This is a genomic window from Burkholderia ubonensis (genome assembly GCF_001718695.1).
Taxonomy (GTDB): Bacteria; Pseudomonadota; Gammaproteobacteria; order Burkholderiales; family Burkholderiaceae; genus Burkholderia; species Burkholderia ubonensis_B.
Genome location: NZ_CP013421.1, coordinates 219,523 through 450,208, shown reverse-complemented (window position 1 = coordinate 450,208; position 230,686 = coordinate 219,523). Strand labels below are relative to the sequence as shown.

At 63.7% G+C, this 230,686-nt stretch carries 152 protein-coding genes and 28 pseudogenes (2 of these 180 running past the window's edge); 93 read left to right on the top strand and 87 right to left on the bottom strand.

From position 1 onward, the window contains the following. The 6 genes in view from dld to WJ35_RS16865 are tightly spaced (at most 56 nt apart) and all read left to right on the top strand, a layout consistent with a single transcriptional unit that may run on beyond the window. Nucleotides 1–94, top strand: partial view of a D-lactate dehydrogenase gene (gene dld / locus WJ35_RS16890; RefSeq protein ID WP_069239550.1) — the end only. Its footprint begins 1,655 nt before the window's first position; the window shows 94 of its 1,749 coding nt (coding positions 1,656–1,749); the start codon falls outside the window, past its left edge; the stop codon is at nt 92–94. Between the two features lie 56 nt (nt 95–150). Then, complete coding sequence (locus WJ35_RS16885) at nt 151–894, top strand: (Fe-S)-binding protein (RefSeq protein ID WP_011880331.1); 744 nt, start codon at nt 151–153, stop codon at nt 892–894. Then, a complete protein-coding gene (locus tag WJ35_RS16880) occupies nt 891–2,264 on the top strand; it encodes a lactate utilization protein B (protein WP_006481909.1) in 1,374 nt (457 codons plus the stop codon). Before WJ35_RS16885 ends, WJ35_RS16880 begins: the two co-directional genes overlap by 4 nt. Further along, nucleotides 2,261–2,860, top strand: coding sequence for a LutC/YkgG family protein (locus WJ35_RS16875; protein WP_006481910.1), 600 nt, complete (start codon nt 2,261–2,263; stop codon nt 2,858–2,860). The genes WJ35_RS16880 and WJ35_RS16875 overlap by 4 nt, the downstream gene beginning before the upstream one ends. 16 nt (nt 2,861–2,876) lie before the next feature. Beyond that, a complete protein-coding gene (locus WJ35_RS16870; RefSeq protein ID WP_011880330.1) occupies nt 2,877–5,066 on the top strand; it encodes an FUSC family protein in 2,190 nt (729 codons plus the stop codon). Next, nucleotides 5,063–6,235 (top strand): porin, encoded by a 1,173-nt coding sequence (locus WJ35_RS16865; protein ID WP_011880329.1) that lies wholly within the window; start codon nt 5,063–5,065, stop codon nt 6,233–6,235. Before WJ35_RS16870 ends, WJ35_RS16865 begins: the two co-directional genes overlap by 4 nt. An 81-nt stretch (nt 6,236–6,316) precedes the next feature. Here WJ35_RS16865 and WJ35_RS16860 read toward each other — a convergent pair whose 3' ends face one another. Genes WJ35_RS16860 through WJ35_RS16850 form a run of 3 tightly spaced genes read right to left on the bottom strand, consistent with a single transcriptional unit; the run spans nt 6,317 to nt 11,910 of the window. Next, nucleotides 6,317–8,767: a flavin-containing monooxygenase gene (locus WJ35_RS16860; RefSeq protein ID WP_069239549.1), complete on the bottom strand. Its 2,451-nt coding sequence runs from the start codon at nt 8,765–8,767 to the stop codon at nt 6,317–6,319. Next, nucleotides 8,754–10,463 (bottom strand): GMC family oxidoreductase, encoded by a 1,710-nt coding sequence (locus WJ35_RS16855; RefSeq protein ID WP_069239548.1) that lies wholly within the window; start codon nt 10,461–10,463, stop codon nt 8,754–8,756. The genes WJ35_RS16860 and WJ35_RS16855 overlap by 14 nt, the downstream gene beginning before the upstream one ends. A gap of 25 nt (nt 10,464–10,488) precedes the next feature. After that, nucleotides 10,489–11,910: a coniferyl aldehyde dehydrogenase gene (locus WJ35_RS16850; protein ID WP_011880326.1), complete on the bottom strand. Its 1,422-nt coding sequence runs from the start codon at nt 11,908–11,910 to the stop codon at nt 10,489–10,491. A gap of 142 nt (nt 11,911–12,052) precedes the next feature. On the opposite strand from WJ35_RS16850, the gene WJ35_RS16845 reads away from it, so the two are divergent. Further along, nucleotides 12,053–13,087, top strand: coding sequence for an AraC family transcriptional regulator (locus WJ35_RS16845; RefSeq protein WP_043292675.1), 1,035 nt, complete (start codon nt 12,053–12,055; stop codon nt 13,085–13,087). A 317-nt stretch (nt 13,088–13,404) separates the two neighbouring features. On the opposite strand, the gene WJ35_RS16840 is transcribed toward WJ35_RS16845, so the two are convergent. Next, complete coding sequence (locus WJ35_RS16840; RefSeq protein ID WP_045579769.1) at nt 13,405–13,671, bottom strand: XapX domain-containing protein; 267 nt, start codon at nt 13,669–13,671, stop codon at nt 13,405–13,407. A gap of 307 nt (nt 13,672–13,978) precedes the next feature. Between WJ35_RS16840 and WJ35_RS16835 the strand changes: the two genes are divergently transcribed. The 4 genes from WJ35_RS16835 (at nt 13,979) to WJ35_RS16820 (ending at nt 17,361) form a co-directional block, all read left to right on the top strand. Then, complete coding sequence (locus WJ35_RS16835) at nt 13,979–14,665, top strand: hydrolase (RefSeq protein WP_069239547.1); 687 nt, start codon at nt 13,979–13,981, stop codon at nt 14,663–14,665. A 165-nt stretch (nt 14,666–14,830) separates the two neighbouring features. After that, on the top strand, nt 14,831–14,998 hold the full coding sequence (locus WJ35_RS16830) for a DUF1427 family protein (protein WP_014725963.1): 168 nt from the start codon (nt 14,831–14,833) through the stop codon (nt 14,996–14,998). 19 nt (nt 14,999–15,017) lie between these two features. Then, the gene (locus WJ35_RS16825; protein WP_069239797.1) at nt 15,018–16,907 is read left to right on the top strand and encodes an amidohydrolase; all 1,890 of its coding nucleotides are present in this window, start codon (nt 15,018–15,020) and stop codon (nt 16,905–16,907) included. Nucleotide 16,908: 1 nt separating this feature from the next. Beyond that, nucleotides 16,909–17,361, top strand: a complete 453-nt coding sequence (locus WJ35_RS16820; RefSeq protein ID WP_014725961.1) for a DoxX family protein — start codon at nt 16,909–16,911, stop codon at nt 17,359–17,361. A gap of 635 nt (nt 17,362–17,996) precedes the next feature. Here WJ35_RS16820 and WJ35_RS16815 read toward each other — a convergent pair. Together WJ35_RS16815 and WJ35_RS31355 are read right to left on the bottom strand one after the other, a co-directional pair. Further along, entirely contained in the window at nt 17,997–19,691 is a 1,695-nt protein-coding gene (locus tag WJ35_RS16815) for a cholesterol oxidase substrate-binding domain-containing protein (RefSeq protein ID WP_069239546.1), read from the bottom strand. Between the two features lie 368 nt (nt 19,692–20,059). After that, entirely contained in the window at nt 20,060–20,437 is a 378-nt protein-coding gene (locus WJ35_RS31355) for a hypothetical protein (protein ID WP_126221133.1), read from the bottom strand. Between the two features lie 481 nt (nt 20,438–20,918). On the opposite strand from WJ35_RS31355, the gene WJ35_RS16810 reads away from it, so the two are divergent. Beyond that, a complete protein-coding gene (locus tag WJ35_RS16810; RefSeq protein ID WP_069239545.1) occupies nt 20,919–21,722 on the top strand; it encodes a helix-turn-helix domain-containing protein in 804 nt (267 codons plus the stop codon). A gap of 306 nt (nt 21,723–22,028) precedes the next feature. Here WJ35_RS16810 and WJ35_RS16805 read toward each other — a convergent pair whose 3' ends face one another. The 21 genes and pseudogenes from WJ35_RS16805 to speB all read right to left on the bottom strand — a co-directional run bounded on the left by WJ35_RS16805 (nt 22,029) and on the right by speB (nt 78,358). Then, nucleotides 22,029–22,913 carry a helix-turn-helix transcriptional regulator gene (locus WJ35_RS16805; protein WP_069239544.1) on the bottom strand — a complete coding sequence of 295 codons (885 nt, stop codon included), beginning with the start codon at nt 22,911–22,913 and terminating at the stop codon, nt 22,029–22,031. Nucleotides 22,914–23,059: 146 nt separating this feature from the next. Continuing rightward, nucleotides 23,060–24,763, bottom strand: coding sequence for a cyclic peptide export ABC transporter (locus tag WJ35_RS16800; RefSeq protein WP_069239543.1), 1,704 nt, complete (start codon nt 24,761–24,763; stop codon nt 23,060–23,062). 15 nt (nt 24,764–24,778) lie between these two features. After that, nucleotides 24,779–25,258 carry a hypothetical protein gene (locus WJ35_RS16795; RefSeq protein WP_230459711.1) on the bottom strand — a complete coding sequence of 160 codons (480 nt, stop codon included), beginning with the start codon at nt 25,256–25,258 and terminating at the stop codon, nt 24,779–24,781. Nucleotides 25,259–25,310: 52 nt separating this feature from the next. Then, nucleotides 25,311–25,967, bottom strand: coding sequence for a glycosyltransferase family 25 protein (locus WJ35_RS16790; RefSeq protein WP_060234594.1), 657 nt, complete (start codon nt 25,965–25,967; stop codon nt 25,311–25,313). Next, a pseudogene (locus tag WJ35_RS16785) lies at nt 25,964–34,555 on the bottom strand (amino acid adenylation domain-containing protein). Before WJ35_RS16785 ends, WJ35_RS16790 begins: the two are co-directional and overlap by 4 nt. A 25-nt stretch (nt 34,556–34,580) precedes the next feature. Continuing rightward, nucleotides 34,581–35,504, bottom strand: coding sequence for a hypothetical protein (locus WJ35_RS32210; protein ID WP_230459710.1), 924 nt, complete (start codon nt 35,502–35,504; stop codon nt 34,581–34,583). Further along, on the bottom strand, nt 35,501–38,236 hold the full coding sequence (locus WJ35_RS32205; protein ID WP_230459722.1) for a condensation domain-containing protein: 2,736 nt from the start codon (nt 38,234–38,236) through the stop codon (nt 35,501–35,503). The genes WJ35_RS32210 and WJ35_RS32205 overlap by 4 nt, the downstream gene beginning before the upstream one ends. Next, nucleotides 38,233–44,031 carry a non-ribosomal peptide synthetase gene (locus WJ35_RS32495; protein WP_250637553.1) on the bottom strand — a complete coding sequence of 1,933 codons (5,799 nt, stop codon included), beginning with the start codon at nt 44,029–44,031 and terminating at the stop codon, nt 38,233–38,235. Before WJ35_RS32495 ends, WJ35_RS32205 begins: the two co-directional genes overlap by 4 nt. Continuing rightward, nucleotides 43,968–44,531: pseudogene (locus tag WJ35_RS32490) on the bottom strand (condensation domain-containing protein); the annotation flags it as partial. The pseudogene WJ35_RS32490 and the gene WJ35_RS32495, both read right to left, overlap by 64 nt. A gap of 50 nt (nt 44,532–44,581) precedes the next feature. After that, nucleotides 44,582–48,496: a non-ribosomal peptide synthetase gene (locus WJ35_RS16775; RefSeq protein WP_069239541.1), complete on the bottom strand. Its 3,915-nt coding sequence runs from the start codon at nt 48,494–48,496 to the stop codon at nt 44,582–44,584. Then, nucleotides 48,484–50,100, bottom strand: coding sequence for an MBL fold metallo-hydrolase (locus WJ35_RS16770; RefSeq protein WP_060234598.1), 1,617 nt, complete (start codon nt 50,098–50,100; stop codon nt 48,484–48,486). The genes WJ35_RS16775 and WJ35_RS16770 overlap by 13 nt, the downstream gene beginning before the upstream one ends. 10 nt (nt 50,101–50,110) lie before the next feature. Further along, nucleotides 50,111–63,511 (bottom strand): hybrid non-ribosomal peptide synthetase/type I polyketide synthase, encoded by a 13,401-nt coding sequence (locus tag WJ35_RS16765; RefSeq protein ID WP_069239540.1) that lies wholly within the window; start codon nt 63,509–63,511, stop codon nt 50,111–50,113. Further along, the gene (locus tag WJ35_RS16760; protein WP_069239539.1) at nt 63,508–66,831 is read right to left on the bottom strand and encodes a type I polyketide synthase; all 3,324 of its coding nucleotides are present in this window, start codon (nt 66,829–66,831) and stop codon (nt 63,508–63,510) included. The genes WJ35_RS16765 and WJ35_RS16760 overlap by 4 nt, the downstream gene beginning before the upstream one ends. Beyond that, the gene (locus WJ35_RS16755) at nt 66,828–71,252 is read right to left on the bottom strand and encodes a beta-ketoacyl synthase N-terminal-like domain-containing protein (RefSeq protein WP_069239538.1); all 4,425 of its coding nucleotides are present in this window, start codon (nt 71,250–71,252) and stop codon (nt 66,828–66,830) included. Before WJ35_RS16755 ends, WJ35_RS16760 begins: the two co-directional genes overlap by 4 nt. A gap of 249 nt (nt 71,253–71,501) precedes the next feature. After that, complete coding sequence (locus WJ35_RS16750; protein WP_060234602.1) at nt 71,502–72,467, bottom strand: TauD/TfdA family dioxygenase; 966 nt, start codon at nt 72,465–72,467, stop codon at nt 71,502–71,504. A gap of 84 nt (nt 72,468–72,551) precedes the next feature. Next, nucleotides 72,552–73,499, bottom strand: a complete 948-nt coding sequence (locus WJ35_RS16745) for an aminotransferase class III-fold pyridoxal phosphate-dependent enzyme (protein WP_250637554.1) — start codon at nt 73,497–73,499, stop codon at nt 72,552–72,554. A 133-nt stretch (nt 73,500–73,632) separates the two neighbouring features. Continuing rightward, nucleotides 73,633–73,863, bottom strand: a pseudogene (locus WJ35_RS32485) (aminotransferase class III-fold pyridoxal phosphate-dependent enzyme); the annotation flags it as partial. Nucleotides 73,864–74,013: 150 nt separating this feature from the next. Beyond that, the gene (locus WJ35_RS16740) at nt 74,014–74,964 is read right to left on the bottom strand and encodes a UDP-glucuronic acid decarboxylase family protein (protein WP_029226804.1); all 951 of its coding nucleotides are present in this window, start codon (nt 74,962–74,964) and stop codon (nt 74,014–74,016) included. Between the two features lie 100 nt (nt 74,965–75,064). Next, on the bottom strand, nt 75,065–75,775 hold the full coding sequence (locus tag WJ35_RS16735; RefSeq protein WP_059461617.1) for a thioesterase II family protein: 711 nt from the start codon (nt 75,773–75,775) through the stop codon (nt 75,065–75,067). A 594-nt stretch (nt 75,776–76,369) separates the two neighbouring features. After that, a complete protein-coding gene (locus WJ35_RS16730; protein ID WP_059461616.1) occupies nt 76,370–77,269 on the bottom strand; it encodes a LysR family transcriptional regulator in 900 nt (299 codons plus the stop codon). 96 nt (nt 77,270–77,365) lie between these two features. After that, nucleotides 77,366–78,358: an agmatinase gene (gene speB / locus WJ35_RS16725; protein ID WP_059461615.1), complete on the bottom strand. Its 993-nt coding sequence runs from the start codon at nt 78,356–78,358 to the stop codon at nt 77,366–77,368. 503 nt (nt 78,359–78,861) lie between these two features. Here speB and WJ35_RS16720 point away from each other — a divergent pair. The 4 genes from WJ35_RS16720 to WJ35_RS16705 are packed head-to-tail and all read left to right on the top strand — an operon-like array spanning nt 78,862 to nt 81,927. Next, nucleotides 78,862–79,719 (top strand): transporter substrate-binding domain-containing protein, encoded by an 858-nt coding sequence (locus WJ35_RS16720; RefSeq protein ID WP_059461614.1) that lies wholly within the window; start codon nt 78,862–78,864, stop codon nt 79,717–79,719. 49 nt (nt 79,720–79,768) lie between these two features. Further along, nucleotides 79,769–80,431: an amino acid ABC transporter permease gene (locus tag WJ35_RS16715; protein ID WP_059461613.1), complete on the top strand. Its 663-nt coding sequence runs from the start codon at nt 79,769–79,771 to the stop codon at nt 80,429–80,431. 21 nt (nt 80,432–80,452) lie between these two features. After that, nucleotides 80,453–81,106, top strand: coding sequence for an amino acid ABC transporter permease (locus WJ35_RS16710; RefSeq protein WP_059461612.1), 654 nt, complete (start codon nt 80,453–80,455; stop codon nt 81,104–81,106). Next, complete coding sequence (locus WJ35_RS16705; protein ID WP_059461611.1) at nt 81,103–81,927, top strand: amino acid ABC transporter ATP-binding protein; 825 nt, start codon at nt 81,103–81,105, stop codon at nt 81,925–81,927. Before WJ35_RS16710 ends, WJ35_RS16705 begins: the two co-directional genes overlap by 4 nt. A gap of 193 nt (nt 81,928–82,120) precedes the next feature. Here the strand turns inward: WJ35_RS16705 and WJ35_RS16700 are convergent, their stop codons facing one another. Then, a complete protein-coding gene (locus WJ35_RS16700) occupies nt 82,121–82,426 on the bottom strand; it encodes a DUF4148 domain-containing protein (protein WP_046422790.1) in 306 nt (101 codons plus the stop codon). A gap of 277 nt (nt 82,427–82,703) precedes the next feature. Here WJ35_RS16700 and WJ35_RS16695 point away from each other — a divergent pair, with 277 nt between their 5' ends. The 4 genes from WJ35_RS16695 (at nt 82,704) to WJ35_RS16680 (ending at nt 86,077) form a co-directional block, all read left to right on the top strand. Beyond that, nucleotides 82,704–82,916, top strand: a complete 213-nt coding sequence (locus WJ35_RS16695; RefSeq protein WP_046422788.1) for a hypothetical protein — start codon at nt 82,704–82,706, stop codon at nt 82,914–82,916. 331 nt (nt 82,917–83,247) lie between these two features. Beyond that, the gene (locus tag WJ35_RS16690) at nt 83,248–83,925 is read left to right on the top strand and encodes a response regulator transcription factor (protein ID WP_046422786.1); all 678 of its coding nucleotides are present in this window, start codon (nt 83,248–83,250) and stop codon (nt 83,923–83,925) included. A 114-nt stretch (nt 83,926–84,039) separates the two neighbouring features. Next, the gene (locus WJ35_RS16685) at nt 84,040–85,335 is read left to right on the top strand and encodes a HAMP domain-containing sensor histidine kinase (protein ID WP_226098380.1); all 1,296 of its coding nucleotides are present in this window, start codon (nt 84,040–84,042) and stop codon (nt 85,333–85,335) included. A gap of 58 nt (nt 85,336–85,393) precedes the next feature. After that, nucleotides 85,394–86,077 (top strand): response regulator transcription factor, encoded by a 684-nt coding sequence (locus WJ35_RS16680; RefSeq protein WP_059461610.1) that lies wholly within the window; start codon nt 85,394–85,396, stop codon nt 86,075–86,077. 74 nt (nt 86,078–86,151) lie between these two features. Here WJ35_RS16680 and WJ35_RS16675 read toward each other — a convergent pair whose 3' ends face one another. Both WJ35_RS16675 and WJ35_RS16670 read right to left on the bottom strand, forming a co-directional pair. Further along, nucleotides 86,152–86,421, bottom strand: a complete 270-nt coding sequence (locus WJ35_RS16675) for a hypothetical protein (RefSeq protein WP_059461609.1) — start codon at nt 86,419–86,421, stop codon at nt 86,152–86,154. Then, a complete protein-coding gene (locus WJ35_RS16670; RefSeq protein ID WP_059461608.1) occupies nt 86,418–86,690 on the bottom strand; it encodes a DUF4148 domain-containing protein in 273 nt (90 codons plus the stop codon). Before WJ35_RS16670 ends, WJ35_RS16675 begins: the two co-directional genes overlap by 4 nt. A 313-nt stretch (nt 86,691–87,003) precedes the next feature. Here WJ35_RS16670 and WJ35_RS16665 point away from each other — a divergent pair, with 313 nt between their 5' ends. After that, the gene (locus WJ35_RS16665; RefSeq protein ID WP_069239537.1) at nt 87,004–88,179 is read left to right on the top strand and encodes a porin; all 1,176 of its coding nucleotides are present in this window, start codon (nt 87,004–87,006) and stop codon (nt 88,177–88,179) included. An 86-nt stretch (nt 88,180–88,265) separates the two neighbouring features. Here WJ35_RS16665 and WJ35_RS16660 read toward each other — a convergent pair whose 3' ends face one another. From WJ35_RS16660 to WJ35_RS16640, 5 genes are all read right to left on the bottom strand, one after another. Then, nucleotides 88,266–89,732: an efflux transporter outer membrane subunit gene (locus WJ35_RS16660; RefSeq protein WP_059461606.1), complete on the bottom strand. Its 1,467-nt coding sequence runs from the start codon at nt 89,730–89,732 to the stop codon at nt 88,266–88,268. After that, entirely contained in the window at nt 89,725–90,930 is a 1,206-nt protein-coding gene (locus WJ35_RS16655; protein WP_059461605.1) for an efflux RND transporter periplasmic adaptor subunit, read from the bottom strand. The genes WJ35_RS16660 and WJ35_RS16655 overlap by 8 nt, the downstream gene beginning before the upstream one ends. Continuing rightward, a complete protein-coding gene (locus WJ35_RS16650; protein WP_069239536.1) occupies nt 90,920–94,174 on the bottom strand; it encodes an efflux RND transporter permease subunit in 3,255 nt (1,084 codons plus the stop codon). Before WJ35_RS16650 ends, WJ35_RS16655 begins: the two co-directional genes overlap by 11 nt. A gap of 157 nt (nt 94,175–94,331) precedes the next feature. Further along, a complete protein-coding gene (locus tag WJ35_RS16645; protein ID WP_046422774.1) occupies nt 94,332–95,006 on the bottom strand; it encodes a response regulator transcription factor in 675 nt (224 codons plus the stop codon). Nucleotides 95,007–95,028: 22 nt separating this feature from the next. Then, nucleotides 95,029–95,952, bottom strand: a complete 924-nt coding sequence (locus WJ35_RS16640; RefSeq protein ID WP_059461603.1) for a LysR family transcriptional regulator — start codon at nt 95,950–95,952, stop codon at nt 95,029–95,031. A gap of 330 nt (nt 95,953–96,282) precedes the next feature. Between WJ35_RS16640 and WJ35_RS16635 the strand changes: the two genes are divergently transcribed. Then, nucleotides 96,283–96,657 (top strand): hypothetical protein, encoded by a 375-nt coding sequence (locus WJ35_RS16635; protein ID WP_059454678.1) that lies wholly within the window; start codon nt 96,283–96,285, stop codon nt 96,655–96,657. 148 nt (nt 96,658–96,805) lie between these two features. Here WJ35_RS16635 and WJ35_RS16630 read toward each other — a convergent pair whose 3' ends face one another. Next, nucleotides 96,806–97,894, bottom strand: coding sequence for a porin (locus WJ35_RS16630; protein ID WP_046422769.1), 1,089 nt, complete (start codon nt 97,892–97,894; stop codon nt 96,806–96,808). A gap of 649 nt (nt 97,895–98,543) precedes the next feature. Between WJ35_RS16630 and WJ35_RS16625 the strand changes: the two genes are divergently transcribed. The 3 genes from WJ35_RS16625 to WJ35_RS16615 all read left to right on the top strand — a co-directional run bounded on the left by WJ35_RS16625 (nt 98,544) and on the right by WJ35_RS16615 (nt 102,060). Further along, nucleotides 98,544–99,950 carry a methyl-accepting chemotaxis protein gene (locus tag WJ35_RS16625; protein WP_059461602.1) on the top strand — a complete coding sequence of 469 codons (1,407 nt, stop codon included), beginning with the start codon at nt 98,544–98,546 and terminating at the stop codon, nt 99,948–99,950. Between the two features lie 990 nt (nt 99,951–100,940). Next, the gene (locus WJ35_RS16620) at nt 100,941–101,336 is read left to right on the top strand and encodes a hypothetical protein (RefSeq protein WP_059461601.1); all 396 of its coding nucleotides are present in this window, start codon (nt 100,941–100,943) and stop codon (nt 101,334–101,336) included. Nucleotides 101,337–101,433: 97 nt separating this feature from the next. Next, nucleotides 101,434–102,060 carry a tyrosine-type recombinase/integrase gene (locus WJ35_RS16615; RefSeq protein ID WP_059461600.1) on the top strand — a complete coding sequence of 209 codons (627 nt, stop codon included), beginning with the start codon at nt 101,434–101,436 and terminating at the stop codon, nt 102,058–102,060. A 179-nt stretch (nt 102,061–102,239) separates the two neighbouring features. On the opposite strand, the gene WJ35_RS31350 is transcribed toward WJ35_RS16615, so the two are convergent. From WJ35_RS31350 to WJ35_RS31340, 3 genes are all read right to left on the bottom strand, one after another. Beyond that, entirely contained in the window at nt 102,240–103,607 is a 1,368-nt protein-coding gene (locus WJ35_RS31350; protein ID WP_155121936.1) for a hypothetical protein, read from the bottom strand. Between the two features lie 131 nt (nt 103,608–103,738). Next, a complete protein-coding gene (locus WJ35_RS31345; protein WP_155121935.1) occupies nt 103,739–104,608 on the bottom strand; it encodes an aKG-HExxH-type peptide beta-hydroxylase in 870 nt (289 codons plus the stop codon). Nucleotides 104,609–104,664: 56 nt separating this feature from the next. Continuing rightward, the gene (locus WJ35_RS31340) at nt 104,665–104,850 is read right to left on the bottom strand and encodes a hypothetical protein (RefSeq protein ID WP_155121934.1); all 186 of its coding nucleotides are present in this window, start codon (nt 104,848–104,850) and stop codon (nt 104,665–104,667) included. A 510-nt stretch (nt 104,851–105,360) separates the two neighbouring features. Here WJ35_RS31340 and WJ35_RS30350 point away from each other — a divergent pair. Further along, nucleotides 105,361–105,876, top strand: a pseudogene (locus tag WJ35_RS30350) (transposase); the annotation flags it as partial. A gap of 9 nt (nt 105,877–105,885) precedes the next feature. On the opposite strand, the gene WJ35_RS16605 reads toward WJ35_RS30350, so the two are convergent. Then, a protein-coding gene (locus WJ35_RS16605) for an IS3 family transposase (RefSeq protein WP_155121948.1) occupies nt 105,886–107,084 on the bottom strand; the annotation gives its coding sequence in 2 pieces (ribosomal slippage) (nt 105,886–106,769 and nt 106,769–107,084; 1,200 coding nt in all). A gap of 97 nt (nt 107,085–107,181) precedes the next feature. Here WJ35_RS16605 and WJ35_RS16595 point away from each other — a divergent pair. The 5 genes and pseudogenes from WJ35_RS16595 to WJ35_RS16575 all read left to right on the top strand — a co-directional run. Next, on the top strand, nt 107,182–108,720 hold the full coding sequence (locus tag WJ35_RS16595; protein ID WP_059460485.1) for an IS3-like element ISBmu11 family transposase: 1,539 nt from the start codon (nt 107,182–107,184) through the stop codon (nt 108,718–108,720). Nucleotides 108,721–108,800: 80 nt separating this feature from the next. Continuing rightward, nucleotides 108,801–109,973: a Gfo/Idh/MocA family protein gene (locus WJ35_RS16590; protein WP_059461595.1), complete on the top strand. Its 1,173-nt coding sequence runs from the start codon at nt 108,801–108,803 to the stop codon at nt 109,971–109,973. Nucleotides 109,974–111,217: 1,244 nt separating this feature from the next. After that, nucleotides 111,218–112,039 (top strand): type IV toxin-antitoxin system AbiEi family antitoxin domain-containing protein, encoded by an 822-nt coding sequence (locus tag WJ35_RS16585; RefSeq protein WP_060235538.1) that lies wholly within the window; start codon nt 111,218–111,220, stop codon nt 112,037–112,039. Further along, on the top strand, nt 112,023–112,979 hold the full coding sequence (locus WJ35_RS16580) for a nucleotidyl transferase AbiEii/AbiGii toxin family protein (RefSeq protein WP_069239534.1): 957 nt from the start codon (nt 112,023–112,025) through the stop codon (nt 112,977–112,979). The genes WJ35_RS16585 and WJ35_RS16580 overlap by 17 nt, the downstream gene beginning before the upstream one ends. A 159-nt stretch (nt 112,980–113,138) precedes the next feature. Then, nucleotides 113,139–113,537 (top strand): annotated as a pseudogene (locus tag WJ35_RS16575) (IS3 family transposase); the annotation flags it as partial. Between the two features lie 99 nt (nt 113,538–113,636). Here the strand turns inward: WJ35_RS16575 and WJ35_RS16570 are convergent. Further along, nucleotides 113,637–114,101, bottom strand: a pseudogene (locus WJ35_RS16570) (ATP-binding protein); the annotation flags it as partial. Between the two features lie 71 nt (nt 114,102–114,172). On the opposite strand from WJ35_RS16570, the gene WJ35_RS16560 reads away from it, so the two are divergent. Beyond that, nucleotides 114,173–115,347 (top strand): IS3-like element ISBvi4 family transposase gene (locus tag WJ35_RS16560; RefSeq protein ID WP_155121863.1). Its coding sequence is split into 2 segments (ribosomal slippage): nt 114,173–114,434 and nt 114,434–115,347, totalling 1,176 coding nucleotides; the frame shifts between segments, so codons are not numbered across the junction. Nucleotides 115,348–115,532: 185 nt separating this feature from the next. Here WJ35_RS16560 and istA read toward each other — a convergent pair. Then, a pseudogene (istA, locus tag WJ35_RS16555) lies at nt 115,533–116,723 on the bottom strand (IS21 family transposase); the annotation flags it as partial. Nucleotides 116,724–117,207: 484 nt separating this feature from the next. On the opposite strand from istA, the gene WJ35_RS32655 reads away from it, so the two are divergent. Both WJ35_RS32655 and WJ35_RS30340 read left to right on the top strand, forming a co-directional pair. Further along, on the top strand, nt 117,208–118,050 hold the full coding sequence (locus WJ35_RS32655) for a recombinase family protein (RefSeq protein ID WP_080484362.1): 843 nt from the start codon (nt 117,208–117,210) through the stop codon (nt 118,048–118,050). Between the two features lie 284 nt (nt 118,051–118,334). Continuing rightward, entirely contained in the window at nt 118,335–118,571 is a 237-nt protein-coding gene (locus tag WJ35_RS30340) for an energy transducer TonB (protein WP_106919380.1), read from the top strand. Between the two features lie 736 nt (nt 118,572–119,307). On the opposite strand, the gene WJ35_RS16550 is transcribed toward WJ35_RS30340, so the two are convergent. The 3 genes from WJ35_RS16550 to WJ35_RS16540 all read right to left on the bottom strand — a co-directional run bounded on the left by WJ35_RS16550 (nt 119,308) and on the right by WJ35_RS16540 (nt 122,733). Beyond that, nucleotides 119,308–120,720, bottom strand: a complete 1,413-nt coding sequence (locus WJ35_RS16550; RefSeq protein ID WP_059461598.1) for a S41 family peptidase — start codon at nt 120,718–120,720, stop codon at nt 119,308–119,310. Further along, the gene (locus tag WJ35_RS16545; RefSeq protein WP_230459708.1) at nt 120,693–122,015 is read right to left on the bottom strand and encodes a galactosyl transferase GMA12/MNN10 domain protein; all 1,323 of its coding nucleotides are present in this window, start codon (nt 122,013–122,015) and stop codon (nt 120,693–120,695) included. The genes WJ35_RS16550 and WJ35_RS16545 overlap by 28 nt, the downstream gene beginning before the upstream one ends. Nucleotides 122,016–122,109: 94 nt before the next feature. Continuing rightward, complete coding sequence (locus tag WJ35_RS16540) at nt 122,110–122,733, bottom strand: recombinase family protein (RefSeq protein WP_045579745.1); 624 nt, start codon at nt 122,731–122,733, stop codon at nt 122,110–122,112. Between the two features lie 502 nt (nt 122,734–123,235). Here WJ35_RS16540 and WJ35_RS16535 point away from each other — a divergent pair. From WJ35_RS16535 to WJ35_RS16415, 26 genes and pseudogenes are all read left to right on the top strand, one after another. Further along, nucleotides 123,236–123,943, top strand: coding sequence for an EAL domain-containing protein (locus WJ35_RS16535; RefSeq protein ID WP_052691595.1), 708 nt, complete (start codon nt 123,236–123,238; stop codon nt 123,941–123,943). A 44-nt stretch (nt 123,944–123,987) separates the two neighbouring features. Next, nucleotides 123,988–124,461, top strand: a complete 474-nt coding sequence (locus WJ35_RS31330; RefSeq protein ID WP_155121932.1) for a hypothetical protein — start codon at nt 123,988–123,990, stop codon at nt 124,459–124,461. Nucleotides 124,462–124,563: 102 nt separating this feature from the next. Then, nucleotides 124,564–126,711: pseudogene (locus WJ35_RS32760) on the top strand (ESPR-type extended signal peptide-containing protein); the annotation flags it as partial. Nucleotides 126,712–126,783: 72 nt separating this feature from the next. Further along, nucleotides 126,784–133,548 (top strand): annotated as a pseudogene (locus WJ35_RS32755) (hemagglutinin); the annotation flags it as partial. Then, nucleotides 133,549–134,067, top strand: a complete 519-nt coding sequence (locus WJ35_RS32750; RefSeq protein ID WP_414629669.1) for a YadA family autotransporter adhesin — start codon at nt 133,549–133,551, stop codon at nt 134,065–134,067. A 90-nt stretch (nt 134,068–134,157) separates the two neighbouring features. Continuing rightward, a complete protein-coding gene (locus tag WJ35_RS16505) occupies nt 134,158–134,853 on the top strand; it encodes an OmpA family protein (protein ID WP_045579741.1) in 696 nt (231 codons plus the stop codon). Nucleotides 134,854–135,041: 188 nt separating this feature from the next. After that, the gene (locus WJ35_RS16500; RefSeq protein ID WP_045579740.1) at nt 135,042–136,175 is read left to right on the top strand and encodes a DUF2827 domain-containing protein; all 1,134 of its coding nucleotides are present in this window, start codon (nt 135,042–135,044) and stop codon (nt 136,173–136,175) included. Further along, complete coding sequence (locus WJ35_RS16495; RefSeq protein WP_059460897.1) at nt 136,172–137,293, top strand: DUF2827 domain-containing protein; 1,122 nt, start codon at nt 136,172–136,174, stop codon at nt 137,291–137,293. Before WJ35_RS16500 ends, WJ35_RS16495 begins: the two co-directional genes overlap by 4 nt. Next, complete coding sequence (locus WJ35_RS16490) at nt 137,290–137,916, top strand: hypothetical protein (protein WP_059460898.1); 627 nt, start codon at nt 137,290–137,292, stop codon at nt 137,914–137,916. Before WJ35_RS16495 ends, WJ35_RS16490 begins: the two co-directional genes overlap by 4 nt. Then, the gene (locus WJ35_RS16485; protein ID WP_045579738.1) at nt 137,913–139,055 is read left to right on the top strand and encodes a DUF2827 domain-containing protein; all 1,143 of its coding nucleotides are present in this window, start codon (nt 137,913–137,915) and stop codon (nt 139,053–139,055) included. The genes WJ35_RS16490 and WJ35_RS16485 overlap by 4 nt, the downstream gene beginning before the upstream one ends. Nucleotides 139,056–139,077: 22 nt before the next feature. Beyond that, nucleotides 139,078–139,911, top strand: a complete 834-nt coding sequence (locus WJ35_RS16480; protein WP_059460899.1) for a peptidyl-prolyl cis-trans isomerase — start codon at nt 139,078–139,080, stop codon at nt 139,909–139,911. 13 nt (nt 139,912–139,924) lie between these two features. Continuing rightward, the gene (locus tag WJ35_RS16475; protein WP_045579737.1) at nt 139,925–140,272 is read left to right on the top strand and encodes a hypothetical protein; all 348 of its coding nucleotides are present in this window, start codon (nt 139,925–139,927) and stop codon (nt 140,270–140,272) included. Nucleotides 140,273–140,309: 37 nt separating this feature from the next. Continuing rightward, nucleotides 140,310–140,621: a hypothetical protein gene (locus WJ35_RS16470; protein WP_059669413.1), complete on the top strand. Its 312-nt coding sequence runs from the start codon at nt 140,310–140,312 to the stop codon at nt 140,619–140,621. Between the two features lie 23 nt (nt 140,622–140,644). After that, the gene (locus WJ35_RS16465; protein ID WP_069246623.1) at nt 140,645–142,534 is read left to right on the top strand and encodes a tetratricopeptide repeat protein; all 1,890 of its coding nucleotides are present in this window, start codon (nt 140,645–140,647) and stop codon (nt 142,532–142,534) included. A 120-nt stretch (nt 142,535–142,654) separates the two neighbouring features. Beyond that, nucleotides 142,655–142,891 carry a hypothetical protein gene (locus WJ35_RS31325; RefSeq protein WP_155121930.1) on the top strand — a complete coding sequence of 79 codons (237 nt, stop codon included), beginning with the start codon at nt 142,655–142,657 and terminating at the stop codon, nt 142,889–142,891. Between the two features lie 43 nt (nt 142,892–142,934). Continuing rightward, on the top strand, nt 142,935–143,375 hold the full coding sequence (locus tag WJ35_RS16460) for a hypothetical protein (RefSeq protein WP_045579969.1): 441 nt from the start codon (nt 142,935–142,937) through the stop codon (nt 143,373–143,375). Further along, nucleotides 143,372–144,127, top strand: a complete 756-nt coding sequence (locus WJ35_RS16455) for a class I SAM-dependent methyltransferase (RefSeq protein WP_059669414.1) — start codon at nt 143,372–143,374, stop codon at nt 144,125–144,127. Before WJ35_RS16460 ends, WJ35_RS16455 begins: the two co-directional genes overlap by 4 nt. Beyond that, nucleotides 144,124–144,318, top strand: a complete 195-nt coding sequence (locus tag WJ35_RS31320; RefSeq protein ID WP_144410688.1) for a hypothetical protein — start codon at nt 144,124–144,126, stop codon at nt 144,316–144,318. The genes WJ35_RS16455 and WJ35_RS31320 overlap by 4 nt, the downstream gene beginning before the upstream one ends. Before the next feature lie 91 nt (nt 144,319–144,409). Next, nucleotides 144,410–144,739, top strand: coding sequence for an H-NS family nucleoid-associated regulatory protein (locus WJ35_RS16450; RefSeq protein ID WP_059460901.1), 330 nt, complete (start codon nt 144,410–144,412; stop codon nt 144,737–144,739). A 26-nt stretch (nt 144,740–144,765) separates the two neighbouring features. Continuing rightward, entirely contained in the window at nt 144,766–145,347 is a 582-nt protein-coding gene (locus WJ35_RS16445; RefSeq protein WP_045579734.1) for a DUF937 domain-containing protein, read from the top strand. 18 nt (nt 145,348–145,365) lie between these two features. Continuing rightward, entirely contained in the window at nt 145,366–145,635 is a 270-nt protein-coding gene (locus tag WJ35_RS16440) for a hypothetical protein (RefSeq protein ID WP_144410687.1), read from the top strand. Beyond that, on the top strand, nt 145,632–146,144 hold the full coding sequence (locus tag WJ35_RS16435) for an OmpA family protein (protein ID WP_045579732.1): 513 nt from the start codon (nt 145,632–145,634) through the stop codon (nt 146,142–146,144). Before WJ35_RS16440 ends, WJ35_RS16435 begins: the two co-directional genes overlap by 4 nt. Before the next feature lie 95 nt (nt 146,145–146,239). After that, complete coding sequence (aqpZ, locus tag WJ35_RS16430; RefSeq protein WP_045579731.1) at nt 146,240–146,935, top strand: aquaporin Z; 696 nt, start codon at nt 146,240–146,242, stop codon at nt 146,933–146,935. Nucleotides 146,936–146,990: 55 nt separating this feature from the next. Continuing rightward, nucleotides 146,991–147,305 (top strand): annotated as a pseudogene (locus WJ35_RS16425) (H-NS histone family protein). Then, nucleotides 147,302–148,642, top strand: coding sequence for a FecR family protein (locus tag WJ35_RS16420; protein ID WP_059460903.1), 1,341 nt, complete (start codon nt 147,302–147,304; stop codon nt 148,640–148,642). The pseudogene WJ35_RS16425 and the gene WJ35_RS16420 overlap by 4 nt, the downstream one beginning before the upstream one ends. Nucleotides 148,643–148,783: 141 nt before the next feature. Continuing rightward, nucleotides 148,784–149,200, top strand: coding sequence for a hypothetical protein (locus tag WJ35_RS16415; RefSeq protein ID WP_224383417.1), 417 nt, complete (start codon nt 148,784–148,786; stop codon nt 149,198–149,200). A gap of 177 nt (nt 149,201–149,377) precedes the next feature. Here WJ35_RS16415 and WJ35_RS32175 read toward each other — a convergent pair. Together WJ35_RS32175 and WJ35_RS16410 are read right to left on the bottom strand one after the other, a co-directional pair. Continuing rightward, nucleotides 149,378–149,539, bottom strand: a pseudogene (locus tag WJ35_RS32175) (IS66 family insertion sequence element accessory protein TnpB); the annotation flags it as partial. 331 nt (nt 149,540–149,870) lie between these two features. Continuing rightward, a complete protein-coding gene (locus WJ35_RS16410) occupies nt 149,871–150,863 on the bottom strand; it encodes an IS5 family transposase (RefSeq protein ID WP_043291788.1) in 993 nt (330 codons plus the stop codon). A 958-nt stretch (nt 150,864–151,821) separates the two neighbouring features. On the opposite strand from WJ35_RS16410, the gene WJ35_RS16405 reads away from it, so the two are divergent. From WJ35_RS16405 to WJ35_RS16395, 3 genes and pseudogenes are all read left to right on the top strand, one after another. Continuing rightward, entirely contained in the window at nt 151,822–156,207 is a 4,386-nt protein-coding gene (locus tag WJ35_RS16405; protein ID WP_069239527.1) for a YadA-like family protein, read from the top strand. Nucleotides 156,208–156,447: 240 nt separating this feature from the next. Then, nucleotides 156,448–157,153, top strand: a pseudogene (locus WJ35_RS30305) (Mu transposase domain-containing protein); the annotation flags it as partial. 255 nt (nt 157,154–157,408) lie between these two features. Next, nucleotides 157,409–158,452: a PDDEXK nuclease domain-containing protein gene (locus WJ35_RS16395; RefSeq protein WP_069239526.1), complete on the top strand. Its 1,044-nt coding sequence runs from the start codon at nt 157,409–157,411 to the stop codon at nt 158,450–158,452. Nucleotides 158,453–158,887: 435 nt separating this feature from the next. Here the strand turns inward: WJ35_RS16395 and WJ35_RS30295 are convergent, their stop codons facing one another. From WJ35_RS30295 to WJ35_RS30290, 3 genes and pseudogenes are all read right to left on the bottom strand, one after another. Beyond that, nucleotides 158,888–159,334 (bottom strand): H-NS histone family protein, encoded by a 447-nt coding sequence (locus WJ35_RS30295; RefSeq protein WP_080484358.1) that lies wholly within the window; start codon nt 159,332–159,334, stop codon nt 158,888–158,890. Then, nucleotides 159,309–160,301 (bottom strand): IS5 family transposase, encoded by a 993-nt coding sequence (locus WJ35_RS16385; RefSeq protein ID WP_043291788.1) that lies wholly within the window; start codon nt 160,299–160,301, stop codon nt 159,309–159,311. The genes WJ35_RS30295 and WJ35_RS16385 overlap by 26 nt, the downstream gene beginning before the upstream one ends. 99 nt (nt 160,302–160,400) lie before the next feature. Next, a pseudogene (locus WJ35_RS30290) lies at nt 160,401–160,862 on the bottom strand (IS5-like element IS402 family transposase); the annotation flags it as partial. 128 nt (nt 160,863–160,990) lie between these two features. On the opposite strand from WJ35_RS30290, the gene WJ35_RS16375 reads away from it, so the two are divergent. After that, nucleotides 160,991–162,127 carry an IS110 family transposase gene (locus WJ35_RS16375; RefSeq protein ID WP_069239522.1) on the top strand — a complete coding sequence of 379 codons (1,137 nt, stop codon included), beginning with the start codon at nt 160,991–160,993 and terminating at the stop codon, nt 162,125–162,127. 261 nt (nt 162,128–162,388) lie between these two features. On the opposite strand, the pseudogene WJ35_RS16370 reads toward WJ35_RS16375, so the two are convergent. Beyond that, nucleotides 162,389–162,742: pseudogene (locus WJ35_RS16370) on the bottom strand (IS5-like element IS402 family transposase); the annotation flags it as partial. A gap of 82 nt (nt 162,743–162,824) precedes the next feature. Further along, nucleotides 162,825–164,111: pseudogene (locus WJ35_RS16365) on the bottom strand (DUF4158 domain-containing protein); the annotation flags it as partial. Between the two features lie 241 nt (nt 164,112–164,352). On the opposite strand from WJ35_RS16365, the pseudogene WJ35_RS32745 reads away from it, so the two are divergent. Then, nucleotides 164,353–164,454 (top strand): annotated as a pseudogene (locus tag WJ35_RS32745) (integrase); the annotation flags it as partial. Nucleotides 164,455–164,510: 56 nt separating this feature from the next. Here WJ35_RS32745 and WJ35_RS16360 read toward each other — a convergent pair. Continuing rightward, entirely contained in the window at nt 164,511–165,563 is a 1,053-nt protein-coding gene (locus tag WJ35_RS16360; RefSeq protein ID WP_069239525.1) for an NAD(P)/FAD-dependent oxidoreductase, read from the bottom strand. 507 nt (nt 165,564–166,070) lie between these two features. Between WJ35_RS16360 and WJ35_RS16355 the strand changes: the two genes are divergently transcribed. Both WJ35_RS16355 and WJ35_RS16350 read left to right on the top strand, forming a co-directional pair. Further along, on the top strand, nt 166,071–166,778 hold the full coding sequence (locus WJ35_RS16355) for a succinate dehydrogenase/fumarate reductase iron-sulfur subunit (protein WP_069239524.1): 708 nt from the start codon (nt 166,071–166,073) through the stop codon (nt 166,776–166,778). Between the two features lie 117 nt (nt 166,779–166,895). Further along, a pseudogene (locus WJ35_RS16350) lies at nt 166,896–167,249 on the top strand (IS5-like element IS402 family transposase); the annotation flags it as partial. A gap of 261 nt (nt 167,250–167,510) precedes the next feature. Here the strand turns inward: WJ35_RS16350 and WJ35_RS16345 are convergent. Then, nucleotides 167,511–168,647: an IS110 family transposase gene (locus tag WJ35_RS16345; protein ID WP_069239522.1), complete on the bottom strand. Its 1,137-nt coding sequence runs from the start codon at nt 168,645–168,647 to the stop codon at nt 167,511–167,513. A 128-nt stretch (nt 168,648–168,775) separates the two neighbouring features. On the opposite strand from WJ35_RS16345, the pseudogene WJ35_RS30275 reads away from it, so the two are divergent. Further along, nucleotides 168,776–169,237: pseudogene (locus WJ35_RS30275) on the top strand (IS5-like element IS402 family transposase); the annotation flags it as partial. 253 nt (nt 169,238–169,490) lie between these two features. On the opposite strand, the gene WJ35_RS31310 reads toward WJ35_RS30275, so the two are convergent. Then, nucleotides 169,491–169,883 (bottom strand): hypothetical protein, encoded by a 393-nt coding sequence (locus tag WJ35_RS31310; RefSeq protein WP_155121929.1) that lies wholly within the window; start codon nt 169,881–169,883, stop codon nt 169,491–169,493. Next, the gene (locus WJ35_RS16335) at nt 169,883–170,605 is read right to left on the bottom strand and encodes a helix-turn-helix domain-containing protein (RefSeq protein WP_230459705.1); all 723 of its coding nucleotides are present in this window, start codon (nt 170,603–170,605) and stop codon (nt 169,883–169,885) included. The genes WJ35_RS31310 and WJ35_RS16335 overlap by 1 nt, the downstream gene beginning before the upstream one ends. Before the next feature lie 149 nt (nt 170,606–170,754). Here WJ35_RS16335 and WJ35_RS16325 point away from each other — a divergent pair. Next, a protein-coding gene (locus tag WJ35_RS16325) for an IS3 family transposase (protein WP_155121928.1) occupies nt 170,755–171,842 on the top strand; the annotation gives its coding sequence in 2 pieces (ribosomal slippage) (nt 170,755–171,016 and nt 171,016–171,842; 1,089 coding nt in all). Nucleotides 171,843–171,882: 40 nt separating this feature from the next. On the opposite strand, the pseudogene WJ35_RS16320 reads toward WJ35_RS16325, so the two are convergent. After that, a pseudogene (locus tag WJ35_RS16320) lies at nt 171,883–172,313 on the bottom strand (transposase); the annotation flags it as partial. A 326-nt stretch (nt 172,314–172,639) separates the two neighbouring features. Between WJ35_RS16320 and WJ35_RS16315 the strand changes: the two are divergent. Further along, nucleotides 172,640–174,331, top strand: coding sequence for a site-specific integrase (locus tag WJ35_RS16315; protein WP_069239520.1), 1,692 nt, complete (start codon nt 172,640–172,642; stop codon nt 174,329–174,331). A gap of 229 nt (nt 174,332–174,560) precedes the next feature. On the opposite strand, the gene WJ35_RS16310 is transcribed toward WJ35_RS16315, so the two are convergent. The 5 genes and pseudogenes from WJ35_RS16310 to WJ35_RS16295 form a co-directional block, all read right to left on the bottom strand. Next, complete coding sequence (locus WJ35_RS16310) at nt 174,561–176,171, bottom strand: Na+/H+ antiporter (RefSeq protein WP_224383381.1); 1,611 nt, start codon at nt 176,169–176,171, stop codon at nt 174,561–174,563. A gap of 325 nt (nt 176,172–176,496) precedes the next feature. Then, a complete protein-coding gene (locus tag WJ35_RS31305) occupies nt 176,497–176,694 on the bottom strand; it encodes a hypothetical protein (RefSeq protein WP_144410671.1) in 198 nt (65 codons plus the stop codon). 5 nt (nt 176,695–176,699) lie between these two features. Beyond that, nucleotides 176,700–176,873 (bottom strand): hypothetical protein, encoded by a 174-nt coding sequence (locus WJ35_RS31300; protein WP_155121927.1) that lies wholly within the window; start codon nt 176,871–176,873, stop codon nt 176,700–176,702. 121 nt (nt 176,874–176,994) lie between these two features. Further along, nucleotides 176,995–178,461: a metal-dependent hydrolase family protein gene (locus tag WJ35_RS16305; protein WP_045579191.1), complete on the bottom strand. Its 1,467-nt coding sequence runs from the start codon at nt 178,459–178,461 to the stop codon at nt 176,995–176,997. Between the two features lie 724 nt (nt 178,462–179,185). Then, nucleotides 179,186–179,595, bottom strand: a pseudogene (locus tag WJ35_RS16295) (IS3 family transposase); the annotation flags it as partial. Nucleotides 179,596–179,985: 390 nt separating this feature from the next. On the opposite strand from WJ35_RS16295, the gene WJ35_RS16290 reads away from it, so the two are divergent. The 3 genes and pseudogenes from WJ35_RS16290 (at nt 179,986) to WJ35_RS16285 (ending at nt 182,411) form a co-directional block, all read left to right on the top strand. Then, nucleotides 179,986–181,065, top strand: coding sequence for a linear amide C-N hydrolase (locus tag WJ35_RS16290; RefSeq protein WP_069239519.1), 1,080 nt, complete (start codon nt 179,986–179,988; stop codon nt 181,063–181,065). Between the two features lie 177 nt (nt 181,066–181,242). Continuing rightward, nucleotides 181,243–181,493: pseudogene (locus WJ35_RS30270) on the top strand (IS3 family transposase); the annotation flags it as partial. A 174-nt stretch (nt 181,494–181,667) separates the two neighbouring features. Continuing rightward, a complete protein-coding gene (locus WJ35_RS16285; RefSeq protein ID WP_045579196.1) occupies nt 181,668–182,411 on the top strand; it encodes a carbonic anhydrase family protein in 744 nt (247 codons plus the stop codon). A 211-nt stretch (nt 182,412–182,622) separates the two neighbouring features. Here WJ35_RS16285 and WJ35_RS16280 read toward each other — a convergent pair. Continuing rightward, nucleotides 182,623–183,755: pseudogene (locus WJ35_RS16280) on the bottom strand (IS3 family transposase). Nucleotides 183,756–183,847: 92 nt separating this feature from the next. On the opposite strand from WJ35_RS16280, the pseudogene WJ35_RS31295 reads away from it, so the two are divergent. Beyond that, nucleotides 183,848–183,934: pseudogene (locus WJ35_RS31295) on the top strand (plasmid pRiA4b ORF-3 family protein); the annotation flags it as partial. A gap of 116 nt (nt 183,935–184,050) precedes the next feature. On the opposite strand, the gene WJ35_RS16270 reads toward WJ35_RS31295, so the two are convergent. The 6 genes from WJ35_RS16270 to WJ35_RS16250 all read right to left on the bottom strand — a co-directional run bounded on the left by WJ35_RS16270 (nt 184,051) and on the right by WJ35_RS16250 (nt 192,200). Beyond that, complete coding sequence (locus WJ35_RS16270; protein ID WP_069239518.1) at nt 184,051–185,163, bottom strand: EAL domain-containing protein; 1,113 nt, start codon at nt 185,161–185,163, stop codon at nt 184,051–184,053. A gap of 319 nt (nt 185,164–185,482) precedes the next feature. Continuing rightward, nucleotides 185,483–186,187, bottom strand: a complete 705-nt coding sequence (locus tag WJ35_RS30265; RefSeq protein WP_080484355.1) for a response regulator transcription factor — start codon at nt 186,185–186,187, stop codon at nt 185,483–185,485. Nucleotides 186,188–186,993: 806 nt separating this feature from the next. After that, nucleotides 186,994–187,671 (bottom strand): fimbrial protein, encoded by a 678-nt coding sequence (locus WJ35_RS16265; RefSeq protein ID WP_080484354.1) that lies wholly within the window; start codon nt 187,669–187,671, stop codon nt 186,994–186,996. A gap of 535 nt (nt 187,672–188,206) precedes the next feature. Beyond that, entirely contained in the window at nt 188,207–190,696 is a 2,490-nt protein-coding gene (locus WJ35_RS16260; RefSeq protein ID WP_069239517.1) for a fimbria/pilus outer membrane usher protein, read from the bottom strand. A 119-nt stretch (nt 190,697–190,815) separates the two neighbouring features. Continuing rightward, nucleotides 190,816–191,535: a molecular chaperone gene (locus tag WJ35_RS16255; RefSeq protein ID WP_069239516.1), complete on the bottom strand. Its 720-nt coding sequence runs from the start codon at nt 191,533–191,535 to the stop codon at nt 190,816–190,818. Between the two features lie 68 nt (nt 191,536–191,603). Further along, nucleotides 191,604–192,200, bottom strand: a complete 597-nt coding sequence (locus WJ35_RS16250) for a fimbrial protein (RefSeq protein ID WP_230459704.1) — start codon at nt 192,198–192,200, stop codon at nt 191,604–191,606. Between the two features lie 312 nt (nt 192,201–192,512). Between WJ35_RS16250 and WJ35_RS16245 the strand changes: the two are divergent. Next, nucleotides 192,513–192,995, top strand: a pseudogene (locus WJ35_RS16245) (DNA polymerase Y family protein); the annotation flags it as partial. On the opposite strand, the pseudogene WJ35_RS30260 reads toward WJ35_RS16245, so the two are convergent. From WJ35_RS30260 to WJ35_RS16235, 3 genes and pseudogenes are all read right to left on the bottom strand, one after another. After that, nucleotides 192,974–193,378 (bottom strand): annotated as a pseudogene (locus WJ35_RS30260) (IS701 family transposase); the annotation flags it as partial. The pseudogenes WJ35_RS16245 and WJ35_RS30260 overlap by 22 nt on opposite strands. Nucleotides 193,379–193,456: 78 nt before the next feature. Then, entirely contained in the window at nt 193,457–195,544 is a 2,088-nt protein-coding gene (locus tag WJ35_RS16240; RefSeq protein ID WP_069239513.1) for a hybrid sensor histidine kinase/response regulator, read from the bottom strand. Beyond that, nucleotides 195,544–196,524, bottom strand: coding sequence for a hypothetical protein (locus tag WJ35_RS16235; RefSeq protein ID WP_155121926.1), 981 nt, complete (start codon nt 196,522–196,524; stop codon nt 195,544–195,546). The genes WJ35_RS16240 and WJ35_RS16235 overlap by 1 nt, the downstream gene beginning before the upstream one ends. A gap of 319 nt (nt 196,525–196,843) precedes the next feature. Here WJ35_RS16235 and WJ35_RS16230 point away from each other — a divergent pair, with 319 nt between their 5' ends. The 3 genes and pseudogenes from WJ35_RS16230 to WJ35_RS32740 all read left to right on the top strand — a co-directional run. Then, the gene (locus tag WJ35_RS16230; protein ID WP_418219606.1) at nt 196,844–197,455 is read left to right on the top strand and encodes a response regulator; all 612 of its coding nucleotides are present in this window, start codon (nt 196,844–196,846) and stop codon (nt 197,453–197,455) included. A gap of 76 nt (nt 197,456–197,531) precedes the next feature. Further along, a pseudogene (locus tag WJ35_RS16225) lies at nt 197,532–197,795 on the top strand (transposase); the annotation flags it as partial. A gap of 64 nt (nt 197,796–197,859) precedes the next feature. Continuing rightward, nucleotides 197,860–198,048 (top strand): annotated as a pseudogene (locus tag WJ35_RS32740) (IS30 family transposase); the annotation flags it as partial. A gap of 226 nt (nt 198,049–198,274) precedes the next feature. Here WJ35_RS32740 and WJ35_RS16220 read toward each other — a convergent pair. Continuing rightward, nucleotides 198,275–199,449 (bottom strand): IS3-like element ISBvi4 family transposase gene (locus WJ35_RS16220; protein ID WP_155121863.1). Its coding sequence is split into 2 segments (ribosomal slippage): nt 198,275–199,188 and nt 199,188–199,449, totalling 1,176 coding nucleotides; the frame shifts between segments, so codons are not numbered across the junction. Nucleotides 199,450–199,451: 2 nt separating this feature from the next. Here WJ35_RS16220 and WJ35_RS16210 point away from each other — a divergent pair. The 5 genes from WJ35_RS16210 to WJ35_RS16190 all read left to right on the top strand — a co-directional run bounded on the left by WJ35_RS16210 (nt 199,452) and on the right by WJ35_RS16190 (nt 206,567). After that, nucleotides 199,452–201,347 (top strand): type I secretion system permease/ATPase, encoded by a 1,896-nt coding sequence (locus tag WJ35_RS16210; RefSeq protein WP_080484351.1) that lies wholly within the window; start codon nt 199,452–199,454, stop codon nt 201,345–201,347. Nucleotides 201,348–201,358: 11 nt separating this feature from the next. Then, the gene (locus WJ35_RS16205; protein WP_059475418.1) at nt 201,359–202,777 is read left to right on the top strand and encodes an HlyD family type I secretion periplasmic adaptor subunit; all 1,419 of its coding nucleotides are present in this window, start codon (nt 201,359–201,361) and stop codon (nt 202,775–202,777) included. Next, complete coding sequence (locus WJ35_RS16200) at nt 202,767–204,242, top strand: TolC family protein (RefSeq protein WP_011880203.1); 1,476 nt, start codon at nt 202,767–202,769, stop codon at nt 204,240–204,242. The genes WJ35_RS16205 and WJ35_RS16200 overlap by 11 nt, the downstream gene beginning before the upstream one ends. A gap of 126 nt (nt 204,243–204,368) precedes the next feature. Further along, the gene (locus WJ35_RS16195; RefSeq protein WP_126221107.1) at nt 204,369–204,773 is read left to right on the top strand and encodes a hypothetical protein; all 405 of its coding nucleotides are present in this window, start codon (nt 204,369–204,371) and stop codon (nt 204,771–204,773) included. Nucleotides 204,774–204,869: 96 nt separating this feature from the next. Continuing rightward, on the top strand, nt 204,870–206,567 hold the full coding sequence (locus WJ35_RS16190; protein WP_069239509.1) for a phage integrase family protein: 1,698 nt from the start codon (nt 204,870–204,872) through the stop codon (nt 206,565–206,567). Nucleotides 206,568–206,860: 293 nt separating this feature from the next. Here WJ35_RS16190 and WJ35_RS16185 read toward each other — a convergent pair whose 3' ends face one another. The 4 genes from WJ35_RS16185 to WJ35_RS16170 form a co-directional block, all read right to left on the bottom strand. Further along, nucleotides 206,861–207,394, bottom strand: a complete 534-nt coding sequence (locus WJ35_RS16185) for an RES family NAD+ phosphorylase (RefSeq protein ID WP_011880200.1) — start codon at nt 207,392–207,394, stop codon at nt 206,861–206,863. Beyond that, a complete protein-coding gene (locus WJ35_RS16180) occupies nt 207,391–207,822 on the bottom strand; it encodes a hypothetical protein (protein ID WP_011880199.1) in 432 nt (143 codons plus the stop codon). Before WJ35_RS16180 ends, WJ35_RS16185 begins: the two co-directional genes overlap by 4 nt. Nucleotides 207,823–208,236: 414 nt before the next feature. After that, nucleotides 208,237–208,671 (bottom strand): TA system VapC family ribonuclease toxin, encoded by a 435-nt coding sequence (locus tag WJ35_RS16175; RefSeq protein ID WP_011880197.1) that lies wholly within the window; start codon nt 208,669–208,671, stop codon nt 208,237–208,239. Continuing rightward, on the bottom strand, nt 208,668–208,895 hold the full coding sequence (locus WJ35_RS16170; protein WP_043292778.1) for a hypothetical protein: 228 nt from the start codon (nt 208,893–208,895) through the stop codon (nt 208,668–208,670). Before WJ35_RS16170 ends, WJ35_RS16175 begins: the two co-directional genes overlap by 4 nt. A 796-nt stretch (nt 208,896–209,691) precedes the next feature. Between WJ35_RS16170 and WJ35_RS30255 the strand changes: the two genes are divergently transcribed. The 7 genes and pseudogenes from WJ35_RS30255 to WJ35_RS32165 all read left to right on the top strand — a co-directional run. After that, a complete protein-coding gene (locus tag WJ35_RS30255; protein WP_212170384.1) occupies nt 209,692–209,904 on the top strand; it encodes a transposase in 213 nt (70 codons plus the stop codon). Between the two features lie 67 nt (nt 209,905–209,971). Next, nucleotides 209,972–211,762 carry a nitrite/sulfite reductase gene (locus WJ35_RS16160; RefSeq protein WP_069239508.1) on the top strand — a complete coding sequence of 597 codons (1,791 nt, stop codon included), beginning with the start codon at nt 209,972–209,974 and terminating at the stop codon, nt 211,760–211,762. Next, nucleotides 211,759–212,166 (top strand): DUF934 domain-containing protein, encoded by a 408-nt coding sequence (locus WJ35_RS16155; protein ID WP_011880193.1) that lies wholly within the window; start codon nt 211,759–211,761, stop codon nt 212,164–212,166. The genes WJ35_RS16160 and WJ35_RS16155 overlap by 4 nt, the downstream gene beginning before the upstream one ends. A gap of 213 nt (nt 212,167–212,379) precedes the next feature. Next, entirely contained in the window at nt 212,380–213,060 is a 681-nt protein-coding gene (locus WJ35_RS30250; RefSeq protein ID WP_224383430.1) for a cupin domain-containing protein, read from the top strand. A gap of 464 nt (nt 213,061–213,524) precedes the next feature. Then, the gene (locus WJ35_RS16150) at nt 213,525–214,940 is read left to right on the top strand and encodes a cytochrome ubiquinol oxidase subunit I (protein WP_069239507.1); all 1,416 of its coding nucleotides are present in this window, start codon (nt 213,525–213,527) and stop codon (nt 214,938–214,940) included. A gap of 18 nt (nt 214,941–214,958) precedes the next feature. Continuing rightward, the gene (cydB, locus tag WJ35_RS16145; protein WP_011880190.1) at nt 214,959–215,960 is read left to right on the top strand and encodes a cytochrome d ubiquinol oxidase subunit II; all 1,002 of its coding nucleotides are present in this window, start codon (nt 214,959–214,961) and stop codon (nt 215,958–215,960) included. Nucleotides 215,961–216,045: 85 nt separating this feature from the next. Further along, nucleotides 216,046–216,237, top strand: a pseudogene (locus WJ35_RS32165) (GntR family transcriptional regulator); the annotation flags it as partial. 864 nt (nt 216,238–217,101) lie between these two features. On the opposite strand, the gene scpA reads toward WJ35_RS32165, so the two are convergent. From scpA to WJ35_RS16090, 10 genes are read right to left on the bottom strand one after another with little or no spacing between them, the layout of a single operon-like run. Beyond that, on the bottom strand, nt 217,102–219,243 hold the full coding sequence (gene scpA, locus WJ35_RS16135; RefSeq protein WP_059623861.1) for a methylmalonyl-CoA mutase: 2,142 nt from the start codon (nt 219,241–219,243) through the stop codon (nt 217,102–217,104). Then, nucleotides 219,240–220,073 carry a Pnap_2097 family protein gene (locus WJ35_RS16130; RefSeq protein ID WP_045579682.1) on the bottom strand — a complete coding sequence of 278 codons (834 nt, stop codon included), beginning with the start codon at nt 220,071–220,073 and terminating at the stop codon, nt 219,240–219,242. The genes scpA and WJ35_RS16130 overlap by 4 nt, the downstream gene beginning before the upstream one ends. 5 nt (nt 220,074–220,078) lie before the next feature. Continuing rightward, nucleotides 220,079–221,380, bottom strand: coding sequence for an MSMEG_0569 family flavin-dependent oxidoreductase (locus tag WJ35_RS16125; protein WP_069239506.1), 1,302 nt, complete (start codon nt 221,378–221,380; stop codon nt 220,079–220,081). A gap of 56 nt (nt 221,381–221,436) precedes the next feature. Continuing rightward, a complete protein-coding gene (locus tag WJ35_RS16120) occupies nt 221,437–221,721 on the bottom strand; it encodes an MSMEG_0570 family nitrogen starvation response protein (RefSeq protein WP_011880183.1) in 285 nt (94 codons plus the stop codon). Between the two features lie 9 nt (nt 221,722–221,730). After that, a complete protein-coding gene (locus tag WJ35_RS16115) occupies nt 221,731–222,915 on the bottom strand; it encodes an MSMEG_0565 family glycosyltransferase (RefSeq protein ID WP_069239505.1) in 1,185 nt (394 codons plus the stop codon). Then, entirely contained in the window at nt 222,912–223,898 is a 987-nt protein-coding gene (locus WJ35_RS16110) for a sll0787 family AIR synthase-like protein (protein ID WP_011880181.1), read from the bottom strand. The genes WJ35_RS16115 and WJ35_RS16110 overlap by 4 nt, the downstream gene beginning before the upstream one ends. After that, on the bottom strand, nt 223,895–224,455 hold the full coding sequence (locus tag WJ35_RS16105) for an MSMEG_0567/Sll0786 family nitrogen starvation N-acetyltransferase (RefSeq protein ID WP_011880180.1): 561 nt from the start codon (nt 224,453–224,455) through the stop codon (nt 223,895–223,897). Before WJ35_RS16105 ends, WJ35_RS16110 begins: the two co-directional genes overlap by 4 nt. Before the next feature lie 2 nt (nt 224,456–224,457). Then, entirely contained in the window at nt 224,458–225,528 is a 1,071-nt protein-coding gene (locus WJ35_RS16100) for an MSMEG_0568 family radical SAM protein (RefSeq protein WP_011880179.1), read from the bottom strand. Beyond that, nucleotides 225,521–226,543, bottom strand: coding sequence for a Nit6803 family nitrilase (locus WJ35_RS16095; RefSeq protein WP_011880178.1), 1,023 nt, complete (start codon nt 226,541–226,543; stop codon nt 225,521–225,523). Before WJ35_RS16095 ends, WJ35_RS16100 begins: the two co-directional genes overlap by 8 nt. Nucleotides 226,544–226,562: 19 nt before the next feature. Then, entirely contained in the window at nt 226,563–227,045 is a 483-nt protein-coding gene (locus WJ35_RS16090) for an MSMEG_0572/Sll0783 family nitrogen starvation response protein (RefSeq protein WP_006405208.1), read from the bottom strand. Nucleotides 227,046–227,427: 382 nt separating this feature from the next. On the opposite strand from WJ35_RS16090, the gene WJ35_RS16085 reads away from it, so the two are divergent. From WJ35_RS16085 to cynS, 3 genes are all read left to right on the top strand, one after another. Continuing rightward, a complete protein-coding gene (locus WJ35_RS16085) occupies nt 227,428–228,819 on the top strand; it encodes a PLP-dependent aminotransferase family protein (protein WP_045579680.1) in 1,392 nt (463 codons plus the stop codon). Between the two features lie 1,056 nt (nt 228,820–229,875). After that, nucleotides 229,876–230,535: a carbonic anhydrase gene (locus tag WJ35_RS16080; protein ID WP_011880175.1), complete on the top strand. Its 660-nt coding sequence runs from the start codon at nt 229,876–229,878 to the stop codon at nt 230,533–230,535. A gap of 61 nt (nt 230,536–230,596) precedes the next feature. Beyond that, nucleotides 230,597–230,686, top strand: the 5' portion of a protein-coding gene (cynS, locus tag WJ35_RS16075) for a cyanase (protein WP_069239504.1). 381 nt of this gene lie beyond the right edge of the window; 90 of the gene's 471 nt are visible here — the first part of the coding sequence; the start codon lies at nt 230,597–230,599; its stop codon lies beyond the right edge, outside the window.

Sequence of the window (230,686 nt, the reverse complement as noted above, 5' to 3'; positions counted from 1 at the left end):
GGCGTTCTACGAAGGGCTCGACCCGTGCAACTGCTTCAACCCGGGGATCGGCCAGACGTCGAAGTTCGCGAAGTACCGCGAAGCGCACGACTGATCCGCCGCGGCCGCGCCGTACCCCGAACCAGCAAACCGTTTTCAGGAGCCGCTGCATTGAAAGTAGCCTTGTTCATCCCGTGCTTCATCGACGCGTTCTTTCCCGACGTGGGCGTCGCGACGCTCGAACTGCTCGAGCGCCTCGGCTGCGAGGTCGACTATCCGCTCGACCAGACCTGCTGCGGGCAGCCGATGGGAAACAGCGGCTGTGAAAAGCAGGCCGCGGCCACCGAGAACCTGTTCGTGCGCAACTTCGCCGGCTACGACTACATCGTCGCGCCGAGCGGCAGCTGCGTGCATCACGTGCGCGACCATCTGAGCGCGGCCGATCAGACGCCCGACGCGCTCGCGGTCCGCGGCAACACCTACGAGCTGGTCGAGTTCATTCACGACGTGCTGCAGGTGCACGACTTTCCGTGGGCGGAATTTCCGCACAAGGTCGGCCTGCACAACAGCTGCGGCACGCTGCGCGGCCTGAAGACCGCCAGCATGTCCGAAATCGGCGGCCCGTTCTTCTCGAAGCCGCTGACGCTGCTCAAGGGCGTGAAGGGCATCGAGTTCATCGAGCCCGACCGTCCCGACGAATGCTGCGGCTTCGGCGGCACGTTCTGCGTCTCGGAGGAGCCGGTATCCGCGCGGATGGGCGCCGACAAGGTGCGCGATCATGCGCGCAACGGCGCCGAGTACGTCGTGTCGGCCGATTCGTCGTGCCTGATGCACCAGAAGGGCTGCTCGGAGCGCCTCGGACTCGGCCTGAAGTTCATCCACATCGCGAGCATCCTGAACGGAGCACGAGCATGAAACGCGTCGACCACGTCGGTTACTCGAAGAAGTTCATCGCCGACGAGAAACACGTCGAGTTCCACGACAAGCGCCTCTGGGGGCTGCGCACCGCGCGCGACGAGGCCGTGCATGCGATCCCCGAATGGGAAACGATGCGCGCGCTCGCGTCCGCGGTCAAAGAACACACGCTCACGCATCTGCCCGACTATCTCGAGCAGTTCGAGCGCAATGCGACCGCGAACGGCGTGGTCGTGCATTGGGCGAAGGACGCGGAAGAGCACAACCGGATCGTCTACGACATCCTGCAGGGCCGCAACGTGCGCACGCTGGTCAAGAGCAAGTCGATGCTGACCGAGGAGTGCGAGATGCGCCCGTACCTCGAGGCGCGCGGCATCGCGGTGGTCGAAACCGATCTCGGCGAGCGGATTCAGCAGCTCGACGACGAGATGCCGTCGCATATCGTCGTGCCGGCCGTACACAAACTCGCGACGGACGTGGCGCAGACCTTCGCGGCCTCGTTCGGCACCGATCCGGCCGAAAGCAGCATTCCGCGGCTGGCCGAGGCGCAGCGGCAGGCCACGCGCCCGCACTTCCTCGCCGCGGAAGCGGGCATGACCGGCTGCAACTTCGCGGTGGCGGAGACGGGCGGCATCACCGTCTGCACGAACGAAGGCAATGCCGACCTCAGCGCGAACCTGCCGCCGCTGCACATCGCGTCGATCGGCATCGAGAAGCTGATTCCGAAGCTCGAGCACCTCGGCCTCTTCATCCGCATGCTGTCGCGCAATGCGCTCGGCTCGCCGATCACGCAGTACACGTCGCATTTCCGCGGGCCGCGCGACGGCGGCGAAATGCACTTCGTGCTGGTCGACAACGGCCGCTCCGAACGGCTCGCGATGGACGACTTCTGGTATTCGCTGAAGTGCATCCGCTGCGGCGCGTGCATGAACACGTGCCCGGTCTACCGGCGCAGCAGCGGGCTGAGCTACGGCGGCGTCTACTCCGGTCCGATCGGCGCGATCATCAACCCGACCTACGACTTCAAGAAATACAGCTCGCTGCCGTTCGCGTCGACGATGAACGGCAGCTGCACCAACGTGTGCCCGGTCAAGATCAACATCCACGAGCAGATCTACAAGTGGCGGCAGATCATCGCCGAGCGGCACGCGCTGCCGTTCGTCAAGCGCGAAGCGATGACGGTCGCCGGCAAGGTGCTGTCCCGGCCGAAGCTCTATCGCGCGGCGATCAAGGGCGCCGCCGGCGCGATCTCGACGCTGCCGCGCGCGGTGCTGTACAACCCGCTCAACGAGTGGGGCAAGCAGCGCGAACTGCCGGAGCCGCCGGCCGAAACTTTCCGTGACTGGTATCTGAAGAGGAACAAGAAATGAGCAGCCGCGACCTGATCCTTTCCCGCCTGCGCGCGGCCGGCCGGACGCCGGCGCCGCTGCCGGCGGTGCCGTTGTTCGATCAGGATCTGCCGCCCGCGCTCGACGCGTTCAAGCAGGCGCTCGCGCGGGTCGGCGGCATCTGGTGCGAGCCGCCGGCGGACGGCGACCTCGACGCACTGCTCCGCGCGCGCTTTCCGGATGCGCGGGTGGTCTGTTCGGCGGTGCCCGAGGTGGCCGGCACGCGGCGCATCGAAGCCGTCGAGCGGCCGCACGAGCTGAACGACGTCGACGTCGGGATCGTGCGCCCGGCGTTCGCGGTCGCGGAAACCGGCTCGCTCTATCTGAGCGAGCGCGAGTATCGCGTGAACGCGCTCGGCTACCTGTCGCAACATCTGGTCGCGCTGCTCGACCCGGCGCAGATCGTCGGCAACCTGCATCACGCGTATCACCGCCCCGAGTTCTTCGCGGCGCGCTACGCGTGCCTGATGAGCGGGCCGTCCGCAACCGCCGACATCGAAGGCGTGCTGATCCGCGGTGCGCAGGGCATCCGGTCGCTGACCGTGATTCCGGTCCCGCTCGCAGGCGACGCACGTTGAGCGCGCAGGATCGACGATGGGTCTAGTCTCAACCGCTCGCGACCGATTGCGGCGCTTCGTCAATCTCGGCGGACACTACCTGCCGCTCGCCGAAGCGCTGCGCGGCGGGCTGATCTGTGTCGTGCCGGCCGTCGCCGCGGCGCGGCTGCATATGCCGATGCTGTGCTGGTCCGCGATCGCCGCGTTCTGGACCTGCCTCGCCGACGAGTCCGAGCGCCCGGCCGCCGGCCGCCTCGCCACCGGCCTGTCGTTCGGGATGCTGGGCGGCCTGGCGTCCGCCAGCGCGATCGCGACGCATGCGCTGCCGCCGCTGTCGATCGTCATCGTCGGGGCCGTCGCGTATCTGGGCGCGTCGGCGCGCAAGTGGGGCGGCGCGGCCGGCACGCGCGGCATTCTGACCGCGACCGCATGCGCCGTCTCTGCGTGTTTTCCGGTTCATGGCGGCGCGTCGGCCGTGCAGTACGCGCTGTTCTACTTCGGCGGCAGCGTCTGGGCGACGCTGGCCGGCATCGTCCTGTGGCAGACCGACGGCAGCGCACGCGCGCGGATGGCGACGATGGCGTTCCTGCATGCGATGGCGAACTTCGTCGAACGGCTCGCACGGGCCGCGAACGGCGATTCCGCCTCGCTCGAGCGCGGCCGCGCGGCATTGCGCGCGCGCCTCGACGCGATGATCGCCGTGTCGATGCACCCGCGCGGCGGTCTTCCGCCGCTGTCCGCCAAGTGGCGCGCCGATGCGGAACGCGCGATGGCGTTGCTCGCCGGCCTCGAGTCGCACATCGCCGCGGCCGGCGTCGGCGAACGGCGCGAAGCCGCCGCGCTGCTCGCGCCGGTGCTCGCGCAACTGGCGCGGCTCGTGGAAGCGTGTCCGCGCGCCGTTGGCCGCGACGGCGCGGCCGCCGACGCGGCGCAGTCGCTCGCGAACGACCTCGCCGAACTCCGCGCGACGCTCGCGGGGCGCGTCGCCGAGTTTCGTGTTGCGCATCGCGACGACGCGGGGCTGACGTGGTTGCGCGCGTGCGAAACGCTGATCGCGCGATACGCGGCAGTGCTGCTTCATCCGGCGGTGGAGTCGCCTTCTACCGCGACCGTTCCTGCGGCGCTCACCGCGCCGGCACCGGGCAAGCCCGCGCGCGGCGCGGGCCGGCTCGCCGCGCTGCGCCGCGAGATCGTCGCGCCGAATCCGTTTCATCGATATGCGTCGCGTCTTGCCGTGGCCGCGATGATCGCCGTCGCGCTCGCGCGCATCTCGGGCGTGCAGCAGGGATACTGGCTCGCGCTGACGACGATGTTCATCATGCAGCCGACGCTGTCGCAGACGGTGAAGCTGTCCGGGCTGCGCATCGGCGGCACGCTGCTCGGCGCGGTGCTCGCATCGGCCGTGTCGCTGCTGGTTCACGATCCGTTGCTGCTGGCGCTCGCGGTGCTGCCGCTCGCCACCGGCACGCTCGCGACGCGCAGCGTGAGCTACGTGTCGTACATCCTGTTCCTGACGTCGCATTTCATTCTGGTCGCGCATCTCGGGACGCCGATCGGGCCGTCATGGATGCTGGCCGCGCTGCGGGTCGGCAACAGTTTTGCCGGGGTGCTGGTCGGCGTGCTCATCAGCCTGCTCGCATGGCCCGACCGCGAGCATCACCGGATCGGCGAGGTGGCCGATCTCGCGATGGCGGCCACCGCGACCTACCTGCGCGCGGTCGGCGACGACGCGCCCGCGCCCGCGCGCGCGCGCCGCGAATCGCTGACCGTGCTGCGCCGCCAGGCGTGCGTTGCGATCGACCGGCTCGATGCGACCATCGCGGCAACGCGCTTCGAGTCGATTGCGTCCGACCCGCGCACCGCGAGCGCAACCGTCGCGATGCAGCAGATGAAGGCGCTGGTCGGCGCGCTCGCGCCGGTCGAGTATCTCGACGATACGCTCGACGCCCTGGACCGGGCGACGATTGCCGCCGCCGCGCGCGACGCCGCGCGCCTGATCGCCGACGCCGCGCCGGCGCCCGCGCCCGCGCACGCGACGCGGCCGGAAAGCCCGCGCGACGGCGATCGCGCGTCGGGCCACGCGCGCGAAATTCAGCGGGAAGTGGCCGAGCGTGCGTGGATCGTCCATGCGCTGCGTTCGCGCATCTCGGCCGTGCAGCGCGCGCCGTTGCGCCGCGCGGAAGCGGCGTCCGGCAAGCCGTCGAGCGCATCGCGGCAGCGCGTATGAACCCACGGATTCGAGCCGCCGTGCGTGGCTGCATCGTCGCGCTGTTCATTCCGGCCGTCGCGCGTGCGCAGGGCACGGTCGCGATTTCCGGCCTGATCGACGGCGGGATCGCGTTCGTCGACGACATCGGCAGCCACCGCGGCGACGCGCACGCGTTCCAGGCGAAATCCGGCGACGCCAACGTGAGCCGCTTGACGCTCTCCGGCAACGAGCCGCTCGGCGCCGATCTGAACGCGTTGTTTCTGCTCGCGACGGGGTTTGCGGTCACCAGCGGCGCGCTCGGGCAGCAAGGGCGGCTGTTCGGCTTCCAGTCTTACGTGGGGCTCGCGTCCGGCCGGTACGGCACGGTGACGGTCGGCCGCCAGTTCGATTCGACGCTGCAACTGGTCCAGCCGTTTGCATTGGCCGGCACGCCGTTCGGCGGCGTCGCGTTCGCGCATCCGTTCGACAACGACAATCTCGCGAACTACACGCGCACCAACAACTCGGTGAAGTACACGAGCCCGCTGCTCGGCGGCTTCCGGTTCGGCGCGACGTATGGATTTTCGAACGAGGCCGGCGGCTTCGGCAACAACCGCGGCTACGCGTTCGCGGCCACCTACGAGCACGGGCCGTTTTCGGCCGGCGCGAGCTACCTCGCATTCGACCGCGAAGGCAATCTGCCGCCCGCCAATGCCGATGGCGCGGAGCCGGCCGGCGCGCCGTTCAACGCGGCGCGGCAGCGCACCGTCAGCGCGGCGGCCGCTTACACGTGGGACCGGCTGCGGGTGTCCGCGATCGCGACGCGCACGCGGCTCGATGCGGTCACGTCGATCAACAACGTCGCCGATGCGCCGATCGTGCTGCACGGCGCGAACATCACGTTCCACAACGCGGAGATCAACGCGCGCTACGCGCTGACGCGCAAATGGACCGTCGCGGCGGACTACGTGTTCACCGTCGCGTCGTTCGACGGTGCGGCGGGCGCGGCGCGGCCGCGATGGCAGCAAGCCGGCGTCATCGCGATCGATGCGCTGTCGCCGCGCACCGACGTTTATACGGAAGCGCTGTTCCAGCATGCGAACGGACTGGCCGGAACGGGCATTGCCGGCGCGCAGATCTCGAATTTCTCGCGCGCATCCGGCGCGAATCAACTGGTGATGGCGGTCGGGATCCGGCATCGGTTTTGACGCGCATGCGGGCGCGGGGGGCGTGCTCTGGTAGCCGCGTACGACCGCCAGGCTCGTCAAGCATCGCCGCAGCAAGCAACACTACACCGGCGCGGCAACGCGCTGCGCGGCGAATCCGGCCAGCGTCCGCAACGCGTCGCGCGCCGATTGCAGATAGAACGCCTGCAGATGAAACACATGCCAGCGCGCGGCATGAATCTCGAGCCGGCACGGCACGCCGCATGCGCGCGCATGCGCGACGAGCCGCTGGGCGTCCGACAGCAGCACCTCCTGATCGCCGACCTGCACCAGCATCGGCGGCAGCCCGCGCAGGTCGGCGTCGAGCGGGCCACGCGACGCGCCGGCGCCCGCGCCGTGATACCAGCGCAGCCCCTGTTCGAGCCAGCCGCGGCGGATCATCGGATCGTCGTGGCGGCGCGAGGCGAGCGTGGCGCCGCCGAGCGCCGCGTCGGTCACGGGCGAGATCAGCAGCAGCGCGGCCGCGGCCGGCTCGCCGCGCTCGCGCAGCGCCATGGCGAGCGCCAGTGCGAGCGCGCCGCCGGCCGAATCGCCGGCGATCACGATGCGGTGCGGCGCGTGGCCCTGCGCGCGCAACGCCTCGTACGCGGCCAGCGCGTCGTCGACGGCCGCCGGGCTCGGATGCTCGGGCGCGAGCCGGTAGTCGGGCGCCCACACCGGCAGCCCGGCTTCGGCCGCGAGGCGCGTCGTCACGCTGCGATGCGTACGCGGGCTGCCGACGCAGAAGGCGCCGCCATGCAGGTAGAGGATCACGCCGCCGGCGTCGCCACGTTTCGGCGCGATCACTTCGACCGGCACGCCGGCGGCAGCCGTCCGGTAGCGCAGCGTGCCGCCCGCGCCGGGCATCAGCGGCGACAGCATCGCGACGACGCGGCGCTGCACGCGCGCGCCGAACGGCGGCCCGATCAGCGGCCGGAACGCAGCGCGCAGGAAACCGCGCAACGACGCTGCGGCCAGCGCTTCCACGCGCCCGGCAGGCGGCGCGACGACGACCGCCTGTGTCGGCGCGGTGTCGCCGGCCAGCGGTCGCGAGAAGCGATACGCGGACAGGCCGGTGAAGCGCGTGATCCAGCGGTAGCTGAGCGTGAAGCCGGGCCAGTTCGTGCTGTTGTGGCCCGACGCGTCGACGTACCAGCTCTTGCAGCCGCTCCACACCGAGCCTTCGAGCCGTTGTTGCACGTGCGCGTTGTAGCGGCGGTAGCGGCGCGGGTCGACGTCGATCGCGCTCGCGCCGTCGCGCTGCATCGCGCGGAGGCAGCGCATCACGTGCGCGATCTGGCTTTCGAGCATGTAGACGATCGAGTTGTGGCCGAGGTTCGTGTTCGGGCCGTACAGCATGAAGAAGTTCGGAAAGCCCGGCACGGTGACGCCCAGATACGCCTGCGCGCCGCGCCGCCACGCGTCGTTCAGGTCGAGCCCGTCGCGACCGGTGATGCGCATCGGCGACAGGAATTCGGTCGCGGCAAAACCGGTGCCGTAGACGATCGCATCGACTTGATGGTGAACGCCGTCGTCGGTCTCGATGCCCGTTTCGGTCACGCGGCGGATGCCCCGCGTGACGAGCTCGACGTTGTCGCGTCCGAGCGCGGCGAGGTAGTCGCTCGACAGCAGGATCCGCTTGCAGCCGATCGGATAGTCGGGCGTGAGCTTGCTGCGCAGCGCAGGGTCGCGCACGTCGCGTGCGAGCAGCTTCCGGAACGGCCGGCCGACCGCGAAGTCCATCAGCCCGTGCAGCCGCGTGAAGGCGATCGCGCGCGATTCGTAACGCAGGTAGATCGACGCGCGATGCAGCTTCATCGCCCCCGGCAAGCGGCGAAACAGCGTGCGTTCCCAGCGGCGATACGGTCGATCCGGGCGCGGCAGCACGTAGGCCGGCGAACGCTGGAACACGAGCAGCCGCGCGACGTCGCCGGCGATCGCCGGCACGAACTGGATCGCCGATGCGCCGGTGCCCACTACCGCCACGCGCTTGCCCGCGAGCGGATAGTCGCGATCCCATTGCGCGGAGTGGAACGCGCGGCCGCGGAACGTATCGATGCCGGGCAGTTTGGGCAGCGCCGGCCGGCTCAACTGGCCGGTGCCGCTGATCAGCACGGCGGCGCTGAGCGTCGTGCCGTCGGCGAGCGCGACGCGCCACAACGCACCGGCTTCGTCATAGCGTGCGTGCTCGACCTCGGCGCCGAAGCGCAGATGGCGTGCCAGCCCGTACTTGCGCGCGCAATGCTGCAGGTACGCATGAATCTCCGGTTGCGGTGCGAACACGCGCGACCAGTTCGCGTTCGGCTCGAACGAGAACGAGTACAGATGCGAAGGCACGTCGCATGCGGCGCCGGGGTAGCGGTTGTCGCGCCACACGCCGCCGACGTCGTGCGAACGCTCGACGATCACGAAGTCGTGTATGCCGGCGCGTTGCAGCGCGACAGCCATGCCGATGCCGGCGAAGCCGGCGCCGATGACGATGGCCGCGAGCGGTGCGCTCGCTTCGGCGGGACGTGACGTTTCAGGCGACGACATGACGGTTTTCCTCCGGGTGGTGGGCCGCGTCCGAGGTGCAGGACGGGCACGATGGGGCGGCGGTTTCGGATGCGGTGTCGATGGACGGCCGCGCGGGCACGCGGCGCACGCCGCGGATCAGGTCGACCGCCTTCTCGGCGATCATGATCGTCGGCGCATTGGTATTGCCACCGATCAGCGTCGGCATCACCGACGCATCGACGATTCGCAGCCCGTCGACGCCATGCACGCGCAGTTGCGGATCGACGACGGCGAGCGCGTCGCGTCCCATCCGGCAGGTGCCGACCGGGTGATAGACGGTATCGGTGCGGCGCCGCAATACGTCGCGGATCTCGTCGTCGGTGCTCACGTTGGCGGTGAACACGTCGCGCGTGGTCCAGTCGGCCAGCGCCGGCGCTTCCATCAAACGGCGCGTGAGCCGGAAGCCGGCGACCATGTCGTCGAGGTCGCGCGGATCGGCGAAGAACGCCGGATCGATGCGCGGCGCCGCGAGCGGATCGGCGCTGTGCAGCGTGACCGTGCCGCGGCTGCGCGGGCGCAGCAGGCACACGTGGGACGACAGCCCGTGGCCGGCATGGTGCCGGCGCGCATGATCGTCGACCAGCGCGACCACGAAGTGCAGCTGGATGTCGGGCGCGGCGAGGCCGGCGCGGGTCGTCAGGAAGCCGCCGCCTTCGGCGAAATTGGACGTCAGCATGCCGCGCCGCTCGCGCCGGAAGCGCGCGAATTCGCGCAGCAGGCGCAGCGCGCCGCGCGCGGACACGCCCATCGTGTCGACACCGCGGGTGCGGTAGCCGAGGACGAAGTCCGGATGGTCCTGCAGGTTGCGGCCGACGCCCGGCAGATCGACGCGCACCGGAATGCCGAGCCGCTGCAGTTCATCGGCCGGGCCGACGCCCGACAGCATCAGCAGTTGCGGCGTCTGCAGCGCGCCGGCCGCGAGCACGACCTCGCGCCGGGCCCGCAAGGTGCGCACCTCGCCGTGCTGCCGCACCTCGACGCCCGTTGTGCGCGTCCCGTCGAACAGGATGCGCAGCACCTGCGCGTGCGTCTCGACGCTCAGGTTGTCGCGGCGGCCGACGTGCGGCAGCAGATACGCGCGCGCCGCACTCCATCGCTCGCCGTGCTTCTGCGTGACCTGGTAGAGGCCGATGCCTTCCTGCTGCGCGCCGTTGAAGTCGTCGGTGAGCGGCAGCCCGGCCTGTCGCGCCGCTTCGAGATAGCGCGCATGGAACGGGTTGCCGGTACGCAGGTCGCTGACCCACAGCGGGCCGTCGCGGCCGTGAAACGCGTCGTCGAAGCGTTCGTTGTGTTCGCTGAGCCGGAAGTAAGGCAGCACGTCGTCGTAGGCCCAGCCTTCGTTGCCGAGCGCGGCCCAGCCGTCGTAGTCGACGCGATGGCCGCGCACGTACACCATCGCGTTGATCGCGGACGAGCCGCCGAGCGCCTTGCCGCGCGGCTGGTAGCCGATGCGTCCGCCGAGCCCAGACTGCGGCACGGTGTCGAACGCCCAGTTGTTCACGCGCGTCGGCAGCATCGCGACCGCGCCGGTCGGCACGTTGACGAGCGCGTCGTCGCCGCGGCCGCCGGCCTCCAGCACGCAGACGGTCACGGAAGGGTCCTCGGTCAGCCGTCCCGCGGCGACGCAGCCGCCCGAACCGCCGCCGACGACGATGTAGTCGAAAGTCCTGCTCATGGAATCGTCTCCCAGTGGTCGATGGTCACGCGAAGCGCGTCAGCACGCGCAGCAGCAGATCGAAGGTCTTGCCGTACGGCGGATGGAACAGCGCGGTGCCGCTGCGGCGCGCCTGATGGAACACGGGCTTGTGGTGGCTGAACGTATCGAAGCCCCATTTGCCGTGATAGGCGCCGATGCCGCTCGCGCCGACGCCGCCGAACGGCTGGTGCTCCTGCGCGAGATGCCACAGGCAGTCGTTCACCGTGACGCCGCCCGACACCGTCTCGCGCAGCACGCGATCGCGCCGCGCGGCGTCGCGGCCGAACCAGTACAGCGCGAGCGGGCGCGGGCCGCGGTTCACGCGGTCGATCGCATCGTCGAGATCCGCGTATTCGACGATCGGCAGCACCGGGCCGAAGATCTCCTCGCGCATCACGCGCATCGTGTCGCGCGCGTCCAGCACGAGGGTCGGCGCGAACTTGCGCGAGCCGGCAGCGAAGCGTTCGCCTGCCGGGTTCACTTCGCGCACGCGTGCGCCGCCGGCGCGCGCGTCGTCGACGAGCGCCGCGAGGCGGTCGCGAGGCGTGGCGGCGATGATCGACGTGTAGTCGGGATTGGCGGCGAGCGTCGGGTAGTGATGCGCGATCGCGTCCGCCACGCGTGCCGCGACGGTCTCGGCGGTGCCGGCCGGCACCAGCAGATAGTCGGGCGCGATGCAGGTCTGGCCGGCGTTGAGCAGCTTGCCGAACGCGATGCGCGCGGCCGCGTGCGCCAGATCGCACGACGGGTCGACGATCGCCGGCGACTTGCCGCCCAGTTCCAGCGTGACCGGCGTCAGGTTCGCGGCCGCGGCCTGCGCGACGTCGCGCCCGACCGCGGTCGAGCCGGTGAAGAACAGATGGTCGAACGGCAGGCGCGCGAACGCCTTCGCGGTGTCGACGTCGCCGGTGACGACGGCGAGTTCGTCCACATCGAACGCGTCGGCGACGAGCGATTCGAGCAGGGCCGACAGCCGCGGCGTCAGGTCGGACGGCTTGACCAGCACGCGGTTGCCGGCGGCGAGCGCGGCGACCGCCGGCCCGAGCGCGAGCTGCAGCGGATAGTTCCACGGCGCCATCACGCCGACGACCCCGCGCGGTTGCGGCGCGATCCGGTTGTAGCCCGGCCGGAAATGCGCGGCGGTCGGCACGCGGCGCTCGCGCATCCACTGCCGCAGGTGCGCGCGCGCATGGCGCAGGCCGCTATGGACCACGAACAGTTCGGCGAGCCGCGTCTCGTGCGCGGAGCGTCCGCCGAAATCGGCGTCGATCGCCTGCACGAGCGCGGCTTCATGCGTATCGAGCAGCGCGCGCAGACGGTCGAGCCGCGACAGGCGGATCGCGAGCGGTGGCGCGGGATCGCGCGCATAGGCGGAGCGCTGGCGTTCGAAGCTGGCGGCGAGCTCGGGTGGGCGACTCGGTCGCATGGTGTCTCCTCCGGGGTGTTGGCGTCGTTCGGGCGACGACTGATGACGCCGATGGTGCGGGCCGCATGGGAAAACACCAATGCTGGTTCGGGACAATTGTTTTAGTATTTGGGCCAAATCGGCGCTTCGAGGGTTTCTCCGCATGAGCTTCTGGGACTTCACCCGGAGTCCGGCCAGCGCACGGCTGCTGGTCGATTTCGGCGACGAACGGGGCGTGCCGCATGCAAGGCTGCTGGCCGGCACGGGCCTCGCTGACGCGCAGCTCGACGATCCCAACGCCGAGGTGACGGCCGCGCAGGAACTGCGGCTGACCGGCAACCTGGTGCGCGCGCTCGGGCGTGCGCCGGGCCTGGGGTTCGAGGCCGGGCAGCGCTATCACTTCTCCGCGTACGGCGTGTGGGGCTATGGGCTGATCGCGAGCGCGACCGCGCGCGACGCGCTGGCGCTCGCGATGCGCTTCCTGCCGCTCACGTATGCGTACACGGTGATCACGTACCGCGAGGAGCCGCATACGGGCGTGCTGAATTTCGGTGCGCCGGAGCTCGAGGCCGATCTGAGCCGTTTCCTCGTCGAGCGCGACATGGCGGCCGCTGCCGTGCTGCTGCAGGAAATCGGCGGCGGCGATTTCAGGTTGTCGCGCTTCACGATGCAGGCGGCGAGCGCGCCGAGTGGCGCCGCGCCGCGCATTGCCGGCATCGAACCGGTATTCGGCGCGCGGGCGAACAGCCTCGGGTTCGATCGCACGTTTCTGGACCGTCCATTGCCGCATGCGAATCCGCTGACCGTTTCGATGTGCGAGCAGATGTGCGCGCATCTGCTCGATGCGCGGCGTGCCCGGATCGGCACGGCGGAGATGGTGCGGCAGTATCTGACCGCGACGCCCGGCAACGTGCCGTTTTCGCTCGACGACATCGCACGGCTGATGAACACGAGCCCGCGCACGCTGAAGCGCCGGCTGCAGGAGGAGGGCACGACGTTCCGTACGCTGCTGGCCGAGGCCCGCGGCGCGATGGCCGAGGCGCTGCTCGGCGACGCGCATCTGCCGCTGACCGAAGTGGCCGAACGGCTCGGCTTCAGCGATTTATCGAGCTTTTCGCAGGCGTTCAAGCGCTGGTATGGGGTGCCGCCGGGGGCTTATCGGAGCGGGGTGCGGGGAGGCGGTGGGGCGGGGGGATGAGGGGGGGCGGCGTGCGCGGATTCGTCGATCGCTCGCCGACAGGTGGTTCGACGGTGGCGCCGGCGAATGCCCAGCGGTTGCGCTGCTGTTGGGATGGGCAAGCAGCCGGCTGCTTGCTTGGCGAGCTTGGCGCGCAGAACGTGACGTCGTGACGGTGTGCGCCGCGACACCGTCGAGGCGCGTCAATCGTCAATCGTCCGTTTCGTGCAAAAGCCGGCGGTCTCGGCTCAGAGCCGCATGCGGCAACGCTTCACGTCCAAATCCGACGGCCGTTTGCAGACCTCGCCGGGATCTCACGCAAGCCGGCTGTCCTGCCATCAATCGCGCTTCGCCCCAGCATCCGCCGCATGACCGCCCGGCAGCGCACCGAACATGTGCTGACTGCACTTCGCCTCGCGCCACGCGGTCCCGAGCCGAATGCCGCCGATCATCCGCCGCGCGACGGGAAGAATCTGTTCGCCCGCCAGAATGCCCAGCAAGCCGGCCAGCGCGATGGTAGGCGGCGCCGGAGACGGCACGCCGATCAGCGCGTAGACGACGCCGGCGAGAATACCGGCGAGAAGTGAAGCAGCGTACGGTTTCATGGCAATGGAACGTGACGGACAGCGTGTTGAAATGGCGATCGCGACCGGTTCGGCGGCGATCCGAAAGTCTCGAATCAGCCTATCAGGTCTTCGCGTTCGTCCCATGTGCTTTCATTGAAATTCAGATCTTTTAAGCCTGAATATCGCTGGTCGAGATAATCAGAACGATTAACTGGCGTAGTCGGCTGCTTGCCGCTGAAATGGTGCGCGTTGACTGTCGAACCGCTCGACACAACGCATCGGACGCCTCGCAGATTCGTCGGCGGGGCAAGCCTCACATTTCTCCGCGTCAAAGGACATCATCGCCATGAGCAACCCGAAACTCGAAGTTCTCACCCCGGACAACTGCCAGATGATCTTCATCGATCAGCAGCCGCAGATGGCGTTCGGCGTTCAATCGATCGATCGGCAAGTGCTGAAGAACAACGTGGTCGCGCTGGCGAAGGCCGCGAAGACCTTCGACATCCCGACGATCATCACCACCGTCGAGACGGAGAGCTTCTCGGGCTACACGTATCCGGAGCTGCTCGACGTGTTCCCGGATCATCCGCTGCTCGAGCGGACCTCGATGAACTCGTGGGACGACCAGAAGGTGCGCGACGCGCTCGCGAAGAACGGCCGCAAGAAAGTGGTCGTGTCGGGCCTGTGGACCGAGGTGTGCAACAACACGTTCGCGCTGTGCGCGATGCTGGAAGGCGGCTACGAAATCTACATGGTGGCCGACGCGTCGGGCGGCACGTCGAAGGAAGCGCACGACTACGCGATGCAGCGCATGATCCAGGCCGGCGTCGTGCCGGTGACCTGGCAGCAGGTGATGCTCGAGTGGCAGCGCGACTGGGCGCACCGCGGCACGTATGACGCGGTGATGGCGATCGCGAAGGAGCATTCGGGCGCGTACGGCATCGGCGTCGACTACGCGTACACGATGGTGCACAAGAGCGCGCCGCGCACCGCGACGCCGCACGAGTCGATCCCGCCGGTTCCGGCGAAGTAAGCGCAGACGGGTTACGACCGTCGCGGCCGCTGCGGCGGGTTCCATGCGAACCCGCCGCAGCGGCCATTGCCGCGCGGGCGCACGTGAGCGCGTCACGCATGCCGCGCGCGGCATGCGGGCCGGCACACCGCCGCCGCGTTCGACATTCTCCGGGAGATTTATCGCATGGAACCCTATCTGGTTTCGCTTGGTGCGGGCCTGCTGATCGGTGTGATTTACAGCGCCATCAAGGTTCGCTCTCCCGCACCGCCGCTGATTGCGCTGGTCGGGTTGCTCGGCATGCTGATCGGCGTGCAGGCCTTGCCCACCGTCAAACAGCTGTTTGGCTTCTGATCATCAAGAGGTGATGCACATGACCGCAACCGTGACCCAACCGGATCTGATCCTGCATAACGGGCGATTCACGACCCTCGACCGCGCGAACCCCATCGCGACCGCGGTCGCAATTGCCGCCGGCCGCTTCGTCGCCGTCGGCAGCGACGCGGATGTGATGCCGCTCGCGGGCCGCGCGACGAAGGTGGTCGATCTCGGCGGCCGCGGCGTGCTGCCCGGCCTGATCGACAACCATTGCCACGTGATTCGTGGCGGACTGAACTACAACATGGAGCTGCGCTGGGACGGCGTGCGCTCGCTCGCGACCGCGATGGAGATGCTCAAGCAGCAGGTGGCGATCACGCCGCCGCCGCAATGGGTGCGCGTCGTCGGCGGCTTCACCGAGCACCAGTTCGCCGAGAAGCGGCTGCCGACCCTCGACGAACTGAATGCGGTCGCGCCCGATACGCCGGTCTTCATCCTGCACCTGTACGACCGCGCGATGCTCAATGCCGCCGCGCTGCGCGTCGTCGGCTACACGAAGGACACGCCCGAACCCCCGGGCGGCGAAATCATGCGGGACGGCAACGGCAACCCGACCGGCCTGCTGCTCGCGAAACCGAACGCCGCGATCCTGTACGCGACCCTCGCGAAAGGCCCGAAGCTGCCGCTCGAATACCAGGTCAACTCGACGCGCCACTTCATGCGCGAGCTGAACCGCCTCGGCGTGACCGGCGCGATCGACGCGGGCGGCGGCTTCCAGAATTATCCGGAGGACTACGAAGTCATCCAGCAGCTCGCCGACGCGAAGCAGCTGACGATCCGCCTCGCGTACAACCTGTTCACGCAGAAGCCGAACGCCGAGAAGGAAGACTTCGTGAACTGGACCAAGAGCGTCAAGTATCACGACGGAACCGACTACTTCCGCCACAACGGCGCGGGCGAGATGCTCGCGTTCTCCGCCGCCGACTTCGAGGACTTCCGCCAGCCGCGCCCGGACATGGCGCCGGAGATGGAGTCCGACCTCGAGGAAGTGGTGCGGATCCTCGCGCAGAACCGCTGGCCGTGGCGCATGCACGCGACCTACGACGAGACGATCAGCCGCGCGCTCGACGTGTTCGAGAAGGTGAACCGCGACACGCCGCTCGCGGGGCTCAACTGGTTCTTCGATCACGCGGAGACGATTTCGGAGCGCTCGATGGACCGCATCGCGGCGCTCGGCGGCGGCGTCGCGGTGCAGCACCGGATGGCGTACCAGGGCGAGTATTTCGTCGAGCGCTACGGCGCGAAGGCCGGCGAAGCGACGCCGCCCGTCGCGCGGATGCTGTCGAAGGGGCTGAAGGTGTCCGCGGGCACCGACGCGACGCGCGTCGCGAGCTACAACCCGTGGGTGTCGCTGTCGTGGCTCGTCACCGGACGCACGGTCGGCGGCCTGCGCCTGTATCCGCAGGCGAACTGCCTCGATCGCGAAACGGCGCTGCGGATGTGGACCGAGAACGTCACGTGGTTCTCGAACGAGGAAGGCAAGAAAGGGCACATCGCGGTGGGGCAGCTTGCCGACCTCGTGGTCCCGGATCGCGATTTCTTCGCGTGCGCGGAGGACGATATCGCCGCCACGACTGCGTTGCTGACGGTGGTCGACGGCAAGATCGTCTGGGGTGCGGGGCCGTTCGAGTCGCACGACGCGCCGATCCCGCCCGCGATGCCCGACTGGTCGCCCGTGCGCGCATTCGGCGGCTATGCGGGCTGGGGCGCGACGCAGCGCGCCGGTGCGCCGCTGCAACGCGCGGCGGCCGCCGCGATGTGCGGCTGCGCGAACGAATGCAACGTTCACCAGCATGCGCACGCGGGCGCATGGGGCAGCGCGTTGCCGACGTCCGACGCGAAGGGCTTCTGGGGCGCGTTCGGATGCTCGTGCTGGGCGATCTGAGATGACGGCACGTGCGGCTTACGACTGTCCGGCCTGGGTCGGCGCACTGCTGTCGCAGCGGTGGGTGCTGCCGGTCGCGCGCGCCGCGCTGGTGTCCGCGTATCTGATCGCGGGCATTTACAAGCTGCTCGACTTCAATGCAGCTGCCGCGGAGCAGGCGCACTTCGGCCTGCATCCCGGGCCCGTCTGGGCCGCGATGGCGATCGTGGTCGAGATCGGCGGGCCGCTGTGCGTGTTGTCCCGGCGCTTCACGTGGCTCGGCGCCGGTGGCCTCGGCGTGTTGACGCTCGTCGCGATGCTGGTGGCCGCCGACTTCTGGAACATGTCGGGCGCCGCGCGCTTCATGGCGCTCAACGCGTTCTTCGAGCATCTCGGGCTGATCGGCGGGCTGGTGCTCGTCGCCGTGCTCGGCAATACGCGCCGCCAGGCCGACGCCGACGCGTCCGTTCGATGAAGATGCGGCCGCCGCGGCGAGCATGCGCGGCGACGCCGATTTTGGAACGAGCAAGCGTGCGGTAGCCGAAGTGGGCGTGACGAGACAGGGCGTCTCTGTGTTCGCACGCAGATCGATCTGCTGATCGAAGGCGAAGCCAGCAGCCGTCGGAACGGGCAACGCCGGGCGGTACGCGCAGGTTGCGTATCGCCCGGCGCTCGCCGTATCCACGGTACGGTACGCGCTGCGTTCATCGATGCAGCGCATGCGACGCGCCCGCGCGACGTCGGCTCGTCGTCCGCAATCTCTCCCATCGTTTCGATTCCGCTTACGAACCTCGTCAAGCGCGAACGGCGCGACGCGCGATCGTCCCGCCGACGATTCACGGCGCGTGTGCGCGACACCGTGACGAGCGAACCGAATCGGTCGACCCACGCGAGCCTGGGCATCGGCGCGATCGCCGCTGCGTCGATTTTTACAGCGGGCTGCGAGGCCGCTCGGACACGCGCCGACGGCCGCGTGCCGCGAGCCCAGTCGTCACCCCGCGGCGCACCGAACCGGCCGTCCACTATGCGCGGAACGGGATCGGTCCGACTCGTCCGCCGCAATCGGCATCGGCTCCGTTGCATCGGGCGAACCCGCAGCCGCACGGTTCGCTACGGCATCAACCGGTCCAGCAGCGGCGACCGGAAGATCCGCTGCGGGTCGTAGCGCTCGAGGGTCGCACGCGCCGCGTCCCAGTTGCTTGTCGTTGGCTGACCGTCGCGATACAGGCGCGGGATCGTGACGGACAGCATGGTGCCGTCCTGCCACGCGGCCGTGTCGGTGTAGGCCCAGCCCTTCGACCATTCGGGACGCACCGTCGCATACGCGCCGCTGTAGTTCGAGAGCATCCACTGCTCGATCTCGCGATAGAAGCGATCGGCGGCGGGCGTGCCCGGCAGCGTCAGGATGTCGAACCAGACGGCGACGTCCCATTCCGGATGGTCGGGCCGCGGCTTGAGCGCGGACAGCGTCGGGACCACTGCGCCGGCGCCGGCATCGGCAGGCTTGTCGAGGCCGGTGATGCGAATCTCGACGGGGCCGTTCATCGGGTATTCGCCGCGCGCCTTGTACGCGTCGACGCGGTTCTGATAGTACTGGACGAACTCGCTGACCACGCGCTGCACGTCGGCGCGCCGCGCGAGCACCGCGTAGCCGTTCGCGGTGACGCGCAGCGTCGTCGGGCGGATGTACTGCAGCACGGTGCGCGACCAGCCCCAGATGTCCGCGCTGAGCGTGAGCCCGAGACCGGCGGTCGTGATCGCGTATTGCGTCTGGCCGAACAGCGGCGTGAGCGCGCCCTCGCCGCCGATGATGATCCGCTTGACGAGATCCGACAGCGATTGCGGGATCGAATCGGAGAACGGGTAGTTGTACGGCTGCGTGACGGCGCGCGACAGCAGCGGCTTGCTCGGCTTCAGGGTCCAGACCTTGAGCCACGGGCAAGTCGTGAACGGGAACCAGATCGCTTCGATCCGGCCTGAGCGGTCGAGCAACGATGAGATCGTGCGGCCGGCCGTGCCGGCCGGTGCGAACAACTCCGAAGCCGGAATGTCGATGAAGCTCTGGCAGCGCAGCCGCTGGTTCGGCCCGGCCGCCAGCGTGACCTCGACGACGAGCGCCCGGCCGATGTGCGCGAGGAACGCGCCGATGTCGGGATCGTTGCGCTGGAACGTGCGCAGCGCGTATTGCCGGCTGGCGGGATCGAACACGACCGCGGTCAGCGAGAGCACCAGGTTGCTCAATGAGCCGTAGGTGTGGCCGGGCTGCAAGGTTTCGCCGACCGCGGGCACGGCGGTGCCGTGCGCGTCGATCGCGAGCGCGCCGCCGAGCGTAATGTCGCCCGGCGCGGGCGCGGCGACGACGCCGAGGCCGTGATCCTCGAGCTTCGCGAGCAGCGTCTCCAGCGAGACGCCCGTTTGCGCGGTGACGCGCGCGGGCCGCGTCGACGTGTCGACGGATACCGCGGTCAGCGACTTCGTCGTGTCGAGCAGCACGAGGTTCGCGGGGGCGACGCCCGGATCGAGCGTCAGCGGCGACCAGTTGTGCATGTAGCCGCGCGGGCGCACCCGGTAGCCGTTCGCGCGCGCCCAGTTGACCGTCGCGACGACGTCGTCGGCGGAGCGCGGCGCGGCGGTCCATACGTCCTGCACGACGATCTCGCCGCTCCAGTTCTGGAACGCCTGCTTGTAGAGCGGGATGTCGGCCGGGAAGCCGGGCGGCGTCGCGCCGGCCGTCGCCGCGTTCGCGGCAACCTGGTAGATCGGCGTCCAGCCGGCAACGACACCGGCGGCCGCGAGTTTGGCCATGTCGGCGAGGAAGGATCGGCGCGCGGGTTCGTCTCGGAAGTCGTGATTCAAGGTGTGCTCCAGTTCTTCGGATGCGTTTTGTGATTGGAGAAACGGCAATCGATGCGTTGAGGCGGGTGTGGCACTTCAAGCGCGTGTGATGCGCGAACGAGGTGGCGCGAGCGCGCATCGTCACGGGCGTTCAACGAGAGAAACGAGTATTTTTCGGACGACTTTTGCAACGAGCCGTCGACCGATCCTTCGGCCGAGGGAATATCGGTATTTCGATTGAATCTTTAATTGCGGCGGGCGGCCGTCAGCAACGGCGCGCGATAAAAGATGATGCGGCGTGAATGTTTATAGGCATGTTTCGATTTTCTGAATAAACGCTATCGTAATTCAAGGTAATTGGACTGCACATGCGTTATATCGCCGGGCGAGATTAGCAATTTATCCATCCGTGAGCAAGCCGCGGAGTTGATGAACTGCGCGGCTTCAATGTGGTGGGTTTGCGGCAGACAATGAGTGGCATTTTGTGGGTATTTTGCAACGCGGGCGTCGACACCGTCGTAAATATTATCGAGGTGGATTTTTATTGCCGAATGGGGTAATCGGTCGGACGAGGCCGCCCGGCGGCCGCGATAAATTGTGCCCTGTCGTCGCGCATATTCGGCCGAGCATTGAGGGATTCGCAACAATGCACGGTATGCGGAACGCGAAGCCATACGGTTAAAAGAAAAACGGCGCGGCAAAGGTTGATATTCCAACTGCCGGGAACGTCGAATGGCGAGAATTCGTGGTATGCCGACGTCATCGGATTGTTACAGAAATTCAATGCAAAATGATATTGATTTATCGAGTTGATTCATGTTGCGTTCGCGTGTCAGACGGTAGGGGAAGCTGAATTCGTATTCTCGATGGTCGAAAATCGACGAAGTCACCATCACGCCATCTGCAAACTTCTAAAATCGTGGCTATCATACGCAGCGGGTATTTATGCCGATCAAATTCAATGAAAATGATTGTTTCATTTTTCGATTGCGATTTTTGTTTGATTTGCGGGGAACTCGTCCCGTTCGAAACGTCGTCGGTTTTTTCGATTTAGGCCTTCAACACGTGTGGCGACGGCGCGGTAAGCGCGGCGGCTGCGCGCAACGATGCGTGTCGACAAGTACCGGCAGCAAATCGCGCCGATGCACGCGGACATTGCGCCGTCGGTCGTCACGCAGGCACAACTAGGAGAGTCAGATGGTCGCGATATTCGCGAAGCTCGGAAAGGTGATTTCGAGCGCGGGAAGCGAGCGGTTCGCATCCGACATGCACGCGCTGCTGGTCGAATCCGTTCCGCTCGCCATTACCCGAATGACGGAATGGACGCTCGACAAGCCGGCCGGCGAAGTGGTGCACGTGCAGTCGCTCGGCGCGTTCGGCACGGCGGCGGCGCAGGGCGAGCGCGAGCCGGCGCATCCGCTGTTGAACCGGATCCGGTCCGCGAGCGACCGGCAACTCATCCACATCAGCCCGCAGCGCCAGCACGGTCACGGCAGCGAAGCCGCGCCGCCGCGCGGCGCATGCGATGGATTCCAGTGTCATCTCGTGTCGCGCAAGGCGAATCGCCGCTACGTGATTTCGCTGCATCGCACGTCGTCGCATCGCGACTTCTCGTTGCAGGAGATGTCGTTCCTGAAGAACTTCGCCGACACGCTGCTGCCGCTCGTCGAGTGGCACGCGTCGACGCGCCGGCACGGGGAGCGCGACTGCGCGCCGGCGCCGCTCGCGACCGGCGGCCTGCCGGGTGTCGAGGCGCTGCGCCGCGACTTCGAATCGCGGCTCGCGCGCGCGGCGGTCGTGCTGTCCGCGCGCGAAAGCGAAGTGTGCCTCGGCCTGCTCGCGGGCAAGATGCTGCGCGAGATGGCGGACGAACTCGGCCTGAAGGAGAGCACGGTCGAGACGTACATCAAGCGCGCGGCGGTCAAGCTCGGCATCAGCGGGCGGCACGGGCTCAGGAAATGGATGATCGACGACTGCACGACCTACGCGTCGGCAGCGTGATCCGGTTCATGCCGGCGATCGACGACGATCGCCGGCAAGGCCGAGCGAGCCCCGATTGCGGATGTGCTTGGCCGCTTCGACGCCGGTTGCAGCAAGAGCCGTGACGATGTCGGTCGGCGCTGCGGCGCGGTTGAGTCCGAATGTACGATAGCCGGCGTACGAATCGACGTACAGCGCGGCCGCCGTGGCGATACGTGACGCGTTCGTACGACGCCTGCATCGGCGGCCGCCATGCAGCAGCGCGCGGCGCCGGGCTCAACGCACGCAGAGTAACCGACGGCCCTCGCGCATCCTACCCGCGAGCGTTCAGGTACCGAGGCGCGACGCCCCGCAGTCGCGGCACGCGCCGCCGGTGCGCTCCAGGCCGGCTTCCGTCGCGCCGCCGGCCGTCTCGTCCAGCATCCATCGCGTCAGGCCATGACGCCCGCCGAAGCCGAGCTTGACCGCCGCCCGCTTCAGATAGGTCTCGACGGTGCTTTCGCGCAGCGCGAAGCGCCCGGCGATGGCGGACACCGTGTCGCCGGCGAGCAGCGCCGTGCATGCCTCGATCTCCCGCGTCGACAGCTTGACGCCGGCTTGCCGCAGGCGCTCGGCGAATCGCCGCGCGAGGCGCTCGCGGCCAGATTCCGTCGCGGGCGGCGCAACGGCGGCGAGCCGCGCCGGTGACGGCGGAGCCGAGCCCAGCGCCGTCGCGTGGCTCGTGACGATCGGAAACAGCACGTGCGACAGTTCCTTGATGAAGTCCTGCTCCTGCGGCGAGAAATCGTCCGCCGTCTCGGCGCGATGCAACGAGATCACGTAACAGTGCGTGCGCTTGCGGCTCACGAGATGGAATTGCCGGCCGTGCGGCGATGCGTTTGCCGACAGCAGCGCGACGATGCGCTCGACCAGCGCGGGGGCCGCGCCGAGGCCGGCCGGCGGGTCGTCGACGTACACGTGGCGCGCGCTCGCTTGCGGCGGCATCTGCGCTTCATGACCGGCCCCTGCCGCGCCGGTCTTGTCGGGCGCGGCGCCGAGGCTGCGCATCGCGAGCTCGCCGGCGGGCGCGGCGTCGACCGAAAATTCCGAAATGCGGATCTCGTCGACGGGGACCGCCGCGAAGATCAAGCTGTACATCATCCGGGGAAAGCGTCGGCTGCCGCTGCTCGAGATCGCTTCGCCGACATGTGCGAACAGTCTGCTGAACTCCATGAAAGCATTCCTGATGAGACGTTGAAGCTGCGCTTGCGCGCACGGATGCCGACGTGATTTAAGCACCGGGCGGCCGCCGCGTCTGTAACGGATAGCCGGGACAGCCGATCAACCGCCGACGGCGACGCGCGCGCCCGGCGCGCCGCTCATCCTGCCGCTTCGGCTCGCGCGGTTTCCATCGCCGTATCGGAGAAAATGCGGCCGCTATCCAGGCGAATGACGCGATCCGCCAGCCCGAAGTACTGGTCGTCATGCGTGATGATGACGACGCACTTGCCGCGCGCTCGCAGGTCGGGAACCAGCACCTCATAGAAGAATCGCTTGAACACCGGGTCTTGATCGGCAGCCCATTCGTCCAGGATATAGATCGGACGATCCTCGATGTACGCGCAAAGCAGCGCGAGCCGCTTGCGTTGCCCGGTCGACAGCGCGGTCGTCGTCGAGTAATGCTTGCCGTCGATCGTGATCTTGTCAGCCAGCTTCAGCGTCTCGAGGTATCGGCGCGCACGCGCGATGCCTTCGTCCTCGCGATCGGGGCCGATCACGCGGTCGAACAGATGGAAATCGGTAAATACGGCGGAAAACAGATTCCGGTATCGCTCCCTGGCATCGTCGTCGATGACTTTCCCGTCAAGGGCAATATGGCCTTCGGTCGGCGCATAGAGGCCGCTGAGTATCTTGGCCAACGTGCTCTTGCCGCTGCCGTTGCCGCCGATCACATAGACGAGCTCCCCCGCATGAATCGTCATGTTGATGGGGCCAAGCACGAAGTCGGACGACGACTCATGGTCGTGGTAGTTCATCTTCACGCCCTTCAGCTCGATGACGCGCCACGCGCCGGCCGATGACGATTCCGGCGCACGCTCGGGCGAGCGGTCGGCGGGCGAGACCTGCGTGTCATCGATCAGGAAACCGAATTCCGCCAGTCGGGCGAGCGCGGTCTTGCCTTCGGCCATGATCGGCAGAATATTGATCAGCATGGTCAAGGGCCCCATCATGTAAAGCACGGCCAGAATGCTCGCCGTGAGTACGGAGGGGTCGACGACGCCGAGCGAAGGGACGCCGAACAGCAAAGATCCGAGCAGGACCGCTACGGTGATCTGACCGATGCTGTCGCCGCTCATGAACCAGAAGCGTTCGATGTAGTTGTACCCCGCCACGCGCCGCGACGACAGTTCGATCGCGGCACGCGTGAACCAGCGCCGCCGCGCGCGGTTGAGCTTGAGTTCCTTGATGCCGAACACGAGGCTATGGGTGTACTCATTGAACTGGACGAACTCGTCACGCACTCTTTCAGTGAAATCGACCGCCCTTCGGTAAAAAGACAGATAGAGCACCAGGCCGGCGATCGTCAGGATCATCGTCGAAGCGAAAACGACCCACGAGAGATAGGCCAGATAGACGATGCTGCATATCAGGACGACGGATTGAACGATGATCGTCGGGATGGTGAGCAGTGTCTGGCTCAACTGCGGAATGTCTTGCGTCAGCATGGTCAGGACATTGGGCGCGCCGCGTCTGTCGATTTCCTCCAGTGGGGTCGCGAGGATCCTCTTGCACAGGTTGACGCGCAGTCTCGTCATGACTTTCATGCAGACGTAGGACGGCATCACGGCAGCGCCGCTGCGGCAGACGATCGCCACGACGTTGACCGCGATGAACACGAGCAGCAGCGTGCGTCGCTCGTCCTGGTCGTGCAGCGCGCGGCTGATGAGGCCGACGCCCACGATCGACGCGATGCCGCTGATGAGGCCGGTCAGGACCGTGCCTAAAGTCAGCCAGGGATGACTGCGCCACATCAGGGTGACGGCCGAATGCCACGGCGGCGATTTGCTTTCAGCGAAATCCATGGGATGCCAATATGCTCAGTTGACCAGGTGGCTCAGCTCGACGTTGTGCGCCGCCGACCGCAATCTCGACGCGGTTTCGTGCCGGCCGAGGAACGCGATGCTGGCGACGATTTCGAGCGGCGAGTCGGAGAACAGCACGCAGCACTTCAGCACGCGCTGCGCACGGTCCCAGCCGAGATCGGCCGCCGCGGCCGCGGCGCGCAACGACGCGTCGACCGACGCGGGCGCCCACGCGGCGGCCTGGCTCAGCCGCGAATCGGCCGCGCGAAGGAACTGCAGCAGCGTGCGCGGATTGCTCACGATGCTGTACATGAGAACGTAATCGATCCGCAATTTCTTCGTGATCAACGGGAAAATCAGGTCCATCACGCCGGCGGGCGATTCGCATTTTCCATAAGCCAGCGAGATTGCCTCGCCGAGCTTGCCATCCCGGTGGAGCGAATCGAGCACGGACTGTACGAACTCCGCTTCATGGTCGGCGGTGGTGATTTTCATGGTCGTCATAGTCTGTCGGGATAGGGATTGCTGCGAACGGCGCACGCGGCGCTCACCAGCCGTCCGGAATCGGGAACGAATAGGTCAGCGGCTTTTCCGGCATGACTTCTTCCATGATGTCGGAGTAGCCGGACTCCTGTCCGACCAGATTGGGTTCGAAGCAGTAGCAATTGAACGTCTGCTGAAGCACGAGGTTGTTGCGGTCGATGATCGCCGGCGGGTTCTCGTTGATCTCGATGAATGCGTCGTAAAGCGTGTCCCTGACGACGTACGCGTGCGCGGTGAGCGTCTCCACGGTCTTGACGATGTTGGGCGCGACGGGAATCGGCTGGGTGAAGTGATAGGCGCCCAGGAACAGCATGTGCCAGTCGTCCGGCACTTGCGCGATGAATTCGGGAAAGCGCGCGGTGAAGTCGGCGTCGAAGAACGCGTCGTCCTCGAAGATCAGGACTTCGCTCGCGCCGGCGGCCTTGGCCTGCTTCACGGCGGCGAGATGGCTCATGGTGCAGCCGTAGTCCTGCGGGCGCATATGGCTCAAGTGCTCCGGCACGGCCACCTGCTTCGCATCGACGGCGGACAGGCGCTCCACCGTGAGGATGTTCTGCTCGGCGAATTTTCTTTGCATGGCTTCCCAGCGATCGGGACGCCGGTCCAGGTTGATGCAGACCTTGCGTGCGAACGTGTTGTCGATGGTCGGTGTTGCTTTCATGAGCGCTTCTTCTCCAGAAACTGATTGACATGGGTCGCGAGGACGCCGGCGTGCGGATCGAGCAGCATGGTCAGGTGGTCGCCGGGCACGTCCATCACGTCGACGGGGAGCGCCGAGAAGCGGGACCATCCCCAGGTCGGGTCCAGGCGGAGCTGCGCGACCTCGGGTGACGGATCGTAGTCGCCGGGGTCCCGCTCGGTGCTGCGGAACAACGCGATCGGCACGGGAAGCGGGGCGGCTTCCGGCGCGTAGCGCGATTTGAAGTTGGCCTGATAGACGCGCAGATAGGCGCGCAGGCGGTCGGACCCGGCATCCGCGAACCAGCTGCCGCGATCGCCGATGCGGTCGAGGATCAGGTTGGCCTGGCCGTCGGGGTCGAGATCGACGAGGTCTTCCCGCGTCACCTGAAGGTCGGTCCCGAGGAAGGTGCCGATTTCGTGGGCGATCGCGACCAGCCACTCGGTGTCGTCCCAGTCTTGCCAGTAGGTCTCGGCCGAGCTGTCGACCGGCGCGGATGCGTCGAAGATCGCCAGCAGTTTCACGACGGCACCCTTGGCGACGAGCTGCCGGCTCATTTCGAGCGCCACCTTCGCACCGAAGGAGTGGCCTGCCAGATAGTAGGGGCCCGCGCCCACCAGCGGCCAGATGCGTTCGATATGACGGGCCGCGATGTCTTCCACGCGGGTGAGCGGCAGGCACGCGCCGTCGAGGCCGAGCGCTTCCAGCCCGTGAATCGCGTGGGTCTCGGCCAGGTGGTTCGCGAGCGGTTGGAAGTAGACCACGTTGCCGCCGGCGCCCGGAAGGAGGAACAGCGGTGCGGCGGGACCGCCGTCCCGGATCGGCACGAGTCCGCCGGCGGAGGCGGACGGCGCTTTGCTGGCCAGTGCCGCCGCGAGTTTTTCGATCGTCGGATTCTCGAAGAGGCAGGATATCGGCAGCCGGCGATCGAACGCCTTTTCGACATTGGCCATCAACTGGATGGCGATGATCGAGTGTCCGCCGAGGTCGAAATAATTGTCGCTGAGCTTGATGTCGTCACGTTTGAAGATCCGCTGCCAGATCTCCAGCAACGTGCTTTCGTCCGCCGTCGGCGCGACGGTGCATGCCGTCGTGGCCGGAACGGCGGGTTCGACGGCAGGGCTGGCCGCGCCGTCCGTCGCGCGCTGCCGGCCGCCGGCACGATCGGCCGGAGCCGGTGCATCGGCGAGCTGGCCCGTAAGCTGGGCCGGGTCTTCGGCGAATCGTTCGAGCAGCTCGCGGATGGCGCCCAGCATGTGCCGCACCACGTCGGGGGCGAAGCGGTGCGCATCGTGCGAGATGCGGAAGGCGAGGCGCGTGTCCGGGTGCACGGTCAGGGTCAGCGGGTAGTTCGATTCGGCGAAGGCGCGGGTGTCGACGATGTCGATGCCGTCCGGCCCGAGATCGGGCGCGGCCGCAACCGGGAAGTTCTCGAACACCAGCAGGCTGTCGAACAGGCTGTCGCGGGCGGGCAGTTCGCTCCATGACTGGATGTCGACCAGCGAACTGTAGGAATGCGGCTCCATGGCCGTCTGGGCTGTATGGACCGCCGCCAGCCATTCGGTGAACGGGCGCTCCGGCGCGATGCGCACGCGAAACGGCAGCGTATTGATGAACAGCCCCACGATCGACTCGACGCCGTCGAGCAGCGGCGGGCGGCCGGACACGGTGACGCCGAACACGACGTCGTCCGTTCTGGCGTAGCGGCGCAGCACCAACGCCCAGACCGCGCGTATCAGCACGTTGAGGGTGAGGCGATGGGTGCGCATGAGCGCTTGCAGCCGCGTGGTCAGCGCCTCATCCAGCAGGAAACGCTGCTCCCTGCGCTTGTCCTGCCGCGCGGCGTCGCCGGCGCCTTGCCGGACCGGATCGGCCACGATCGGCGTGGCGGCACGGAACCCCGCCAGCTCGGCGCGCCACCACGCTTCGTCCTCCGAACGAGGATGGCGCGCGAGCCAGTCGATGTACTGGCGGTATCCCGGTGCCGGCGACGCGAGCGCGGGCACGCCGGTGCGGGCGAGCGACAGGTAATCGTCGAACACTTCCTTCATCAGGATCGCGGTGCTCCAGCCGTCGAGGATGATGTGGTGCGCGCTCCAGCAGAAGCGATGGCGGTCCTCCGCCTCCTGGATCAGCGTGCAGCGGAACAGCGGCGCCTTTTGAAGATCGAAGCCGCGCCGCCGGTCGTCGGCGAGGAATGCATCGAAGTCCTGCGCGCGGCGGGACGCATCGCGGGACCGCCAGTCGACGAATGTCCACGGCAGGTCGACGGCGTGCAGGACGGTCTGGACCGGATGATCGCGATCGGTCCACGCAAACCCGGTGCGCAACACGGCATGGCGCTCGAGCGCATTGGCCCAGGCTTGCCGGAGCGCCGGCACCTGGAGCGGGCCGTTGACGACGAAGCTGAACTGCTGGAAATAGGCGGCAGGGTCCAGGTCGTACAGCGAGTGGAACAGAATGCCCTGCTGCAGGGAGGAGAGCGGATAGCTGTCCTCGACGTTGTCCCAGCCGGTGTCGGGGACCGACGCCGCGAAGTCGATCAGCCGGTCCTTGAAGTGCGCGGCCAGGTTCTCGACGGTCTGCCGCTGGTGGATGCGCTCGCTGTAGCTCCAGTCCACGTGAAGCCTGCCGTTGGAAACGGCGGCGACGATCTCGAACAGGTGCGTGCGCAGCGACCGCTCGGAGCGCAGCGAACCGAGGTCTTCGGCAGCCGGGCTCCAGCCGTCGGAGCGCTGCAGCACGGTATCGAGCTGCCCGTGGTAGTTGAAGAGGATGTCGGCGTTCGGCAGGGCGGCGAGACTGTCGCGCACGGCGTCGTCGGGGCTCAGGTAGCGGAGCAGCGAGTAGCCGAGGCCGTCGGCCGGAATGCCGCGTAGCTGCTGCCGCGCGGCGCGCAGCGCGTCCTCCGGCGCTTGCACGGCGTCGACGTCGAGCACGACGGGGTAAATCGACGTGAACCAGCCGACCGTCCTGGTGAGGTCGAGCGGCGCATCCGACACGTGGCGGCCGTGGCTTTCGAGATCGATCCGGGTGCGGGCGTTGCCCGTGACCATGCCGCATGCCTGCGCGAGCGCGACGAGCAGCACGTCGTTGATGCGCGTGTCGTAGGCCCGGGGCAGCCGGCGCAGCAAGGCCGTGGTGTCGGCTTCGTCCAGCTCGAATGAAACGGATGCCGTGTCGCCGACATGGTTGGCCGCGCCCGCGGCCGGGTAATCGACCGGCATCGGCTCGACGTGCTGCGACAGGAGCGCTTGCCAGTGCCGGGCTTCGTCGCCGATGGCCGGCGACCGGGCCAGTTGCTGCAGATGAAGGGCCCATTCGCGGAACGAAGTCGTCTTCGCGGACAACGGCTGGCTGTGGTATGCGGCATGCAGGTCTTCAAGGAGCACGCGCCATGAGACGCCGTCCACCGCGAGGTGATGAACCGACACGAACAGGCGGGCGAACGGCTCGCCGTCGAAGCAGAACAGACGGGCCGCCAGCAACGGGCCATGCGTGATGTCGATGCCGCGTTCCGCTTCCGCGGCGGCGGCGCGCATGGCCGCGATGCGCTCGCCGGCGTCGCCGGCTATCGCCTGCTTCGCGAAGAGCGCCGGCGTATCGCCGACGGCGACGACTTCCTGAGTCCAGCGGCCCGCGCTGCGGGAGAAACGCAGGCGCAACGCATCGTGATGTTCGTAGACTTGCCGGATCGCGTCGGCGAGCCTCGATTCGTCGATGTCCGCCGGCACCTGGATCAGGACCGTTTGGTTGTAGTGCGACGGCTCATTTACATCCTGATCGAAGAACCAGTGCTGGACCGGCGTGAGCGGCGCCTTTCCGAGCGGGCTGACGGTCGGTGCGTGCGCTGCCCGCTCTTCAGGCGCGGCGGCGAGCTGGGCGATCGTCTGATGCTGGAACAGCTGTTTCGCCGTCAAGCGAAGTCCCGCCTGATTGGCGCGCGAGATCACCTGGATGCTCAGGATGGAGTCGCCGCCCAGCTCGAAGAAATTGTCGTGGATGCCGATGGACGGCAGTTGCAGCACGTCTTTCCAGATCGACGCCAGCAGAATTTCCCGGGGCGTGACGGCAGGCGCGTCGGGCCGGGCCTCGTCGACGGGGTCCGCCGGGACGGGCAGCGCCTTGCGGTTGATCTTGCCGTTGGGCAGCAGCGGCAAGGATGGCAGCGCGACGAACCTCGACGGCACCATGTAGCCCGGAAGCCGGCCGCTCAGATAGCCGCGAAGTTCGGCGACGTCCGCTGACGCGGTCGCGACGTAGGCGATCAGGAAGGTCCGGTCGCCGTCGGTTTTCGCGATCACGACGCAGTCGGCGACCGACGGATGCTCGCGCAGCGTTGCCTCGATTTCACCGAGTTCGATGCGCAGGCCGCGCAGCTTGACCTGATGGTCGATGCGGCCGAGGAACTCGATGTTGCCGTCGGCGCGGTAGCGCGCGAGATCGCCGGTGCGATAGAGGCGCGCGTGCGGGTCGGCGGAGAACGGATCGGCGATGAACTTCGCGGCGCTCAGTTCGGGCTCGCCATGATAGCCGCGCCCGACCGGCGTGCCGCCGATCAGCAGCTCGCCCGCCACGCCGACCGGCACGGGCTGCATCTGCGCGTCGACGATATAGACGCGGGTATTGGCGATCGGCCGGCCGATCGGGACGTTGCGGTGCGGGTCGTCGCGCCGGCATTCCCAGGCGGTCACGTCGACGGCGGCCTCGGTCGGGCCGTAGAGGTTGTACAGCCGGGCGTCCAGGCGCTCGAAGAAGCGCTGCTGCAGGTCGTAGGGCAGCGCCTCGCCGCTGCACACGACGCGGCGCAGCGACGCGCAGTGCGCGTCGAGATCCGGATGGTCGAGGAAGGCGCGCAGCATGGAGGGCACGAAATGGACGGTGGTGATCCCTTCGCGCGCGATGAGATCGACGAGGTAGTCGGTCTCGCGCTGGCCGCCGGGCCGGGCGAACACGAGGCGCGCGCCGGTGACGAGCGGCCAGAAGAATTCCCAGACCGAGACGTCGAAGCTGAACGGGGTCTTCTGCAGCACGGCATCGTCGGCGCCGAGCGCGTACGCGTGCTGCATCCAGAGGATGCGGTTGGTGATGGCGCGATGGGAGTTGAGCGCGCCCTTGGGCCTGCCGGTCGAGCCGGAGGTGTAGATCATGTAGGCGAGGTTGTCGCCGCTCAGCGCAGGCGTGGGGTTGGCCGCGGGCGCGGCGGCGAACTCGTGCGCGTCGCGATCGACGACGATCAGGCGGGCGTCGGTTTCAGGCAGCGCGGGCAGCAGGTGCTGCTGGGTGAGGAGCCAGCGCAACTGAGCGTTGTCGATCATGAAGCGCACGCGCTCGGCGGGGTAGTCGGGATCGACGGGGACGTAGGCGCCGCCGGCCTTGAGGATGGCGAGCAGCGCGACGATCATGTCGAGCGAGCGCTCCATGGCGACGCCGACGAGGGAGTCGGGCGCGACGCCGAGCGCGATGAGGTGGTGGGCGAGGCGGTTGGCGCGGAGGTTGAGTTCGGCGTAGGTGAGCGACGCGTCGTCATGAACGGCGGCGACGGCGTCGGGGGTGCGCTCGGCCTGCTGCTCGAACAGCCGGTGCAGCGGTTGCGCGGCCGCGTCGCCGAAGTCGACGTCGGTGCGGTTCCATTCGACGGTCACCAAAGCGCGCTCGGCGTCGCTCGTCAGCGGCAACTCGCCGAGCGGCCGGTTCGAATCGGCGATCACGGCTTCGAGCAGATGGCGGAAGTGTTCCGCCATGCGCTCGATCGTGGCGGCGTCGAACAGGTCCAGGTTGTATTCCAGCGAGCCCGCGAGGCCGTGGTCGGAATCCTGCACATGGAGCGTGAGGTCGAACTTGGCGGTATGGGTCTCCACCGACACTGGCGTGGCTACGAGACCGGGGAAGTTCACCGGTTGGGACGACGCCTTCTCGTACGCGAACACGACCTGGAACACCGGTGTGCGGCTCAGATTGCGTTCGAGCTTGAGGGCATCCACCACCTGCTCGAACGGGATCTCCTGGCGGCTGTAGCCGTCCAGCGCGACGCGCTTCACGCGCGCCAGCAGTTCGCCGAAGCCCGGATTGCCCGACAGGTCCACGCGCAGCGCCAGCATGTTGGCGAAGAAGCCGATCAGCGGCTCGGTCATGCTGGAGCGCCGGTTGGCGATCGGGGAGCCGATGACGATGTCCTGCTGGCTGCTGTACCGCGAAAGGAGCAGCGCATACGCGGCGAGCACGACCATGAACGTGCTCGTGCCGGACGCGTGCGCGATCGCGCGCACGCCGTCGGCGAGTTCGCCGTTCAACTGAAACGGCAGGACCGCGCCGTTCGAAACGCTGGATGGCGGGCCGGGGGCGGTCGGTGGGAAGCTCGATCTGGTCCGGCGCGTCCGCCAGCGACGCGCTCAGCAGTGCCAGCTCCCGATGCGTGTCGGCGGACGCCAGGCGCTCGTGCTGCCAGACGGCGTAATCCGCGTACTGCACGGCCAGTTCCGGCAGGTGCTGGCCCCGTAGAGCGCTGCCAGTTCGCCGATGAGGGTTCCCGATGACCAGGCATCCGAAATGATGTGATGCATCACGACGCCGAACACATGCACGCGCGCATCCACGCGATACAGCACGACACGATAGAGCGGCCCGACGGCGAGATCGAACGGGCGGTCGGTTTCGTCGGCGAGCAGCGCGAGCGCGTCGGATTCGCTGGCGACGTCGACGACGGCAAGCGCGACCGGCGCGGGCGGGGCGATGCGCTGAACGCCGCGGCCGTCGACGGCGGGAAACGTGGTGCGCAGGATCTCGTGACGCCGGCTGATTTCCGACACGGCAGCCTGCAGGCGCTGAACGTCCAGGTCGCCGTCGAAACGCAGCGCGCTCGAAATGTTGTAGGCCGCCGACGGGCCTTCCAGTTGCGCGAGGAACCACAGGCGCTGCTGCGGAAAGGACAGCGGCAGGTCGTTCGCGCGCGATCGGGGCGTGATGGTGCCGGCCATCGAGCCGGACAGCGGCGACGACGCCTCGATCAGGTCGGAAACCGCGCTGATGGTCTGGAGTTCGAAGATCGCGTCGATGCCGATCTCGACGGAGAAGCTGCTCCAGATCCGCGAGACGAGCTGCATCGCCTGCAGCGAATCCCCGCCGTAGTCGAAGAAGCGGCCGGCGAGATCGACGGCCGGATTGTCGAGCACGTCGCGCCAGATGCGCACCAGCTCGCGCTGGATCGGCGTTGCGTCGAGATCGGCGGCATCGTCGGGCGCGGCGGCGGCCTCCATCGCGAGGAGCGCCGGGCGATCGAGCTTGCCGTTGGCGTTGAGCGGGAATTCGGCGATCGGGAAAATGTCGGACGGGACCATGTAGTCGGGCAGCTTCCCGGCCAGATAGGCCCGGAGGTCCGGCACGCTCAGGCTCGCGGAGCCCTTGACGTAGGCCGCCAGCTTGCGCACCCCATGGGCGGTTTCACGCAGCATGACGGCCGCGCCGACGACGTCCTCGTGCGCGGTGAGCGCGGCCTCGATCTCGCCGAGCTCGACACGGTAGCCACGGATCTTGACCTGGTCGTCGACGCGTCCGTAGCACTGGATCTGTCCGTCGGGCAGCCATCGGCCGATGTCGCCGGTACGATAGATGCGCTGCTCGCCGGGCAACGGGTTCTCGACGAATTTCGCGGCGGTGACGTCGGGCCGCTTGTGGTAGCCGCGCGCGAGGCCGTGGCCGGCGATGCAGATTTCCCCCGGCACGCCGATGGGGACCGGCCGCAGCGCTTCGTCGACGATGTAGACCCGGGTGTTGGCGATGGGCCGGCCGATCAGCACCGTGGACGGCTCGTCCTCGACGAGCTTGACGATGCAGCCGACCGTCGCCTCGGTGGGGCCGTACTCGTTGTAGATTTCGATCGCGGGATCGATTTTCCGCAGCGTCGCGATGTGCTGGGGCGTCAGCTCCTCGCCGCCGACGATCACCTTGCGCACGCCGGAGCGCCCCAGGTTCATGTATTCGAGCAGGTGAATGTGGGTGGGCGTGAGCTTGAGCGTGTCGACGCCGCTGCCGGGCTGGAACATCCTGGCCAGGATGGTGTCGATGCTTTCCGATTGCGGATAGATGCGCAGCGATTTTCCGCGCACCAGCGGGCAGAACACGTTGGTCAGCGTGAAATCGAAGCACAGCGAGCTGTACAGGCCGAAACTGCCGGTCTCGCCTTCCGGAAAGTAATACCCGGCGGCCCACGAGATGTAGTGGGCCAGGTTCCGGTGTTCGAGCAGGCAGCCTTTCGGCTTCCCGGTCGAGCCCGACGTGTAGATGACGTAGGCGAGGTGCTCCGGCACTGCGCGGCACGGCGGATTGTCCGGCAGCGGCGTCCAGCCGGGGAGCGCCTGATCGAGCAGCAGCGTCACGCCGGCGTATTCATACCACTGCGCCAGTTGGCTGGATTGGGTCAGCAGCAGCGACAGGCCCGTATCGCCGAGGATGTGATTGATGCGTTCGGCCGGGTACGCCGTGTCCAGCGGCACGAACGCCGCCCCCGCTTTCAATACGCCGAGAATCGCGACGATCATCGCTTCGGATCGGTCGAGCATGATGCCGACCAGCGATTCCGGCCCGACGCCGTAGTGGTTAGTGGTTGACCAGCTGATGCGCGAGGCCGTTGGCTCGCGCGTTCAGGTCGGCGTAGGTCATCAGCGAGCTGTCGGTGACCAGGGCCGGCGCGTCGGGCGTGCGGGCGACCTGGGCTTCGAACATCCCGACGACCGTCGGGTGGCTGGGGCCGGCCGCCGCGGTTTCGTTGAAGGCGGCCAGCATCCGCCGCTGTTCCGCCGGGATCGATTCGATGTCGCCGACCGTCTTGTCGAGGTGTTCGAATTCCTGCAGGACCGCGCCGAGGCTGCTTGCGAAGCCGTCGATGAGGAAAGGTTCGATGGCGCCTGAGTAGCGGATCTCGATTTCGCCGCGCGCGAGACTCAGGTGCAACTGCAAGTCGTCGTCCCGGCTGGTCAGTGCGTGGTGCACCCGATCGTCCACCAGCCTGACCTTCGTGAGCTGCGCGAGATCCATGTCCTTCTCGTTGCGCACGAGCGTTTCCAGCGGGAATTGGTGCTCGGCGTAGCTGTCTTCCACGATTCCGGCCACGCGCGACAGGTAGTCCTCGATGCGCTCGTCGGGACGCACGTCGATGATCAGCGGAATGGCGGCCGCACGGGCCGGCGGATGCCCGGCAAGCCCCGGCGTGCCGAGCACCGTGACCGGGACCCGGAAATACTTCCAAAGCAGGAACGCGATGCCGGCGGCCGTGACCGCGAACTCGGCGAGCTCGTCGTCGCTGATGCGATGCAGCAGGTCGAGCGACGCGGGCGTGAGCGGCACCGTGCGGGAAAGCAGGCCGCCCGGCTGCGGGCCGGGGGCGTGCGATGCGATGCGGTAGACGCCGGTGACCAGCGAAAGACGTTCGCGCCAGAAGCTCGCGGTTTGCGCATAGCGATGGTCGGTGACCAGGACGTTATTGCCTTGCACAGGAAAAACTCCTTGAGACGTGTTGTTCACGTGTTCTCCTCCACGGCGTCGTCGGCGGTGGGTTCGGGTGCGGTCTTCAGGCGAAGGCCGACCCGGACCTTCGGGCCGGCGGCGGGCGCACTGCCCGAGAGCGCGATGCGATCGACCGGCGTGCCCGGATCACGCACGAAGACGTCGAGTATCTCGAGCAGCCGATCGCGCATCGCGGCGATGGTCGCGGGGCGGAACAGGCGGGTGTTGTAGATGAACTGGATGCGGTGCCTGCCTTCGCTTTCGACGATCTGGAAGGACAGGTCGAACTTGGCCGTGGTGTCCGCCTGCGAAAGGTCCGTGATGCGAAGGCCGGGCTGCGGCGCCGGCGCCGAAACGTAGTTCGCTTGAATGTCGAAGATCGGGAAATGATTCGCCGGGGTGCGGATCTTGAGATCTTCGAGCAACAGGTCGAACGGATAGGACGCGTGCTCCAGGGCTTGCGCGGAGGTTTTCGCCACGGCGTCGATCACCTCCTCGACGGTCGCGGATTTCCGCAGCGGGACACGGAGCACGACGGTGTTGAGGAACACGCCGATCTGCGATTCGAGCTGCTCGCTGTCGCGCCCGGCCGACACGCTGCCGATGACGATGTCCTCACGCCCCGTATAGCGGTGCAGCAGCACGCAGAACGACGACAGGATCACCGCGTAGAGCGACGTATGGTGCGCGCGGGCCAGCTTCGCGAGTTCCGCCGCGTGCAGGTCCGGCAGTTCCACGTCGAGCGTCTGCCCGGCGTGGCTCAGCCGCTCGGGGCGCGGGTAGTCCGGCGCCAGTTGCAGGCGGGGCAGCGGCGGCGCCAGTTGCTCGAGCCAGTACGCACGATGCGCGGCGGCGCGAGAATCGTCCAGGCAGGCGTTGTGCCACGCGGCGTAGTCGCGGTACTGGATGGCAAGCGGCGGCAGGTCGCGTCCCGCGTAAAGCGCATGCAGATCGTCGGTCAGCACGCGGATCGACCACGCATCCGATATCACGTGGTGCATGTTCAGCAACAGCAGATGCTTGTGCGGCGAGAGCCGGACCAGCTTGACGCGAAACAGCGGCCCAGACGCGAGATCGAAGGGCTGCTCGCTTTCCGCGCGGATCAGCGCATCGATCGCTTGCGGCCCGGCATCTTCCGCGAGCTCCGTCTGCTCGACCCGGAATCCGGACGCTTCGCGGCTGAGGATGCGTTGCCGCAGCTCGCCTTCGATCATCGCAAACACGGTGCGCAGGCTTTCGTGGCGATCGACCAGCGCGTCGAACGCATGGACGAGACGCGCCGTATCGACGGCGCCGTCCAGTTGCAGCGCACCCGCCATGTTGTACGTGGACGGGTCCGCGCTGCGGCTCGCGAGCCAGATCCGCTTCTGCGCGCGAGACACCGCGTACGACGATTGCGCAGGGAGCGCCGGAATGATTTCCTCCGCGCCGGCGGTGGCGGTGGAAACCAGCATCTTCGCCAGCTCGCGCGGCGTCGGCGCATGGAAAACATCGGCGACCGCGACGTTCAGCTTCAGTTCGCGCCGGATCCGGCTGACCATCTGGATCGCCTTGAGGCTCTGGCCGCCGTGCTCGAAGAAGTTGTCGTCGACACCGTTCGGCTGGCGGCCGAGCACCTCGGCGAAGATGCGCAGCAGCGCCGCTTCGGTAGGCGTGCGCGGTTCGGCCGGCACGCCGTCGGGCGCGGACGCGGCATCCGGGAGCGGCAGCGCGGCGCGGTTGATCTTGCCGTTCGGCGTGACGGGAAGCGCCGGCAGCAGCATCACGGTGTCGGGCACCATATGGGCCGGCAGTTTGTCGCGCAGTGCCTGGCGCACGCGCGCGGGCGTCCAGCCGGTTCCCGACGCGTAGGCGCACAGGGTAGTTTCGGAATCCGCAGCGTCGCGGGCGACCACGACGGCGTTGGAGATGCCTTCGAGATCGGTCAGCGCGGCTTCGATTTCGCCCAGCTCGATGCGATAGCCGCGAACCTTGACCTGGAAGTCGCGGCGTCCGAAGAAGTGAAGGTTGCCGTCGGGCCCGAAGCAGCCGATATCGCCGGTGTGATAAAGGCGCGCACCCGGTTCCGGATTGAACGGATCGTCGCGGAACACCGCGCGGGTGCGCGTTTCGTCGAACAGGTAGCCGCGCCCGACGCCGGCCCCCCCGATGCAGATCTCGCCCTTGACGCCGATCGGGCAGAGATTCATGTCGGCGTCCACGACGTAGAGGCGCAGGTTCTCGATGGGTTTGCCGATCGGAATCGCGGGCAGGTCCGGCGCGCACGCCATGCTGTAATGCGCGACGGAGTCCGAAGCTTCGGTCGGCCCGTAGGCGTTGATGAGCCGGACCGCCGGATTAAGGCGGAACCAGGTGCGCACGGAGGCCGGCTGCAGGGTTTCGCCGATGGTCAGCAGCGTGTCGAGGTGCGGGAACGCCGGCGACGCGTGCCGTTCCAGCTCGACGAGAAAGGTCGCCAGATAGGACGGGACGAATTGCATCGCCGTGATGCGGTCGCGGTGCAGGCTGTCGATCAGCAGCGCGGGCTCGAGGATCACGGCATCGGGATAAATCACCGTCGTGCCGCCCGACACCAGCGCCGCGAAGCATTGCCAGACCGAAATATCGGAGCAGTGCGAAGCGGTCTGGGCGACCGCGCTGTGCGCGCCGAGCCCGACCCTGCGCGCCATCGCGAGCACGTGGTTGAGCATGCCGCGATGCTCGACCATCGCGCCCTTGGGCTGGCCGGTCGAGCCCGACGTGAAGATCACGTAGGCGAGGTCCGCGGGCCGGCGCGCGGCGTGCGCGGCGGCGCGTCGCCGTCGCCGTCGCGGTGCGCGGCATGCGCGGGGTCGACGAGCGGCACCGACGCGAGCGCGACCGGCGGCCGACGGTCGGCGCCGACGATGATCGAAGGGCGCGCCAGCGTCAGGATCGCCTCGACCCGCCGGGCCGGATAGGCCGGATCGACGGGGACGTACGCCGCGCCGCACTTCCAGATCGCCAGGATCGTTTCCAGCATCAGGTGCGAGCGCGGCATCCATACGGCGATCCGGTCGTCCGGCTGAATCGGCGCGGCCTGCAGCAGATGCCGGGCGATCCGGTCGGCGCCTTCGACGAGGTCCCGATAGGTGCGCACCACCGTGCCGCAGCGGACCGCGATGCGCTCGGGGTGCGCGGCGGCGGCGGCCTCGATCAGCTCGGGCAGCGTGCGGTCTGACGGGACCGGCGCGAAGGTATCGTTCCAGTCCAGCAGGATCTCGTCCCGCTCGGCCGTGGTGAGGAGCGGAACGCCGCCGTTCGGGCGATCCTCGTCGGAGGCCAGACCGACGAGCAGGGTTTCGACGTGGCGCAGCAGGCGGACGACCGTTTCGCGGTCGAAGCGGCCATCGTCGTACAGCACCTGCAACGACAGGCGCTTGCCCGGCGTCACGACCAGCGTCAGCGGGTAATTGTTCGGATCGGACACGTGGAATGCGCCGATGCGCAGACCGGGAAGCGCATCGGCCAGCGCTTCCTCGACCGGATAGTTCTGGAAGATGAGCAGGCTTTCGAAGAGCGGCACGCCGGGCGGCAGGCCGGCGAATTTCTGGATATCGGCGAGCGGATAGTGCGCGTAGTCCTCCTGCTGCGCGAGATCCATCTGCAATTGCGCCAGCCACGCGGCCGTCGGGCGCTTGTCGATGCGGACCCGCACCGGCAGCGTGTTGATGAACAGCCCGACCATCTCGTCCGATTCCGGCAGCGACGCCGGGCGGCCGGAAACGATCGTGCCGAACACGACATCCGCTTCGCCGCTATAGCGACCCAGCAACTGCGCCCACGCGCCCTGGGCGAGCGTGTTGAGCGTGATGCGGCTGGCTTGCGCGAACGCGACGAGCCGCTGCGTGTCGTGCTCGGACAGCAGAAGCTGCTCTTCCAGATAGGCGCCCGGCGCGGCCGTTCCGTCGAGTTCGGGGCGTCCGAGCACGAGCGGCGTCGTCGTCGGGAAATCCTCGAGCTTCGTCTTCCAGAAGCGCTCCGCGGCCCCGGCGTCCTGGCGCTCCAGCCAGCGCACGTAATCGCGGAAGGCCGGCGGCGCGGGCCGCTGCGCTGCGGCGTCGGCCGGCAGGGCCTGATAGGCGGCGGCCACTTCGCTCAGCAGCCGGGCGGAACTCCACCCGTCGAGCAGGATGTGGTGATGGCTCCAATAGAAGCGCCATGCCTGCGGGCCCACGCGGAACAGCCCCACGCGCATCAGCGGCGCGCGGGTAAAGTCGAAGCCGCGCGCCCGGTCTTGCGTCAGGCAGGCGTCCCAACGCCGTTCCGCGTCCTCGGCGGAAGCCGCGCTCAGATCCTCGTCATGCCAGGGCAGGTCGATACGGCGATGCACGACCTGCACGGGGCTTTCGAGTTCTTCCCAGTGAAACGAGGTTCGCAGGATGTCGTGCCGGTGCATCACCGCATCCCACGCGCGGCGGAACCGTTCGACGTCGAGTGCGCCGTCGATGCGGAAATCGAGGCTGCTGAAATACGCATCCGACGCCGGTTCGTACAGGCCGTGGAACAGCATCCCCTGCTGGGTCGGCGTCAGCGCGTAGACGGCGTCGATCTCGTCCGGGATGATCGAGGCCAGCGCTTGCGGCAGACCCGAAGCGGACTGCTCGACATGATCGACATGATCGACGACGAGGGATTCGAGCGCCGCGATATAGGCCTGCGCGACGCGCCGGATGCTGTCCGTTTCGTGGCAGGCCCGGCTGAACTCCCACGCAACGTGCAGACGGTTGCCGGTCACGTACGCGTTGATGTCGAGCAGATGCTCGCGCTGCTGGTTCGCATTGCGGCCGTCTCCGCTCGGCTCAACGGCCTGCTTCCAGTCGCGTGCGGCGGTCAGCACCTGGTCGATTTGACCCAGGTAGTTGAACAGCAGCCGGGGCTGCGGAGCGGGGCCGTCGAGCCGGTCTTGCAGCAGACCGTAGCTGATGCCCGCGGCCGGCACGGCGCGCAGCTGCGCCTTGACCGATGCAACGAGGCGCGCCGGATCGTGCGGGCCCGCATCGACCTTCAGCAGGACCGGGAAGAGGGACGTAAACCAGCCCACCGTGCGCGAGACGTCGAGGTCCGCGACGTGTTCCTCGCGCCCGTGCGCTTCGAGATCCAGCAGGACGTCGGCGCATCCGCTCCAGTCGCTGACCACGCGCGCGAGCGCGGCCAGCAGCAAGTCATTGATCTGGGCGTCGTAGGCGCGCGGCGCGGCGGCCAGCAAGGCCGCGGTCGCGGATTCGCCCAGCTCGACCACGATCGTTTCGGCGGACGACACGGTATTGGCGTCGGCCGATGCGGCGCGATCGATCGGCAGATCGGGAGGCGTCGAACGAGCGAGGGCCTGCCAATATGCGAGATCGGCGTCGGCGGCGCCGGAGCCGGCCCAGTTCGACAGGGCCCGGGTCCATGCGGTCCACGACGCGCCGCTGCCCGCGAATTCGGGGGCTTTGCCGCTGCGCAGGCGGGTATAGGCGTCGTACACGGTTTCGAGCAGCGCGCCCCATGACACGCCGTCGATCACCAGGTGATGGGCGACCAGCAGCAGACGCAGCGAGCTTCCTTCGTCGACGCGGAACAGGTCCGCGCGCAAGACGGGGCCGTCCGACAGATTCAGGCTCGCATGAGATTGCGCGACATGCTGCGCGAGCTGATCGGCGCGGATGTCGAGCACGCCGACGGGGATCTCCGGATCGTCGACGACTTCCTGAATCCAGCCGGACGCGCCCGCGCGAAAGCGCAGCCGAAGCGCGTCATGCCATTTCGCCGCGTGCCGGAGCGCCTGGCGCAGCGCGACCGGATCGAGGTCCGGCGGAACCTCGAGCAGCACCGCCTGGTTGTACTGATCCTGATCGTCCTTGCGCTGCGAAAAGAAGCGCTTCTGGATCGGCGTCAGCGGCAGCGGGCCGGACGACGCGACGAACTCCGCCGCCTGGGCTTCGCCGCGAGTGGCCACGGCGGCGAGCTCGGCGACCGTCGGATGCTGGAAGATGAGCCGGGTGGTGATCTTCAGGCCCGCCTTGGCGGCCAGCGCCACGATCCGCATGCTGAGAATCGAATCGCCGCCCAGCGCGAAAATATTGTCGTGGATGCCGGGCGACGGAATGCCCAGCGCTTCGCCCCAGATGCGGCACAGCAGCGTCTCGGTGGGCGTGCGCGGCAGCGCGGGCGCCTGAGCCGCGGCCGACAGCCGCGACCGGTCCAGCGGCGGCAAGGCCTTGCGGTCGATCTTGCCGTTGCCGCTCAACGGCAGCGCGTCGAGCACCACGTAGATGCCCGGCACCATGTAGGCGGGCAGCGTGGCGGACAACGCGGCGGCGATCTCGGCGTCGCTCAGCGACGCGCCGTCGCGGAACGCGACATACGCGCACAGGGCGGCGCGGCCGGCCTCGTCGCGATAATCGAGCGCGGCCGCCTGGCGGATTTCCGGAATGGCGGCCAGCGCGTTGTCGATCTCCCCGAGCTCGATGCGGTAGCCGCGAATCTTCAACTGGTGGTCCTTGCGACCGTGAAGCACGAGCGTCCCGTCGGGGAGATAGCAGCCGATGTCGCGGGTGCGGTACATGCGGACGCCGCGGGTCGGATGGAACGGGTCCTCGACGAAGGCTTCCCGCGTGCCGGCCTCGTTGTTGAGATAGCCGCGGCCGACCGCGACGCCGGACACGCAAAGCTCGCCGGGAATCCCGATCGGGCACAGGTTCATCTGCGGGTCGACGACATAGATGCGCACGTTGCGGATCGGCTTGCCGACCGGCACGTAGGGCGTGTTCGGCGCGTGCGCCATGCGGTGCTGCGCGACATCGTCGGACGCTTCCGCCGGGCCATACGCGTTCACCACCGCGATGTCCGGGAACACGTCGAACCACTGCTTCACCAGGGTCGGGCTGACCATCTCGCCGGTGACGAGCAGGTGCCGCAGGTGCCGCATCAGCGCCGGCCGTTCCGACGCGCGGTCGAGCAGCGCGGACAGATAGGACGGCACCAGTTCGAGGATGCTGATTTGGGCGGATTCCAGGTACTCGAGGAAACACGCGGGATCGCGAATCCGTTCGTCGTCGACGATCACGGTCTTGCCGCCGACGAGCGGCGCCGCGAAAAATTGCCAGACCGAAATATCGAAGCAATGCGGTGCGGTTTGCGCGATCACCGACGACGCCGAGATCGAAAACTCGTCGATCTCGGCGAGCATGTGATTCAGCATGCCGGCGTGCTCGACCATCGCCCCCTTGGGCTTGCCGGTGGAGCCGGACGTGTAGATCACGTACGCGAGGCTGTCGGGCGACACGGGGCGGCCGGGGTTGGTGTCGTCGACGACATCGGTGGCGGCGTCGAGCGACACGACCGGTGCGAGCGCGGCCAGCTCGGGGGGCAGGAGGCCGTCGCAGGTCATGACGAGGTCGGCGCCGGAATCCTCGAGAATGGTGCGGATGCGGGCCGCCGGAAAGTTGGGATCGATCGGGATATAGGCGGCGCCGCACTTCCAGACGGCGTAGATCGCTTCCATCAGGCGCTCAGACCGGTGCATGCAGATCGCGACCAGCGCGTCCGGCTTCAGCTCGACGGCGGCCAGCAGGCGGTGGGCGGTGCGGTTCGCGCGGGCATTCAGCTCGCCCGCGCTCAGGACGACATCCCGGTACTCGACCGCCGGCCGTTCGGGGTGGTCCGCGGCGGCCTGCTCCAGGCGATGCACGACGGTGAGCTCGGCGTCGAACGGCACGGCGGTGTCGTTGAAGGTGTCCAGCAACTGACGACGCTCGGCCTCGGGGAGAATCGGCACGCGTCCGAGCAGCTGGTTCGGATCGGCCGTGAACGCGTCGAGCGTCGCGGCCACGTGGCCCAGCATCCGCTGCATCGCGTCTTCATCGAAGCGCCGCGGGTCGAACGACAGTTCCATCTTCCAGTCGTCGCGCGCCGTCACGACGAATTCGAGCGGGATGTCGGCGCGGTTGTAGAGCTGCACCTCGTCGACCGCCAGGCCGTGCGCGCCATGCGTCAGCGACTCGTCCAGCGGGTAATTCATGAACGTGATGTTGCTTTCGAACAGCGGCGTCGTCAGCGGGACTTCGCTGCAGCGCTGGATGTCGGGCAACGGGGTGTGCTCGAACGGCGCGCGTGCGGCCACGCGCGCCTGGATCATCTTCAGCCAGGGCGCGAGCGGCTGCCTCGGGTCGACCCGCACCCGCACCGGAACCGTATTGATGAACAGGCCGAGCATGGTTTCGATCCCGGGCAGGCCGGCGCCCCGTCCGGAGACGACGGCGCCGAACACCACGTCGGTTTCCCCGCTGTAGCGCGACAGCACGAGCGCCCAGGCCGCTTGCGCGAGGGTGTTGAGGGTGACGTGATGCCGGGCCGCGAATTGCCGCAGGCGCGCGCTGAGGTCGGCCGACAGGTCGGCCTGGACTTGCGCGAGGCCCTCGCCGAAGCGCTCGCCCGCTTTTGCGCGCGCGCCGCCGTGGGCAGCGGGGTCGGCGTGCGGAAGCCTTCGAGATAACGCGTCCAGTATTGCTGCGCGGCTTGCGGTTCGTGCTGTTGCAGCCACTGGATGTAGTCGCGATAGGGGCGCACCGGCGGGAGCGCCGGCGGCAGGCCGCGCGTGAGCGCGCCGTAGACCTGGAAGATTTCCTCGATCACGAGCGACAGGCACCAGCCATCGGCAAGGATGTGATGGTGGCTCCAGCTGAACAGGTACGCGTCCTCGGCGACGCGCACCAGGCGGCAGCGCACGAGAGGCGCGCGATCGAGCGCGAAGCCCTCGGCCAGATCGCTTTCGAGATGCGCGCTCCACCGCGCGCGCTGCTGGTCTTCCGGCAGGTCGCGCCAGTCGTCCTGCACCCACGGCAGCGTGGCGTGCGCGTGCACGACCTGCATCGGCTTGTCGAACTCCTCCCAATGGAACGACGTGCGCATCACCGGATGCCGATCGACGAGCTGCTGCCATGCGGCATGAAACAGCGCGGGATCGAGGCTGCCGGCGATCCGGCAACTGAGCTGGTTGAAGCTGCTTCTCGCGCCGGGCGAGTGCACGGCATGAAAGAGCATCGCCTCCTGCATCGGGGAGAGCTCGTAGATATCGGCAATGGTGGCGGATGTCACGATTTGATCCTTGAGACGAGGGCGTCCAGCGCTTCCTGGCTGATGCGCGCAGCCGGAAAGTCCGACGGGCTCAGCCCCGGCTGGCCGTCGCCGCTGGCCGCGACGATCGACAGCAGACGGCTGCGGTAGCACTGCGTCAGCCGCTCGATGACGCCCGGTGCGCAGCCTTCGCGGTTGTAGTGCCAGGTGAGGCGCAGGCGTCCGTCGAACACCACCCCGTCGATCTCGAAGAGATGGCCGCGACGCGCGCGCGGACTGTGCTCGGGGCTCTGGAAGTCGAGCACCGGCTTCCAGCCGGTGTCGTCGGCCAGCACGCGGTCGATCTGGCCGAGATAGTTGAAGCGCACCGGCGCCGGCGGCTGCCGTTCCAGCGCCGCCGCGATGCGGGCGTCCTTGCCGAGGTAGCGTGCGATGCCGTAGCCGAGCCCGCGCATCGGCACCGCGCGCAACTGCTCCTTGACGTTGCGCAGCGCGTCGGCCGCCACGGCCGCGTCGCCGGCGTTCAGGAACACCGGATAGTGCGACGTGAACCAGCCGATGGTGCGTGACGTATCGACGCCGTCGAAGATGTCCTCGCGGCCATGGCCTTCGAGATCGACGGCCAGCGACGCGTTGCCGGTCCAGTCGCCGAACGCGAGCAGCAAGGCCGTCAGCAGGACTTCGTTGATCTGCGTATTGAACGCGCGCGGCACGTCCTGCAGCAGCGCTTGCGTCTGCTGCGCGTCGAACTCGACGACCGTCGACCCGGCTTCGGCGACGGTGCCGACCGGCATGTCGTCGAAGCACGCCTGCGCTTCGGCGTTGCCCTGGAGCCAATAGTCCAGGCCGTCGAGCCTGGCCGCGCCGAGTTCGGCCAGACGGTTCGCCCAGTCGCGCCATGCGGTCGTTCGGGCCGGCAGCCGCACCGCTTCGCCCGCTTCGAGCTGGCGGCACGCGGTGTACAGGTCTTCGAACAGGATGCGCCACGAGACGCCGTCGATCACCAGATGATGCGCGACCACGAGCAGGCGCTGCGGCGCGTCCGGACCGAACTGGAACAGGTGGGCGCGCAGCAGCGGCGCCTCGGACAACGCGAAGCTCTCCTGCATGCGGGTGGCGGTCGCGAGCATCGCGGCTTGGCCGCCGGCGGGCGCCTCGCCGGCCAGCGACGTGACGCCGAGCGGAATCGCCAGCGGCGGCGCCGCGTGCGATTGCTGCCATGCGCCGGCCACGCGCTCGAAGCTCAGCCGCAGCGCGTCGTGATGCGTCGCGACGGCCGACAGCGCCTGCTCGATCACGTCCGGCCGCAGCGACGCGGGCACCTCGATCATCGTCGACTGGTTGTAGTGGTGCGGGTCCGCGACGTCTTGCGCGAAGAACCAATGCTGGATCGGCGTCAGCGGGGCGGGTCCGACCACCGGCTCCTGCGGGATCGTCATCGACGGCGCATCCACGGCAACCCGGGCGAGCTCGGCGATGGTCGGATGGGCGAAGAACTGGTCGGCGGTGAACTTGAGGCCGACTTGCTGCGCGAGCGACATCACCTGGATGAGCAGGATCGAGTCGCCGCCCAGTTCGAAGAAGTTGTCGCGAATGCCGATCTGCTCGCGGCCCAGCACCTCGCACCAGATCTTGCCGAGGCGCGCCTCGACATCGTTGGTCGGCGCACTGTACACGGTTTCGCTCGGGGCCGGCGCCAGTTCCAGCGCGGCGAGCGCCTTGCGGTCGGGCTTGCCGTTGGGCGTCAGCGGCATGCGTTCGAGCGTCACGATCGACGCCGGCACCATGAACTCGGGCAGGCGTGCCTGCAGGTGTTCGCGCAGGCTGGCGACGCTGGCCGTCGCCGTCTCCACACAGGCCACCAGATGCTTGTGCTTCGACGCATCTTCGCGCACGAACACGAGCGCGTCGGCGACGCCGGCGTGCTGCCGGAGCGCCGCTTCGATTTCCCCCGTCTCGATCCGATAGCCGCGAATCTTCACCTGCGTGTCGCGGCGCCCGGTGATTTCCAGATTGCCGTCCGGCAGCCAGACGCCGAGGTCGCCGGTGCGGTAGAGGCGCTCGCCCGGCTCGAACGGGTGGGCGACGAAAGCGGCGGCGGTCAGGTCGTCGCGGCCGACGTAACCGCGAGCGAGTGCGATGCCGGACACGCAGATCTCGCCCGTGCAGCCCTCCGGCGCCAGGACTCCGTGCTCGTCGAGCAGGTACAGGTGCGCATTGCGGATCGGGCGGCCGACCGGCAGACGGGCGCCGTAGGCGGTTGCGGCGTCGACCACGTAGTCGGTGATGCAGACGGTCGCCTCGGTGGGGCCATAGGAGTTATGGCACGAGCGTGTCCGGGCCAGCTTGCAGAGATCCGCCACGCGGGCGTTGTCGCCCGCGCTGATCACCCGTTTCACGTCGCCGAGCGCATCCCAGTCGAGCGCGGCGAGATAGGCCGGCGTCGCGTTGATGGTGGTGACGCCCTGCTGCGCGATGTATTCGACGAAACGCGGCGCGTCCCGGATCACCGATGTTTTCGCCAGCACGAGGCGCGCGCCCGCGAGCAGCGTGACGAAAATCTCCATGATCGAGCCGTCGAAGCCCGGGGAGTAGAACTGCACGAAGCGGTCGTCGGCATCGAAGCCGAACGCGTCCACATGGTACTGCGCCATGTTCAGCAGGCCCGCGTGCTCGAGCACGACGCCCTTCGGCGCGCCCGTGGAGCCGGACGTGTAGATGATGTACGCCGCGTCGTCCGGCCGGACCTCGACCTGCGCCGACGCGGATGCGGGCTCCAGCGTGTCGAGCTGGAAGTCGAGGGCGAACATCGGGATCGCCCAGAAATCGGCGAGCAGCGGCAGGTGCTCCGAGTGCGTCAGCAGCGCCTTGACTTTCGCGTCCTCGATCATGAAGCGCAGGCGCTCCTGCGGAAACTCCGGGTCGAGCGGCAGATACACCGCGCCGGCCTTGAGCGCGCCGAGCATGCCGACGATCCAGCGCTCGGAACGGTCGGCCACCACGCCCACGACGTCGCCGCGTTCGATCGCGTATTCCGCGAGCAGGAAGCTCGCGAGCCGGGACGACTGGTCGTCCAGTTCGGCATAGGTCAGCGAAGCTTCGGCGGTCGCGATGGCGATGCTGTCCGGCGCGGACGCCGCCCGCTGCGCGAACTGCTCCAGGAAGGTGCCCTGCACCGCAACGGGCTCGGCTTGCGCGCGAAGGCGCGCGCGTTCTTCGTCGTCGAGCAGCGAGACCGTGTCGAGCGGCGCGTCCAGCGCGTCGAAGCCGGCCACGACGTTGCGCAGGTGCCGCGCGACATGCTGCAGATAGTGCAGCGTGAAGACCGTCGGCCGGCCCGTCAGCACGATCTCGTAGCGCGCGCGATGCCGGATCTCGATCGACAGGTCGTAGTCCGCCGACGCCCAGGCTTCGTGAAGCCCGTCGAAGCGCACGGCCACGTTGGTCGCGCGGGTTTCGCCATGCAGCTTGTGCGCGAGGGCGGCAATCGGAAAGTCCTGGTACGAGTAGCTGCGCTGCACCGTGTCGCGAACCTGGTTCAGGTACTCGCGAACCGTTGCGCCGGGCCGGGCGGCGTCGATGAGCGGGACGGGGCCGGCGGGGCCGGCCGCGGATTCGGCGATCAGGCGCGGCGAATCCACGAACAGCCCGGCCGTGGCGTCGTAGCGCCCGAGGACACGGAACAGGGCCGCCAGCAGCACGACGAACGCGCCCAGCTCGTTGCCGGCGGCGAGCTTCTCCAGCACCCGCGCCGCGTCGCCGTCGAGCTCGAACGCATGCACCGGCACGGGGCCGAGCGGCAGCGCATACGCTTGCCACGCCTGCTGAAGACGGAAGTCTTCGTCGATGCGACCGAGCGCGTCGTTCCAGAACGCCAGATGTTCCTGGTATTGGCCGCTGGTCGAGAGCGTGTTCAGATTCAGTTCTGACAAAGCACGATCTCCTTCGTCGCGTACAGCACTTCGGAAGCGATGCCCTTGGCCTTGCAGTGCGCGACAAACTGGGTGGACTGGATGTGGCTCGGCGAGTTTTCGTCGAAGGTGTTGTCGAGCAGGTGGTTCAGCCACGGCTCCTGACCCATCGCATAGACATACGCCGCGTTGAACGCGAAGCCATCCACCAGCGCGGCGGCCTCGTCGATCTTGCAGCCGCGCGCGCGGCGCGACTGGTCGATGTCGCGCGGCAGCGCCTTGGGAAACAGCGGGCCATACACCCACGACGGCGGCGCGCCCTCGGTTTCCATCCCGACGAACAGGGTGTCCGGCTTGCCGGCGAGGCGGAAGACGTGCTCGTAGAGGACGGGGTCCAGGTTGCACGAATCGGCGATGCTCAGCACCGAACGATTGCCGAAGCGGATCATGAAGGACTGCTTGCTCTGGATCGCCAGGTCGTTGTGCTCGCCGAGGAACGGAATCGCGGTGATGGCCCCGTTGGGCAGCTTGATTTCCTGCGCATCCCGGACTTCGAGCACGTCGTCGAAGCCGAGCTTTCGTAACGCCAGTTCCAGCGACGGGTCTTGCGGGAAACCGTCGAAATTCCGGCCCACCACCACGGTCTTGATCTTGTGGCGAAGCTGCAGCAGCGTTTCGAGGACGATGTGATCGTGATGGCTGTGCGTGAGCAGCACGTAGTCGATCTGGTCCGGCAGGTCGGCGAAGGTATAGCGCGGCAGGCGGGTGTCGTAGCCGTAGCTGATCAGCGGATCGAGCAGGATGCTCACGCCCCGGCTCTGGATCAGCAGGCAGGCGTGACCGAAATAGCGGATGCGGATATCGTCGCCGTCGAACGAGCGATCCGGTTTCGGCTCCGGCGCCTCCTCGACGAAGAACGAGCGGAACAGCGGCTCGTCCTTCTCCTCCACGCGCATCAGGTCGACGATTTTCGCGTAGCTGCCGGGCGTGTCGCGCATGCGGAACAGCGTGTCGAGCGCGGGCTCGTCGAAGGCCATGTTGCGGAACAGCGTGCGCTCGTCCTTGAGCCGGGGCGTGCTGAGAATGAACGGCCGGGGCGTGTTCTCGTCGATCGCCGACAGCGCGATGCTCTGCGCGTCGCGCGCATAGAACGGGCTGGCGTACAGCAGGCTCTCGAAGACCCGGAAGGACGGGTTGTGATTCAGGTCGTAATAGATCTCGACATAGCCTTTCAGCACCTCCGGAATCTCGGCGTAGATCGGGTCCGAGGCCATCCCCTTCGCCTGTTCCAGCAGCAGCGTGGAGAACGCCTTGTAAGCCTTCGCCAGTTCCAGTTGCAGCGTGGCGCGCGCGGTGGTCTGCGCGATCAGCGCGCGGATTTCGTCGACGCGCTGGCCGCCCAGGTCGATGAACGGGCCGCCGCGCATCGCCGGGTCGTTGCATGCGGCCACATGCATCATCGGGGATGCGGCGTAGGACTTCATGATCGGCAGGAACCGCTCGGCCACGTTGAGCGCGGCGGTCAACGGCGGAAGCGTGTGAAACCACGCGTACCAGCCGTTGATCAGCGGTTCGAACTGGATGTTTTGCCGCAGGTAGACTTGCGTGCTGGACGAGATATTCAACGAGTTCTCCTTAGAATGCGCTGAGTTCGACGGCGCTCTGGCGGGTGTCGGCGCGCAGCGCGCGCTGTCCCAGCGTCAGGTTCCGGATGCGTACGCCCGGGTTGGCGAGAATCTCGCCGATCACGGACGTCAGCTCGTCGGCGAGGCCCCGCACCAGCGCTTCGCTGAACCGCCCGGCGTGATAGACGACGCTGATCGCGAGACCCTCGTCGCGCGGCTCGGCCAGGAACCAGAAGTCGGTCGCGGCTTCCGTGTCCGCGCCTTGCTGGTTGTGGTCCGGCAACTCGGAAATGCGCACTTGCCCCGCATAGCGGTCGACGGCGCCTTGCCGCTGGTTCTGCAGCGTCAGGCCGATGTCGAAGAGCGGATTGCGGCCCGGAACGCGCTTGACGTGCAGCTCGTCGAGCAGGCGATCCAGCGGATAAAGCGGGTGGGAGAACGCTTCGATGGTGGTGTCGCGCACCCGGGTCAGCAGCGTGTCGAAGCGATCGTCGCCGGCGACGCGATCGCGCAGCGCCAGCACGTTCAGATAGGGGCCGACCTGCGACTCGAGCTCGGGAAGCTCGCGGCCCGCGACCGGCGTGCCGACGACGATGTCCTCCTGGCCGGAGCGGCGGTAGAACAGCGCCTTGATCGCGGACAGCAGCGCGATGAACAAGGTCGCGCCATGGCGCTTGCCGAGCGATTCCAGCGCCGTCGTCGCGGCGGCCGGCAGTTCGAAGCGCCAGGTTTTCCAGCTCGGCGCGGCAGGCTGCTCGACGTCGCCCGGCAGTGCCAGCGCGCGCAGGCCGCCGCCGCCCAGCTTGTTCAGCCAGTAGTCCTTCATGCGCTCGCCTTCCGGCCCCGCGAGCAGGCGGTTCAGCCAGCCCGCGTAGTCCTTGTACTGGATGGCGAGCGCGGGCAGCGGATTGTCCCGGCGCTCGACGAACGCGTTATAGATTTGCGACAGGTCGTCGAGCAGCACCTCCGTGGACCAGCCGTCGGTCACGATGTGATGCATCGTGCAGATGCAGACGTGACGGACTTCGGAGAGCCTGAGCAGCTTGACGCGGAACAGCGGGCCGGCGGCGAGATCCATCGGCGCAAGCCGTTCGCGGGCTTCGATCGACGCGGCCTGCGCATCGCGGTCATCGGCATCCTGCAGATCCACGACCTCGACCGGGAACGCGGCTTCGCCGGCAGGCAGCACTTGCTGGAACGGTTGATTGCCGACCAGCACGAAACGCGTGCGCAGGATCTCGTGACGTTCGCTCAACGCCCGGAACGCGCGCACGAGCGCGTCCACGTCCAGCACGCCCTCGAACAGCAGCGACGTGGGCAGCGGCCCGCCGGCTTGCGACGCATTGAGGCGATCCTGGACCCAGAGCCGCGTCTGCGCGGGAGAGAGTTCGTATTGCGGCTGCGCGGGCAGCGGCGTCACCGGCGTGTAATCGATGGGCTGCGTATCGGCGATGCGCTTCGCGAGGCTGGAAATGGTGGGGTGCGAGAACAGGCTGCGGATTTCCAGCTTCACCTGCAGATCGCGACGGATGCGCGCGGCGACCTTCGTCGCGGAGAGCGAATTGCCGCCCAGCTCGAAGAAATTGGCGGTCGTGCTGATCCGGTTCTTGCCGAGCACTTCCTGCCAGATTGCCGCCAGCTGCGCTTCGAGCGCGTTGCCGGGCTCGACGTGGTCCACGCCGTCGCCGGGTTCGGGCAGGCTGGCGCGATCGAGCTTGCCGTTGGGCAGATGCGCGAACGCGGTCAGGACGACGAACGCGGACGGCACCATGTAATCCGGCAGCCGCTGCTGAAGGTGCCCGCGCACCGCTTCGATCAGTTCGGCTTCGGGGTGCGACGAAAGCAGCCACGCGACGAGTCTCGCGCCGTCGTCCACGCCGCGCAGCGCCACGACGGCTGCGTCGACCCACGGGTGCGATGCCAGCGTCGCCTCGATTTCACCGAGTTCGATGCGCAGGCCGCGCAGCTTGACCTGATGGTCGATGCGGCCGAGGAACTCGATGTTGCCGTCGGCGCGGTAGCGCGAGAGATCGCCGGTGCGATAGAGACGCGCGTGCGGGTCGGCGGAGAACGGATCGGCGATGAACTTCGCGGCGCTCAGTTCGGGCTCGCCATGATAGCCGCGCCCGACCGGCGTGCCGCCGATCAGCAGCTCGCCCGCCACGCCGACCGGCACGGGCTGCATCTGCGCGTCGACGATATAGACGCGGGTATTGGCGATCGGCCGGCCGATCGGGACGTTGCGGTGCGGGTCGTCGCGCCGGCATTCCCAGGCGGTCACGTCGACGGCGGCCTCGGTCGGGCCGTAGAGGTTGTACAGCCGGGCGTCCAGGCGCTCGAAGAAGCGCTGCTGCAGGTCGTAGGGCAGCGCCTCGCCGCTGCACACGACGCGGCGCAGCGACGCGCAGTGCGCGTCGAGATCCGGATGGTCGAGGAAGGCGCGCAGCATGGAGGGCACGAAATGGACGGTGGTGATCCCTTCGCGCGCGATGAGATCGACGAGGTAGTCGGTCTCGCGCTGGCCGCCGGGCCGGGCGAATACGAGGCGCGCGCCGGTGACGAGCGGCCAGAAGAATTCCCAGACCGAGACGTCGAAGCTGAACGGGGTCTTCTGCAGTACGGCATCGTCGGCGCCGAGCGCGTACGCGTGCTGCATCCAGAGGATGCGGTTGGTGATGGCGCGATGGGAGTTGAGCGCGCCCTTGGGCCTGCCGGTCGAGCCGGAGGTGTAGATCATGTAGGCGAGGTTGTCGTTGCTCAGGTCCAGCGCCGGGTTGGACGTGAGCGCGGCATCGAACTCGGAGGTATCGCGATCGACGACGATCAGGCGGGCGTCGGTTTCGGGCAGCGCGGGCAGCAGGTGCTGCTGGGTGAGGAGCCAGCGCAACTGAGCGTTGTCGATCATGAAGCGCACGCGCTCGGCGGGGTAGTCGGGATCGACGGGGACGTAGGCGCCGCCGGCCTTGAGGATGGCGAGCAGCGCGACGATCATGTCGAGCGAGCGTTCCATGGCGACGCCGACGAGGGAGTCGGGCGCGACGCCGAGCGCGATGAGATGGTGGGCGAGGCGGTTGGCGCGCAGGTTGAGTTCGGCGTAGGTGAGCGACGCGTCGTCATGAACGGCGGCGACGGCGCCGGGGGTGCGCTCGGCCTGCTGCTCGAACAGCCGGTGCAGCGGTTGCGCGGCCGCGTCGCCGAAGTCGGCGTCGGTGCGGTTCCATTCGACGGTCACCAGATTGCGCTCGGCGTCGCTCGTCAGCGGCAGCCGCGCAACCGCGGCCGACGCGTCGGCGGCCACAGCCGTCAGCAGCGTCTCGTAGATGCCGAGGAATCGCTGGGCCGTGCGCTCGTCGAACAGATCGGTGTTGTAGTCGCAATCGATCAGGAGTTCCTGCCCCGCGTCGAGCACGTTGACGTTCAGATCGAACGCGGTATGGCGGATCAGCGGGGCGACCAGGCCGACCTTCAGGCCGGGCAGTTCGGGCAGCGCCGACACGGGTTCCAGATTGAAGACCGCCGATACCAGCGGGGCGGCGTTGAGATCACGCTGCGCACCGATCTCGCGGACCAGCTCGGCGAACGGAAAATCCTGATGCTCGAGCGCGTCGAGCAGGTTCTGGCGGGTGCCGGCCAGGAAGCTCGCCACGGTGGCCGCGTCCGGCAGCGTGGAGCGCAGCGGCAGCAGATGCGTGCAGTAGCCGGCGAGGCGGTCGCTGCCGGCCACGGAGCGGCCGGTCACCGGGATGCCGGTGACGATCTCCTGCTGGCCGGCGATGCGGTGCAGGAACAGATTGAAGCCCGCGAGCAGCATCATGTAGAGCGTGCAGCCGTTCTGACGGGCGGCGGCGCGCAGCGACGCGGCCTCATCCGCATCCAGATGCAGGGACACGCGCTCGCCGTGAAACGTCTTCACCGCGGGCCGGGGATAGTCCACCGGAAGATTCAGCGGTTCGGCGTGGCCCGCGCATTGCGCCAGCCAGTACTCGCGGTTCGCCTTCGCTTCCGGACTGTGGCGCTGACCGTCGATCTGCTTCAGGTACTCACGGAACTGGAGCGGCGCCGCAGCCGGAGCCGCACCGGCATAAGCCCGCGCCAGATCTTCGAGCAGGATGCCGAACGTGGAGCCGTCGCAGATGATGTGATGGGCCGTCATCACCAGCAGGTGCCGCTCGCTGCTCAGGCGCACGAGCGCGGCGCGAAAGAGCGGGCCGTTCACGAGGTCGAACGGCTGGCGGCTCTCCTGATCCCGCCACGCGTCCTGGTTCGTGTCGATCAACGGAATCTGGAGCGTCAGCGACGGATGCACGATCTGGCCCGACCCGTCCGGCGTCAGCGTGGTGCGCAGCGCCTCGTGCCGATCGACGAGGCCCTGGACGGCCGCGCGCATCGCGGCCTCGTCGAGCCGGCCGTTCAATTCGAGGGTGGTGTTGACGTTGTAGGCCAGCGATCCTTCAGGATCGACTTCCGACAGGACCCACAACTGGCGTTGCGCTTCGCTCAGCGCGGCAACCGTGCCGTGCTTCGAGTGAGGCCGGATGAAGCCGCCCCGGCGCAGGTCGGCGACGCTGTCCTTCACCGCGCGGATGAACCGGTCGACGTCGGCGTCCGTATGCGCGGTGGACAGGAAGCAGGTGCGCCATTCCCAGATGTAGATGCCCTTTTCGAGCATGTGATAGAAGAACAGGTCGAGGTTCTCGGTGAATTCGAAGCGGAACATCGAGCCGAACCACGTGACCTTGATCGGCGCCTCGGCCTCCGCGAAGAACGCGTTCAGCGTGGCGGCGATTTGCGCGGTCCGTTCGTTGAGCGTGGCCTGCAGCGCCGGACCTTCCTGCTCGATCTTCTCCAGCACGGCCAGCGCGGCCGACATGGCGAGCGGATACTGGCAGAAGGTGCCGCCGAACGCCGTGCGGTCCGCGGCGGGGAACGAGTGGTCGCCGTAGGTCCACATGCCGCCGTCGATGGCGTCCATGAAGCGTCGGGAGCCGGCGATGACGCCCAGCGGCAGGCCGCCGCCGATGATCTTGCCGTAGGTCGCGAGATCGGCCCGAATGCCGAACATGGCCTGCGAGCCGCCCGGATGGACGCGGAAGCCGGTGATCATTTCGTCGAAGATCAGCGCGGCCCCGGCCTCCTCGGTGATGCGGCGCAGCTCCTTCAGGAATGCGACGGGCTGCAGCGACGGGTTGCGGCTCTGCACCGGCTCCACCAGCACGGCGGCGATCGTCGACGCCATGCCGCGGATGGTCTCGAGCGCGGCGTCGCTGCCGTAGTCGAGCAGGACCATGTTCTCGACCGAGCCGAACGGCACGCCGGGGGCCATGGCTTCCGTCACGCCTTCCGCGTTCGCCGCGGCGAGCGTGCCGTCGGCATGGCCGTGATAGGAATGCGTGAACATCACGATCTTGTCGCGCCCGGTCACGGCGCGCGCGAGCCGCATGGCGGTCATCACCGCCTCGGTGCCGGTGTTCGAGAAGGCGACGCGATCGAGGCCGGTGACGCGGGCGAAGCGCGCGGCCACTTCGCCGACGAGGCTGGAGCGCGCGCCCAGTTCGAGCGGACGCTGCCATTCGCGGGTGACCTGCTGCTGGATGAATTCCGGCGTGTGGCCGAACAGATGCACGCCGAAGCCCATCGTGAAATCGATGTACTCGTTGCCGTCGATATCCCACAGCCGCGAACCGGCCGCGCGATCGCCGACGATCGGATACAGCATCTCCTTGGTCGAGAAGCGGAAGCCGACCGTCGCGCGGCTGTCGGCCAGCACCGAGCGCGAAGCCTGCACCGAGTCCTTCGATTTCCGGGTGCGCGTGGTGTAGCGCACGATCAGCGCTTCGAGATGCTCCTGCTGCACGGCGGACAGCCCGCGCGCCCGTTGTTCGACCGGGCTGCCCCAGGGCATCATCGGCTTGCGGGGCTGATTGTCCGCGGCAGCCGCAGCCGCAGGCGCGGGTTTCGTTGCGGGCGCAACGGCATGGACCGCAACGGCGGCCTTCGGCGCGACGCTCGCGACGGCTTGCGCGGCGACCGTCGGCCGAACGTCGGCATGGCCGGTCAGCGACGTGCGCAGCAGCTCCATCTGCTGGCTCATGACGTGGGACAGCAGTTGATTCTGCTCGCGCAACACCCGCTCGACCGTGGAGCCGCCTTCAGCCGCGACCCATTCCACCGGGGCTGCCGGGGCGGCGGCGACCGGCGCAGGCACTGCCGTAAGGAGCGGCGCGGCCGCCGTTGCGGACGGTTCGGCCGCTGCCGCGGGCGGCGCGTTCTCCGCCGGCAGGTTGTCGGCGACGTACTCGGCCAGCGCCTGCACCGTCGCCAGGTCTTCGAAGAAGCGGCGCATCACCAGCTTCACGCCGTACTGCTTCTCGATGTGCCGGATCGCCTCGATCAGCACGATCGAGTCGGCGCCCATTTCCAGGAAGGGCAGGTCGATGTTGATGGTGGAGGGATCGGCCTGGATCAATTCGCCGATCTTGCCGCGAAGCCATTCGAGTACCTCGCCGCTACGGTTGAGCGTCGGCGTTGCGGCGATGGGAAGTGCGCTTGTCTGGGTCATGGACGTGTCCGCTTTCTGGAACCAGGTACGACTGCGTTGGAAGGGATAGGACGGCAATGCGACGCGCGTGAGCGCGGGTGTTTCGGTTGAGGCCCAATCGACGTCGACGCCGTGGGCGTAAAGACTCGACAGCGCTTCGATCAGGGCTTGCTGCTCCACTTGCGGCCGCTGCAAGCCGAGGAACTGGATGCCGGCGTCCGGCGCGCAGCAGGCGCGCGCCAGGTTGACGAGCACCGGCTTGGGGCCGATTTCGACCAGCAGGTTGAATCCGGCTTCGACAAGGCGCTCGACGCTGCTCGCGAACTGCACCGGCTCCCGGCAGTGACGGCGCCAGTACGCGTCGGTGGGCGCCTCGTCCATCACGGCGCCCGTGAGATTGGAATAGAACGGGATCGCCGGGCGCGCGGCGCGCACCGCTTTCGCCGCGGCCTGGAACTCGTCCAGCATCGGCTCGAGCAGCGGCGAGTGGAACGCGTGCGACGTATTGAGCGGCACGGACCGGATGTCTTGCGCGGCGAACGCGTCGACGAGCATCGCGATGCGCTCGCGCTTGCCGGAGATCACGATGCTGGCCGGGCCGTTGACGGCAGCCACCGCCACCTCGTGCGGATAGGCTTCGATCGCGCGCTCGACCGTGGCGAGGTCCGCGAAAACGGCCGCCATCTCGCCGTCGCGAGGCAATGCCTGCATCAGCCGGCCGCGTTCGGCGATCAGCCGCAGGCCGTCTTCCGGCGAGAAGATGCCGGCCGCGCAGGCGGCCGCGTACTCGCCGACGCTGTGTCCCATCACGGCGTCGGGCGCCACGCCGAACGACGCCAGCAACGTGGTGAGCGCGTACTGCAGCGAGAACAGCGCCGGCTGGCTGTAGCCGGTCTGGTGAATGTCCTCGTTGCGGGCGGACAGCACCTCGAGCAACGGCTTGTCGAGCAGCGGATCGGCCACCGCGCGGCAGCGGTCGATCGCGTCGCGGAACACCGGATACGCGTCGTACAGGCGGCGGCCCATGCCGGCGTATTGCGAACCCTGGCCGGTGAACAGGAACGCCATCTTCACCCGGGGCGCGGGCTGCGTCGTCGCGGCGGCGGGCTCTTTCGCCTGGAACGCGCGCAGCTTTTCGACGGCGTCCTCGAGCGACGACACCGGCAGCGCCAGCCGATGCGTGAAATGCGAGCGGCCGGTCGACGCCGAATACGCGACGGCCGCGATATCGAGACCGGGTTCGGCTTCGAGCCGCCGCTGATAGCGCCCGGCAAGCTCGCGCAATGCCGCCGGCGTCTTGGCCGACAGGACGAGCGGATGCACGTTGTGCTTCGACGGCGTTGCCTGCCGCGCCGGCGCGGGCGCTTCCTCCAGCACCAGGTGGGCGTTGGTGCCGCTCGCGCCGAACGCGCTGACGCCGGCTCGCCGTGGCTGCGCGCCGCGCGGCCACGCGCTCGCCTCGGCGCAGACCTCGATCGGCAACTCGTTCCAGCGCACCAGCGGGCTCGGCTGGCGGAAATGCAGGTGGGCGGGAATGCGCTCGTGGTTGAGCGACAGCACGACCTTGATGACCCCCGCGATGCCGGCGGCGGATTCCGTGTGGCCGATGTTGGTTTTCACCGAGCCGACGCGCAGCGGCCTGCCCGCGTCGCGGCCGGCGCCGAACACCGTCGCCAGCGCCTGCACCTCGATCGGATCGCCGAGCGCGGTGCCGGTGCCGTGCGCTTCCACGTAATCGACGGACGCGGCGGGAATCCCGCCCAACGCCTTGCGGATCACTTCTTCCTGCGCGCGCCCGTTCGGCGCGGTAAAGCCGCTCGACGCGCCGTCGTGGTTGACGGCCGAGCCGCGCAGCACGGCCAGCACGCGATCGCCCGCGGCGAGCGCATCGGACAGGCGCTTGAGCACGAGCGCGCCGCAGCCTTCGCTGCGCACGAAGCCGTCCGCCGCCGCGTCGAAGGTCTTGCAGCGGCCGTCCGGGGCCAGCGCCCGCGTGCGCGACACGGCGATCGAGTTGTCCGGCGAAAGAATCAGGTTGACGCCGCCCGCGATGGCGAGATCGCACTCGCCGGTGCGCAGGTTCTGGCTCGCGGTATGGATCGCGGTGAGCGACGACGAGCAGGCGGTGTCGATCGCCATGCTCGGGCCTTGCAGGCCCAGCCCGTAGGAGATGCGTCCGGCCGCCGTGTTGAGCGGATTGCCGGTGAAGAAATAGCCGTCGATGCCGCTGCCGCCGCCGTTGCGAAGCTGCAGATTCGCGTAATCGTTGGTGGTGATGCCGACGAACACGCCGGTGCGGCTGCCCTTCAGGCTGTCGACGGGAATGCCGGCATGCTCCAGCGCTTCGTGGCTGACTTCGAGCAGCAGGCGCTGTTGCGGGTCCATCGCGGCCGCTTCGCGCGGCGTGATGCGGAAGAACGCCGGATCGAACTGGTCGACGCCGTCGAGAAAGCCGCCGAAGCGGCAATACATGCGGCCCGGCGCTTCGGGATCGGGATCGTAGTACGCGTCGATGTCCCAGCGCTCGCGCGGCACTTCGGAAATCGCGTCCACCCCGTCGTTCAGCAACTGCCAATAGGCGTCGAGATCGTGCGCGGCGCCCGGAAAGCGGCAGCTCATGCCGACGATCGCGATCGGCTCCGGCGTGCCGGCCTCGCGCGTCGCAGCGGCGGGCGCGTCCGGCCGCGGCGACACGGCCTGCGCCGGCGCAGTGGGCGCGGCGGGCGCGTCCGGCGTCGTGGCGGACGACTGCTCCGCCAGGAAATCCGCGAGGGCGTTGACCGTCGGATGATCGAACAGCAGCGCGACCGACAACGGCGCGCCGAGCGCTTTTTCGAGGTGCGCGCGCAGGTCTACCGCCATCAGCGAATCCATGCCCATCTCGAAGAACCCGCGGTCGCGGTCCGGTGTCGCCGAGCCGAAGCCGAGCACCTGCGCAACCGCGCGGTCGATGGCGTCCGCCAGCAGGCGCTTGCGCTCGCGGGGGGATTTGTCGCTCAGCGCGGGCATCGCCGGCGCGCTCGGCGGGGTTGCGTCGACCCGCACGCGGTCGAGGAAGGGCTTCGGTCCGCGCGCCTCGTAGGAGCCCTGGAACAGCGCGAGGTCGATGTCGACGACCGCCACCTGGGGCACGGCGGGGAGATGATCGAGCACGTCGAGCGCGCGATCCGCCGCCAGCGACCGGATGCCGACGCGCCGCAGCAGCGCTTCGGCCTCGGGGAACGTCATGCCGCCCTGCGCCCACGGCCCCCAGTTCACGCTCAAGGCCGGCAGGCCGAGGCGGCTGCGATGATGCGCGAGCGCGTCGAGGAAGCGGTTCGCGGCGCTGTAGTGCGCTTGGTCGCGCGAGCCCCACGCGGACGCGATCGACGAAAACAGGATGAAGAAGTCGAGCGGGAACGGTTCGCTATGCTGATGGAGCAGCCATGCGCCGGCGACCTTCGGTTGCAGGACGGCTTCCAGCTCCTCGCGCTCGACCTGCATGATCGGCTTGTAGCCGACGATGCCGGCCGCATGCACGATGCCCCGCAGCGGCACGCGTTCGCGCCGGAGCGCGGCGAAGCAATCCGCGACGGCCGCCGGGTCGGTGATGTCGAGGCGTTCGCAACGGACGGTCACGTTCCGGGCGCGCAGCTCGGCGATCGCCCGCTGGCTCTCGTCGCTCGCGGCCCCTTGCCGGCCGACCAGGATCAGCGTGCCTGCGCCGTGCGCCGCCAGCCACCGGGCGGTGTGCAGCCCGAGCGCGCCGAACCCGCCGGTGATCAGGTAGGCCGCTTCCGGGTCGACCCGCAGCGCGGCCGTTTCGGCTTGCGCGAGCGGGCTCAGGCGCGCGACGTAGCGCGCACCTTGCCGCAAGGCCACCTGTTCTTCGCGGCTCTCGCCGAGCACCTCGTGAAGCAGCGCCTGCGTCTCGTCCTCCGGCGCGGCCGGATCGAGATCGATCGCGGTGCCGAACCATTCCGGATGCTCGATCATCGCACCCCGCGCCAGGCCCGCCAGCGCAGCCTGCGCGAGTCCCGATACACGGGGCGCTTCGCCGGCTTCCACCGCGTCGCGCGTGACCACCCAGATCCTGGGCCGGGCCGACGCCGCCCACTCGCGCTCGCCGCTGCCCAGCGCGCGCACGAGATGCAGCAGCGCCGTGGACATGCGCGACGCGCCGACGGTTTCGTCCAGCGCCCACAAGAAGACGATGCGCTGCCCGGGCGCGGCGGCCTTCTTCAGCAAGCGGACGAAATGGTCCGGCTGCTCGGGCGCGACTTGCCAGGCTGCGTCTGCTTGCGCGGGGGCGCGATAGTCGCGGCCGGCGCGGACCAGCGCGCAGGATGCGCCGCGCGCGCGCAGCAGGGCCGCGAACCGGTCGCCCACGCCGCTCTCGTCCGCGAAGATCAGCCACGGCGACGCGTCGGCGGCGATCGGGGCCGCCGGCAACGCGGCTTGCTGCTCCCACACCACGTGATAGAGCGGGTTTGCGTCCGGGGCGGCGGTTTCGGCGGGGGCGAACGCGGTCTGAAGCAGTTCCGGGAATGCATTCAGCACCTCGTCCGAATACTTGCCGGACGTCCTGAGGCGCCGCGACGCTTCCTCGATGCTGCCGGCATCCATGCCGACGACGGGCGAGCGGCTTTTTTCCAGACTGAAGCGCTGGCGCTCGAACGGGTAGTTCGGCAAGGTCGTGGCGGGCTGGGCGGGCGCCGGGAACAACGCGTTCCAGTCGAACTGCCAGCCCTGCACGTACAGGGCCGCGAGCGCGCGCTCCAGCGCGTGGCCGGCGCATGGCGGCGGCAGCCAGCCGTCGGCGAGCCCGTCCGGCGTGTGCGGCGCTTCGGCCTGATCCGACCGCCCGGCCAACTGCAGCCAGTACTGCGGATGCGTGACCTCGTCGGTCACTTCGGCGCCGAGACTGCCGGAAATCAGCCGGATCGACGGCCGTGCGAGCGCCATGTCCTGCAGCGCGGCGCGCAACGCGTCGGAATCGGACCGGGCGGCCACGAGGCGCAGCGCGTCGGCCAGGCTCACGACACCCGCCACGCAGGCCGCGACGTATTCGCCGACGCCATGGCCCGACACGACGGAGGGGCGGATGCCCCATGCGTTCCACAGTTCCGCCCACGCGAAGTGGATCGCGAAGCGGCCCGCATCGGTATCGAGCGCCGACAGCGGCACCGAGCAGCGCTCGAAGGCTGCGCGGAAATGCGGTTCCGACGCGTGCAGCTCGCGCGCGACGCCGGCGTCCAGCGACGCGAACATGAAGCCCATGCGCGAGGCTTTGCCCGCGCGCGCCGAAGTCGTCGCCGGTTCCCGCACGCCCGACGCATAGGCCGCGCGAAACGGATAGTGGCTCCGTCCCACGGCGGCGGCACGGCAGATCGCGGCCAGCTCGTGCGGCGGCGCGCCGGCGATCGCGCGCTCGTAGCGTTGCGCGAGCGCCGTCAGCGCCGCTTCGGACCGGGCCGAAAGCAGCAGCAGCGAACGCCGCGCATCGTGCGCCGGCGCGACCGGCGGTTCCTCGACGATCGCGTGGGCATTGGTGCCGCTGAAGCCGAACGCGCTCAACCCGGCGACGCGCCGGCGTTCCCCGCGCGGCCACGCGACCGGATCGGCCGCGACGCGGATCGGGATGTCCTGCCACGGCGTATGCGGATTGGGTTGCGTGAAATGCAGATGCGCAGGAATCCTGTCGTGCTCGAACGACAGCAGCACCTTGATCAGCCCGGCGATGCCGGAGGCCGATTCCAGATGGCCGATATTGGTCTTGACCGAGCCGATCACGAGCGGCTCGGAGGCCGCGCGCCCGGGGCCATAGACGCCGGCCAGCGCCTCGACCTCGATCGGGTCGCCGAGGGACGTCCCCGTGCCGTGGGCCTCGACATACGAGACGTCGCCGGGCGCGACGCCGGCCTGGTTCAGCGCGCGGCGGATCACGCGCTCCTGCGAATCGCGGCTCGGCACGGTCAGCCCGCCGCCCGCGCCGCCCTGGTCGACCGCCGTGCCGCGCACGATGCCGAGCACCCGGTCGCCGTCGGCGAGCGCGTCGGCGAGGCGCTTGAGCACCACCATGCCGCAGCCTTCGCCGCGCACATAGCCGTCCGCCGCCGCGTCGAAGGTCTTGCAGCGCCCGTCCGGCGACAGCATGCGCGCCTGCGAGAAGCTGACCATGACCTCGGGCGAGAGCATGAGATTGACGCCGCCCGCGAGCGCCATGCTGGTTTCGCGCGAGCGCAGGCTTTCGCAGGCCAGGTGCAGGCAGACCAGCGACGACGAGCACGCGGTGTCGATCGCCATGCTCGGGCCGGTGAGGCCCAGCACGAACGACAACCGGCCCGCGGCCATGTTCAGCGCGCTGCCCGTGCCGGCGTAGCTGCTCGACGGCGTCGACGCGCTGGACACCTGAATGGCATGGTCGAAGCAGGTAATGCCGACGTACACGCCCGTGGCGGACTGCCTGAAGCGCTCGGGCGCGAGATGGGCGTTTTCGAGCGCCTCCCAGGCCACTTCGAGCAGCAGCCTTTGCTGCGGATCGAGGTAGGTGGCCTCGCGCGGCGCGATCCCGAAGAACGCCGCGTCGAATTGATCCACGCGCTCGATGAAGGCGCCGTGGCGGGTCGCCATCTTGCCGGGCGCGGCCGGGTCCGGGTCGTAGTAGCGGTCGATGTCCCAGCGTTCGCGCGGCACTTCGGTGACGGCGTCGCGCGCGTGGTCGAGCAGTTGCCAGAACGCGGCCGGCGTATCGCTGCTGCCGGGAAAGCGGCAAGCCATGCCGATGACGGCGATCGGCTCGTTGCGGTCCGAACGCAGCGCCGCGATTTCCGCGCGCCGCAGGCGCAGTTCGTCGAGCGCGGCTTTCAGTGCTTGAGTGGCCTTGGCGTTCATTGGGCGCCGATCTCCTGGGCGATCAGTTCGGAAAGGTCGTCCTCGTCGAGGTCTTCGGATGCTTCGTCGACGACGGGAGCGGGAAGCGACGGCGACAGTTCGTTGAGCACGTATTGCGCGAGCGTCTGCAGGTTCGGATAGGAAAACAGCAGCGTGGCGCGAAACGGTTTTCCGAACACCTTGGTGAGGCTGTCGGTCAGCTCGAGCGCGATCAGGGAGTTCAGGCCGAGATCGAACAGCGATTGGTCGGGCGCGATGGCGTCGGCGCCGGAGAGGCGAAGGGTCTTGGCCAGCATCTGCGCGAGCGTGGCGGTGACGAGCTCGATCCGCTCGCGCGGCGCGCACGAACGGAGCTGGCGCAGCAGCGGTTTCTCCTGCTGCGCCGGCTGGGCGGCCGGTTGCGCCAGCTCGGAAAACAGCGCCGACCCTGCGGCCGGCGCATCGACCCGGAACAAGGTCGGCCAGTCGATCCGGGCCACCCCGGACTGGACGACGCCGGACGCCATCAGCCGCTCCAGCGCCGCAATGGCCAGTTCGGGCGACAGCGTGCCGACGCCGAGTCCGGCCAGTTGTTCGTGGGCGCGCCGCCCATAGTCGGTGGCGGCGTGGCCGATCTCAGCCCACGGCCCCCAATTGACGCTGAGGCCCGGTTTTCCCTGCGCGCGCCGATGATGCGCGAGGGCGTCGAGGAAGCCGTTCGCCGCGGCGTAGTTGCCCTGGCCCGGCATCGTGATCAGCGCGGCCATCGACGAGAACAGCACGAAATGGTCGAGCGGCAGGTCGGCCGTCAGCTCGTGCAGATACCAGGCCCCGTCGGCCTTGCCGCTGCCGGCGCGATGGAAGGCATCGTCGTCCTGGCGCGTCAGCAGCGCATCGTCGAGCGTGCCGGCGAGGTGGAAGACGCCCTTGAGCGGCGGCATCGAGCGCGCGATTTCGCCGATCGCTGCGGCGACGTCGTCGCGTCGCGACAGATCGGCGCGAATGACCCGGGCGTCGAGCGTGCGCAGGATTTTTTCGGCCGCGGGGGAGGGCTCGCCGCGCCCGAGCAGCGCGATCTTGCCGGCGCCGTTGGCGGCGAGCCAGGACGCGAGCCGCAGGCCGAGCCCGCCGAGCCCGCCGGTCACCAGATAGGTCGCGTCGCCGTGGAACCTGATCGGGCGGTGACTGACGAATTCGCGATTGTCGCGGGCGATGCGCGCGACGTAACGCTGTTCGCGGCGATACGCGATCATGTCTTCTCGGCCGCCGGCCCAAACCGCTTGCACGACGTGCGCCGCAAACGGCTGCGCGGGATCGAGGTCGATGAGCCCGCCCCACAGCGCGGCATGCTCGACGGCGATCGCCCGGCCCAGTCCCCACAGGGGGGCCTGCGCGACGGCCGTCGATTCCCCCTCCAGCACGTTCATCGCGCCCGACGTCACCAGCCACAGACGCGCCTGCCCGGCCGACGGGGCGCGTGACGCAAGCGCCCTGACCAGTTGCAGCACGCTCGTGCTGGCATGCCGTCTCGCCGCGATGTCGGACGGATCGAGATCGAGACTCCAAAGGTGGATGACGCCCTTCAGCGGCCGGTCGAGCGCGGGCAGGTCCGGCGTCGCGTCCGCGAAGTACAGCGCGCACGTATCGCCCGCGCTTTCCAGCAGCGCCGCCACTTGCGCGCCGACGCCGCCGCGGTCGGCGAGAATCAGCCACTCGCCATGCGGCGAGCCGCCGGGTGCCGCGTCGACGCTCGACGGTCGCCACACGCGCTGATACAGCAGCGCGGCGACCTCTTGCCGCCCGACGGTTTGCGCGGAACGCACGTGCTGCAGCCGCAGCGCGTCGATCTCGATCAGCAGTCGTCCGGCGAGGTCGTAGACGCGGATATCGCCCTCCAGCGCATCTTGCCCGACCGGCTTGCGCAGCGTGGCGTGACTCCACGCGTCTGCCGATGACGGCGGCTGATGCACGCGCACCGCGCCGATCGAACTGGGCAGGTACATGCCGCCCTCGTTCAGCGCATCCGCGTCGATCGCGGCGGCGAGCACGCGGCTGCACGCGTCGAGGAACGCGGGATGCACGTGGTATTGCGACGACGCCAGCGCTTCGGCAGGCAGGCTGATTTTCCCCAGCGCCTCGCCGGCGGTGCGCCAGATCTGCCGGATCGCGTCGAACACGCCGTCGATCTGAACGCCGTGTTGCCGGATTTCGCCATTGAAGTCCGCGCCCGATGCCGTTTCGGTGCAGCGGGCCTGCACCGAAGCGGCATCGAATCGCCGTGGCGCGGCGGACGGCCTGGACGCGCACATCTCCCGCAGCCGGCGCAACTGCGGCAGATTGCCGAGGATCAGCTCGACCGGCGGACCGAAATCGAGCAGGCAGGCCACTTCATCCACGCCGATCGATTCCAGGTCCCGCACCAGCTCGACGCAGGTTTCCGGGGTGCCGATGAGGCCGCGCGATTGCGCGAAGCGTTCATAGAGAAACGCGACGAACTCATCCAGCTCGCGCGCGCCCATCGCGCGCACGTCCACCGACTGGCCACGGCTTTGCGCCAGCCCGTTCAGCAGGCCGATATTGCTGCGGATGTAGTTGCAGAACGGCGCGCGCGCCTGCTCGCGCACCTGCGCCGGGTCCGCGCCGACGAACGTGTGCAGCATCACGGAGACGGTGCCCGCCGCCGGATCGAAGCCATGCTTCGCGCGCGCGTCGCGGTAGAGCGCGATCTTGTGGGCGAGCTGATCCCGATCCTGGTCGAGCACGTGGGTCAGCAGGTTGGCGCCGACCTCGCCGGCGAGGACGAAGGTCTGCGGGTTGCTGGCGGCGGTCACCCAGACGGGCAGCTCCGGCTGCACCGGCGTCGGGTAGACGCGCAACTGCACCGGCTTGCCGACGCCGTTGCGCGCATCCAGCGTGCCGCCGCGCCACAGATGCTGAACGGCGCGCATCGCGGTCAGCATCTCGTCCTGCCGGGTCGCGTACTTTTCCGGGGCGAACACGAAATCGTCAGGATTCCATCCGGACGCGAACGAAACGCCGACGCGGCCGTTCGACAAGTTGTCCACCATCGACCACTCTTCCGCGATGCGGATCGGGTTGTGCAGCGCGCCGACCACGCTGCCCGCGAGCAGCCTCACGCGCTGGGTGGAGGCGGCGAGCGCGGCGTGCAGCACGGCGGGATTGGGGTACAGCGAGCCGAATTCGGTGAAATGGCGCTCCGGCACCCAGACGCTGGAAAACCCGTTCGCATCGGCGAAGCGGGCGCTTTCCATCACGAGCCGGTACTTGTTGCCGGACAACGCCTCTTCACTGCTGGCGAAGAACATCAGGCCGAATTTCATGCGTGGCTCCACTCCGATTCGTGAATTTCGGCACTGGCGCACATCTGCCATGTCGCGGCGGCGCGCGTGTCCTCGATCCGGTGATAGACGGCAAACGAAAACGGTCCCCCGGACTGGCGGCTCAGCACGGTCTGCACGGTGCGCGATTCGTGCGGATGCAGCGGCAACGGCGCATGCAGCGCGAGGTCCTTCAACGTGGCATGGCCGGCGGAACCGATCTGCGACGCGGCCGCCAGCGCCATTTCCACATAGGCGGAATAGGGCAGGACGGGCGCGCCCTTGACGCGATGCCCGCCGAGAAACGCGGCGGCCGGCGCGTCGAGGCGCGACTCCCAGATCCACGTGCCGGGCGTGTGCGCGGGCTGCTCCTTGAGGCGCCCGAGCAGCGGATGCCGGGGCTCGCGCGCGGGTATCCAGAAGCTGCGACGCTCGAACGGGTAAGTCGGCAGCGTGAGCCGCCGGTGCGGGTCGTCCTGCTCGAACGCATGCCAGTCGATGGATGCGCCGCGTACATAGAGCTCGGCGAGCGTGTGCAGGATCGCGTCCCACGCGGCCGTGCGCGCGCCGATCTCGATCACGATGCTTCCGGCCGCATCGCTGTCAGGCGCCTGCGGCGCGGCCGCAAACGAGGCCGCGGCGCGATGCCCGTCGCCGGTGCTGCGAACCGCTTGCGGCGTGATGCCGAAGGACATCCATAGCTGCGCGAGCGCGCACTGGAATGCCGTGAACCGTGCTTCGGGCGTATCGAGCCCGGGCGCTTCGCGTTGCCGGTCCATCAGCGCGCCGAAAGCGGGGCTGGCCGCGCGCAATTGCCGCTCGGCCTCGATGCTGCCGCCATCGTCCGCGCAAAAGTGGAACGTCACCGCAGGCGGTGTTTCTGCGCTTGCGCTTGCCGTAACGCCATGCAGTTGCGCACGCAACGCATCGAGACTCGACGCGACGACGGCGGCGCGCCGCGAGAAGTGGGTGCGCCCGGTGTTCGCCGTGAACGCGACATCCCGCAAACGGACCTCGGGATGGGCGTCGAGATATGCCGCATAGGACGCCGCCAGCGCTTGCAACGCTTCGGGCGTGCGCGCGGAGAGCGTCACGACGCGCGCCGCAGGTGCCGTGAGCGCCGCCGGATCGGCTTCGATCTCCCCGGGCCGCCGCGGCGCTTCGGACAGGATCATGTGCGCGTTGGTGCCGCCGAAGCCGAACGAACTCACGCCGGCCATGCGCGGCCCGTGTTCCGCATGCCAGTGCGTGACCTGCTGCGGAATGCGGAAGGGCGTGCCGTCGAGCGCGATATGAGGGTTGAGCGACCGGAAATGGAGGTTCGGCGGAATGACGCGATGGTGCAGCGCCAGCGCGGTCTTGATCAGGCTGGCGATGCCCGCCGCCGACTCCAGATGGCCGATGTTGGTCTTGACCGAACCGATCCAGCAGAGATCTTCCGGGCGACGGGATTCGCTGAGGACCGCCGTCAGCGAATTCAATTCGATGGGGTCGCCAAGCGGCGTTCCCGTCCCGTGCGCCTCGACGAAGCCGACGTCCTGCGCCCGCACGCCGGCATCGCGCAGCGCACTGTCGATCACGGCCTGCTGGGCCGGGCCATTGGGCGCGGTCAGGCCGTTGCTGCGGCCGTCCTGGTTCACCGCCGAGCCGCGGATCACCGCGAAGACGGTGTCACCGTCCTTGACGGCATCGTCGAGACGCTTGAGCAGCACCATCCCCACGCCTTCGCCGCGCACGTAGCCGTTGGCTGCCGCGTCGAACGCCTTGCAACGGCCGTCCGGCGACAGCATGCCCGATTGCGTGAAGGAGGCGCTCAACTGCGGCGCCAGGATCAGGTTGACGCCGCCGGCGAGCGCCGCATCGCACTCGCCGCGCTGCAGCGCGCGGCACGCCTGATGAGCCGCGACGAGCGACGACGAGCACGCGGTGTCGACCGCCCAGCTCGGGCCGCGCAGGTCGAGCGCGTAGGAAATGCGGTTGGCGGCGACGCTGAGCGCATTGCCGGTCGCGACATAGGGGCCGACGTCCGCGGCTTCTTCCTGCGCCAGGCGGACGTAGTCCGTATTGCTGATGCCCACGATGACCGCGGTGCGTGCGCCGGCGAGACGCCGCGGTGCGATGCCCGCGTGCTCGAACGTCTCCCAGGCGACCTCGAGCAGCAGGCGCTGCTGCGGGTCCATCGCCTCGGCTTCGCGGGCGCTGATGCCGAAGAAATCCGCATCGAACTGGTCGACCTGCTCCAGCAGTCCGGTGGCCGGAAGGTTGGCGGCGCGCGGGTTCGACGCGCCGACCGCGTCGCGGCCCTCCAGCAGAAGCTGCCAGAATGCGTCGGGATGATCGGCGCCGGGGAAGCGGCATCCGATGCCGACGATGGCGATATCCGCGCGCGCTTCGGCGCAAGCGCGCGCCGTTTCCGAGCGCGCATTCGCGCCGCCGCTCAGATGGCGCGCCAGCAGGGAAATACTCGGAAAATCGTAGACGACCGTAGGGGAAACCGGCTGCCCGAGCCAGTCCTGCAACTCGCCCGTGAGCATGATGGCGTCTTTCGAGTCGAGCCCGTAGGCGCTGAACGGCGCGTTGGGGTCGAGATCGCCGGGCGCGATGCCCGACAGGCGCGCGACATGCTCGACGAACCATTGCACCAGCGCCTGCGTGCTGCGTGCGGTTGCAGGCGCGGCGGGCGCGTATTCCGCAGAGAACGCACGCCGCCACTCGCCCGCGATCGCGAGCCCCTGTCCGCTGACGAATGCCTGCCGGGTTCGGCTCCGCTGGATTTTTCCGCTGGACGTGCGCGGGATCGTGGCGGGCTTCAGCAGGATCGCCGCATACAGGTCGACGTCATGGTCTTCGGCGAGCTTGCGCCGGATCTCCGCGGCGACGGCTTCGGCGTTCAGCGTGTTGAGCGCTTCGCGGCGCACCTCGCACGCGATGACGACCCGCTCGACGTTGTCGACGTTGATCGAGAAGGCCGCCGACGCGTTGGGCGCCAGCGCCGGGTGGCTTCCCTCGGCAGATTGTTCGAGATCCTGAGGGTAGTGATTGCGGCCGGCGATGATGATGAGGTCTTTCAAGCGGCCGGTGACGAAGAGGTCCTCGCCGTCGACGAAGCCGAGATCGCCCGTGCGCAGGTAACGCGCGTCATCCCCGTCCAGCCTGGCGCGAAAGGTGCGCTCCGTTTCCTCGGTGCGATTCCAGTAGCCGACGCCGACGCTCGGGCCGGTCACCCAGATTTCGCCGATCCGGCCCGGCGGGCACGGCTGGCCGGTATCCGGATTGACGATCTGCACGCGATGCCCGGCCCACGGCCGCCCGCATGAAACCAGCGCGTGGCGCTTGCCGTGCGCGTGCCTCGTCGCGACGCCGCGGGCGAGATCGTCGGCGTCGAAGTCGGCCACGAGCGGCAGCGAGCGTGCCGGCTGACCGGCGATGAACAGCGTCGCCTCGGCCATGCCGTAGACCGGATGCATGGTGTGCGCGTCGAAGCCGCACGACGCGAATGCGCGCGAAAAACGCGCCACCGTGTCGGCGCGCACCGGCTCCGCGCCGTTGAATGCGACCTGCCAGCTGCTCAGATCGAGCTGCGCCTTGGCTTCGTCGGAAATCTTGCGCGCGCACAGGTCATAGGCAAAGTCCGGCGCGGCGCAATGCGTGCCGCGATACTTCGTGATCGCTTGCAGCCAGCGGATGGGCTTCTGCACGAAAGCCGCCGGCGCCATCAGCACCGACAGCACGCCGAGATGGATCGGCAGCAGCACTTTCCCGAAGAACCCCATGTCGTGAAACACGGGGAGCCAGCTGACGAACACGGTCGACGCGCCGGCATCGCTGGCCTCGGCGATGACCTCCATGTTGCTCAGGATGTTCGCGTGGCTGATCATCACGCCTTTGGGCGTACCGGTGGAGCCCGACGTGTATTGCAGCAGCGCCAGCGTCTGCGGCGTGATGTCCGGCGCGCGCCATTGCCCGGCCGGTGCGTCGAACCCCTGGTCCGTCGCAAGGATCTTCAGTTCCAGCGTGTCGGAATAGCCATCCTCGCGATGCGCGATGCCGTCGAGCGTGGCCGCGTCGGTCAGCGCGACGACCGGCCCGGCGTCGGCGACGATCGACTTGAGACGATCGGCCGGACGATGCCTGCGCGGAGGATAGGCCGGCACGCCGATCAGGCCGGCGTACAGGCATCCCGCCCATGCGCTGATGAATTCCAGCCCGGGCGGATAGACCAGCAGCACGCGATCGCCCGGTTGCGCGATGCCCTGCAATCTGGCGGCGATGCCGCGGGCCCGCTTGTCCAGGTCGCCGAACGTCAGCCGGGCCAGCTCCGCTTCGCCGTTGTCGAGAAAAATGAATGCCGTTTTCTCCGGCGTGTCATGGCCGCGAAATTGCAATAATTCCGTAACAGTCCTGAATTTCATTTCGGGAAGCATACGAAACCTTCGTTGTCTGCAGAGCGTTGATTGGGATGCACGCCACCTTGGGACCGGTTCGCGTTCATTCCGATGGGCAACGGCAGGCTGTCCTGCGCGAAGCAGATTGAGATCCGGCATGGCGAACGAGATAAAGCATCGCCTCCGTCTCGATTGAATGTCAGTGTGTGTCGCCTGTGGAAATTAGAGCATCGCGAGAACCCGATGTCTGCCCCGTAAATTCCGGACACGACGTTTCGCGAAACTGTTCTATGCAGGGGAGTATGGGTCCAGTAGCGACACGACGACCTTGCGCTCGCCTTCGAACGGATTGCGGCCATGCGCGAATCGCATGTTGTCGACGAGCAGCACGTCGCCGCGTTGCCATGGAAATGCGATCGCGCATTCGCGGAACGCATTGCGAATCTGCTCGATGTCGGCGAGATCGAGTGGACTCCCGTCGCCGTAGAAGGCGTCGCGCGGGAGCCGATCGTTGCCGAACAGGCTGACGATCGAGCTGGCGAGCGAGGCTTCCAGGTTCGAGATGTGGAACAGATGGGCCTGATTGAAGAACACCCGTTCGCGGGTGAGCGGATGGTAAGCGACGCCCTGGTTGACCTGTGCGGTGCGCAACGTGTCGTCGTCGAGCCATGCGTGCTCGATGCCGTTGTCCGCGCAGTAGGCCGCGAGCTCGCCGCGGTCGCTGGTCTGAAAGACCGTTTCCCACGGAATGTCGACGTGCCGCCGGTAGTGCCTGACATAGCGGACCTGTTTCGCCTCGAAGTCATCCAGGATGCGCGGCCCGATCCTGCGGCTTACCTCCCGCATGTCGGCGATCGGCGTTTCGCCGCCGGCCGTGGGCGCGGTCAGGCAGCAGAATGCGACTCTCAGCGGCCAGCTTCGTTGATACGCGTTTTCGCAATGAAGCGATATCGTCTCGCTCGGCGGATACTCGGTTGCGGTGAAGATGCCGTTGCCGATCGACGTGCGCGGCGTGGAGCGATAGACGTAATCGGACTTATGGGCCGAAATCGCGTTCGCAAACGCTTCGAATCCGGCCACGGATGACACGTCGAAGCCGCGAAACAGCAGCGCCCCATGCTCCAGCAGCCGGGCGTCCAGCGCCGCACGATTGTCGTTCACCGCCCGCACGATATCGCGCCCGTTCGATGCCGGCTCCAGCAGCCACGGCGAGGCCCCCTCGGCAAGCAGCTTGCGTTCCGTCATGCCCAGCATGGTCGATGTTCCTTTTCTGAATCTGAACGTGGATCGCGGCGAAACCCGATCCGGTTGGTGTTCACGGGTCGCGCCGCGGTGCGCCTATGCGCGGCAGGCCGTTTCGACGGCTTGCTCGAAGCGGTTGAGGATCTCGTGGATGTCGGCTTCCGACACGATCAGCGGCGGAAGGAACCGGAGTACCGCGCCGTTGCGGCCGCCGGTTTCGATGACGAGCCCGTTCTGCAGGCAATTCAGCTTGATGGCCTTTGCCCGTGCCGCATCGGTCGGGCCGGTTTGGCCATGCGTGCCGGGCCTGACGACTTCAACGCCGATCATCAGGCCCTTGCCGCGTATCTGGCCCAGGCAGGGGAACCGTTCGGCGATACGCTCGAGGCCGGCCACCAGCAGTTTGCCGACCCGGCCCGCATGCGCCGGCAGATCGTCTCGATCGATGATGCGCATGGCCGACAAGCCGGCCACCATCGCAATCTGGTTGCCCCGGAAGGTGCCGGCGTGCGAGCCGGGCGGCCAGGTGTCCAGGCGCTCGTCGTAGACCACCACCGATATCGGGTAGCCGCCGCCGATCGCCTTCGACAACACCAGCACGTCCGGCCGGATGCCGGAATGTTCGATCGCGAACAGGGCGCCGGTTCGACCGAGGCCGGTCTGCACTTCATCGACGATCAGCGGGATTTCGTGCCGCAGCGTCAGTTCGCGCAACTCGATCAGCCACGCGTCGGAAGCGGGGATGCAGCCGCCTTCGCCTTGCACGACTTCGACGATGATCGCCGCCGGTTTCGTGATCCCGCTCTCGGGATCGGACAGGACGGTCCGAATGTAGTTGATGCTGAGCCGATCGGTCGCCGAGCCGTCGGTGCCGAACGGGCAGCGAAACGCATACGGGTAAGGCAGGAAATGAACGCCGTGCCCGCTGCCGCCGGCCGATTTGGGCATGAGATTTCCCGATGCGGCGAGCGCGCCGGCCGTCATGCCGTGGTAGGCGCCGTGGAACGCCATGATCGTCGAGCGGCCCGTATAGTGCCTGGCCAGCTTGACGGCCGCTTCGTTGCCGTCCGATCCGCTCGGACTGCAAAACTGGATCTTGGCGGTTTCGGCGATCTTGCGTCGGCAGGAGCGAGAAAAGCTGTTCGACGAACGCGTGCTTGGCCGGCGTCGCCAGGTCGAGTGCCTGCTGCATCTGATCGGAGGTCAGAAACCGCATCACGGCTTCATTGACTTCCGGGTGGTTGTGCCCGAGCGCGAGCGTCCCTGCATTGGACAGGCAGTCGATGTATTCCCGACCCTCGGCGTCGCGTATGCGTACGCCCTTGGCATGGGTAAACAGCCGGGGGAACGATGTCGCGTAGGTTCGGGCCTTCGATTCGACATGCTTCAGGTAATCAAGTTGTTCCATACGCAGTGATCCGGCTTGCAACGCGGATTGATGGACAGTGGCACACGAGAGCAGCTTCATGTCGGCCAATGGTGTACCGGTACGGCCTGATTGAAGCATGGACGCCGTGTCGCGTCTGTCACGGGAAAATGGGACACAGGCGATGCAAAGTCACGTCGCCATCGTCGAGCGGAAATAGTCGATGGTCCGCCGCAGCCCCGCTTCGAGCCCGACCGTCGGCTTCCAGTCGAGTTGCGCGCGTGCGAGGCCGATGTCGGGGCAGCGTTGCGTCGGATCATCTTTCGGCAGCGGGTGGAAGACGATCCGCGATTTCGAGCCGGTCAGGCGCAGGATGATCTGCGCAAGCTCGCTGACCGCGATCTCATGCGGATTGCCGAGATTGATCGGGCCGGTGACGTCCGCGGGCGTGGCCATCATCCGGATCAGACCTTCGACCATGTCGTCGACATAGCAGAACGCGCGGGTCTGGCTGCCGTCGCCGTACAGCGTGATGTCCTCGCCGCGCAGCGCCTGCACGATGAAGTTGGACACCACGCGGCCGTCGTTGGGATGCATGCGCGGCCCGTACGTGTTGAAGATGCGCACCACCTTGATTCGCACGTTTTGCTGGCGGTGATAGTCGAAGAACAGGGTCTCCGCGCAGCGTTTGCCTTCGTCGTAGCACGCGCGCGGCCCGAGCGGGTTGACGTTGCCCCGGTAACTCTCCGGCTGCGGATGCACGTCGGGGTCGCCGTACACTTCGCTCGTGGAGGTTTGCAGCACGCGCGCGTGCGTGCGCTTGGCGAGCCCCAGCATGTTGATCGCGCCCATCACGCTGGTCTTGGTGGTCTGCACGGGATCGAATTGATAGTGGATCGGCGAAGCCGGACAGGCGAGGTTGTAGATCTCGTCCACCTCCACGTACAACGGAAAGGTCACGTCGTGGCGCAGCGCCTCGAAGCGCGGGTTGCCGAGCAGCGCGGCCACGTTCTGCTTGGTGCCGGTGAAATAGTTGTCGACGCACAAGACGTCATGACCGAGTTCGACCAGGCGCTCGCACAGATGCGAACCGAGGAAGCCGGCGCCGCCTGTCACGAGGATTCGCTTTCGATCAAGTTGCACAATGGCACCCCAAAAGTTTCGCGCGCCCGGCGGCGGCTGGGCCGAGCGGGCGCGCGGGCCGTTTCGTTCGCCGATCGCGCCGATCGGCCGGTGATGCGTTTCAAGCGTTCGACGCGACGCAGTGCGCGTGCCGCAGGCGCGCCGCGATGATGCCGGCCATCGTCCGCATTTCGCTGCGCAGGAAGAAGTGATCGCCTTCGATGACGTGGAAATCGAAGTGCCCGGCCGTCGCCGCGCCCCAGCCAGCCACCGAATCGACCGGAGCATGCGTATCCGTGCGGCCGGCGAACGCGGTGATGTCCACCGCCAGCCGGCGCTGCGGCTCCGGCCGGTAGTTTTCGATCAGCGCGAAATCCGCGCGCAGGGCCGGCATCAGCAGCGCCATCAGCTCGTCGTTCTCCAGGACGGGCTTCGGCGTGCCGCCCATTTCGTGCAAGGCGTCGATGAAGGCGCGATCGTCGAGTGCCTGCATGCGACGCCCCGGTCGCGCGTTGCCCGGTGCGGCGCGGCCGCTCACGAACAGATGGCGCAGGTTCGGGCGCACGTCGGCGGGAAGCCGCAGCGCCAGTTCCGCGGCGATCGCCGCGCCCATGCTGTGGCCGAGCAGCGAGAAGGGACGATCGAAGCAGTCGCGCAGGTCGCGCAGCAACGTGTCGATCAACGCCGACATGTCGCGTGCGGCTGGCTCGGACAAGCGGCTGCCGCGGCCCGCGAGCTCGTGTCGGTATACGTCGATGCCGGGCAACAAGGCTTCGAGCGGGCGATAGACGGCGGCCGAGCCGCCGGCGTAGGGGAAGCAGATCAGGCGCATGCGGGCGGGGTGCTTGCTTCGGACGTGTCGTTGCGCGCGCGGCGGGAAGTCACGTGTTGGCGGGATGTCGTCATTGAGGTTCCACTCGCTGTTGTCGTCGCGATGCGTCGGCGATTTTGGCTCGGCAGGAAAGCGACGCGATTGCCCTGCGCGGGTCTCGCTCGGTTCCCGGTTGCTGGGGCGTCAGCGCTTTGCAACGGCAGCATGGCGAATACGCCTGAAGTCGCGAAGGCGGTCGTTCAGTTCATGAAGATTCGATCGCGGTGCCGCTCGGTTTCAGCATGCACGCGATACGGTTCGGCATGAGTTAAACATGAGGGCGCGTCGGTGTATGTCGTAGGAAAACGGGACGCGGGGGGCGAGGGGCAGCGGTGTGAACGTCGAATGCCGGTCATCTCGGACGGGCCCCAGGTGGCCGGATGGTGATTGGAGACTTAGGACTGGAATGGGCTCAGTCCGGTTCGACAGCCGCCATCGTGTGGTACCTACGCTGTCGTCAAGACCCTTCGGAACGTGCAGTTCCCGCTCCCTTGGACGGCGATGCTGACGGGCCTCGTTGTCGTCTGAGGGGCGGCTGTGTTGCCTGCCGTGACGTCAGGCGCCGCTGCCGAAATCAAAGCTGTCGAGCATCAACTGACCGATCGGATCCAATGCTTTGCCTTGGCGTGTCGCGACGCTGAACAACGCGGAGTAGGAGCATGCGGCTGGCTCGAGCGCAAACAGCTTTTTTTCCGCCACCCAACGCGAGGCGAAATGAGTCGGCAGGTATCCGATGTACAGGCCTGTCAGAAGCATGGTGAGAATCGCTTCCATGTTGTAGGCAGTCGCTGCTCGGTTCAGATTCACGGGGCTCGGTCGCTGACTTTCGACCATGTAGCCGCGTTCGACATAGTCCGCATTTGCGATTGCCTCCATGAGCCCGACGCCAGTTGCGGACGAAAGCGGATGGGCGAAGCTGCAGTAGAGATTCTGCTCCTCAGAGAAGATCGGCTTGTACACGAGGCCGGAGAGGCGATGATGGAAGGCTCCGACTGCAAGCGTCAATCGCTCTTCCAATACGGCCTTTTCGAGTTCGTCCGGTCTCATGACGTGCACGGTCAGATGGGTCGCCGGCGAGCGGCGCTTGAACCGCTCCAGCGCAGAGACGATCGGCGCACCTGGGAAGGACAGCAAGCCATCGACGAAGCCGATCTCGAGCCGCGTCTTGGGTTGACCGTTCAGCACGCCGACACTGTCAAGGAAGCGCCCGATATCGGAGAAAAGCACACGTGCCGACTCGTAGACGGCCATGCCCTCATCCGTAACCTGGAACCCTTGACGCCCGCGATGGCAGAGCTTCGTACCGAGTCTCACTTCAAGGTCTCGCACCACGATGCTCAGGCGGGGAAGGCCCATGTTCAGAATCGACTGGGCGGCTGTGAAGCCGCCAGCTTCAACGATGGTGCAGTACACCCGAAGAGACTTGAGGTCCAGGTCGGAGAGGCTAGCAAGCATGACTCGACTGTTTTGGGTTGATTTCCAATTGTCCTGCAAGAGTACCGACAACTTGACGATCGCTGCGCAATCGTGTCATCGCGTACCGAACGAGAACTAGTGTTCGACGATAGCCGGATACTCGGCCGCGATCGCAAGACGCTGTGAGTGTGCTTCCGCAACGACGCAAAGCAACTCGAACATCATAGTCGCGCCGACGAGCGCCGTGTTGCCGCCTTGGTCGAAGGGCGGCGAAACTTCGACGACATCGCCACCGATCAAATCCAGCCCGCGAAGCCCACGCACGAGATGCTGTGCTTCGAGCGTGGTCAGACCACCGATTTCAGGGGTCCCCGTGCCGGGTGCAAACGCAGGATCCAGTACATCGACATCGAAGCTCACGTAGGTCGGACCGTCTCCGACGACGCGACGCGCTTCCGCCAAAGCTCCCTCGACGCCCAGTTCCGCGAACTCTTCCATATGAATGACGCGAATGCCGACGGACTCGGCGAACTCGAGATCGTCGGACGAATAGACCGAACCGCGGATGCCGATCTGGACGGTTCGTGCGGGATCCAGGAGCCCTTCCTCGACGGCGCGACGAAAAGGGGTGCCATGGGTGTACGGATTGTTGCCGAAGTACGTGTCGTTCGTATCCGAATGCGCATCGAAATGGACCATGCCGATCGGCCGGTCGCGCGCGATGGCACGGAATATCGGCAAGGTCACCAGATGGTCACCGCCGGCGGTAATCGGGATCGCGCCGGCTCGATGAATCGATTCATAAAACGTCTCAACCTGCTTGAGCGTGTCGAGCAAGTCGATCGGATTCACCGGCGCGTCGCCGACATCTCCGACGCGCAGCAGGTCATACGGAGCAATGCGACTGACGTGATGGACCTTGCGCATCAGGCTCGACATATTCCGGATTTCACGCGGACCGTGTCGCGCGCCGGCTCGGTTCGTCGTCCCACCGTCCCACGGTACACCTACCAATGCGATATCGACGTCGTCAAAACTCGAAACGGCAGGCAGGCGCATGAAGGTGGGAAGGCCGGCGAATCGCGGCACCAGTGCTGCATCGATCGGTTGCGGAAAAGTGCTGGCCATCGTGGCTCCTGTTCGGTTATCGGCGAAGGGATTTAACGGTAGCACGCGGATCTTGTTTCGACTTTTCCTATTGAGCAAGCCGACTTTACGGATTCGAAAACTTCGACTTGCCACTTTCCAAACCTGGAAAGTCGGCTTTTTGAGTTCGGAATTGATGCGAAATTTTGGCGTTCATACATTCAAACCGAGCGTGTAGGGAGGCGTTGTACGCGCTGCGGCCTGCATTTGCTGGCCATTTCAGGTTTGGGGAGAAACATGTCGCGTCGGCACTCGCTCGCGAGGGCGTTCCCCAGGATTGAAATGGCGCGGAGTAATCAGGCAGGTCAGGGCACGACCAGCCAGTTGGTCAAGCGCGGCAGATGCTCACCGAAGACAGGAGGAAGACCCGCACGACGCAGTCACAAATGAAGGTTGTACCGCAGTGAGCCACCGTGTGATGTGCTGTCCATGTTGCAGCCTTCACATCGTAACGAGTCACCTGAATTCATCGCGATGGAGCTGTTATGCCCAAGTCTATCCATTCTTTGATTTTGTCGTTGGCAGGTGCGTGCGCGTTGGTGGCATCGTCCGCCAGCTGGTCGCAAAGCAGCGATCTGTTGTCCCGAATCAAGGCTGACGGACGAATTACCATCGGCACGGAAGCGCGTTATGCACCGTTCGAATATATCGACGACGGTAAGATCGTGGGCTACGACGCGGACCTGATGCACTACGTCCTGAAACCGCTGCAGGGCGTGAAAGTGAATCAGCTCGATTTGCCGTTCCAGGGTCTCTTGCCCGGCCTCGACGCGAAGCGCTTCGATATCGTGGTGACGGCCGTCACGATCAACAAGGAACGCCTCAACCATTTCGCGTTCACATTCCCGGTTGCGGATGCCACGACCGGCGTCCTGCTCCGTGCCAACGAGCCTGCGGTCAAGAAGCCGGACGACCTGAATGGCAAGACGGTCGGCAGCCAAGCAGGTACGGCACAACTTCAGGCGCTGATTGCGCTCGACAAGAAGCTGAAAGACGCCGGAGGCCCGGGAATCAAGGAAATCAAGCAGTACGTCGCGTTTGACGAGGCATACGCCGACCTGGCCGTCGGCCGGCTCGACGCCGTTGCACAGTCGCTTGCCAACCTCGGTCCGTTGATGAAATCGCGCCCGGGTGTTTTTGCGGTCCTGCCGCAGACTATTGGGCCGAAGACGTACTTTGCTTGGGTCGCTCGAAAGGATGGCGATAGCGCATCGCTCGTAAAGCTGTTCAGCGACGGCATTGCACGTGCCAATCGTGATGGAACGATGAAGCAGCTTCAGCAGAAGTGGTTTGGCACGACCATGGACGTCCCTGCACAAGCATTGACGAATCCTTCCATGTGACGCGGACACGCGCGACGATGCCCCATCATCAAATGTGCCTCGAGACGATATGAACGCTTCGACCTTTCTCACCCGCAGTCTCGTCAGCTTGCCGCAAATGATCAATGGCGCCTTGACGACGCTGGTGTTATCCGCGATTGCCGTGATTTGCGGTTTCTTCGCCGGCGTCTTCATCTACACGATGTGGGCGAGCAGGAACCGTTTCCTGGCAGGCGCCGCGCGCGCATACGTGAGCGTATTTCGGGGCACGCCAATGCTTGCTCAACTTCTGGTGTTTTATTACGTACCCGCGGCACTCGGGATTGGATTGCCGGGTCCTGTTGCCGCGGTGATCGGGCTTTCTCTCAACACTGCTGCTTACCAATCGCAGATCCTGAGCGCCGGTTTCCGGACGATCTCGAATGGTCAGCGGGAAGCCGCGAGCATTTTCGGGCTGACAAGGTGGCAGACCTTGTGGCATGTCGAAGTGCCGCAAGTCATTGCCGCAACATTGCCAGCGCTGGTTTCGGAAACGATCGACATTGTCAAGGCATCGGCAGTCATCTCCGTGATCTCGGTCACCGATTTGATGCGTGTGGGTCAACAGATCGCCTCTGCGACCTATCGCCCGCTGGAAGTCTACGTGTGGGTTGCGGTCATGTACTTGGCCATTACCACGTTGCTTTCGCTCGCGGGGCATGGCTACGAACAGCGCCTCTCCAGGCGCGCTTGAGACGAAGGACGGCGCAATCCAATGGATACGTTTTTGACGTTGCTGCCGCGCTTTGCCGCCGGCATGCTGGTGACACTCGAAGTCAGTCTGATAGCGGCGCTTCTGGGGATGGCGGGTGGATTCTCGTTGAATGTGCTCCGTCTGCGCTTTCCTCGTGCACTGGCGCATCCGTACCGGCTGTACGTGTGGCTCGTGCGCGGAATGCCGTATTTGTCGCAACTGGTGATCGTCTACTTCGGTTTGCCGTCCCTTGGCATGACGATGACCGCGGTGCAGGCGACAATCGTTTCGTTGGCGTTCTATTCGGCCGGTTACTTCGCAGAGATTTTTCGTACCGCGTGGGCGAGCATTCCTCGCGGGCAGATGGAGGCGGTGCGCGCTTTCGGCATCGGTCGGTGGGCGTCGTTCCGGGCGATCGAGTTGCCGCAGGCATTGGCTTTCGCCGTTCCGCTTCTGACCAACATGGTCATCCTCGTCATCAAGGAAAGCTCGGTCGCTTCCATTATCACGGTACCGGAACTGACGATGACGACGAGCGATTTCGTCTCGTCTACCTATTCCTACATTGGACCGTACGCGATGCTGATTTCGAGCTATTGGTTGTTGACTCAATCGGTCGCCGTTGTGGCCAAGCGCCTGGCTGGACTGAACCCGATCCTCAGGAGGACGTTGTGAGCGATTCCCCAATTCTGCAACTCCACGCGGTCGGAAAATCGTATGGGTCGTTGCGCGTGCTGAAAGACTTCGATCTCGACGTCATGCGCGGGCAGATCGTATCGCTTATTGGCCCCTCGGGGTCCGGCAAGACCACGGCGCTCCGCTGCATGAATTTTCTCGAGGCTTACGACGAAGGCGAAGTGCGAGTCAAAGGGAAGCTGCTTGGCTACCGCATCGATGGCGACGGCTCGCGCGTCCGAGACACCGACGCGAACATCGCGGAAGTACGACGGCCCATTGCGATGGTCTTCCAACAGTTCAATCTGTGGCCGCACATGACGGTTCAGGACAATGTTGCGGCGCCGCTTGTACTGTCGAGGCGGGTTCAGAAAGCGGAAGCCGAGAAAAGAGCAAAGGCGGCGCTCCAGCACGTCGGTCTTTCGCATAAGACGGACGCTTACCCCGCTCAACTGAGTGGCGGTCAACAGCAGCGCGTCGGGATCGCGCGTGCGCTCGCCGTCGGCCCGGAGGTCATGTTGCTCGACGAGCCGACGTCGGCTCTCGATCCGGAACTGGTGGACGAGGTACTCAACGTTATCCGGATGCTGGCGCAGGAAGGGCTCACGATGGTGATGGTCACCCACGAAATGAGTTTTGCAGCCAAGATTTCCGACAAGGTGGTGTTCATGGAGGCGGGGCAAATCGTCGAGACGGGAGCGCCCGCGCAACTATTCGGCGACACCCGCACGCCGCGTCTACGGCAGTTTCTCAAGCCGTGGCTCGACCGTAGCCTGTCCCTTGCGGAAGATCTATCGAGGCCCGAACAGAGGCTTGCTTAAGTCACTGATCAGCACACGGCGTCCGGGTCGCCGACGGACGGGCGGGGCAAGCATTGGCCTGTCCCTTCAATTGGGCCAATGATCGACGCTCCCCGACAAAAAACCCCCGCCCCGGACCACCTCGAGCCAGACAAAAAAAACGCGCGGCCGCGAGGCACGCGCGCAAAGTCGGAGATCGGTTACCGGTCGCGGGTCAGTTGCCGTTCGATGCCACCGTATTGGCCGCGCCCGCGCAGTCCTTCTGATACTCCCGCATCAGGCGCGCCTCGGCCGAGTCGATATCGTCCGGATAGCTGCTCTCGTCGCCGGACGACGGGTTGTAGCCGACGGCTTGCAGCTCGTTCAGCTCGTTGATCAGTTGCCGATGGGAGACCGGGCCTTTCGTATGCACGAACGGATAGTCGTGGCATTGCGACGGCGTGAGCTTCGGCGCGGCTTGCGCGGAGACGCTCAGCACGAGCAGGGCGGCACAGGCAAGGTAACGGGCGGGATGATTCATCTTCGACTCCTGGAAGCGTTGGGAACTAGCCGTACGGTGGGAAGCCAACGTCGACTGCACGACGAAGGTTAAGTGCGGCGCGCTAGCGAAACGGCAGCGCGAAGATGAAACAAGTTTCATGCGGTACGGCCCGTGCCGAGGCGCCTGTCTTCGCCGGCATCGGACCTTAAACAATCCTTCATGTGCGCGCTGTCGAACGGTTAGCAGTGCGGGCGTATCGTCGAGCCGGTGATCAATCGGCGCTGCGCATGGCGCGGCCCGGCATGGAGGCGCTGCAATGAAAACAACGACGCTCAGGATGGCGACGCTCGTCGCGCTGGTGTGCTCGCCGGTGCTGGCGTTCGCGAAGGTGCAGGGGGCGGGGCTCGCGATTGCCGACGTGACGCTCGCGCATGCGAAGGTCGAGCGCCTGCATCGTGCGGAAGATGCCGCGTATCGCGCCGCCTCGCAACGGGCCGGCAAGCGGGGTGTCGAGCCGCAACGAGGCTGATTGCCGGCATCACGCACGATTGCCGACGGTGGTGCGGCATCATGTCGCAATGATCCGGTCGCGGGATCGTTGCCGGCACCCCGAGGCCATCGCGCGCCAGCCCCGGCCGGCCATGGCGAGGGCGCGAGGCCGCCGTATATGAAATTTTCTTCACGAAGCCGATGCACACGAGTTACGCGCGCGCGTGTAGTCTCCGTCCGAGCGCGTCTGGACATCGGGTGTCGAGGCGCGTGCGTCCCTTCGACGAAGACGAGAATCGTATATGGCATCACCAGTTTCCCCGGGCAACAAACCGGCCCCTCCCAACCAGCCGACCGAGAAGAGTGCGGCCATGGCGCACGTGCTCACGATCGAAGACGATGAAATCACCGCGAATGAAATCGTAAGAGAGCTGACGAGCCGCGGCTTTACGGTCGAATGGGTGGCCAACGGACGCGACGGCATGGCCCGCGCGCTCGGCAACGAATTCGACGTGATCACGCTCGACCGGATGCTGCCGGTCGTCGACGGCCTCACGATCCTGACCACGATGCGCAGCGTCGGCGTGCGCACGCCGGTGCTGATGCTGAGTGCGCTCGGCGATGTCGACGAGCGCGTGCGCGGCCTGCGCGCGGGCGGCGACGACTACCTGACCAAGCCGTTCGATCCCGAAGAAATGGCCGCGCGCCTCGAGGTCCTGCTGCGCCGCAGCCAGACGGCGCCCGCGCCGTTCAGCACGACGCTGACCGTCGGGCCGCTGAGGCTCGACCTGGTCTCGCGCAAGGTGTTTCGCGACGGCGAGGAGATCGCGCTGTTGCCGACCGAATACCGCGTGCTCGAATACATGATGCGCAATGCCGGGCAGACCATCACGCGCACGATGCTGTTCGAGGCAGTCTGGGGCTATCATTTCGATCCCGGCACCAACCTGATCGAAGTGCACATGGGCCGGCTGCGCAAGAAGATCGATCCGCCCGATGCGAAACAGATGATCCAGACGGTACGCGGTGCCGGTTACATTCTTGCTTGAGCCTCTACCTTGCCGTCCTTCACGCATCACGTCCAGCCGGCGCCGAAGCGGCGCTGGTATTCCAGCACGTTCCGGCTCGTATCCGTCTATGCCCTGACGTTTTCCGTCTCGGTCATGTTGCTGCTCGGTTTCATTGCATCGGTGATCACGCACGACATGGCGCATGAAACCGATGTGGTGATCGATTGGCAGATGATCTACTTCGATTCGATCCAGGACGGCCAGCTTCCCGCCGCCATTCATCAGCGCATCGAGCGCGAGCGGATGCACACCAACTATTACGGACTGTTCACCGCCGACGGCAAGCATATCGCCGGCGACGTGCTGGCGCTGCCCGACGGCATCCGCCTCGATCACACCGGCGTGACGCTCGATCACACGATGACCATCGCCGGCGACCAGGTGCCGCCGGTCGTCCGCACGATGGCGGAGCGGCGCGCCAACGGCGACATCCTGGTGCTCGGGCGCGACCTCACGCACATTCTGCGGATCCGCGCGGCAATCATCCAGGCGCTCGTCGGCGGCGGGCTGTTCTGCCTCGGCGCGGGCGTCGTCGGCGGGTTGATCCTCAGCGTCCGGCAGATGCGGCGCCTGAAGGAAGTGCGGCGCATCACGCAGCGCATCGCGCAGGGCGACCTCGGCCAGCGTCTGCCGATCGGCGGGCACGACGAGATCGATCTGCTGTCTCATCTCGTCAACCACATGCTCGAGGAAATCGAGCGCCTGATGAACGAGGTGAAGGGCGTCTGCGACGGTATCGCGCACGACCTGCGCACGCCGCTCGCGCACGTGCACACGCTGCTCGCGCACGCGGCGGAACGGGCGGACGGCCTCGACGATGCGGCGCTGGCGAGCCTCGTCGCGCGGGCGCGCAACGAGACCGACGTGCTGCTCAGCCGCTTTCGCGCAATGCTGCGGATTGCCGAAATCGGTTCGTTGCAGCGGCGCGGTGGGTTCGCGGAAGTGGTGCTGGAGGATCTCGTCACGGACGTCGGGCAATTGTTCGAGCCGCTCGCCGACAGCCGGTCGATCCAGTTGGTCGTGTGCGTCGAGCCCGTCGCACGGATCCACGGCGATCGCGCCCTGCTGTTCGAGGCGCTCACCAACCTGCTCGACAATGCGCTCAAGTACACGACGTCGGGCGACACCGTGCGCGTGGAGCTTCACGACACGCCGTCCGGTCCGCGCATCGACGTGGTCGACAACGGCCCCGGCATCGCGCCCAACGAGCGCGATGCGGTGCTGCGCCATCGCTACCGCAGCCGCCGGACCGGACATCTCGCCGGCGCCGGCCTCGGCCTGAGCATCGTGTCGGCGGTCGTCAACGTGCACGACTTCACGCTGCGCATCGGCGATGCGGAGCCGGGCACGCGCGTGACGATCGAGTGCTGGCCGAGGTCGCTGGCATGACGGCCGTATGGATCGGGCTATCCGCGCTCGCGTATTGCCGCTGCGAGGTCCGTTGACGATGCGGATCCTGCTCGTGACCTCGCCGCATCCCGAAGCGTCGTGGCTGCACAAGGCGCTCCAGGAGAGCGGGCACAGCCTGCAACGCACCGACGATCTGCGCGACGGCCTGTTCCTCGCGTCGCAGGAGGCATTCGACGCGATCGTCGCGACGGCCTTCGAACCCGGCAGCGATGCCGCGCTGATCGCGATGCTGCCGCGTTTTGTCGCGGAAGGCCGCGGTGCGGCGCTGGTGGTGCTGATCGGCGCGGCGTCGGCGCGCGAGCGCACCCGCATGCTGCGTGCGGGCGCCGACGCGTGCTTCGGTGCGCCATACTCGTTCATCGAGTTGCACGAGCGTCTGCAGGCGTTGCAGCGGCTGGCCGGCGTGCGCGACGCGGAAGGCCCGGCCGCGCCGGTATCCGCCATCGAGACGCTCGCGCGCGAACTCAAGGACGGCAAGTTGCGTCTGGCCGTGACCCGCCGCGAATGCCTGCTGCTCGAATGCCTGATGCGCCATCCGAATGCGCCGGTACCGCGCGATCAGTTGATCCGCTATGTATGGCAGGACAAGGAGGACGTCGATCCGTCGAGCGTCAATCTCGTGGTGTCGCGGCTGCGCCGCAAGCTCGAGCGGCATCTGCCCAGCGTGCGGATCGATACGGTGAGCCGTTACGGCTATCAGGTGACGCTGACGGATGCATGAGCACGCTAGTGCGGCTCGCACCGCACTGCGAACACGAAGGGCGCGCGGCCGACGGCAGCGCGCCCTTCGCGCGTTTACGAGCCGAAAAACGGTACGCAGAAATCGGGCGGGCCGACGCAATCGCCGGGGCCATCGGGCTGCGCGGCGGCACAGCCGGACAGCACGAAGCCGGCGGCGATCGCGACGAGCGCGAGGCGCGCCGAGCGGACGAGCAGGGGACGAATCTTCATGAACGGCAGGCGATCCGGTGAAGGGAAGGCGGCGGCGTAGGCGGCGTGGCGGCGTGAGCCGGGCACCGCGCCCGGCCGCACGGCGGCGGGCATCAATGCGATCAATGCGATCAATGCGAATAGAGCGTGGAGTCCAGGTATTTGATCTGCCCGTCCTGTTCGGCATGCACGAGTTCGGCGTAGACCTCGGCGCGCGTCTTCTCGTGCATCGCCTGGCCGTACGGCGGCACCCACTGGCCCGCAGCCCGCGTGCCTGGCACGCCGTCCTTGGTCGCGGCCGGTGACATCTGCGCCGGCTGGCTCGCGGCCTGGGCGAACGCGGGAACGGACAGCGTGCCGATGGCGGCGAGCATGGCGGCGGCGACGATGTTGGCGGTTTTCATATTCGGATTCCTCATGATGATCGACTGGAGTCATCCCCTGTTCGGCGTGTGGCTGCCGCGCATCGGGTTGAGGACAAGCATAGAAGAGCGGAGCTAGCGGACCGGCATACGCAACGTGAAAAGAAATTCATGCGGGCCGCCTCATCGAGCCGACATGAAACCGGTGCGTCGCAAACATGAAGCAGGTTTCATTTTTCAGGCCGTTTTGATAACGGCGCTGTCATGCCTGCTGCCTAAATTGTGCGCAATCGCATCGCGCCGTCCCACCGTGGCCGGCGATGCGAGAAGACCGATCCACTCTAGCGAAACCATCATGAAGAAATATCTGGCAATCCCGGCGGCGATCGCGTGCTTGCTTGCGGGCCCGGCCCATGCGCAGAGCAGCGTCACGTTGTACGGCACGATCGACGCGGGCCTGGACTACATCAGCAACCAGAAATCGCCGGCCGGTGCCGGGCCGGCCTACGGCGTCCAGAGCGGCAACGTCAGCACGTCGCGCTGGGGGCTGCGCGGCATCGAGGATCTCGGCGGCGGCCTGGGTGCCGTGTTCACCCTCGAGAACGGCTTCAACGGCGCGAACGGCAAGTTCGGCAACGGCGGCGACGAGTTCGGCCGCCAGGCGTGGGTCGGCCTGTCGAGCCGCCGCTGGGGCACCGTGACGCTCGGCCGCCAGTACGATTTCCTGGTCGACTTCGTCGCGCCGCTGTCGGCAACGGGCTCGGGATTCGGCGGCAACATCGCCGATCATCCGTACGACAACGATAACCTCGCCAACGACACGCGGATGAACGACGCGGTGAAGTTCAGCAGCGCGAACTACGGCGGCTTCTCGTTCGGCGGTGCATACGGCTTCAGCAACCAGGGCGGCGGGGCGGGCAACAACAACGCGTACAGCGTCGGCGCGCAGTACGTGAACGGGCCGGTCGATCTCGCCGTCGCATACCTGCAGTCGAACCAGCCGGGCGGCGTGAACGCGCCGCAAAACACCGGCGGTTCGCTGAGCAGCTCGGATGGCGACGCGATGCTGGTCGGCGGCCGCTGGCGCACGTTCGGCGCCGGTGCGCACTACGCGTTCGACCATGCGACGGTCGGCTTCGTCTACACGAGAACGATCCTGAACGACCCGCGCGAACTGTCGCAAGGCGGCGCGTACGGCGCCGTGAACGGCCGGTTGCTGACGTTCAGCAACTACGAACTGAATGCGCGCTATTTCCTGCAGCCGGCATTCTCGCTGGGCGGTTCCTATACGCTCACGCAGGGCCGCTTCGACGATGCGGGCCGCAGCATCGCACCGACGTGGAGCCAGTTCATGCTGCAGGCCGACTACGCGCTGTCGCGCCGCACCGACCTCTATCTCGAAGGCGTGTACCAGCGCGTGACGGGGGCGGACGGCGTCGCGGTGCTCGGCAACGCGGGGATCTTCAACCTCGCCGCGTCGGGCAACGATCGCCAGGCGGTGGTCGCGGCCGGTATCCGTCACAAGTTCTGAGCGGCGGGGGCCACGTAAGAACAAGGCACCCGTCATCGCGACGGGTGCCTTGACCTGCGACACGCCGTCTGCGTGTCGAGAGGGACTCAGGTCGCGGAACGGGCCGGTGTCGCGGCCGGCGCTTGCGTGGCGGATGAGGTTTCCTCCGCCGACCACCCGCCGCCCAGCGCGGCGATCAACCCCACCGCCGCCAACTGCCGGCGGGTGTCCAGCTCCAGCATCGCGACCTTCGTGTTCAGCTCGGTGGTCTGCGCGGTCACCACGTCGAGATAGCTGACGACGCCGTCCCGATAGCGCGACATCGACAGCTGCAGCGCGCGTTCGGCCGCATCGAGCGCCTCCTGCTCGCGAGCGGCTTCGTCGCCGAGGTGATGCGTGAGCGCGAGGTTGTCCTCCACCTGCTGGCACGCGGCGAGCACGACCGCGCGATACTGCGCACCGTTCTCGGCCAGTTGCGCGTACGCCTGGTCGGTGAGCGCCCGGCGGCGGCCGCCGTCGAACAGCGTCAGCGCGAGGCTGGGCCCGAGCGACCAGATCTCGTTCGGCGCGCTGAGCCAGTGCCCGAGGCCGGAACTCTGGTATCCGCCGATCAGCCCGAGCGTGACGTCGGGGAAGAATGCCGCGCGCATCACGCCGATCTTCGCGTTGGCGGCCGCCATGCGGCGCTCGGCGGCCGCGACGTCGGGGCGCCGCTGAAGCAGCGTGGCGGGAAGGCCGGCCGGGATCGACGGCAGATAGGCGGCGTGCCGGTCCGGCGTCAGCGAAAACGACGACGCCGGCACGCCCGTGAGCGTCGCGATCGAGTGCTCGTAGAGCGCGCGCCGCGCCCGCACGTCCTCGGCCGACGCGCGGGCAGAATCGAGCTGCGTCTGCGCGCGCGAGACGTCGAGATCCGACGCGATGCCGCCCGCATGCCGGCTCATCGTCAGCTGCAGCGCGCGCCGGTAGGTGTCGATCGTGTCGGCCAGCAGTCGTTGCTGCTGGTCGAGCCCGCGCAGGTTGAAGTACGCGTTCGCGAGGCTGGTCTGCAGGCTCAGCCGCACCGACGCGAGATCGTCGGCGCTGGCCTGTGCGTCGGCGCGCCCGGCCGCGACTTCGTTGCGGACTTTCCCCCACAGGTCGAGGTCGTAGTCGAAGCCGGCGTCGAGCGTGTTGGCGCCATAGACGTTCGGCTGGTTCGAGCCGCGCAGCGGCCGCGTGGCCGATTGCCGGTTGCTCGAAACCTGCGCGCCGAGGCCGATGGTCGGGAACAGCCCCGAGCGCGCCTGATCGAACAGCGCGGCCGCCTCGTCGTGGCGGGCCACGGCGGCGGCCACGTCGGGGTTGGCCGCGGCCACCTGCGCTTCGAGCCGGTCGAGCACGGGATCGCGGAAGGCCTTCCACCAGCCGTCGCGTGCGATCCGGTCGGCCGGCTTCGCGGCCTGCCAGCCGCCCGCTTCCTTGAAGCTGGCCGGCAGCGCGGTCCGCGGCGTGTGATAGGTCGGCGCGAACGAGCACGCGGAGAGGAACGCGACGCCGGCGAGCAGCGCGCAGAGCCGAAGCCGGTTAGCCATTCGCACGCTCCGTGCCGTGCGCGGCCGATGCGACGGTGCGGGCCGGCGCCGCCAGCCTGACCAGATCGCCCGCGGCCAGCGAGTCGGGCGGGTTGTCGATCACGCGATCGTCCGGTGCGAGGCCGGTCGCGATCTGCACGTGCGTGCCGAGGTCGGTCGCGATCGTCACGGGCTTGAGCACCGCGCGATCGTCCTTGCCGACCACGGCGACCTGCAGGCCGGCCTGCCGGAAGATCAGCGAGCTCGCCGGGATCGTCAGCACGTGGCTGCTGCCGGCCGGCAGCGCGAAATGCACTTCGGTGTATTCGCCGGGAATCAGCTTGCCGTCGCGGTTGTCGACCATCAGCTGCACGAGCAGCGTACCGGTCGAACCGGCGATCGAGTCGTCGGTGTCGGCGAGCGTCGCATGGAAGGTCTCGCCCGGATGCTCGGGCACGGTCAGCGTGGCCGTCATGCCGGGGCGGATCGCGGCCGCCTCGTTTTGCGGCACGCTCACGTACACGCGCATCCGGTGCACGTCGGACACGGCGAACAGCTCGGGGCCCGCGCCGCCGCCGGCCGAGATCAGCTGGCCGATGTCGGTCTTGCGCGCAGTCACGACGCCGTCGAACGGCGCGACGATGCGCTTGAACGCCTCCAGCGCCTCGAGGCGCCGCACGTTGGCCTCGTTGGCCGCGACGATCGCCTGCTTGGCGGCGAGGTCGCTGGTCTTCTCGTCGGTTTCCTGCTGCGACACCGAATCCTGCGCGAGCATCCTGGTCCAGCGCGCGGCCGTGGACGCGGCGAGTTTTTCGTTGGCGAGCGAGCTTTGCAGGTCGGCACGCGCCTGTTGCAGTTGCTGGTCGAGCTCGGGCGTGTCGATCAGGCCGAGCAGCTGCCCCGACTTCACGTGTGCGCCGATATCGGTGTACCACGCATGCAGGTAGCCCGACACCTGCGCATGGATCGGCGCGCTCTCGAACGCGGACAGGTGGCCGGGCAGCACCAGCGTGGCGGCGTCGGCGCCGGTCGACGGCGTATACGCGACCACGGTCGGCACGGCCTGTTCGGCGGACCAGGTCGTCATTGCCTGTTTCGCATGCGCGCGGCCGACGATGCCGTCCGTCACGATGCCGACCGCGATCAGCGCGGTGATCGTGGCGACGAGCTTGAGGTTGGGTAGCCGTTTCGGCGACTTGATATCGATCTCAGTGGACATGGGAAGCTCCGGACGCGGAAAGGGAGGAAGCGCGGGACGCGTCGTGCTTCAGCGCGTCGCGCCGATGCACGAGGCTGAACACGACGGGAACGAAGAACAGCGTCGCGATCGTCGCGCACGCGAGGCCGCCGATCACCGCGCGGCCGAGCGGCGCGTTCTGCTCGGCGCCTTCGCCGAGCCCGAGCGCCATCGGCACCATGCCGATGATCATCGCGAATGCGGTCATCAGCACCGGGCGGAACCGCGTGAAGCCGGCTTCGAGCGCGGACGCCAGCGCGTTGCCGGTTTCGGCCAGGCGCTCGCGCGCGAAGCTGACGACGAGGATCGAGTTCGCGGTGGCCACGCCCATGCACAGGATCGCGCCGGTGAGCGCCGGCACCGACAGCGGCGTGTGCGTGGTGAACAGCATCCACGCGATGCCGGCGAGCGCGGCCGGCAGCGCCGAGACGATCACGAACGCGTCGGCCCACGACTGGAAATTCACGACGATCAGCAGGTAGATCAGCGCGATCGCGCCGACGAGGCCGAGCAGCAGGCCGGCGAACGCGCCGTTCATGGTCTGCACCTGGCCGCGCAGCGTGACGGTCGAGCCCTTGGGCAGATCCTTCGCGGTGGCCTTGACGATGCCGTCGACGTCTGCCGCGACCGCGCCGAGGTCGCGCCCCTGGGTGGTCGCGTAGACGTCGTACAGCGGCTCGATGTTGTAGTGCGACACCACCGCGTCGCCGACGCCGCGCGTGATCGTGGCGAGACCGCCCAGCAGTTGCGACTGGCCGCTCGCGCCGGTGACCGGCAGATTCTGCAGTGCCGACAGCGTCGTCATCCTGTACTGCGGCGTCTGAGCGACGATCGGATACGACACGCCGTTGCGCGGGTTGAGCCAGTAGGTCGGGGCGACCTGACTGGTGCCGGCCAGCGTGGCGACCACCGAGTTCGTCACGTCCTGCTCGGTGATGCCGAGCTGGTCGGCACGCGTGCGGTCCACCGCCACCGTGAACTGCGGGTAGGTGCTGGCCTGCTGGATGCGCGCATCGGCGACACCGGCGATCAGGCGCAGCTTGCGGTACAGCTCGCGCGCATACGCGAGGTTCGCTTGCCGGTTGGGGCCGGCCACCTGCAAGTCGACCGGGGCCGGCGCGCCGAAGTTGAGGATCTGGCTGACGATGTCGGCAGGCAGGAACGAGAACGTGGTGCCCGGATACGCGCGCGGCAGCCGTTCGCGCAGCTGGCGCACGTAGCCGGCGGTCGGTGCGTGATCCTTCGACAGCGAGATCAGGATGTCGCCGTCCTGCGGCCCGAGCGTGCCGCTGTTGTTGTAGGTCAGGTTGATCCCGCTCTTCGGCAGGCCGATGTTGTCGATCACCTCGCCCAGCTGCGCGGGCGGGATCACGCTGCGGATCGTGTTCTCGATGCGGTCGAACTCGGCGGCGGTTTCCTCGACGCGCGTGCCGACCGGCGCGCGCACGTGCAGCGAGATCTCGCCCGAATCGATGGCCGGAAAGAAGTTGCGGCCGAGCCACGGCGCGAGCAGGAACGACGCGGCCACCACAGCCAGAAACGCGATGACGAACGGCTTGCGGCGCGTGAGCGCCAGGCCCAGCAGGATTCGGTACGACGCCCGCACGGCCTCGAACCGGCGCTCGAACCCGCGCTGGAAGCGCACCAGCGGATTGCGCGACGGCGGCACGTCGTGCGCGCCCGGATGGCCCGCATGCGAATCCATGATCGCGGCCAGCTCGCCCGACGCATGGCCGGCCGACGCGTGCGGCTTGAGCAGGTATTGCGCGAGCATCGGCACGAAGGTGCGCGACAGCACGAACGACGACATCATCGAGAAGATCACGGCCTTCGCCATCGGCACGAACAGGAAGCGCGAGATGCCGTCGAGCATCAGCATCGGCACGAACACGATGCAGATGCACAACAGCGAGACAAGCGCCGGCATCACGATCTGCTTCGCGCCGTCGACGATCGCGGTGCGCGTGTCCTTGCCCTGTTCGAGGTGCCAGTTGACGTTCTCGATCGTCACGGTCGCATCGTCCACGAGAATCCCGACCGCGAGCGCGAGGCCGCCGAGCGTCATCACGTTGAGCGTCTCGCCGGTGGCCGCGAGCAGGGCGATCGCCGACAGCACGGCCAGCGGGATCGACGCGGCGATGATCAGCGTCGAGCGCCACGAGCCGAGGAACAGCAGGATCATCAGCGAGGTCAGTGCGGCGGCGATGATGCCCTCGCGCGCGACGCCGCTGACGGCGCCCTTCACGAAGGCCGACTGGTCGCCCATCGTGACGAGCTTCAGTCCCGGCGGCAGCGTCTGCTCGATCAACGGCAGCTTGGCCTTCACGCCCGCGATGATGTCGAGCGTGGACGCCGAGCCGTTCTTCAGGACACTCATCAGCACCGCGCGGTGGCCGTCCACGCGCACGATGTTGCTCTGCGGCGGGAAGCCGTCGCGCACGTGCGCGACGTCGCGGATCATGATGGTCGTGCCGTCGACCGACTTGATCGGCAGGTCGTTCAGCGCGTCGAGCGCGAGCGGGCTGTTGTTGAGCTTGATGTTGTATTCGAAGCGGCCGATCTTCTGCGTGCCGGCCGGGATGATCTGGTTCTGCTGCGCGAGCGCGTGCGCGACGTCCTGGGCCGACAGCCCCTTCGACTGCAGCGCCTGCGGATCGAGGTCGATCTGCACCTCGCGCGCCTTGCCGCCGTACGGCGTCGGAATCGCCACGCCGGGCACCGACAGCAGTTGCGGGCGGATGAAGTTCTCCGCGTAGTCCTCCAGCTTCTGCTCGTCGAGCGTGTTGCTGGTCAGCGCGATCTGCAGCACCGGTACGGTCGACGCGTTGTAGTTGAGGATCTGCGGCGGAGTGGTGCCGGGCGGCATCTGCTTGAGCACGGTCTGCGAGATCGACGTGACCTGCGCGGTGGCCGTGCGGATGTCGACGGTCGGCTGGAAGAAGATCTTCACGATGCCGAAGCTGCGGAACGACTGCGATTCGATGTGCTGGATGTCGTTGACCGTCGTGCCGAGCGCGCGCTCGTAGTACGTGACGATGCGGCCGGACATGTCGTCGGGCTGCAGCCCGGAATAATTCCAGACGACGCTGATCACCGGAATGCGGATATCCGGGAAGATGTCGATGGGCGTGCGCACTGCCGCCAGCGGTCCTGCGATCAGGATCAGCAGCGCCAGCACGACGAACGTATAGGGCCGGGTGAGCGCGAGCCGGACAATTTTCAGCATGGGGTGCTGCTCCGTTCAAAAGCGTCGTCAAGAAGAGCCGGCGGTGCGCGGCCTCGGGAAAACACCGACGCGCCGCCGATGACCGCATTCTGCGCAGCGGCCCCTAACAGCCGGTCGCTAAAAAGATGAAACAAGTTTTAGGTGGCGGCGGCCGGATTCAGCCGAGCATGTAGCCCGAGCCGCGGATCGTGCGGATCAGCGGCGCGCCGCCGGGACGGTTCACTTTCTTGCGCAGGCGGCCGACGTGCACGTCGATCAGGTTCGTGCCGGGATCGAAGCGGCAGCCCCACACGGCCTCGAAGATCATCGTGCGCGTGAGCACGCGTCCGGCGTGGCGCATCATGAATTCCAGCACGCGCCATTCCGTCGGCAGCAGCGCGAGTTCGCGACCGTCGAGCGTGACGCGGCGGCGCACCAGATCGAGTTCGAGCTCGCCCGCGCGCAACACCGTCTCGACCTGCGGGCCGCGCGGCCGGCGGCGAATCAGCACGTCGATACGCGCACACATTTCGTCGAGCGAGAACGGCTTGACGAGATAGTCGTCGCCGCCCGCGCGCAGCCCCTGGATGCGCTGGTCGACCTCGGACATCGCGCTCATCACGAGCACCGGCGTGTCGAGCCCGACGCCGCGCATGGTCGCGAGGATCGTGAGGCCGTCGAGGTCGGGCAGCATGCGATCGAGCGTGACGACGTCGTAGTCGGCGCTCATCGCCTTTGCCATGCCGTCCCGGCCGGTGCGCGCGACGTCGACCTCGTGGCCGGCGGCGCGCAGCGTCTGCGAGATGTGATCCGCGATCAGCGGATCGTCTTCGATCGTGAGGATGCGTGTCATCGACCAAGCGGACCAGGCAGCGTCACGCAGCGGCGAGCCGCACGGCTGCGCGCTCGTGCGCGCGGTAGTGGTCGACGACGTAGTCGATGAAGCTGCGCACCTTCAGCGTCAGATAGTTGCGGCTGGGATAAAGCATCGATACGCAGCGCGGGCCGCCGTTGACTTCGTAGCGCCCGAGCAGCGGCAGCAGCGTGCCCCGTGCGAGATCGTCGGCGACGAGCGGCTGCGGCAACTGCGTGATGCCCATGTGGTTGAGTGCCGCGAGCCGAACCATCATGCTGCCGGTCGATGCCAGTGCATTGCCCGTATAGACGCGGTAGGAGCCGTCGACGTCCGAGAACTCCCAGCTGCGGGCGGTGCCGTTCGATACGGTCAGCAGGCTGTGTTCGTTCAGTTCGACCGGATCGTTCGGCGTGCCGTGGCGCGCGAGGTACTCGGGCGATGCGACGACCACGTCGCGCACGTTCATCAGCATCCGCGACACGCAGGTCGCGTTGATCAGGCGGCGATCGTCGCAGAAGCACACGTCGTAGCCGCCTTCGACCATGTCGACGTGCGTGTCGAACGTCGTGACGTCGAAGCGCACGCGCGGATGGTTGGCGCGATACGTCGACAGCAGCGCGCCGAGACCGGCCGCGACGGACGTGGCCGACGCGGCGATCCTCAGCGTGCCGCGCGGGTCGCGCGTGGCCTGCGCGAGATTCGATTCGATCTCGTCGAGCTTCTCGATGATCGTGCGGCACCCGTCGAGGTATTCGCGGCCGGTCTCGGTGAGCGACAGGCTGCGGGTCGTCCGGTTCAGCAGGCGCATGTTCAGATGCGCTTCGAGCATGCCGACGCTGCGCGTGACCGCGGCCGCCGACATCCCGAGCTGGCGGGCGGCGAGATTGAAACTCGACAACTCGACTACGCGCGTGAAGACGCGCATCGCTTGCAGTTGATTCATGGTCTGCGGAAGGATGGAATTGACCGGAGGCCCGCGCCGACGAGGATCGATCGCTGCATCCTGCTGCGCTTGGCCGGCGAGATAGCGAGCCGATTATGGGAGGCGGATCCGGCGCGGACGCTTAAAAAACGACGCGGATCGGATGAAATTTCGTTTAAGGAAGCGGCGGGAGAGGAGAGGGCATGCGCTGCGCGGGCACACGATGAACGGCTTCGCGGCGGCGTCCGGCATCTAAAAAAAACTTCATGAAGCGACACCAAATCTTCAGGTGCGCGTCGGGTGCGGCTGCCGATAATAGCGCGAGACAGCTAGCCATGAGGAACGCAAGAAATGACGCAGCCGCTGAGTATCAAGATGATCGAGGAGCACGGCAAGCCGGTGGTGCTGGTGTCGATCGAACGTGGCGCCGCGGTGCTCGATCCCGAGGATGTCGACGCAGTGATCCAGTATCTGAGCCTGCTGCGTGCGTCGATGCAGCCCGCGGTGCCCGAAATGCCGCCGCGCGAGCACCAGTTCGTGACGGAAATGGACCCGTGCTGGTATGCGGAGCGCCATCCGCTTTACGGCGGCGCGGTGCTGTTGCTGCGGCACACCGGCCTTGGCTGGGCGAGTTTCGCGCTGCCGCCGCAGAGCCTCGCGCGTCTGCACGGATCGCTGACGCAACTGCTCGAGGACGAGCAGCAGTTGATCGGCCTGCCGAACTGAGGACGGGGTGCCAGTCGGTTGCGCCGGCCCTGGGGCCGGCGGGCAGCGTGCGGTCGCGCGGCTGCGCGACGGACGGGCGGTGTATCGCTCGACGCGACGCGCGTGCAGGCTTCCGGAACACCGGAAGCCCGCCGCGGCGCAAGGTCGCTCAGAACGTGTGACGCAGCCCGACCCGGCCGACCGCCTGACGGCCGTTCGACGACGGATCGAAGCCCGCGACCTGCGCGACGGCACCGCCGGACGCCGTCTGCAGCGCCGCGAGTGCATAGATGGCCGTGCGCTTGGACAGTTCGTATTCGGCGCTCGCATTCAGTTGCCGGTATCGGGGCTCCTGGCCGGTCGCGTGGTCGCGGCCGGTCGTGTACGTATAGCCGAGGCCGAAATTGAGCTGGCTCGTGGCGGCGAGCGTGCCGGCGATTTCGTAGTTCTGGAACTTCACGTCCTGCTCGTCGTCGCCCTGCTGGAAATCGACGTCGGTGAAGTTGCCCATCAGCTTGACCTTGCCGATCTGGTACGACGCGCCGGCCGCGAAGATGTTCTGGCTGCGCGCGTTCTCGAGGGCGTTGCCGTATACCGCGTTCGTGTAGCCGCTGCCGTTCTGGTAGCTCTGCACGGCCTGCTCCGGATCGTTGACGCGCAGATAGCCGACGCCTGCCGAGAACGGCCCGTTCGTATACGCGACGGCCGCGCTGTAGGCGGCGTTGTCCGAAAAGCGGCCGGCCAGGCCGCCGAACGAGTAGAGTGCCTCGCCGGTGAAGCCGGCGATCGTCGGGCTCGTGTATTTCACGGCGTTGCTGACCGCAAAGCCGTTGTCGAGGTTGTCCATGTCGTTCGGGTGGGAGAAATACCAGCCGCCGAAATAGCTGTTCAGCGAATACGGCTCGATCAGGTCGACGACCGGATCCCACTGGCGACCGAGCGTCACCGTGCCCAGGCGCTCGCTCGACAGCCCGACGTAGGCGTTGCGGGAGAACGCGAGGCCGCTGCCGAGGCCGCCGTTCGCGGAATTGAAGCCGCTTTCGAGATCGAAGATCGCGGCGAGCCCGCCACCCAGGTCTTCGCGACCGCGCAGCCCCCAGCGGCTGCCGGCGCTGACGCCGCTCGCCATCTGCCAAAGGTGCTGATCGCCGACGTTCGACGCGAAGTCGATCCCGGTGTCGATGATGCCGTACAGCGTGACGCTGCTTTGCGCGTGTGCATGGGAGAACAGGCCGCAGCAGGCGAGCGCGCACGTCATGCGCAGTAACCGTGTCGTTTGATTCATGGATGGGTGTCTCGATCGGGTAGACGGATATCTTTTGCAGTCCTTTGTTAAGGGGCTGGTCGTCGACAATATAGCGTCGCCAATAGCGCGCGAGACGGAAATTCAGTCTTTCGGTTTTCGCGTTGGATTCGCGCACGTGTCAATCGACATGGGCGATTGATCTGCCTGGGGCGCATGGGGGATGACGATCGCGGCTGCGTGGTCTCGCCATACGCGAAATCCGGATTCGGACAGTCGAGAACGCGCGACGGCGCCATGTCCGGCGCAGTCGACGCAAGCTGCCGGCGCAGCAGTGCTCTGGAGTAAAAGTGTGAGTGCATTGATCTAGCGCGGGTGTCCGAGGGGGCATTGAGCGCTCGCGCCGCGGCGCGCGAAAAGCGCTGCCGTCACCGTTTCAGCTCCCAAGTATTTCTGGCGCGGCCGGTCCACGCATCGCGGCTAGAACTCTTCGTACCGTACGGAGACCGGCGGCGGTTTGTCGCCGCGCCGGGCCATCATCCGGTATGCCCATCTCGATGTTTACCCGACCTCAAGTCGGCGGCCGTGGCGCCGTTAAGTCAGGAACGCATGCGCAACATCCGCCGGGAACCTAGCGCGCGTGAGATCAAGGAGACCCACCAAAGTGAACTTCTTCGGAATCGGCCGCGGGGGCCGCGCGTCGCGCGCACTCGTCGGCGACATCGCCGAGCAGGCCGGCAGGCTCGGCATCGAGATCTGCGACGTATCGGGTCACGTCGAGGAAGTCGCGACCCGTGTCGCTCGGCAGGCGGAGCTCTGCCACACGTTGCGCGAGTCGGCCGCCTTCACGCTTCGCGGCAACCACCGGATCGCCGAGGCCGCACAGCAGGTGCGCGACGTCAGCGCCAATGCGTCGAACGCGGTTCGGCAGTCACAGCAGACGATCGAAGCCTCGCTCGCGGACATTCATGGGCTCGTCGAGGGCGTCACCACGATCAGCGATCAGATGGGCGCCCTACGCGACGCGCTCGACCATGTGCGGGCGGTGTCCGAGGAGATTTCGGTCATCGCACGCCAGACCCACCTGCTCGCGTTGAACGCCGCGATCGAGGCCGCCCGCGCGGGCGAATCGGGTCGCAGCTTCGCGGTCGTCGCGGCGGAGGTCAAGAATCTGTCCGCGAAGACCGGGCAGGCGACCGCCCAGATCGAGACGACCCTTGCGCGGCTCGCCGAGCAGACCGAACACCTGATCGCGGAAGGAACCGGCAACGCCGCGCGCGCGCACCGCGTGCGCGAGGGCACGCGCACGATCGGCGAAGTCGTGCACGCGACCGGCAACGCGATCACCGAGCTCGCCGGCGAGGCCGAACAGATCGCGTCGCTGACGGACGAGATCGAGACGCAGTGCCACCGTCTCGACGAACAGGTGGGCGAGATGGCGTCCGGCGTCAAGAACTCGAGCGACAACTTCTCGCAGGCGAAGGACCGGCTCGGCAATCTGCTCACCGTTTCCGAGACGCTGATCGAGCTCACTGCCGCGACCGGCATCGAATCGCCCGACACGCGCCTGATCGACACCGCGCGGAGCACGGCCGCCGCGATCGGCAAACTCTTCGAGGAGGCGGTCGGCCGCGGCGATATCGCACTCGACGCGCTGTTCGACGCGCACTACGAACCGATTCCCGGCACCGACCCGCAGCAGTTCATGACGCGCTTCACGGCGTTTACCGATCGCGTGCTGCCGGCCGTCCAGGAGCCGGTGCTCGACCTCGACGAACGCATCGTCTATTGCGCCAGCTTCGACCGGCAGTGCTACCTGCCGACCCACAACCGCAAGTTCTCGCTGCCGCAGCGCGCGGATGCCGCATGGAACGCGGCGAACTGCCGGAACCGCCGGATCTATACAGACCGGACGGCGCGCATGTCCGTGTCGCATACCAAGCCGTTCCTGTTGCAGACCTATCGCCGCGACATGGGCAACGGCCAGTTCGCGCTGATGAAGGACGTGTCTGCGCCCATCGTCGTCGGCGGAAGGCCATGGGGTGTCCTGCGGATCGGCTACAGCGTCTGAATCGGCGCTTACCGCTCCAGTCCCACGCGCATCGGCCGCTGATCACTGCGCTCGTGAGCGTCGACCAGCCACCGTGTAACTGCCGGCCGTGCGCGACTGCGGGAACAGCGTGTTGCCGTAGAGCAAATTAAGTCCGTCACGCCAGAGTCCCGCCGATCTAGGCATCCGGCTCTTGGGTTGGCGTCTTTATCGACAGTGCCGCCGAAACAATGGCGTCAATTCGCATATGTTCGGATTAAATTTGTCAATGCGCGTTGTGGACCGGGCGTCCCGGCCGTAACGTCCCGATTTCTGTGCCGATAATCGACACACCGCTCTGCCGGTCGAAGCGCTGGGTTCAAGCAGGGCTCTATCTGCCTCAAGCTCAGTCACCGATGCTGGGAAAGCAGTGCTGCGGGACGTTCGGGGTCGAGTGCGGCCGGCTGCTGTCGGCCGAGGCTGTGTGAAAACGCACGTTGAACATGGTTTCCTCACAGATCGACCCTTCAGATCGCGCTGTATTGGCTTGGCAGCAACTCGGGAAGGGTAAAGCGACACTCGAAAACCGGGTTCTTTCGCGTTTTAACACAGCCTCGGCCAGAAGCAGACGTTCGACTTCGCCTCCTGGATCGTTGACAATGCGGCTTTCGACCAGGACGAGATCGGAAGAATGGATAAGAATCGAGCGTTTTTGCTGCCGTTCGGAATCGACCTCTGGGTTGAGGACGGAATCGCAAGTATTGAATCCAACTTGCCGGAAGCACTAGCTAGCTCTGGCGATCCCGTGGAAAACGGGCGCATAGTCGGGGTTGTTGAAGGCGTCGAGCAATTGTTGCTCTCGCTCGCGCGTGTCGGTCGAATTTGTCCAATCCCCAGGTCGCGCAGGCAATCCACGATTGCGTAGCCAATCTTCAATCAAGCTGAGCGGCAAGCTGCCCTGGTCGGTAACCAACGCACTCAGGAACCGTCTCACCAGGCCAATACTACCTTGAGGGGCGACAGGCATCTCCTATGCAATACAAAGAAGCTGTGAAGAAAAGCGAGCTGCAGGAAGACTTGTTCATGATCGTGCTTTCCATGGAGCTGACTAATCCAGACGATCTGATTCAGGAAATGCGCGAATGGAAGGAAATCGTGATGGATTGGTACGCCGCCAGAAAACAGGCAGCCACAGAGGTTAGATTTATTGCCGTCTCCGAAGTTAAGTACCATCAAGCGATCGAAGGGTTCACCGAACTCTGTCACGCGAATGACGTGGATCTGAAAGATGTATTTAAATCTGTGAAATTACACTTGGATCTTCACGATGGAATTGGTACGAAAATTCGTGAGCGTATCTTTGAGATAGGCAAGGAAGATTCGAATCTCTGGAATCGCTGGTTTGGTCAATCGAAGCAACGTCCTTGAGTGTCCGCAATGGGCCCAGTCGGATGACCGCTCGGGGTCGGGTAGTGACCGTCCGTAGGCGCACACTCAATCTCCCTTTGCCTGAAAGGAGATTGTCATGAGATCCGAGAGTGTCGCCGTTAGCCGTCGTGTGCCATGGAACAAGGGCAAACTCACCGGGCAGAAACCGCCGCTAAAGCTCCGAGAAATTTGGGCGATCCGGACGAGGCTTCAGATGGCGTCGAACGTCCGTGAGCTCGCGATGTTCAATCTCGCAATCGACAGCAAGCTTCGAGCGTGCGATTTCACGCGATTGCGAGTGCAGGACGTCCGTCACGGAAGCCACGTGGCTGCGAGGGCCACCGTCATGCAGCAGAAGACCCAGCGGCCGGTCCAATTCGAGATCACGGAACAGACCCGTGATAGCCTCGAAGCTTGGATCGAAGCGCGAGTGCTGAAGGCCGCGGATTTTCTGTTTCCGAGCCGGTTGCATTCGTCACCGCATCTGTCGACCCGGCAATACGCCCGAATGGTGCATTGCTGGGTCGCGTCGATTGGACTCGATGATACCGCATACGGTACCCACACTATGCGCCGGACCAAAGCGTCGCTGATCTACCGGCGAACGAACAATCTTCGGGCGGTACAGCTGCTGCTCGGGCATACGAAGCTAGAAAGCACGGTTCGCTATCTCGGCATCGAGGTCGACGATGCCCTTGAGATGGCGGAGCAAACCGAGGTTTGATGTACCTCGGCCGGCGAGCGGTCGCTTGCCGGCTGCAGCCACAACCGGTCGTTCGACCCGGACGTGAGAATCGTCAACAATCCGAGCGGGGGCGGCACGATTCGGGCAGCACTTGTCGTGGGTGTGTCTGGGCCACCCGATAGAGTCCGATTCCTTCCCCGGAGCTGTCCGATGGTTGGCTAGTGTCTGACTTCCACCACAATCTTGCTGGAGGATACGGCTGCAAGGAATTCATCGATGCCTTGGGTATTCAGGGTATCCAGATTTGCGTCCCATTCGTCGAGCAGCAAGATGTTGATATTGTGTTGCGTCGAGGCCTCCCGTATCTGTGCGATCGTCCTTTGTCCCGTTGACTGAGAGTTCGAGACTGTTTTCCAGTCTAACCTCGCATGATGCGCCGGGATCAATGCCGCGACGTTGCCAAGTTCTGCCTTTAAAAAGTACATCAAGGTCGATTTCCCAGACCCGTTGGCGCCGCGTATTGTGAATCGTCCCGCAGTGGCTCGCCTAAGAGTTTTTGCCACGTCATCGAAGGACAAAATTGCACTTCCATTTACCGTAATTATTTCAAGCGGGTGATTCAATGAAGCCTGCTGATCTGCTTCGATCTGCTGGTCGGCCGACAAGAGGACACGCAGACGAGCGTTGATCGAAGACCATTCAAGGATGCGATAGACGACTGTACTCAAGGAGTTCAGAATTTGAAAAATTCTCGTAAGACTGACGATCGTTGCGGCCAGGACCGCTGCGTGAATGGTGGGATCTCGAAATAGCTGTACTACCAAAATCGACGTCGGCACCAATGCCAGAAGAGCGATAAGGATATTGCTCCCTTGTCGTATGAGTTGCAGGCCCATTGTGCTTTTATAGTAAATCTCACCACTTTCTTTAGTGCGGTTTTCCCAATTTTCGAAATTTGCCGTGTTGCCGAGCGCTGCGTTGTCCCATACACGCGACAAAACGTCTCCGTAGGCAATTAGACTATTTTCTGAGGTGGAGGCTTGTCTCGCGATCCTTCCACTAACGAGTAGTATCGCTATAGTACAAAGCAGCGCACTGGCTGCGTATCCGAGAAAAATTTCGTGAGGCAACAATATGCCTATTACGAGCAGGCTAAGCGCGCTGTTGAGGAATAGACTGAGCGAGTCATGTAGGAAATCGATATAGTCTTTCAAAACGGTAAACGAGTTGCGGGCAACCAGAGACTCAATAGATTCTCGGAGAGCGTTATCCTTGAATCGCATTGTAAGACCGAAAACCTTGTCCGCTACTTCGGAAACGTAAGTCTTGTGTGCGTGATTAAGCCACGCCTGCGACGCGATAAACGCAATGCATCCGGGTATGTAAGGAAAGACCATGATGCATACGTACGAGATAAGCAAGGCGTTGACGGGCTGTTGAGCCTGAAAATGTTCGATGAGCCGAGTTAGAAAGAACGTGGACACTGCTATGCACGTCTGATGAAGCGCAATCAGTGCGGCGGTTGCCGCTGCAGACCAGTGACCGAAAACGATCGTTTTTTGCGTTAATCTATTGCTCTTTGTCATTTCAAAAGCACTCAGATGGTGTTGTCGCGGGATAGTGCACTTGGGTGTTTCTGCGATGGTCACGCCGAGACAGCGAAGTACGACTCTGCGACATGGTCGGCGCGGCGTACTGCCGCGCAATGAGCGTAGCGCTATGCCGCCGCAAGCCCTAGCGACGTGTTTGCTTTCATTTGGTACAGAGACTCAAAAACCTTATCTAATAGACTTTTAAGACGAGGCTGAACGAGTTCGGGCTTTCTCTTGATGAGCTGTTGCACGCTTACTGCCGTCGCCATCGTCTGCTGAAATAATACAGGGGTCGGCGGATGAGCCATGGGCGTTGCGTTTTCCTGAATTCTCGTTCGGAATACAAGTAACTCGTGCGCTACCAACAGGCTGTGAAAAGCCTTATCTAACGGTCGCACGCGCTTTAGAATGGCGGACAACGCAAAATTGTCGGCGTTTGCGAGAGCGGTGTGCTGGGCGTAGTGGCCATGTGTGCGTTCGTCAAGAAAGATTAGATTGTGAGTAAATTCGTGTACAAGGACTTCAGTTAAATCAATGACGGACCAAGGCTTGCGGTTTGCGAGCCAAATTACTCCTGGGAGAGAGGAGATTGAGCCCCCTCCGGAGTGGATGGACCGGTTGTAGTAAATCGTATGGATTGCTAGATCAAACAATTCTGAGAGCGCTGGACTCAACTCTCTTAACAGGCGCCTGGCCGGCATCACCGCAGCGAGAGCTTCAATGCGAGCGTCGAGAGGGGTAGGCTCAACAGTGGTGCTAATGTCGGTGAGTCCATCGTCGACGAGGAACATCTCCGTCATGTATTCGCAGCGCTTCCCGTCGACGGTGTATTGCTCTTCGGGGTAGTGCGGCACGCCCAACGGGCCAGAAACGGACTCGCAGAAACCTATATAAGCGTCTTTCGTATTCAGATTGGTTGAGGACTCTGCATTTTGCAAATTTGCAAGTATTGCGATGTTTTCTAGATTCGCTTGAAGTCCGCACAGGAAATACATTAGCAATCTCCGCAGTAGTGTCTCGGGGCGCGCGAGCGCCCCGATTTAATTTCGAGTTAATACATTTCGCCCGATTGATCGTGAGCGATCATGTTAAGGCGTTGCGAGTTATTACCCGACTCACCTTCTTCCTTATAGTCGCCGTAAGCACGGGCGCATTGCTTGTTCGCCTTCGTTGCGGCTTCCATGCGGTCTGCGGAGATTTCCAAACGGCTGAGTAGTGCCTGAAAAGCAGAGCTCATTGATGCGACTCCTGATTTATTCTGAACACCATTGTCCAGAAAAGGGCCCGAAAATGTACGGGCTGGTTGAATTTTTAATATTCAAAAAAACTAGTCAATAGAATATTTATTCAATTTTGCCGCACCTTTTTGGTGCTTGTCGTCTTCTGGATCGAACCGTGATGCAATGTCTGGATAAAAGCAGCTAAACATCAGACAATTGCGGACCTTGTTTTATGCGAGTTTTCTTGAAGTGGGCGAAAATGGTGCGGAAATATTATTCTTAACGCATGGATTCGTAAGTGTCGAACGCCAAGAATTGAGGGATAGCGAAGCGCCGATGCAACGCTGCGCGTTGATGTTGGAGCGGGTCGACGACTATCTAACAGCGTGCCGCCGCCGTTCGGTACGTCCGGCAGTTTGGCGGAATAGTCAGTGTTCAAGGTTCGTATCGAATGGCCGCTGTGGACTGCAGATTCAACCGGTCGATGCAACACACTAGAATCTGCGCAAGCAGTGGAGGTGTTGCAAATGAAGCAGAGGCCGAGGATCTACTATTCTGAGAGTCAGAAAGCACTCATGTGGGACCGCTGGCGTAAAGGTGAAACGATTCATCAAATTGCCAAACTGTTCGATCGGGGCCACTCTTCGATACAGCGGATTCTGTCAGAGGCCGGCGGCATCGAGCCTCCGCAAAGACGTCGCGCACCGCAGACATTGACGCTCGCGGAACGCGAGGAAATCTCTCGCTGCCTGGTGAGCGGATTATCGATTCGGTCTATTGCGGTCAAGCTGGGACGTGCTCCTTCCACGATCAGCCGCGAGCTGCAGCGCAACGGAGGCAGCCAAGGTTATCGAGCGAGCCGTGCGGATGAGCTCGCCTGGGATCGGGCACGTCGCCCAAAGATTTGCAAATTAGTGAGCAACCAGACGCTGGCGCGAGTTGTCGCTGCAAAGCTGAGGCTGCAGTGGTCCCCTGAGCAGATTTCTGGTTGGCTCAAGCATGCGTATGCCGTCAATGGAGTTGCCCCTGTAACTCAGGACACGCGGACACCTTTAGGTTGATGACACCGCATTACGCCTGAACTCGCGAGGCGAGCGGTATTTCAGGGCTTTGTGCGGGTGGCGCTCATTGTAGTGTTCGAACGCGATAGCCAGACGCGAGAGCGCCGTTGGTGCGTCGGGCTTGTCCATATAGGCGACGTAATTGTGCTTCATGGTCTTCACGAACGATTCCGCCATGCCATTGCTCTGCGGCGAACGAACCGGCGTGGTCAGCGGCTCAAGACCCAGTTCGCGAGCGAAGCTGCGCGTGCGGTGGTCGATGTAGGCCGAGCCGTTGTCCGTCAGCCATTCAATGGGCTGCGCGGCCTGCGTGGTGCCGAAGCGCTGTTCGACGGCGGCCAGCATCACGTCGCGCACCACATCACCGCTATGCCCGCCGGTCGTTGCTGCCCAGCTAATCGCCTCGCGGTCGCAGCAGTCCAGCGCAAACGTCACGCGCAGCGGCGTACCATCGTCGCATCGGAATTCGAAACCGTCCGAGCACCAGCGCACGTTGCTTCGGTCCACCGCAACGCGACCGTCATGTCGCCGCTTATCTCGCCGCACGCCAGGGCGGCGCAGCAGCAACTGATGCTCCCGCATGACCCGATACACGCGCTTGACGTTGATGCACGGCGCACCGCTCTGCTCCCGACTGCGGCGCAGCAGCGCCCAGACACGGCGGTAGCCGTAGGTGGGAAGGTGCGCCACATGGGCCTGAATCTCCTCGACCAGCCTGGCATCGTTGGTCACGCGGGCACGGCGACCATCGCGCCAGTCGGACGAGCGAGCTCGCTTCACCGCCACGGCAGAGCGCGCCACGCCGAGAACTTCGCAGACCGTCTTCAACGGTCGTCCCCCGGCAGCAATGGTGAGCGCGCAATCAGGTTTTTTGAACGGCCCCATTCCACGGCTTCTTTCAGGATTTCGACCTCCAGCGTCTTCTTCCCAAGTAGCCGTTGCAGTTCCTTGATTTCCTTGATGGCGGCGGCCAGCTCAGATGCCGGCACAACGGTTTCGCCTGCCTTCACCGCCGCCAGACTGCCTTCCTGGTATTGCTTGCGCCAGCCGAACACTTGGTTGGCGTTGACGCCGTGCCGACGTGCAACGGCCGACACCGACGCTCCCGGCTCCAATGTTTCCTGCACGATGGCGATTTTTTCTTGCGCCGTGCGCCGACGACGGCGCTCCGGCTCGGTCAGAATTTCGATGCTTTCCACGTAATGACTAGGCTTACTTGTTAACGCGCGCGCAGAATTGACCCACCGGGGATGCGGACAAAATCTTGGACTACTTTGGAGGTAGTCCATGTATTCATACGAAGACCGCGTTCGGGCGGTCGAGCTGTACCTGAAACTCGGAAAGCGCGTCAAGGCGACAATCCGCCAGTTGGGTTACCCGACGAAGAATTCTCTCAAGGCGTGGTGCGAGGAATTCGAGAAGAGTGGCGATCTGCAGAAAGAGTATGTTCGCGTAAAGCCAAAGTACTCAGAAGAACAGAAGAACCTGGCACTTGAGCATTACGTCAATCACGGGCGCAGCTTCAGCTTCACCCTCAGGGCATTAGGCTATCCCTGTCGGCAGATACTGACGGCGTGGGTTCGCGAGCGCTATCCGGAAACCAGGAAACGCGTGGTTGGCAAGGCAGGCCGACCGGCCGTGTCATTGGCGACCAGGCAGCTCGCGGTGTACGAACTGTGCACACGGGAAGGAAGTGCACAGGCGGTGGCGCAAAAGCTGGACGTCGACAGGGTGTCGCTGTACAAGTGGAAAAACCAGTTACTCGGCCGAGGGGCCCCTGCATCCATGAAGCGCGACAAGGGATCACCATCAGAGACGGATCGGGACGAACTGGAGCGGCAGGTCGAAGAGCTCCGGCGCGACATTCGCAATCTGAAGCTTGAACACGACCTGTTGAAGAAGGCGAATGAACTCGTAAAAAAAGACCTGGGCGTCGACCTGCCACTCCTGAGCAATCGGGAGAAGACGAGGCTGGTTGACGCCCTGAGAGAAGAATACGGTTTGACTGAGCTGCTTGAGCGGTTGGACCTGGCGCGCAGCTCCTATTTTTATCATCGGTCGCCCATACGGGTTGCCGACAAATATGCAGATGTCCGTCGTACCGTTGCAGAGATCTTCGAGGACAATCACCGATCCTACGGCTATCGTCGGGTGCAAGCAGCGCTTAGCAGGCAACGAGTGTTTCTATCGGAGAAAGTCGTGCGTCGCCTCATGAAACAAGGCGGCCTCCACGCAGCAAGGCCCAAGCGGCGCCGATATCGCTCTTATATCGGGGAAATCAGCCCTGCCCCAGATAACATCATCAATCGCGATTTCCACGCGAACGCCCCCAACGAAAAGTGGGTGACGGATATTTCCGAGTTCCAGATTCCTGCGGGGAAGGTATATCTATCGCCCATGATCGACTGCTTCGATGGGATGGTAGTCAGCTGGTCGATTGGCACAAGCCCCGACGCAGAGCTCGTGAATTCCATGCTAGATGCGGCTATTGAGACCGTGACCGAGGACGACGAGACGCCGATCGTGCATTCCGATCGGGGTGGCCACTACCGTTGGCCTGGCTGGCTATCGCGGGTTGCGAAGGCTAAGCTGATCCCCTCCATGTCGCGTAAAGCCTGTTCACCGGACAACGCGGCCTGTGAGGGATTCTTCGGCAGGCTAAAGACTGAGATGTTCTATACAGGAGACTGGCGTTCGACGACCATCGCGGAGTTCGTTGAGGTACTGGACGCCTACGTTCGCTGGTACAACGAGAAACGGATCAAGGGCTCCCTTGGCTATCTCAGCCCCATCGAGTACCGTGAAAGCCTCGGGTTAGCAACGTAAATCAGTCCAAGAAAATAGCCGCATCCCCGGTGGGTCAAATTTAGCTGCGCGCCAACACTCAACTGACTTAGGATTACTTCATGATTGACGGAACAAAACTTATCGCTGCCCCGATCCGCTGGGCTATGGTCGGGGGCGGACGTGGCAGCCAGATCGGCTATATTCACCGTTCGGCAGCGCTGCGAGACAACAGTTTCAAACTGGTGGCCGGCGCCTTCGACATCGACCCAGCGAGCGGGCGCGATTTCGGAGCTGGCTTGGGCGTGACCCAAGAGCGTTGCTATGCGGACTACCGGACAATGTTCGCGGAAGAGGCCAAGCGCGTCGATGGCATTCAGGCGGTGTCAATTGCTACGCCTAACAGCACTCACTTCGCCATCAGCAAGGCAGCGCTGGAGGCAGGCCTGCACGTAGTATGCGAAAAGCCGCTGTGTTTCAACACTGAGGAAGCGGAAGCACTGCGCCGCGTGGCACAGGCGCAGAACAAGATCGTTGGCGTCACATATGGTTATGCTGGCCACCAAATGATCGAACAGGCGCGTTCGATGATCGAGCGCGGCGACCTCGGTGAGATCCGCATCGTGCAGATGCAATTCGCCCATGGATTCCACAGCGAGGCGGTGGAGGAGGCCAACCCCGCTACCAAGTGGCGCGTCGACCCGAAGCTGGCCGGTCCGAGCTATGTGCTAGGCGACATCGGCACCCATCCCCTGTACCTGTCGGAAGTGATGCTGCCGGATTTCAAGATCAAGCGCTTGCTATGCAGCCGCCAGAGCTTCGTCAAAAGCCGCGCGCCGCTGGAGGACAACGCGTTCACGCTGATGGAATACGAAAACGGAGCGGTCGGCTATGTATGGTCCTGTGCGGTCAACGCTGGGTCGATGCACGGCCAGAAGATTCGCGTGATTGGCTCGAAGGCTAGTATCGAATGGTGGGATGAGCGGCCCAATCAATTGTCGTTCGAGATTCAGGGCCAACCGGCGCAATTGATGGAGCGTGGCATGAGCTATCTCTATCTGGAAGCCCTGGTGGACGACCGCATTGGCGGCGGACATCCGGAAGGGCTGTTCGAGGCCTGGGCGAATCTCTACTACCGGTTCGCCCAGGCGATGGACGCAACCGACCGCGATGACCATGCCATCCTAAAGACGCTGCGTTACCCGGACATTCATGCTGGCGTCGAGGGCGTGCGGTGGGTCGAGAACTGCGTGCGTTCGTCCGATGCCGGCGGGGTATGGGTGGATTATCGGTAAGCGAGAAATTCTCCGCACCTAGCCGGCGCTGCCGAATCGATCCACGATTGCGTCCGCAGACTTGAATTGCGGACGCAAATGATGACCGACACTGACTTTGACTTTCTCCCTCTGCGAGTGACCCGGACGTGCGCGGATGGCAACCTGGGAGCTATGCGGTATATGTGTTGGATCGTGCCGCGAATGATGAGGGGTTGGCTGTATGCCAGGTGACCGGCATTTGGCGGGAGTGCGACGAAGGGTACACGGGCCGGTTGTGGTATTCGACCAGTGTTGGTGAGGTGCGGCCATGTTCGCATGGTCGACTGGTCGAGGAGACGCGGCCTGAATTGGTGAGTGAACTAATGTTTGAGGTCGGCCGCGTTGCGCCGCGTGTCAGCGCCGCATAGGTGGTTCCAGTTGGAGGCGTAGTGGCCAATGCCGCGAGTCCGAGGTTCTCCCCAAACGCCCGGGAAAGGCATCTTGGTCGCGTTCGCCGGGGAGGCGAGAATCGCGCCCATCTAAATTTCTGATGGCCAGATATAAACGATAGGTCGGCCACCAGATGGTTACGTGGCGGCAAATCGACGGGCTGCCGATTACGCTGGCGGCTGCGCGGCGTCGAGATATTGGCGATGTCGTTTGCCCGGGACGCATGTCAGTGCGTATCAACATGAAATGCGGCTCGCCGAACTGTTGGGCCGAGGGCGGACTGCTGCGGCTGTCGCGTGGTGATGCCACGGCGTGCCGCCAACGCAAGGCGTGCCGCCAACGCAAATGAAGGGTAACACAGGAAGGGCTATGTTACCCTTCATTTCAGGACGCCGCGTCAAAGCCCTACGCTCGAGGTGCTTCTGTATGCTTGGCGCGGGCGCCGAGGGCGTGGAGGTTCTTCCGATCCGGGTGGGACCGCCGGAGAGGCGGCTTTGTCACAAACGGTGCTGAATCTCTATTGCAAGCGCCTACATTTAGCGTGGCGAAAGGCGAGGGCATCGCCAGACAGATTGTTTAATTTTCTCCGCGGTGCGGAGAGAATTAAGGGTTTGAGCGCTCGGTGGTAGGTAGCCACCCACATATCGATTTGTCGTCGATCTCGACACTGCAAAGATCAGAAGAGGGGCCTTCCGGATTTCCTTGTACCGGGCGCGCCTAGGCCGAGTCTGGTTTGCCTGTCGCAGAAAAAGATCACTAAGAGTGATCTTTTTTATTCAAATTCAAACCACCCTGCCTTGGCAGAAGTTTCCAGAAAGTGTATTTTGTTCACTATGAGTGAGCAAAATTCCGGAAAATTAAACCTGCTATTGGCCGAACTGGGCGACACGAGCCTGGTGTCGAGCCGCTGGCTGCGGGTTCATCGCTACTCCAGCAGCCTCGTCGCGCGCTACGTGCGCAGCGGCTGGCTGGTGTCGCCGGCGCGCGGCGTCTACATGCGTAAGGGCGGGCGCCTGCAGTGGGAGGGCGTGGTCCGCAGCCTGCAGGTCGGGGAGGGCATGCCGCTGCACGTGGGAGGCCGCTTTGCACTAAGCCTGCAGGGGCACGAGCACTATCTGCGTCTGGGCGATGCCGGCACGATCACCCTGTATGGGGTGGAGCGGCCACCAGCTTGGCTTGGCAAGCTGTCTTTGGCGCAGCGGTTCGAGTATCTGGGCAAGGGGCCGTTCGATTTGCCGCCCGTGTCTTTCACGGTGGAGGTGTCCGCGACGACGCTGTCCGAACAGGGCTTGGCGTGGAACCAGGCTGCCCCCGGCGCAGATGCCCTGGTTTGCTCCACGCCGGAGCGGGCCATGCTGGAGCTGTGCGACGGCGTCTCGGACGTGGCCCTGATCTATGAGGTGGATGCGTTGATGCAGGCCATGACCACGTTGCGGCCCCAGCGGGTCGGCATGTTGCTGCGCGTATGCCGCAGCATCAAGGCCAAACGGCTGTTCCTGGCGCTGGCCGAGCGCCATCGGCATGCATGGCTGTCGCACGTTCCGCTGGATGGCGTCGATCTGGGTCGGGGAAAGCGCGCGCTGGTGCCTGGCGGCCGCCTGCATCCGACCTACCAGATCACCTTGCCGGGAGACCTCGATGAACACTTGGCTTGATCATTGGGATCGGCGCTATACCGACCGCGTACGGCTGCTGGTCGAAATTCTGCCTGTCCTGGCCGAAGAGCCTCGCTTCGCGCTCAAAGGCGGCACGGCCATCAACTTGTTCGAGCACGACTTACCCCGGTTGTCGGTGGACATTGATCTGGCATGGTTGCCGGTGCGTGACTATGCCGAGGACGCAAGGCTCATTGCCGAAGCGCTTGGGCGGCTAGCCGATGTGCTGCGCGCCTGGCCTCTGCAACTGCAGGTGCAATTGTCTGCAGGCGGGGGCGCAGGCGTCACGCGGCTGGTGGCCAGTCGCGGTCGTGCACGTGTGCAGATTGAGACGACACCGGTGATGCGCGGCACGGTGCACCCGGCGCGGAACATGGTGGTGCGCCCGAAGGTGGAGGAGGCGTTCGGCTTCGCCTCTGCGCAGGTGCTGGACTTCGCCGACCTCTATGCTGGCAAGCTGGCTGCGGCACTGTCGCGACAGCATCCGCGCGATCTTTTCGATGTCGGCTTGTTGCTGGAAGACGAACGGGCGGATCAGATGCTCTGGCGGACTTTTCTCGTCTACCTGACCTGCAGCCCCAAGCCAGCGTGGGAGATGCTGGCGCCCCGAGTGCCTGCGGATTTCGCAGCGACCTTTGAGGCGCACTTCAGGGGTATGACGGCTGAGCCAGTCGAAGCCGGGGTTCTGCTGGACATCCATGTGCGCCTGCTGTCGCGCGTGGCCGGGTGGCTGGATGAGCCGTCGCGTGCGTTCCTGCGATCCATCGAGGATGAGCGGCCGGACTTCGATCTGATCGGACTTCCGCACGCGGCTGGGTTGCCAGCCGTGCGACGCAAACTGCTCAACCTGGCCCAGCGCACCGACGCAAAACGAGCGGCGGATAGGGGGCTGTTGGAAGAAGCGCTGACGCGGATCGTCGGCGCTAGATCGTCACGTTGAGACTAAAACGACGCGACCACTTAAACCTTATGAATCAGGCTCATTATGGGTGTTGAGGACAAAACAGGCGCAGCGTCGATAGAAATCGATAAAGTTCGGGAATCCAAGGCGGGCCATGGGGGATGCGGACAAAATCTTGGACTACTTTGGAGGTAGTCCATGTATTCATACGAAGACCGCGTTCGGGCGGTCGAGCTGTACCTGAAACTCGGAAAGCGCGTCAAGGCGACAATCCGCCAGTTGGGTTACCCGACGAAGAATTCTCTCAAGGCGTGGTGCGAGGAATTCGAGAAGAGTGGCGATCTGCAGAAAGAGTATGTTCGCGTAAAGCCAAAGTACTCAGAAGAACAGAAGAACCTGGCACTTGAGCATTACGTCAATCACGGGCGCAGCTTCAGCTTCACCCTCAGGGCATTAGGCTATCCCTGTCGGCAGATACTGACGGCGTGGGTTCGCGAGCGCTATCCGGAAACCAGGAAACGCGTGGTTGGCAAGGCAGGCCGACCGGCCGTGTCATTGGCGACCAGGCAGCTCGCGGTGTACGAACTGTGCACACGGTGTCACCTTCCGGCATAAAGGAGCCGGGTATTTCCGGCATATAGGCGCCAGTAGAAGCGGGTAGAAACGAGCATCTTGGTGGGTTCAAGAATGGGCCGTTTAGGTGGCGTTTGCAAGGTTCAAGTGATGCTCCGGAGGGTGCCTCGGGCTTTGATAGGAGTGACCGTCGAGCACGAGGCAGTAAGCGTTGTGACGCAATCGGTCGAGCGTGGCCGAGGCGAGCAATCGATTGGCCGGGAACGCTTGATCCCATTCGGTCAGATCGAGGTTGCTCGTGACGATGGTGGACGCAGCCTCGTAACGCTCGGCGATCAGTTCGTGCAGATCCTCGTCGGCGGGCGGACGCAGCGGCTTGAGCCCGAAGTCATCGATGATCAGCAATTCGACGCGCATCAAGCTGGCGAGCCGGCGCTCGTAGGCGCCGGTGGCGCGAGCGGCATTCAAGCTCGTGGTGAGCTGGGTGCAAGTGGTGAACAGCACGTCGACGCCTTGACGTACGGCGCAATGACCAAGGGCCTGCGCCAAGTGGCTCTTGCCGGTACCGCAAGGCCCGACGATGAGCACCGGTGCATGTTTGAGGCCGGTCGGAAAAAATGGAAGCCAACGTTTCGTAAAATCGAGAAACGGAGGCATGGATGAATCGAATTCCAAGAGCGGTCTATACGAAGGAGCTTCGCGACGAAGCGGTCAAGTTGGCGTTGGCCGAAGGTGTGGGGGTATCGGAAGCTTCCCGGCGCTTGTCGATCCCAATCAAGACGCTGGCAAACTGGGTGCGCGCGGCGAAGGCCGGTAAGCTGAAAGATGTCGGCCGGCACCAGAGGCCACTGACGGAAATGGAGGCCGAGCTGGCGCAGGTCAAGCGCGAACTGGCCGAGGTCAAAATGGAGCGCGATCTGCTAAAAAAGTTCGCGACGTACTTCGCGAAGGAGTCGCGGTGAAGTACGGCGTGATCGAACAAATGCGACAGGACTATCCCGTGCCGCCGATGTGCCGCGTGCTGGGTGTATCGGTGAGCGGCTACTATGCGTGGCGCAAGCGCGGGCCGTCCGAAAGAACGCAGCAGGAGCCTCGCCTGGAAGCGGAGGTACTTGCGGCACATCAGCGAACTCGGGAAAGCTTCGGGCCCGAGCGCCTGAAGCAACATCTCGATGAACGTGGCGTGCGAATCGGCGTGCACCGGATCAGGCGACTGCGTAGAAAACTGGGACTGCGCTGCAAGCAGAAACGCCGGTTCAAGGCCACGACGAATTCGAAGCACGACCTGCCTGTCGCGCCGAATCTGTTGAACCAGGATTTCTCAGTGACCGCGCCCAATCAGGCCTGGTGCGGTGACATCACCTATATCGCGACCGACGAGGGCTGGCTGTATCTTGCCGGCCTGAAGGACCTGTACAGCGGCGAAATCGTCGGCTATGCGATGAGCGAACGTATGACGAAAAATCTGGTCATGCAGGCACTGTTTCGCGCTGTCGCAACCCGACGACCGCCGGCGGGCCTGATTCATCATAGCGACCGTGGGTCGCAATATTGTGCGCTGGCTTATCAAGCACTCATCGGCCAGTTTGACATGCGCGCGTCGATGAGCCGCCGTGGCAACTGCTACGACAACGCGCCCATCGAATCCTTCTGGGGAACGCTGAAGAATGAACTGGTCTATCATCAACGCTTCGCCACGCGCGAGCAGGCGCGCCTGGCGATCAGCGAATACATCGAAATCTTCTACAACCGGCAGCGCACGCAGGCGCGTCTGAACTACCAATCGCCTGTCGCGTTCACGCAGCGCTTCTATTTGAATCAGATCGCTGCTTAACCCGTTGGCCTCCACGAATTCCGTCCGACCTCAGTTCGCCGAGGTAACGGCCGCCGGCCAGATCATGCACGAGTGCGCGGTTCAATTGCGGCAACCGATCGAAGTCGAATTGCTCCAGTGTCTTGCTGGTGCGGAAGGCGGCGCGTCGCATGCGCAGCGCAAACTTCTTCTGTTCACGCCGGGCGATCGTGAGCGAGAAACGCGCGAGCCTCGGGCGGCAAGTGGTCGCGCACGGTGAGCCGGTCGCCGGGGCGACGGCCACGCACATGCGAAGCCACCAGTCGGTAATCGTCGTAGATGCAGACCGAAGCATCGGTCGCACGCAGCCACAACCGCTTGCCGACCAACGAGAATGGCACGGAATACAGCATGCGCTGATGCGCGACATGGCAGTCCCGGTGGACCGAGACCTTGTGCCAGGTGCCCAGATCGGGCGCGACGGCGGGCAGTTCGCGCATGAGGGGCCGTTCGAGTTCGAACAATTCGAGCGGTACTTTGCGCGTAGTGCCGTGGATGCGGAGCCCCGCTTCGTGCATGACCCAATGACGCGCCTGCGCGTTCAGGTCCGTGAAGTCGCGGAACTGGCGCAGCGGCAAGAAGTTGCCCTTCACGTATTTGACGCCGGCTTCCACGATGCCCTTCTTGGGCGGATCGGCCGGTGGGCAAGGATCGATGCGGAAGCCGTACCCTTCGGCACATTCCGCATAGGCGCGTTGCACGACGGGATCGTATGTACAGGCACGCGTGATTGCGCATTTGGGGTTATCGATGATCACGCGCGTGGGGACACCGCCGAACCATTCGAACGCGCGGCGATGGCATCCGAGCCAAGTCGCGACCGTCTGGTCCCAGACGAACTCGACGTACTGGTGTCGCGAGAAGGCAAGCGTCATCACGAACGCCCACGTGCGCTTGAACACACCGTCGGCGTCGGGCAGCATCGGGCCGGCGCCGAAATCCACCTGTGCGGCTTCCCCTGGTGCAAAGCTCAGCGGCACGGTGGCGTCGGGCGGCCGATCGGCGTTGATCGAAACGATCATGCGATAAACCGACGAATAGCTGCCGGTGTAGCCGTGCTCGCGCCGTAATGCGGCCAGAATCGCGGTGCCGGGCACGTTCTGCTCGAGCCAAGACGCAATCAAGGCGCGATGGACTTCGAGCCCTGAGACGGTCGACGTGGCTTTGCGCGGCGAGCCCAGCGCTGCGGCGATCTCGGCGTCATCCGGCAACGGCGCATCGGGCTTGAGCCAGCCGCGTTGCTCGGCCAACTCGCGCAGTGCAGCGAGCTTGCGTCGGCCCATGTAGCGACAGCGCGCCAGCTCGCGGTCGGAATCCCCGTGGCGAATGCGCACGAGAACCTGTCGATATTGGTGCATCTCGATTCTCCGTCGGCTCATCGCAGCCTCCCTTGGGGGATCACGCCCCAAAGGGTAAGCCGACGATGAACGTCACCATCGAGATGCTCGGTACCGCCCCTGGCTCCTATATGCCGAAAATCGGCTGGCTCCTATATGCCGGAAACGAAGTGGCTCCTTTATGCCGAAAACGTCCCGGCTCCTTTATGCCGGAAGCCCGGTGGCTCCTATATGGCGGAAGATGACAGAGGCACCGGCTATATCATGCCGGTTACTAACGTATTGGGTTGTGAAAGCGTCGAAACGTAAAAGACTGTCAAATCCTCAAAATATTCCCCATCCAGTTTTTGCCAGAATGGATCAATGTGTTAAATTATTGCGCAGAAATAGAAGTAATCTTGTTTACAAGTAATTCCTGGATGTTTGGCGAATAATCGCTTAAACGGCGAGCCACTGAGGCTCGGGGTGCTGACATTGGTGGCATGGGAAAGGTGCGAGTCTCAGAATGAGAATTGGCTACGCTCGTGTATCGACAGAGGAGCAAAACCTTGATCTCCAAATCGATGCTCTAAGGGGATCTGGGTGTGAATCTATCTATTCTGATCAGGGAATTTCCGGTGCGAAGATAAATCGTCCTGGACTTGCCGAGGCGCTTCGTGTGTTGAAGGCCGGTGATACGTTGGTTGTGTGGAAACTCGACCGTTTGGGGCGGTCCATTCGTGACTTGATTTCGGTAATGAGTGATTTAAATCGGTCTGGCATCAGATTTGTCTCTTTAACTGAGTTGATCGATACCGAGTCTTCAACGGGCCGATTTACGTTCCATATGATTGCAGCGCTGGCTGAGTTTGAACGCGCACTTATCAGTGAACGTACCCGAGCCGGATTAGAGGCGGCCCGCCGACGGGGCAGTCGGCTCGGGCGCCCAAAGGCTTTGCAAAATAATGAGATTTGGCACGCACGTGAGCTGCTTGCTGCACATTCGGAATCTGTTGTTGCGAGAAGCCTCCAGGTGCATCCTAGGACGCTTTCACGATCTCTCAAAATTGGCGAAGCGCAAGAGCGGGGTTCGGAGGCGCCCGAGGAACAGAAGCTCGATAGACATGTCAATCAGATGAAATGTATGCAGTCCGATAGACTCGAATTGTACAATGGACTCCAGATAAATAATACGATTTGCATGGAATGCACTGGCATGTTGATTCCACTGGGGAGTATGCTGTTTTTATCGAGGCGAATCGGCGCAAAAAATCATGCCGTCCGCGATGGGGCAGCGAAGAAGCCGCTTTCAGGTGTGACTGTGCGTATGGCCGCCAACTGCGTGGCATCGAAACTCGGTCGCCCTTAGGGTGTTTATCAATATTTGATATGTTATTTTGAAATTGTAAAAATTAATATTTTATATGTAAATAGAGGTGTTGGTGTTTTAAATGGCTCATCTGTCGAGATGGCAGTGAATCCGCACAACAATCGTCGAGGCGGTTAGTCGTCGATAGAAAGAATGGAGCGCGTCGTGGAAAATTGGCTGTCGCGACATTACGCTTTATCGTATGTTGATTGTCATAAAGCGCGGTAACCGTCGTTATCGTGTGCAACCACGACATTGGCAATTGGAGGATCTCATTGGGTTTGATGGATAGACTGTTGCGTCAGGCTGGCGCACAAGATTGCGGTCGACGTCGAGTTATTGCGCGCGTACTACTCGATGAGCGTGGACACGTGCAGGACGTCGTGCTTAAGCATAGCTGCGGAGATTCGGAATTGGACGCCCGAGCGCTGGATGCACTGCGTGAGCAGCGCTATGGGGTCACGCGCACAGGCAAGCGAGCGGTGCGACGGTGGCAAGAGGTTGCCTATCCCGTTGACTGACGAGGTCTGGGCATTCGGTGGACGAGTGACGGGGTGCGACGTTCAAAGGCATAAGAACAGACTCCGTTCGCGCACGCTGCTAATCCGGCGGCAAGTCAGCGACGCGTTGTTGTTCCGGACTGCGTGGATGGGCCGCATGGTCGCCCTCGCTCGGTGGTGCGGCTGCGCGACGCGGCCCAATACTGTGCGTGGGCTTCGTGGTTCAAGCGCTGCTCAATGGCTCATGCGACGGCCAGCTCCTAGCCCGTACTCGATGCCTCGGCGTGTCACGCGCCGCACCACAACATCACAGCGAGTTTCCTGCGAGCAAACCAATACGTACAGGTTGCGCGACCCTTTTCACCGTCGGGCGACGAACTAGATCAACTGGTCGACTTGGGCAAATTGGTCAAAAGCCGCTGCATCCGGAGTTATGTAGTCGGCTTGTGTCGAAGTTTTGGAACGCCGAACCTGGTGACAATGCGACAGAAGCCTCGTCGGAGCCCTCATTGGAGATGCCGGTAGGGCCGTGCATTGTGGTGATCTTTTGTGTGGCGTCTCGCTGCAGGCGCCGAGCTTAGCTCGCCTGCAGCAGGGAGGCCTGCAGATCGCGTTCGTGCTGTAACTCGGCTGACTTCAGCCATTGTTCACGACACTCCGCGAGTGCAACGCTGGGGACATTCAGTCACATCGAAGCAACCTCCATCAGAAATGCGTTTAGGGCCGACCATTTTCTGCTCAGATCAAGACCTTTGCTCTACTCGATAGCTCGGGGCGTCACCATAACCGACTGATCCGCTGCCTGCATGGCTGCGTTTCGTCTCAGCCAGTTCAGCGCTTGCCGGAGCAGGGCATCTCCTGATTTGCTATTGCGCGCGGGAGCGTCGGCTTGGTTGCCGATCCGCGTTCCTCGCGTGCGCTGCGTCTCGATAGCGCGCAATTGCGCCACCACCTCGCGTTCGTGCGCTGCCCGAGACGCGTCGTCGTCGGGATCCAGTGGATTGGGGAGCCGATTGGCCAGGTCGACCTCACGCAGTGGCGGAAGGCCGATGGGGGATCCGGATCGATGTTCGTCGACCACGATGTCCGGTATCACCCCGCGATTCTGGATCGATCGACCCGTCGGGGTGTAATAGCGCGCAACGGTCAACATCAGGCCGGCGCCGTCGGATAACCCGCCGGTGACCTGAATGGTCCCCTTGCCGAAGGTAGGTTGTCCCATCACGACGGCACGCTTTGTATCCTGCAGTGCCGCGGCGAAGACTTCCGTGACCGACTGTGACTGCGCGTTGGTCAGTACGACAAGCGGCACGGTCTTGAAGCGCGGCGCAATGCCGGCCAGCGGATCAGCCGCGTACGCCGGGCGACGATAGTCGGCATAAGTGGTGCGGTACGCGTGCGACTTTTCTGGATTGCGATCCACCACGGTCGCCACGAGGGTGTTCTCTGGCACAAAGGCGCTGGCTACGCCCACCGCGTCCTGCAGCACGCCCCCGCCGTTGTCGCGCAGATCGAGGACCAGTCCTCGGAGACGAGGTTCGGCAATGGCTAGCGTCCGTAACCGGTCGGCGAGTTCCGGGACAGTCTGCTCGCCGAAGCTGCTGATGCGGACATAGCCATACCCGGGGGCGGGGCGTGCCATCGTCACACTGGGCGTGCGGATGAACGCGCGTGTCAGGACGACGGTCCACGACCGGTCCTCGCTCGGCCGCATGAGCGCGAGTCTCACGCGGGTGCCCGCCTCGCCGCGCAGATGCTTGACCGCGTTCTCGAGCGTCAGCCCCGGCGTGGGCACGTCGTCAATGCGGGTGACGAGGTCACCGGCTTGAATGCCGGCATGGGCGGCCGGTGATTCGTCGACGGGGGCTGCCACGCGCAGCGCGCCGTCGCTCAACCCGACTTGCAGCCCGACGCCGGCAAAGCCGCCATTCAGATGCTCCTGCAGCTTCGCGAACTCAGCGCGCTCGAAGAACTGAGAGTGCGGGTCCAGATCAGCCACCATGCCCTTGATGGCCGCTGTCATCAAAGTCGCGTCGTCCACGCGTCCGGCATAGTCCTGCTTGATGAGATTGAACGCTTGTTCGAGGGAGCGGCGCACGTCGGCTGGCAGGCCATCGGCCCGTGCCAACCCGGCGGCCGTGATTAGCAGGAAGGCAACGAAGGCGCGCATGGCAATGATCCAATCCGAACCGGCTGCGCCGCGAGGCGGCGCCGCTCGTCGTAATCCATCATGAGTGTGCGCATTTCCAGCCACATCCCATAGTAATGGACAAGAAAGGAATCGGGCTCGGCGAAGAACCAGGGCGTGTTCAGAATGCGTGGGCTGAGGATTGCGGTTTCATCGAGCAGGCCGAGCTCGCGCATGGTCTGAATAAAGTAGTGCTGGTCGCCATTGCCCGCATAGACAGAGGAGCGATCGGCCAGACTGGCGATTCGCTGCATGAGCAATGCGAGCAATTCAAGGTTCGCTGGAATCTGCGCGAAGCCCATCACGCCAGAGTTGAAGGGCCATTGGCCGATGTCGCGCGCGAGCAGCACGGTGCGGTCCGCCAGCAGCGGCTCGAGCCGTTGGGCGGGGGCGTGAATCAACACGTCGGCGTCGACCCAAACCACCCATGAGTGGTGTTGCAGATAAGCGTGCAGCAACCACGGTTTGATCCAGTTGCCGGTGCCGCTCAGCCCCACTTCTTGGGGCATCCCTCGGTGCACATAGAGCGTGTAACCGTGTCGGGCACAGTACTGTCGGAGATTGTGCTCGGCGATGGCTCCGTAGCGGGCTATCTCGGGGGTATAGAGCGTGACGAGTGCGATCGGCTGGCCCGCGTCGTAAGTTGAACGCTCGTCGGGATCCGGCTGGGCAGGCGGCTCGAAATGAAAAAACGGTCGGCCCGTGGTCCGGCAGGACTGAATGTGTTCGGCCAGCACGCGCCGAAATCGAGGCACGGCGAGCAGCTCGGGCGGCGATTGCTCGGCGGTGCCAAGGCTGATCGCCAAAGTAGGCGTACGCGCCCAGGCGGGATCGACGTTTGGACTGGAATTCATCACCACGCAGATGTTCGCCAGCGGCTGATACCAGTCGTGAGCGGCGGCATCGGCGAACAGCGCGGGTTCGCCCGGAAATGGCTCGCCACCTAACCGGCAACGCGCCACGACCCGTGCGAGCCGCTCGCGTGACGCAGCGCCATTGCGCCAGATCTGGAGGTTGACCTGCGGCAGCGTCTCGGTGGTGCGCACCAGCAATTCATCGCGTCCGGCGACGAGCGGTTCGATTGGATAGTCCCCGACGATCAAGGCGCTCTCGGTCAAGAGCAGGACGACGTCGTCGTTCGCGCAGACATGGAGTCGGTCGAGCAGTGTCTGGTACTTGTGCAGGGCCAGGGCTTGAGGGCCGCGTGGCCCATCACACGCGTCGACCACATAGTGGGGATAGCCTCGCGAGTCTGCATAGGCCCGATGGTTGGCCACGCTCGTAGGTGAATGCTCGGCGAGAAAGCTCAGGACGAAACAAGTCGGCATGATCTAAGAGAAAAAGAAGAAAACCGGGAGACATCGAGTCAGTTCAGGATTCTCGATCTCCCCCGGTCTCACCGCTCGGATCGATGGGCGCGATTGGTTCAGCTGACTCGGTTGAGGCAGTGTGTTCCTGGACGAGGCGCTTGAGCGTGCGGGTATGAACGTCGAATTCGCGTGCGACTTCGGTCAACGAGCAGGTCTGGAGCATCTCCAGCGCACGCTGGCGCTGCCCTGGGTCGAGTGAGTGCCGACGCCCGAGGCGTTGCCCGCGCGCGCGCGCCGCAGCAAGTCCCGCGCGCGTGCGTTCGCTGATGAGGCGCTTCTCGAACTCGGCCAGTGCGGCGAGCACGTGAAACACCAGCACGCCCCCCGACGACTGCGTATTGATGGATTCCATCAAGGAGATGAACTCCACGCCGCGTTTGTTGAGCCGCTCGATCAGTTCGACGAGCTTGCTGAGCGATCGACCGAGTCGATCAAGCCGCCAGACGACAAGTGCGTCACCGGGCTGAAGCGTGGCGAGCGCGGAGTCGAGTCCGGGCCGGTCGAATACGGCGCCAGAGACGCCCTGGTCGGTGAACAAGGCATCGCATCGCGCATCGTGCAGCGCATCAATCTGGAGCGCCAGATCTTGTTCATCGGTCGACACACGAGCATATCCGACCTTCATGACAAGGATTCCAGACGGCTGAGATTGAAGCTTGTGACAAATACAAAGCGAGCAATTCCGTATGAATAAATAAGGACAACAAAAAACTCAGACACGTAAATCATTCTCGTTTAAACCATGGCAACGTATGACTGGAAGGCCAGATCAAACGGATATCAATTGCGGCCTGCACGCCCGCAACGTGCAACGCGTTGCATGCTCCATCATCGGCGAAGCAGCGGAAAAGTTTGATCCAAAGCAGGCGACTGTTAAGGATCGTAAAACTGTTTGAATCACGGCCAAATTCTACTGGACATAAACGGTCGTTTTTGTCTTTCAATGCTTTCAGTCGACAACCCCTTGTCCGGCGGGCCTCCGCAGGGACAAATCGTGATTTTTTGTAACTCTGCAACAAACGACCCTTTTTCCGGCACGGATCTCCAGCCCCCGCGGGAGCGCATTCAAAGCAGGCCTTGCGCAATCGTAGAGCTAACGAGAAGTCCTTACCGACAGGGGTTCGGCGATGACCGACATGAGGGTGGCGGAGCAGATATGGGATGCGATGCGCACGCATCGTATCCAACTGCATTTTTCGCGAATCCATCGCGCTGACGATCCGAACGATGTGCTGTATCGCGAATGCCTCGCGCGCATTCCCGTCGCCGATGGTCAATGGCGGGCCGCCTCTGCTCTGCTCCCTGCGCTGACGCGTCTGAATCTGGTTTCGACATTTGAACGCTACGTGTTGCGACGGGTAATCCAGTTTTTAAGGGATCACCCGGACGAGATCGTGGGCGTGAATTTTCAATGCGACGGATTTGACTCGGCCTGGACTGCGGCGCTCCTGGAATTGGAGGTCGAGACGGATGTGGCGAAACGGCTGATCGTCGAGGTCCCGGAAACGTCACACGTCTCGCGCGAGTTTGTGCAGTTCATCCGGCGCGCCGGTTGCCGGATCGCAATCGACGGGTACGGCGTCGCGTACGGGATGCGTGCCGACATTGCGATCGGTCATCCAGACATTGTGAAGTTTGACCCATCGCTGTTGACTGAGGCACGGCAGGCGGACGCGGGGCTGGAGCAATTGAGCCGGTTGATTCGCCTGGCATCGGATGTCGCCACAGAAGCGGTGGTGCTGACGGGGGTGAGAGGGCCGCAGGACCTGAGCGTGGCCGCGCGCGCCGGGGCGCCTTGGGTGCAGCCCGCGCGAGACGAGCCGGGCGCGCCCTAGCGAGGGAAAGCCTGTCCGGAAGCAGCAGAACGAAAACACACGGAATGAGCGCGATGGCAAGACCAACCAAATGGAAACCGATACCTGGCAAGGAGCTGAATCTGGCGGGTGAGGCCGGCGGCGACGTGCTGCAGGCGTTGTCGGACTGCTTGGGACGGTGCGGCGAGTCCGCGCCGAGTATGGACCGCGCTGAAGACTGGCTGGAAGGGCTGCGTCGGTGCGCGCACCTGCTGGTGGCCCTCCACCTGCCTGAATGGGTGTCGCAGGCGACGCAGGCATATGACGCCGGATTGGCGCAGGGATTCTATGGCACCGCGTCTGCTATCGGCGTCGGAATGGAAGAGTGTCTGCCAGGAACAGGGAGTGGGAATAGCCATGTGCCCCTAAGAGAACCGGAGTCAAGTGGCCATTCCGATGATCAGACAATCGAAAACCAAGTTCGAGAACTTACCAAATCATTGCGAGTGCTGGGGAGGGAGCACGGAGATGAGTTGCGTCGCTGGTTAGGTCTGGGTTAGGCACGATCCGAGTTCAATCATCTCGGAAACACTGCTTAGTGATAAGCACTCCAAAATGTTTTGGAGGGCTGGACAAGTTCGTACCTGGAGAATGGGTGGCATATGAATAAGGTCTATCGAACCATATGGAATAAGGCGCTGGGCGCCTTTGTCGCTACATCGGAAAACGACAAGTCACATGGTAAAGGTCGGAGTGGTGAATCAACCCGCGTTCAAGATGCGCGCCTTGGAGGCGCTTCAAGTGCGGTGGGATATGAAGCGTCTTACGGGACTTTTGAGATTGGAGGAGCGCGGCATAACCAGTTTCTCGGAAAGCGTGCGATTGCTATGCCATTCGCTCTTATGCTGGGGAGCTTTGGCTTGATGTCGTCTGCGAACGCGCAGCTGTTTGTCAACAACGGTACCGACCCGACCTGCGCCTTAATTTTTGATGGCAGCGCAGTCACTTATCAGTCGCAGGTCACACAATCGGAGTGCAACGCCAACCTATCGACTCAGACTACGCACTCAACCTTCTATGGCACCCACCTCAATGGTTCACCACCTTGGGCATCAAACCTGAGCCTTGGGGGCTCGTTATATGTCAACGGAGGTCAAATCGGCCTCGCCGATATCTCGGGTGGAACTTTCTCAATGCGCATTGGCAGCACCGCGACTATGAACGGCCTCGCGGGGCTGGACTCGATCGCCATTGGGTCAGCGCAGACCGCGATATCGGACGGAGCAGCCACCGCTGCGACAGTGGCGAGTGGAGCGTGGTCGATTGCCCTAGGCACGGCAACGCAAGCGGTCGGCGCTGCCAGCGTTGCTATTGGACCGCGCGCGGTCGCGATCAATGCCAACGACGTCGCGCTCGGGGCTAGCTCGATCACGGCCGTGCCGAATCCGACAGCCGGTACTACTATCGGCGGTATACCCTACGCGTTTGCCGGTGCCGGACCGACAAGCGTGGTGAGCGTCGGCGCACCGGGTATGGAACGTCAGATCACCAACGTTGCCGCGGGTCGGGTCAGCGCCGCGAGTACAGACGCCATCAACGGTTCGCAGCTGTTTGCCACCAACTCTGCCATCGAGAACCTGTCGACCACGTTTAGCACAAGCACCAGCGCGGTCGCGTCCCTGTCGACATCGACATCCACAACCGCGAGTTGGCTGTCGACCGGTATGAGTTCGTTGTCCACGGGTTTGAGCACCACCAATAGTAATGTGGCATCCGTCTCGACTGGCCTCAGTTCGTTATCCACGGGCTTGAGTACTGTTAATAGCAATGTTGCGTCGCTTTCGAGCGGCGTCAGCACGCTGTCGAGTGAGGCCGTCAAATACGACAAGAACGTTGATGGCACGGTGAACTACAACAGTGTGACGCTCAACCCGGGTGGGACAAGCGCGCAAATCCATAACGTTGGGGCGGGTACGGCGGGCACGGACGCGGTCAACGTGTCGCAACTGAGCACAGTAGTATCGACGAGCAAGACGCGTTACTACAGCGTCAACGACAACGGTGTCCAACAGGGGAACTACGGCAATGACGGTGCATCTGGGCTCAATGCAATGGCTGCAGGGACGAATGCGATCGCGGCCGGGGCGAGCTCTGTTGCTCTAGGCAACGGAGCGAGTGGAACTGGCGCACAAAGCATTGCGATCGGCAATGCCTCGACAGCCACATCGTTTGGAGGCGTTGCAGTCGGTTCTGGGGCCACGGCAAGCCATGCAAATGACATCGCTCTGGGCACGAATTCAGCGACGGCAATTGCAAACCCGACATCGGGCACCACCATTGGAGGAACGGCATACAGTTTTGCCGGGGCAACCCCGACGAGCGTTGTGAGCGTCGGCTCACTGGGCAACGAGCGCCAAATCACGAATGTGGCGGCGGGTCAATTGAGCGTCACAAGCACGGACGCCGTTAACGGAAGCCAGCTTTACGCGACAAACCAGGCGATTGGCAGCATGTCAACGTCGGTATCTACTGGGATCAGTTCCCTCGCGACGGGCCTCTCCACGACGAACAGCAATGTGGTGTCGCTGTCGACTTCTGCGTCGACGACGGCCAGCTCGCTGTCCACGGGCGTGAGCTCGCTCTCGACGGGCCTGTCAACGTTGTCGAATGAGGCGGTTAAGTACGACAAGAACCCCGATGGCACGGTGAACTACAACAGCGTGACGCTCAACCCGGGTGGCACGTCGACGCAGATTCACAACGTGGCGGCGGGTACGGCGGGCACGGATGCGGTCAACGTGTCGCAGCTGAGCACGGTGGTGTCGACGAGCAAGACGCACTACTACAGCGTGAACGACAACGGCGTGCAGCAAGGCAACTACGCCAATGACGGCGCGACGGGCGTAGGCGCACTCGCAGCAGGTATCAATTCAGTAGGTTCGGGCGCGAACAGCGTCGCGGTGGGCGCTGGCGCAACGGCCAGCTCCGATGGCGCCGTGGCGGTGGGCAATAGCGCGGTGGCTACCGGTGGCAAGGCGGTATCGATCGGCGTGGGCAATACTGCAAGCGGCGATGGGGCAGTGGCCATCGGCGACCCGAACGTCGCTATCGGCGCAGGGGCGATTGCTCTGGGTGTGAACGGCACGGCAAACGGAAGCGGCGCAGTGGCACTGGGCTTCCAGAATACGGCGAATGGCAACGGATCGGTGGCGCTGGGCAACACCTCGACCGCGGCGCAGGCTGGCGCGGTGGCATTGGGTCAGGGCGCAGTAGCGACCAATACCAATGACGTCGCATTGGGTTCCGGCTCGGTCACTGGTGTGGCAAACCCTGTGAGTAGCGCGACGATCGCGGGTCAGTCATATGCGGTTGCTGGCACCGCACCGACGAGCGTGGTCAGCGTGGGTGCGCCGGGCGCGGAGCGTCAAATCACCAACGTGGCAGCGGGTCAGCTGAGCGCGACGAGTACCGATGCGGTCAATGGCAGCCAGCTGTTCGCGACGGACCAGGCGGTCGGTAGCCTGTCTACCTCGACCTCTACGGGGATCAGTTCGCTGTCGACCGGCTTGTCAACCACCAACAGCACGGTCGCGTCGCTGTCGACGGGAACCAGCACGCTCACTAGTGGTATTGCATCGCTGTCGACCTCGACGTCGACGACGGCCAGCTCGCTGTCGACCGGCGTGAGCTCGCTCTCGACGGGCGTCTCCACGACAAACAGCAACGTTGCGTCGCTGTCGACCTCGACGTCGACGACGGCCAGCTCGCTGTCGACCGGCGTGAGCTCGCTCTCCACGGGCCTCTCCACGACGAACAGCAATGTGGCGTCGCTGTCGACTTCCACGTCGACGACGGCCAGCTCGCTGTCGACCGGCGTGAGTTCGCTCTCCACGGGCCTCTCCACGACAAACAGCAACGTGGCGTCGTTGTCGACCTCGACGTCGACGACGGCCAGCTCGCTGTCGACCGGCGTGAGTTCGCTCTCCACGGGCCTCTCGACGACGAACAGCAATGTGGCGTCGCTGTCGACCTCCACGTCGACCACGGCCAGCTCGCTGTCGACTGGCGTGAGCTCGCTCTCGACGGGCCTCTCCACGACGAACAGCAACGTTGCGTCGTTGTCGACCTCGACGTCGACGACGGCCAGCTCGCTGTCGACCGGCGTGAGCTCGCTCTCGACGGGCCTCTCCACGACGAACAGCAACGTCGCCTCGCTGTCGACCTCGACGTCGACGACGGCCAGCTCGCTGTCGACTGGGGTGAGTTCGCTCTCGACGGGCCTCTCGACGACGAACAGCAACGTCGCCTCGCTGTCGACCTCGACGTCGACGACGGCTAGCTCGCTGTCGACCGGCGTGAGCTCGCTCTCGACGGGCCTCTCCACGACGAACAGCAATGTGGCGTCGCTGTCGACCTCGACGTCGACGACGGCCAGCTCGCTGTCGACTGGGGTGAGTTCGCTCTCGACGGGCCTCTCGACGACAAACAGCAACGTGGCGTCGCTGTCGACTTCCACGTCGACGACGGCCAGCTCGCTGTCGACTGGGGTGAGTTCGCTCTCGACGGGCCTGTCAACGTTGTCGAATGAGGCGGTTAAGTACGACAAGAACCCCGATGGCACGGTGAACTACAACAGCGTGACGCTCAACCCGGGTGGCACGTCGACGCAGATTCACAACGTGGCGGCGGGTACGGCGGGCACGGATGCGGTCAACGTGTCGCAGCTGAGCACGGTGGTGTCGACGAGCAAGACGCACTACTACAGCGTGAACGACAACGGCGTGCAGCAAGGCAACTACGCCAATGACGGCGCGACGGGCGTAGGCGCACTCGCAGCAGGTATCAATTCAGTAGGTTCGGGCGCGAACAGCGTCGCGGTGGGCGCTGGCGCAACGGCCAGCTCCGATGGCGCCGTGGCGGTGGGCAATAGCGCGGTGGCTACCGGTGGCAAGGCGGTATCGATCGGCGTGGGCAATACTGCAAGCGGCGATGGGGCAGTGGCCATCGGCGACCCGAACGTCGCTATCGGCGCAGGGGCGATTGCTCTGGGTGTGAACGGCACGGCAAACGGAAGCGGCACAGTGGCACTGGGCTTCCAGAATACGGCGAATGGCAACGGATCGGTGGCGCTGGGCAACACCTCGACCGCGGCGCAGGCTGGCGCGGTGGCATTGGGTCAGGGCGCAGTAGCGACCAATACCAATGACGTCGCGTTGGGTTCCGGCTCGGTCACTGGTGTGGCAAACCCTGTGAGTAGCGCGACGATCGCGGGTCAGTCATATGCGGTTGCTGGCACCGCACCGACGAGCGTGGTCAGCGTGGGTGCGCCGGGCGCGGAGCGTCAAATCACCAACGTGGCAGCGGGTCAGCTGAGCGCGACGAGTACCGATGCGGTCAATGGCAGCCAGCTGTTCGCGACGGACCAGGCGGTCGGTAGCCTGTCTACCTCGACCTCTACGGGGATCAGTTCGCTGTCGACCGGCTTGTCAACCACCAACAGCACGGTCGCGTCGCTGTCGACGGGAACCAGCACGCTCACTAGTGGTATTGCATCGCTGTCGACCTCGACGTCGACGACGGCCAGCTCGCTGTCGACTGGCGTGAGCTCGCTCTCGACGGGCCTCTCGACGACGAACAGCAATGTGGCGTCGCTGTCGACTTCCACATCGACGACGGCCAGCTCGCTGTCGACCGGCGTGAGTTCGCTCTCGACGGGCCTCTCCACGACGAACAGTAATGTGGCGTCACTGTCGACTGGCGTGAGCTCGCTCTCGACGGGCGTCTCCACGACAAACAGCAACGTTGCGTCGCTGTCGACCTCGACGTCGACGACGGCCAGCTCGCTGTCGACCGGCGTGAGCTCGCTCTCGACGGGCCTCTCGACGACGAACAGCAATGTTGCGTCGCTGTCGACTTCCACGTCGACGACGGCCAGCTCGCTGTCGACCGGCGTGAGTTCGCTCTCGACGGGCCTCTCGACGACGAACAGCAATGTGGCGTCGCTGTCGACTTCCACATCGACGACGGCCAGCTCGCTGTCGACTGGGGTGAGTTCGCTCTCGACGGGCCTCTCGACGACGAACAGCAACGTCGCCTCGCTGTCGACCTCGACGTCGACGACGGCTAGCTCGCTGTCGACCGGCGTGAGCTCGCTCTCGACGGGCCTCTCCACGACGAACAGCAATGTGGCGTCGCTGTCGACCTCGACGTCGACGACGGCCAGCTCGCTGTCGACCGGCGTGAGCTCGCTCTCGACGGGCCTCTCCACGACGAACAGCAATGTCGCGTCGCTGTCGACCTCGACGTCGACGACGGCCAGCTCGTTGTCGACCGGCGTGAGCTCGCTCTCGACGGGCCTCTCCACGACGAACAGCAATGTGGCGTCGCTGTCGACTTCCACGTCGACGACGGCCAGCTCGCTGTCGACTGGGGTGAGTTCGCTCTCCACGGGCCTCTCGACGACGAACAGCAATGTCGCGTCACTGTCGACCTCGACGTCGACCACGGCTAGCTCGCTGTCGACTGGCGTGAGCTCGCTCTCGACGGGCCTCTCCACGACGAACAGCAATGTGGCGTCGCTGTCGACCTCGACGTCGACCACGGCCAGCTCGCTGTCGACCGGCGTGAGCTCGCTCTCGACGGGCCTCTCCACGACGAACAGCAATGTGGCGTCGCTGTCGACTTCCACGTCGACGACGGCCAGCTCGCTGTCGACTGGGGTGAGTTCGCTCTCCACGGGCCTCTCGACGACGAACAGCAATGTCGCGTCACTGTCGACCTCGACGTCGACCACGGCTAGCTCGCTGTCGACTGGCGTGAGCTCGCTCTCGACGGGCCTCTCCACGACGAACAGCAATGTGGCGTCGCTGTCGACCTCCACGTCGACGACGGCCAGCTCGCTGTCGACTGGGGTGAGTTCGCTCTCGACGGGCCTCTCGACGACAAACAGCAACGTTGCGTCGCTGTCGACTTCCACGTCGACGACGGCCAGCTCGCTGTCGACCGGCGTGAGTTCGCTCTCGACGGGCCTCTCGACGACGAACAGCAATGTGGCGTCACTGTCGACCTCCACGTCGACCACGGCTAGCTCGCTGTCGACCGGCGTGAGCTCACTCTCGACGGGTCTGTCAACGCTGTCGAATGAGGCGGTTAAGTACGACAAGAACCCCGACGGCACGGTGAACTACAACAGCGTGACGCTCAACCCGGGTGGGACCGCTGCGCAGATCCACAACGTCGAAGCAGGCACCGCCGCTACGGACGCCGTCAACGTGTCGCAACTGAGCACGGTGGTAGCAGCCAACAAGACGCATTACTACAGCGTCAACGACAACGGCGTGCAGCAAGCGAACTACAACAACGATGGCGCCACCGGTGTCAACGCGCTGGCTGCGGGAACCAACGCCTCGGCGTCCGGTACCAGCAGCGTTGCAGTCGGCGATGGCGCGTACGCCAGTTCTGGTGGCGCCGTTGCTGTCGGCAACAATGCGACCGCGATGGGTGGCAAGGCCGTGTCGATCGGGGTGGGCAACACCGCGAGCGGCGACGGTGCGGTGGCCATCGGTGACCCGAACGTGGCAGTCGGAACGGGTGCGTTCGCGGCAGGTGCCAACAACAGGGCGTTGGGCAACGGTGCAGTGGCGGTTGGTAACCTGAACCAGGCCAATGGCGATGGGGCAGTGGCACTGGGCAATACCTCGGTGGCTGGTCAAGCCGGGGCCGTGGCACTGGGACAAAGCGCGGTGGCAACCAACGCCAACGACGTGGCGCTGGGTTCGGGCTCCGTCACGGCGGCACCGGTGCCGACGGCGGGTACCACGATTGGCGGCACGGCCTACACATTCGCAGGCGCTACGCCGACGAGCGTGGTGAGCGTGGGTGCGCCGGGCGCGGAACGCCAGATCACCAACTTGGCCGCGGGTCAGGTCAGTGCGACGAGCACCGATGCCATCAATGGTTCGCAGCTGTTCGCGACCAACACGGCGATCGGCAGCCTGTCCACTTCGGCCTCGACGGGCATCAGCTCGCTGTCCACTGGGCTGTCGACGACGAACAGCAATGTGGCGTCGCTGTCGACCTCGACGTCGACGACGGCCAGCTCGCTGTCCACGGGTCTGAGCACGACGAACAGCAATGTGGCGTCGCTGTCGACCTCGACATCGACGACGGCCAGCTCGCTCTCGACGGGCTTGTCCACCACCAACAGCACGGTCACTTCGCTGTCGACTTCCGCGTCGACGACGGCCAGCTCGCTGTCCACGGGTGTGAGCTCGCTCTCGACAGGCCTGTCCACCACCAATAGCAATGTGGCGTCTCTGTCGACTGGTCTGTCCACGACCAACAGCAATGTGGCCTCGCTGTCGACCGGTCTGTCCACGACCAACAGCAATGTCGCATCGCTGTCCACGGGTCTGTCGACCACCAACAGCAACGTGTCCTCGCTGTCCACATCGAGCTCGACGGGTATCGCGTCGGTTTCGACCACGGTCAGCACGCTGGGTAGCCAGACGGTGAAGTACGACACCAACCCGGACGGCACAGTGAACTACAACAGTGTGACGCTCAACCCGGGTGGCACGCCGACGCAGATTCACAACGTGGCGGCCGGTACGGCGGGCACGGACGCAGTCAACGTGTCGCAGTTGAGCACGGTGGTGTCGACGAGCAAGACGCACTACTACAGCGTGAACGACAACGGCGTGCAGCAAGGTAACTACGCCAATGATGGCGCGACGGGTCTGAACGCGCTGGCCGCGGGCACCAATGCCTCGGCCTCGGGTGCGGATAGCGTAGCGATCGGCAACGGTGCGAATGCGTCGCTGGCAGGTGCGGTGGCGCTGGGTGCCGGGTCGGTCACGGCGGTGGCCAATCCGACCGCAACCGGCACGATCGGTGGCGTGACCTACAGCTACGCCGGCACCAGCCCGACGAGCGTGGTGAGCGTCGGCGCGCCGGGTGCGGAGCGTCAGATCACCAACGTGGCGGCCGGCCGGGTGAGCGCAACCAGCACGGATGCCATCAACGGAAGCCAGCTGTACGCGACGAACGAGGCGATCGGCAGTCTTTCGACGTCCACTTCGACCAGCGTCAGTTCGCTGTCCACGGGCATCAGCTCGCTGTCGACGGGACTGTCGACGACCAACAGCACGGTGTCCTCGCTGTCGACGTCGACCTCGACGACGGTCAGTTCGCTGTCCACGGGCGTCAGCTCGCTGTCGACGGGGCTGTCTACCACCAACAGCAACGTGTCCTCGCTGTCCACGTCGACTTCGACCGGCATCGGCTCGCTGTCCACCGGCCTGTCGACGACCAACAGCACGGTTGCGTCGCTGTCGACCACGTTCAGCACCAGCACCAGCGCGGTGGCGTCGCTGTCGACCTCGACGTCGACGACGACCAGCTCGCTGTCGACCGGTGTGAGCTCGCTCTCCACGGGCTTGTCGACGACCAACAGCACGGTGTCTTCGCTGTCGACTTCGACGTCGACGGGCTTTGTGTCGCTGTCGACGGTGATTTCGTCGAGCAAGACGCACTACTACGGCGTGAACGACAACGGCGTGCAGCAGGCGAACTACAACAACGACGGCGCGACGGGTGTGAACGCGCTGGCCGCTGGGGTAGCTGCCAGCGCATCGGGTACCGACAGCCTGGCGGTCGGTCACGGTGCGAATGCGTCCGCCAACGGCGCCACGGTGATCGGTGCGAATGCACTGGGTACAGGCGTGGGTAGTGTAGCGCTCGGCCAGAACGCCACAGCGTCCGCGCCGAACTCCGTCGCGCTCGGCTCTGGTTCCGTGGCTAGCGAAGCCAACACGGTGTCGCTGGGTTCGGCCGGCAACGAGCGGCGTCTCACGAACGTGGCCCCGGGTGTGAACCCGACCGACGGCGTGAACATGTCGCAGCTGAACTCAGTGCGTAACGACATCGGCTCGGTGGCCCGCAAGGCCTACTCGGGCGTGGCAGGTGCGGTGGCGCTGACCATGATCCCGGACGTGGATCTGGGCAAGTCGTTCATGATCGGTATCGGTAGCGGCAGTTATCAAGGGTATGCCGCGGCGGCGATCGGGTTCACGGCTCGGTTGACCGACAACCTGAAGTTGCGTGGCGGGGCGAGCTTGAGCGGCTCCGGCACGACCTTCGGGGTGGGTATCGGCTACCAGTGGTAATCGGCTGAACGCGCCCGGTCCTTCGGGGCCGGGCGCGCTAGGCACCTTCTGCCATTGCAATTGGCTATCAAACAGAAGACGAGGTACGACATGTTGCAAAGAACAAAAGTGGTTTTACTGAGCGCGGCCGTGCTTGCGGGCTGTTCCGCGTCGGGGCCGACCTTCAACGCGTACTCGCTGCGGCTGGCCAACGGCGAGCAGGCTTACCGGGTGGATTGCTACGGCATCTTCGAGGGGCAGGGCACTTGCCACAAGAAGGCCGAGGAGATCTGCGGCAATCAACCGGTGCGCGCGCTCGAGGACGCTGCGCCGCTGGGCTCGACGTCGGACGGAAAGCCCAACACGCGGATCCTGACATTCCAGTGCGGCGTGCCGTCGGCGCCGCCGCCGGTGGTGGCCCCGGTTCCGGTGCCGGTGCCGCCTCCTCCGCCACCGCCGCCGGCGAAGGTGGTGCTCGGCGGCGACGCGAACTTCGATACCGCGAAGTGGACGTTGCGTCCGGAAGCGCGCGCGAAGCTGGACAAACTCGTGTCGGACGCGAGCGGCGCGACGTTCGCGCTGGTGACGGTCAAGGGCTACACGGACTCGCGCGGCTCCGACGCCTACAACCTGAACCTGTCGCAGCACCGGGCGGAGACGGTGGCGGCCTATCTGCGTGATCACGGCCTGCAGGCACAGCGGTACGCCGCACACGGCTACGGCAAGGCCGACCCGGTGGCCTCGAATGACACGGTCGAGGGGCGTGCGAAGAACCGACGCGTGGAGATTCAGTTGGATCAACGCTAAGAGTGGCCTGGGCAACCGCGTCCTCGTGCGCTGGATTACTCCCCCGTTAATCCACGCGTTCTGCGGTTGCCGCTTTTGGGGAGAGGGTTGGCCATGCTCGGCTCTCTCCTCCTTTTTACGGGGAAAACGGGGAATCACGGCGGACCACCGCCGGGCAATCGAGCATGATCACGAGGCGATAACAGGCGATGCGAATCGGCATATCCATACTGACCCATGCAGGTCAGAACATTTGGGAGAACGGGCTCGGCCAGAATGTTTTCTTCCTGGCGCGGCTCTTGAGGGCGCTGCCGTTTGTGACGGACGTAGTGCTGCTCAACTGCGGTGACCAGACGAGTGTGGCGGCCAACGCGCAAGACGGTGGCCAGCCGCTTCGGCTGATACCGATGCGCGAGGCGACGGAGTGCATCGACGTGGCCATCGAGATGGGCGGCGGCCTGGACGTTGAGTGGCTGGACTATCTGCGCGCACGCGGCAAGCGCGTGGTGTTCTTCTGCTGCGGCCAGCCGTACGTCGGACTGATCGAGCCGTCAGTTTTCAAGCGCTCGGGTTATTTCACGCGCGCGAACCGGTGCGACGCGATCTGGATCCTGTCGAAGGACCGGGATTTCGCGCCGATGCTGCGCACGTTGCACCGCTGCCCGGTGATCGAAGTGCCGTATCTGTGGGATCCGGTATTCGTCGAACAACGGGCCGCCGAGATCGAGCGCGCGGGCCTGCACTTCGGCTATCAGGCGCGGCAGGAGCACGAACGCGGCCTGCGGGTGGCGATCTTTGAGCCGAACATTTCGGTGGTCAAGAACTGCGCGATCCCACTGCTGGTGTGCGAGGCCGCCGCCCGGGCTGAGCCTGAGTCGGTGTCGCGCGTGCACGTGCTCAATAGCGTGCAGATGCAGCGTCATCCGACCTTCGAATTTCTCACTCGCTCGCTGGAGCTTGCCCGCGACAACAAACTTCAACTGGACCAACGACACGATTTTGTAGGTTACATGAGCCAGTTCGCCAACGCGGTCGTGAGCCACCAATGGCATAACGACCAGAACATTTTGTATCTGGACGCGCTGTATGGCGACTATCCGTTGATTCACAACGCGCCGTGGATTGCAGAGCTGGGCTACTACTACCCGGACTCGGATATCGAGCAAGGCGCGTCGCAGCTGGTGAGCGCGGCGAGCGATCACGACGACCAACTTAGCCATTATCGGCACCGATCGCGCGCGTTTCTCTCCGCGCTGTCCAGCCAGACGCGCGCGAACCGTATCGCCTATGCGCAATGCCTGCTGCACCTGGTGGGGCGGACAGCCCAGGAGGGCGCACGATGAGCGTGACCAAACGACTGAAGATTGGGGTGACGATTTTTTTGCGCAAAGGCCACCAGTCGATCTGGGAAAACGGCATCTTCCAGAACTGCTATTTCCTCGCACAACTGCTGCAGCGCTCGCCGCTCATTGACTCGGTGGTGCTGGTCAATGGCGGCGACGGCGAGCCCCACGAGGCCCAGGCTTTTCTGGAGCATTCGCCCGCGCCAGTGATCGACCTGGAAACCGCGCGCATGGAACTCGACGTGGTCATCGAACTGTCCGCGCAACTGAATCCGGATTGGGCACGCGCTTTTTGCGCACGCGGTGGCCATGTGATCGGCATGCGCGTTGCCAACGATTATGTGATCGACATCGAGCGGATGATGTTCGACCTGCCGCACGGCATGCTCGCCTCGGGCACGCCATACAGCGCGATCTGGACGCTGCCGGCGTTCGAGCGCAGCTGTGCCTCGTATTACGGGGCAGCGCTGCGCGCGCCGGTGCGAGCGATGCAACACCTCTGGAGCCCGGCGCTGCTCGAGCGCACGCTCGCATCGTCGGGTAATGAAGGCTTCGGCTATGCGCCCGGGCGCGCGCGCTGGCGGCTTGCGATTCTGGAGCCGAACATCTGCATGGTCAAGACATCGCACGTGCCGATGCTGCTCGCGGATCTCGCGCATCGCCAGGATCCGTCGTTCATCGAGCACCTGCGCGTGTTCAACACATTGCACCTGAAGGACGACGCGCAGTTCGCGGGATTCGCACGCAGCCTGGACTTGGTCAATCACGGCCGCGCGACGTTCGAGCCGCGCGTGCCGATCTACGAGATCCTAAACCGGCAGGCCGACGCGATCGTCGCGCACCACTGGGAGAACGCCCAAAACTATGTGTACTACGAGGCGCTGTACGGCGGCTATGCGCTGATCCACAACTCGGCGTTCCTGAGCGGGTGTGGCTACCGCTACGCCGATTTCGACTGCGAAGATGGAGCGCTCGCGCTGCGGCGTGCGTTTGCCGAACACGATGTGGACCTCGTCCGGTATCGAGATGAGGCGCGCCAGTTTCTCGCGACACTGGACCCGCTCGCTGAAAGCAACGTCGCTCAATACGGGGCGGCCATTGCCGAGTTATACGAATGAGTACCGCGATGAAACGACACGGGCTCGTGCGGGGTGTCGGGCCGGCCATCAGGGCATCGCTGGTGAGCGCGGCGGTCGCGGCGAGCGTGCTCGCCCATGCGCAGGGTCTGGCTGGCGACGGTGCGGCGACGCCTACGCCAACACCAACGCCGCCCACGAGCGTCGCGACCACGCCGGCGACGGTGCTGGGGCGCGCGGCGCACGCAATCGGCATCCGGCGCTGCGCGGGCGCGATCGACGCGGTGGCGAGCCGCGCCTTTGTCAACGCACAGCGTCAGGACGTGGTTCTCGACTGGGACCGCAGCAATCCGGACGGGGCGCCGTTTTTTTCGTTATCGGGTATCGAGTACCGGGAGTCGTCAGCGATCCTGTCGCTGACGACTTCGCCCGCCTTGCAAGGCGGCTGCACGATCCTTGCCGAACGCATCTCGAGTGCGCCGCTTGCGTGCCGCGAGGTGGCACGTGCGGAGTTGACCGGATATCAGGCCGCCGCACTGGTGCGCGGCGTGACGGTGTATGTGGATCCGCACCATTCGCGCGAAACAGTGACCCTCGTCGAGGCACCGCCGTCGTGTGTGATCGTGCGGCGCCAAGTTCAATTTTCCTGGGGTGTCTCGCGATGAATGGTCAACAACAACGACAACACCCGCGTGCCTTGCGCATCGGTATCACGATCGGACTGCACAACGAAGCCGAAAGCCTGTGGGTCAACGGCATTAAGCAGAACGCGCTGTACCTGATGCGTGTGTTCCAGCACTCGCCGCTCAAGCATGCGGTGTGTCTGGTGAACACCACGCAGGTGGCGATCACGCCGCAGCTGCCGTGGGATCTGACGCAGTTCCCGGTCAAGCCGTTCGAGGCGGCCAAGGACGATCTGGACGTGCTCGTCGAGCTGGGCGGGCAGATCAACGAAGCGCAGTGCAAGTACCTGCAGTCTCGCGGCGCACGGGTAGTGAGCTACTGCTGCGGACCTGAGTACGTGCAGATGATGGAGGCGATGATCTTCAGGCGCCGCATGACCGATCAGGTCTTCATCAACCAGTGCTACGACCAGGTGTGGGTGATCCCTCAGGTGATGGAGACAAGCGCCCACTTTTTCCAGACGCTGCGGCGCAAGCCGGTGCACCAGGTGCCGTTCGTATGGGACCCGATGTGTCTGGATGCACGCACCGTGAACCTGCCGAACGGGGGGCAATACCGACCCCATGCTGGACCGAAGCGGCTGTCGATTATGGAGCCAAACATCGATGTGATGAAATTCTGCCTGTACCCGCTGTTGATCGCGGAGCAAGCGTACCGGCGCGTTGGCGCGCAGATCGCGCACGTGCACGTGACCAATGCCGACTGGCTGGCGCTCGGCAGCCCTGAGTTCATCGGCGTGATGCAGTACCTGGATCTGGTGCGCGAGCACAAGGCGAGCTTCGTCGGCCGCTATGAGACGCCCCAGTTTCTGAGCGAGCTGACCGACGTTGTGATCTCGCACCAGTGGGGCCTCGCGCTGAACTACTACTACTTCGACGTGTGCTGGAACGGCTACGCGCTCGTGCACAACGCGCAGCTGTGCGCGGGACTGGGGTACTTCTACCAGGGCAACGACGTGGAGGCCGGCGCACGGCAGTTGGTCACGGCGCTCACGCGCCACGACGAGCAGTGGCAGGACTACCGCACCCGCCAGCGCGAGGTGATCGGCGGTTTCTTGGCCACGAACCCGAAGGTGGTCGCGCAATACGATCAGTTACTCGCAGGCTTATTCAGGGGATAAATCAATGAAACACAGAGCGTACATGGCCGGCTGGATGCTGGTGGGGTGTCTGGCCGCCGCAATGGGGCGCGCCGCGGAATCATCCGCGTCGGCGCAGGTGGCATTGCCGACGGGCACGGTCGCGCTGGTGAACGACGTGCCGATCGTGCGCGGCGAGGTGGACGACGTGCTGGCCAAGACGCACTTGCCCGACAGTCCAGAAATGCGCGAGGTTGCCGTGCGCGGGCTCATCGGGCGCGAACTGGTTCGGCAGGCGGCGCTTGGCGAAGGCCTGGACCGTGCGCCGACGGTCGCGGGGTTGACGGGAACGACGCGCGTGAACGCCGAGAACCGGCTGTACCTGGAGCGCCATCTGCAGGTGCCAGCCGTCACGGATGCACAGGTCAAGTCGGCCTACGACGCGATGGTCGCGGAGCAAGGCCCGCGCGAGTATCAGACGCGGATCATCGCGGTGCGGGATGCGGCGAGCGCCGCCGGTGTGCTCGAGAAGCTGAAAGCCGGGGTCGCGTTTGACGAGGTGGCGCGCGAGACCAGCATGGATAGCACGCGCGAGGCTGGCGGAGCGTTGCCCTGGGTGAGCTTTAAGACGCCGCCCGCCGAGGGGAAAACGATGGGGGTGGCGCTGCCGATCGCGCAGGAAATCGCTCGCCTGCAGCCAGGCCACGTGAGCTCGACGCCGATCGCAGTGGCAGGGCAGTTCGTGATCGTCAAGCTCGAAGCAAGCCGACCGACGCAGACACCGAGCTACGACGTGGCGGCGCCCGGCGTGCGGAAGTTCCTCGAAGCCCGGGGCCGCAATGCAGCCTTCGAGCGGCTCGTGGCGGGACTCGCCGAGCACGCCCGGATCGTCCGGTGATTAAGGAGGCGGGGTGAGGTCGTTTGATAGCACCGACCGCTTTGTGGCCAACGTGTTTGGTGCAGGCGCGATGACGTGCGCGATGACGATGATGGTGGGTCTGTTGGAGATGGTGTGGCCGACGATGAACCGTATCTCGGGATGGCAGCGACTTGCGCTTACGACGGTGGTGACCGTTGCGTTCGTGACACTCGTGTATGCGATGGCGACCGGGTTGGCATACCGAACTCGGAAGCGCTCGTGGCTGCACCGTGATAGCGGGGCGCGACGGGCTGCCCGGCAGGGGCGCGTGGTGGGCATCGTGGCGGGTTTGTTGATGGGCAACGCCTTTGTGCTGTGGTGGGGCTCGCCGTTGCCATGAGCATGAGGCGCAAGGAAGAGCGCAAAGGAGGGGCACTGTGACGGATTACACGGACAGGTTCGTGGGTAATACGTTGATCGGTATCGCACTGACCATCGCGATTGTGGTCGTCGGCATGGGATTGCTCGACGACTTGGCGGGGCACTGGATTGCGCGGGCGTGGACGCAATTTGGCGTGACGTTCGTGGTGGCCGGTGGGTTGCTTTTTACTCAACCTCTTGTGAGCAGGCGGCTGCACCGTCATGAGGTGCTGAGTTCCCCTGTCGACGCGGCGGTGTGGCTCGGGCGATCGGTGGGCTGGCTGGTTGGCGCGCTGATGGGCGCGGTGCTCGCCTCGCAATTCAATTAATCAGCAAAACGATGGGGCACAGCATGGTAACAACGCACGAAACGATCGAGAGTCTCACGCAGGTCGAAGACTTGTTGGAGACGGGCGATTTGCTCGGCGCGCAACGCGCGCTGAACCACTACCGTCCGAGGAACGACGACGCCCAGGCGTATACGCTGATGAGTCAGTTGCTGCGCCTGCGCGGGCGAGCCGATCAGGCACGCGCACTGCTTGACGTCTACTGCGTGCACTATCCGTCCACCCGCGCGATGGAGATCGAGCGGGCGCGGGTGGCGTTGAGCCTGGGTGACCTAAAGGCGGCCGACGAGGCTTTTGCGCACGCCTCGGTCGAGGATGCGTTCGACGAGGACTGGGTGCAGGAATGGATCGAGGTGTCGTCGCAGCTTGGCCATCACGCGAATGCGATCCGACTTGCGTTGATGCGCTGTCAGCACAAGCCCGGCGAGGCGACGCGCTGGTTCGCGCTAGGGCTCGTCTATCAGCGCGCGCGCATGCATCAGCAAGCCATGGATGCCTACGCAGAGGTCGCACAGCGCGACCCGCACGCGCCGATGCTGCACAACAATATCGGCGCGGCGCACCTCGAGCTGAAGGCATACGCGAGCGCCCAGCACGAACTGGGGCTCGCGCTGCGCTTGGACCCGGGCAATGCGCTAGCCTGGACCAACCTGGCGACCGCCGCGCTTAAACAGGGGAAACTCGACGATGCGCTGGTCGCGGTCGAGCGCGCCTGTGCGCTCGCGCCAAACTATCCGACCGCGCTGCAAACATATTCGTACGTGCTCAAGGAGTGCCAGCAGTGGCAGGCAGCGCTGCACGTCGCGCAGCGTGCGCTCTCGCTCGAGCCGAGCAACGCGTCGATGATGTGGTCGGTCGCGATGCTTGAGCTACTGCTGGGCGACTATAGCAACGGCTGGTTGCACCACGAGGCGCGATGGGCCGGCTCGCCCGAGTTGCGCGACGTCGCGCCGAACCTTCCCATGCCGCGCTGGCAGGGTGAGCCGCTCGCGGGCAAGACGCTGTTCGTGTGGGGCGAGCAGGGCCACGGAGATGTGTTCCAGTTCGTGCGCTTCGTTCCGGCGTTGGCTGAGCGGGTCGAGCGCGAGGGTGGCTCGCTCATCTACTCCGGCTTCCAGCACTTGCAGACATTGCTGGCTCGCAGTTTGCACGGGGTGGTGGACACCGTGGTGCCACACGATCAGGCCGAGCTGCCGCGGGCGGACTTCCATCTGCCGCTGGCGAGCATCCCGTTCATGCAGGGGATCACGCCCGAGCAGTTGCCCGTTCGAACCAATTACCTCCGCGCGAATCCCGCCAAGCTCGACGCATGGCGCCGCCGGCTGCAGAAGGCGAGCTCGGCCTTGAAGGTTGGGCTGGTGTGGAGTGGCAGCCGCAGCCACCAGCGCAATGCGCTGCGCTCAGTGCCGCCGCAAGCGCTCGCCCAGGTATTCGCAAGCGCCCAGGCGATCGAGTGGTTCAGCCTTCAGCTCGACGCTGCCGAGGACGTAGCGGCGCTTCGCGCGGGCGGCATGACGCTCGTCGACGTATCCGAGGAATTGCACAGCTTCGACGACACGGCCGCGATCATTGCCAATCTTGACCTCGTGATCACGGTGTGCACATCGGTGGCCCACCTGGCTGCCGCCATGGGGCGACCGACCTGGGTGCTGCTCGACGTCAATCCGCATTGGGTGTGGATGACCGAGCGCCGCGACAGCCCCTGGTATCCGAGCGTCACGCTGTATCGGCAGGCGGACTACGGCGACTGGACACCAGTGCTCGAGCAGGTGGTCAAGGATCTGAGTGCGCTGGCGGTGAAACGCGGCCCGGTGCCGGATTACTCGCCGAAACGTACATCGAAAGGCAATTCGAATGACGCATCGACGACGCGTCGCGCGAGGGAGTCGACATGACCCACGGCCGGTCCTGGCGCGCCGCTCTCGCCGGCGCGCTTGCCGCGCTGCTGCTCTCCGGATGTGGTCTGTTCGGATGCGCAGGGATGGCGACCAACGGCGGTGGCGCTGGAGGATGCCATGTCGGCACGCGATTCTAGAGCAAGGGGCAATATCCGCCACATCGCGCGCGCCTGGTGCGATCGCATGGTGAGGGCCGCACGGCGTTTGTCGACGTCGCGCCAGCTCGGACTGGGCGTACTACTCGGTTTCGCGCTGGGGCTGATCGCCATGCTGGTGATCGTGCTGCAGAGCGCCGAACCGCCGGTGCCGCGCGTGGTCGCATCGCCGCGCGGCGCGGCCGTGCGATGGCGGTAGTCGCAGGCGGGTCAATGCGATGTTCAAGCGAAAGGAGAACAGCATGCGCTGGATGAAACAAGGGGTGGCCATGGGCCTTGCGTGGGCGATCGCGGGGGTGCTGGCGGGCTGCAACACGCTCGATGCGGAAGCCCCCGCATTGCCGGCCGACGCCAAAGTGGTCCTCGCGCGGGTGGTGCGGCGCGTCGATTTTGCGCAACAGGGCAGCGGCACCACGGCCGAAGTCGGGGGCGGCTACCTCGGTGGATCCGGTATCAGCAGCGGTGGCTTTTTGGGAGCGGGACTCGGTTTCGATCTGTCGCGCCTGTTCGAGCGCGGAGGCTCAGCACCCGTCTATCACTACGAGGTGCGGCTATCCGACGGCACCCTGCGTCAGCTCGACACTACCAGCAAGGTCGCCCCCGGTCGGTGTGTCGATGTGATCGACTCAGCGCAACCGGGCTATCCGCGTCTGCGCGGCTCGACCGACGACTGTGGGCCGTGACGCGCGACCCGCCGGGCCTGTTCAACCTGATCTTTTTATTGACTCGATGGGACGTATCGACCATGTCGGACCCGACTGCCGAAGTGTTTTCTAGAATCTATCGCGAGCAAGCATGGCACTCGAGCGAGAGTGTTTCGGGATGGGGTTCCGAACTGCGTAACACCGAGCGCATCATCCGAGAGCTGCCTGGCTTGCTGCAGCGTCTGGGCATACGTTCCATCCTCGACGTACCGTGCGGTGACTTCAACTGGATGCGCCACGTCGATCTGGATGATATCAGGTACATCGGCGCGGACATCGTCGAGGAAATTGTGCGCGCCAATCAGGCAGCTTATGCATCGGCGCGGCGTAGCTTCGTGTGCTTGGACCTATTGAAGGATCGACTGCCGGATGTTGACCTGATCCTGTGCCGTGACTGCCTGTTCCACTTCTCGCCCGCGGATGTGTTCCGGGCGCTGCATAACCTGTGCCGCACGAACGCGCAGTATGTCCTCACGACGACCTTCACGTATCGCTCGTATCCGCGTAACGGCGATATTCAGACGGGCGGTTGGACGCCGATCAATCTGGAGATGGCGCCGTATGACCTGCCGCCGCTGCGCGCATTGCTGATCGAAGGCAGCCATGAATCGATCACTTATCCGGAGTTCGGAACGATTGCGCAGTACGACCGGTGTCTGGGGTTGTGGGAGATCGCGGACCTGCGTGCGCGGTTGCGAACGCTTCCGCCCGGTTCGCCTGGCACCGAATGACAGAGTTTTATGCGGCACGAGCGACCGCGTTTTTGCTTGACCACGACTCAGGAAAAGCTGATGAAGGGGTGTTTATCTCGATGATGAGCATCGTAATCGTCGGTGCCGTGACCGCGCAGGCCTCGTATGCGAACCTGCGCCATCACGCCAAGCATCAGGCCGTGCACTATCGCGTGCACACGGCCAGGTAATAGCCAGGATCTGATTCAGCCCGCCGTATCGACGCTCGCGCGACACCGCACACGCCGGCGTGTGGGGCGACGGGCGATCAAAGGAGCTGACATGGATAGCGATGCGATGAAGGAACTTCTGGCCAGGCGTGCGCGCCTGGACGCGAAGATAGCCAGGCACCGGTCGACGAGACGTCTGGACGTGCTACGCCAGATTGTCCGGTTGATCCGTGAGTACGACATCAGCCCGAGCGATATTGATTTGCTCGAGGAAGACGAAGCCTTCGGAGGGCGACCGGTGCGGAAGGCTGAACCGTGCTATCGCGATCCAAAGACGGGCCTGACGTGGTCGGGGCGGGGCAGGCCGCCGCGATGGATCGCAGGACGGGATCCGGAGGATTTTCGGATCGCTCAGGCTGACGCGCCCGCGAATGTCGACTGAGCGTGTTCTAACCAGGAGGGTCCACGATGCCAAACGACATGCTTTACGCATTGCAAGTGTTGATTGCTCAACCCATCGAGCAACAGGTACCGGCTTATCTGGAAGAACCAGTCTTCGCGGTTCGGGCCGGCGTCGAATCAGTCTTGCCGAACCTGCTGGGTATTACAGCCCACCATGGCCTGCAAGGTGACGGACACGAAGCACTCATGCGCGTGTTGAGGAGGTCCTCGACGGACCCTGACCTGTTGTCGCAAGGCACGCACGAACTGTTCTCTGTCGGCGATGCCCCTCGTCGGCTGGTGGGGCTGGGTCAGATCCAGCTGGACACGCTGCTCGGCGAGCGGCTCGCGTGTTTCCACGACACGCTGGCCGAGCGCTCGGGCTTGACGGCGCAAGGCGCCGCGACGCTTACGGCGATGGTCGCGCCGTTCATGTTCGCGATGATCAAGCGCGATGCAACGCGTGACAAGGCGTTGATGAGCGCAAATGTCGAACACGTGCTCACGGGAGTCAAGGAAACCCTGTTTGAGCGGCTCTCGCTTCGGTACTGGAGCGCGCTTGGGCTGGGATCGTTCAAGACACATGATGCAAGAGCCTGTGCCACGTAAGCGCCAACGGCGCTCGTCTTGCTTGCACATGACGTCCGTCGCGATGCGCCGACGCTACGCACATGGTGGCTGGGGTCCGTGCTGGTGTTGCGGTTCGCGATGCCGGTGATCGGCTATTGCACCGGGCCTGTAACGGACGCGAATCGTCAGGTTCAGGTACCGACGCAGTTCTGGGTGGCGAGCATGGAGGAGATCGCAGGTCCGAGTGACGGCGTCGCCCCAGGCGAGGCATTGAAGCAGCATTTGTTAGTGGTATTGATCCAACTCAACAGCGGGAGGAAATCATGAGAACAACGATGGGAATTGCGGTAATGAGCGCGGCCGTGCTGCTGGTCGGCTGCGCCAGCGAACCGGCGTTGAACCGCGACCAGGAGGTCGCGGCGAATCAGGCGGTGGGCATCACCGTCGAGCCCTCGGCGAAGGGGGTCCTGGTGCGGCTGCCCGAGACGGTCCTGTTCGACTTCGACAAATCCAACTTGCGCGCCGATGCCGGGCCGGTCGTGGACCGGTCGGTCGTGCTGCTCAGCCGCAGCGACAGGCCGATCGAGGTGAATGGCTATACCGACAACGTCGGCACGCGCGAATACAACCAGCACTTGTCCGAGGCACGGGCCGAGATGGTTGCCGACGCGCTGATCCAACGGGGTATCGCAGCCTCGCGCGTTACGACGCACGGGTTTGCGTTTGACAACCCGGTCGTGACCAACGACACGGCGCAGGGGCGTGCGCTGAACCGGCGCACGGAGATCGTGCTTCCGGGCGAACACCTGGAGAACATCATGGGGCCGCAGAAATAGCGCTCCCACCACGTCGCCGCATGTACTCGCATCGCCGGGCGCGCGGTGCCGAGCAGGCTGTTCATTCAAGTACCCTTTGTGAAGGAGTGTGCATCATGCCTCTGTTCAAACGTCTCGGTGCTGAGCTGCTCGGCACCTTTTGGCTCGTGCTCGGCGGGTGCGGCAGTGCAGTGCTGGCCGCCGCGTTTCCGGATCTCGGCATCGGTTTTGTGGGCGTATCGCTTGCCTTCGGTTTGACGGTGCTGACCATGGCGTTTTCGATCGGTCACGTGTCAGGCTGTCACCTGAACCCGGCGGTGACACTTGGATTGACCGTGGCGCGGCGTTTCCCGGCGCGAGAAGTCGTGCCGTACGTCGTCTCGCAATTGGTCGGGGCGTTTCTGGCTGCCTGTTTCCTCGTGGCGGTGGCCTCCGGCAAACCGGGTTTCGATCCGATCGCCAGCGGCCTTGCCACCAACGGTTTCGGCGATCATTCGCCGGGCCATTACTCGATGATGGCGGCGTTCCTCACCGAGATGGCCATGACCTTCTTTTTCCTATTCGTCATTCTCGGGGCTACCGACAAGCGCGCACCGGACGGATTCGCTCCGATCGCGATCGGCTTGTGCCTGACCTTGATCCATCTAATCTCGATTCCGGTGACCAATACCTCGGTGAACCCGGCGCGTTCGACAGGTCCCGCGCTGCTGGTAGGGGGGGAGGCGCTTGCCCAGCTGTGGCTGTTCTGGGTGGCCCCTCTGATCGGTGCGGTCGCCGCGGGGATTGGCTATTCCTTAATCGCCGACGAGTGATCGACGTCTGAACTTCGTCTGCCCGGCACGCTGGGCGGACTAACAGGAACAACTCATGTCTCGCTATACGCAACTCAAGGCGCAACTGGCCAAGCTGCAGGCGCAGGCCGACGAAGTGCGCCGTCAGGAAATCGCCGAAATCGTCGTGTCGATCAGGTAGACGATGGCCGAATACGGCATCACGCCGGAAGACCTCGGCTACCACGCGCGCCCGGCGCACACGCCACGCAAATCCCTTTCGGCACCGCGCTATCGCGACCCCACCACCGGGCGAACGTGGAGCGGCCGGGGGCGACCGCCGAAGTGGATGGCGATCAAGAACCCCGCGGCTCTACGGAGCGTAGGCCGCCTGAAACCCGCATTGTCATGAATTTTGTTCCCTCCATACGGGTTGCCCGTGATGCGTTATGTGCGACGTGGCTCGTCGCGACGAGTGTAGTGCCCCTAGCGGCGAGTGCCCGCCCCCCTGTTAGCGAGATGACGCACTATACGACGCGGGCAAACGATACGCTGTACGGCATTGCCCAGCGCTACTTGCAGAGCCCGCAAGACTGGCGGCGGCTGGCTCGCGTGAATCATGTGTCTGCAACCCGGCGCTTGCGTACCGGTGTCGAGCTGAAAGTACCGGTCGCGCGATTGCGGCGCGAATCGCTATCGGCACGCGTGCTTGCTGTTCAGGGGGCGGCCGAACGCGTCGCCGGCGGACTTGTTGTGCCGCTTGTTGTCGGTATGTCGTTGAACGAGGGCGACCGGGTCCGCACGGCAGACACTGGTTTCGTAACGCTCGAATTGCCGGACGGCACATTGGTGAGCATGTTGTCCGATAGTGATTTGCGCCTCACGACCCTGCGGCGTACGTGCCTGACGAACACGATTGAGCGCGCGTTTAGCTTGGAACCCGGTTCGCTCGATAGTGAAGTGAAGCATCTGAAGCACCGCGACGACCGCTTCGAGATTCACGCGCCTTCGGTGACGGCCGGCGTGCGGGGCACACAGTTCAGAACGCATGCCGATGCAGGTGATGCTGCAACTCGCATCGAGGTGCTGGACGGAGCAGTGACGGTCGCGTCCGATCCGGACAGTCAGCCCACACTGGTACCTGCTCACTACGGTTTGATTGCGGGTGCGGCGGGTGAGATTGGGGAGGCCGTCGAACTGTTGCCTGCGCCGTCGCTTATTAAGCCGGAGCGGGTACAGGACGAGCCGGACGTGACGTTCGATCTCGCGCCGCTCGCGGGCGCGCGTCAGTATCACGTGCAACTCGCGCGTGATGCCGGGGCGTTGGACCTGTTCAGGCAGACGCGTACTGAAACTTCGCGCGCGACGTTTGGCGAGGTGCCGGACGGGACGTACTTTGTACGTATTACCGCCCTGGATGCGAACGGTCTAGAAGGCGAGCCGCGCATCTACGCGTTCGAGCGTAGGCAGATGGGGCTGGCCGCGAGCGCGACGCCCCAGGCCAAAGGCTATGTGTTCCGCTGGACACCGACCGGCGCGGACACGCATACCCGATATCGCTTTGTGTTGTCGTCATCGCCAGACTTGCATGCCCCCATTATCGACGAAGAAGGATTGTCGGGACGAGAGATCATGGTTTCGAATCTCACCGCAGGCGACTATTACTGGGCCGTCGAGATGGAGGTCTTCGAGGCGGGCTGCTTCTACGACAAGATGAGCCCGATTCGTGCCCTGACACTGCCTCGATGAGTCAAGTCCATCGGAGCGCCGTTGGTACCGGCCAGGGGCGACAGTCCCCAACCGACTCCTATGCGTATCAACGATTACTCACCCCAATCAAGCCGGAGTTCACTCGACATGTTGCGTAAGCGTAAGGTCCGCACGAAACAAATGCTGCTGCCCCTGCCGGCAGCATTGATCCAGGACATCTCGTTAGAGAATCACTTGGTACTGACGACCCTGCGCACCGGGCATGGCACGGCGCAGACTTTGGTCGCGCTGCTGCTCGTTATTTATACGACATTCTATCTTCTCGACAAGGATCGCTCTGAGGCAGACGTCAATCTGTTCCTGAAGGTCGAGGCAGCGCTCGATGCGTGCATCCAGCAGGCAACGGACGGCCTCCCGTGGCAGTTGCAGGCAGAGCAATGGCCGCCGATCGAGCGGGTGTTGCTGCGTTTCGATGAAGTCTTGGCGAGCGTGCCGCAATATCGCTATGAGGATGCGTGCGAGCGGCTGCATCGGTTCGTGGCACTGCCGAACCAATCTCCGCTGCCAGGCAGTCGGATAGTGAATGTGTGGAGCTGACGTTCCGTTTTCAACAAGCGAGGGCGCGCACGACGTGTATGCCTCGTCGGCAATCATTTGAGCCCGATGTGCAGTGCCCGGAATGTCGATCGATACGCCGTCGATCACCAGCGGGTCCGGCCTCGTCTGGGTTTGCAGCGTATGCTGCTGATGGCGCGAGATCCAGCGACGCAACTGGTTCGGATTAACGTCATGGTCCATGGCCGCCCGGGCGATCGATACCCCCGGCCTCAGGCAAAACTCGACCAGCTCCCGCACGGCATCTTCATCAAATTCCCGCCGGCCATCCCGTCTGCGGCCAACCACCAGTCTGCTTCGAAGGTCCTGTTTCTCTGTCATCACGGTCTGAGTGCATGTGTCCACGCGGACACTTAGCATCTGACTCGCGTCACGATCGGCTCGCGTCACCCCCTCAGGCCGCGCGCAAACTCACACGCCGTTGCATAGATGCGTATGGCGCCATGGTGATGCGCGATGCGAACATCGACGTTCGATGCGACATGCCGGCGTCTTCTCGCAGAGCGACGGTGCTCATCCTAGGGAAATGCTGATTAATGGGCCAACTGCCGACGTTTCAGGTGAGACGACGTCGAACTTTCCGGATAACGAATCGAATCGGCGCTCATTTCGGTGCAGTTGGCTCGTAAACGAGCCTCCCTGCTCGCATTTTTCACGCGCATGACGGACTGCTCCCATGAGCCGAACGCAGCCGGTTTCGTACGATCACCAGGTTCGCCAGGGCGAACAGACTGAACAGCTGCGCCGTGTTCTTGGCCAGTCCCTTATAGCGCACCTTGCGATAACGGAACAGGTTCTTGACGATATGAAACGGATGCTCGACCCGCGCGCGGATTTGCGCCTTGGTTCGCTCGACCGTGGTCACCAGATCCTTCAGCGGGCCATCCTGCATCGCCTTGATCTTTCCGCGCTTGGCCGCCACACGCCATTTCACCAGCTTGCCGTTCATTTCGTCGCGTTTGTCCACGCCGATGTAGCCCGCGTCGCCGAACGCTTCCTCTTCATGCCCGTGCAGCAGGGCGTGAGCCTGCGAAACGTCCGACACGTTGGCCGCCGTGCCCACCACGCTGTGAACCAGTCCCGAATCGGCGTCGACCCCGAGATGGGCCTTCATCCCAAAGTGCCAGGCGTTTCCTTTCTTCGTCTGATGCATCTCCGGGTCGCGGCTCTTCTCGGCGTTCTTGGTCGACGACGGCGCTTCGATGATCGTCGCGTCGACCAAGGTACCTTCCTTCATCATCAGCCCGCGTTCGCACAGCGAGATACCGATCTCATCGAACAGCTTGCGCGTCAGGTCATGCTCGAGCAGCAGGCGCCGGAACTTCAGCAGCGTGGTCGCATCCGGCACATTCTCGACAGCCAGATCGATTCCCGCGAAGGCACGCATCGCGATGCTGTCGTACAGCGCGTCTTCCAGCCCTTCGTCCGACAGGCCGTACCACTGCTGCAGGAAATAGATTCGAAGCATCCGCTCCAGACCTATCGGCCGACGGCCGCGCTCACCCTTCGGATAGTACGGCTCGATCGCCGTCAGCAACCGCGGCCACGGCACGAGCTTCTCCATCTCGTCCAGGAAACGCTGACGCCGGGTCACGCGCTTCTTGCCCGCACTTTCCGCTTCCGCAAAGCTCATCTGCCGCTTCATCATCGAGGATCCGTTCCGTGAACTGCCTTCTACAACGTTCTCGGCTACGTCAGCGATGACCGCCAAGCTGGATAAATCAGTGTTTCCCTAGCAGTTCGGCTTCAGCTCCCAACATCTCTATCCTTCTGGGCCGGCATCGACGCCGGCGAATCTCCTATCGTGTAAAAGATATTGATCTATATTGAAGCAAGAGACGATACATTGAGTTCTTATAATCCGGAAAATTGAATCGAGAGTACTGGTTAAATGTCCATTTTTGTCTTGCTATTCAATTACGGAAATCGAATTGCGTGTGTTTTCCAAACGTTTGGCGGCGATATCCGCACTGAATCTAACACTTGTTAACACTTGAATCGGAGAATGCTATTAATATTGCATCCACTCCAGCGGCAACGGGTTGACCCAGATTGAGCCCGGTTAATTTTTTGGCATTGGGATGTGAATTAATTCGATGCCGCCATTCATCTTGCATATTGTGAATTTATTCGGCTCGCATTTTCCAGTATGGCCAGTCGCGCCCGCCTATGCTGGCTAGATTGAATTGGCATTGGATGTCGCCACATCACGATAATGACGAGAAAATCGCATGCATGAACGGGTAGATTGCGTGCACTCGAAATACAGGAAATCGCACGTAGAAATGCATTCTATCTAATAACGATCAGTCGCGCTCTCGGGCAGGCAATCTCTTAACGGTATCGATGGCAGAAGATAGGGGTGCGTGTAATCCGCGGTTTCATTGCTTACTCACATCGATTAAATTCTCTCGAATTTTTGTTAAGAGATTGTTTGAGTGTTCGAGATGCATTAATAAAAGTCCCTGTCGGGTGATCTGGACGTGATGCCACGCGCCAGCCAAGATAAATAAATCGGTCGAGCTTGATTAAAATCTCGTCATGAATTTGTATTTAGGTTAACTAATTATCTTGAAGTATATCTATATGTCTAAAGGAACCGTATGAAGAGGAAGCAAATCTCGACGCTTGTAACGGCAATGTTCGCGGGCGTAGGCATCCTGGGTGCTGGCATTGCGCATGCAACCGGTAGCGCGAATTTCGTAGACCGAGGCAATCCGGACAACGCCCTCACCGGACAGTGTATTGACGGCACCAATCCGCTTTGTGTTGCGACGAAGAACGGTTCGAATGTCGCCACAAGTACTGCAAGCTACACGGCCGGGAACAATGCGCAAGCCGGTCTTGCTGGCATTGCGATCGGCGACCGAGCTAACGCGAACAGTAAAGACACGAGCGGTAGTGGTGGCGGTGCAACCGCGATCGGGACCGGCGCGCAGGCCGTCGCCAATTCAGCGACTGCGATTGGGACTGTCGCACTCGCGCAAGGTAATACCTCACTTGCGATCGGTCGCCAATCGGCTGCTATTGGCGATTATTCGATGGCGCTCGGCAACGTTGCTGATGCGCACGGAACCAGCTCGATTGCGCTTGGCCACTCGGCCCTGGCACAAGGCGACCGCTCGGTCGCGATCGGTGGTGCAAATCCGACCACAAGCGATGGTGTTTCGGCAGGCGCATCCTACGACGCTGCAACGCAGACACGTGCCGCAGGCACCCAATCGGTCGCGATTGGTGCGGGCGCCCAGACGAATGGTGACAATCAGATCGCCATCGGATCCGGAAGCGTCGGCGTAGCGAACAATACCAGCAAGCCGGTGTTTGGCGGAACGGCTGCACCGGTCGGCGGTGCTGTCTCGTTCGGCTCGCTCGGCAATGAACGCCAGCTGAAGAATGTCGCGGCTGGCGTTGACGCGACGGACGCTGTCAACATTTCTCAGCTGAAGTCGGTCAACGATGGGTTGACCACGAGCATCAATGCGGTCGATGCTCGTGTGACGACGCTGAATACGACGATTGGCGGTCAAATCACGAACATCAACGCTTCGCTGTCGACTGCCACCAGTAACATTACCAACCTGCAAGCTGCCGATAAGCAGAACGTGAAATACACGGACAGCACGCATAGCGCGATATCACTGGACGGTAGCGGCGGCACGACGATCAGCAACGTGAAGGCTGGTGTTGCTAGCACGGACGCCACAAACGTCGGGCAGTTAAATGCGGGTCTGTCGACCGTGCAGGGCAACGTCAATACGCAAATTTCCAATCTCGGTAGCTCGCTGAGTACGTCGATCATCAACGCAACGAAAGACGCGGTTCTGTATGACAGCAGCAAGCACGACAGTGTGACGTTCGGCGGCACCGGCGCAACATCGCCGGTCGCTCTACACAACGTGGCCGCCGGCACAGCGGATGCCGATGCCGTCAACGTTAAGCAGTTGAATAGCAGCATCGGGACGGCCGTCGCGCCGATCAACCAGAACATTACGAACATTCAGACGTCGCTGAGCACCACCAACCAGACGGTTGCGAACCTAAGCACGAGCGTCACGAACATCAACACGTCGTTGAGCACAGCCACGTCGGATATTACGCAGTTGCAGCAGGCCGATACCCGCAACGTGAAATATGACGGGCAGTCGGGTTTCGACACGGTGACGCTGCAAGGAAGCAACGGCACGACGATTAAGAATGTGGCGGACGGCAAGGACGCGCACGATGCGGTGAACGTCGGTCAACTGAGCGGTGGTCTGTCGTCGCTGAGCACCAGCGTAACGAACAGTGTCAACACGCAGATCGGCAATCTCAGCACGACGGTCAGTAATCAGATCAGTTCGGCCACGAAGAATGCCGTGCAGTACGACAATGATGCGCATACGAGCGTGACGCTCGGGGGCCCGGGCGCAAGCGGTCCGGTCAACCTGCACAACATCGCAGACGGCGTGGGAAATAACGATGCCGTCAACGTCGGGCAATTGAGTGGCGCGATTTCACCGATCCAGTCGTCCTTGTCCTCCGCTGTCTCGAACATCACGAATCTGCAAGGGAATGTCACAGACCTGAGCACGGCGCTCGGTACGACCAACCAGAGCGTCACGAACCTCAGTACGAGCCTCGCCGGTACGCAGACCGATGTGTCGAACCTGCAAGCTGCCGACAAACGAAATGTCAAATACGATGGACCGCAAGGCTTCGATTCCGTCACGCTCGCGGGTCCGAACGGCACGAGGGTGACAAACGTCAAGGCGGGTGAGCTGTCCGCGGCGAGCACGGACGCCGTCAACGGCTCGCAACTGTATGCGACAAATCAGACTGTCGCGAAACAGGGCGACGCCATCACGAAAATCGGCGGCCAAGTGACGCAGACCGCAACCGACATCAGGAACATCGGTGGCCAGGTCACGCAGAACACGACCAACATTGGTGCGCTGCAACAGGACGCGCTGCAGTGGTCGGCATCCGCTGGTGCATACGATGCCTCGCATGGCAGCGGTTCGGCGCAAAAGATCACCAACGTTGCTGCTGGCGATATATCGACAACGAGCACCGATGCGATCAACGGCGCGCAATTGAAGCATGTGCAAGACGAGCTAAATACGCAAATCGGTGGTGCAACGAAGAACGCTGTCGTGTACGACACAGATGCAAACGGCAATCGCCTCAATTCGGTGACACTCTCGGGTGGTGCCGCTGGCCCGGTGGCAATCAAGAACGTTGCGTCTGGTTCGCTGAATACGACGAGCACTGATGCGGTTAACGGCTCGCAGCTGTTCGCGACCAATCAGAATGTTGCGACGCAGACAGCCCGTGTCGATAATTTGACGTCGAACGTGTCGACGCTGTCGAGCAATTTGACGACGACGAACGCGAATGTTGCCAACCTTCAGGAAGCCGACAAGCTGAATGTCAAGTACGACGGCAGCGATAAGAGCGTCGTTACGCTCGGGGGGGCTGCACATGCTCCCGTGAAGGTCTCGAATGTCGCAGATGGCGTCGCGAGCAGCGATGCAGTCAACGTCGGCCAGTTGTCGAAAGCAACCGGAAGCCTGCAGCAGCAGATCGGCGCGCAAGGTGACACGATCACGTCGATCGATCAACGCGTAACGACAAACACCACCGATATCGCATCACTCAAGCAGGACGCGCTGCAGTTTGATCCGAGCACCGGCGCTTACAATGCGGCGCACGGCGGTTCGACGACGAAGATTGTCAATGTCGCGGACGGCAATGTCGCGGCGGGCAGCAAAGACGCGGTCAACGGTGGTCAACTATTCGGCGTGAAGTCCGATCTCGAGCAGCAGATCACGAACGTGTCGAACCAGGCCGGCGAAGCCGTGAAGAACGTCGTGAAATACGACGTGGACACGAACGGCAACCGGCTGAATTCCGTTTCGCTCGTCGGCGGCGATGCCGCGTCGCCCGTCGTGCTGAAGAACGTCGCGGCCGGCGTGGACGATACCGATGCGGTGAACGTGAAGCAGCTGAAGAGCGTCCAATCGAACATTAACCAACTCGGTGCGATGGCGGTTACATACGACGACGGCTCCAAGAGCATCATTACGCTCGGGGGCGGTTCTGGAGGTACGAAGATCACGAACGTGCAGGCCGGTACGCTCAGCGCAACCAGCACGGACGCCGTGAACGGCTCGCAGCTCCACGCGACGAATCAGCAGGTCGCGAAGAACACGACCGACATCACGAACCTGCAGCAAGATGTGTCCAATGTCGCGAACGGCAAGGCGGGTTTGGTCCAGCAGCAGGATCCGAACGGTCAAATCACGGTCGGTGCCGGATCCGGTGGCACATCGGTGAATTTTTCCGGCACCGCAGGCGATCGCGTGCTGACCGGTGTTGCAGCGGGCACTAACAACAACGATGCGGTCAACGTTGGCCAGCTCAATACCGCTCTCAAGATTGTGGAGACCGATCAACGAATCAAAGCGCAAGCAACCGATGCCAATACGAGCTGGATCTCGCGGGCGGATGCCGGATCATTCGGTTCCACTGCAACCGCAAGCGGCAAGAACGCTGTCGCAGTTGGCCAAGGATCGGTGGCCGATCGCGACAACTCGTTCTCGGTCGGTGCGAAGGGAAGCGAGCGTCAGGTCACGAACGTGGCGGCCGGTACGGCGCCGACGGATGCGGTGAACGTGCAGCAGTTGAACGACAACATCGCATCGGCATCTGCTGCATCGCGCGGCTACACCGATCAGCGTATCGGACAGGTGTACAACTCGTTCAACGATCTCAAAAAGGATATGTACGGTGGGGTTGCGTCGGCGATGGCGGTTGCTGGGTTGCCGCAACCGACCGCCCCGGGTCGCTCGATGGTATCGGCCGCGACGGCGAACTACCGCGGCCAGCAAGGTTTCGCGGCGGGTTACTCGTACGTGACGCAAAACGACAAGTGGGTCGTCAAGGCGTCGGTGACGGGCAACAGCCGCTCGGACTTCGGTGCGGTCGTCGGCGCGGGCTACCAGTTCTGACGCAGGCCGTCCGGATATCGCCGGACTTCAAAGGTAGATAGCGTGCGGGGGCAGTGGATCGAATGGCATCCGCTGCCCCCGTCCCTGTTTGTAAGCAATCTGTTGATATCCACGCAGAACTGACCCACCTAAGGCAGTAATTTCATCGAATTTTGACCCACGTGATTGAATGCCCTGCTCAATCTTTGAGCAGGGGATACAGAGGTGATCACGGTAGGCATATTGGCCAAGATCAGGCGGATGTATTTCCGCGAGAAGGCCCCGCTGCGCGAGATTGCCAGGCGCACGGGCCTGTCCCGGAACACGGTGCGCAGCTGGCTTCGGCAAACGGATGCCGTTGAGCCGAAGTGCCCGAAGCGCGTCAGCCCGAGCGTCGTCAACGAGTGGGCCGCGCAACTGACGGGCTGGCTGCGGGCAGACAGTCATCGCCCGAAGCGTGACCGGCGCAGGGCCCGGTTCATGTTCGAGGCCATTCGCCGCGTTCGGCGGCGTGCCGCGCCGCGGCATCTACGACAACATGAAGACCGCCGTGGACAAGGTCGGCCGCGGCAAGGAGCGCGCGGTCAACGCCCGCTTCGAGGCAATGTGCGGCCATTACCTGTTCGAGCCGGAATTCTGCAACCGTGCCGCCGGCTGGGAGAAGGGCATCGTTGAGAAGAACGTGCAGGACCGGCGCCGCCAGATCTGGCACGAGGCTGCGCTACGACGCTGGGAAACGCTGGAGCTTCTGAACGAATGGGTCGCGGGCCAGTGTCGTCAGGCCTGGCAGATGCGGCACCCGCAGTGGCCCGAGCTGACGGTCGAGGACGCGCTGCAGGACGAGCGCACCAGGCTGATGCCCAATCCACGCCCGTTCGACGGCTATGTCGAGCAGACCCTGCGGGTGTCGTCGACCAGCCTCATCCACTTCCAGCGCAACCGCTACAGCGTGCCCACCGAGCATGCTTCGCTTCAGACGGCGTCCGAATACGTGACGGCCGGAGAGAAACGCCGTCGCGCGGAGATCGGGAAATTCCACGTGCGCGTGATCGAGTAAAAATCAAATACACGTCGGAACATTCGACAGGATTTCGTTCGCTAGGGCCCCTATAGGGCTTGATCAACATTCCCTCAGGTTCGGCAAGGCATTGCCTCATTCCGGTTGCAGCCGGGATAATTGCCTACTGTCTTTTTGACTACGACACTGCAAACGAAAGGCCGGATGACAAATTCCCTTACCCCGCAGGGTGACGAAGACTATCGCCGCTGGCTCACAGAGCTCAAGCAGCGGGTCGAGCTTGCCCGTGCACGCGCCGCCGCAAGCGCGAACCGCGAGCTTGTCACGCTGTACTGGCAGATCGGTCGCGACATTCTCGAACGCCAGGAGAGACAAGGGTGGGGGGCAAAAGTCATCGATCGGCTGGCGCAGGACCTGAAGGCTGCGTTTCCCGACATGCGCGGATTTTCGCCGCGCAACCTCAAATACATGCGGGCTCTGGCGCAAGCATGGCCTTCATCGGAATTTGTGCAGCAGCCTGCTGCACAATTGCCGTGGTTTCATCTTTGTACCTTGCTCGACAAAGCAAAGGATCCGGTGGTCGGCGATTGGTACGCGGGCAAGGCGCTTGAGCACGGCTGGTCCCGCAACGTTCTCGCGATGCAAATTGACACGCAAGCACATGCGCGGACGGGTGCGGCCGTAACCAATTTCGACGCACGCCTGCCGCCGCCGCAATCCGATCTGGCGCGCGAAGCCCTGAAAGACCCGTACGTCTTCGACTTTCTCGGCCTGACCGAGGACGCGCAGGAACGCGACATCGAACAGGCGCTCACCCGGCACATCACGCGGTTCCTGCTCGAGCTCGGCGCCGGGTTTGCGTTCGTCGGCCGCCAGTACCGGCTCGAGGTCGGCGGCGACGAATTCTTCATCGATCTGCTATTTTACCACCTGAAACTTCGCAGTTATGTGGTGGTAGAGCTGAAGGCGACACCGTTCCGGCCCGAATATGCCGGGCAACTGAACTTTTACCTGTCCGCAGTCGACTCGGAACTGAAGTCGCCTGATGATCATCCGACCATTGGGTTGCTCCTGTGCCGGGAAAAGAACCGTTTGGTTGCCGAATATGCGCTGCGCGGCATGGCCAATCCGATGGGCGTCGCCGAATACCAGCTCCTTCGGGACGTCCCCGCGTCGCTTGAAGCCGGACTGCCATCCATTGACCAGATTGAAGCAGAATTGGGCCCCGATTTGTCTGATTCAGACTGAGTCGGGTTGGTCTACTGCAGTGACGGCCCTGCAAAATCTTCGAGATGTCGGGTACAGACCCTATTTAGTCGATAATGTCTATTATGTAAAATTATGGATACCTAACCGATTTGAACCCCGCATGCGCCATTGAAATATCGATGCCGCGACACCGCATCGACCGATCGGGTATCCACCTGCGTCGACCGGCCAACGCGACCGTACTAGATTCCCGCGTCAGAGGACGGTCATATGTCGCGCTTCAAATTGCAGCTTGCTACCATCCGCAAACACGCAAATGTCCACGCACAATTGCGGAGCCTCTATCGACACAGCGAGGTCGCACGCGGTGTCATACGCTCTGCAGACATCGGCGTCCATGCTGATGCACTCGGCGGTCGTGTATTGCGGTCGGTCCATCTTTTCGTATCAAAGGTCGAAGAACGGCTTCCCTACTCAAATCGCAGGCAGGTCTGGCTGGATTAGGAACGCCGCAGGATCGTTGCCGAGCCACGCTGGTTGTCGCCCTCTTCCAGACCACGTCTTCCCTGTTGCAGGATCGCGGTACTTCGGAACGGTCGACATACGCTTCGAGTTGCGCTTCTGCACTCTCTCTTGCAGATCCAGAACGCTGAGATCGAACTCCTTCATCAGTGCCTTGATCTGTCCGATCGCCACTTCGCGTTCGGCCTTGCGAGCAGCGATGATTTGCGCATCCAGTGACTCTCGTTGCGCAATTAAAGCTAGGGAAATGCTGATTAATGGGCCAACCGCCGACGTTTCAGGTGAGACGACGTCGAACTTTCCGGATAACGAATCGAATCGGCGCTCATTTCGGTGCAGTTGGCTCGTAAACGAGCCTCCCTGCTCGCATTTTTCACGCGCATGACGGACTGCTCCCATGAGCCGAACGCAGCCGGTTTCGTACGATCACCAGGTTCGCCAGGGCGAACAGACTGAACAGCTGCGCCGTGTTCTTGGCCAGTCCCTTGTAGCGCACCTTGCGATAACGGAACAGGTTCTTGACGATATGAAACGGATGCTCGACCCGCGCGCGGATTTGCGCCTTGGTTCGCTCGACCGTGGTCACCAGATCCTTCAGCGGGCCATCCTGCATCGCCTTGATCTTTCCGCGCTTGGCCGCCACACGCCATTTCACCAGCTTGCCGTTCATTTCGTCGCGTTTGTCCACGCCGATGTAGCCCGCGTCGCCGAACGCTTCCTCTTCATGCCCGTGCAGCAGGGCGTGAGCCTGCGAAACGTCCGACACGTTGGCCGCCGTGCCCACCACGCTGTGAACCAGTCCCGAATCGGCGTCGACCCCGAGATGGGCCTTCATCCCAAAGTGCCAGGCGTTTCCTTTCTTCGTCTGATGCATCTCCGGGTCGCGGCTCTTCTCGGCGTTCTTGGTCGACGACGGCGCTTCGATGATCGTCGCGTCGACCAAGGTACCTTCCTTCATCATCAGCCCGCGTTCGCACAGCGAGATACCGATCTCATCGAATAGCTTGCGCGTCAGGTCATGCTCGAGCAGCAGGCGCCGGAACTTCAGCAGCGTGGTCGCATCCGGCACATTCTCGACAGCCAGATCGATTCCCGCGAAGGCACGCATCGCGATGCTGTCGTACAGCGCGTCTTCCAGCCCTTCGTCCGACAGGCCGTACCACTGCTGCAGGAAATAGATTCGAAGCATCCGCTCCAGACCTATCGGCCGACGGCCGCGCTCACCCTTCGGATAGTACGGCTCGATCGCCGTCAGCAACCGCGGCCACGGCACGAGCTTCTCCATCTCGTCCAGGAAACGCTGACGCCGGGTCACGCGCTTCTTGCCCGCACTTTCCGCTTCCGCAAAGCTCATCTGCCGCTTCATCATCGAGGATCCGTTCCGTGAACTGCCTTCTACAACGTTCTCGGCTACGTCAGCGATGACCGCCGAGCTGGATAAATCAGTGTTTCCTTAGAGACGGTTTCATAAAGACTGATCGGCCCGCCGAAGGGTATTCCAGCAGATCAGACAGCAACCGAGTTTGAGGAACGCGCCGTGAATGTCTGCACGGCGCTCGAAACGAATACGGAGACGACGGAAGTGATGCAGCCAGGCATGCGTGCGTTCGACGACCCAGCGATATTTGCCAAGGCCGCTGCCATGTTCGGTACAGCGCTTGGCGATCACTGGCTCGATACCGCGATCGCGCAACGCGCGCCGATGTCGCTCGGAGTCGTAACCGCGATCCGCGTAGACCACACGCGGCCGCTGCAATGGGTGGCCACGCAATCCGCGGATCGGCGGAATCGCGTCGATCAGCGGCAGCAATTGCGTGACGTCGTTGACGTTCGCGCCGGTCAGGATCGCGGCGAGCGGCGTACCGTTGGCGTCGGTGACGATGTGGTGCTTGGAACCGGGTCGCGCGCGATCGGTGGGGTTTGGCCCAGGCAGTATGACTTTCCGTGAGCTACAGGCTGGCCCGACGTGGGGAGTCAAACGCGGGTTAGCATTGCTGCCAGAGCCGCACGGTGTGGACGGCGCCACACCCGGCGATTTCCACCACGGAGGCCAGCATGGAACACGATAGCACGGTGTACGTTGGGTTGGATGTCCACAAAGAGTCGATCACGGTCGCCTACGCGGTCGGCATGGGCGATGTGGAATTGCTAGGCCGGATCGGCACTGCCAAGGGTGATATCGATCGTCTGTGTAAACGCCTGCGTTCCAAGGGACGACAGGTACACGTCGTCTACGAGGCGGGCCCGTGCGGTTATGGACTCTACCGGCAGTTGGTTGAAGAAGGATTCGAATGTATGGTGTGTGCACCGTCGCTGATCCCGAGGAAACCTGGTGAGCGCGTCAAAACGGACCGCCGTGACTCAGTCAAACTGGCGCGCGCACTGCGGGCTGGTGATCTGTCGGCGGTGTATGTCCCCGGGATTGAAGACGAGGCTTTTCGCGACTTGGCCCGTGCGTGGGTGACCGCCAAGGATGATCTGAAGCAAGCCCGGCAACGGCTCAAGTCGTTTCTGCTCTCGCATGGCGTTCGGTATCCGGGCAAAGCCGACTGGGGATCTTCATATCGACGCTGGATAAGCCAACATTCGTTCAGCAACGAATGGCAACAGTTAGCATTCGAAGAGCATCGCCATACTCTTGCCGACCGGATGGCGCAATGTGAGCGTCTTGAGGCGGCATTGCGCGACGCGGTAGTCGACTGGCGGTTCTACCCTGCCGTCCTGGGGTTGCAGGCAATGCGCGGCGTCCAGTTCACCACGGCTGTAGGGATGCTCGCCGAAGTGGGCGATCTCTCCCGCTTCGAACATCCGCGACAGCTGATGGGCTGGCTTGGTGTGACGCCATCGGAACACTCCTCGGGCGATAAGCGACGGCAAGGCGGCATAACCAAGACCGGCAACAGCTATGCCAGGAAGTTGTTGATCGAGGCAGCCTGGAGCTACCGACATCAGGCACGCGTGAGCGAAAACATTGAACGTCGGCATGCGGGTCTCCCCAAGCGCATCATTGATCGTGCCTGGGACGCACAGGTTCGACTCTGTCGACGTTATCGAAAATTAGCAGCGCGCGGGAAAAACGCCAATATCGCGGTCGTGGCGGTTGCCCGGGAGCTTGCAGGATTCATCTGGGACATTACGCGAATGTCTATGGCGCTCGCCGTCCCGCGTACTGAACTGACCGCAAGAACTTGACGAACAATTGAAGGAGTTTCCTGAAGGCGGCGTAGCCCGGTACTCGAGCAACCCGCGTAAAAACATCGCAATGGGTGTAGCCCGATTTGCGTGCCCAGGAAGCGGCAGGCTCATGAGACGGACCTCTGTAATGCGGTAACCAACCCGCGGATATCAGTGTGATTCACCGTCGGTATTACTGCTACGCCGCCCTCAGGAAATTCCTATGTTTAATGGGAAAACCAAAAAACCGATCCCGATTGACATGGAAAGTCATATCAGTTTTTGGCCTGCCCCAACGGCGCGAATCGATGATGAATCGACGGCGGCTCGTGAGAAGTCGATCTGGTCCGCTGCGCGCAGCTTTGCGAGCAGTAGCTCGTGCAAGCGATCCCAGACACCGGCTGCTTGCCAATCGCGCAGCCGGCGCCAACATGTCACGCCCGAGCCGCATCCCATCTCGGCCGGCAGGTCGCGCCAGCGTAGTCCGGTCTTGAGAACGAACAGGATGCCGGTCAGCGCGGCGCGATTCGAAACAGGCAGGCGGCCCGGGTTCTTCTCGCGCCGCGGCTTGGGTGGCGGCAGTAACGGCTCGATCAGTGTCCACAATTCATCGTCGATGATCGGCTTGGCCATCTCCTCAGTCTCGGTTGTTCCGATGCCTGAGGTTAACAGCTCACCGCGAAAGTTAACAGCCCCACGGGGCCTTTTTGAAACCGTCTCTTAGCAACAGATATTCGCGTCGCGACGTACGCAGTTGCTTGATCCAAGCGAGCGCCCGAATTAAGGCGTCGTCCTGCGAGCTGGGCTTCAGCGTGAGTAGCTCAACGCACTGGAACAACAACGAGCGCAGGTTTTTGTACGGTGCAAGCAGGAATGGAAAGATGTGATTGCCAGCCTGCGCGATATGCTCGTTGCAGCGGATCAGGACAGTATCAGGATCGTTGTTTAATGCGGCACGCATCTGCGCGATGCGCACGGCCGCGGGCGTTTCGTCATCCTGCAGCACGTTGAGGACGTCGCGGAACTGGCTGACGAGCGACTGCAACTGGTCCGCGTGCGCGAGCTGGTACTGCTGGAGTCGCAGCTTGGCGGTGTGCTCGAGATTGCGAACTGTCTTGATGAAAATCTCGGCGACGTCATCGAGCGTCTTCTGGCGTTGCGCGAGCATGAACAGCAGCGCCAGTGTGTAGCGCTTGGCAGGCTTCAGCGCCCGCATTTCGTGCACGTCAAGCGCGCGTGCCTCTGTGACGAACTGCATGCGCTTCGCAACCGATAGCATAGGCGGCACGGGCGGCAAGCCCTCCGCCAACGCGTTCATGGTCTGAATGTGCTCGAGGAAACTCGCGATCTCCCGTGGTCCGGGTCGCCTCGGTTCGCGCTTGAGTTCGTCCCATTGTGTTCGGCCCCGCCGGATCTGAAACAGCGCGTCGAGACGGGCCGTCAAATCATCATCGAGAGAGTCGACGAACGCGCGGTAAATCGATTCATGGAGCTGACTGCGGGCGTGACCGGCGATCCGGGTGAGCGTCGCAACGGGCGGCAGCTCGTAGCGTTGCCGGACCAACTCTTCCAGCATCACGTTGACGATGTCGGGCAATTCCGCCTTGGTTCGGGCCGCGTGTGCGGCGATTTCGACCAGCCATGCGTGTGCGGTACTGTCGACGGGGAGAATCCGGACAAACTCGCGCAGGATTTTCTGGTGCCGGGATTTGCTGCCCGAGCGGTCGTAGCGCGCGAGAGTTGTGCGCGGCAGCGGACGGATGCCGAGCACCGCGCACACGTGTTCGATGATGGCGGGCGGCACGTCCGAGATTACCGGCATGTACCCGAGGCGCTGTAGCAGCTTCAGTTGCACAAGGATCAGCACGCGGGTAGGCGCTTGGCGGAACTGGCCGAAGACGAACCGGATCTCCGCCGCGCTGGGTGTGTAGACCGTACGCAATTCCGCGTCCTCCGGCTCCGCCGGGAGTACCGGGTACGCTGGTTCGTGAATTTTGGTCATCGATGCAGCCTAGATACTCGAAGTCTCGGCATTGTTGATCGATCAGCGTTTCGGGAACTTGAGGTGCCCCGATAGCACCGCTGCGGCGAGGTCGGCATCGCTCATGGATATGATTCGGTCGATGGTGCCCTGAGATAGTTCGTCGACCAGTGGAGAATCTAATCCTGCAACGCCGATAGCTGATCGGCCCATGCCGTTAGATGCGGGCATGTCGCGCTGTTCAGGCGTCGAGACCTCAGACTACCGAAAAGTGGCCGAGCGCCTGATTCTGTGGGCGCTCGTTGAGGGCAGTTGCGCACTGTCGTCGCTCACCATCGACGATGCGATCGCCTATCGAAGTTTTCCGCAAGTGTGGTCGGCGGATATGCGTGTAAAGCGTTGTGACATCTCGGGCCTCAGCTACGGATGAACAGCGGCCACGCGCGCGGCAAGCTTTGCGTCGTAGCTCGAATGCACATGCACCCGCTTTTTGTCGGGAAATGCATAGGTGTATGCCTTGCGCAGCGCGAGCGAAGCTTCATGAAACCCGGACAGGATAAGTTTCTGTTTGTTCGGGTAGCCGGCGATGTCGCCTGCCGCGAAGATGCCCGGCCGCGAGCTTTCGTAGCATGACGTATCGACGACGATCCGTCCGGCCTGCACGGCGATCCCCCAGTTGGCGATCGGACCGAGGTCCGCGACGAGTCCGTACAGCACGAGCAATTGATCGGCGTCGAGGCGCACCGAGCCGCCGATCTGGTGAACCTCGAGCGATTCGAGCGTCCCCCTGGGCGCGTTCAGCCCGGCAATCGTGCCGACCACGAAATCCATCTCACCTGCCGCGACCGCCTGATGCAACCGAGCGACGCTCGAGTCCGTCGCGCTGAAGCCGCTGCGCCGGTGGACGAGCGTGACGCGTCGCGCGACCGAGCGAAGTGCCAGCGCCCAGTCGAGCGCCGAGTCGCCGCCGCCCGCGACCACGACGTTCTTTCCGGCAAAGCTGTTCATGTCGGAGACGCTGTAATGGACGGACTGGCCTTCAAGGAGCGCCGCTTCGCCGAGGGTGAGCCGCTGGGGCACGAACGCGCCGTTGCCGGCAGCAATCAAGATCGCCGCGGCGTCAAACGCACAGCCCCCATCGGTACGGGCAAGCCATCGACCGCCCTCGAGCGCATCGAGCGTCTCGATGCGCTGCCCGAGATGCATCGGGGGATCGAAGGGCCGGCATTGCTCGACGAGGCGATCTACGAGATCGCGTGCCGTGCACGAGGGTATGGCAGGGATATCGTAGATCGGCTTGTCCGGATATAGCTCGATGCACTGACCACCAGGGTGCTCGATCCCGTCGACGATCCGGCACGAGAGACCGATCACACCTGCCTCGAACGCGGCGAACAGGCCAACGGGACCTGCGCCGACGATCAGCACGTCGGTTCGTAAAGGATTTGCAACAGACGAAGTTTCCGGGGGCATCACGTGTATTCCTCATGAATGTCATGCGGGTCGCACCATTGCGCCTGCCGCCTTTCCCCCTACCGAGCCGGTACAGCACTTGCAACGACGACATGCCAGCGCGCATCGACTACTCTCAGGTCAAACGGCCCCGGCCTGCTTTTGGCCATTATCGCGACTGCCAATATACATCATGCTGTGATATAAAGTGAATGTCTTGACGTGGAGCAAAGTCCTCCAATTTCCGATCGATAGGGTGAGAGTCAGCGGTCCATGACGCGATGTGACTGCCGCGGCAAGTCGGACGGAACATGATCCAGCCCTCCTGCTAAATTGCGTCCAATTTTTGGCGGAACGGCCATGGCTTCCAAGTGTTGACGGCGTCTGACCAAGGCGAACTATGAACGGAGCACGGCGGTGACCGGATTCTCCGTTTGGGATACCGTCGGTCCGCGCTTGACCGGGGTGGAGTGGCGTAGGGGACAACGCGCGCTAGCTACGAGATCCGTTCCACCGAGGAGGAACATCGTGAGTGACACAAGAACCTTTGAAATTTTCCGCTACGATCCGGACCGGGATCCCAGGCCGTACATGCAAACGTATGAGATAGCGGTTGCCGATGCTGACCGGATGTTGCTCGATGTACTTGTCCGGCTCAAAGCACAGGACGAGACGCTCAGCTTTCGGCGTTCGTGTCGTGAAGGCGTGTGCGGCTCGGATGCGATGAACATTAACCGCAAGAACGGGCTTGCCTGCGTCACCAACCTCAACGATCTCCCCCGCCATACGGTGTTGCGTCCGCTGCCCGGGTTGCCGGTCGTTCGCGACCTGATCGTGGATATGACTGCGTTCTTCAAGCAGTACCACTCGATTAAGCCCTATCTGATCAACGACACTCCCCCACCCGAACGAGAAAGGCGCCAGTCGCCCGAGGAACGCGATCAACTCGACGGCCTCTACGAGTGTATTTTGTGCGCGTGCTGTTCCAGCGCGTGCCCCTCGTACTGGTGGAATCCAGACAAATATGTCGGTCCTGCCGGCCTCCTGCAGGCCTACCGCTTTCTGGTCGATTCCCGCGACGTGGGCACGGGCGAGCGGCTGGACAATCTTGACGATCCGTATCGCCTCTTCCGGTGCCGGACGATACTGAACTGCACGGACGTCTGCCCCAAAGGCCTGAACCCGGCCAGAGCGATCGGCGAGATCCGCACCATGCTTGCGCACCGGACGATCTGAGTACCGAAAACTGATGCAGGGAGGCTGTTAGAGACGGTTTCAAAAAGGCCCCGTGGGGCTGTTAACTTTCGCGGTGAGCTGTTAACCTCAGGCATCGGAACAACCGAGACTGAGGAGATGGCCAAGCCGATCATCGACGATGAATTGTGGACACTGATCGAGCCGTTACTGCCGCCACCCAAGCCGCGGCGCGAGAAGAACCCGGGCCGCCTGCCTGTTTCGAATCGCGCCGCGCTGACCGGCATCCTGTTCGTTCTCAAGACCGGACTACGCTGGCGCGACCTGCCGGCCGAGATGGGATGCGGCTCGGGCGTGACATGTTGGCGCCGGCTGCGCGATTGGCAAGCAGCCGGTGTCTGGGATCGCTTGCACGAGCTACTGCTCGCAAAGCTGCGCGCAGCGGACCAGATCGACTTCTCACGAGCCGCCGTCGATTCATCATCGATTCGCGCCGTTGGGGCAGGCCAAAAACTGATATGACTTTCCATGTCAATCGGGATCGGTTTTTTGGTTTTCCCATTAAACATAGGAATTTCCTGAGGGCGGCGTAGCAGTAATACCGACGGTGAATCACACTGATATCCGCGGGTTGGTTACCGCATTACAGAGGTCCGTCTCATGAGCCTGCCGCTTCCTGGGCACGCAAATCGGGCTACACCCATTGCGATGTTTTTACGCGGGTTGCTCGAGTACCGGGCTACGCCGCCTTCAGGAAACTCCTTCAATTGTTCGTCAAGTTCTTGCGGTCAGTTCAGTACGCGGGACGGCGAGCGCCATAGACATTCGCGTAATGTCCCAGATGAATCCTGCAAGCTCCCGGGCAACCGCCACGACCGCGATATTGGCGTTTTTCCCGCGCGCTGCTAATTTTCGATAACGTCGACAGAGTCGAACCTGTGCGTCCCAGGCACGATCAATGATGCGCTTGGGGAGACCCGCATGCCGACGTTCAATGTTTTCGCTCACGCGTGCCTGATGTCGGTAGCTCCAGGCTGCCTCGATCAACAACTTCCTGGCATAGCTGTTGCCGGTCTTGGTTATGCCGCCTTGCCGTCGCTTATCGCCCGAGGAGTGTTCCGATGGCGTCACACCAAGCCAGCCCATCAGCTGTCGCGGATGTTCGAAGCGGGAGAGATCGCCCACTTCGGCGAGCATCCCTACAGCCGTGGTGAACTGGACGCCGCGCATTGCCTGCAACCCCAGGACGGCAGGGTAGAACCGCCAGTCGACTACCGCGTCGCGCAATGCCGCCTCAAGACGCTCACATTGCGCCATCCGGTCGGCAAGAGTATGGCGATGCTCTTCGAATGCTAACTGTTGCCATTCGTTGCTGAACGAATGTTGGCTTATCCAGCGTCGATATGAAGATCCCCAGTCGGCTTTGCCCGGATACCGAACGCCATGCGAGAGCAGAAACGACTTGAGCCGTTGCCGGGCTTGCTTCAGATCATCCTTGGCGGTCACCCACGCACGGGCCAAGTCGCGAAAAGCCTCGTCTTCAATCCCGGGGACATACACCGCCGACAGATCACCAGCCCGCAGTGCGCGCGCCAGTTTGACTGAGTCACGGCGGTCCGTTTTGACGCGCTCACCAGGTTTCCTCGGGATCAGCGACGGTGCACACACCATACATTCGAATCCTTCTTCAACCAACTGCCGGTAGAGTCCATAACCGCACGGGCCCGCCTCGTAGACGACGTGTACCTGTCGTCCCTTGGAACGCAGGCGTTTACACAGACGATCGATATCACCCTTGGCAGTGCCGATCCGGCCTAGCAATTCCACATCGCCCATGCCGACCGCGTAGGCGACCGTGATCGACTCTTTGTGGACATCCAACCCAACGTACACCGTGCTATCGTGTTCCATGCTGGCCTCCGTGGTGGAAATCGCCGGGTGTGGCGCCGTCCACACCGTGCGGCTCTGGCAGCAATGCTAACCCGCGTTTGACTCCCCACGTCGGGCCAGCCTGTAGCTCACGGAAAGTCATACTGCCTGGGCCAAACCCCACCGATCGCGCGCGACCCGGTTCCAAGCACCACATCGTCACCGACGCCAACGGTACGCCGCTCGCCGCGATCCTGACCGGCGCGAACGTCAACGACGTCACGCAATTGCTGCCGCTGATCGACGCGATTCCGCCGATCCGCGGATTGCGTGGCCACCCATTGCAGCGGCCGCGTGTGGTCTACGCGGATCGCGGTTACGACTCCGAGCGACATCGGCGCGCGTTGCGCGATCGCGGTATCGAGCCAGTGATCGCCAAGCGCCGTACCGAACATGGCAGCGGCCTTGGCAAATATCGCTGGGTCGTCGAACGCACGCATGCCTGGCTGCATCACTTCCGTCGTCTCCGTATTCGTTTCGAGCGCCGTGCAGACATTCACGGCGCGTTCCTCAAACTCGGTTGCTGTCTGATCTGCTGGAATACCCTTCGGCGGGCCGATCAGTCTTTATGAAACCGTCTCTTACAGTGAAGTCAGGACGGGTGCCGGCCTGGGCCACCCCGCCTTCAGCAACTGATCTATGATGGTACTCGCGGCCCGCTACCGGGCGGCACGTTCGTTGTGACTGGCGAGCGTTCCGGGTGGACAGCAGGGGGATCGCTTGCCGGGAAGCTCTCCGCCCCCGCCTCGTCGATCAGGGCTTCCAGGTGATCGGCCCGCTGTCGGGCCACGCGCTCAGCTTCATGGGAGATTTGCATGATGGGCCTCAGTGAGGGTCTCGACTGCGATCAAGGTTTGATAAGGCATCTTTCGAGGCCCGGCGCGTTGTTTTACAAAGCCGGACAACGAGAGCTTCTCCCAACGGCGTCATCTGAGGTTTGCCCCGGCATCTGCGACACCGGTCAATCTTGACCAGATTGCCGTTCAACAATGGCAGCAGGTCGGGCCGCTCGATGCTGACCTGCTCAGGTGCATGAGCGACGAGCATGAGCGTGGCGATCTCGTGCGGCGTCAGCATCGGGAAATTCGTGGCGCAAGTGGGAGACGTACCGAATTCCAGCGCGGTCCGGTCTGAAGGCCGTGCTTGCACATACCGCTGGGTGGCGACATGGTCGACCTGTCGGGATGCAATGCCTTCGATTTCGTAGGGAGATTCCATCAATGTGCTCCTAGCCGATGTTCTGGCAAGCGAACATCAGGCGCGTACCCGAATACCTCCCGGTGCGGTTGACCCCGGAAGGTAGCAGGGCCAACGTCTGTCGCCAGCTTCTGCAACCCGTCAATATCGAGAATCCGGAGATCCTTGCCACGTACCTCGATCAGCCCTCGCCCCTGCAATTTTGACAACATCCGGCTGACTGTCTCGAGTTTCAGGCCGAGGTAGCTGCCAACCTCCTCGCGCGTCATCTTCAGTGTGAAAGCAGCAGCGGAGTAGCCGCGCGCCTGCCAACGCTTCGACAGGTCGACGAGAAAGGTGGCCACCCGCGCCTCAGCCGTCGTAGTGCCCAGCAGCATCATGAGGACAGACTCGCGCACGATTTCAGCGCCCAGCATCTGATGCACATGGCGCTGGACTGCCTTCACTTCCCGGCACAGCATCTCGAGTAGGTCAAACGGCATCGCGCACACGGAACTGTCTTCCAGCGCAATCGCCTCACAACTGTGTCTGCCGGTGGCAATGCCATCGATGCCAAGCGTGTCGCCTACGATGCCGAATCCCGTGACCTGCTCATGCCCCTCCTGATGCATGACCACGGTCTTGAACGAACCCGCGCGAATAGCATAGATGCTCGCGAAGGTGTCGCCAGAGCGATACAGGGCGTGCCCGCGATGCACGGTACGGACGCAATGCACGGCGGCGTTGAGCCGCTCGTGGGTCAAGTTGTCAATTGAACTGCGGGTGCATAGTCCTGCCATCGCGCACGTCTTGCAGGCGATGTTTGACGCCTGCCTCCCGTGGTCGGTTGGTAATACCCCCGTTCAGTAGGCGGGATCAGAAGTAGAATTTCCAGCAAAGGGAGTTCTACGCGATGAAGAAGTCGAAGTTCACGGATAGCCAGATCATGGAAGCGCTCAAGCGCGCGGAAGCTGGGGTGGCGGTGCCGGAGATTTGTCGGGAGTTGGGCGTTAGCACGGCGACCTTCTACAACTGGCGCAGCAAGTACGGCGGGATGGACGTGTCGCTGATGGCCAAGATGAAGGAGCTGGAAGCGGAGAACGCGCGACTGCGCAAGATGTATGTCGAAGAGAAGATCAAGGCGGAGATCGTCGCGGAGGCGCTAGCAAAAAAAGACTGAGGCCATCTACCCGCCGCGAGATGGCCAGAGAAGCAGTAGCGAGCCGGGGTGTGTCGATCCGGCTTGCGTGCGAGGCATTTGGCATAAGCCAAACGTGCTACCGCTATGAGCGGCAGCGCAATGCGGAGAACGAACAGATTGCCGATTGGCTGCTACGGCTGACCGACAATCATCGCAACTGGGGCTTCGGGCTGTGTTTCCTGTATCTGCGCAACGTGAAGGGATTCGGCTGGAACCACAAGCGCGTGTACCGGATTTATCGAGAACTGGAGTTGAACCTGCGCATCAAGCCGCGCAAGCGGCTCGTACGGCAGGCGCCGGAGCCGCTGATCGTGCCGGCGTCGGTGAATGCGGTATGGTCGATGGATTTCATGCACGATCAGTTGAAGGACGGCCGCAGTATCCGGCTGTTCAACGTGATCGACGACTTCAACCGAGAAGCATTGGGAATCGAGATCGACTTCTCGTTGCCCTCGGCGCGCGTCATTCGGGCACTGGAGCAGATCATCGGCTGGCGGGGAAAACCGATGGCGTTACGCTGCGACAACGGTCCAGAGTATTTGAGCGATGCGATCACGCAGTGGGCCACCAGACAGGGCATTGCATTGAACTACATCCAGCCTGGCAAGCCGCAGCAGAACGCCTACGTGGAGCGATTCAACCGGACAGTGCGCTATGAATGGCTGTCGCAGTACTACTGGGACGACCTCGCGCACGTGCAGCACTTCGCAACCGAGTGGATGTGGCAATACAATCACGAGCGCCCTAACATGGGCCTTGGCGGCGTGACGCCGAAACAGCGGCTCATGGCCGCGGCATAGTCTCTACTTCTGACTCGCGTTAAAAGCGGGGGGATTACCGCTCCTGCTGCGTTCTTTCGGACGGCCCGCGCTTGCGCCACGCATAGTAGCCGCTCACCGATACACCCAGCACGCGGCACATCGGCGGCACGGGATAGTCCTGTCGCATTTGTTCGATCACGCCGTACTTCACCGCGACTCCTTCGCGAAGTACGTCGCGAACTTTTTTAGCAGATCGCGCTCCATTTTGACCTCGGCCAGTTCGCGCTTGACCTGCGCCAGCTCGGCCTCCATTTCCGTCAGTGGCCTCTGGTGCCGGCCGACATCTTTCAGCTTACCGGCCTTCGCCGCGCGCACCCAGTTTGCCAGCGTCTTGATTGGGATCGACAAGCGCCGGGAAGCTTCCGATACCCCCACACCTTCGGCCAACGCCAACTTGACCGCTTCGTCGCGAAGCTCCTTCGTATAGACCGCTCTTGGAATTCGATTCATCCATGCCTCCGTTTCTCGATTTTACGAAACGTTGGCTTCCATTTTTTCCGACCGGCCTCACGCCAGCACGGGCTTTGCGAGGTGGACAGCTTGCATCCGTTCGACCATGCGGCTAATTGACTCAGATCGGATTCACGTGTCCGCTGAGAAGCGGTTCGAAATGGAGTCGAAGCCTAAGCCGGCCAGTAATGCGCGCCGACGTACATCGTTCCGACGTTTCAGCCGAATGGTCAGGGGATCAACAGTTGAATGACCGGTCGAAATAATATCTAGACGGATAAGAGTTATTATCTGCCCATCATTGAAAAGCATCTAAACTGGCGATCATGAAAACGCGTGAGACCCATTCCGTCGACGAGAACAAGCCCGACTTCCCCGAGGAAGCGGAGCTCGCCGCACTGCGCGGCTGGTACGCCGGCCTGGACGCGAGGGCCGCCGTCGCCCGCTATCTGGGCGATCGCCGAGCCGCCGGCGGGTCATCGCGTGGCATCCTCGGCCGCATTCGTCAGCGACTTGTCGCGTTCGCGCGAAGCCGCCATCGCGAGGACCTGGCGGCGGCGTTCGTTGCTCGTCCGACGAGCGCATCGGCCGACAGCGTCGCCCGCGTGATCGAGGCGCTCCGCAATCTGCCCGTGCCGGTTCCCCTGATCACCGATGCCGTCGAGGAATGGCTGCCGCCGCGCATAGCCGATGCTCTCCACGCGCACGGCATTCGGACACTCGCGGACCTGACCGTGCGGATTCCGCGGCGACGTCGCTGGTGGTCGGCAATCGCCGGACTCGGCGTCGCGAGTGCACGGCATATCGAGGCTTTCTTTGCGGCGCATCGCGCACTGACTGAGCGGGCACGCGCATTGATCGCTGCGGCGCCGTCCGGCATCGTCGTGCCGTGGGAACAGATTCGCGTGCCACACGAAGTCGATGGCTCGCGCGGGCAGTTCCGTGCACCACAGGCCGCTTGTCTGCTGAGCGCATCGAACGACTATGGAGCGGTCCGGTCGTGGTTGTCGCTGCACGAGTCTGCGGCGACCCAGCGCGCCTACCGGAAGGAGGCCGAACGTCTGATCCTGTGGGCGATCGTTGAACGTGGCCGAGCGTTGTCGTCGCTGACGACCGACGACGCGATCGCGTACCGCGGGTTCTTGGGGCGGCCGGCGCCGCGCGAGCGTTGGGTCGGACCATCACGGCCGCGACAAAGCGTCGAATGGCGGCCGTTCAGCGGCCCGCTATCGGCGCGTTCGGCAGCGTATGCGCTCACAGTCCTGTCAGCGATGTTCCGCTGGCTGGTCGAGCAGCGCTATGTGCTGGCGAATCCGTTTGCGGGCGTCAAGGTTCGTGGTGCCGCGGCGCGTACGGGGCTGGATGTTGCCCGTGGCTTCACGGAAGGCGAGTGGCTGTTGATCCGCGCATTGGCCGACGGACTGGAATGGTCGTATCGCTGGGGCGCGCCGGCCGCGCAGCGTCTGCGCTTCCTGCTCGACTTCGGTTACGCGACCGGTCTGCGAGCCAGCGAGTTCGTCGACGCCACGCTCGGCGACATTCGACGCGACGACCGCGGGGATCACTGGCTACATGTAATCGGCAAGGGCGGCAAACCCGGCAAGGTGGCGCTGCCTGCGCTGGCGAGATCCGCGCTGGATCAGTCTCTGGTCCAGCGCGGGCTGCCGGTGACGCCGTCCCGCTGGAACCCGATCACACCGCTGGTCGCGAACCTCGAGGAGGACGGCGCCGGCATCGAGAGTGCAAGGCTCTGGCGCGTGCTGCGGCGCTTCTTTCGGTTTGCGGCCGACGCGATCCAGGATGAACGGCCAGCGACGGCCGAGAAGCTTCGGCGCGCAAGCCCACACTGGATGCGGCACACACATGCGACGCACGCGCTGGCCCGTGGCGCGGAGCTGATCATGGTGCGCGACAATCTCCGTCATGCGTCGATATCGACGACGTCGACCTACCTGCACAGCGATGAGGTCCAGCGGGCGCGGCAGTTCGATCAAGCATTTGAAGCACGCAAAGTCTAGCGTACGGTCGATTCGATCGAGGAGGAAAATTCCCCCTCTAGATCAGTTGGATAAGGGCATTTTGGCGAAAATTTCACGAATCCCGGCCGACCCTCAGAAAGTCGACGAAACATGCGACATTTGTATTTAGCTGGCGCTGCGACATCTGAATCTGGGTATGACACTGGCGTAGCTCCAAGTTCATATGTCGCGTTGAGCCAGTCAGAAATGTCCGGTTCAGGCCTGCCGTTCAGGGCAATCGCACCTCTTCCAAGTCCAGCATTCCGACCATGTCACGCGCTACCTCGTCTGAAATTTCATGGTCGAGCGCAAGCTTGTAAATGGCATCCCGAGACGCTTCAATAACAGCCCGCATCACCCTCAGTTCAACATCTCGTCCCACACGCGCCCGACCGCCGATCGAACGCTCGGGAGAGTCGGCGAGCGGTTCATGCAGACCGGCCAGCACCTGATCGACTACATGCATGTATGCGTGCGCCTCTTGCGAAGATCCCCTCTCTTGCTGCTCGTCAAGTATCGATGAAACGCGGTTTACAGCTGCGCGTTGAGCCGCCTGTCGTGCGACTTCCCACTGCCGCAGGTGTGGTGATGATCGCGGTTGCCCAATGCCTTTGAGCAACCATGGCAAGCCGAGCGTCGCGGCGATCAAGGAGATGATAATCACTGCAGCAGCAAGAAAAATAGCCAGGTCGCGCGAGGGAAACGCCTCGCCGTTAGGCAGAGCCAGTGGAAGTGTCATTACGCCGGCCAACGTCACCGCACCGCGCACTCCTCCCAACGATAGCGCCAACATGATGCGCGGCGTGGCCCGCGCCTCGGGAGGCGGTGTCATTCCGCGTATGATCCGGGCGAGCCAGACTGAACCGAAAATGCATGCGAAGCGCAAGACCGCCAGCATGAGCCAGACAATAAATGCATATGCAAGCAGCGACCCTGCCTCGTGGCCCCCAATCTGCATCACGAGCTGGGCGGCAGCCTTGAAAATACCGGGCAACTGTTCGCCGAGCAGCACGAACATGATTCCGTTGAGTGTGAACTGCATCATGTCCCAAACGATCTGGCGCTGCATGCGCGCAAACGCGCTGACCCGTCCCGACAACTCCGCGCGGCTTACGGTCCAGCCGGCCGCCACGGCAGCTAAAATGCCCGAGGCGCCGATATGCTCGGCCAGGAAGTACGCAGCGAAGGGAATCAAGAGACTTAATAGAACCTCGGAGCGCGGCTCCGCCCCAAAGCGTCTTGTGAAACCGTCTCGAAGCAACGTGATGGCGGAGGTGACGAGCGCACCGGTCGCAAGGCCTGCACCCGCCACCCAGAGAAATGAGATGGCCGCCGACGATAGAGAAAATGCGCCAGTCATCGCTGCCGCAACCGCAAGGCGGAATGCGACCAACCCACTCGCGTCGTTGAACAGTGCCTCACCTTCTAGGATCGCTGTGATACGTCGAGGAATGGCCAGTCGGTGCGTGATGCCGGCCACCGCCACCGGATCGGTCGGCGAAATGATGGCTGCGAGCGCATACGCGACGGCCAACGGCATCGAGGGAATCATCCAGTGAATGGCGTAACCGGCGCCGACAACGGTCAGAATTACCAGTCCAACAGAGAGCTGAAAGATTCCGAGCTTGTCACGTCGCAGCAAGTCCTTCGGTATCCGCCATCCGTCCAAAAACAGCAGTGGCGGCAAGAACAGTAGAAAAAATAGGTCAGGATCGAGCTTGACGCCACCTTTGAAAACACCGGCTATCAGAAAGCCCAGAGAAATCTGGAGCAACGGAAGCGGTATCGCCAACGGCAGAACGCGAATTATGGCGCCGCTGATCAGCACGGCAACCAGCATAGTAATAGCAATACTAACGCTCTCCAAATCGCCCCCTTTATCTGTTCAATATCAGCGCGAGACCAGCGCTCCATTTCGTCGCGAACGGTGTAATGCTCAATGGCGAAGATCGGCGTTCACGCAATCTTCAATGATTCGAAGGGCACCTTGCTCAAACAAGTATCGTCGATTCCGTCAAGTTGACGTTCGTAGACATCTGGGCGACGCAAAAGTACTGTCGGATCGGCCCGAAGCATGGTCGAAACGCCCGCACGCGATGCACATCGCGAAGCCCGACATCTGACGTACGCGCCGTAGGTCGGCTGACGGGCTCTCGGCTAGTCATTCACGCATGCAGCCGTATCGGCGCCCGCTTCGCGTGTTCGAGATCGGGAATGTAAGCCTTCGCCGCCGCATAGCCGCGCAGCTGCGCGGTAACGATCGTGCGCGACACTGCGATTGAACGCAGCATCCTCCGAAAGAAGCGCTTTGCTGTGGCCTTGTTGCACCGATATTTTCGCCAGCATCTCGAGGTCAGCGCCATGCTCGTCAACTCCTTGCCACCACAGATACCGCTCGCCGCGTAACGTCGCGAATATCTCGGGTATTTGCCGGCAGCTTCGAAATGCCGCGGTGCTTGCGTAGATCCTTCACCGGCTCGTCCCGGCTCTCGGCCTCGCGCAAGATGCGGATGACCTGCTCGTCGATAAATCGCTTCTTCATCGAGTTCTCCTTATCTCGAGGAAAAAAGAGAACTCCCTTGCCGGATGGCTACAAGAAACGTCTCACGTCGATTCTATCATCGCTCCTCTATTGACCTTCCAGAGTTTTACAACCGCCCAGCCTATTGATGGCGCGGCGACATGGTATTCTTATAGATGCGACCGTCCTTCATGATGATCTTGATGTTTCGCTCAGGATCGGCGATAAGTGACGGATTTTCAAGCGGATTGCCATTGATGACTAGGATGTCTGCCAACGCGCGTGGTTGGATGACACCAAGCGCCCCGGGATAAGGATTTCTGCACCCGGACAAGGCGAGAAGTTCTGCATTGCGGCTCGTGCCGAGCCGCAAAACATCGATGTTCTCGAACCAGCGGGCCAGCTTGGAAAGCTGTTTTCCTTGCGTTAGGGCGCCTGCGGGATTGAATAGTACGTCCGTTCCCCACGCCATGTTCACACCATATTTTTGTCCAAGCTCGAAGGCGCGCACCGTCCCAACCGCAATTTCCTGCTGCTGTGCCCGTTGCGCGTCGGTCGCCTTCGGGTTGGCGTCCTCGTCGGCCAGAAACGGCTGCAGGCTCCACCAGGCCCCAGCGTCGCCAATCCGGCGGACCGTCTCTTCGTCCGCTAGCTGACCATGCTCGATCGACTTCACGCCGCACGACAAGGCTCTGCGAATCCCGGCCGAGGTGTACACATGCGCGCAGACGTAGGTTCCCCAGTCTGACGCGGCGGCGACGGCAGCGCGCATTTCATCTTCCGTGTATTGAACCGAGTCGAGCGGATCGAACATGGAAGACACTCCGCCGCCCGCCATGATCTTGATCTGGCTCGCGCCTAGCATCAGCTGTTCACGCACTCTTCTGAGCATGTCCGGCACACCGTCTGCGATCGAGGATATGCCGGCTACTTCCGCTGCACTGAGCGAGCACAGCGCAGTGCGCGGCAACTCGTTGCGTCTGCGAAAGTCGCCGTGCCCTGAAGTCTGAGAGATCATCGCCCCACTGGGAAAGATCCGCGGACCCATGATGCGATTCTCGTCAATCGCCCTTTTCAATGCGAAGGAGGGACCACCCACATCGCGAACAGTGGTGAAGCCGCGCATTATGGTCCGCTCAGCTTCTCGGGCCGCGAGAAGATAGATATAGGTTATGTCGGCAGTCATTGCCTCGTTAAGTGGAACGGCGGCAAGAATTGAATGCCAATGCGCATCGATCATGCCGGGCATGATGACGTGCTCCGCACAGTCGATCACCTGCGCATCACCCACATCTTGCCCGGTTGGAATCAAATCCATGCAATTGCCCGCGACCAGTATGTCGTGCCCTTCGTCAAGGCTGTTCGACTTCCCGTCGAAGATCCGCGCTCCGCGCAGGATGAGCGGGGGGCGCGGCACATTGAACGAGGCGAGCTCCAGCAGCCCGGCCGCTGCTCCCATAGCCAGATGCGAGTCGAGCTCATGCCCAGCCAAGCGACCCGACACCGCATCGCTTACTCGCTGACAAACAGCATGGGCCAGAGGACTTTGGCAACTACATCTGAACTGATACTGCAACCGCTGACTATCAAAGTCATTCTTGTCTGCCATGTTGGTCTCCGAAGCTCGTCGTACTCGTTGAATTAGATTGACACGATTTTTTTACATATACGACGGCACTGTCAACTTGCGGGAATTCGTCGATGATGATGCAAAAGGCGCTGCCGCTCACTTCGGCATGAAATCGCATATTGGCGTGGACGTCGAATCCGGGCTGGTGCATACGGTGCGGGCAGGTCGGACAACGTCATCGGTCAGTTGCCCCGCCTTGTCGCACTGATAGCGGCGCTCCAAGACCTTGCCGCCCGTGCCCTGTACGTCTGCCGGCAGGCCGCGTCGTACTGCGTCACCTGTGTCAGGCCGTTGCCCAATTCGCGCGATGTCTCCCAGTGCACGTCGTCGCGCTCGAAGTTCGCAATCGGTTTGCCATCCAGCAGCAGTCCGTGCACTGCCACAGGTGCTCGACGCCGCATTCGCCCGCCGGATCGTGCGCGCAGTCCTCATCGAACGACATGTTCACGTGCTCGCGCAGCAGATTGCCGACCGGATCCTAGAACTGGCGCACCCGTGCATTGTCGTTGAGCGCCGTCGCCAGCCGGCCGAAGCCTTCGTCTTCGAACGATTTGCGCTCGACCTTTCAGTCCGGAGCCGGCGTCAGGTAGACCGCCTTCCTCTCGTCGAAACGAGCCGGCCAGCCCGATCGATGGGCAAGACGTCTCATTGCGTCGTAGCCGAACGACTGCATGATGCCGCCTTCCTGACGATGACCGATCCGATCCGCCTCGCCGACCGGCTGCGGCTGGTAGTACACGCTCGACCGGGAAATCGCGACAAGCTTAGCCTGCTGCGCTGCCGACCAGGCATAGTTACGGTCGATCATTTCTTTGCGCTCAGCAATCCCGCCTTGTCGAGCGCGCCGCTTAGAAATGCATTTTCTAGAGTCAACGGCCCGATCTTCGCGAGCAGCGATTTTAGATCAACCGGCGGTTCGTTCGACGGCGCCCCGGCCGCGCCGAACACGTCCGACGCGCGCTCCTGCAATTGCCGTTTCCGTTCGGTAATCCGGTTCGGATGGACATCGAACTGCGGCACCAGTTCTGCCAGCGTCCGCTCGTCCTTGACCGCTGCCAGCGCCACCTTTGCTTTGAACGCCGCTGAGTGCGTCCGTCGGGTTATCTTCGTCATTTCCTCGGTTCCTTTGCCAACATTATCTCTGGCTCTGGCCCCGGCCAAACCACTTATCCGACTGTCCGAATTTACGCGGCCACCTCTGCTTCTTGCCCGTGCCTTCCGCTTCCGCAAAGCTCATCTGGCGTTTCATCGTCGTGGACTCGTTCCGTGAACTACGTTCTACAACGTACTCGGCTGCGTCAGCGATGACCACCGAGCCGGATAAATCAGTATTTCCCTAGTTGACAACTGTATTGCGGAAATCCAATACTTCCCTTTTCCTCAGATGTTGTCGACGCGATATTGCTCGGGGGATCAATGCGCGGCAGGCGGACGCGAGCCGCCTTCGCAGCGAGCGTCGGCTTCGAGCAATCTGTAATCACTAACACAGCGTGAGGAATTGCCATGCGCCGCCCTTTTTGCGTCGTTTTGACCTGTCTCGCCGCAGCAGCGACGCTCCTCGTCGAGCCGGCCGGATCGCTAGCCTGCACACGCGTTGTCTATCTCGGTGACAACGACGACGTTATCACCGCCCGATCGATGGACTGGAGACTCGACGTCGCCACCAATCTTTACATCCTTCCGCGTGGCATCGCCCGCACCGGTGAATCCGGTCCGAACTCTCTTAACTGGACCGCCAAATACGGTAGCGTCGTGGCTACCGGTTATGACGTCTCTACCACCGATGGCATGAACGAAAAGGGGCTAGCGGCTGAACTGCTCTGGCTGGTCGAATCGCAATATCCCCACTTTGACAAAAACTCGAAACCTGGACTCACCATCGCAGCATGGGCGCAGTACGTGCTGGACAATTTTGCGACCGTCGCGGAAGCCGTCGCTGCGCTCGAGAAGGAGCCGTTCACAATCGTCACTGACAATGTCCCCGGCGAACAGCGCCTCGCCACACTGCACCTCGCCATATCAGACGCGAGTGGCGACAGCGCCATCGTCGAGTACATCGGCGGCAAACAGATCATCCACCATGGTCGGCAGTACCAGGTCACGACGAACTCACCGACCTTTGACGAGCAGCTTGCACTGAACGAATATTGGAAGCAGATAGGCGGCACCGTCTGGCTGCCTGGCACCAATCGCTCTGCTGACCGGTTCGCGCGCGCCTCGTTCTACGTCAACGCTATCCCTAAGAGTGAGGACCCCGCCATTGCACTTGCCAGCGTTTTCAGCGTGATCCGTAACGTATCGGTGCCGTTCGGGATCACTACCCCGGGCGAGCCGAATATATCGTCCACACGTTGGCGCACCGTTGCCGATCACAAGCGCATGCTTTACTTCTTCGAATCGGCCGTCACTCCGAGTACTTTCTGGGTCGATCTCAAGAAGGTCGACTTCTCCGCAGGCGCACCTGTCAAACGCCTCGACCTCGGCAAGGATCAGCGCAATTTATTCGCCGGCGAAGTCTCCAAGGACTTTCAACGCGCACCCGCGTTTCCCTTCCTCGGCACCGACCTGAGTGAGTTCCGCTGAGACGTGGCGTCGCTGCTTCATGATGGACCCACTCCGGGAGTGCCATGACTCGTTTGGGCCGGATGCCTGAACCGCATCGGGAATCGTGGAGACCAGTTGGTTTAAGTTAATGCAGGCAGGTCATCGGTATTTCTGAGTTGCCTGTAGTAGTTTGCCGCAGCTTCAGCGGGCGGGATATACGGCATGCGCAGCTCGATGAGCCGCCGAGGAGACTGTTGCGACACGCGCCGACCGAGAGCCTGGAGGGGTCGCTCAAGCGTGCGCGCAACCTTGGTCAGCGCTTGGCAGCGCGTCGCGAAGCTATGGACAAGGTAATTGACCGGTTGAGCGTCTACAATCATTCGCGCTTGCACTTGACGTTGAACTACGTCAGCCAGATGCAATTCGAGCAGGACTGGCACGCCGCCCGTAGCCAACTGGTGACATAATCCGCACAACGTCAAGGAATCCGAAATTCGCGAGCAACGTCAAACTTTCGGAATAAGCGAGACCACCTCTTTGCAACTATCTATCGAACCTACCATTGCAACGGTTCACTTTTCATTGTAGTGTTCTGATGCGTCAAGCATCCGTAATGGAAAAACCAAATCCTAGAGGTGTAAATGAATCATCAAGACAGTGAATGCTGTACCGCGCATCACATCGGGCGCCGCACGACCCTGAAATCTGCACTGGGGCTTGCAGCACTTGGAATCGTCGGCGGGATTTTTCCCGAGGCCGCTGACGCGGCAGCCTTGACGAAGGCGCAGCGTGATGCGATGACGCCGGACGACGTGTTGGCAATGATCAAGAAGGGCAATGATCGATTCCGTGCAGGGAAAATGCAAACGCATGACTACCTCGCGCAGAAACGGGCGAGTGTGAGCGGCCAATACCCCGCCGCCGTGATTCTGAGCTGCATTGACTCGCGCGCTCCGGCGGAAGTGATTCTCGATGCCGGTATCGGCGATACGTTCAATGCTCGCGTCGCTGGGAACATCGCCAACGACGACCTGTTGGGCAGTCTCGAATATGCCTGTGCAGTGGCCGGCTCCAAAGTCGTACTGGTAATGGGACACACGTCATGTGGGGCAATTAAGGGGGCCATTGACGGCGTGGAACTCGGCAATCTGACGGAGTTGCTTGCGAAAATCAAACCGGCGGTCGACGGCACGACGTACACGGGTGAGCGGAGCAGCAAGAACGATGAATTCGTCGATGCGGTCGCTACGACCAACGTTCAGCTGACGATCAGCGAGATCCGTCGCCGGAGCAGCGTGCTGGCCGACCTGGAAAAGAACGGGAAGATCAAGATAGTTGGCGCCATGTACCACCTGGTAGGCGGCAAGGTGGTCCTCCTGAGCTAACCCGGTCTTTCGTGCTTCTCCCTTTGAAGTACAGCCTCGGTTGCTTCGGGCGCGGCGAAAGCAAGCGGCCGGCAAACCCGTCCCGAGTTCAACCGAGGTGCTCGATGGCTCGCAGCTGTGACGCGAGGGCAATGCGATCGGACACACGAGAGAGGTGGCCTCACTCGTTCGGCCAGTTTTCTGAGACTTTTAAGTGGGACGTCCGAGGCAATCATGCTGCCGATTTGATCGCAGGCAGCCTCGCGTAGTATGCCTCATCGGGCGTCCGACCCGCCAGGCTCGAATGGGCCCGTTTTCGGTTGTACAGCTCAATGTAGTCGCCGATGGAGCGCCGGGCATGGCTGACCGACTCGTAAGCTCGCAGGTAAACCTCTTCGTATTTGACGCTGCGTCACACGCGTTCGACGAACACGTTGTCGCGCCCAGCCCCTTTGCCGTCCATCGACAGCCGCACGCCTCGGCCCAGCACCGCCTCGGTGAAGGCTCCCGCCGTGAACTGGCTACCCTGATCGGTGTTCACGATGTCGGGGTGCCCATAGCGGGCGAACGCCTCTTCCAGCGCTTCAACGGCATGCACGGCTTCCAGCGTGATCGCCACGCGGTGCGTGAGGATCTTGCGACTGGCCCAGTCCACCACCGCAGTCAGATACACGAAGCCGCGCGCCATCGGGACGTAGGTCGTGTCGAGTACCCAGGCCTGGTTGGCCCGCTCGATCTTCGTGCTGCGCAGCAGATACGGCCAGACCTTGTGCTGCGCGTTGCGTCGACTCGTGTTCGGCTTGCAGTACAGCGCCTCCACGCCCATGCGCTTCATGAGCGTGCGTACGCGGCGGCCAACCTCGTGGCTTTCCCGGCGCAGCAGGCGAGCCAGCATGCGCGCACCGGCAAACGGAAACTCCAGATGCAGTTCGTCGATCCGGCGCATCAGCCGTTCATCGACTTCGCTGACAGGCCGCGCCCGGTAATACGCGCTCGATCTCGCGATACCAACAAGCCGGACTTGCTGCGAAACCGGCAACGCATGGCCACGGTCAATCATCGCTCTGCGCTCAGCAATCCGGCCTTGGTGAGCGCACCGCTTAAAAAATCATTTTCCAGGCTGAGTTGGCCGATCTTGGCGTGCAGGGTCTTCACGTCTACCGGTGGCTCGCTCGACACCGGGCTGGCCGCACCGAACACGTCGGCCGCGCGCTCCTGCAACTGTCGTTTCCATTCCGTGATCTGGTTCGGATGCACATCGAACTGCTGCGCCAATTCGGCGAGCGTGCGCTCGCCCTTCACTGCCGCCAGGGCCACTTTCGCTTTGAACGTCGCTGAGTGCGTGCGTCGAGTTCGTTTCGTCATTTTCTCGGTTTCTTTGCCTGCATTATCGCTGGCTCAAGCCCCGATCGTTCCACTTATCCCGCTGTCCGATTTTGCGCGGCCACCTCTGTTGCCCCGGCGTCGATGCCGAACGGTTCGATCTGCGTGCTGCTAATGCCACGCTGCTACGTATGGCATCCAATCGTTGGGGGAACCGGTAACTCACGCCGTCAAGATGGTATCGGCTCCACGCTTACGCTCAGGGGCTTAACCTTGCCATGTATTGCTGAGATTTGACCGACTTCGCGCGAATGCAATTTCGCGGCCTACTGTGGTGTCACGAAGAAGTTCCCGATACAAATGAATCGACCAATGTCTGTCCATTGACCAACCCAAGCTTCACAAAGCACTGTAGGAACTGGTCAGATTTATTCAAATTAACAAAATTCATTCGAATCACGTCGTTCAAGCCATTGCCCAAGCCCGTGGCGATTGCAGAATGTCGCCCATACAATACGCTTGACAGCCCGAACGCATAGGCGAGCCTCGCATCGTCACGCGTCTTCTCTTCGTCTTTCCAGTCCATCAATGCATCCGCAATACGCTCGAACTGCTGCAGCGATTTCTCTATCGATCCGACGGTTGAGAATTCCGACTTCCCCAATCGTACCGGCCTACCGATGTGATAACCCTGTACCCATTGCGCCCCAGACAACACGGCCGTGCGCAGCCCGGCAATGCCTTCTATGCCCTCTACCACCACCTGCTTTGCATGGCATCGGGCGCGGGCCACCAACTTCTTGAACCGATTGCATTGCGTCTGGTCACCGCAATCGGCCGGTAACATTCGACCGGCGATCTTGACGATGTCGAGTTGTGCGATGTGCGTGCTATTCTCCAAACTAAATCCATCGCCAAAATCGTCCACAGCAATGGCACATCCGCTAAGACGCAGGCGTTCGACGAACATACGCCCTGACACTGACGACAGTTGCGTGGTTTCGGTGATCTCAACGACCAGACGACAAGCAATATCTGGCCTATTTTCAAGTATCAGGAAGATTGATTCCCACCACTGGAAATTATTTGCACTTTGCGCAGAAATATTGATGCCTAAGCGTAGATCGACATTGGAATCCATTAAATCGATCGCCATGCTGACGATATATCGATCAACGAATCGCATCAATTCAAGCCGCTCCAGACTGGGTATGAACTCTGACGGATATACGATCGGAAGTCCGTCCGCGTCGACGATTCTCACCAAGCATTCGTGATATAGCACCGCTGCATCGTCCCGCACGCTCACAATCGGCTGAGCCCAGAGCATCACCCTGTCTTGAGCGATCGCCGCCAACACCGTGCCTGCGAGCCCAAGGTCAGAATCCGCATGACGCCGCATATCTTGGGCTAATCGACGTTGCATGAGCGCCTTTACGCATTGGATCATGTTCCCTCCCTACGGTGGAATGATGACGATCTACGTGCCCCCGCCGGGCGCTTGACCGGCATTGGGGTATTCGTACTTTTCGTGCAAACTCTGGCGGTTAGTCGCGCAGCCCCTTATCCCTCAAGGCTCCCCTTCCCTGCGACATCTTTTCAAAACACGATTTTGCAAATAGTTGGCCAGAAAGGTATTTTCGATCCAAAGTGCCAGAATTTTCATGAAGTGTACAAATGCCCCTTACGCGACGGATGAATTTGAACCAGACGCCAACTGACTTGTCGATCCCCAGTAATTCAATTCGAATTCTTGGTCACGACCGACATCAAGGCGCATTCACTTCCACATCGCCCGCGCTTCGAAAATTCAGCTGCTCATTCGGATTATGCGTAGCCAATCCATTCAATATGAACGAAATAAACTCTATATCGTTTGACACCCCGAGCTTGCGCATCGCGCTTCGCTTGTGCGAGCTGACTGTCTGCTTACTGCGCTTCAGGAGGAAAGAAATTTCAGTGACGGTATTGCCCGCCACGAATAGGCTCATTACCTCAGCTTCTTTTGGAGACAGGTCGGCAATCGTATTGAGCCGGCTCGTATAAATACTCTCGGCAATCGATCTGATGGTCGGCGAATTATATGTCCCGCCCGCAAAGGCCGCATGAATTGCAGTGATGACATGGCCGATTGCGTCGGCCTTACTGACCACAGAAAGATTTTTCCGGGACAGAAGAGTGTGTATCACGGCTGCATTCTTTAGTGTCGTGAGAACGACAATACCAACGTTCGGATATTCTCGTTGGAGATATTCGAAGAGCCAGGGTCCGCCACAGTATTTGTCCGTGTACATTGTGTACTCGCAGATTACAACGTCGCACGGCGTGCGCTGCAGCATTTCAATCAGATCGACCGGACTTTGGCAGGCGCCGATGAGATCTATCTGACCAGCGTTTTTGAGAATATTTTGTAATCCGATCAGAACAGAAGGATGATCGTCGGTAATTGCAACGCGGATGGAGAAATAGTTCATGTGTTCATGCCTTGCTATTTATGTGGTTCGTCGTGCCTGGTCGCCTCCTTTCGTGCCGACGCAGAGGTGTATTACGCTTTAGCTACCATACCCACGAGCTTTCGCTTTGCGCCTTGGGAGAGTTCAAACCCGGAACCCTTTCCCGCGCCGCCAATTTGACAGTCAGTTTACATATTGCTTTTCCATGTGAATATCGTACATGTCAGCTATTTGATGTGCTTTCGATCGTATTTGTACGAAAATGAAGTGCAAGACCCGTATGCGCCAGCGCTGGTAGTACAGGTGACGAACGATGGCTGCCGGGAATGCACGGTGTCGAACAGGTTAGTCATCAGGACAACGATCTTGCCGGTGGAGGCCACGTGGCGGACCAGCAGAGGCGTTTCGATAGGTCGCGGTTCGGGGTTTCGAGAAAGTGGACCAAGTGCTACCCCTGACGGTTGCAGCCTGCGACCTGACGCGGTTGAGATCGCTGACCGCGTTGCGCCCTCATAGAGCCTGAGGCCCCAGAGTGGGCACCGGAAAGCCCACGACGTTGATCCATTCGCATTGGAATCGACCGAGCAAGCCGAAAGCGACCGCTTTGCGGCGATCGTCGTGAACGGCAGAATGGAAAATACGTCAGGACGGACGGTAATTGAATGGCCTGCTAGAGCAGGCCAATTCTGAATTGACTCGTTATTCGAATAGACGATCTATGAGCAACAAACATTCGCCCCGAATTCGTTCGAACCGGGGCCTTGATCTAGCATCAGCTTGCTCGACAGGTATCACGAAGGTCGCGCATGACAGGTCGCACACGAGATTTATTGATAGCTCATCGTGAACGTCGCAACTCCATTTGCCGTTCCCGCTTTCACGCTCCCGGCTGTCTGCACGTAACGAGCCCACAGCGGTATGACCAGCCCGGACCCACCTTGCTGCACTAGCCCGCCGAACCATTGATTGGTGTTTCCCTCCGCAGAAGAGTCAGGGCCATATCCGAGCACTTCGTCATCCTTCAGAATCTCAATACGCACTCCGGCGGCCGTAGAGCCCTTCGAAAGCGACAGCATCTTCCCCGTATTCGTGGGAGTCGTTGCGTCTCTCAGCGTGACATACGCCGCGATCGCGGTTCCCTGGGCGCCGCCCGAACAGGACAGACGGATCTCGAAGGGTTTGGATGGTGAGGTTGAACCCACACCGGTGAATGTAGTCGCGGCCATTGTCTGCCCCATCGCTACCGTGATGCTCTTCGTAGTGACCGCGCAGGTTGGGACCATGGGTACCACACTAACTGGAGTGGCGAAGCTAAATTCGACCATCGACGGACCAGACTGGGAGGTCGCCGCAATGCGAGCGTAAAGATCTCTCATTAAACCACCCGCGGTTATGTTCCCGGTTTTAATTAATTGAATCGTTGGATTAACTTCTCTGCTCCAAAAACTTTTCCCCACAAGCCCATTTGAAAATGGCACAGTTTTATTTCCAAAAATAATTCGCATTCCAACATTCGGCACAGTTGTCGGGTAGATATTGTCTGCTCCGGGGGTACCGACACCCACATACCAAGCTTCAGCTTGCGGGCTGCAGACCGTTTGGGGCCCAAACTGCCCCCCCCCGAATTTGTGATCGTTGCAGTGGGCTTCCCTTCATATATTACCCCGCCGATTGGAATATCGGCTGGATTGAAGGGCGGTGGATTGAAGCCTGTGGTGGAATAGGTATAGTAAGTTAGTGAATTGGTTATAGTCGAAGCGGGATTGCACTGGGCAGCAGCCATCGCATGAATCGGCAACGCCGACGCCAGAATAAGTGATATATATTTCAATGTTTTCATCGGAATATTTTTCCAAAAAAAGAGTTTGGATCATGCCCTGGGCCGATTGTGCGTATCCACCGATAGTACTCGATGTCACATGCAAACATGTGATCGCGACCAGCGTGTTGAGTAGATCGCCTATAGAGATAGGCCTGCTGACGCTCCATTCACGATATCCCTGTATCGACACGCCACTGCATCCCGTGCCGGCATGCCGATCAGCGCCCATCCATTTGGCAGACCATCGCCACACGCTCGTACGCAACCGACTTCTTCCGTTCCGGCAACGCATAGCTGCCTTCGCACGAACCCTCGCTCCAGCGAATCGACATGCGCCCCTGCTCCTTGATGCCGAACACGAGTACGCGTGATGCATCGTCGACCATGCCGAGTACCTTGCCGCTCTCGTCGTAGGCCGTCGCGCCGAACGGTACCTTGCCGCCATTCGCAGTCGTCACGTCGAACTGGACCCGGCGGCCCATCTCCGCTGAGAACGTCGCCTTCACGATCGCGCCGCGCGTTGGCACCACCGACTTCGAGTTGTCGGTCAGGTCGGTGTCGAAACCGAGGCTCTCGGTGTCGACGCTGAGCCAGTTGTAGCGATACGGCTGCACATACGGCAGGATCGCGTAGCCGCTGCGATCGGTGCTAATGCTCGATGACGACGAGAACTGCGCACCGCGCACACCCGGCACTTCGGCGATCGCGAACGTCTCGCCAACCGTCTGGCCCAGCGTCACGCCACCGCTGTGCGCGACGACGGAACCTGCGGCGCCGACGTTCATGTGCTTGCCCTGACCGGACTGGTTGTAGTTCGTCGTCAGTTTGGCCAGTGGTGTATCCCAGCCGAGGCCCACACCGCCCGACCCTCCGGAATTCTTGCGGTAGTCGCCTTGGACCGAGTAGTTGACCGTGTTCGCTTCATTCAGGAAGCCGTTCACGCCGACTTGCGTACTGACGTCGCCGTTCGTCGATGCCACGGTGTTCGCGAACATGCGATGCGAACGGGCGCCGCCGCCGAGCGGAATGCTGATCGACGCGGTGAACTGCGTGTCGGAGCGGCCGAACGGACCCGAATCCCGTGCGTGTGCGACCGCGACGCTGTAGCTGAGATTTTTCAGCGCGCCGCTGTAGCCAAGCTGGATGTTGCGGCTCGCCCCGCCCTGGCTCCAGTAGCTCGTCTCGCCAATACTCGCGTACACCGACCCGTCCGTGCCCAGCGACTGGTTGATGTTCAGGTCGACGCGACTCTTCTGGCGGTTATACCCGCTCCCCCACTGGCGATCGAGGTCGTCGACGTGCTGGCTGAATGTACGATAGCCATCGGTCGAATAGCGGTAGCCGACCATCGTGAAGGTGGTTTCCGTCGCTTTCAGCGTTTTCGAATAGAGGAACCGAAAACTTTGCCCGCTGGACTTGCGGCCCGTCGCGTTCGACTGGCTGTGCGTAATGTCGAACGACACGCCGCCCAGCGGCGAGTTGTATCCGACCCCGAGCGCAATGGCCGCGTACCGCTCGGCGCCGATGAAACCGCCATAGCCGGTCAGGTTGTCGGACACGCCATACACCAGCGTGCCCTGCGCGAACATCGGCCGCGACTGGCTATAGCCGCGATACTGGCCGGCCGAGAACGAATAGCGCATCGTGCCGCTACGAATCATGACCGGCAGATACGAATAGGACTGCCGGTACGTGCGCACGCTGCCGTCGGATTCGATGATCCTGATCTCAAGGTCGCCGTTCGAGCCGCTCGGGTAAATGTCCCGGAATTCGAACGCCCCGGGTGTGACGGACGTCGAATAGATCACGTAGCCGTTCTGCCGTACTTCGACGACGGCATTGCTCTCGGCGATTCCGCGCACGACCGGCGCATACCCGACCTCGTTGTCCGGCAACATGCCTGTATCGGAACTGATCTGCGCGCCGAGAAAGCGTACACTGTCGAAGATCTCACCGGACGAGTACACCTCGCCCGCGGACAGCCGCCCCTTGATGTGCTGCAGGTCGCGTTCCACATAGGTGCGGTTCGCCGCCAAATCGGACGGACTGCCGCGACGCCACGACAGCGCAGATTCGTTGCGCAACCGCCACGCGCCGATGTTGAGGCCGTTGCGCAGCCCGATATACGCGTAGTCGCTGCGATATCCGGAATCCGTATCGTGACTAAAGTTCGCCTGATAGTTCGAATAGGCGGCGGTCATGCCCTGGTCCCAAAGCGACGGATCGACGTAGCCGCGCGTTTGCGTTGGCGCATAGGCCTGCGGCACGCTGACATCGAGCGTCAGTGTGCCGACGTCGAAACTCGTTGATCCGCCGTCGGCAAGTGTGCCGAGATCGACCGGCGAGTCGTCCGCCAGCCCTGCTGCCAGTTTGTGCTCGCGCTCGAGGCGATTCACGTCGACGCCCAGCGCCTTCAACAAGCCGAACGTGATCACCGGGCGAACCTCACCCGACGCATCGGCCTTGAACAGGACCGACTCACGTCTTGCACGTCGCTGATTCAACGACACATCCACATCGTAGATGCCCGGCGCAACCGAACTACCCTTTTCGAAATACGAAAGCTCGACGGGACCGTCCCCCTTCTTGAGGAACAACTCGTTGAACTCTGCTGCTTGCCCAGCCACGGGGGTCATAGCGACACCGAGCGCCATCAGATAGGACGCACGCCGACAAGCCTCTGCGATTTTCTTGACAGTTGTGTTCATGACGTGGATTGCGAGCTCTTTCTCCTCGGTGGAGGCATCAGAAATGCGCGCCCTTTTTTAATTAGTAAAACTGATTAATGTGCCGCGATAGACACGGCCATCCTCATGTCACGCGGGAGCTATTTCGTCACGTCTGACTGAGTGTCGACTGTCGCGCCGAAATCGTTGATCGACCCAAACTCGACCTTCGCATTCGCCGGCAGCGCCTTTCCAACGAGATTCTTGACGGCCAGGCGTTTCGACGATTTCGGTTCGATCATTTCAGCGACGACAGGATACGTGTTTGCGCCCGCCTTGAGATTCACGTGACCCAGCGACACGAAGTAAGGGGAGTCGTTGACGACTTCCAGCGCCGGCTTGCCGCTACCCTCGCTCCAACGCCACTTCAGCTGGCCCGGCGCATCTGAGGGTTCTCCGGACAAATCGGCAGGCCGGTAGAAGAACTTGATGCGCTGACGCACGGCGATCTGCAGCGTGTTGTCGCTCTTGGACTTCTGCGGGATCTCCTGCACGTTGAGCCAGAACGCCGACTCACGATCGGTAGCGAGCCCCTCACCCGCATAAAAGATGCGCAGGATCTGCTGCTTGTCGCCGCCCAGGCGGCTCAACGACGGCGTGATTGCAAAGGGCAGATCGCCTTTCGTGCCATTCGGCAACTCGATCCAGGACTGGATCATCACGTCGTCCGGCGACTGATTCTTGACGACGACTGACGCTTCCTTGCTCTTCGCTGGATAAACGATGCGCGTGCCAGACAACGAAACGCCGGCATGCGACGAAATTGAGAGGAACAGTATCGAGCCGGCCGCGACCAGCCCTGCAATGAGCGATTTCTTCATGGCGGATTTAACTCTGGAGGCGGCGGTGAAACGGCACGCCGTGCCGTTTCACCGCTCGATTGGGGGATTTACTCGTAGGTCAGCGTGAAAGGCAGCGTGCCGTTGGCGGTACCAGCGCCGATCTTGTCGCCGTTCGCGACGTAGCCAGCACGCATGTTCAGAGCTGCGGCGTAGGTCGGCGCTTCAGCCGTGCCGCCCTTGACCAGCGGTGCATCGATCGTCTCGTTTGCCGCCAGGTTCAGCAGCTTGTTATTGCCATCATAGATGCCGATGCCGACGCCCGTGGCCGTGCCCGAGATCTGCAGCAGGTTGTTGTTCTTGCCGTCGAGGCCCGAACCTGACTTCGCGTCGAACTTCACCTTAACGAGCGTCAAATCGGTCGCCGTGTTGCCGCAGTCGAGGCTCAGATCGATCGACGTGCCGCCTGCGATGCCGTAACCAGCGGTGCCGCCGATCGAATCCGCACTGACCGTGCCGAGGTTGACCGCGATGTCCTGGTTGCCCTTCTCGCCAGTCACGTTCGTGCCAGCACCGCCGGTGATCGAGCACGACGCCGCGGTGATGTTGCCCGTGAAGTTGATCGTACCGTCGGCTGCCATGGCCGAACCTGCTGCGAACATACCTGCGACTGCTGCGAATGCGATGAATTTCTTGTTGAGAGCCACGCTTTTCTCCAATGAAAGGTGATTGACAAACTCCTTACAGAGCGAGGTCAATGATGCCAATTCACCGATGCTTTGTATCTAGTTCGTGAACGATATTTGGCCCTCTATATATAGGACGAGTACGAATATCAATTTTTCGCCGCTTTAATCCATTGAATGTTAAATGGATTTTTCAATCTCCCGGGGTCAAACTGCATCAAGGAACGGTGCTATGCGCGTACGCTTTTACTGGCGAAGGACAGCAGGCGTGACAAGCGATCTCTGCACCGCCCAGGCCGATCGCCATCGCCGGGCGATGCGCGGGGGCTCGTCGTGCTCGAGGGCGGCCGCGTCGTGGCGCTCGATCGCGCCGCTCGAGAGCGCGAACTCGTGCTTGGGGTTGCTTATGCGCTCCTGCAGTTCACACCGAGCGTCGTCGACGCCGACGAAGCCGTGGTGGTACTCGACGTGACGGCGGGCCTGCGCCTCTTTCACGGCATCCGCGCGCTCGCGCGCGTGCCTCTCATCGTGGCGCCGGACGCCCGGCGCTATGCGAACTGGTTTGAGGATCTCGGCTGCGAAACGCTCGCCGATCTGCAGCGCTTGCCGCGCGCTGGGTTGAAGAAACGATGCGGCACGCAACTGCTCGACTGGCTCGACCAGGTCGCCGGCACCGCGCCGGCCGCCTACGACTGGCTAGAAACGCCGCCGTCGTTCGACACGCGCGTCGAACTGATGGACCGCGTCGAGCACGCCGAGGCGCTGCTGTTCGTCGCGCGCCGGCTGATCCTGCAGCTGACCGGCTGGCTCACCGCAACCTGACAGTTGTCCTGCTTGCCCAGTTGGCCGCAGTATTGCCGCGCTACGCCGACCGAATGCTTACCCTTCTTGGGGAAACCCGTGTCGTCAATGATCCAGTACAACCCGCCAGCCGGGTCCATGTGCGGCAGCACCCAGCGCCGCACTTGCTCGAAAAGCGCCGTATCGGACCATTCCGACTTCACCACGAAATGATGCAGCGACTGGTGTCGCGCGCTTACACGTTCCGGTTCCAGATGTGCCGCCAGCGGCTCGACGCTCTTGCGCCGAATTGGCAGCATCAGCCCTTGGCAATAGCCCCTCAATCCTGAGTCGCGATCGTTATGCCCAAGCGCTTCACACAAATGTTCCAGATACGCCTCGAATGACGTCTCTCCCAGTCCATCATTCCTCACGCCATGGATGAATAAATTTCTATAATGGCATGAATTTATTGACACAGTAAGATTAGACGTGCTCTATTCCCCGTTTCCTGAGCCGTCCCCAAGCTGGCCGACTTCTTCGCTTCGCGCTGTTGCAGCCAGTGCGGAGGATACTCGTCTCTTCACGTCCGACAGCGTCTCCTCGATATCACGGGAAGCGGTGTTCGAATCACCGGCGAGCAACGCCTCAAGTTTCGAACATGCGTCGACGACTTCTCCGACATGAATCATCGAGAATGCCCCCTTAATAGAATGAATCTGCGCTGATATCGTCGCCCGGTCACCTTGCGCCATCGCTGCCTCCGCCGACTGAAGCGATTCAGCGGTGAGCCGCTCCAATGTGGTTCGCGATTCATCCGATAGCACCGAAGCCGCATGCCCGGGCACCGTTTCGATCGCCGCCGCTGCCCGAGGATCAGCCGCTAGCATCAGATAGCGCCGCACTGCCGCATCGATCGAGGCAAGCGACATCGGCTTGAGTAGGATGCCGGATATGCCTGCCTCGCGAAACCGCTGTGAATCGGTAGCGGTGACGTCAGCCGTGATTGCAATGATCGGTGTCCGCGCGCCTTGACTATGTAGGCAAGCAGCAAGTGTATAGCCATCCATGACGGGCATCGCAAGGTCAGTTAGCACAAGATCGTAGTGCCGCTCATTGAAGTGTCGCAGCGCGATCAGACCGTTCTCAACGATGTCACTCGTATAGCCCAGTGCAGCGAGCTGCTCGCGAATCAGTTCGCGATTCACTTCGTGGTCTTCCACCACGAGCACGTGGATGCCGCGCGTATCTGGCTCTACCTCCGTCGCTTGCGACCCAACAGCGTGTACCGGCATCGCTCCGATGTACGGGAGAATCGGCAGCATCACCGTAAAGACACTGCCATGGCCCACCTCGCTGGCCACGTCGATCGAGCCGCCCATGCCCTCAGCCATGCGTTTGCACAGTGCCAGCCCCAGCCCCGTTCCGCCAAATCGACGCGTAACCGACACGTCAACCTGCTCGAATGCATCGAAGATGCGTGCCAGACGGTCCGACGGAATGCCGATCCCGGTGTCGGTCACGCGGATCACGAGCCGCGATGCTGCTCCACCCTCGCCCATGCCCACGTCGATTGAGACGTGCCCGCGATCCGTGAACTTAATAGCGTTACCCAGCAGGTTTGCGAAGATCTGACGGATTCGCCCAGGATCGCCGATGACGTACCGCGGAAGCGCCGGATCGATCGAGGCTTTCAATTCCAGCTGCTTGCGCTGCGCGAGCGGCATGAACATCATGATCGCCTCGCGAATGAGTTCCGCCGCATCGAACCGGATCGATTCGAAACTCATCTCGCCTGCCTCGATTTTCGAAAAGTCAAGGATGTCGTCGAGTATCCCCAGCAAGGCCCGCGACGATGACGTAATGATCCGCACCCGCGCAGCGACCGGCGCAGCCTGCGGCAGCCGCTCAAGCAGCTCAAGATGGCCAAGAATCCCATTCAGCGGCGTCCGGATTTCATGACTCATCGAGGCAACAAATGCACTCTTAGCTGCGTTTGCACTGTCCGCTGCCTGCTTGGCGGCAGCAAGCTGACGTGCCAGTTGTCTGTCAGACGTGACATCCGTCAGCGCCGCCACGACCACCGGTTGCCCTTGGTAACGAGACGGGGCCAATTTCGCGGCAACATCGATCATGGTGCCGTCTTCGGTGGGCAGGTTCAGCTCGAAATCGAATGCCGGTGATTCACCGCGGCGCGACGCTTCAAATGCGGCAGGTGCATGATAGTTGAGTACGTCGCCGATCCCGGCGCCAACCGCCGTCGCAATGCGCCTTTCGAGTGCCTGCATATGTGCGCTTTCCAGCAACACTCCATGACTGTTCGCGTTGACAAGCGCCAGTCCGACCGGTGCGGTTTCGATCAGAGTCCGACTCAGATGCTCGCTTTCGAATATGCGCTGCGAGCGCTCGAACAGTGGCGCGAGAATCCTGCGATTGAACAGAAAGACAAAGACCCACAACAGGACGATGGCGAGGCCGGTGACAATGGCAGGTGCCGTAATATCCCGCGCAACGCGAGCGGCGACGATTTGAATTGGCAACGAATAGACCAGCGTCCATCCGGTCGCGCCAAGCGGCGCACACATCAATAGGTTGCCGTCGCCGTATGTCTCGGCAGCGTCGCCCGGCGCCGGAGCCGATTTCCGGCAACCGCCCACAACGTGCCTGATCTCCCCCCCCCGAATCGACCGGATACCGTGCTAGTCACCGGCTCAGTGCGCTCGTCGAAGACCCAATACGCACCGGGAAATGACCCTGGCACTAATCGATCGAGTAGTCGCTCCGGGCTGAATTCGCCCGCTACGACTGCGGACGGTCGGCGGTTCACCTTAACGAGCGCCAGGACACGGAACTTCGATCTCCCGCTCAGAGGATCAATCGCTGGAGGCAGCCAGCGGAGTGACCGGGCGCCGCCTTGCTGCGCAATAGCCCAGGGGGCAAGATTCGAGAGTCCCGTTCCGTAGTAGCTCAACAGACGGAGCGGATCCCGTATGGTGCGCTGCGCCTGTGGACTTAATACATCGGGCAGCGGATTGATACCAACCATGGAAGCGCTCGGCGTGACGATATAGCCGCCCAGTCCCCATCGAAGGTCGACGGCGTCGTTCATCGTCTTCACCAGATTACCGCTCGAGCCAGCAGTGTTCTTCGTGACGGCAAGGAAATGTTCCTCCGATTCACCGTCCGCTCGCTGTATGCTGGAAAGACGGAGAACAAGTGCACCGCGCGCACCCGGGCCTGCGGGGAACACAATCCGACCGCCTTGTGCCTCGAACGTCCTCACATCGTTCTCGTCTCCTGAGCCGGCGCTCTCCCACGCGGCCTCGATTCCCGTCGCGACAATGCGAACCCGGGTTTCACTCGCCCGGGCGATGTCCATGACGCGCCCCAGATTACGCTGGAACGCTTTCCGCTCATCGTTAAGCTCCTCTCGGGCGAACCCGATGAGCGCCAGCACGAATGCGAACAAGATGAAGAGCGTCAGCGCGGCCGCGCCCAAGAACAGAACGTTCCGATGATGGACGCGAAAGCGGGCGAGAAAACTGGCAGGTGATGATGGACGCATGGCTGGCAAATATCGATTACGCTTGATGCTAGGTGAGTTTGCATGTCGCAGTCCTCGGCGTGCTGTCACGGTTCGCGACGCGGGAACGGAGGACCTCGTGCACAGCCCACCCAGCCCACGGGCGAGCGGGAGGTTGCCAGCCGGCCGAGATTGAATACACTACAGGGAGCATATCCTAGTATGCTTCACCTCCTGGCGTGGCGAGCGATCGGAGATGCTAGGAGAATCGTAATCGGCAAGAACATATGACGGGGAAATCGTGAGGGCTAGAAACGAGTTTTCGATTAAGGTCGTAATCGCAGACGATCATCCTACTATATTGAGCGGTCTCGTTTATACGCTGGAGCACGTCTCTACGATCGAAATCGTTGCGACCTGCCGGAACGCGCCAGAACTGATTGCCACGCTCGAGAAGCAGCCATGCGACGTGGTAGTTTCCGACTACTCAATGCCCAGTGGCGAGAGCGTCGATGGACTAGCGCTCTTCGAACACTTGCGGCGCCATTTCCAGCATGTTGGCATCGTCGCACTGACGATGATGGATAGTCCGGCAGTCATACGTGCGCTTATGTCAGTCGGGATTAACTCCATCCTCAGCAAATCGGATGTCACTGGCCACATCATCACGGCTATCCATAGCAGCTATGCGGGCGGCTCATACTTGTCCCCGACCATCGAGAAGGTTGTGACGGGCAACGAAGCCGTGAACATCGGGCAGCTGCTGTCTCCACGCGAACTCGAAGTTGCGCGGCTATTTGCATCAGGTCTATCGATTACCGAGATCGCTAAGCGGCTGAATCGCAGCAAGCAAACTATCAGCACGCAGAAGGCGATGGCAATGGAAAAACTCGGCGTTGGGGGCGATGCTGAACTTATCCGGTACGCACTCGAAAGCGGATTGGTTACCTCTCCGCCCGCCCCGAAAAGTTAGGTTCATTGAGCTTCCCCTGAAATTTCGCCTTCCATCGAGTCATGTATAAACTCGACGGAAAGGAAGGGAATCAGGGATGTTCAAGGTACCGAAACAATCGTACACGCCGGAATTCAAGGTTGCAGCCGTGCAGCGGGTCAAGGACGGCCAGGGCTTTGCTATGGTGGCCCGGGAACTGGGCATGTCGGAGCAGACGCTGCGCCACTGGGTAAAGGCCGAGGCGTCGGGCAAGCTGAATGGAGCCGGAGCGAAGCCAGTTACGCCGGAGCAGATGGAGCTTTCGCGCATGCGCGCCGAGATCAAGCGCCTGCAAATGGAACTTGAGATCGCAAAAAAAGCGGCGGCGCGTTCAACTAGTCATCGCAACACCTTCTGGTCTAATGTCGCCCCAGGAGGTAAGGTAGGTGAGCAAGAAGAAGCGGTGTGGGCTATCCGCCGGACAAAAAGCGTTGTTGTGGCAAAGATGGAAAGACGGTGAGTCGTTAAGCGACATCGGCCGCTCGCTAGGCAAGCATGCAGCATCCATTCACGCGATTGTTCGACCCCACGGCGGCATCATGCCAACGGCAAGGAAGCGGTCGACCCGGGTCCTTTGCCACATGGAGCTTTTGCCTGATTGCGCCAAGCTTGTCTGGCGAACAAGCAAGTTCCACGGCCATGGCCTCATATGCATCGAGGGTAAGCACGAGACCAGTACCGTCTGTGAACGCTCGGTGACGAGTGCCATGATGTCCTATGAAGGACACGAATGACCGGTCGTGTCCACGATAGGAGTTGTGGACAGAGTGAGGTCGGACGGAATTCGTGGAGGCCAACGGGTTAAGCAGCGATCTGATTCAAATAGAAGCGCTGCGTGAACGCGACAGGCGATTGGTAGTTCAGACGCGCCTGCGTGCGCTGCCGGTTGTAGAAGATTTCGATGTATTCGCTGATCGCCAGGCGCGCCTGCTCGCGCGTGGCGAAGCGTTGATGATAGACCAGTTCATTCTTCAGCGTTCCCCAGAAGGATTCGATGGGCGCGTTGTCGTAGCAGTTGCCACGGCGGCTCATCGACGCGCGCATGTCAAACTGGCCGATGAGTGCTTGATAAGCCAGCGCACAATATTGCGACCCACGGTCGCTATGATGAATCAGGCCCGCCGGCGGTCGTCGGGTTGCGACAGCGCGAAACAGTGCCTGCATGACCAGATTTTTCGTCATACGTTCGCTCATCGCATAGCCGACGATTTCGCCGCTGTACAGGTCCTTCAGGCCGGCAAGATACAGCCAGCCCTCGTCGGTCGCGATATAGGTGATGTCACCGCACCAGGCCTGATTGGGCGCGGTCACTGAGAAATCCTGGTTCAACAGATTCGGCGCGACAGGCAGGTCGTGCTTCGAATTCGTCGTGGCCTTGAACCGGCGTTTCTGCTTGCAGCGCAGTCCCAGTTTTCTACGCAGTCGCCTGATCCGGTGCACGCCGATTCGCACGCCACGTTCATCGAGATGTTGCTTCAGGCGCTCGGGCCCGAAGCTTTCCCGAGTTCGCTGATGTGCCGCAAGTACCTCCGCTTCCAGGCGAGGCTCCTGCTGCGTTCTTTCGGACGGCCCGCGCTTGCGCCACGCATAGTAGCCGCTCACCGATACACCCAGCACGCGGCACATCGGCGGCACGGGATAGTCCTGTCGCATTTGTTCGATCACGCCGTACTTCACCGCGACTCCTTCGCGAAGTACGTCGCGAACTTTTTTAGCAGATCGCGCTCCATTTTGACCTCGGCCAGTTCGCGCTTGACCTGCGCCAGCTCGGCCTCCATTTCCGTCAGTGGCCTCTGGTGCCGGCCGACATCTTTCAGCTTACCGGCCTTCGCCGCGCGCACCCAGTTTGCCAGCGTCTTGATTGGGATCGACAAGCGCCGGGAAGCTTCCGATACCCCCACACCTTCGGCCAACGCCAACTTGACCGCTTCGTCGCGAAGCTCCTTCGTATAGACCGCTCTTGGAATTCGATTCATCCATGCCTCCGTTTCTCGATTTTACGAAACGTTGGCTTCCATTTTTTCCGACCGGCCTCAACAAGGCGCTAATCGTCGAAGCCGGAGCCCAGCAGACGGAAGTGACTTCCCCGGCAAACGTTATGGCGCGAACCGGTGGACAGCTCTTGCTGTTGACCTCGCGCGCGTCGTTGGCCAGCACGCTCGCGCACTTCGATTTTTCGTGGTTCGTGCCCGCCATCGTCAAGTATCGCCGCTTGCTTCTCGAAGTGACGGCAGTGTCCGCGGCGCTTCAGTTGTTCGCGCTGATCTCGCCCCTGATGTTTCAGGTGGTAATGGACAAGGTGCTGGTCAATCGGGCTTTCGAAACGCTGAACGTGGTGTGTGTCGCACTGCTCGTCAGTGGCGTGTTCGAAATTCTGCTGACGGGTGTGCGCAATTACGTGGCCCATACTGCGAGCCGGATCGATGTCGAGCTCGGCGCGAAGCTGTTCAGGCACTTGTTGACCTTGCCGCTGGCGTACTTCGGCGCGCGCCGCGTCGGTGACACGGTGGCTCGCGTGCGCGAGCTTGAGAACATTCGCAGCTTTCTGACCGGGCAAGCACTCACGGCCGTCATCGATTTGTTCTTTTCGATCATCTTTATCGCGGTCATGTGCCTGTACAGCGTCTGGCTGACGCTGGTTGTGGTCGTCTCGCTGCCGGTCTATGCAGGCATCTCGATGCTGATCACGCCGATCCTGCGCAAGCGGCTCGATGAGAAATTCGCGCGCACGGCGGATAACCAGTCTTTTCTGGTCGAAACCGTGTCGGGTGTCGAGACCGTCAAGTCCATGGCGATCGAGCCGCAATTTACACGCCGTTGGGACAATCAGCTCGCGGGCTACGTGGCCGCCGGCTTTCGCGTGACGACGCTCGGCAATATCGGTCAACAGCTCATCCAGCTGGTCGGCAAGCTCGTCTCGCTGGTGACGCTGTATTTGGGCGCACGTCTGGTCATTGAAGGCCGATTGTCCGTCGGCCAGCTCGTTGCGTTCAACATGATGTCCCAGCATGTCGCCGCGCCGGTGTTGCGGCTCGCGCAGCTCTGGCAGGATTTTCAGCAGGTCGGCGTCTCGATGAGCCGCCTGGGCGACATCTTGAACACCCGAACTGAGCTCGCACAGAGCCGACAGACATTGCCCGCCGTGCGGGGCAATATCAGCTTCCAATCGGTCCGCTGTCGCTACCGCTCAGACGGACCGGCCATTCTCGATGACGTATCGCTCGACATCGCCGCAGGGGAAGTCATTGGCATTGTGGGACGCTCGGGGTCGGGCAAGAGCACGCTGACGAAACTCGTGCAGCGCCTCTACCTGCCCGAACAAGGACGCGTGCGCATCGATGGTATCGACCTGGCGCTCGCTGAACCGGCGTGGCTGCGCCGGCAAATCGGCGTCGTGCTGCAGGAGAACCGCCTGTTCAATCGTTCGATTCGCGAGAACATTGCCGTCACGGATCCGGCCGCGTCGCTGGACATCGTGATTCGCGCCGCGCAACTCGCGGGCGCTCACGATTTCATCTCGGAGTTACCGGAAGGCTACGACACGATGGTGGGCGAACAGGGGGCCAATCTGTCTGGCGGTCAGCGCCAGCGGATCGCCATTGCGCGAGCGCTGGTAACGAACCCACGCATCCTGATCTTCGACGAAGCGACGAGCGCGCTCGATTTCGAGACCGAGCACATTATTCAGAACAACATGAAGGCAATGTGCGCGGGACGCACGGTGATCATCATCGCGCACCGGCTCAGCTCGGTCCGGCATGCGAACCACATCATCGCGATGGACAAGGGGCGGATTGTCGAAAAGGGCACGCACGAGACCTTGCTCCAAAAGCGCGGCTACTACGCGCACCTTGTCGCGCTGCAAAACGCCTGATCGCCGCCGCTATGAACATGAAATTTCAGGCGCTCATTGCCCTGTTGGGTCGGTATGCGACGGTTTTTCGCGAAGCGTGGCACGCCCGCCACGAAAACGATACCCGGATGAAATTACCCCACGAACGCGCTTTTCTGCCGGCGCATCTCGAATTGGTCGAAACGCCCGTCCATCCGCTGCCAATGTGGACAATGCGAATCGTTGTCGCGCTGGCCGTCTTGGTCGTGCTGATCGCGCTGATCGGCAAGCTAGACATTGTGGCCGTCGCCCCTGGCAAGTTGATTCCGAAGCAGCAAGTTAAAACGATCCAGCCGGCGCTTACCGGAGTCGTGCGCCGCATCCTGGTGCGCGATGGTCAACGCGTGCAGGCGGGTGACTTGTTGATGGAGCTTGACACGACGCAAGCGGCTGCCGATGCCGACAAGGCCCGTCAAAGCCGCCTTGACGCCGCGTTGATGGCCGAGAGAAGTCGCGCATTATTGCAGGCGCAGAGTGCAGGCACATCGCCGACGCTGACGAAGATCGACGACGCGAGTGACGCGCAGCAGCTCGAAGCGCAGCACCTCGCTGATGGCATCTACTTCGAGTACCGCGACAAACTGCACAGCGCTCAAGCCGAACTGCTGAAGCGCGACGCCGAACTCGGTACTACGCGGCAGCAGATCGCGAAGCTGGAAGCGACCGCACCTTTGGCCCGCCGACAAGCGAACGACTATGCGTCTCTGGTAGCCGATAAATACGTCGCGCGCACCGACTATCTGGACAAGGAGCAAACGGCGCTGAACCAGGAGCATGAGCTGGCGGCACAACGCAGCCACGCGCAGGAACTGGCGGCCGCGATCGTACAACAGCGTGCCGAGGTCGCGGCGCTTACGTCCGAATACCGCCGACAGCAGCTCGATGCGCTGGACAAGGCAAACCAGCAGCTTGCGCAAAGCCGCAACGACGAAACAAAGGCTGACACGCGCCAGAAGCTGCTGAGCCTGACAGCGCCTGTTGCCGGCACCGTGCAGCAACTCAAGATCCATACGCTGGGCGGTGTTGCGACGGCGGCCTCGCCCGTCATGGAGATCGTGCCGGATGACATGCTCGAAGTCGAGGCGGACATCGAGAATAAGGACATCGGGTTCGTGAAGGTCGGGCAACCGGCCGTCGTCAAGATCGAAGCGTTCCCGTACACGCGCTACGGGTTCCTGCATGGTACCGTCCAAACTGTCTCCAACGACGCGGTGCCTGATCGCAAGAGCGGGCTGACGTTCCCGGTTCGCATCCGCCTGGCGACGAATCGGATCCGGGCCAACGATACGTGGATCAACCTGACGCCGGGCATGTCGGTGTCGGCCGAAATCAAGACCGGTAAGCGTAGCGTCGCGCATTACTTCCTCGATCCGGTGATCCAGACTGGCCAGGAGAGTCTGCGTGAGCGTTAAGCAACGAATGATTGTCGCGCTCGCGATCGGCATGGCGAGCGCAACGACGACGTGGGCGTTCGATCCGCTGCACACGGACAACGTCGTGCCGACGACGCCCGCCGTTGACCTGCTCGGGGCCGGCAATGGCGTATGCACGTTTGGCGAACTACCTGCACCGCTGAGATTGCAGGATGCCGTCGAGCGCGCCCTCTGTGATCATCCTAAAACCCGACAGGCTTGGGCGAACGTCAAGATCCAGGCGGCGGCCGTCGGCGTCGGACGAGCCGGCTTCCTGCCGACCATCAACGGCAATTGGCAGGGTACGCGCGACATTGCACGCAATCACGTCACGGGATACCCGCAGTACGACTCGAACTACGGCAAGAACCTGCAGAATGCGAGCGTGTCGCTCAGTTGGGTGCTGTACGATTTCGGTGGGCGTGCAGCCGCATTGCGCAACGCAAACGAACTGCTGGCCGCCGCGCAAGCGAATCAGCTCGCGACATTGCAAACGGTGTTCGGTAACGTCGCCAAGGATTATTATGCAGCGCAAGCTGCGCAAGGGACGCTCGCGGCGGCCCGCGAGGTCGAACACACCGCCAAGACCAGCGCCGACGCGGCGACCGCACGTACCGATCGCGGCGTGGCCGCGATAAGCGATCAATTGCAAGCGCAGACTGCCTATGCGGAAGCCGTCGTGAGCCGTACGAAGGCCGAAAGTGATTGGGCAAGTGCCGTTGGCACGCTCGCGTCCGATATGAACCTCGATCCGGCGACGCCGATCACGCTGCCGGATGTCAGCGACGGCGTGAAGCCAGACCACGAATTCGGCAATTCGGTGGCCGCGCTGATCGAGGACGCGCAGCAGCACTATCCAGGGGTCGCGGCGGCTGTGGCTCAAGTAGAAGCTGCACGGGCCAAGGCGGCGCAGACGCGGGCCGAAGGGTTGCCGCGCCTGAATCTGGTAGCCCAGTACAATTTCAACAATCAGCCGACGAGCTTGCAGCTCGGGTTTCCAGTATTTCCCGCGACGCACCGGGAATGGTACCTTGGGTTCCAGGTGACGATCCCGTTCTTTGAGGGATTCGCGCGAACCTATCAGGTACGGCAAGCCGAGGCCCAGACCGAGTTGCAAATCGACTTACTCGCCGAAGCGCGACAACAAGTCGGACTTGACGTGTGGAACGCGTATCAGTCGCTGCAAAGCGCGACGAAGAACCTAGATAACAGCGCGAACCTGTTGACGCTCGCCCAGCATTCGTACGAGGCGGCACAACGCCGGTATCAGATCGGTGTGGGCAGTATCCTCGAATTGCTCAATGCACAGTCAGCGCTGGCAAACGCGAAAAGACAGCGAATTCAGGCACTGACCGACTGGCGATCGGCGCGGCTGCAGCTCGCATCAAAATTGGGGCGTTTGGGGATGTGGAGTTTCACTGAAAGGACAACCCCGCACGAAGCAAGCATCAATTTCCCCGGTTGAGGGAGAGAGCAATGCCGAGATGTGCCCGCGTGACGTATCTCCTGTCAGTGGAGTTGCAAGAGTGAACTGTGATCAATGAGAAAGCACGCCTTAACTCGTACCGCACGATCGACACGCACGAAAGAAATGTTGTTGCCGCTGTCGACCGCGAAAGTGCGCTCGCTGTCGCTTGAAAATCACCTCGCATTGGCGACAGTTCGTACCGGGCGAGGTGATTTCGATCAGATTTGCTGTCTGATCCGGGTTGTCTACCTCGCGTATTTCATGCTGGATGAGGCTGCGGTGGGAAAAGATCTCGAAGTCTACCGCCGAGCTGAAGCAGCGCTCGACGCGTGCATCAAATGGATCGAGCAAGATCGACCGTGCCTGTTGCTCGACCAGGAGCAGATGGTGGTCGAGCGTGTACTGGTGCTGCACGATGAACAACTCGCGGCCGTGCCCAAGTTCCGCTATCTGGAGGCTTGGGACCGTCTCCACCGCTTCGTGAAAGGCGGAAAATCCTCACCGATTCCCGCTCCCGCAGCCGAATAACATAGGACATAAAAGTACTCGTTAGGTCTGTGGTCGAGCATGGCCCGATAACGCACATTATCGGTCCATCGTTGTTTTTGATCTAAACTGGCGATCATGAAAACACGCGAGTCCCTTCCTGTCGACGACAACGAGCCCGACTTCCCGGACGAAGCCGAGCTCGCCGCGCTGCGCGGGTGGTACGCCGGCCTGGACGCGAGGGCCGCCGTCGCCCGCTATCTCGGTGACCGCCGGGATGCCGGCGTGTCGTCGCGCGGCATCCTCGGTGCGATTCGCCGGCGGCTCATCGCGCACGCGCTGGCCCGGCACCGCGCAGACCTCGCGGTCGCGTTCGTCGATCGCCCATCGAGCGCAGCCGGCGACGGCGTGGCCCGCGCGATCGAAACGCTCCGCAACCTGCCCGCACCGGCCCCACTCATTACCGACGCAGTCGACCTGTGGCTGCCACCTCGTATTGTCGAGGCGCTGCACGCGCACGGCATTCGGACACTCGCGGACCTGACCGTGCGGATTCCGCGGCGACGTCGCTGGTGGTCGGCAATCGCCGGACTCGGCGTCGCCGGCGCGCGCCGCATCGAGGCGTTCTTCGCCGCGCATCCGGCACTGACCGAACGAGCGCGCGCATTGATCGTGGTGGTGCCGTCCGGCAGCATCGTGCCGTGGGAACAGTTGCGCGTGCCGCACGAGGTCGACGGTTCGCGCGGCCAGTTCCGCGCCCTGGATAGCGCCTGCCTGCTGAAGGCTTCGAACGACTATGAGGCGGTTCAGTCGTGGCTGTCGCTGCACGATTCGGCCGCAACACAGCGTGCTTACCGAAAAGAGGCCGAACGCCTGATCCTGTGGGCGATCGTCGAGCGCAGTTGTGCACTATCGTCGCTCACCACCGACGATGCGATCGCCTACCGGAGTTTCCTGCGGCGGCCAACGCCGCACGAGCGCTGGATTGGTCCATCACGGCCACGGCACCACGTCGAATGGCGGCCGTTCACTGGTCCGCTGTCCGCCCGCTCGGCAGCGTATGCCCTGAACGTCTTGTCGGCGCTGTTTCGATGGCTCGTCGAGCAGCGCTACGTGCTCGCGAATCCGTTTGCCGGGGTCAAGATAAAGAGCCACGTGCAGCGTGCGGGACTGGACGTGTCCCGCGGCTTTACCGAAGGTGAGTGGCTGCTGATCCGCACGCTTGCCGATGGCCTCGAATGGTCGTACGGCTGGAGCGCGCCGGCCGCCCAACGCTTACGGTTTATGCTGGATTTCGGCTACGCGACCGGCCTGCGCGCGAGCGAACTGGTCAGTGCGACGCTCGGCGACATCCGCCGCGACGAGCACGGCGATCACTGGCTGCACGTGCTCGGCAAGGGCGGCAAGCTCGGCAAGGTGGCGTTGCCGTCGCTCGCGCGAACCGCGCTGGATCAGTATCTCGTGCAGCGCGGACTGCCGGTCACGCCGGCGCGCTGGAACCCGGCGACGCCGCTCGTCGCGAGTCTCGACGAGGATGGCGCGGGTATCGAAAGCACGCGACTGTGGCGCGTGCTGCGCCGGTTCTTCGTGCTGTCGGCTGACGCGATCCAGGACGAACGGCCGGCAACCACTGAGAAGCTGCGGCGCGCGAGCCCGCACTGGATGCGGCACACCCACGCGTCGCACGCGCTCGCGCGCGGCGCCGAGCTGATCATGGTGCGCGACAACCTGCGCCACGCGTCGATCTCGACCACGTCGACCTATCTGCATAGCGACGAGGTGCAGCGAGCTCGGCAGTTCGATCAGGCGTTTAGCTCACGGGATTTCAAGCAGTAGATCACCGGCTTATTGTGTTTTTGGTATAAGCGCAAGAATTTTCATAACTTCAAGACTTATGATAGGAATTTGCGCTTACCGTGTTCATACCCGCTGCAGCTCCACTTGCTCCACCTCCGCTGCCTGATTGCCCGGCGAAACGCCGGCGCGGACTGGCGCGTCGAACGCGTGGACCGTTGCACCGGGATGGGTAGCGTCCAAGGCCGTCACAGGGCCTGAAGCCGTCGGAATTCTGCTGTGGCGTCGAATTGCATGCGCTCTCCTTGTTGTGTTGGCATGCGGCCGCAGGCCGGTCAAGCGGGAGACTCGCCCCACGAGGCCTGATCGCGCGGCAAGGCGCCCGCTGGATCGATGACCTCCAGGCGATCGGTGTTGTCCAGTTGGTCAACGAACAGCACCAGGTTCGTGCCGCCGGCTGCCTGCGTTGACGAAAACAGGATGCCTTTGGCGCCGGCGGCAATCACCTCATCGCCTAGCACCCAGCTTGGTGGCTCGATCCGCTTGTTGAACCAGTCACGGCGCCAGTCGCAGAAGAACGACTCCCACAATGGCGACCAGTGGTCACCACGAAAGCCCGCCGTGAAATCAACGACGGGCGCGGCCGTCACGCGATAGCTCACGAGCGTGCCAGGCGGTAGCAGCGGCGACAGCTGCTGATACTCGGCCACCGCGGTAGCCACTTCGAGGGCTAGGTACAAAGCCGGCGTGCCGACCCGGTTCGCCCGCCCGCCTGCCTTCGCTGCCCCGGCGCCACTGGTGGGCGCGACCGCCCATTTGGGCTGGTGCATCCGGTACGCGATGATGTCCTGCAGTGGCTTGAGGATCATCCGGCCGCGCCCGCTTCCAGCGACACGATGTAGCGCAGCACGTCCTCGGCCCGGCCGGCGGAAACCAGCGTTTCGGCTGTCTGGTAATCGAACACCGCCAGCGGCTCGTTGCGGTACCAGAACAACGCGCGGTACACGTCACCGGACAGGTCGGTCGCGGCGCGAATCACGCGGATCGCTTCGCGCAGGAAGTGCTGAACCGATGCCGACTCCGGGGCTCGCGCCACGGTGTTTCGGTGAACATGCGCCTGGTCGGCCAGCGTCTGCAGATCGATGTTCAGGGCCGCCACATAGCGTCGTGCCGACAGCACGGGTGCTGCCGTGTCGGGTTCCCGTAGCGAGCTGAGAAAGGCCTCGAAGCTGACGGGTGCCGCACCGGTGGGCGTCGCCGCAGACGCCGCTGGGCTGGGGGTCGCGAGGGTGTTCATGGTGCCGCGCTCCTTTTATGCACAAATCATGAACAGTTATAGCACAGACGGGATTCAAAAGTGGCACGTCTGATAAGGGGAGTTATCAGATGTGGCGCTTTTGCACCGACAAATTTCCCGTGATGCGTCCCTTGAAGTCGGCCAGCATGCCTGCACGTCGTATCGCGCCTGAAGCGCGACCCCGACATGACCGGTGCGCTCACCCGACCACCGACTTTCGCGGAGACCTCGGTATGCCCGATCCCAACCTGCCACCCTTCGTCGAACAAGGGTGGCATACGTGCACCCTATTCTCGCGACCGTTCTGACCAGCACGGCGATTTCCACTCTGTTGTCAGCCGGATTGATCACGTTGATCACCGCCAAGGCGGGGTAATCGTCCTTTTCGTGCAAAATCCGGCCGTCGGTCGATGATCAAGGAATCAGTTCAAGATGCTTCCCGCCGTTCGGAACCGCGTCGACGACCAAGCGGCGATCGAAGGTCGCCAACTTGCCTTTGTGTGCGCGAGCGAGCGCGAGGAGGTAAGTGTCGGTCAGTTGAGCGGAGGACAGTAAACGGGTGGCGTCGACGTGTTTTTCGTCGAGCAGGCTCACATCGTCCGACCAGAATGTGTGCCCAGCATGGGACCGCAGTTGCACAACAAGCGGTGCAACGGATGCAGGAGAGACCATCGTATTCGGGTATTTCGGATTGCCGATAATTCGAAGCACGCCGTTCTCGGTGAGCGGGCACGTGGCCCATGCGGAATGGCCTACCCGGCCAAACCACGCATGCGCCGGCTCGTGTTGAACGTGTGCCGGGTCGAGCAAAGCAATGAGTACGTTGACGTCGAGAAGGTAGGTAATCACAGCGAGTCGTCGCGAAGTTGATTAACGGTATCAAGGGTGACCGGACGGGCGGTCGCGGAAACCGGCATCAACGGCAAGCCGTTTCGGCTCGACTGGTTCGTTGTTCCGCGCTGCAGGGCCGCACGGGCGAGGTCAGAAATGACCTTCCCGATACTCGTGCCGGGCTTTGCACGCTCCCGCGCGAAGGCAAGGACGTCGTCGTCGATATCAATAGTGGTACGCATATTGCGCTCCTTGTAAGCATCAGACATCAATCATCATCATTATAGCGACGCCGCATCAAACATCAAACATCACGCATCAAGTGTGTCGTAAACACCGCTGCCGGGAGCTACACTGGCCGCGCACCTGAAACAACAGGTGCCGGGTTTGGCGACCCGAACGGTTAATGCGCACAGCCGCGTTCTGCGGCTTTTTTGTGCGGTGTGCCTTTGCACGCCGGTTTCTATGGGCGGGCCTGGGTGGGGAGACCTTCGGGTCTGCCGGTGTTCATTAGCCGCCGGTTCGCCAACCCCGCTCTGCGCCCGCTCACCCCGTTTGGCGACGGGAGCGGGCTGAAACCCTGCTAATGAGGCCGCCCATGCACAGCCCCGCGCCTTACCCTCCCCCGCCTAATCGCATTGGTCCTCGCCCTCGGTGCCACGAGCACGTCCGCGTGGATCTTGATCGTCGCGGGTATTGAACGCGGCGGCACATCGGCCGAACGGATCGCGTGGGCCGCTGTTGCCCTCGTCGTCCTACTTGCCGCCCACCTTCTACCCGCCTTGACGCGGGGCGAGCCGCTGCAGATCAAATTGCCTGCGATGGCGCTCTGGTTGGTGTGCCTCGTTGGCGCTGGCTACGGCCACGCGACGCTCTTCTTGTCGGCCCAGCAACACGCTGGTGCGCAGCGAGCAAGCGCAATCGAGACTGTCGAACCGAATGCGCCGACCCAAGCCGAGCTGGGCCGGCCGCGCGATGTCGTCGCACGCGACCAAGCCCGGGTGACGCAATTACTCGCCAGCGCGCGCCGAAAGCTGCCTGACTGGAAGACAACCGGGATCGAAGAACTACACGAAGGAGTTTCGGGAAGCGGTTGCTGCCGAAGCGAACGATCCGAATCGCTCGATTGCCGAGGTAGCGCGTGCGCACGGCTTGAACGCCAATATGGTCGCGCAGTGGCGAAGAAGCTTACTCGATACGCAACCTGCACCGTCACTGCTACGCTCGTTTGAGTGTCGTCTGCTGCTTTAACTGCATTCCGGGGCACGATAACGTGAACACTCTATGTCCACCGGATCCCGGCATTTCTGCAACCACCATGTATCGTTACAACGAATTCGACAAGGCCTTCGTGGCAAATCGCGCCGCTCAGTTTCGCGATCAGATCGAGCGCTGGCAAAGTGGCAAACTCAGTGACGCAGAGTTTCTGCCACTGCGTCTCCAAAACGGCTGGTACGTGCAGCGCCACGCGCCGATGCTGCGCGCCGCCGTGCCCTACGGCGAACTCTCAAGTGCGCAGATTCGCGTTTTGGCACGCATTGCTCGCGAGTACGACGAGCCTGATACCGAGGTCTACCGTCGAGCACTTGATGCCCAGCGTAAACTTGGCACCGAACGCCTGCCGACGCATCAGGCGCACTTCACGACCCGCACCAACGTGCAGTTCAACTGGATTCCGCTGTCGAAAGCGGCCGACGTGATGGACCTGCTCGCGACCGTCGACATGCACGGCATCCAGACGAGCGGCAACTGCATCCGCAACATCTCGTGCGACGAGCGCGCGGGCGTGGCGCCTGACGAGACCGCCGATCCGCGCCCGTTCGCCGAAGTGATGCGCCAGTGGACGACGCTGCATCCCGAGTTTGCGTTCCTGCCGCGCAAGTTCAAGATCGCGATCACCGGCGCAGCCGAGGACCGCGCGGCGACCGACTGGCACGACGTCGGACTGCGACTCGTCCAAGACGAGGACGGCGAACTTGGATTTCGCGTATTGGTGGGTGGTGGCATGGGCAGAACGCCGGTGATCGGCATCGTGCTGCGCGCGTTCCTGCCGTGGCGGCACGTGATGAACTACATCGAGGCGATCGTGCGCGTGTACAACCGCTACGGCCGCCGCGACAACAAGTACAAGGCACGCATCAAGATCCTCGCAAAGGCTGAAGGCCAGCGTTTCATCGACGAGGTCGAAGAAGAATTCAGGCAAATCGTGGACTTTGACGGGGGGCCACATACGATCCCGCAGGCAGAGTTAGCGCGCATGAGGTCGTACTTCGCGGTGCCACCCGAAGTGGCCGCGAGTCGCCCAGCCGATCCGGAAGCGGACGTTGTGCGTACCGCAACTGCACGGCAGTCTCCCCAATTCGCGCGCTGGCTCGAGCGTAACGTCGCATCACACAGGGATCCGTCGCTGCGTATCGTCACCCTCTCCTTCAAGCGACCATTACAGTCACCAGGAGATGCGTCTGCAGAGCAACTCGAACGAATCGCCGAGCTCGCGGATCGCTTCTCGGCAGGCGAAGCACGCGTCACCCATAGCCAGAATATCGTGCTGCCCTGGGTTCATGTCGACGATTTGCTACCGCTCTGGCACGCGGCGGTTGCCGTGCAACTCGCAAGCGCAAATGTACATTTGCTCACTGACATGATCTCGTGCCCTGGCGGCGACTTCTGCGCGCTCGCCAATGCTCGGTCGCTACCGGTTGCGCAAAGCATCATGGAGCGCTTCCAGGATCTCGACGAGCTGCACGACGTCGGCGACATCGACCTGCACATCAGCGGCTGCATCAATTCGTGCGGCCATCACCACAGCGGCCACATCGGCATCCTCGGCGTCGACAAGGACGGCGCCGAGTGGTACCAAATCACACTGGGTGGAGCAGACGGCTCCGCGCGCAGCGGCGTTGCACGGCCCGGCAAGGTCATCGGCCCGTCGTTCGCGGCACATGAAGTAACGGATGCCGTCGAGGCGGTGCTCGATTGTTATCTGGCGCTACGTGCACGGTCGGGCGAACGCTGCGAGACCTTTATCGAAACGTTGCGCCGGGTCGGACTCGAACCGTTCAAGTCGGCTGCCGACGCGGCTCGCACAACCGCGGAGACTCTCGCATGAACGCCGTCGCACGCATTCGTCTTCTCGACGCGGGCGAACATGCCGCCGACGCCGCCCCGTCCGTACTCACGTTGCCGAACGATGCCGACCCGCGCGTGTACGCGCTCGAGATCGCAATCGCGACGCGCGTCGATTTGCATTTCCCGTCGTTTACTGACGGGCGAGCGTATAGCCAGGCTTATTACCTGCGCCGACGGCTCGGTTTCAAGGGCGACTTGCGGGCCACTGGCGAGGTTCTCGTCGACCAATTGCAGCAGATGGAGCGCATGGGTTTTTCGAGTGCGGTATTGAAGGAGGGCTCCGACAGCGAAGCGGCCCGGCGGCAGTTGGAACGATTTGCGGCGTTCTATCAGGGCGATGTCACCCGTGCTGCACCCTATCGTGAGAAGGACGTAGGTCGCTGAACGACTACTGCTTCATGTGGGTTCACGACGCGAGATCGCTCGGCAATTTGATCTTCCGCCCACCAGACGTCATTCAGTTCGACATCGGCGTGGCCCCGGGGGGAACATACATTTCACGAATCGTTGGTTTGGGCGGCGCGGCGAAGCCCTTAGCATGGGCGCGTCGTCCGCCCCCCAGCATCGGAATGTCCGCGCAATCAGACGCGGGCGTCGATTGGCCGTTGTCGAGCCAGGGAGCCGAGGAGCCAGCTTGTTCATGTCAGCCAGAATTGCGGCAACTGGAAAGCATCGACCGCCGGTTGCGCGAACGCGAGCTTCCACATCATCCTGCATGGGTCGGCGTGGCTTCACTATGCCGACAGGCGCGGCAGCATCCCGGTTGCCGCAGGTAACGCCGTTTTTCTGCTGCCGGATATGCCGCACGGATTGTCGCCGAGCCTGGTCAACCAGCGGGCCTGCGCCGTCGCTGGCAGCCGCCCGCTCGAGCGACGCGTGTCGTTGCAACGGCTCGCCCCGTCTGTCAACGGTAGCGTCGCCCTCGCCTGCGGCTTCATCGAGTTGCACTCCACCGTGTCGCACGCGATCGTGTCGCTCCTCGAGCTCGGGGCTAGTGGCGGCTGCGGCGATCTGCGCAATGCCGGGTCCCGCTTCGACCACGCTGGCGCGAAGCCGCATTCATCCCGATCGTACCTCAAACGTGGTCCAGTTGAGGCGCACCTCGCCGTGCATACGGGCGGTACCGACGCTTTGCGCGCGTTCTCAGCCAGCGCAATCGTCGCGTTGCTCGGCCCGGGCGGCACCCGCATGCCACCCCTTCGCCCTCGCGAGTGCCACGCGCATTTTCCACAGTTCTGTTGCTGCGATCCGCTGTCGGTCCGCCCCGGCAATGCCTGACCGACTCCCCTTCCTTTCAAAACCATCGAAAAGGCCGTCGGTTCGCACCTCGTGGCGGTCTACGACCGCGACCCATCGCCTTCGAACGCGGCGCAGACAGCACGCTGTTCGCGACGGACACGACCGTCTACCCGACCTCGGCAGCGGCGTTGCGCTAAACACGCGCGGACACCGGCGTTCGCGCCTCTCCGGTCGGCGCGATTGAGCGTGTCGCCGCGCGCGTTGCAGAAGGCCGGCCTCGCGGCGTACGTCGGCACGACCGAGGGCCTGCTGTCCCTCTGATCGACGCAATCCGGTGCGGTTGCCGATGAAAAGCCGGTGCGATATTGCGTCGCGCATGAGTCGAAATGCCACGCCTCTTCTGGTGCTGCTACCCGTTTTCGCGATCGATGTGCTGCTGTGTAGCACTGCGCTTTGTTACGAAAATGGGCCACCGATTCAACCCGACACTACCGGTGGTCTATATGGATGCATTGCACCTCGCGCGAATCCAGTTCGCGTTCACAGTTTCGTTTCACATCATCTTTCCCGCGCTCAGCATCGGCCTCTCGACCTTCATCGCCGTGCTCGAAGGCCTGTGGCTCAAGACGGGCCGTCAGGTCTATCGCGAACTATGCCGGTTCTGGTCGAAGATCTTCGCCGTCGCGTTCGGCATGGGTGTCGTCTCCGGCATCGTCATGAGTTACGAGTTCGGCACGAACTGGAGCGGCTTCTCGAGCTTCGCCGGCAGCGTCACCGGTCCGCTGCTCGCCTACGAGGTGATGACGGCGTTCTTCCTCGAGGCGGGCTTCCTCGGCATCATGCTGTTCGGCTGGAACCGCGTCGGCCGCGTGCCTCATTTCATCGCGACCGCGCTGGTCGCGATCGGCACGAATATTTCGATGTTCTGGATTCTCGCGTCGAACAGCTGGATGCAGACGCCACGGGGGATCGCGATCGTCGACGGCCGGGTCGTACCGGTCGACTGGTTCTCGATCGTCTTCAACCCGTCGTTCCCGTACCGCTTCGTGCACATGGCGCTCGCCGCGTTTATCGTGGCCGCGCTCGTCGTCGCCGCGACCGGCGCCTGGCATCTGCTGCGCGGCCGTCGCGATCCGGCGGTGCGCAAGATGTTCTCGATGGCCATCGGACTGCTGGTCGTCATCGCGCCGCTGCAGATCCTCGCCGGTGATGCGCACGGCTTGAACACACGCGAATACCAGCCCGCGAAGCTCGCCGCGATCGAGGGCGTCTGGGAAACAGAACACAACGGGACGGCGCTGAATCTGTTCGGCATTCCGGACATGGATGCCGAAACGACACGGTACCGCGTGTCGGTACCTCATATGGGCAGTCTGATCCTGACTCACACATGGGACGGCGAGATCAAGGGGCTCAAGGCGTTTCCGAAGGCCGACCGGCCGAACTCGACGATCATCTTCTGGACGTTCCGGATCATGGCCGGCCTTGGCGTCCTGATGGCGTTGCTCGCGATCGTCGGCTTCGTGCTGCGGCGCCGCGGTCGGTTGTATGACAGTGCGTCGTATCACCGCTTCGCACTGGCGATGGGGCCGACTGGCTTCATCAGCCTGCTCGCCGGCTGGATCACGACCGAGGTCGGCCGGCAGCCGTGGGTCATCTACGGCGTCATGCACACCACCGATGCACTCTCGCCCGTCCCCGCTCAACAGGTGGGCATCACGCTGCTCGCGTTCGTCGTGGTGTATGCCCTCGTCTTCGGCACTGGCATCTACTACTTGCTGCGCCTCGCAAAGCACGGCCCCGCCGTGCTGTCCGAGGATCGCCCCAGCGGCACGCCGGTTCCCGTTCGCATCGGCAACGCGCCGGAGCCGGCCGACCGTGTCGTCGCCAACACGCTCGCCCGCCGTCGCATCTCCTGATACAACCGGACTTTCAACATGGACATCACTCTCGTTTGGGCCGCCATCGTCGCGTTTGGTCTGGGCATGTACGTGGTGCTGGACGGCTTCGATCTCGGCATCGGCATCCTTTTCCCGTTTTTCGATCACGACGATGCGCGCAGCCGCATGATGAGTTCCGTCGCCCCTGTCTGGGACGGCAACGAAACCTGGATGGTGCTGGGCGCCGCGTCGCTCTACGCGGTGTTCCCGACGGTCTATTCCGTCGTGCTGTCAGCGCTGTACCTGCCGCTGCTGTTGATGACGATCTGCCTGATATTTCGCGGCGTCGCGTTCGAGTTGCGTGGCAAGGCGCGACGCACGCGAGCGTGGTGGGATCTCGCGTTCATCGGCGGCTCGGCAGGCGCGACATTCTTCCAGGGCGTCGCCATCGGCGGATGGCTGTCGGGCATTCCCGTCGTCGGTGACCACTTCGCGGGCGGCGCGTTCGACTGGTTGACACCCTTCAGCTTGTTTACCGGCCTCGCGCTTGTCGTCACCTATGCCCTGCTGGGCTGCACGTGGCTGATCGCGAAAACGGACGGCGACCTGCAACGTCGCCTCTACCGGCTCGCTATGCCGCTCACCGCGCTGCAACTGGTGACGATCATCGCAGTTACGCTGTGGACGCCGAGGCTCACGCCGATGTTCGACTCCCGCTGGTTCGATTCGCCGATGCTGCACTGGGCACTGCTCGCACCGGCCACCGTGCTTGCGTGTGCGGCCGGCATGCTCAGGGCCACGCGTAGCCGCCATCCGACGCTGCCGTTCGTGCTTACGCTGGGCTTCGTCCTAGCCGGCTACGCGGGCCTGCTCGCCACCGTCTATCCGTTCGCGATCCTGCCGGGTGTGACGATCTGGCAAGCCGCGTCACCCCATACGAGCCAGGTGTTCACGCTGGTCGGCGCGGTCGTCATCATCCCGGTAATTCTCGCCTACACAGCACTCGGCTACCGCGTGTTCCGCGGCAAGACCGACCATGCCGAACTGCACTATCACTGACGATGCGTCGCGCAGTTCACCGGACCGTCAAACGGCACCCGCCGAATGCGCCGCGGCAGGAAACATCCGCCGAAACAAGCACGCCATGAATCACTACGAGGCGCTCGCCAATTCCATCGCCAGCCGCATCCGGTCAGGCTATATTCCGGTCGGCGCGCGGTTGCCGTCGGTCCGGCGGACCATCGCGCAACGGCGCGTCAGCCAGTCGACCGTGTTCCGCGCGCACCAACTGTTGGAAGAATGGGGCCCCGTCCGCGCCGAGGAGCGCTCGGGCTTCGACACGATGGCGCTGCATCGGCTGGCGATCGGCCACCGCATCAGTATCGCGCCGGAGCCCATCTTTTCGACAAAGCATGCCTTTCAAAATTGCGTGCACGTCAAATTCGGACATCCATGGAACACGAAGATCGATGAGGCAATCCGGACCCTTGCAACCATCCTCGGCGATCCGGCGGTGCGCGTGCACGCGTGACACCTGTTGCGCGCTTGCCACTCGCTCGAGGTCGCCAAAACGATCCGCGCGTCACGCCCCGACACGGCACACTCACCATGGCACCTGCCCACGTGAATCAGCCGATCCGGATAGGACGCCGGGTCTTCGATGGCGCAGCGCCCGGACCGCGTGTGCATTGCAGCGCCGCGTGAGGAGCCTTGGGCTTCACGATGCAGGAGCTGAATAGCTTGATGGCCTCTTGCTGCAACCGATCGAAGGCGTTCTCGACATAGTCGGACTGCTTCGAATTGATTGTGACGTCAGCCACTACCCGGGGGATTAGGCCGCGCTCAAACTGATATGGCTGAATGCGCCTGCTCAAGGACAACCTGTTCAGCTTTAAGCGCGACCAGAGCTGGAGCGATCAGGTCGGGTGGCCCGCGGCCGGCGTAGTCGAATAGCGCGCCCGACGCGATTGGACACTGAAGGGTTCTGACCCGGCGCCAACGCCGTGGCTGAGGAAATCGGAGCGGATGGCCTTTCGACTCGGCGACCGTTTCGCCGAATCCAGCATCAATCCGCTGTGCGTGCTCGACGCCCGCCAGGACGTGCCGGCGGCTGACGACCCCGCGGTGATCGCATGACACGGCACCAGCCGCTCGTTCATGCGATGCGACCGCTGACGCACGAACGAGAAGCCGTCCCGCATCAGCCCACGTGGTCCGCCGGATGTACACACCGCGCTCGCTCGATACATGCACACAGCGCCTCGACGATCGCATCGAGCGGCGTACCCGGCCCAAAACTCGCCGCGACGCCCTTCGCCTTCAGATGGCGCGCATCCGCGGCGGGAAAGATGCCGCCCAACACCACCGGAATCCCAGCGCGAAGCGATGCCAGTTCGTCGAGCAGCCCTTCGACGAGCTCGCGGTGGCCGCCCGACAACGACGAAACGCCCACGATATCGGCGCCATACGCCTGCACGGCTGCCGCCACGCAGATCGGTTGCTGAAATAGCGGCAGACGTAGGACGTCGAATCCGGCATCCTCGAGCGCGGCTGCGACCACCGCCGCACCGCGGTCGTGTCCGTCCTGGCCGAGCTTGGCGATCACGATGCGCGGCCTGCGTCCCGCACGTTGCGCCAGCCGGCCGACGCAGCCCTTGGCCGCGCGCCATGCGGCGTCGCCGCGCCGATGGTCGCCGTAAGCACCCGCGCCATTCGCTTCCGCCGCCGCGGTATGTCGCGGCCATACCGATTCCAGTGCGCGCGTACACTCCCCGACTGTCGCACGTGCCCGCATGCAGTCGATCGCCAATGCGAGCAGGTTTCCGCCGCCGTCGCGCGCCGCGTTGGCCAGCCGCCGCAACGCCGCCTCCACCCGCGCCGGATCGCGCGCGGCCTTGACGGCTGCGATTCGCCGCGCCTGCCCCGCACGAACATGACGACCGTCCATCTCGCGCACCGTGAATTCATCCGTCGGATCGCTCGCGACGAAACGGTTCACGCCGACCACGGTCCGGCGCCCGGAATCGACCTGCGCCTGCGTCTTGGCCGCGGCATGCAGCAAGCGCCGCTTGACCCAACCGGACTCGATCGCGGCGATCACGCCGCCCTGTGCGTCGATGGCGGCCAGCTCGGCGCGCACGCGGGTCGCGATGTCGTCCGTCAGCGATTCCATCATGTACGAACCGGCCCACGGATCGACCGTGTCGCACAGTCCCGTTTCATGCTGCAGAATCAGCTGCGTGTTGCGCGCGAGGCGCGCCGCCGCCGCGGACGGCAGCGCAAGCGCTTCGTCGTACGCATTCGTGTGCAGCGACTGCGTGCCGCCAAACGCCGCGGCCATTGCCTGCGCCGTCACGCGAACGATGTTGTTTTCCGCCTCCTGTGCGGTCAACGACCATCCAGATGTCTGGCAATGCATGCGCAGCGCACACGCCCGGGGCGAGCGCGCGCCGCACGCGTGCGCGATCTCCGCCCACAGCAGACGCGCCGCGCGCAGCTTGGCGATCTCCGTATAGAAATCGCTGCCCACGCCGAAGAAAAAGCTCAACCGAGAGCAGGCCTCATCCGCAGGCATCCCGCGTGCGGCCAGCGTGTCGACGTACGCCCGCGCATTCGACAGCGTCAGCGCGAGTTCGAGCACGGCGTCGGCGCCGGCTTCCTGGAAGTGATATCCCGACACCGACAGCGCATTGAAGCGCGGCGCATGCTCGGCCAGCCACAACGCGACGTCGGCGACGATCCGCATCGACGGCGCCGGCCCGAAAATCCACGTATTGCGGACCATGTACTCCTTCAGAATGTCGTTCTGAATCGTCCCGCCGATCCGCTCGGGCGGCACGCCCTGCTCCTCGGCGACCACGACGAACGCCGCCATGATCGGCAGGACCGCGCCGTTCATCGTCATCGACACTGTCGTGGCGTCGAGTGCAATGCCGTCGAACAGCCGCACCATGTCGTCAGCCGTATCGATCGCGACACCAGCCACGCCGACATCGGCCCACGCCTCGACGCAATCCGAGTCGTAGCCGCGCTGTGTCGCCAGGTCGAATGCCACGGACAGCCCCTGCGCGCCCTGCTCGAGCGCCGTGCGAAACGCGAGATTGGAATCCGCCGCGTCTGCATGCCCCGTGTATTGGCGAATCGTCCATGGGCGATCGGTATACATCGACGCGTACGGCCCGCGCACATAGGGCCACGCGCCGGGCATGCTGCCGAGATGCGCGACGGCTTCGAGATCGCGCTGCGTGTAGAGTTTGCGCAGCGGCACCGTGCGCGCGCGTCGATCGTTCGGCCCGACGCGCTCCACCTCGGTGTCCGGCGCCATGATTGCCGCCTCGTTCATGCCCGGCTCCAGTGCTTTTGCGTGATGACATCGGCAATCTTCGTCCCGTCGCTGTCGCGCAGGATTTCGCTCCAGTGCAGCAGGCCGCCCGTATCGGGTCCGGCACGCACGAAACGCACGGTCAACGCATCGCCGATGTCGAGATTTCCATGAAAGTACAGTTGACGTGCTGCCAGCACCGGTGCGTGCGCGAAGCGATAATGCTGCCATTCCGCGCGGTCGACGAAGGCCTGAAAGCTGGCGAAGTACAGCAGGTCCGCGCCGTTGAAATCCATGTTCGGGCACGGCAGGAACGACACGCTGGCGCCGTCGTCCTCCGCGAGGCCGGCGAGCGCCGGCACGATCGACGCATCCCGCGTCCGCAGCTTCTTCCCCCGTTCCGCCATCGCCAGCGCATCGGCCGGGACCGGCCCGGTGCGGCCGTCGACGCCGGTCATTCGCGCCTTCATCACCGAGCGGTTGCTGCCGGCGTGTTCGCGCGTCACGAACGTCGACATCATCCGCACGACGCCTGCTTCGTGGTCGCCATGCCGGATCCGCTGTTCGCTAAAGTGACGAATCGGGCCGACCCGGTGAAGCGCGACATGCAGCGCGAACGTGTCGTTCTCGCGAATCGCGTGACGGCGGCTCATGTCGACGTGCACCGCAACGAACGACGCATAGGCGCGCCGCCCGTCGTCGTCGAAGAACTCGGGCGCGTCGCGACCGCTATACGCGGCCAGCGCGTCCCAGTGGCGCTGTCCGCACTCCTTGAGCAGCCAGTTTTCCGCGAGCCCCGTGTGCGCGAGCTGCGGCATGCCGGCCCGATAGCGATGGATGGCGGTATGCATCGGCGTCAGGCGACCTCGCTTTCGGCCGAACGCCGCGCGGCTGTCATCTCGGCCTGGATCCGGTCGACGATATGGGCCGCATCTCGCGCCACGCCGGAGAATCGCCCCGACCCCCACGTGTATAGCCAGGGCAGCCCGACGAAGTAGAGCCCCGGAACCGGCGTCACGCCACGCCGGTGCGCGGGATAGCCGCGACCGTTGAAGACCGGCGCATCCAGCCAGTTGAAGTCGGGGGTGAAGCCGATGCACCAAATGACCGATGCGATGCCGCTGGCCGCTAGATCGAGTGTCGTCCGCTCATGGTCTGGACGCCACACGGGTTCGTAGCGCGTCGCGGGCGGCGCCGCGATCCCATTCTTCTCGATATGCGCATCGATGCCGGCATTGATCCGGTTGTACGTATCGTCGGCGCTGTCGAGCTGCGCCGACAGGTCTGCGGAGAAGCGCAACTGCCCGCCTGAAAAGTCCTCCAGCCGGCCGTACAGTTCCATCCCTTCGGCGGCAAAGCGGCGCAGATCGATGTCGCGCCCGCCGTCGCGCCCGGTCACATAGTGGTTGGTGTTGTCGCGCACGCCTTCGCGCAGCGGATGTGCATCGACCGGCATGTCGTAGTACTGCATGTCGGCCAGCCAGTCGACGACGTCCCTGCCCCGATAGAAACGGGCACAGCGCGGCGCATCGCCCACCGCGAGTAACACCTTACGCCCGGCAAGGTGGAGGTCTTCCGCGATCTGCGCACCCGATTGCCCCGATCCGACCACGAGCACCGGCCCGTCCAGCAACGCGGCCGGATTGCGGTATTCCGACGACTGGAGCTGCACGATCGATGCAGGAAGCCGCTCGGCCATGCGCGGCACGATCGGCCGATGGTAGCCGCCCGACGCAACGACGACCCGATCCGCCGTGTACGTGCCGCGCGACGTCGCGATGCGATAGCGTCCGTCCGCGTCGCGCGTCACATGCTCGACCGCGGTATGTTCCAGTACCGGCGCATCGACGCTGCGGATGAAGCCGTCGAGATACTCGACGATCTCGTCCTTCGTCATGAAGCCGTGCGGGTCGGCCCCGCGATACGGATAGCCCGGGAGCGCACACTGCCAGTTCGGCGTCACCAGACAGAACGCGTCCCAGCGCTGCTTGCGCCACGTGTGCGTCACGGTCTCCTTTTCGAATACGAGATGATCGATACCTGCCTGCTTCAGGTAGTAGCTGATCGACAGCCCGGCCTGCCCGCCGCCGATGACGGCTACGCCGAGATGGGCATCGATATCCGGGAGGCTGGATGAAAAAACGGGTTCGCTTGACATGATGCAGTCCTGAATGTGTGTTGAAGATGGCGGTGGATTTCTGCGTGCCGGACGCCCTAAACGAGCTCGATGACGGTCACGGTCGCATCGCGCTGCGGCGCGAATCGTTCCGCGTGCGCTTCGATCCGTGCCAGCTCGTCCATCGCGGCCGAGCACGCGAACCCGTATTTCTCGCGGACGCGATCGGATGCGATACCCAGTGCGCGCCGTGCGCGTTCGACGAAGTCGTCGAGCGCGTATTGCGTGTCGGGCGTGAAAAACTCCGACACCACGGTCGAAGGCGAATAGCAATTGGTTTCCGACTGGTCGGGCCAACGAACCCGAAAATGCATGACCGGCATGATGCCCCCTTACTCGGCGGACGATGCTTGCGCACGCTGCGCCAGCCTGTCCTGGTAAATGTCCAGATGCCTGCGCGCACTCGCGTCCCATGTGAAGCGGTTCAACAGTGCGGGAACTGCATGCGTGAAATCGGGACCACGCCGCCCCGAGAGCGCGTCGCGCAGCGCATCGGCGATCGAATCCACGTCGGCGGGATCGGCCCACACGCACGCGTGCTCGTCCAGATACTCGGTAAACGGTTCGATTTCGGATACGACGACCGGCTTGCCGCACGCGAGCGCCTCAAGCACGACCAGACCGAATCCCTCGCGGATCGACACCATCGACACCAGGTCGGCGCAGTGCATCAGCGCGACCAGCGCCGCATCGTCGAGCGGCCCCGTCGGCACGACGGTTTCGTCGACGCCGATCCCCAGCCCGAGCGCGGCGGCGCGCGCGACGAAGCGGCGCGTGTAGGCATCGTGATCGAGCAGGCTCGCGCCACCCCCGATCACGAGCCGTACATCGGGCGTCGTGCCGCGCAACCGGGAAAATGCCTCGAGCAGCGCGATCGAGTTTTTCCGCTGCTCGATCCCGCCGATCGCCAGGACGACCGGCGCGCCGTGCAGGCCGAAACGCCGCCGCACCGCCTGCATGTCCGCCTCGCTCGCGCGAGCGAACCGGCCGACGTCCACCCCATTGGGCACCACGCTCGCGTCGACCCCGAACGTCTTGCGCATCGTGGCCGCCCACGCGGCGCTCACGCACAGCACCTGGTCCGCCTCGCGCCACGCGCGTTCCTGCCAGCGTTCGAGCTGCGGGTCGTCGAATACGTCGAGGTGGTGCACGGTCCGTACGAATCCATCTATTTCGCCCGACTGCCTCAGCTCGGCCAGCGCATTGCCCGTGATGCTGTCCTGTGCATGCAGCACGTCGAACCCGCTTGCGTCGTGCTCCAGCAGGGCGTACTTGATCGCGGCGATTCGCGCGTGCACCATTTCCGCGACGCCGCGCGGACGGCCATCGACGCGCGCCAGCACGACGCGGCACGGGACATCGCGGAACATCTCGTCGCCCGGCGCGGCCGGCGCGAACACGGTGACATCGCGTCCCGCTTCGTGCAGCGCCCTCGCGAGTTCGAGTGCGTGCACGACACCGCCGCGCGGATTGACCGAGTGGGTCAGCAGCGCGATGCGCAACGTATCGCCGCTCATCGCGTACCTCCTTCGACACCGGTGATGAACGGCTCGATCCGGAAATCCCACAGCACCGCCGTTTCGCCCGCCTCCTCGACGACGACCTCGCGCGTGGCGTCGATATCGCCGATCACCGCGCACGCGAGCCCGCGCGCCGCGAAGCGTTCCGCGATCGCGTCGGTATGCGCCGGCCGCACCGCCATCAGGAATCCGTAGCTTGGAAAGGCCGTCAGCCAGCGATCGAAGTCGACGCCGGGAGGCCGCGGGATCGCGTCGAGCGCGATCCGCGCGCCGACACGCGAGCATTCGACGAGCATCAGCGCCGTACCGAGCACGCCCGCCATCGAGATATCCTTCGCGGCATCGCACAGCCCGTCTTCCGCCAACATCGGCAGAATCTCGAGATCGGCGCGCAGCCGGTCCGGCGGCGCGCAGACCGACGCATTCCAGAACGGATACGGCTCCTCGAATACGCCGCGCAGGTCGACCGCCATCATCAGGCGATCGCCCGGCCGCGCATTGAAGCTCGACAGCAGCGCGCGCGCCCGGCCCAGGATCGACACGGCCAGTTGCCGCTGCGCGCTGCGCGTGTTGCTGTGGCCGCCGACGATCGGCACGCCATACGCCGACGCAGCCGCGGCCATCCCGGCGAGCACCGGCCGCGCGGCGTCGATCCCGTCGCTCCACAATGCGTCGACGACGGCGATCGGCCGCCCACCCATCGCGTAGACGTCGCTGACGTTCGCCATCACGCCGCTGTACCCGGCGAACCACGGCATCGACTCGACGAAATCGCCGACCATGCCCTCGATCGCGAACAGCAGGTAGCCGTCCCCGTCGGGAATCGCCGCGCAGTCGTCGCCGAGCGCCACCGCCTGGGCGAGATCCCGTGCACCGTTCGGCAATGCCGCCGCGAGCGACGCGACCACGCCGGAGATGTCGTGCTTGTGCTGGAAGCCGCGGCTGGCACGCAATGCCGCGATGCGATCCGCGACACTCATGGCCGTCCCTCCGCGCGCAGGACGAAACCCTCGAACGGCGTGCCGCACGGCGGATAGTGCGCAAGCTGGGCCTGCATCAGTTGATGGGCGCGGCCAAACAATGTTTCCTCGCCGAGCGCATCCCAGTGAAGCCGACGAAACAGCGGCACGTTCTGCGCTTGCACGTGCGCGACGAAGGTGCCGCAACCTTCGGCATGCGCGCTGCTGACGGCCAGCGCGATCAGCATCGAGCCGATCCTGCCCTGCCGGCGAAACGCCGGATGCACCGCGAGCCGCGACCCCATCCACGTGCCGGGCACGGTTTCATGAATCCGGACCGTGCCGACCACCTGCTCCGGCAGGCCGGCGCAGCAACTGACCGCGACCAGCAATTGCGCGTGACGATCGATATCGTCGCGATCGTCGCCGACGAAGATCCCCTGCTCGATGCAGAATACGGCCCGGCGCAGCTTGTACGCTTCGTCGATTTCCCACGGAAGCTGCGCCCATTTGATCCAGTATTCGGCAGGCCGGTACGTGTCGCGGCTGTCGGCCAGCCCCATCTCCACGCAGTACATGGTCACACCTCGTAGGTCGAAAGCGACGAGCAGGCGCCGCACTTTCCGCAGCCGGCCTTGATGTCGGCGGAACGCATGCCGGCGTCGCGCAACATCGCTCCGAGCGGCGCGAGCACCGCGCGCATAAAGTCCGGCGACGGCGCGGGATGGCTCTCCAGCGGCGTGCCGCTGATCGGCACGAATGGCACGACGAACGGATACACGCCCAAGTCGATCAGCTCGCGCGACATGTCCAGAATCGCCGCCTCGCTGTCCCCCAGCCCGGCGAGGATGTAGGTGCTGACCTGCCCGCGGCCGAACACGGCCACGGCCGCGCGGAATGCCGACATATACCGTGACAACGGCACGCTCGCCTTGCCCGGCATGATCCGTTCGCGCACGGCCGGCGTCACGGCTTCCAGATGCATGCCCAGCGTATCGATCCCGCTTGCCTTCATCCGGTCGAACCAGCCGTCGTCGTCGGGCGGTTCGCACTGTGCCTGGATCGGGAGATCGACAGCCGCCTTGATCGCGAACGCGCTCTCGCACAGCACCCGGGCGCCGCGATCCGGCGTCGGTGGCGTGCCGGTCGTCAAGACCATGTGCTTGACGCCGTCGAGCAGCACCGCCGCGCGCGCCACTTCCGCGAGTTGTTCGGGCGTCTTGCGCGCAATCGTCCGGCCGGCGGCAAGCGACTGGCCGATCGAACAGAACTGGCAGGTCTTGCGCCGGCTCTCGTAGCGCATGCAGGTCTGCAACACCGTGGTCGCCAGCACGTCGGCGCCATGCAGCGTCGCGATGTGCGAATACGGCACGCCCTCCAGCGTCTGCAATGCGTAGAAGCGCGGGTTCGACGGAAAGCTAATGCTCGCGATCGGGATGGCGCCGCGCGACAGCAGGCTGACGCCCGCCGCGTCGGGCTCGGCCGCGACGAACGGCGATTCCCATGCGGTGCTCGTGTGCACCGGCACCATGATGGTCACGCCGTCGACCGTCACGGCCTTGTGATCGGACGGCCCGGCGCCGCCGCGCCGGCTCGCGGCGCCAGCGCGCGGATCCGCGAGACGCAGCCCGACCGACTGCAGTTCAGTCATCAATTGCCGGCTCTGCACCGACGGTTTCGCGTTCGCGCTCATGGCAGTTTCCCTCGAATTCGCGTGCGGCCGACCCGCTGGTCCCCATCGGGGTCACCGTGGTCGCCGGCCGATCGTTGATGGCAAGGCTCAGCAGCTCCGGGCGCGCATAGTGGCCGACCGAATCCATCATTCGCTTGCGCTTGGTGATCAGCGACATGTCCAGGTCGGCGATTACCATCCCTTCGCCCGAGCGCAACGGCTCGGCCAGATGCTGGCCCTCCGGGGACACGATCGCGGTATTGCAGCCGCCGCGCAGGGCCTTCTGCAGATTCGGATCGCCGGTGATCGACTCGATCTGGGCATCCGTCAGCCAGCCGGTCGCATTGACGACGAAGCAGCCCGCTTCCAGCGCGTGGTGACGAATCGTGACTTCGATCTGCTCCGCGAAGATCGGACCGACCAGCGAACCGGGGAACTGGCTGCAATGAATTTCCTCGTGCTGCGTCATCAGCGCATAACGGGCGAGCGGGTTGTAGTGCTCCCAGCACGCGAGCGCACCGACCCGTCCGATCCCTGTCTGCGCAACCTTGAGCCCGGCCGCGTCGCCCTGCCCCCAGATCATCCGCTCGTGAAACGTCGGCGTGATCTTGCGGCGCTTCACCGCGAGGCGTCCGTCGACGTCGAAGATCAGCTGCGTGTTGTACAGGCTGCCGTGGTCGCGCTCGTTCACGCCGAGCACGACCACCATCCCGTGCAGCCGTGCGCGCTCGGCGACCGCATGCGTCACGGGGCCGGGCACCGCCACGGCCTGCTCGTAGAGACGCATGTGATCGGCCCCGGATGCGACCGGCGTCCGCACGAACGAGAAGTACGGGTAGTACGGCACGAACGTTTCCGGAAAAACGATCAGCTGGACGCCTTTTCCAGCCGCCTCGTCGATCGCCGCGCAAACCTTGTCGAGCGTGCCGCCGGCGCGTTCCAGATCGGGCGCGATCTGGACGGCGGCGGCCCGGACGATGCGTTTGTCGGACATGATGGCACCCGTCATTGGATCAAACGGTCCAAGTGTGGATGACCAGCGCATTCTCCTTGCGGTGAAGCAGCTGAATATCCAGCACGTCAAGCGGATTGATCGGTCGAATGCCCTCGATCAGCGACGCTTCGCCGTGCCCATAAAGCGCCTGCAGCGCAAAGCGGCACGCATAGACTTTCCCGCCCTCTTCCATGAACTTGACGAGTTGCTTGTTGAAATTCAGGTGACCGGGAAACGCCTCGTCGCCCAGCGTCGGAAACCCGCGTTGCAGGCCGAGCGTCACGCCGGGGCCGTAGAGCAGCACCGACGTCTCGAACCCCTTGCGTTGCAGGCGCGTCGCCTGCAGGAGGTTTACGAAGCCGATCGATCCCTCGAACGCAACCGTATGGAACGTCACGAGCGCCTTTTCGCCCGGCTCCGCCTTGACGTCTTCGAATACCTTTTCCTCGTAGTCGACGAGGAAATCTCCCTTCTTGTGCAGAGGCTGATTGACTGCGGGCATGGCACGCTCCGTTTGAAAATGAGTTGAATGACGTTCCCGGACGTTTTCCAATCCGGGTGAACTCATTAACGCAACGCATATGCCAAGCGGGCCTCGCCCCGATGCGATCATTCTCCAATCATTCAATCGAAAAATGCTGCTGCAGTCAGGTCGATCCTTGTGCGCACCAATGCTGATCCAGCCGGAAGCCACCTGTCGGGGGTGGACAGCGCACCGGACTGATGCAACGAGATCAAATAGATGCGCATCCGGCGTGCATCGATGCATCAATCCGATACATGATGCGATCAATGCAATCATTCGACACAGAGACTGCGATATATATATTTTTCTATTAATGCGTCATGCTAACGTTTTGATGAATCATCAAACGGAAACGGATATGGATTACGCGATCCATCATTGGTCGAAGCGACTATTGGAAAGCAGGAAGCCGGCCTATCTGCTGATCCCCGATCTCATCGAGGAAGATCTCGCGACGGGCCGGCTGAAGCCGCGCGACCGCCTGCCCGGGCTGCGCGATCTCGCCGGTGCGCTGAACCTGAACTACACGACGGTCGCCCGCGCGTATGCGGAAGCTCGCCGACGCGGCTTGCTCGATACGCGGGCAGGCAGCGGAACGTTCGTGCGCGGCCCGACACGGACGTTCCAGCTATCAGGCGGGAGCAGCGTCGAGATGACGATGAACATGCCCCCTGAACCGACCGAGATGGTCGACCGGCTTCAGCGATCGGCAGCCGCATTGTTCGCTGTGGCGGATCCTTACCAACTGATGCGATATCAGGATTTCGGTGGCACACCGGCGGATCGGGCCGCCGGCCGCGCGTGGCTGGCCAATCGCCTGCCCGGTTGCAGTAGCGATAACGTGCTCGTTTGCCCCGGAATCCACAGCGCCCTCGTCGCGCTCGTCTCCCGGCTTGCGCGCCGCGGCGACGCGATCTGCCTCGATTCGCTCGCGTACCCCGGCATCAAGGCAATCGCATCGCAATTGGGCGTGCAGTTGCAGCCGCTGCCACGAGACGACGACGGACCGCTCCCGCACGCCTTCGAGTCGCTCTGCAGAAGCGGACAACCCGCGGCGCTGTACTGCAACCCCACACTGCAGAATCCGAGCACGCTGACGATACCGTTCAGGCGCCGCGAAGCGTTGGCCGATATCGCGATGCGCTACAGCGTGCCCATCATCGAGGACGACGCCTACGCGATGCTGCCGCAGAGCGCGCCGCCGCCCCTGGCGTTGCTGGCGCCCGAACTGACCTATTACGTGACCGGCATGTCGAAGAATCTCGGCGCCGGGCTGCGAATCGCTTACCTGTTGGCGCCGACCGTGCGCGAAGCACAGCGTATCGCCGGAGCGTTGCGTGCCACGACCGTGATGCCGAGCCCATTCACAATGCTGCTGGCGACCCAGTGGATCAACGACGGCACGGCCAGCGAGATGCTGGCCGCGATTCGAGCGGAAGCGCGCGCGCGGCAGGCGATTGCCAGCCGGATTCTCGGCGCCTGGCCTTTCGATGCCCCCCCCGACGGTTTCCATCTGTGGTTGCCGATTCCGCGCGAGTGCCTATGGACGGCACCGGATCTGGCACAGCATCTGCGGAGTCAGAGAGTCGCCGCCGTGGCAAGCGCGGCATTTTCGACGGACGGCGACCCGCCGGCTGCGATCCGCATTTGCCTCGGCGGGCCGCAGGATCGGGCGCAGTGTCTGGAAGGCCTGCAACTCGTCGCGGAGGCACTGACCGATGCACATCATCTTTACGGTGCCGCGATGTAGCGACCGATACCGCCTCGAAGACAAATGAGCGTCGGCGCGGGACGAGGGCGGCCGCCCCTACGATTCGTGGGTCGCATCCATACCGGCTCGCTGCCCCGTGGCACCTGACCGGTACCGACATCCTGACCGGACTAAACGCCGCGAACAGATCATCTTGCCCGACAAATTGGCGCCCCGGGATAGCGCGGGGACAACTGAGCGGCGATCGTGCCAAAGAACCGCTCGATGTAAGGATGCGCATCCGGACTGTACTCCGGTTTGGCCGCGATCCGACAGCCAACGAACTCGTATAAAGCACCCAGCGTCTCGGTGGGGAGCTTCGCCTTCGCGTTGTCGACGCTTGATGTGCTCCCACATCACGTACACCACTTCCTGCATGCGTGAGACCGGTACCTAACCATGGGGCCGTAGCGGAGCGCGCAAATCGTGAAGGATCCGTCTCGAGCGCTCATTCGATCGCTTTGATGACTTCGTATCGACTCTATTCGCGAGCTGGAACGAGATGATGCCCGAGCACGGCGCGTGTGCATACGTCAATGATTACCAGCAGCCAAACGGGTTCGATTTGATTTCGAACTCTCGGGCAAAACCGGGCTGATCGAGCATCACGACCTTTGGGCCGGATATCGAGCCGGTGCCCGTCGAATTCAACAACCTGGTAAAAACACCTCGCGGCGTGCGCGGGAAGTCTTCGCTTCGCGGCGGGCCTTTCAGACGCGTCGCGTCAGCGGCACGCGCAGCGATGCTGAATCCACTCAGCAGTTCGCTTAGTGCGCCGCGTGGCTTCCAGTTGACGTATCTGCTCCGACCGCGGGAGCTACGAAACGTGCAGTGCCTCGGCGGCGCACGTGAAATAGCGGTGTTCCGGGACGGCTAGGAAGTAACGGATAGCCCACAACAGCATGGCGAATTTCCTCGCACCCGAGAACAATTGGTCTTGCCTATGGTTGGCATCATAAACCCGTCTTGGACACTATGATTAAACAGGTCCATTCTCTGTTCAACGCATCGCACTGACCGACGCGGCGACGAACGCCAGACTGAATGGAGCTGACCATGCAAGAGATCATCGACGGTTTTCTGAAATTTCAACGGGACATCATGCCCGCTCGCAGGGAGTTGTTCCGCAAGCTGGCCACCAGCCAGACGCCGCGCACCCTGTTCATTTCCTGTTCCGATAGCCGCATGGTTCCCGAACTGGTCACTCAGCGCGAACCGGGCGACCTGTTCGTGATCCGTAACGCCGGCAACATCGTGCCTTCGTTCGGTCCCGAGCCGGGCGGTGTGTCGGCAACCGTCGAATATGCAGTGGCCGCGCTTGGCGTGACGGATGTGGTGATCTGCGGCCACTCGGACTGCGGCGCGATGACGGCCGTCGCAACGTGCAAGTGCCTCGACCATATGCCCGCCGTCGCGAACTGGCTGCGCTACGCCGACTCGGCGAAGCTCGTCAACCAGGCGCGTGAACATGCAGGCGAACGCGAGCGCGTCGACTCGATGGTGCGCGAGAACGTCATTGCGCAGCTCGACAACCTCAAGACCCATCCCTCCGTTGCACTGGGACTCGCACAAGGCCGCCTCAATTTGCACGGATGGGTCTACGAAATCGAATCCGGCTCGATCGACGCGCTCGACGCCGCGACTCGCCAGTTCGTGCCGCTCGCCGCGCATCCCGATGTCACCGCGACGCCCGCCGAGTGCGTGGCTGCGCTCTGATTCCCGGCTCGTCAAACCGACTGCCGATCTCACCAGGTTGATTTTCTCAAGGAGCAACATCATGACCCAATCGCAAGTCACACCGAACGCGCGCGAAGCTTTGACCGAAACGATCGTCGACGCGAAAGTGCGTAAGAACCTCACGTTCGAA

Coding starts and splice junctions, on each gene's coding strand:
- WJ35_RS16880 (WP_006481909.1), top strand. CDS start 891: ATGAAACGCGTCGACCACGTCGGTTACTCGAAGAAGTTCATCGCCGAC.
- WJ35_RS16875 (WP_006481910.1), top strand. CDS start 2,261: ATGAGCAGCCGCGACCTGATCCTTTCCCGCCTGCGCGCGGCCGGCCGG.
- WJ35_RS16870 (WP_011880330.1), top strand. CDS start 2,877: ATGGGTCTAGTCTCAACCGCTCGCGACCGATTGCGGCGCTTCGTCAAT.
- WJ35_RS16865 (WP_011880329.1), top strand. CDS start 5,063: ATGAACCCACGGATTCGAGCCGCCGTGCGTGGCTGCATCGTCGCGCTG.
- WJ35_RS16860 (WP_069239549.1), bottom strand. CDS start 8,767: ATGTCGTCGCCTGAAACGTCACGTCCCGCCGAAGCGAGCGCACCGCTC.
- WJ35_RS16855 (WP_069239548.1), bottom strand. CDS start 10,463: ATGAGCAGGACTTTCGACTACATCGTCGTCGGCGGCGGTTCGGGCGGC.
- WJ35_RS16850 (WP_011880326.1), bottom strand. CDS start 11,910: ATGCGACCGAGTCGCCCACCCGAGCTCGCCGCCAGCTTCGAACGCCAG.
- WJ35_RS16845 (WP_043292675.1), top strand. CDS start 12,053: ATGAGCTTCTGGGACTTCACCCGGAGTCCGGCCAGCGCACGGCTGCTG.
- WJ35_RS16840 (WP_045579769.1), bottom strand. CDS start 13,671: ATGAAACCGTACGCTGCTTCACTTCTCGCCGGTATTCTCGCCGGCGTC.
- WJ35_RS16835 (WP_069239547.1), top strand. CDS start 13,979: ATGAGCAACCCGAAACTCGAAGTTCTCACCCCGGACAACTGCCAGATG.
- WJ35_RS16830 (WP_014725963.1), top strand. CDS start 14,831: ATGGAACCCTATCTGGTTTCGCTTGGTGCGGGCCTGCTGATCGGTGTG.
- WJ35_RS16825 (WP_069239797.1), top strand. CDS start 15,018: ATGACCGCAACCGTGACCCAACCGGATCTGATCCTGCATAACGGGCGA.
- WJ35_RS16820 (WP_014725961.1), top strand. CDS start 16,909: ATGACGGCACGTGCGGCTTACGACTGTCCGGCCTGGGTCGGCGCACTG.
- WJ35_RS16815 (WP_069239546.1), bottom strand. CDS start 19,691: ATGGCCAAACTCGCGGCCGCCGGTGTCGTTGCCGGCTGGACGCCGATC.
- WJ35_RS16810 (WP_069239545.1), top strand. CDS start 20,919: ATGGTCGCGATATTCGCGAAGCTCGGAAAGGTGATTTCGAGCGCGGGA.
- WJ35_RS16805 (WP_069239544.1), bottom strand. CDS start 22,913: ATGGAGTTCAGCAGACTGTTCGCACATGTCGGCGAAGCGATCTCGAGC.
- WJ35_RS16800 (WP_069239543.1), bottom strand. CDS start 24,763: ATGGATTTCGCTGAAAGCAAATCGCCGCCGTGGCATTCGGCCGTCACC.
- WJ35_RS16795 (WP_230459711.1), bottom strand. CDS start 25,258: ATGAAAATCACCACCGCCGACCATGAAGCGGAGTTCGTACAGTCCGTG.
- WJ35_RS16790 (WP_060234594.1), bottom strand. CDS start 25,967: ATGAAAGCAACACCGACCATCGACAACACGTTCGCACGCAAGGTCTGC.
- WJ35_RS16765 (WP_069239540.1), bottom strand. CDS start 63,511: ATGAACGCCAAGGCCACTCAAGCACTGAAAGCCGCGCTCGACGAACTG.
- WJ35_RS16760 (WP_069239539.1), bottom strand. CDS start 66,831: ATGAAATTCGGCCTGATGTTCTTCGCCAGCAGTGAAGAGGCGTTGTCC.
- WJ35_RS16755 (WP_069239538.1), bottom strand. CDS start 71,252: ATGCTTCCCGAAATGAAATTCAGGACTGTTACGGAATTATTGCAATTT.
- WJ35_RS16750 (WP_060234602.1), bottom strand. CDS start 72,467: ATGCTGGGCATGACGGAACGCAAGCTGCTTGCCGAGGGGGCCTCGCCG.
- WJ35_RS16735 (WP_059461617.1), bottom strand. CDS start 75,775: ATGCGCCTGATCTGCTTCCCCTACGCCGGCGGCTCGGCCGCCGTCTAT.
- WJ35_RS16730 (WP_059461616.1), bottom strand. CDS start 77,269: ATGCTTGCTAGCCTCTCCGACCTGGACCTCAAGTCTCTTCGGGTGTAC.
- speB (WP_059461615.1), bottom strand. CDS start 78,358: ATGGCCAGCACTTTTCCGCAACCGATCGATGCAGCACTGGTGCCGCGA.
- WJ35_RS16720 (WP_059461614.1), top strand. CDS start 78,862: ATGCCCAAGTCTATCCATTCTTTGATTTTGTCGTTGGCAGGTGCGTGC.
- WJ35_RS16715 (WP_059461613.1), top strand. CDS start 79,769: ATGAACGCTTCGACCTTTCTCACCCGCAGTCTCGTCAGCTTGCCGCAA.
- WJ35_RS16710 (WP_059461612.1), top strand. CDS start 80,453: ATGGATACGTTTTTGACGTTGCTGCCGCGCTTTGCCGCCGGCATGCTG.
- WJ35_RS16700 (WP_046422790.1), bottom strand. CDS start 82,426: ATGAATCATCCCGCCCGTTACCTTGCCTGTGCCGCCCTGCTCGTGCTG.
- WJ35_RS16695 (WP_046422788.1), top strand. CDS start 82,704: ATGAAAACAACGACGCTCAGGATGGCGACGCTCGTCGCGCTGGTGTGC.
- WJ35_RS16690 (WP_046422786.1), top strand. CDS start 83,248: ATGGCGCACGTGCTCACGATCGAAGACGATGAAATCACCGCGAATGAA.
- WJ35_RS16685 (WP_226098380.1), top strand. CDS start 84,040: ATGTTGCTGCTCGGTTTCATTGCATCGGTGATCACGCACGACATGGCG.
- WJ35_RS16680 (WP_059461610.1), top strand. CDS start 85,394: ATGCGGATCCTGCTCGTGACCTCGCCGCATCCCGAAGCGTCGTGGCTG.
- WJ35_RS16670 (WP_059461608.1), bottom strand. CDS start 86,690: ATGAAAACCGCCAACATCGTCGCCGCCGCCATGCTCGCCGCCATCGGC.
- WJ35_RS16665 (WP_069239537.1), top strand. CDS start 87,004: ATGAAGAAATATCTGGCAATCCCGGCGGCGATCGCGTGCTTGCTTGCG.
- WJ35_RS16660 (WP_059461606.1), bottom strand. CDS start 89,732: ATGGCTAACCGGCTTCGGCTCTGCGCGCTGCTCGCCGGCGTCGCGTTC.
- WJ35_RS16655 (WP_059461605.1), bottom strand. CDS start 90,930: ATGTCCACTGAGATCGATATCAAGTCGCCGAAACGGCTACCCAACCTC.
- WJ35_RS16650 (WP_069239536.1), bottom strand. CDS start 94,174: ATGCTGAAAATTGTCCGGCTCGCGCTCACCCGGCCCTATACGTTCGTC.
- WJ35_RS16645 (WP_046422774.1), bottom strand. CDS start 95,006: ATGACACGCATCCTCACGATCGAAGACGATCCGCTGATCGCGGATCAC.
- WJ35_RS16640 (WP_059461603.1), bottom strand. CDS start 95,952: ATGAATCAACTGCAAGCGATGCGCGTCTTCACGCGCGTAGTCGAGTTG.
- WJ35_RS16635 (WP_059454678.1), top strand. CDS start 96,283: ATGACGCAGCCGCTGAGTATCAAGATGATCGAGGAGCACGGCAAGCCG.
- WJ35_RS16630 (WP_046422769.1), bottom strand. CDS start 97,894: ATGACGTGCGCGCTCGCCTGCTGCGGCCTGTTCTCCCATGCACACGCG.
- WJ35_RS16620 (WP_059461601.1), top strand. CDS start 100,941: ATGCAATACAAAGAAGCTGTGAAGAAAAGCGAGCTGCAGGAAGACTTG.
- WJ35_RS16615 (WP_059461600.1), top strand. CDS start 101,434: ATGAGATCCGAGAGTGTCGCCGTTAGCCGTCGTGTGCCATGGAACAAG.
- WJ35_RS31350 (WP_155121936.1), bottom strand. CDS start 103,607: ATGACAAAGAGCAATAGATTAACGCAAAAAACGATCGTTTTCGGTCAC.
- WJ35_RS31345 (WP_155121935.1), bottom strand. CDS start 104,608: ATGTATTTCCTGTGCGGACTTCAAGCGAATCTAGAAAACATCGCAATA.
- WJ35_RS31340 (WP_155121934.1), bottom strand. CDS start 104,850: ATGAGCTCTGCTTTTCAGGCACTACTCAGCCGTTTGGAAATCTCCGCA.
- WJ35_RS16595 (WP_059460485.1), top strand. CDS start 107,182: ATGTATTCATACGAAGACCGCGTTCGGGCGGTCGAGCTGTACCTGAAA.
- WJ35_RS16590 (WP_059461595.1), top strand. CDS start 108,801: ATGATTGACGGAACAAAACTTATCGCTGCCCCGATCCGCTGGGCTATG.
- WJ35_RS16585 (WP_060235538.1), top strand. CDS start 111,218: ATGAGTGAGCAAAATTCCGGAAAATTAAACCTGCTATTGGCCGAACTG.
- WJ35_RS16580 (WP_069239534.1), top strand. CDS start 112,023: ATGAACACTTGGCTTGATCATTGGGATCGGCGCTATACCGACCGCGTA.
- WJ35_RS32655 (WP_080484362.1), top strand. CDS start 117,208: ATGAGAATTGGCTACGCTCGTGTATCGACAGAGGAGCAAAACCTTGAT.
- WJ35_RS30340 (WP_106919380.1), top strand. CDS start 118,335: ATGGATAGACTGTTGCGTCAGGCTGGCGCACAAGATTGCGGTCGACGT.
- WJ35_RS16550 (WP_059461598.1), bottom strand. CDS start 120,720: ATGCGCGCCTTCGTTGCCTTCCTGCTAATCACGGCCGCCGGGTTGGCA.
- WJ35_RS16540 (WP_045579745.1), bottom strand. CDS start 122,733: ATGAAGGTCGGATATGCTCGTGTGTCGACCGATGAACAAGATCTGGCG.
- WJ35_RS16535 (WP_052691595.1), top strand. CDS start 123,236: ATGACCGACATGAGGGTGGCGGAGCAGATATGGGATGCGATGCGCACG.
- WJ35_RS31330 (WP_155121932.1), top strand. CDS start 123,988: ATGAGCGCGATGGCAAGACCAACCAAATGGAAACCGATACCTGGCAAG.
- WJ35_RS16505 (WP_045579741.1), top strand. CDS start 134,158: ATGTTGCAAAGAACAAAAGTGGTTTTACTGAGCGCGGCCGTGCTTGCG.
- WJ35_RS16500 (WP_045579740.1), top strand. CDS start 135,042: ATGCGAATCGGCATATCCATACTGACCCATGCAGGTCAGAACATTTGG.
- WJ35_RS16495 (WP_059460897.1), top strand. CDS start 136,172: ATGAGCGTGACCAAACGACTGAAGATTGGGGTGACGATTTTTTTGCGC.
- WJ35_RS16490 (WP_059460898.1), top strand. CDS start 137,290: ATGAGTACCGCGATGAAACGACACGGGCTCGTGCGGGGTGTCGGGCCG.
- WJ35_RS16485 (WP_045579738.1), top strand. CDS start 137,913: ATGAATGGTCAACAACAACGACAACACCCGCGTGCCTTGCGCATCGGT.
- WJ35_RS16480 (WP_059460899.1), top strand. CDS start 139,078: ATGGCCGGCTGGATGCTGGTGGGGTGTCTGGCCGCCGCAATGGGGCGC.
- WJ35_RS16465 (WP_069246623.1), top strand. CDS start 140,645: ATGGTAACAACGCACGAAACGATCGAGAGTCTCACGCAGGTCGAAGAC.
- WJ35_RS31325 (WP_155121930.1), top strand. CDS start 142,655: ATGTCGGCACGCGATTCTAGAGCAAGGGGCAATATCCGCCACATCGCG.
- WJ35_RS16460 (WP_045579969.1), top strand. CDS start 142,935: ATGCGCTGGATGAAACAAGGGGTGGCCATGGGCCTTGCGTGGGCGATC.
- WJ35_RS31320 (WP_144410688.1), top strand. CDS start 144,124: ATGACAGAGTTTTATGCGGCACGAGCGACCGCGTTTTTGCTTGACCAC.
- WJ35_RS16450 (WP_059460901.1), top strand. CDS start 144,410: ATGGATAGCGATGCGATGAAGGAACTTCTGGCCAGGCGTGCGCGCCTG.
- WJ35_RS16445 (WP_045579734.1), top strand. CDS start 144,766: ATGCCAAACGACATGCTTTACGCATTGCAAGTGTTGATTGCTCAACCC.
- WJ35_RS16435 (WP_045579732.1), top strand. CDS start 145,632: ATGAGAACAACGATGGGAATTGCGGTAATGAGCGCGGCCGTGCTGCTG.
- aqpZ (WP_045579731.1), top strand. CDS start 146,240: ATGCCTCTGTTCAAACGTCTCGGTGCTGAGCTGCTCGGCACCTTTTGG.
- WJ35_RS16420 (WP_059460903.1), top strand. CDS start 147,302: ATGAATTTTGTTCCCTCCATACGGGTTGCCCGTGATGCGTTATGTGCG.
- WJ35_RS16415 (WP_224383417.1), top strand. CDS start 148,784: ATGCTGCTGCCCCTGCCGGCAGCATTGATCCAGGACATCTCGTTAGAG.
- WJ35_RS16410 (WP_043291788.1), bottom strand. CDS start 150,863: ATGAAGCGGCAGATGAGCTTTGCGGAAGCGGAAAGTGCGGGCAAGAAG.
- WJ35_RS16405 (WP_069239527.1), top strand. CDS start 151,822: ATGAAGAGGAAGCAAATCTCGACGCTTGTAACGGCAATGTTCGCGGGC.
- WJ35_RS16395 (WP_069239526.1), top strand. CDS start 157,409: ATGACAAATTCCCTTACCCCGCAGGGTGACGAAGACTATCGCCGCTGG.
- WJ35_RS30295 (WP_080484358.1), bottom strand. CDS start 159,334: ATGGGAGCAGTCCGTCATGCGCGTGAAAAATGCGAGCAGGGAGGCTCG.
- WJ35_RS16385 (WP_043291788.1), bottom strand. CDS start 160,301: ATGAAGCGGCAGATGAGCTTTGCGGAAGCGGAAAGTGCGGGCAAGAAG.
- WJ35_RS16375 (WP_069239522.1), top strand. CDS start 160,991: ATGGAACACGATAGCACGGTGTACGTTGGGTTGGATGTCCACAAAGAG.
- WJ35_RS16360 (WP_069239525.1), bottom strand. CDS start 165,563: ATGCCCCCGGAAACTTCGTCTGTTGCAAATCCTTTACGAACCGACGTG.
- WJ35_RS16345 (WP_069239522.1), bottom strand. CDS start 168,647: ATGGAACACGATAGCACGGTGTACGTTGGGTTGGATGTCCACAAAGAG.
- WJ35_RS31310 (WP_155121929.1), bottom strand. CDS start 169,883: ATGGAATCTCCCTACGAAATCGAAGGCATTGCATCCCGACAGGTCGAC.
- WJ35_RS16315 (WP_069239520.1), top strand. CDS start 172,640: ATGAAAACGCGTGAGACCCATTCCGTCGACGAGAACAAGCCCGACTTC.
- WJ35_RS16310 (WP_224383381.1), bottom strand. CDS start 176,171: ATGCTGGTTGCCGTGCTGATCAGCGGCGCCATAATTCGCGTTCTGCCG.
- WJ35_RS31305 (WP_144410671.1), bottom strand. CDS start 176,694: ATGGCGCTGACCTCGAGATGCTGGCGAAAATATCGGTGCAACAAGGCC.
- WJ35_RS31300 (WP_155121927.1), bottom strand. CDS start 176,873: ATGAAGAAGCGATTTATCGACGAGCAGGTCATCCGCATCTTGCGCGAG.
- WJ35_RS16305 (WP_045579191.1), bottom strand. CDS start 178,461: ATGGCAGACAAGAATGACTTTGATAGTCAGCGGTTGCAGTATCAGTTC.
- WJ35_RS16290 (WP_069239519.1), top strand. CDS start 179,986: ATGCGCCGCCCTTTTTGCGTCGTTTTGACCTGTCTCGCCGCAGCAGCG.
- WJ35_RS16285 (WP_045579196.1), top strand. CDS start 181,668: ATGAATCATCAAGACAGTGAATGCTGTACCGCGCATCACATCGGGCGC.
- WJ35_RS16270 (WP_069239518.1), bottom strand. CDS start 185,163: ATGATCCAATGCGTAAAGGCGCTCATGCAACGTCGATTAGCCCAAGAT.
- WJ35_RS30265 (WP_080484355.1), bottom strand. CDS start 186,187: ATGAACTATTTCTCCATCCGCGTTGCAATTACCGACGATCATCCTTCT.
- WJ35_RS16265 (WP_080484354.1), bottom strand. CDS start 187,671: ATGCGAATTATTTTTGGAAATAAAACTGTGCCATTTTCAAATGGGCTT.
- WJ35_RS16260 (WP_069239517.1), bottom strand. CDS start 190,696: ATGAACACAACTGTCAAGAAAATCGCAGAGGCTTGTCGGCGTGCGTCC.
- WJ35_RS16255 (WP_069239516.1), bottom strand. CDS start 191,535: ATGAAGAAATCGCTCATTGCAGGGCTGGTCGCGGCCGGCTCGATACTG.
- WJ35_RS16240 (WP_069239513.1), bottom strand. CDS start 195,544: ATGTGTGCGCCGCTTGGCGCGACCGGATGGACGCTGGTCTATTCGTTG.
- WJ35_RS16235 (WP_155121926.1), bottom strand. CDS start 196,524: ATGCGTCCATCATCACCTGCCAGTTTTCTCGCCCGCTTTCGCGTCCAT.
- WJ35_RS16210 (WP_080484351.1), top strand. CDS start 199,452: ATGCCTCCGTTTCTCGATTTTACGAAACGTTGGCTTCCATTTTTTCCG.
- WJ35_RS16205 (WP_059475418.1), top strand. CDS start 201,359: ATGAACATGAAATTTCAGGCGCTCATTGCCCTGTTGGGTCGGTATGCG.
- WJ35_RS16195 (WP_126221107.1), top strand. CDS start 204,369: ATGTTGTTGCCGCTGTCGACCGCGAAAGTGCGCTCGCTGTCGCTTGAA.
- WJ35_RS16190 (WP_069239509.1), top strand. CDS start 204,870: ATGAAAACACGCGAGTCCCTTCCTGTCGACGACAACGAGCCCGACTTC.
- WJ35_RS16185 (WP_011880200.1), bottom strand. CDS start 207,394: ATGATCCTCAAGCCACTGCAGGACATCATCGCGTACCGGATGCACCAG.
- WJ35_RS16180 (WP_011880199.1), bottom strand. CDS start 207,822: ATGAACACCCTCGCGACCCCCAGCCCAGCGGCGTCTGCGGCGACGCCC.
- WJ35_RS16170 (WP_043292778.1), bottom strand. CDS start 208,895: ATGCGTACCACTATTGATATCGACGACGACGTCCTTGCCTTCGCGCGG.
- WJ35_RS16160 (WP_069239508.1), top strand. CDS start 209,972: ATGTATCGTTACAACGAATTCGACAAGGCCTTCGTGGCAAATCGCGCC.
- WJ35_RS16155 (WP_011880193.1), top strand. CDS start 211,759: ATGAACGCCGTCGCACGCATTCGTCTTCTCGACGCGGGCGAACATGCC.
- WJ35_RS16150 (WP_069239507.1), top strand. CDS start 213,525: ATGGATGCATTGCACCTCGCGCGAATCCAGTTCGCGTTCACAGTTTCG.
- cydB (WP_011880190.1), top strand. CDS start 214,959: ATGGACATCACTCTCGTTTGGGCCGCCATCGTCGCGTTTGGTCTGGGC.
- scpA (WP_059623861.1), bottom strand. CDS start 219,243: ATGAACGAGGCGGCAATCATGGCGCCGGACACCGAGGTGGAGCGCGTC.
- WJ35_RS16130 (WP_045579682.1), bottom strand. CDS start 220,073: ATGCATACCGCCATCCATCGCTATCGGGCCGGCATGCCGCAGCTCGCG.
- WJ35_RS16125 (WP_069239506.1), bottom strand. CDS start 221,380: ATGTCAAGCGAACCCGTTTTTTCATCCAGCCTCCCGGATATCGATGCC.
- WJ35_RS16120 (WP_011880183.1), bottom strand. CDS start 221,721: ATGCCGGTCATGCATTTTCGGGTTCGTTGGCCCGACCAGTCGGAAACC.
- WJ35_RS16115 (WP_069239505.1), bottom strand. CDS start 222,915: ATGAGCGGCGATACGTTGCGCATCGCGCTGCTGACCCACTCGGTCAAT.
- WJ35_RS16110 (WP_011880181.1), bottom strand. CDS start 223,898: ATGAGTGTCGCGGATCGCATCGCGGCATTGCGTGCCAGCCGCGGCTTC.
- WJ35_RS16105 (WP_011880180.1), bottom strand. CDS start 224,455: ATGTACTGCGTGGAGATGGGGCTGGCCGACAGCCGCGACACGTACCGG.
- WJ35_RS16100 (WP_011880179.1), bottom strand. CDS start 225,528: ATGACTGAACTGCAGTCGGTCGGGCTGCGTCTCGCGGATCCGCGCGCT.
- WJ35_RS16095 (WP_011880178.1), bottom strand. CDS start 226,543: ATGTCCGACAAACGCATCGTCCGGGCCGCCGCCGTCCAGATCGCGCCC.
- WJ35_RS16090 (WP_006405208.1), bottom strand. CDS start 227,045: ATGCCCGCAGTCAATCAGCCTCTGCACAAGAAGGGAGATTTCCTCGTC.
- WJ35_RS16085 (WP_045579680.1), top strand. CDS start 227,428: ATGGATTACGCGATCCATCATTGGTCGAAGCGACTATTGGAAAGCAGG.
- WJ35_RS16080 (WP_011880175.1), top strand. CDS start 229,876: ATGCAAGAGATCATCGACGGTTTTCTGAAATTTCAACGGGACATCATG.